The sequence below is a fragment of the Caulobacter sp. 1776 genome (assembly GCF_040545685.1).
Taxonomy (GTDB): domain Bacteria; phylum Pseudomonadota; class Alphaproteobacteria; order Caulobacterales; family Caulobacteraceae; genus Caulobacter.
Genome location: NZ_JBEPMI010000003.1, coordinates 388,507 through 590,371 on the forward strand (window position 1 = coordinate 388,507; position 201,865 = coordinate 590,371).

The 201,865-nt window shown below is 67.1% G+C and carries 164 protein-coding genes, 1 tRNA gene and 3 pseudogenes (1 of these 168 cut by a window edge); 83 read left to right on the forward strand and 85 right to left on the reverse strand.

Annotation, left to right across the window (positions count from 1 at the left end; translation table 11 throughout):
* A protein-coding gene (locus tag ABIC66_RS10465) for a TonB-dependent receptor plug domain-containing protein (protein WP_502910340.1) crosses the window boundary here: on the forward strand, positions 1-1,541 show its 3' portion. Its footprint begins 1,381 nt before the window's first position; only the last 1,541 of its 2,922 coding nucleotides appear in the window; the start codon falls outside the window, past its left edge; it ends in the stop codon at positions 1,539-1,541.
* Between the two features lie 68 nt (positions 1,542-1,609).
* Here the strand turns inward: ABIC66_RS10465 and ABIC66_RS10470 are convergent, their stop codons facing one another.
* The 3 genes from ABIC66_RS10470 to ABIC66_RS10475 form a co-directional block, all read right to left on the reverse strand.
* A complete protein-coding gene (locus ABIC66_RS10470) occupies positions 1,610-2,701 on the reverse strand; it encodes a 3-deoxy-7-phosphoheptulonate synthase (RefSeq protein WP_354069998.1) in 1,092 nt (363 codons plus the stop codon).
* Positions 2,702-2,796: 95 nt separating this feature from the next.
* Positions 2,797-2,880, reverse strand: coding sequence for a hypothetical protein (locus ABIC66_RS24215; protein WP_132090929.1), 84 nt, complete (start codon positions 2,878-2,880; stop codon positions 2,797-2,799).
* Positions 2,881-3,044: 164 nt separating this feature from the next.
* Positions 3,045-3,761 carry an FABP family protein gene (locus tag ABIC66_RS10475; RefSeq protein ID WP_354070000.1) on the reverse strand — a complete coding sequence of 239 codons (717 nt, stop codon included), beginning with the start codon at positions 3,759-3,761 and terminating at the stop codon, positions 3,045-3,047.
* 42 nt (positions 3,762-3,803) lie between these two features.
* Between ABIC66_RS10475 and ABIC66_RS10480 the strand changes: the two genes are divergently transcribed.
* Together ABIC66_RS10480 and ABIC66_RS10485 are read left to right on the forward strand one after the other, a co-directional pair.
* A complete protein-coding gene (locus tag ABIC66_RS10480; protein WP_354070002.1) occupies positions 3,804-5,615 on the forward strand; it encodes an MHYT domain-containing protein in 1,812 nt (603 codons plus the stop codon).
* 4 nt (positions 5,616-5,619) lie between these two features.
* A pseudogene (locus ABIC66_RS10485) lies at positions 5,620-5,765 on the forward strand (hypothetical protein); the annotation flags it as partial.
* A 92-nt stretch (positions 5,766-5,857) separates the two neighbouring features.
* On the opposite strand, the gene ABIC66_RS10490 reads toward ABIC66_RS10485, so the two are convergent.
* The 3 genes from ABIC66_RS10490 to ABIC66_RS10500 form a co-directional block, all read right to left on the reverse strand.
* On the reverse strand, positions 5,858-8,164 hold the full coding sequence (locus ABIC66_RS10490; RefSeq protein WP_354070004.1) for a TonB-dependent receptor: 2,307 nt from the start codon (positions 8,162-8,164) through the stop codon (positions 5,858-5,860).
* A gap of 185 nt (positions 8,165-8,349) precedes the next feature.
* Positions 8,350-8,925: a hypothetical protein gene (locus ABIC66_RS10495; protein WP_354070006.1), complete on the reverse strand. Its 576-nt coding sequence runs from the start codon at positions 8,923-8,925 to the stop codon at positions 8,350-8,352.
* An 83-nt stretch (positions 8,926-9,008) separates the two neighbouring features.
* Positions 9,009-11,408, reverse strand: coding sequence for a hybrid sensor histidine kinase/response regulator (locus ABIC66_RS10500; protein ID WP_354070008.1), 2,400 nt, complete (start codon positions 11,406-11,408; stop codon positions 9,009-9,011).
* Between the two features lie 59 nt (positions 11,409-11,467).
* On the opposite strand from ABIC66_RS10500, the gene ABIC66_RS10505 reads away from it, so the two are divergent.
* Both ABIC66_RS10505 and ABIC66_RS10510 read left to right on the forward strand, forming a co-directional pair.
* Positions 11,468-11,947, forward strand: coding sequence for a Dps family protein (locus tag ABIC66_RS10505; protein ID WP_354070010.1), 480 nt, complete (start codon positions 11,468-11,470; stop codon positions 11,945-11,947).
* A gap of 17 nt (positions 11,948-11,964) precedes the next feature.
* Positions 11,965-13,197, forward strand: coding sequence for a cell wall hydrolase (locus ABIC66_RS10510; RefSeq protein ID WP_354070012.1), 1,233 nt, complete (start codon positions 11,965-11,967; stop codon positions 13,195-13,197).
* Between the two features lie 148 nt (positions 13,198-13,345).
* On the opposite strand, the gene trxB is transcribed toward ABIC66_RS10510, so the two are convergent.
* Positions 13,346-14,353, reverse strand: coding sequence for a thioredoxin-disulfide reductase (trxB, locus tag ABIC66_RS10515; protein WP_354070014.1), 1,008 nt, complete (start codon positions 14,351-14,353; stop codon positions 13,346-13,348).
* 60 nt (positions 14,354-14,413) lie between these two features.
* Here trxB and ABIC66_RS10520 point away from each other — a divergent pair, with 60 nt between their 5' ends.
* Positions 14,414-14,599, forward strand: coding sequence for a hypothetical protein (locus ABIC66_RS10520; RefSeq protein ID WP_354070016.1), 186 nt, complete (start codon positions 14,414-14,416; stop codon positions 14,597-14,599).
* A gap of 59 nt (positions 14,600-14,658) precedes the next feature.
* Positions 14,659-15,711, forward strand: a complete 1,053-nt coding sequence (gene pseI, locus ABIC66_RS10525; protein WP_354070018.1) for a pseudaminic acid synthase — start codon at positions 14,659-14,661, stop codon at positions 15,709-15,711.
* Here pseI and ABIC66_RS10530 read toward each other — a convergent pair.
* Positions 15,708-16,568, reverse strand: coding sequence for an MBL fold metallo-hydrolase (locus tag ABIC66_RS10530; protein ID WP_354070020.1), 861 nt, complete (start codon positions 16,566-16,568; stop codon positions 15,708-15,710). The genes pseI and ABIC66_RS10530 overlap by 4 nt on opposite strands.
* A gap of 74 nt (positions 16,569-16,642) precedes the next feature.
* On the opposite strand from ABIC66_RS10530, the gene ABIC66_RS10535 reads away from it, so the two are divergent.
* Genes ABIC66_RS10535 through ABIC66_RS10545 form a run of 3 tightly spaced genes read left to right on the forward strand, consistent with a single transcriptional unit; the run spans position 16,643 to position 18,279 of the window.
* Complete coding sequence (locus ABIC66_RS10535; protein ID WP_354070022.1) at positions 16,643-17,005, forward strand: ArsR/SmtB family transcription factor; 363 nt, start codon at positions 16,643-16,645, stop codon at positions 17,003-17,005.
* Positions 16,971-17,507, forward strand: coding sequence for a rhodanese family protein (locus tag ABIC66_RS10540; RefSeq protein ID WP_354070024.1), 537 nt, complete (start codon positions 16,971-16,973; stop codon positions 17,505-17,507). The genes ABIC66_RS10535 and ABIC66_RS10540 overlap by 35 nt, the downstream gene beginning before the upstream one ends.
* 4 nt (positions 17,508-17,511) lie before the next feature.
* The gene (locus tag ABIC66_RS10545) at positions 17,512-18,279 is read left to right on the forward strand and encodes a sulfite exporter TauE/SafE family protein (RefSeq protein WP_354070026.1); all 768 of its coding nucleotides are present in this window, start codon (positions 17,512-17,514) and stop codon (positions 18,277-18,279) included.
* Here the strand turns inward: ABIC66_RS10545 and ABIC66_RS10550 are convergent.
* The 11 genes from ABIC66_RS10550 to ABIC66_RS10600 all read right to left on the reverse strand — a co-directional run bounded on the left by ABIC66_RS10550 (position 18,276) and on the right by ABIC66_RS10600 (position 27,002).
* On the reverse strand, positions 18,276-19,130 hold the full coding sequence (locus ABIC66_RS10550) for an SDR family oxidoreductase (RefSeq protein WP_354070028.1): 855 nt from the start codon (positions 19,128-19,130) through the stop codon (positions 18,276-18,278). The two genes, ABIC66_RS10545 and ABIC66_RS10550, sit on opposite strands and share 4 nt — an antisense overlap.
* Positions 19,131-19,201: 71 nt before the next feature.
* Complete coding sequence (locus ABIC66_RS10555) at positions 19,202-20,503, reverse strand: NAD(P)-binding protein (protein ID WP_354070030.1); 1,302 nt, start codon at positions 20,501-20,503, stop codon at positions 19,202-19,204.
* A gap of 78 nt (positions 20,504-20,581) precedes the next feature.
* Complete coding sequence (pseG, locus tag ABIC66_RS10560) at positions 20,582-21,583, reverse strand: UDP-2,4-diacetamido-2,4,6-trideoxy-beta-L-altropyranose hydrolase (protein ID WP_354070032.1); 1,002 nt, start codon at positions 21,581-21,583, stop codon at positions 20,582-20,584.
* Positions 21,580-22,296, reverse strand: a complete 717-nt coding sequence (locus ABIC66_RS10565; protein WP_354070325.1) for a cytidylyltransferase domain-containing protein — start codon at positions 22,294-22,296, stop codon at positions 21,580-21,582. The genes pseG and ABIC66_RS10565 overlap by 4 nt, the downstream gene beginning before the upstream one ends.
* Positions 22,293-22,388 carry a hypothetical protein gene (locus tag ABIC66_RS10570; protein WP_354070034.1) on the reverse strand — a complete coding sequence of 32 codons (96 nt, stop codon included), beginning with the start codon at positions 22,386-22,388 and terminating at the stop codon, positions 22,293-22,295. Before ABIC66_RS10570 ends, ABIC66_RS10565 begins: the two co-directional genes overlap by 4 nt.
* The gene (locus ABIC66_RS10575) at positions 22,389-22,589 is read right to left on the reverse strand and encodes a hypothetical protein (RefSeq protein WP_354070035.1); all 201 of its coding nucleotides are present in this window, start codon (positions 22,587-22,589) and stop codon (positions 22,389-22,391) included. It abuts the gene before it with no gap.
* 72 nt (positions 22,590-22,661) lie between these two features.
* Positions 22,662-23,798 (reverse strand): mitochondrial fission ELM1 family protein, encoded by a 1,137-nt coding sequence (locus tag ABIC66_RS10580; protein ID WP_354070037.1) that lies wholly within the window; start codon positions 23,796-23,798, stop codon positions 22,662-22,664.
* A 99-nt stretch (positions 23,799-23,897) separates the two neighbouring features.
* On the reverse strand, positions 23,898-24,371 hold the full coding sequence (gene greA / locus ABIC66_RS10585; protein ID WP_354070038.1) for a transcription elongation factor GreA: 474 nt from the start codon (positions 24,369-24,371) through the stop codon (positions 23,898-23,900).
* Between the two features lie 271 nt (positions 24,372-24,642).
* Positions 24,643-25,068: a VOC family protein gene (locus ABIC66_RS10590; RefSeq protein WP_354070040.1), complete on the reverse strand. Its 426-nt coding sequence runs from the start codon at positions 25,066-25,068 to the stop codon at positions 24,643-24,645.
* 64 nt (positions 25,069-25,132) lie between these two features.
* Positions 25,133-25,795 (reverse strand): glutathione S-transferase family protein, encoded by a 663-nt coding sequence (locus ABIC66_RS10595; protein WP_354070042.1) that lies wholly within the window; start codon positions 25,793-25,795, stop codon positions 25,133-25,135.
* A gap of 94 nt (positions 25,796-25,889) precedes the next feature.
* Positions 25,890-27,002, reverse strand: a complete 1,113-nt coding sequence (locus ABIC66_RS10600; RefSeq protein WP_354070044.1) for an HPP family protein — start codon at positions 27,000-27,002, stop codon at positions 25,890-25,892.
* A 156-nt stretch (positions 27,003-27,158) separates the two neighbouring features.
* Here ABIC66_RS10600 and ABIC66_RS10605 point away from each other — a divergent pair, with 156 nt between their 5' ends.
* Together ABIC66_RS10605 and ABIC66_RS10610 are read left to right on the forward strand one after the other, a co-directional pair.
* Entirely contained in the window at positions 27,159-28,598 is a 1,440-nt protein-coding gene (locus tag ABIC66_RS10605; RefSeq protein WP_354070046.1) for a hypothetical protein, read from the forward strand.
* Positions 28,599-28,823: 225 nt separating this feature from the next.
* Complete coding sequence (locus ABIC66_RS10610) at positions 28,824-29,498, forward strand: hypothetical protein (protein WP_354070048.1); 675 nt, start codon at positions 28,824-28,826, stop codon at positions 29,496-29,498.
* 110 nt (positions 29,499-29,608) lie between these two features.
* On the opposite strand, the gene ABIC66_RS10615 is transcribed toward ABIC66_RS10610, so the two are convergent.
* Positions 29,609-30,061, reverse strand: coding sequence for a hypothetical protein (locus ABIC66_RS10615; RefSeq protein WP_354070050.1), 453 nt, complete (start codon positions 30,059-30,061; stop codon positions 29,609-29,611).
* A gap of 53 nt (positions 30,062-30,114) precedes the next feature.
* Positions 30,115-31,785, reverse strand: coding sequence for a sensor histidine kinase (locus ABIC66_RS10620; protein WP_354070052.1), 1,671 nt, complete (start codon positions 31,783-31,785; stop codon positions 30,115-30,117).
* 228 nt (positions 31,786-32,013) lie between these two features.
* Between ABIC66_RS10620 and pgsA the strand changes: the two genes are divergently transcribed.
* Positions 32,014-32,631 (forward strand): CDP-diacylglycerol--glycerol-3-phosphate 3-phosphatidyltransferase, encoded by a 618-nt coding sequence (gene pgsA / locus ABIC66_RS10625; protein ID WP_354070054.1) that lies wholly within the window; start codon positions 32,014-32,016, stop codon positions 32,629-32,631.
* A gap of 82 nt (positions 32,632-32,713) precedes the next feature.
* Entirely contained in the window at positions 32,714-34,495 is a 1,782-nt protein-coding gene (locus ABIC66_RS10630) for an SLC13 family permease (RefSeq protein WP_354070056.1), read from the forward strand.
* A gap of 12 nt (positions 34,496-34,507) precedes the next feature.
* On the opposite strand, the gene ABIC66_RS10635 is transcribed toward ABIC66_RS10630, so the two are convergent.
* Both ABIC66_RS10635 and ABIC66_RS10640 read right to left on the reverse strand, forming a co-directional pair.
* Positions 34,508-34,672 carry a hypothetical protein gene (locus tag ABIC66_RS10635; protein WP_354070058.1) on the reverse strand — a complete coding sequence of 55 codons (165 nt, stop codon included), beginning with the start codon at positions 34,670-34,672 and terminating at the stop codon, positions 34,508-34,510.
* A gap of 82 nt (positions 34,673-34,754) precedes the next feature.
* Positions 34,755-34,931, reverse strand: coding sequence for a hypothetical protein (locus ABIC66_RS10640; protein WP_354070060.1), 177 nt, complete (start codon positions 34,929-34,931; stop codon positions 34,755-34,757).
* A 284-nt stretch (positions 34,932-35,215) separates the two neighbouring features.
* On the opposite strand from ABIC66_RS10640, the gene ABIC66_RS10645 reads away from it, so the two are divergent.
* Positions 35,216-35,425, forward strand: a complete 210-nt coding sequence (locus tag ABIC66_RS10645; RefSeq protein WP_047407565.1) for a cold-shock protein — start codon at positions 35,216-35,218, stop codon at positions 35,423-35,425.
* Positions 35,426-35,507: 82 nt separating this feature from the next.
* Here the strand turns inward: ABIC66_RS10645 and ABIC66_RS10650 are convergent, their stop codons facing one another.
* From ABIC66_RS10650 to ABIC66_RS10660, 3 genes are read right to left on the reverse strand one after another with little or no spacing between them, the layout of a single operon-like run.
* Positions 35,508-36,182 carry a glutathione S-transferase family protein gene (locus tag ABIC66_RS10650; protein ID WP_354070062.1) on the reverse strand — a complete coding sequence of 225 codons (675 nt, stop codon included), beginning with the start codon at positions 36,180-36,182 and terminating at the stop codon, positions 35,508-35,510.
* A complete protein-coding gene (locus tag ABIC66_RS10655) occupies positions 36,179-36,664 on the reverse strand; it encodes an SRPBCC domain-containing protein (RefSeq protein ID WP_354070064.1) in 486 nt (161 codons plus the stop codon). The genes ABIC66_RS10650 and ABIC66_RS10655 overlap by 4 nt, the downstream gene beginning before the upstream one ends.
* Positions 36,661-37,032, reverse strand: coding sequence for an ArsR/SmtB family transcription factor (locus ABIC66_RS10660; RefSeq protein WP_354070066.1), 372 nt, complete (start codon positions 37,030-37,032; stop codon positions 36,661-36,663). The genes ABIC66_RS10655 and ABIC66_RS10660 overlap by 4 nt, the downstream gene beginning before the upstream one ends.
* A 214-nt stretch (positions 37,033-37,246) precedes the next feature.
* On the opposite strand from ABIC66_RS10660, the gene carB reads away from it, so the two are divergent.
* Positions 37,247-40,540, forward strand: coding sequence for a carbamoyl-phosphate synthase large subunit (gene carB / locus ABIC66_RS10665; RefSeq protein WP_354070067.1), 3,294 nt, complete (start codon positions 37,247-37,249; stop codon positions 40,538-40,540).
* Positions 40,541-40,581: 41 nt separating this feature from the next.
* Here the strand turns inward: carB and ABIC66_RS10670 are convergent, their stop codons facing one another.
* Positions 40,582-43,245 carry a bifunctional acetate--CoA ligase family protein/GNAT family N-acetyltransferase gene (locus ABIC66_RS10670; protein ID WP_354070069.1) on the reverse strand — a complete coding sequence of 888 codons (2,664 nt, stop codon included), beginning with the start codon at positions 43,243-43,245 and terminating at the stop codon, positions 40,582-40,584.
* A 200-nt stretch (positions 43,246-43,445) separates the two neighbouring features.
* On the opposite strand from ABIC66_RS10670, the gene ABIC66_RS10675 reads away from it, so the two are divergent.
* The 4 genes from ABIC66_RS10675 to ABIC66_RS10690 all read left to right on the forward strand — a co-directional run bounded on the left by ABIC66_RS10675 (position 43,446) and on the right by ABIC66_RS10690 (position 48,185).
* Complete coding sequence (locus ABIC66_RS10675) at positions 43,446-45,332, forward strand: PAS domain-containing sensor histidine kinase (RefSeq protein ID WP_354070070.1); 1,887 nt, start codon at positions 43,446-43,448, stop codon at positions 45,330-45,332.
* Positions 45,325-45,948, forward strand: coding sequence for a response regulator transcription factor (locus ABIC66_RS10680; RefSeq protein ID WP_354070071.1), 624 nt, complete (start codon positions 45,325-45,327; stop codon positions 45,946-45,948). Before ABIC66_RS10675 ends, ABIC66_RS10680 begins: the two co-directional genes overlap by 8 nt.
* A gap of 80 nt (positions 45,949-46,028) precedes the next feature.
* A complete protein-coding gene (locus ABIC66_RS10685; protein WP_354070073.1) occupies positions 46,029-46,415 on the forward strand; it encodes a response regulator in 387 nt (128 codons plus the stop codon).
* Between the two features lie 174 nt (positions 46,416-46,589).
* Positions 46,590-48,185, forward strand: coding sequence for a methyl-accepting chemotaxis protein (locus ABIC66_RS10690; protein WP_354070075.1), 1,596 nt, complete (start codon positions 46,590-46,592; stop codon positions 48,183-48,185).
* A gap of 31 nt (positions 48,186-48,216) precedes the next feature.
* On the opposite strand, the gene ABIC66_RS10695 is transcribed toward ABIC66_RS10690, so the two are convergent.
* Entirely contained in the window at positions 48,217-48,477 is a 261-nt protein-coding gene (locus ABIC66_RS10695) for a hypothetical protein (protein ID WP_354070076.1), read from the reverse strand.
* Positions 48,478-48,599: 122 nt separating this feature from the next.
* On the opposite strand from ABIC66_RS10695, the gene ccoN reads away from it, so the two are divergent.
* The 10 genes from ccoN to ABIC66_RS10745 all read left to right on the forward strand — a co-directional run bounded on the left by ccoN (position 48,600) and on the right by ABIC66_RS10745 (position 57,901).
* Positions 48,600-50,264, forward strand: a complete 1,665-nt coding sequence (gene ccoN / locus ABIC66_RS10700) for a cytochrome-c oxidase, cbb3-type subunit I (protein WP_354070078.1) — start codon at positions 48,600-48,602, stop codon at positions 50,262-50,264.
* Positions 50,265-50,272: 8 nt separating this feature from the next.
* Positions 50,273-51,016: a cytochrome-c oxidase, cbb3-type subunit II gene (ccoO, locus tag ABIC66_RS10705; protein WP_354070079.1), complete on the forward strand. Its 744-nt coding sequence runs from the start codon at positions 50,273-50,275 to the stop codon at positions 51,014-51,016.
* Positions 51,013-51,180 carry a cbb3-type cytochrome c oxidase subunit 3 gene (locus ABIC66_RS10710; protein WP_354070080.1) on the forward strand — a complete coding sequence of 56 codons (168 nt, stop codon included), beginning with the start codon at positions 51,013-51,015 and terminating at the stop codon, positions 51,178-51,180. The genes ccoO and ABIC66_RS10710 overlap by 4 nt, the downstream gene beginning before the upstream one ends.
* Positions 51,180-52,049 (forward strand): cytochrome-c oxidase, cbb3-type subunit III, encoded by an 870-nt coding sequence (gene ccoP / locus ABIC66_RS10715; protein ID WP_354070082.1) that lies wholly within the window; start codon positions 51,180-51,182, stop codon positions 52,047-52,049. Before ABIC66_RS10710 ends, ccoP begins: the two co-directional genes overlap by 1 nt.
* Before the next feature lie 5 nt (positions 52,050-52,054).
* Positions 52,055-53,548, forward strand: a complete 1,494-nt coding sequence (gene ccoG, locus ABIC66_RS10720) for a cytochrome c oxidase accessory protein CcoG (protein WP_354070084.1) — start codon at positions 52,055-52,057, stop codon at positions 53,546-53,548.
* Positions 53,545-54,048, forward strand: a complete 504-nt coding sequence (locus ABIC66_RS10725; protein ID WP_354070086.1) for a FixH family protein — start codon at positions 53,545-53,547, stop codon at positions 54,046-54,048. The genes ccoG and ABIC66_RS10725 overlap by 4 nt, the downstream gene beginning before the upstream one ends.
* On the forward strand, positions 54,045-56,234 hold the full coding sequence (locus tag ABIC66_RS10730) for a heavy metal translocating P-type ATPase (RefSeq protein ID WP_354070087.1): 2,190 nt from the start codon (positions 54,045-54,047) through the stop codon (positions 56,232-56,234). Before ABIC66_RS10725 ends, ABIC66_RS10730 begins: the two co-directional genes overlap by 4 nt.
* Positions 56,231-56,398, forward strand: a complete 168-nt coding sequence (ccoS, locus tag ABIC66_RS10735; protein WP_354070089.1) for a cbb3-type cytochrome oxidase assembly protein CcoS — start codon at positions 56,231-56,233, stop codon at positions 56,396-56,398. The genes ABIC66_RS10730 and ccoS overlap by 4 nt, the downstream gene beginning before the upstream one ends.
* 154 nt (positions 56,399-56,552) lie before the next feature.
* On the forward strand, positions 56,553-57,197 hold the full coding sequence (locus ABIC66_RS10740; protein WP_354070090.1) for an OmpW family outer membrane protein: 645 nt from the start codon (positions 56,553-56,555) through the stop codon (positions 57,195-57,197).
* A 137-nt stretch (positions 57,198-57,334) separates the two neighbouring features.
* Positions 57,335-57,901, forward strand: a complete 567-nt coding sequence (locus ABIC66_RS10745; protein WP_354070092.1) for an NAD(P)H-dependent oxidoreductase — start codon at positions 57,335-57,337, stop codon at positions 57,899-57,901.
* 15 nt (positions 57,902-57,916) lie between these two features.
* Here ABIC66_RS10745 and ABIC66_RS10750 read toward each other — a convergent pair whose 3' ends face one another.
* From ABIC66_RS10750 to ABIC66_RS10765, 4 genes are all read right to left on the reverse strand, one after another.
* Positions 57,917-58,573, reverse strand: coding sequence for a helix-turn-helix domain-containing protein (locus ABIC66_RS10750; protein WP_354070094.1), 657 nt, complete (start codon positions 58,571-58,573; stop codon positions 57,917-57,919).
* A 139-nt stretch (positions 58,574-58,712) separates the two neighbouring features.
* A complete protein-coding gene (locus tag ABIC66_RS10755) occupies positions 58,713-59,876 on the reverse strand; it encodes an NnrS family protein (protein WP_354070096.1) in 1,164 nt (387 codons plus the stop codon).
* Positions 59,877-59,970: 94 nt separating this feature from the next.
* A complete protein-coding gene (locus ABIC66_RS10760) occupies positions 59,971-60,351 on the reverse strand; it encodes a response regulator (protein ID WP_354070097.1) in 381 nt (126 codons plus the stop codon).
* A 53-nt stretch (positions 60,352-60,404) separates the two neighbouring features.
* Positions 60,405-61,094, reverse strand: a complete 690-nt coding sequence (locus ABIC66_RS10765) for an alternative oxidase (protein WP_354070099.1) — start codon at positions 61,092-61,094, stop codon at positions 60,405-60,407.
* A 146-nt stretch (positions 61,095-61,240) separates the two neighbouring features.
* On the opposite strand from ABIC66_RS10765, the gene ABIC66_RS10770 reads away from it, so the two are divergent.
* Together ABIC66_RS10770 and fixJ are read left to right on the forward strand one after the other, a co-directional pair.
* A complete protein-coding gene (locus ABIC66_RS10770; protein ID WP_354070101.1) occupies positions 61,241-62,731 on the forward strand; it encodes a sensor histidine kinase in 1,491 nt (496 codons plus the stop codon).
* Complete coding sequence (fixJ, locus tag ABIC66_RS10775) at positions 62,724-63,338, forward strand: response regulator FixJ (protein WP_354070103.1); 615 nt, start codon at positions 62,724-62,726, stop codon at positions 63,336-63,338. The genes ABIC66_RS10770 and fixJ overlap by 8 nt, the downstream gene beginning before the upstream one ends.
* A gap of 2 nt (positions 63,339-63,340) precedes the next feature.
* Here fixJ and ABIC66_RS10780 read toward each other — a convergent pair whose 3' ends face one another.
* Positions 63,341-63,985: a DUF542 domain-containing protein gene (locus ABIC66_RS10780; RefSeq protein WP_354070105.1), complete on the reverse strand. Its 645-nt coding sequence runs from the start codon at positions 63,983-63,985 to the stop codon at positions 63,341-63,343.
* Between the two features lie 25 nt (positions 63,986-64,010).
* The gene (locus ABIC66_RS10785; protein WP_354070107.1) at positions 64,011-64,235 is read right to left on the reverse strand and encodes a hypothetical protein; all 225 of its coding nucleotides are present in this window, start codon (positions 64,233-64,235) and stop codon (positions 64,011-64,013) included.
* A 215-nt stretch (positions 64,236-64,450) separates the two neighbouring features.
* Between ABIC66_RS10785 and ubiT the strand changes: the two genes are divergently transcribed.
* The 4 genes from ubiT to ftrB all read left to right on the forward strand — a co-directional run bounded on the left by ubiT (position 64,451) and on the right by ftrB (position 67,806).
* Positions 64,451-64,930, forward strand: a complete 480-nt coding sequence (gene ubiT / locus ABIC66_RS10790) for a ubiquinone anaerobic biosynthesis accessory factor UbiT (RefSeq protein ID WP_354070108.1) — start codon at positions 64,451-64,453, stop codon at positions 64,928-64,930.
* Position 64,931: 1 nt separating this feature from the next.
* Positions 64,932-65,924: a ubiquinone anaerobic biosynthesis protein UbiU gene (gene ubiU / locus ABIC66_RS10795; RefSeq protein ID WP_354070110.1), complete on the forward strand. Its 993-nt coding sequence runs from the start codon at positions 64,932-64,934 to the stop codon at positions 65,922-65,924.
* Positions 65,921-66,829, forward strand: a complete 909-nt coding sequence (ubiV, locus tag ABIC66_RS10800; protein ID WP_354070112.1) for a ubiquinone anaerobic biosynthesis protein UbiV — start codon at positions 65,921-65,923, stop codon at positions 66,827-66,829. The genes ubiU and ubiV overlap by 4 nt, the downstream gene beginning before the upstream one ends.
* 200 nt (positions 66,830-67,029) lie before the next feature.
* The gene (ftrB, locus tag ABIC66_RS10805; protein ID WP_354070114.1) at positions 67,030-67,806 is read left to right on the forward strand and encodes a transcriptional activator FtrB; all 777 of its coding nucleotides are present in this window, start codon (positions 67,030-67,032) and stop codon (positions 67,804-67,806) included.
* Here ftrB and ABIC66_RS10810 read toward each other — a convergent pair.
* A complete protein-coding gene (locus ABIC66_RS10810; protein WP_354070116.1) occupies positions 67,732-68,184 on the reverse strand; it encodes an Rrf2 family transcriptional regulator in 453 nt (150 codons plus the stop codon). The genes ftrB and ABIC66_RS10810 overlap by 75 nt on opposite strands.
* A 196-nt stretch (positions 68,185-68,380) precedes the next feature.
* Between ABIC66_RS10810 and nirK the strand changes: the two genes are divergently transcribed.
* Positions 68,381-69,415, forward strand: a complete 1,035-nt coding sequence (gene nirK, locus ABIC66_RS10815) for a copper-containing nitrite reductase (RefSeq protein ID WP_354070118.1) — start codon at positions 68,381-68,383, stop codon at positions 69,413-69,415.
* 59 nt (positions 69,416-69,474) lie between these two features.
* Positions 69,475-70,668 carry a hypothetical protein gene (locus tag ABIC66_RS10820; RefSeq protein WP_354070120.1) on the forward strand — a complete coding sequence of 398 codons (1,194 nt, stop codon included), beginning with the start codon at positions 69,475-69,477 and terminating at the stop codon, positions 70,666-70,668.
* 64 nt (positions 70,669-70,732) lie between these two features.
* On the opposite strand, the gene ABIC66_RS10825 is transcribed toward ABIC66_RS10820, so the two are convergent.
* Positions 70,733-72,976 carry an adenosylcobalamin-dependent ribonucleoside-diphosphate reductase gene (locus ABIC66_RS10825; protein ID WP_354070122.1) on the reverse strand — a complete coding sequence of 748 codons (2,244 nt, stop codon included), beginning with the start codon at positions 72,974-72,976 and terminating at the stop codon, positions 70,733-70,735.
* Here ABIC66_RS10825 and ABIC66_RS10830 point away from each other — a divergent pair.
* Both ABIC66_RS10830 and ABIC66_RS10835 read left to right on the forward strand, forming a co-directional pair.
* Positions 72,963-73,643, forward strand: a complete 681-nt coding sequence (locus ABIC66_RS10830; protein WP_354070124.1) for a hemerythrin domain-containing protein — start codon at positions 72,963-72,965, stop codon at positions 73,641-73,643. The two genes, ABIC66_RS10825 and ABIC66_RS10830, sit on opposite strands and share 14 nt — an antisense overlap.
* 6 nt (positions 73,644-73,649) lie before the next feature.
* Entirely contained in the window at positions 73,650-74,093 is a 444-nt protein-coding gene (locus ABIC66_RS10835) for a pseudoazurin (protein WP_354070126.1), read from the forward strand.
* Positions 74,094-74,140: 47 nt separating this feature from the next.
* Here the strand turns inward: ABIC66_RS10835 and ABIC66_RS10840 are convergent, their stop codons facing one another.
* Positions 74,141-74,836, reverse strand: a complete 696-nt coding sequence (locus ABIC66_RS10840; RefSeq protein WP_354070128.1) for a Crp/Fnr family transcriptional regulator — start codon at positions 74,834-74,836, stop codon at positions 74,141-74,143.
* 162 nt (positions 74,837-74,998) lie between these two features.
* Between ABIC66_RS10840 and ABIC66_RS10845 the strand changes: the two genes are divergently transcribed.
* The 3 genes from ABIC66_RS10845 to ABIC66_RS10855 all read left to right on the forward strand — a co-directional run bounded on the left by ABIC66_RS10845 (position 74,999) and on the right by ABIC66_RS10855 (position 79,406).
* A complete protein-coding gene (locus ABIC66_RS10845) occupies positions 74,999-75,661 on the forward strand; it encodes a helix-turn-helix domain-containing protein (RefSeq protein WP_354070130.1) in 663 nt (220 codons plus the stop codon).
* Positions 75,658-77,019, forward strand: coding sequence for an oxygen-independent coproporphyrinogen III oxidase (hemN, locus tag ABIC66_RS10850; protein ID WP_354070132.1), 1,362 nt, complete (start codon positions 75,658-75,660; stop codon positions 77,017-77,019). Before ABIC66_RS10845 ends, hemN begins: the two co-directional genes overlap by 4 nt.
* A gap of 113 nt (positions 77,020-77,132) precedes the next feature.
* Positions 77,133-79,406: a nitric-oxide reductase large subunit gene (locus ABIC66_RS10855; RefSeq protein WP_354070134.1), complete on the forward strand. Its 2,274-nt coding sequence runs from the start codon at positions 77,133-77,135 to the stop codon at positions 79,404-79,406.
* A gap of 138 nt (positions 79,407-79,544) precedes the next feature.
* Here ABIC66_RS10855 and ABIC66_RS10860 read toward each other — a convergent pair whose 3' ends face one another.
* Complete coding sequence (locus tag ABIC66_RS10860; RefSeq protein WP_354070136.1) at positions 79,545-81,602, reverse strand: TonB-dependent receptor family protein; 2,058 nt, start codon at positions 81,600-81,602, stop codon at positions 79,545-79,547.
* Positions 81,603-81,877: 275 nt separating this feature from the next.
* Positions 81,878-82,417, reverse strand: a complete 540-nt coding sequence (locus ABIC66_RS10865) for a hypothetical protein (RefSeq protein WP_354070138.1) — start codon at positions 82,415-82,417, stop codon at positions 81,878-81,880.
* A 120-nt stretch (positions 82,418-82,537) separates the two neighbouring features.
* On the opposite strand from ABIC66_RS10865, the gene ABIC66_RS10870 reads away from it, so the two are divergent.
* Together ABIC66_RS10870 and ABIC66_RS10875 are read left to right on the forward strand one after the other, a co-directional pair.
* Positions 82,538-84,295: a DUF6311 domain-containing protein gene (locus ABIC66_RS10870; RefSeq protein WP_354070140.1), complete on the forward strand. Its 1,758-nt coding sequence runs from the start codon at positions 82,538-82,540 to the stop codon at positions 84,293-84,295.
* A gap of 93 nt (positions 84,296-84,388) precedes the next feature.
* Positions 84,389-86,332, forward strand: a complete 1,944-nt coding sequence (locus tag ABIC66_RS10875; RefSeq protein WP_354070142.1) for a hypothetical protein — start codon at positions 84,389-84,391, stop codon at positions 86,330-86,332.
* A gap of 9 nt (positions 86,333-86,341) precedes the next feature.
* Here ABIC66_RS10875 and ABIC66_RS10880 read toward each other — a convergent pair whose 3' ends face one another.
* Positions 86,342-86,773, reverse strand: coding sequence for a GtrA family protein (locus ABIC66_RS10880; protein WP_354070144.1), 432 nt, complete (start codon positions 86,771-86,773; stop codon positions 86,342-86,344).
* Entirely contained in the window at positions 86,770-87,759 is a 990-nt protein-coding gene (locus ABIC66_RS10885) for a glycosyltransferase family 2 protein (RefSeq protein WP_354070146.1), read from the reverse strand. Before ABIC66_RS10885 ends, ABIC66_RS10880 begins: the two co-directional genes overlap by 4 nt.
* Before the next feature lie 229 nt (positions 87,760-87,988).
* Between ABIC66_RS10885 and ABIC66_RS10890 the strand changes: the two genes are divergently transcribed.
* The 4 genes from ABIC66_RS10890 to ABIC66_RS10905 all read left to right on the forward strand — a co-directional run bounded on the left by ABIC66_RS10890 (position 87,989) and on the right by ABIC66_RS10905 (position 91,938).
* Positions 87,989-88,372 carry a hypothetical protein gene (locus tag ABIC66_RS10890; RefSeq protein WP_354070148.1) on the forward strand — a complete coding sequence of 128 codons (384 nt, stop codon included), beginning with the start codon at positions 87,989-87,991 and terminating at the stop codon, positions 88,370-88,372.
* Between the two features lie 121 nt (positions 88,373-88,493).
* A complete protein-coding gene (locus ABIC66_RS10895) occupies positions 88,494-90,347 on the forward strand; it encodes a Z1 domain-containing protein (RefSeq protein ID WP_354070150.1) in 1,854 nt (617 codons plus the stop codon).
* Positions 90,344-90,799: a hypothetical protein gene (locus ABIC66_RS10900; RefSeq protein WP_354070152.1), complete on the forward strand. Its 456-nt coding sequence runs from the start codon at positions 90,344-90,346 to the stop codon at positions 90,797-90,799. The genes ABIC66_RS10895 and ABIC66_RS10900 overlap by 4 nt, the downstream gene beginning before the upstream one ends.
* A gap of 29 nt (positions 90,800-90,828) precedes the next feature.
* Positions 90,829-91,938, forward strand: a complete 1,110-nt coding sequence (locus tag ABIC66_RS10905; RefSeq protein WP_354070154.1) for a hypothetical protein — start codon at positions 90,829-90,831, stop codon at positions 91,936-91,938.
* Positions 91,939-92,000: 62 nt separating this feature from the next.
* On the opposite strand, the pseudogene ABIC66_RS10910 reads toward ABIC66_RS10905, so the two are convergent.
* Positions 92,001-92,174, reverse strand: a pseudogene (locus ABIC66_RS10910) (Lrp/AsnC ligand binding domain-containing protein); the annotation flags it as partial.
* Positions 92,175-92,312: 138 nt separating this feature from the next.
* Here ABIC66_RS10910 and ABIC66_RS10915 point away from each other — a divergent pair.
* The gene (locus ABIC66_RS10915) at positions 92,313-94,808 is read left to right on the forward strand and encodes an FG-GAP-like repeat-containing protein (RefSeq protein ID WP_354070156.1); all 2,496 of its coding nucleotides are present in this window, start codon (positions 92,313-92,315) and stop codon (positions 94,806-94,808) included.
* A 222-nt stretch (positions 94,809-95,030) separates the two neighbouring features.
* On the opposite strand, the gene ABIC66_RS10920 is transcribed toward ABIC66_RS10915, so the two are convergent.
* Positions 95,031-95,483: an Lrp/AsnC family transcriptional regulator gene (locus tag ABIC66_RS10920; RefSeq protein ID WP_354070158.1), complete on the reverse strand. Its 453-nt coding sequence runs from the start codon at positions 95,481-95,483 to the stop codon at positions 95,031-95,033.
* A 104-nt stretch (positions 95,484-95,587) separates the two neighbouring features.
* Here ABIC66_RS10920 and ABIC66_RS10925 point away from each other — a divergent pair, with 104 nt between their 5' ends.
* Complete coding sequence (locus ABIC66_RS10925) at positions 95,588-96,379, forward strand: tryptophan 2,3-dioxygenase (protein WP_354070160.1); 792 nt, start codon at positions 95,588-95,590, stop codon at positions 96,377-96,379.
* 73 nt (positions 96,380-96,452) lie between these two features.
* Positions 96,453-97,553, forward strand: coding sequence for a kynureninase/PvdN C-terminal domain-containing protein (locus ABIC66_RS10930; protein WP_502910341.1), 1,101 nt, complete (start codon positions 96,453-96,455; stop codon positions 97,551-97,553).
* Between the two features lie 145 nt (positions 97,554-97,698).
* Here ABIC66_RS10930 and ABIC66_RS10935 read toward each other — a convergent pair whose 3' ends face one another.
* The 5 genes from ABIC66_RS10935 to ABIC66_RS10955 form a co-directional block, all read right to left on the reverse strand.
* A complete protein-coding gene (locus ABIC66_RS10935; protein WP_354070164.1) occupies positions 97,699-98,268 on the reverse strand; it encodes a sigma-70 family RNA polymerase sigma factor in 570 nt (189 codons plus the stop codon).
* A gap of 80 nt (positions 98,269-98,348) precedes the next feature.
* Positions 98,349-99,455: an energy transducer TonB family protein gene (locus tag ABIC66_RS10940; protein ID WP_354070166.1), complete on the reverse strand. Its 1,107-nt coding sequence runs from the start codon at positions 99,453-99,455 to the stop codon at positions 98,349-98,351.
* Between the two features lie 67 nt (positions 99,456-99,522).
* The gene (locus ABIC66_RS10945; RefSeq protein WP_354070168.1) at positions 99,523-100,446 is read right to left on the reverse strand and encodes a Gfo/Idh/MocA family protein; all 924 of its coding nucleotides are present in this window, start codon (positions 100,444-100,446) and stop codon (positions 99,523-99,525) included.
* A gap of 163 nt (positions 100,447-100,609) precedes the next feature.
* Positions 100,610-102,889, reverse strand: a complete 2,280-nt coding sequence (locus tag ABIC66_RS10950) for a beta-glucosidase family protein (protein ID WP_354070170.1) — start codon at positions 102,887-102,889, stop codon at positions 100,610-100,612.
* Between the two features lie 63 nt (positions 102,890-102,952).
* Positions 102,953-103,996, reverse strand: coding sequence for a LacI family DNA-binding transcriptional regulator (locus ABIC66_RS10955; protein ID WP_354070172.1), 1,044 nt, complete (start codon positions 103,994-103,996; stop codon positions 102,953-102,955).
* A gap of 643 nt (positions 103,997-104,639) precedes the next feature.
* Between ABIC66_RS10955 and ABIC66_RS10960 the strand changes: the two genes are divergently transcribed.
* The 4 genes and pseudogenes from ABIC66_RS10960 to ABIC66_RS24220 all read left to right on the forward strand — a co-directional run.
* Positions 104,640-107,726: a TonB-dependent receptor gene (locus ABIC66_RS10960; RefSeq protein WP_354070174.1), complete on the forward strand. Its 3,087-nt coding sequence runs from the start codon at positions 104,640-104,642 to the stop codon at positions 107,724-107,726.
* Positions 107,727-107,881: 155 nt separating this feature from the next.
* On the forward strand, positions 107,882-109,402 hold the full coding sequence (locus tag ABIC66_RS10965; protein ID WP_354070176.1) for a tryptophan halogenase family protein: 1,521 nt from the start codon (positions 107,882-107,884) through the stop codon (positions 109,400-109,402).
* A gap of 10 nt (positions 109,403-109,412) precedes the next feature.
* A complete protein-coding gene (locus ABIC66_RS10970) occupies positions 109,413-110,963 on the forward strand; it encodes a tryptophan halogenase family protein (protein WP_354070178.1) in 1,551 nt (516 codons plus the stop codon).
* A 49-nt stretch (positions 110,964-111,012) separates the two neighbouring features.
* Positions 111,013-111,099 (forward strand): annotated as a pseudogene (locus ABIC66_RS24220) (hypothetical protein); the annotation flags it as partial.
* 3 nt (positions 111,100-111,102) lie between these two features.
* On the opposite strand, the gene ABIC66_RS10975 reads toward ABIC66_RS24220, so the two are convergent.
* Positions 111,103-112,755: an ankyrin repeat domain-containing protein gene (locus ABIC66_RS10975; protein ID WP_354070179.1), complete on the reverse strand. Its 1,653-nt coding sequence runs from the start codon at positions 112,753-112,755 to the stop codon at positions 111,103-111,105.
* Between the two features lie 163 nt (positions 112,756-112,918).
* Complete coding sequence (locus ABIC66_RS10980; protein ID WP_354070181.1) at positions 112,919-113,524, reverse strand: peptidylprolyl isomerase; 606 nt, start codon at positions 113,522-113,524, stop codon at positions 112,919-112,921.
* Positions 113,525-113,649: 125 nt separating this feature from the next.
* On the opposite strand from ABIC66_RS10980, the gene ABIC66_RS10985 reads away from it, so the two are divergent.
* The 5 genes from ABIC66_RS10985 (at position 113,650) to ABIC66_RS11005 (ending at position 121,201) form a co-directional block, all read left to right on the forward strand.
* On the forward strand, positions 113,650-114,039 hold the full coding sequence (locus ABIC66_RS10985) for a YciI family protein (protein ID WP_354070182.1): 390 nt from the start codon (positions 113,650-113,652) through the stop codon (positions 114,037-114,039).
* Positions 114,040-114,354: 315 nt separating this feature from the next.
* The gene (locus tag ABIC66_RS10990) at positions 114,355-116,007 is read left to right on the forward strand and encodes an MFS transporter (protein WP_354070184.1); all 1,653 of its coding nucleotides are present in this window, start codon (positions 114,355-114,357) and stop codon (positions 116,005-116,007) included.
* A 163-nt stretch (positions 116,008-116,170) separates the two neighbouring features.
* Complete coding sequence (locus tag ABIC66_RS10995; protein WP_354070186.1) at positions 116,171-116,761, forward strand: RNA polymerase sigma factor; 591 nt, start codon at positions 116,171-116,173, stop codon at positions 116,759-116,761.
* On the forward strand, positions 116,725-117,720 hold the full coding sequence (locus ABIC66_RS11000) for a FecR family protein (RefSeq protein ID WP_354070187.1): 996 nt from the start codon (positions 116,725-116,727) through the stop codon (positions 117,718-117,720). The genes ABIC66_RS10995 and ABIC66_RS11000 overlap by 37 nt, the downstream gene beginning before the upstream one ends.
* Positions 117,721-117,946: 226 nt before the next feature.
* Entirely contained in the window at positions 117,947-121,201 is a 3,255-nt protein-coding gene (locus ABIC66_RS11005) for a TonB-dependent receptor domain-containing protein (RefSeq protein ID WP_354070189.1), read from the forward strand.
* A gap of 271 nt (positions 121,202-121,472) precedes the next feature.
* On the opposite strand, the gene ABIC66_RS11010 is transcribed toward ABIC66_RS11005, so the two are convergent.
* From ABIC66_RS11010 to ABIC66_RS11020, 3 genes are all read right to left on the reverse strand, one after another.
* Positions 121,473-124,235: a M14 family metallopeptidase gene (locus tag ABIC66_RS11010; RefSeq protein WP_354070190.1), complete on the reverse strand. Its 2,763-nt coding sequence runs from the start codon at positions 124,233-124,235 to the stop codon at positions 121,473-121,475.
* Positions 124,236-124,438: 203 nt separating this feature from the next.
* Positions 124,439-127,315, reverse strand: coding sequence for a TonB-dependent receptor (locus tag ABIC66_RS11015; protein WP_354070192.1), 2,877 nt, complete (start codon positions 127,313-127,315; stop codon positions 124,439-124,441).
* Between the two features lie 456 nt (positions 127,316-127,771).
* A complete protein-coding gene (locus ABIC66_RS11020; RefSeq protein WP_354070194.1) occupies positions 127,772-128,923 on the reverse strand; it encodes a glycoside hydrolase family 88/105 protein in 1,152 nt (383 codons plus the stop codon).
* A 224-nt stretch (positions 128,924-129,147) separates the two neighbouring features.
* Here ABIC66_RS11020 and ABIC66_RS11025 point away from each other — a divergent pair, with 224 nt between their 5' ends.
* Together ABIC66_RS11025 and ABIC66_RS11030 are read left to right on the forward strand one after the other, a co-directional pair.
* Positions 129,148-130,434 (forward strand): alginate lyase family protein, encoded by a 1,287-nt coding sequence (locus ABIC66_RS11025; RefSeq protein WP_354070196.1) that lies wholly within the window; start codon positions 129,148-129,150, stop codon positions 130,432-130,434.
* Between the two features lie 230 nt (positions 130,435-130,664).
* On the forward strand, positions 130,665-131,333 hold the full coding sequence (locus ABIC66_RS11030; protein ID WP_354070198.1) for a dihydrofolate reductase family protein: 669 nt from the start codon (positions 130,665-130,667) through the stop codon (positions 131,331-131,333).
* Here the strand turns inward: ABIC66_RS11030 and ABIC66_RS11035 are convergent.
* A complete protein-coding gene (locus tag ABIC66_RS11035) occupies positions 131,330-132,091 on the reverse strand; it encodes a FadR/GntR family transcriptional regulator (RefSeq protein WP_354070200.1) in 762 nt (253 codons plus the stop codon). The genes ABIC66_RS11030 and ABIC66_RS11035 overlap by 4 nt on opposite strands.
* A 170-nt stretch (positions 132,092-132,261) precedes the next feature.
* Here ABIC66_RS11035 and manD point away from each other — a divergent pair, with 170 nt between their 5' ends.
* From manD to ABIC66_RS11070, 7 genes are all read left to right on the forward strand, one after another.
* A complete protein-coding gene (gene manD, locus ABIC66_RS11040; protein ID WP_354070202.1) occupies positions 132,262-133,473 on the forward strand; it encodes a D-mannonate dehydratase ManD in 1,212 nt (403 codons plus the stop codon).
* A 134-nt stretch (positions 133,474-133,607) separates the two neighbouring features.
* The gene (locus ABIC66_RS11045) at positions 133,608-135,494 is read left to right on the forward strand and encodes a hypothetical protein (protein WP_354070204.1); all 1,887 of its coding nucleotides are present in this window, start codon (positions 133,608-133,610) and stop codon (positions 135,492-135,494) included.
* A 392-nt stretch (positions 135,495-135,886) separates the two neighbouring features.
* Positions 135,887-136,141, forward strand: a complete 255-nt coding sequence (locus ABIC66_RS11050; RefSeq protein ID WP_354070206.1) for a hypothetical protein — start codon at positions 135,887-135,889, stop codon at positions 136,139-136,141.
* A gap of 32 nt (positions 136,142-136,173) precedes the next feature.
* Positions 136,174-136,674: a low affinity iron permease family protein gene (locus ABIC66_RS11055; protein ID WP_354070208.1), complete on the forward strand. Its 501-nt coding sequence runs from the start codon at positions 136,174-136,176 to the stop codon at positions 136,672-136,674.
* Positions 136,675-136,840: 166 nt separating this feature from the next.
* A complete protein-coding gene (locus ABIC66_RS11060; RefSeq protein ID WP_354070327.1) occupies positions 136,841-138,076 on the forward strand; it encodes an MFS transporter in 1,236 nt (411 codons plus the stop codon).
* Entirely contained in the window at positions 138,073-139,701 is a 1,629-nt protein-coding gene (locus tag ABIC66_RS11065) for a glycoside hydrolase family 43 protein (RefSeq protein ID WP_354070210.1), read from the forward strand. Before ABIC66_RS11060 ends, ABIC66_RS11065 begins: the two co-directional genes overlap by 4 nt.
* Positions 139,702-139,780: 79 nt before the next feature.
* Positions 139,781-140,668: a TauD/TfdA dioxygenase family protein gene (locus tag ABIC66_RS11070; protein WP_354070212.1), complete on the forward strand. Its 888-nt coding sequence runs from the start codon at positions 139,781-139,783 to the stop codon at positions 140,666-140,668.
* Between the two features lie 195 nt (positions 140,669-140,863).
* On the opposite strand, the gene ABIC66_RS11075 is transcribed toward ABIC66_RS11070, so the two are convergent.
* From ABIC66_RS11075 to ABIC66_RS11095, 5 genes are all read right to left on the reverse strand, one after another.
* The gene (locus ABIC66_RS11075) at positions 140,864-140,998 is read right to left on the reverse strand and encodes a hypothetical protein (RefSeq protein WP_354070214.1); all 135 of its coding nucleotides are present in this window, start codon (positions 140,996-140,998) and stop codon (positions 140,864-140,866) included.
* Between the two features lie 293 nt (positions 140,999-141,291).
* A complete protein-coding gene (locus ABIC66_RS11080; protein WP_354070216.1) occupies positions 141,292-142,578 on the reverse strand; it encodes an MFS transporter in 1,287 nt (428 codons plus the stop codon).
* Entirely contained in the window at positions 142,575-144,860 is a 2,286-nt protein-coding gene (locus ABIC66_RS11085; protein WP_354070218.1) for a glycoside hydrolase family 3 N-terminal domain-containing protein, read from the reverse strand. Before ABIC66_RS11085 ends, ABIC66_RS11080 begins: the two co-directional genes overlap by 4 nt.
* Positions 144,861-144,993: 133 nt before the next feature.
* Positions 144,994-146,850, reverse strand: a complete 1,857-nt coding sequence (locus tag ABIC66_RS11090; RefSeq protein WP_354070220.1) for a glycoside hydrolase family 2 protein — start codon at positions 146,848-146,850, stop codon at positions 144,994-144,996.
* Positions 146,851-147,017: 167 nt separating this feature from the next.
* Positions 147,018-149,519, reverse strand: coding sequence for a TonB-dependent receptor (locus ABIC66_RS11095; RefSeq protein ID WP_354070222.1), 2,502 nt, complete (start codon positions 149,517-149,519; stop codon positions 147,018-147,020).
* Positions 149,520-149,916: 397 nt separating this feature from the next.
* Here ABIC66_RS11095 and ABIC66_RS11100 point away from each other — a divergent pair, with 397 nt between their 5' ends.
* On the forward strand, positions 149,917-150,525 hold the full coding sequence (locus ABIC66_RS11100) for a TetR/AcrR family transcriptional regulator (RefSeq protein ID WP_354070329.1): 609 nt from the start codon (positions 149,917-149,919) through the stop codon (positions 150,523-150,525).
* Between the two features lie 127 nt (positions 150,526-150,652).
* Here the strand turns inward: ABIC66_RS11100 and ABIC66_RS11105 are convergent, their stop codons facing one another.
* A complete protein-coding gene (locus ABIC66_RS11105) occupies positions 150,653-151,000 on the reverse strand; it encodes an MmcQ/YjbR family DNA-binding protein (RefSeq protein WP_354070224.1) in 348 nt (115 codons plus the stop codon).
* Positions 151,000-151,665 (reverse strand): peptide-methionine (S)-S-oxide reductase MsrA, encoded by a 666-nt coding sequence (msrA, locus tag ABIC66_RS11110; protein ID WP_354070226.1) that lies wholly within the window; start codon positions 151,663-151,665, stop codon positions 151,000-151,002. Before msrA ends, ABIC66_RS11105 begins: the two co-directional genes overlap by 1 nt.
* A 155-nt stretch (positions 151,666-151,820) precedes the next feature.
* Here msrA and ABIC66_RS11115 point away from each other — a divergent pair.
* Positions 151,821-151,910 (forward strand) — tRNA-Ser (locus ABIC66_RS11115).
* A 196-nt stretch (positions 151,911-152,106) separates the two neighbouring features.
* Here the strand turns inward: ABIC66_RS11115 and ABIC66_RS11125 are convergent.
* From ABIC66_RS11125 to ABIC66_RS11140, 4 genes are read right to left on the reverse strand one after another with little or no spacing between them, the layout of a single operon-like run.
* Positions 152,107-155,271 (reverse strand): efflux RND transporter permease subunit, encoded by a 3,165-nt coding sequence (locus tag ABIC66_RS11125; protein WP_354070228.1) that lies wholly within the window; start codon positions 155,269-155,271, stop codon positions 152,107-152,109.
* A 2-nt stretch (positions 155,272-155,273) separates the two neighbouring features.
* The gene (locus tag ABIC66_RS11130; protein ID WP_354070230.1) at positions 155,274-156,428 is read right to left on the reverse strand and encodes an efflux RND transporter periplasmic adaptor subunit; all 1,155 of its coding nucleotides are present in this window, start codon (positions 156,426-156,428) and stop codon (positions 155,274-155,276) included.
* Entirely contained in the window at positions 156,425-157,669 is a 1,245-nt protein-coding gene (locus ABIC66_RS11135; RefSeq protein ID WP_354070232.1) for a TolC family protein, read from the reverse strand. The genes ABIC66_RS11130 and ABIC66_RS11135 overlap by 4 nt, the downstream gene beginning before the upstream one ends.
* Before the next feature lie 52 nt (positions 157,670-157,721).
* Positions 157,722-158,090: a hypothetical protein gene (locus ABIC66_RS11140; RefSeq protein WP_354070234.1), complete on the reverse strand. Its 369-nt coding sequence runs from the start codon at positions 158,088-158,090 to the stop codon at positions 157,722-157,724.
* Between the two features lie 328 nt (positions 158,091-158,418).
* On the opposite strand from ABIC66_RS11140, the gene ABIC66_RS11145 reads away from it, so the two are divergent.
* Positions 158,419-161,352 carry a TonB-dependent receptor domain-containing protein gene (locus ABIC66_RS11145; protein WP_354070236.1) on the forward strand — a complete coding sequence of 978 codons (2,934 nt, stop codon included), beginning with the start codon at positions 158,419-158,421 and terminating at the stop codon, positions 161,350-161,352.
* Between the two features lie 317 nt (positions 161,353-161,669).
* Here ABIC66_RS11145 and ABIC66_RS11150 read toward each other — a convergent pair whose 3' ends face one another.
* On the reverse strand, positions 161,670-163,562 hold the full coding sequence (locus ABIC66_RS11150) for a peptide MFS transporter (RefSeq protein ID WP_354070238.1): 1,893 nt from the start codon (positions 163,560-163,562) through the stop codon (positions 161,670-161,672).
* A 49-nt stretch (positions 163,563-163,611) separates the two neighbouring features.
* Positions 163,612-166,377 carry a DUF5695 domain-containing protein gene (locus ABIC66_RS11155; RefSeq protein ID WP_354070240.1) on the reverse strand — a complete coding sequence of 922 codons (2,766 nt, stop codon included), beginning with the start codon at positions 166,375-166,377 and terminating at the stop codon, positions 163,612-163,614.
* Between the two features lie 201 nt (positions 166,378-166,578).
* Here ABIC66_RS11155 and ABIC66_RS11160 point away from each other — a divergent pair, with 201 nt between their 5' ends.
* The 4 genes from ABIC66_RS11160 to ABIC66_RS11175 all read left to right on the forward strand — a co-directional run bounded on the left by ABIC66_RS11160 (position 166,579) and on the right by ABIC66_RS11175 (position 173,809).
* Positions 166,579-168,948: a beta-L-arabinofuranosidase domain-containing protein gene (locus ABIC66_RS11160; protein WP_354070242.1), complete on the forward strand. Its 2,370-nt coding sequence runs from the start codon at positions 166,579-166,581 to the stop codon at positions 168,946-168,948.
* Between the two features lie 94 nt (positions 168,949-169,042).
* Positions 169,043-170,803 (forward strand): DUF885 domain-containing protein, encoded by a 1,761-nt coding sequence (locus ABIC66_RS11165; protein ID WP_354070244.1) that lies wholly within the window; start codon positions 169,043-169,045, stop codon positions 170,801-170,803.
* Positions 170,793-172,277: a family 43 glycosylhydrolase gene (locus tag ABIC66_RS11170; RefSeq protein WP_354070246.1), complete on the forward strand. Its 1,485-nt coding sequence runs from the start codon at positions 170,793-170,795 to the stop codon at positions 172,275-172,277. Before ABIC66_RS11165 ends, ABIC66_RS11170 begins: the two co-directional genes overlap by 11 nt.
* A gap of 20 nt (positions 172,278-172,297) precedes the next feature.
* Positions 172,298-173,809 carry a glycoside hydrolase family 27 protein gene (locus tag ABIC66_RS11175; RefSeq protein ID WP_354070248.1) on the forward strand — a complete coding sequence of 504 codons (1,512 nt, stop codon included), beginning with the start codon at positions 172,298-172,300 and terminating at the stop codon, positions 173,807-173,809.
* Positions 173,810-174,096: 287 nt separating this feature from the next.
* Here the strand turns inward: ABIC66_RS11175 and ABIC66_RS11180 are convergent, their stop codons facing one another.
* The 3 genes from ABIC66_RS11180 to ABIC66_RS11190 all read right to left on the reverse strand — a co-directional run bounded on the left by ABIC66_RS11180 (position 174,097) and on the right by ABIC66_RS11190 (position 176,787).
* Positions 174,097-174,738 carry a GntR family transcriptional regulator gene (locus ABIC66_RS11180; RefSeq protein WP_354070249.1) on the reverse strand — a complete coding sequence of 214 codons (642 nt, stop codon included), beginning with the start codon at positions 174,736-174,738 and terminating at the stop codon, positions 174,097-174,099.
* A gap of 113 nt (positions 174,739-174,851) precedes the next feature.
* The gene (locus tag ABIC66_RS11185) at positions 174,852-175,850 is read right to left on the reverse strand and encodes a 4-hydroxyproline epimerase (RefSeq protein ID WP_354070251.1); all 999 of its coding nucleotides are present in this window, start codon (positions 175,848-175,850) and stop codon (positions 174,852-174,854) included.
* 19 nt (positions 175,851-175,869) lie between these two features.
* Positions 175,870-176,787, reverse strand: coding sequence for a dihydrodipicolinate synthase family protein (locus ABIC66_RS11190; RefSeq protein ID WP_354070253.1), 918 nt, complete (start codon positions 176,785-176,787; stop codon positions 175,870-175,872).
* A 73-nt stretch (positions 176,788-176,860) separates the two neighbouring features.
* Here ABIC66_RS11190 and ABIC66_RS11195 point away from each other — a divergent pair, with 73 nt between their 5' ends.
* From ABIC66_RS11195 to ABIC66_RS11205, 3 genes are read left to right on the forward strand one after another with little or no spacing between them, the layout of a single operon-like run.
* Positions 176,861-178,123 carry an NAD(P)/FAD-dependent oxidoreductase gene (locus ABIC66_RS11195; RefSeq protein WP_354070255.1) on the forward strand — a complete coding sequence of 421 codons (1,263 nt, stop codon included), beginning with the start codon at positions 176,861-176,863 and terminating at the stop codon, positions 178,121-178,123.
* Positions 178,120-179,328, forward strand: coding sequence for a M24 family metallopeptidase (locus ABIC66_RS11200; protein ID WP_354070257.1), 1,209 nt, complete (start codon positions 178,120-178,122; stop codon positions 179,326-179,328). The genes ABIC66_RS11195 and ABIC66_RS11200 overlap by 4 nt, the downstream gene beginning before the upstream one ends.
* A 35-nt stretch (positions 179,329-179,363) precedes the next feature.
* The gene (locus tag ABIC66_RS11205) at positions 179,364-180,767 is read left to right on the forward strand and encodes an amino acid permease (RefSeq protein ID WP_354070259.1); all 1,404 of its coding nucleotides are present in this window, start codon (positions 179,364-179,366) and stop codon (positions 180,765-180,767) included.
* Positions 180,768-180,981: 214 nt separating this feature from the next.
* On the opposite strand, the gene ABIC66_RS11210 is transcribed toward ABIC66_RS11205, so the two are convergent.
* Positions 180,982-181,374, reverse strand: a complete 393-nt coding sequence (locus ABIC66_RS11210) for a hypothetical protein (RefSeq protein ID WP_354070261.1) — start codon at positions 181,372-181,374, stop codon at positions 180,982-180,984.
* Between the two features lie 837 nt (positions 181,375-182,211).
* On the opposite strand from ABIC66_RS11210, the gene ABIC66_RS11215 reads away from it, so the two are divergent.
* Positions 182,212-182,865 (forward strand): exopolysaccharide biosynthesis polyprenyl glycosylphosphotransferase, encoded by a 654-nt coding sequence (locus ABIC66_RS11215; RefSeq protein ID WP_354070263.1) that lies wholly within the window; start codon positions 182,212-182,214, stop codon positions 182,863-182,865.
* A gap of 325 nt (positions 182,866-183,190) precedes the next feature.
* On the opposite strand, the gene ABIC66_RS11220 is transcribed toward ABIC66_RS11215, so the two are convergent.
* Positions 183,191-184,402 (reverse strand): glycosyltransferase, encoded by a 1,212-nt coding sequence (locus ABIC66_RS11220; RefSeq protein ID WP_354070265.1) that lies wholly within the window; start codon positions 184,400-184,402, stop codon positions 183,191-183,193.
* A 355-nt stretch (positions 184,403-184,757) separates the two neighbouring features.
* On the opposite strand from ABIC66_RS11220, the gene ABIC66_RS11225 reads away from it, so the two are divergent.
* Positions 184,758-186,002, forward strand: coding sequence for a WcaI family glycosyltransferase (locus ABIC66_RS11225; protein WP_354070267.1), 1,245 nt, complete (start codon positions 184,758-184,760; stop codon positions 186,000-186,002).
* Here the strand turns inward: ABIC66_RS11225 and ABIC66_RS11230 are convergent.
* The 11 genes from ABIC66_RS11230 to gmd form a co-directional block, all read right to left on the reverse strand.
* Positions 185,989-186,906, reverse strand: a complete 918-nt coding sequence (locus ABIC66_RS11230; RefSeq protein ID WP_354070269.1) for a glycosyltransferase family 2 protein — start codon at positions 186,904-186,906, stop codon at positions 185,989-185,991. The genes ABIC66_RS11225 and ABIC66_RS11230 overlap by 14 nt on opposite strands.
* Positions 186,907-186,916: 10 nt before the next feature.
* On the reverse strand, positions 186,917-187,687 hold the full coding sequence (locus tag ABIC66_RS11235; protein ID WP_354070270.1) for a glycosyltransferase family 2 protein: 771 nt from the start codon (positions 187,685-187,687) through the stop codon (positions 186,917-186,919).
* Positions 187,684-188,259: a DapH/DapD/GlmU-related protein gene (locus ABIC66_RS11240; RefSeq protein WP_354070272.1), complete on the reverse strand. Its 576-nt coding sequence runs from the start codon at positions 188,257-188,259 to the stop codon at positions 187,684-187,686. The genes ABIC66_RS11235 and ABIC66_RS11240 overlap by 4 nt, the downstream gene beginning before the upstream one ends.
* Positions 188,249-188,845, reverse strand: a complete 597-nt coding sequence (locus ABIC66_RS11245) for an acyltransferase (protein WP_354070274.1) — start codon at positions 188,843-188,845, stop codon at positions 188,249-188,251. The genes ABIC66_RS11240 and ABIC66_RS11245 overlap by 11 nt, the downstream gene beginning before the upstream one ends.
* Before the next feature lie 22 nt (positions 188,846-188,867).
* Positions 188,868-190,010, reverse strand: coding sequence for a glycosyltransferase (locus ABIC66_RS11250; RefSeq protein WP_354070275.1), 1,143 nt, complete (start codon positions 190,008-190,010; stop codon positions 188,868-188,870).
* Between the two features lie 260 nt (positions 190,011-190,270).
* Positions 190,271-191,251, reverse strand: a complete 981-nt coding sequence (locus ABIC66_RS11255; protein ID WP_354070277.1) for an aldo/keto reductase — start codon at positions 191,249-191,251, stop codon at positions 190,271-190,273.
* A gap of 113 nt (positions 191,252-191,364) precedes the next feature.
* Positions 191,365-192,687: an O-antigen ligase family protein gene (locus ABIC66_RS11260; RefSeq protein WP_354070278.1), complete on the reverse strand. Its 1,323-nt coding sequence runs from the start codon at positions 192,685-192,687 to the stop codon at positions 191,365-191,367.
* Positions 192,680-193,909, reverse strand: coding sequence for a lipopolysaccharide biosynthesis protein (locus ABIC66_RS11265; protein WP_354070280.1), 1,230 nt, complete (start codon positions 193,907-193,909; stop codon positions 192,680-192,682). The genes ABIC66_RS11260 and ABIC66_RS11265 overlap by 8 nt, the downstream gene beginning before the upstream one ends.
* Before the next feature lie 90 nt (positions 193,910-193,999).
* Positions 194,000-195,571, reverse strand: a complete 1,572-nt coding sequence (locus tag ABIC66_RS11270; protein ID WP_354070282.1) for an FAD-dependent oxidoreductase — start codon at positions 195,569-195,571, stop codon at positions 194,000-194,002.
* Positions 195,568-196,536, reverse strand: coding sequence for a GDP-L-fucose synthase (gene fcl / locus ABIC66_RS11275; RefSeq protein ID WP_354070284.1), 969 nt, complete (start codon positions 196,534-196,536; stop codon positions 195,568-195,570). The genes ABIC66_RS11270 and fcl overlap by 4 nt, the downstream gene beginning before the upstream one ends.
* Complete coding sequence (gene gmd / locus ABIC66_RS11280; RefSeq protein WP_354070286.1) at positions 196,526-197,602, reverse strand: GDP-mannose 4,6-dehydratase; 1,077 nt, start codon at positions 197,600-197,602, stop codon at positions 196,526-196,528. Before gmd ends, fcl begins: the two co-directional genes overlap by 11 nt.
* Before the next feature lie 397 nt (positions 197,603-197,999).
* Between gmd and ABIC66_RS11285 the strand changes: the two genes are divergently transcribed.
* Entirely contained in the window at positions 198,000-198,878 is an 879-nt protein-coding gene (locus ABIC66_RS11285) for an FkbM family methyltransferase (RefSeq protein ID WP_354070288.1), read from the forward strand.
* 25 nt (positions 198,879-198,903) lie between these two features.
* Here ABIC66_RS11285 and ABIC66_RS11290 read toward each other — a convergent pair whose 3' ends face one another.
* Both ABIC66_RS11290 and ABIC66_RS11295 read right to left on the reverse strand, forming a co-directional pair.
* Entirely contained in the window at positions 198,904-200,094 is a 1,191-nt protein-coding gene (locus ABIC66_RS11290; protein ID WP_354070290.1) for a DUF1501 domain-containing protein, read from the reverse strand.
* 10 nt (positions 200,095-200,104) lie between these two features.
* The gene (locus ABIC66_RS11295) at positions 200,105-201,622 is read right to left on the reverse strand and encodes a DUF1800 domain-containing protein (protein ID WP_354070292.1); all 1,518 of its coding nucleotides are present in this window, start codon (positions 201,620-201,622) and stop codon (positions 200,105-200,107) included.
* Between the last annotated feature and the right edge of the window lie 243 nt (positions 201,623-201,865).

Sequence of the window (201,865 nt, forward strand, 5' to 3'; positions counted from 1 at the left end):
GCGTCGGCGCGCGCGATAACCTGAAGCTGACCCAGTACGGCTATCTGAACATCGCCAACACGCTGAAGGCCATCAACACCGGTTCGTACAACTTCGTCGACCCGTCGAAGAACACCGATGCGGTCCGTCAGTCGGTGTCGCCGGACATGGTCACGCCGTCGCACTCGTCGGTGATGTCGCTGGACGGCTCGATCACCCACAAGCTGTGGACCCTGCCGGGCGGCGACATGCAGCTGGCCCTGGGCGCCCAGATCCGCAAGGAAGTCCTGGTCAACAACAACCAGAACGCCCGTCTGGACACCTGGACCCTGTCGACCGCCTCGGCGTTCGGCAAGCACACCGTGAAGGCCGGCTTCTTCGAAGTCGCCGCCCCGGTCCTCGACAACCTCGAACTGAACGTCTCGGGCCGTTACGACGACTATTCGGAAGGCTTCCACCACTTCTCGCCGAAGTTCGGCGCGAAGTTCACCCCGATCAAGCAACTGGCCTTCCGCGGCACCTACTCCAAGGGCTTCCGCGCGCCGACCTTCGCTGAATCGGGCCCGCGCTCGCAGTACGCCGGCTTCGTGACCACCACGCCGCCGACGGCCTTCCAAACCGCGCACGGCGGTACGACCAACCCGTACTCCCAGGCCTACAGCCTGGGTCGCGGCGTGGCCGGCAACCCGGACCTGAAGCCGGAAAAGTCGCGTAGCTTCACCGCCGGCGTCATCGCCGAGCCGACCCGTTGGCTCAGCCTGACGGTCGACTACTACAACGTGAAGAAGTCGGACCTGATCACCTCGGGCCCGGACATCTCCAAGGCCGTGGCCGCGTACTACGCCGCCGGTTCGCAGACCGCGGGTTGCGCCGCCGTCGCCGCCGTGGGCGCCGGTTACTCCTGTAACGTCGTCGACGCGCCCGACCCGCTGTTCCCGACCGCCCAGCCGCGCGTCCTGATCATCAACGTCCCGTACGTGAACGCCAACTACGCGATCACCTCGGGCGTCGATGTCTCCGCGACCGGCAAGTTCAACCTGACCGACAGCGTCCGCCTGACCAGCCGGGTGGAAGTCACCCACCTGCTGAAGTACGACCTGCACACCGCCACGGAAGTGCAGAAGTACGCTGGCACGCTGGGCCCGTACGACCTGTCGTCGGGTAACGGCACGCCGGACTGGAAGGGCAACTGGCAGAACACGCTGGCCTTCGGTGACAAGTACACCCTGTCGGCCACCGCCTACTATGTCGGCAGCATCAAGTCGGTCGCCGCCGACACCAACGGCAGCACCGAGTGCACGGCGGGTAACCCGTACGCCACCGGCAACGCCGCGATCGCCGGCAAGTTCTGCAACATCAAGAAGTTCGTCAACGTGGACCTGAACGCCACGGCGGAAGTGAAGGAAGGCGTGCAACTGTACGCCAACGTCGGCAACGTGTTCGACAAGCGCGCTCCGATCGCGCCGGGCGCCTACGCCTCGGCTCCGAACTTCCTGACCACCTACCACTACGCCGGCCTGGTCGGCCGTACGTTCAAGGTGGGCGTGCGCTTCGAGTACTAGGACAGAAGGCCTTCGGGTCCTCTGAGGGGCCGGCTCCGAAAGGAGCCGGCCCTTTCTTTTTGCGCCGACTAGCGCTTCAGACGCCCCGCCCGCACCGCCGCGGCCAGCTGATCGAGCAGGCCCACCGAGGTGTGCCAGTCGACGCAGGCGTCGGTGACCGACTGGCCGTAGGTCAGGGGCTGACCCGCGACGATGTCCTGGCGGCCGGCGACCAGATTGCTCTCGATCATCACCCCCATCACCGGCGAGGCGCCGGTCGCGACCTGGGCGCAGAGGTCGGCCACGACGGCGGGCTGGTTCTCGTGGTTCTTGCCGCTGTTAGCGTGGCTGGCGTCGACCATGATCCGTGGCGGCAGGCCGGCCTTGGCCAGGGCCTCGGCGACGGCCGCCACGCTGGCGGCGTCGTAGTTGGGCGTCTTGCCGCCGCGCAGCACTACGTGGCTGTCGGCATTGCCCGTGGTGGTGGCGATAGCCGCGCGGCCCTCCTTGGTCACGGCCAGGAAATGGTGCGGCTGGGCGGCGGCCAGCACCGCGTCGACCGCGACCTTGACGTCGCCGTTGGTGCCGTTCTTGAAGCCGACCGGGCAGGAGAGGCCCGAAGCCATCTCGCGGTGGATCTGGCTCTCGGTCGTGCGCGCGCCGATCGCGCCCCAGGCCACCAGGTCGGCGATATATTGCGGGGTGGTGACGTCCAGGAACTCGCAGGCCGCCGGCAGGCCCTGGGCGTTGACGTCCAGCAGCACCCGCCGCGCCAGCCGCAGGCCCTCGTTGATCCGGAAGCCGCCGTCCAGGTCGGGATCGTTGATCAGGCCCTTCCAGCCGACCGTGGTGCGCGGCTTTTCGAAATAGACCCGCATGATCACCTCCAGCTCGCCGGCGTGGCGCTCGCGCTCGACGGCCAGGCGGCGGGCATAGTCGATGGCGGCCTTGGGATCGTGGATCGAGCAAGGGCCGATCACCACCACCAGGCGGTCGTCCTGGCCGCCCAGGATCCGGTGCACGGCGTGGCGGGCGTCGCCGACGATCTCGGCGATCGATGAGGTGGCCGGCGCCTCGCCGATCACCTGGGCGGGCGGGCTGAGGGTCTGCAGGCGCGAAATGCGCAGGTCGTCCGTGGGGACGGGCAGCGAGATGAGGTGAGCGTTAGTCGAGGACGGCATGGCGAAACTCCGGGAAAACTGGGCGTCCGGAGGGCCATGAAAAAAGCCGCCCGGGGAACCCCTGGCGGCTGGTGAAGACGTTCGCGGCGCTGAATTCAGGCCGAACGATCCCCTCCCAACGCCAGAGGCGTCGGATAGCTAAAGTACCAAAACAGCTGTTGGCTGGCGGCGAGGATCATGGGCCTAACGTAGGGCCAAGTTCACGGGATGTCACCCCCTGTGCCGATCGAGCGTCGCTTGGGTTCGATACCTACTGGCGCCCGCCCTTCAAGTGTCATCCCGGAAGCCTCGCAGAGGCTATCCGGGATGACGGCGTTAGTGGGTTGATATCGCGGCGTTTCCGTCAGGATTCGCTGGGCGAGGACTCCGGCCCCGGCGGGATCATCGAGACGAAGCCATGCGCGTCGGCGATGGAGGCCTCGCCGGCCGCGATCCGCGCGCTGGGATTGGGCCGCGGCTCGGCCACCTTGGTCAGGCTGTTGCGGTCCACGTGGCGGAACGGCGCGGTGCGGCCGCGGACCTGCAGGATGGTCGTCGACACGTAGGACCAGCCGCCGTCGGCGTCGAAGGTCACGTCCAGGTCGTAGGAGTCGGTGCGGAACGCCCACTCCAGGAAGTCCGTCGAGCAGATGCCATAGCCGGGCGTGTCCCGCTCGGCGCGGATGACCAGGCCCGCGCCGTCCGGCTTGGCGTGGCCGCGAGCCAGGGCCACCTGTCCGCGCGGGATGGCCAGGGTCTGCATGATCAGCCCCGTGGCCGGCTCCCACAGCCAATAGCCGATCTGGTCGTGGAAGGTGGTGTCCTCGTCCGAGGCGACGATGTGGACGTGATAGCGCAGCCCATAGAGCAGCTGCGGGCCGTTGGCCTGAGGATCGATCGGCTGCATCTCGATGCGCTCGAGAAACTCGCGGCGTTCGGGGCCCTCGGCCTTGGGATTGAGATCGACGCCCTTGCGGCCCTCCCAGACGCCGGCCAGCGGCCGCAACGGTCCCAGATTGGCCAGGGTGTCTGGATCCACGTCCTCGGGTTCGGTGAAGATGTCGTCGGAGAAGGGGACCATGGGGGTTCCGAAGCAAGGGGTCGTCGAAGAGCGGCCTAGCGGATGGATGTCCGTAAGGCGAGCTTTCTTGGCGTTTCGCCATCAAGCCTGGACGTTCGTCCCAACGTTGAGCACACTGGCGGAACGGGCGCGGCGAACACGGGAACGACGATCCTGCATCATCATCACCACCCCTGGACGTTCGTCGCCCTGTCGCTGGGCGTGGCGATCTTCGGATCCTGGACAGCGCTCGACCTGGCGCGAAGAGTCTCCGGGCACGTGGGCCAGGCCCGGCTGGTCTGGATCAGCACCGCGGCCGTCGCCATGGGCCTGAGCATCTGGTCGATGCACTTCATCGCCATGCTGAGCTTCGACCCAGGCTCGCCGGTCGCCTACGACCCGAGCCTGACGGTGGCTTCGCTGGCCCTGGCGATCTCCTCGACCTGGGCCGCCTTCCTCGGCGCCACGCGCGAGCGGGTCGGGCGGAACGGCCTGCTGATCGCGGGCGCGGCCATGGGCGCGGGCATCTGCCTGATGCACTATGTCGGCATGGCCGCGCTGCGGTCGGCGGTGTCGCTGGGCTATCGCGCCGATCTCGTCGTCGCTTCGCTGATCCTGGCCGTGGTCGCCTCGACCGCCGCCCTGGCCGTGGCCCGTCGCGGAAGCGGGCCGATCGAGCGGAGCATCGCCGCCTCGCTGCTGGGCGCGGCGGTGGTGGGCATGCACTTCACCGCCATGGCCGCCCTGCGCCTGACGCCGAGCGCCGAGGCCCATCCCGTCGCCCCGCTGGGGGTGAGCCCGTTCATCATCGGCATGGGTGTGGCGGGCGGCACCCTGCTGATCCTGTTCCTGGCCCTGATGGCCTCGCTGTATGACCAGCGCGGCAACATCCTGCAGGCGCTGGACGCCGGCGGGGTGGGCTATTGGGAGTTCGACCTGGGCGCCAACGTCCTGCATGTCTCCAGCAAGGGCAAGGCGCTGTTCGGCCTGGGGCCCGACGAGGCCCTGACCCTGGACCGCTGGCTAGGCGCCCTGTCGCCGGAGGATCGCGCGCGGCGCGACAAGGCCTTCGAGAGCGCCCTGCGCACGGGCGGCGCTTACGACATCGAATATCGCCTGATCAATCAGGATCGCTGGGTCAATGTTCGCGGCGAGGTGCTGCGCGACGCGAGCGGCAAGGCTCGGCGGATGATGGGCGTGGTGCTGGACGTCACCGACCGCCACGTGGCCTTCGCGGCGGTCACGGCCAGCGAGCGGCGGCTGCGCCTGCTAACCAATGAGCTGAACCACCGGGTCAAGAACACCTTGGCGACCATCCAGTCGATCGCCGCCCACACCGCGCGCCGCGCCGGCTCGATGAGCGATTTCCGCAAGGTGTTCGAGGACCGGCTGATGGCCCTGTCGGCCACCCACGACGTCCTGACCCAGTCCAGCTGGGAGGCCGCCGCCATCGGCGATCTGCTGGCCCAGGAGCTGGCGCCCTATCCCGACAGCCAGGTGTCGCTGGAAGGCGACCGCTTGGAGCTCTCGGCCCGCCAGGCCCTGGCCCTGGGCCTGGTGTTCCACGAGCTGGCGACCAACGCGGCCAAGTACGGGGCGCTTTCGGTCGCGTCGGGCTGCGTGAAGGTCGCCTGGCGCGCGGTCGTGGCCGATGACGGCGTCGCCCGCTTCGTCCTCGACTGGCGCGAGGAGGGCGGCCCGATCGTCGCTCCGCCGAAGGGCTTGGGGTTCGGCTCACGGCTGATCAAGATCAGCATCGAGCAGGACCTGGGCGGCGTGGTCGACGTCCGCTACGCGCCGGAGGGCCTGACCTGCGTGATCCAGGCCCCGCTGCCCGTCGCGGCGGTGGAGCCGGTGGAGTCGTTCTTCGGGTAGGGGAAGCGCCCCCTCCGTCTCGTCGTCTATCGACGCCGATCCACCTCCCCCGCGGGCGGGGGGGAGGAGAGGTAAGCCGCAACTTCCTCACCCGTGAAACGGGGGAGGTGGCGCGATGCGGATACGCATCGTGACGGTGGGGGCGTTCACGCTCCGTCGCCGCCCAAGGAAAAGCCCCGGAGCACGAAGCTCCGGGGCTGGAAAAGCGGCCCGATCCTACGACCGGGTCCATTGAAAAGCGCTTACTTCAGCTTGGCGCTCAGCGAGACGCCGATGACGCGCGGCTCGTTGTAGACGGCGGCCATGTAGTTCTCGATCACGCCCTTGAGGTTCTTCTCGTTGGTGATGTTGCGACCGAACACGGCGATCTCGTAGCCCTTGTCCAGGTTCTCGTAGCCCAGCTTCAGGCCGCCCTCGAAGCTGCCCTTCGAGTAGAACTCGCGGGTCTTGTAGAGCACGAGGTTGGTGTAGCCCTGGACGTTCCAGTCGGTGGCGACGAACAGGCGGCCCGCCTCGCCGACCGGGATGTCATAGCGGCCCGTGAAGTTGAGATTGTACTTCGGGGCGTTCGGCAGCGGCTGGCCGTCGATCTGGGCGAAGGTGTTGGTCCCCACCTTGATCGTCGGATTTTCGACCGTGCAGACCACCACACCGTTCAGGGCGCAAACCTGGGCGTAGACGCGCTTGTCCTGGATCTCGCTGTGCAGGTAGCTGGCGCCAGCCGTCAGCAGCAGATTCTGGACCGGACGCCATTCCAGGTCGGCCTCGACGCCGTAGGCTTTAGCCTTGTCGGCGTTGAACAGCACGCCGTTGCCGTTGCTGTCGTTGCCGTTCAGCTGGATGTCCTTGACCTCGTAGGTGAAGGCCGAGGCGTTCAGGCGCAGGCTGTTGTCCAGCAGGGCGCTCTTGAAGCCCACTTCGTACGACTGGATCGTTTCCGAATCCGCCGTGGTGAAGTCGGCGTTGAACACCGCCGAGCGGCCCTGGATGGTCGGGCCGCGGAAGCCCTTGGCCGCCCGGGCGTAGAGGCTGACGTCCGGATTGACCTGGTAGTTGGCCGACAGGTCCCAGCTGACCTGCTCGTCGGCCAGACGCACATAGCGACGGCCGGCATAGGTCGAGACGTTGGCGGCGTTGTTCGAGGTCTTGGCCAGCACCGTCTTCTTGGCGTCGTAGGTGTCACGCACGCCGGCGGTGACCGTCAGGGCGTCGGTCAGCTGGTAGCTGACCTGGCCGAACACCGCCCACGAGGTGTTCAGGTTGTGCAGGCGCACCCAGTTGTTGGGGTTGTAGCCGGCCGAGGTCGGCAGCAGGAAATAGCCGCGCTGGTAGAAGTCGGTGGTGTCGCGCGAGTCGAAGTACAGGCCGCCGACCTGCCACTTCAGCTTTCCGTCGCCGTTGCTGGCCAGGCGGATTTCCTGGGTCAGCTGGTCCAGGTCGCGCAGTTGGCCCATCGACTGGCCGAAGCCGTTCGGAACGCCATTGACCGGGAAGTTGGCCGCCGCGCCGCCGTCGGTGTCGCCCCGGCTGTAGCCGGCGCTGTGCTCGTAGGCGCTGATCGAGGTCAGGGTCACCGGACCGAAGTCGTAGTCGATGTGGGCCGAGATCCCCTGGGTGTCATAGGCCTGCGGATTGTAGGCCGCCTCGTCGAGGGCGACCTGGTCGCGCGGCACGCTGACCTTGTTCGAGCCCTTGGTGATGGCCTGGCGCAGGAACAGGGTCGACGTGCCCTCGTAGTTGCGGGCGTGGGCCGAGACCAGGAACGACAGCTTGTCGTTCGGCTTGGCCAGGACCTGGATGCGGGCGTCCTTTTCGGTGAAGCCGCCCAGGGCGTTCTTCTTCGGCGACATGGTGCCGTCGGCGCTGGCGCCGGCATAGGTGTTGTCCACCCAGTCGTCGCGGTGCTGGTAGAGGACCGAGGCGCGGAACGACAGGCCGTCGGCGATCGGGCCGCCGACGCCGCCGTCGAAGGTCGTCGTGCCGTAGCTGCCGTACGACGCGCTGAAGCGGCCCTTATAGGTGTCGCTCGGCCTGACGGTGTCGAACTTGACGATGCCGGCCGTGGTGTTGCGACCGAACAGCGAGCCTTGCGGGCCGCGCAGCACTTCCACCTGCTGGATGTCGAACAGCGGGTTCGACTTCAGCACCACGTGCTCCAGCACGACGTCGTCCTGGATGATCGACACCGGCTGCGAGGCGCCGAGGTAGAAGTCGATGTTGCCCAGGCCGCGGATGTAGAAGCGCGGGAAGATCCGGCCCGTGGTGGTCTCGGCGTAGAAGCTGGGCACCTTGCCCGACAGCGCCAGGATGTCGCCGCCGTCGGCGGTAACGGCGCGCAGCTGGTCGCCCGAGACGGCGGCCACCGACAGCGGGACTTTCTGCAGGTTTTCCGAGCGGCGCTCGGCGGTGACGACGATCGCGTCGAGGGCGGTGGCGCTGGCCGGATCGGCCGAGGCGACCTGCTGGGCGTGGGCGGCGCCGGCGAGGCTCAAGGTCGCGGCGAAGGCCGTACCCAGCAGCAGGGCGTGTTTCGAGGGGGCAGTTCGCATGGGGAGAGACACCTTGTTCGCGGCCTTGTGACCGTCTGGAGATGCGCCGGACCTAGCGGACAGGGCGCGATTCGTCCCACCCCGCGCCCAGGCGCGTACGCGCTATAGGCCGGTTCGATGTCGGTTCAGTGAAGGTTTTTCTTACTTGGGCTTGAGGGCGGTCGCTCGGATGCGACCGCCGACGCTCAGCTCGCCGCGCAAAGCGCCGACGGGGTCGGCCTGAGATAGACGGTCGAGGACAGGGCGCGAGTCCGCGACACGCGCTTGGGTCCGGCGACCGTAATGCTGACCAACGCCCAACCGCCGCGGACTTGCGCGCAATAGATGCTTCGCTCCAAGCGCCCGTTCTCGACCACGGCCACCGAACCGCGCTTGAAGCCTTCGGGGCGACCAAGAATCTCGCCCTCGGCCATGGCGCCGAGGGCTTCGCGGGAGCCTTTCTCGACAAGGGCCGTGCAGCTCCCGTCGCTCCAGGCCACCGCATAGGCGGGCTCGACCAACCCCAACCGCCAGGCCTTGTCGGCCTTTCCGCCGCCAACCTCGCGCGCCGAGGCGGGAAGCATGCCTTGGGCGATGGCCAGCGGTTCGATCGATTGCGCGCCAAGGATCGCGGGTAGGCAAACCTTGGCGAGCGCGACCCTCCCGGCTTGCACGCCGTCGATCGTCATCCTGTCGAGCGCGCGTTCTTGCGCCTGTCCCCCCGAAAGGGACACCAGCATCAAGGCGCTCGACATCAGGTTGGGCGCAAGGGCGTGTCGCATGGCCAGGCTCTTCGGTTACAACCCGGATTTCCTATAATCTCTAAGTTGCAGAGTCGAAAGCTTCCCCGGATCCGCGCCGCGCCCTAGTGCGGCCGCGCCTGGGCTAGCGCTTGCGCCAAGGTCTCCAGCGAGAACGGCTTGCTGATGAAGGGCCAGTCGCCCGCCCGGGCCCGGCCCTGGTCGCCGCCGGTATAGCCCGAGCACAGCACCACCGGCAGGCCGGGGCGGTCGGCGGCCAGCTGTTCGGCCAGGTCCACGCCGCTCCGGCCGCCGGGCATGATCACGTCGCTGAGGACCAGCTGGATGTCGCCGTCCTGGGCCAGGCGCGACAGGGCCTCCTCGACGCCGCTGGCGCGGACCACCGAGTGTCCCAGATCGTGCAGCATGGCGTCGATCAGCTCGGCCACCTGCGGGTCGTCCTCGACCAATAGGACGCGCGAGGGGACCTGGGCCTGGACGTGGTCCACCTTGGCGACCCTGCGGACGACGGTGTCGCCCTCGATGACCGGCAGCATCAGGGCCACGGTGGCGCCATGGCCGGGCTTGCTCTCGATGTCGACCGAGCCGCCGCTCTGCCGGGCGAAGCCGTAGACCTGGGAGAGGCCAAGGCCCGTGCCCTCGCCGGGCGCCTTGGTGGTAAAGAACGGCTCGACGGCGCGGGCGATGGTCGCCGCGTCCATGCCGGCGCCGGTGTCGCGGACGGCCACGCGCAGATAGCGGCCCGGCTCCAGCTCGCCCTGCTTGCGGGTGAGGGTGACGGGGCGGGACTCGATGGTCACCTCGCCGCCGGGCGGGGTGGCGTCGCGGGCGTTGACCACCAGATTCAGCAGGGCCGCCTCGAATTGGCCGGCGTCGATCCGGGCGCTGCGCAGCCCCACGCCCAGGCGCAGGTGGAAGGTGTAAGCGTCGCCCAGGGCCCGCCTCAGCAGGCCCTCGCACTCGGCGATCAGGCGGTCGACGCGGCAGATCTCGGGCTTCAGCGGCTGGCGGCGCGCGAAGGCCAGCAGGTGCTGGGTCAGCTTCTCGCCGCGCTTGGCGGCGGCCAGGGCGGCGGCGATCATGCGTTCGCGGCGGCGCTCGTCGTCGGGATGGCGCTCGACCACGTCCAGGGCGCCGATGATCACGGTCAGCAGGTTGTTGAAGTCGTGGGCCACCCCGCCGGTCAGCTGGCCGATGGCCTCCAGCTTCTGCGACTGCAGCAAGGCCGCCTGGGCCGCGTCGCGCTCGGCCACGGCGGCCGAGACCCGCTCCTCGAGCAGCTCGTTGAGCCCGGTCAGATTAGCCTCGGCCTGCTTGGCGTCGGTGGTGTCGAACGCGATGCCGATGAAGCCGATGAAGGCGCCGTCGGGGCCAAAGCGCGGCTGGGAGAACGACTTCAGCCACCGCCACTCGCCGTCCGCCCGGCGATAGCGGCCCTCCAGGCTGAACGGCTTGCGCGAGGCCTCGCCTTGGACCTGGGCCTTCAGGATGTTGGGCAGGTCGTCGGGGAACAGGCGCGTGCGCCAGTCCATGGTCAGGGCCCCGTCGTAGTCGAGCCCGGCGAACTCGACATAGGCGCGGTTGACGAACTCGCGGATGCCGCCCGGCCGCGAGACCCACATCAGGGCTGGAGCGCTATCGGCCAGGTTCCGGAACCGCGCCTCGCTCTCGCGCACCTGCTCCTCGGAGCGGCGGCGGTTGGTGACGTCGAAGTTCAGCCCGATCATGCGGACCGGCTTGCCGTCCTCGTCGCGGATCACCTCGCCGCGGCCGTGGACCCAGCGCTCGCCCCGGCTGGTGTCGGCCAGGCGGTACTCGACCTCGTAGTCCTGCTGGCCGGCGATCGCCCGCCGCACCCGCTGGCGCACCATTTCGCGGTCGTCCGGGTGGACGTATTTCGACAGGTCCTCGAGCTTCAGCTTGGCGTCGTCGGACACGCCTATGTTGCGCCGCGCGCCGGGCGACAGGAACAGCTCGTTGGCGACCATGTCGAAGTCCCAGGGACCGACGCCGGCGGCGGTCTGGGTGACGCGCAGGCGGGCCTCGGCGTCGGCGCGCTCCTCGCGGGCCCGGGCCAGGCCGCGCATGGCGCCGCGCAGGGCCTCGATGGCGACCAGGACCATTCCGGCGCACATCAGATAGATGACCATGGTGGCCAGCTCGTCCTCGGACAGCGCCTCGTGGTCGCGCCCGCCCCACAGCCACCAGCCGAAGACCGCGCCGGCGCCCAGCGGGACCAGACCCCAGCGCCAGCCGGCGTAGAGGGTGACCAGCATGATGGCGGGGAAGAAGGGCTGGGTGGCGCCGACGCCGCCGTGCAGGCCCAGCAGGGCCACGCGCATCAACACCGCCATCGACACCCCGATCAGCGAGGCGATCGCGCTGCGCCACGCCGGCGGCGGAACCGGAGGGATCAGCCAGGCGCTAATCAGGCCATGGATTCGTCCGGACTCGTCGGAGGCCAAGGGTTGGGCGTCTTTGTTCTGCACCTCCGCTCCCCGCAAAGATGTCTTGCCAAGAGCATGGACACGCTTACCTAGAGCACGCAACACGGGAGATCATGATGGCTGACGCCCTCAACACCGGACTGACCGCCAAACAGCGGGCCGACATCGCCGCGTCGCTGAACAAGGTTTTGGCGGACAGCTATGCGCTCTATCTCAAGACGCACGGTTATCACTGGAACGTTCGCGGTCCGAACTTCCAGTCGTTGCATGTTCTGCTCGAAGGTCAGTATCAGGAAGAGTGGGCGGCGCTGGACGACATCGCCGAACGCATTCGCGCTCTGGGTGAGCTGGCGCCGCAGGGCTACGCCGCGTTCGGCAACCTCTCGAGCATCAAGGACGGCAATCCTGAGAACGAATGGGAAGCCATGCTGAGCGAGCTGAAAGCCGACAATGAAACGGTTATCCGCACCTTGCGCGATGCCTTCCCGGTCGCCGACGACGCCGGTGACGAGGCCACCGCCGACCTTCTGACCCAGCGGCTCCAGGCGCACGAGAAACATGCCTGGATGATCCGCTCTACCCTCGGTAGCAAATAATCGCGCCCGGGGGCGGGGTGGGGACCCTGACCGAGACCCTGGCCTGGAAGGCCGCCGCGACCCTGCTGATCGCCGGCGGACTGTCCGCGTGCGCGACCTATTACGTGCCGGCCGGCGCGGGCCGCGAGGGCGGCCTGATGCGCATCACCTCCAGCTTCAGCGAGCGGGGCCTGCGGCACTATGTCGCCGACATGGATCCCGCGATGCTGGCCCTGGCCAAGCGTCACGATCCGCGTCCGCACAAGGACTACTGGGGCCGTGTCGAAGGCTGGGAGGTGATCAATCTCAAGGACATCCCGCGCATCGGCGACCGCGTGCCCGATTTCGATGAGGCCCGGATCATCAACGCGCTGCGGCCCCAGGCGCCCGACGAGCTGGAGGCCGCCCGCCCGTTCGTATTGACCGGCACGGCCGACGCTCGCGCCAAGGCGCTGAACTGCCTGACCCAGGCGGTATACTACGAGGCCGGCTTCGAGCCTGGCGAGGGGCAGCAGGCCGTGGCCCAGACGGTGATCAACCGCATGCGCCACCCCGGCTATCCGAAGTCGATCTGCGGGGTGATCTACGAGGGCGCGGCGCGCGCGACCGGCTGCCAGTTCAGCTTCGCCTGCGACGGCTCGCTGGCCCGCACGCCGGTGCCGGCCCTGTGGGCCAACGCCCAGGCGGTGGCCAAGCGCGCGCTCAGCGGCTTCGTGTTCAAGCCGGTGGGCACCGCCACCCACTATCACGCTGACTATGTCGCGCCGTACTGGGCCCCGACCCTGGTCAAGCTGCGTCAGTTCGGCCAGCACATCTTCTATCGCTGGACCGGACCGTCCGGGACCCTGAAGGCCTTCACCGGTCGCTATTCGGGCAACGAGACCGTCTCGGCCGAGATCCTGATGGCCGCCGATCCGCGCACCCTGGAGGCGGCGCCGCCCGAGGTGCTGGCCGCCCAGAACGCGCCGGCGGTCCCGACCGGGGCCATGGCCCAGATGCTGGGGGTCTCGAACCTCGTCCTGCCCGACGCCAAGATGGTGGTGGTGGCCGATCCCAACTCGCCGACCGGCGAGCGCTACACCATGCAGGGCACGGTCGCCGGCCGCCGCATCCCGACCCAGGACGAGATCGCCCGGATCAACAAGGCGCTGGAAGCGGTGAGCGAGCCGCCCCCGCCGGCCGTCGCGGCCCCGCCGGCGCCGGCCGCGCCGCCTCCGCCGCCGCCCAAGCCGAAACCCCGGCCGCCGAGTTTGCTGACTCCGCTGAACTGAGGTCGCGGAGCGCCCCCTCCGTCACGATGCGTATTCGCATCGCGCCACCTCCCCCGCTGCGCAGGGGAGGAGGATGCGCCTCATCCTCCCCCGTACAACGGGGGAGGTGGATCGACGCGAAGCGGCGAGACGGAGGGGGCGCTGGCGCTCACCAGACCCCGATCTTGCCCGCTTCCTCGTGGCTGATCGGATGATGGGCGGCCTTGTGGTCTTCCTCGGCCAGGAAGCGCACGGCCTCCAGCGCCGCCATGCAGCCCATGCCGGCCGCGGTGACGGCCTGGCGATAGACGTCGTCGGTCACGTCGCCGGCGGCGTAGACGCCCTGGATCGCGGTCGAGGCCGTGCCCGGCTTGACCTTCAGATAGCCGCCGGGGCCGGTTTCCAGCTGGCCGGCGAACAGCTCCGACGACGGGGCGTGGCCGATGGCGATGAAGACGCCGTCGGCGGAGAGCTCGGTGGTCGCGCCGGTCTTGACGTTCTTAAGGCGCACGCCCGTCACCCCCATCGGGTCGGTGTCGCCCTTGACCTCGTCGATGGCGCTGTCCCAGACCACCTGGATCTTCGGGTGGGCCAGCAGGCGCTCCTGCAGGATCTTCTCGGCCCGCAGCTCGTCCTTGCGGTGGACCAGGGTCACCTTGCTGGCGAAGCTGGTCAGGAACAGGGCTTCTTCCACGGCCGTGTTGCCGCCGCCGACCACGATGACTTCCTTGTTGCGATAGAAGAAGCCGTCGCAGGTGGCGCAGGCGCTGACGCCGAAGCCCTGGAACTTGCTCTCGCTTTCCAGGCCCAGCCACTTGGCCTGGGCGCCGGTGGCGATGATGATCGTCTCGGCGATCCAGTCCTGGCCGCTGTCGGTCTTGACCGCGAACGGGCGCTTGGAGAGGTCGACCGCGGTGACGATGTCGCCGACGAACTCCGTGCCGACGTGCTCGGCCTGGGCGCGCATCTGGTCCATCAGCCAAGGGCCCTGGATCACGTCGGCAAAGCCCGGATAGTTCTCGACATCGGTCGTGATGGTCAGCTGGCCGCCCGGCTGGATGCCGGCGATCAGCACGGGCTTCAGCAGCGCGCGGGCGGCATAGATGGCGGCGGTGTAGCCGGCGGGACCCGAACCGATGATCAGGCAGCGGGTGTGGCGGGGAGCGGTCGTGGACATGGCCGCAGATATAGTGTCGATTCCGGCTGGAGGCGATGGGCGCCGAGCGGGGGAAATCTGATGCGGCATCGAGTTCTGATCAGCCTGGCCGTACTGTTGCTCCTCGTGTCCGTGGTCAATATGGCGATCGGAAACGTCGCCGTCGGCGCGTCGACGATCGCCGTGGCGGTGTCGCTGATCGCGATCGCGGCCTCGAAGCGGCGGCGGGCGCGGGAGTCGGTCGAGGACGACACGCCCCGCGATTGACGCCTCGTCCACCTTTCGCGGGTTAAACTGTCGGCAACCACGTTTTCGGGTGATCCGTCATGTCCGCCCCCTCCATCGAGATCGCCGGCCGCAAGATCGGCGCCGATCATTCGCCGTATGTGATCTGCGAGCTGTCGGGCAATCACAATGGCAGCCTCGAGCGCTGCCTGACGATGGTCGACGCCGCCGCCGACACCGGCTGCGACGCGATCAAGATCCAGACCTACACCGCCGACACCATCACGCTGAACGTCGACCGGCCCGAGTTCAGGATCCACGGCGGGCTGTGGGACGGGCGCACCCTCTATGAACTCTACGAAGAGGCCCAAACCCCGTTCGAGTGGCACGCGGCCATCTTCGAGCGCGCCAAGCAGCGGGGGGTGACGATCTTCTCCAGCCCGTTCGACGAGACCGCCGTCGACCTGCTGGACAGCCTGGGCGCGCCGGCCTTCAAGATCGCCTCGTTCGAGGCCGTCGACCTGCCGCTGATCAAGTACGCCGCGTCCAAGGGCAAGCCGCTGATCATCTCGACCGGCATGGCCAATCTGCGTGAAATGCAGACGGCGCTGGACACCGCCCTTGAGGCCGGGGCGAAGGGCGTGCTGCTGCTGCACTGCGTGTCGAGCTATCCGGCGACGTTCGCCGACGCGAACGTCCGGACCGTGCCGGACATGGCCGCGCGCTTCGGCTGCCCGATCGGCCTGTCGGACCACACCCCGGGCACGGCCGCCTCGGTGGCGGCGGTGACCCTGGGCGCCTGCGCGGTCGAGAAGCACTTCACCCTGGCTCGCGCCGACGGCGGGCCGGACGCCGGCTTCAGCCTGGAGCCGGCCGAGTTCAAGGCTCTGGTCGACGACACCAAGAACGCCTGGGCTTCGCTGGGCGCGGCCCACTACGACGTGCTGGGCGCCGAGCAGGGCAGCCTGCTGTTCCGCCGCTCGCTCTACGTCACGACGGATATCAAGGCTGGCGAGACGCTGTCTCGCGCCAACATCCGCTCGGTCCGCCCCGGCAACGGCCTGCCGCCCGGCGAACTGGACAACGTCCTGGGCAAGCCCGCGACCCGCGACATCGCGCGCGGCGAGCCATTGGACTGGTCGATGGTGGGCTAGGCGACCCGCGTCACCGGCAACCGCAGGAAGACGTTCCCCGCCGCCGTGGGCTCGGGCAGGGCCCCGGCGCGGATGTTCACCTGCAGCGCGGGCAGGATGAGGGTGGGCGCGGCCAGGGTGGCGTCGCGCGCCTGCCGCAGGGCCACGAACGCGTCCTCCCCGACATCGCCGCCTACGTGGATGTTGCGGTCCCGCTCCTCGGCCACGGTGGTTTCCCAGCGATAGTCCGACCGGCCCTCCGGCAGGTAGTCGTGCCCCACGAAGATCCGGGTTTCCGCCGGAAGATCCAGCACCTTTCGGATCGAGCGATAGAGGGTGCGCGCGTCGCCGCCCGGGAAGTCGGCGCGGGCCGTGCCATAGTCGGGCATGAACACGGTGTCGCCGACGAAGGCGGCGTCGCCGATCAGATAGGTCAGACAGGCCGGCGTGTGCCCCGGCGTGTGCAGGGCGCCGATGGTCAGGTCGCCCAGCGGCAGGGTGTCGCCTTCGTTCATCAGCACGTCGAACACCGCGCCGTCGGCGGCGACCTCGGCCTCGAACATCGGGATGAAGGCCTTCTGCACTTCGACGATGCGGGCCCCGATGACGATCCTCGCGCCCGTCTCGCGGCGGATGTAGTCGGCGGCGGACAGGTGGTCGGCGTGGGCGTGAGTTTCCAGCACATAGGCCAGAGTCAGGCCCTGGGCCTTGACGGCCGCCAGCAGGGCGTCGGCCGATCGGGTCGAGAGCCGCGCGGCCTTGGGCTCGAAGTCCAGCACCGGGTCGACGATGGCCGCCGCTCCAGTGGCCGGGTCGCTGACCAGATAGCTGACCGTGAAGGTGGCCGGATCGAAAAACGCTTGAACCCCGGGTCGCATGGTTGGAGCCTCCGAATGAGCATGGCCTTCATATAAGGACTTGCTAATTTAGCACAAGCTAATATATGGCTCTCATGTTTGATCTCTCGCGTTTCGATGTCAGCCAGTTCGAGGTCAGCGCCGCCGAAGCCGCGAGGCTCCTACGCGCCCTGGCCAACGAACGGCGGCTGATGATCCTGTGCCAGCTCGCCGAAGGCGAACGGTCGGTGGGGCAGATTCAACCCCTCGTCGGCCTGTCGCAGTCCGCGCTCTCGCAACACCTGGCGGTGTTGCGCGACGAGGGGGTCGTGGCCGCGCGCCGCGAAGCCACCAGCGTCTGGTACCGGATCGCCGACCCGGCCGCCTTGAAGGTGGTCGGCGTCCTCGCGGAGATCTTTTGCCCCCCAGCAGAGAGCGCCGCCCATGACCTCCCCCACACTGACGCCGCTGAAACCTGAAGACGCCGCCCAGCGCCTATTCGAACGCCGCGCCGTCCTGGTTGATATCCGCGAGCCCGACGAATTCGCCCGCCGCCGCGCACGGGGCGCCCTGTCGCGGCCCCTGTCCACCCTGGACGCCAAGGGGCTGGGCCTGCCCGACGGACGCGAGGTGATCTTCACCTGTCGCTCTGGCATGCGCACCGGCGCCAATGGCCAGCGCCTGGCCTCGGCCTGCGGCGCGCGCGCCTATGTGCTGGACGGCGGGCTCGACGCCTGGGACGCCGCCGGCCTGCCGGTCGAGGTGGACCTGAGGGCCCCGCTGGAGATGATGCGCCAGGTGCAGATCGCCGCCGGCCTGCTGGTGCTGGCCAGCGTGGTCCTGGGGCTGACGGTCTCGCCCCTGCTGTTCGGCATCGCCGGCTTTGTCGGCGCCGGCCTGACCTTGGCGGGCGTGACCGGCTTCTGCGGCATGGCGCGCCTGCTCGCCCTGGCGCCCTGGAACCGTCCGGCGTCGGCGTGACGCCATGGATACGAGCGTGCTCGCGGCCCTGTTCAGCGGGGCGCTGGTCGCCCTGCTGCTGACCCTGTTCGGCGGCGGCGGCTCCGTGCTGGCCACGCCGCTGCTGCTGTACGTCGTCGGGGTTCGAGATCCCCATGTGGCGATCGGAACCTCGGCGGCGGCCGTGGCGGTCAGCGCGGCCGCCGGCCTGGTCGCCCAGGCCAGGGCCGGGCGGGTCAAATGGCCCTGCGCCCTGACGTTCGGCGCGCCGGGCCTCGTCGGCTCGCTGGTCGGCGCCCACCTGGCCAAGGCCGTCCCGGGCGGTCATCTGCTGGCCTGGTTCGCCCTGGCCATGGCGGCGGTGGGGCTGTCGATGTTCCGCGCGCCCGGCTCGCCCGGCGATCCCGACGTCCGCCTCGATCCGGCCGCGGCCGTCCGCCTCGCGCCGATCGGCGCGGTCACGGGACTGGCGGCCGGCTTCTTCGGCATCGGCGGCGGGTTCCTGATCGCGCCCGGATTGATGGCGGCCACCGGCATGACCCTGGCCAACGCGGCGGCCTCGTCCCTGGTCTCCGTCACCCTGTTCGGCGCGGCCACCAGCGTCAGCTACGCCGCCTCGGGCTTGGTCGACGGACGGCTGTTCCTGGCCCTCGTGGCGGGCGGTGTCGCGGGCGTGATGGCCGGGGCGAGGCTGGCGCCGCGCCTGGCGGCCAGGGCTCTGCTGGCCCGTCGGCTATTCGCGGCGATGATCGTGGCCACCGCCGCCTATGTCGCCTGGCGCGCCTTGGGTTAGCCCGGCAGCAGGCCCAGCCGCTTGCCCGTGATCCGATCCACCGTCCGCTTGGGCAGGATCTCGGTCATCAGCACCTGCATCGGGGAGGGCGAGACGACGTAGCGAACCTTGGGGCTGGGCGCGGTCAGGGCGGTGTGGATCGCCTCGCCGATCTTCTCGGGCGCCAGGCCAGCCTTGCCGATCTGCAGCATGTAGGCGCGCAGCCGGTCCAGGGCGGCGCCGTAGACGGTGTTGGCGTAGCGCGTGGTGTCGATCTGGTCGGCCTTGTCCCAGATCGGCGTCGCCACCGCGCCCGGCGCGACCACCACCACATCGACCCCGAACGGCAGCAGCTCGCGGCGCAGGGATTCCGATAGGCCCTCCAGCCCGAACTTGGTGGTGCAATAGGGGGCCATGAACGGATTGGCGTTGCGGCCGCCGACCGAGGAGATGTTGACGATCCGACCTGGATCCGCGACGCGGCCGCCCGCGCCCAGCAGCGGCGCGAAGGCCTGGGTGGCGATGACCACCCCGGTCAGATTGACCTCCAGCTGCTGGCGCCATTCGTCGATCGGCAGGTAGAGCAGAGGGCCGGCCACGGCGATCCCGGCGTTGTTGACAAGGCCCGCCAGGGTCGCGCCCTCCAGCGCCGCCTCGACGCGCCGGGCGCCCGCGCGAACGGCGGCCTCGTCGGTGACGTCGAACAGCAGGGGCGTGAAGGCCTCGCCGAACTCGGCTTGCAGGCGGTCGGCGTCGGCCTGTTTGCGCACGCTGCCGAACACGTGAAAGCCCTTGCCGACCAGCACCTTGGCCGCGCCCCAGCCGATGCCGGTCGACACGCCGGTGATCGCCACCGATTTCCGTTGCGCCATGTTCCGCCCTCCCGTGCGTTGGGGGAGAGGATGGGGTAAGTGAACGCTGTTCGCTAGAGGGGGCTAAAGGCTCATCCGGCTCGCGCCATCAGGGCGGAGGCGGGCTCGCGCGCCGCCGCCAGGGCCGCATTGACCTCGGCTAGCTTGGCGCTCCTGGCGTGGGGCTCCCAGGCGCCGGGGATGAAGCGGCCGCCGAAGCGTTCGGCGAGCCTGGCGCGGAGGGCTGAGAGTCCGTCGATCGCGGCGAGCGAGGGGTAGACCCCACGCGGTTGGGCGTCGGTGTGGACCAGCGGCCCGAGCTTCAACGCTCCGAAGCCCGACAGCAGGATCCGCAGCTCGGTCGGCAGGGTCTTGAGGTCGGCCTCGCGCACGCACTCGGCCGCCACCAAGGTCTTGCCGCCGCTCTCGTACAGATAGGCCCGGAACGCTGCGCCCTGGGCGGTGAAGTTCTGGACGTAGACGGGGCGGGGCCCGTCGAACGCTTCGACCTCGTAGACGTAGGTGAAGAAGCACTTCTTCACGAGCGGCGGGGCGGAGAGGCCCAGCGGCGCGAACAGCGGCGTCGGATCAGCGGCCCAGACGATGATCTCGTCGGAGTGCTGCTCCGCCATCAGCTGGCGCGGTGGAACCAGGCCGTTCAGCTCGATCTTCACGCCCAGTCTGGTCAGCGCCCGGTGCAGGTCGTCGAACAGCTTGGCGAAGCCGCCGACCGGCAGGCTGGCGACCAGGTCGGCGGCGCGGCCCGAGAGGCCAGGCGGAACGGCGTAGAGCTCGTCCGCCCACGGATCGGCGGCCTTGGCCTCGGCCAGGGCGACGAGGTCAGCGGCGGCGGGGAACACGCGGTCGATGGCCAGAGGGATGGCGGCGTCGCCGTGGACGAGGGCCGGATCGGCGTCCAGATGCCAGCGGACGTAGGTCTCCAGCGTCGCGGCGATCCGCGGCGGATAGGCCGAGAGCCGCGCGGCCAGGCTGGTGTCGGCGGGCCTGGCGACCTTGCCGGCCGGGCAGTCGATGGCCGGGCCGTCGAAGTCCCAGGTGAAGACGCGCTTGCCGTCCGCGCCGATGCTCATCGAGCCGAAGCGGTTGTGGAAGGTCTCGAACCGGGGGCCGTGGGCGCTTAGGGCGTCGACGACCGGATCGCCAGGACCACCGAAATAAAGGCGGCCGCCGCGCATCTCGGCGCCGTGCAGGACCTTGGGCCGTGCGCCGCCGCCTAGGGCCTCGAAGCGCTCGTGAATCGTGATGTCGCGCCAGCCCAGACGATGGGCCTCGAAGGCGGCCAGTATGCCGGTCAGCCCGCCGCCGACGATGCGGACGCGCCCAAGGGGTGTTCCGTGAGGCGGTAGGCCGCGAATGTCTGAGAGGGCGCGCATCGTGATCGGCAGAGTCCCGCCGAAGCAGCGAACAACGTGTTAACGATGATGGGACGCCAGCGGCCAAGTTGTCGCAGGCTAAAGCCGCGTCAGAAACGCCTCCGCTACGCGGTCCGCGCCCAGCCCGTCGCAGACCCTCGCGCTGGCCGCCGACAGCGCCGCGCGCCGCGCGCCGTCTGTCAGCAGCGCTTCGACCTCGCGCACGAACGCCGTGTCGAAGTCCGGGGCGGCGACCTCCAGACACGGCGTCACGCCGGCCGCTTCCAGGGCGCGGGCGGCGGCGATCTGGTTGTCGGCCAGGATCAGGGTCAGGGCCGGTAGAGCCAGGACGCAGCGCTCCCAGGTGGTCGAGCCGCCGGCCCCGATCGCCAGGTCGGCCTCGACGATCAGGCTAGGCATGTGCTGGGTGTCGACGTGCAGGACGAGGCGCGGATCCGCCGCCGCCAGCGCCCACAGGGCCGGCAGGCTGGGCGCCTCGCCGCCCAGGACCACGTCCAGCGCCACGTCGCCGATGATCGGGCGCAGCAGCGCCACCACCCGACCGGTGATCCCGCCGACATCGGTCAAGCCCAGCGAGACCAGGATCCGCCGCACCGGCCCGTCCTCGGCGCGGCGGGCGAGGGCGGCGTCGCGCAGGGCCGCGAAGGCGGGGCGCACGGGGGCGTGGTTCGGACCCAGCAGCAGACCGGTCCGCGGTCCGACGAGGCCGGCATAGTCCTCGGCCGTCCGGGCCGGTCCGGCGTCCAGCACGAGATCGGCGGCCAGGGGCCGATCGGCGAGATCGTCGATGACCAGAGTCGGGCGGCCCTTGGCGATGGCGCGGTGGTCGTCGGCGCCCAGGGCGTAGCTGTCGAAGACGACGGCGTCGAAGTCCGCCTCGGCGTCCGCCCGCGCCATGTTCGGCGCGAAGGCGTCGAGCACCCGCGCGACCTCCGGCGTCGCCTGGAACGCGCAGGCCGCGCCTTTTTGCGCGAGGGCCTTCGCCAGGGTCAGGGACCGCATCACATGGCCGCCGCCAACGCTAGGACCCGCCGCGCAGACAAACAGGACCTTCCGCCTAGCCTTGCCGGCGGGGGTCATACGCGCCGGTCGCCGCCGTAGTCGGCCAGGTCGGGCCGACTTCTCACGAACGCCCGGACGTCGTCCGAGGTGAAGGCGGGGTTCTTGGGGTAGAGAGCGTCGTAGACCGCCGCCACGAAGGCGTAGTCGTCGGGCCGGTCGACGGTCCAGCGCACCGCGCCCTGGTCGGGGAAGCAGGGCAGCGAGACGCCGGTCCAGCGGTCGGGGTGGTTCCAAAGGTCCCAGGTGACGTGCTCGCGCGCTTCCGGCGTGGTCGCCTCGGCCGCCGCGCGGCGCAGGGCGGCGGCGGTCATCACTTCGACGTCCGTGCCCTTGGGATGGGCGTGACCCTTGGGCGTGTTGTTGGCGTAGTCGGCGCCCTTGGACAGGCAGAGGGTGATGGTGGCGTCGATCAGGTCCGGATCGGCCAGCGGACAGTCGGCGGTCAGGCGCACGACGTGGTCGGCGGGATGGGCGTCCAAGGCGCCGATGAACCGCTGCTGGACGTTGTCGAGCGAGCCCCGGAACACGGCGATCCCCTCACGGCGGACGGCGGTTTCGATGGCGTCGTCCTCGGGACGGTCGGAGGTGGCGACCACCAGCTTGTCGACTCGCTTGGCGCGGGCCACGCGCTCGATCTGCCGCACGATCATCGGCTGGCGCACGATCGGCATCAGCACCTTGCCCGGCAGGCGGGTGGAGCTCATGCGGGCCTGGAGGATGGCGAGGATCAGCGGCGGTCGTTCCGCATCGAGAGCCAGAACACGCCGTACGCGGCGACGGCGAAGACCAGACCGACCAAGGTGGATTGGATGTACGGGTCCATTCAGTCCTCCACTTGTCCCAGAACATAGTGGAGGCCGCTTTGTAAGACAACGAAAGCGAGGAGCGCGCTGATCATGGCCACGAAATTGGGCCGGCCGGAGAGCAGAGGCTGAAGAAACGCGGAGATGAAGAACGCGACGGCCAAGGCGTTGCAGGTGGTCGCGAACGCCTTGCGCCGCTCGTTGCGGGCGGCCTTGCTCAAGGAAGCTCCGATGCGGCGCTCAATCATGGCGTGAACATAATGCGAACACTAGCGCGCCAGCAACCGGAAAAATCAGGCTTTCGGTTTGGCCGCGCGAGGCTTTCTCGGCTTCGGCGCGGGTGTCTCTGCAACGGTCTCGACGGCCTTCGCCCGAGATTTCCGCTTCGGTTTCGGAGGCTCCTCGGCCACCTCCGCCTCGACCGCCGCCGCCGGGATCTCCACCCCGATCCGCGCCAGCACTTCGCGCGCCGCGCGGTCGGTCTCGTCGATGGGGGTATAGGTCCAGCCGTGGAACGCGCCGCCATAGGGCCGCGCCGCGCCCTGGCGCTCCAGCTCCTCGTGGAACAGCCGGAACTTCAGGCTGGACCCGTCCATCTTCAGCACGAACACCGGCTTGCCGGTCGAGGCCGCCTCGGTGGCCATGTTGGTCGAGTCCTCGGTGACGAGGATGTAGTCGGCGCCGGCCAGGAAGGCGAAATAGGGGTTCGCGCCTTCGCCATTCCAGATCATCCCCGGCAGGTGGCGCAGGCGCGCGGCCATCAGGGCGCGGGCGGCGTCGGGCGTGCGGCGCGAGAAGGTCATCAGCAGGCTGCCGCCCTCCTGCTCCAGCGGGATCTGGATCGAGTGGGCGATCTGGGCCGCGCGCTCGCTGGACAGGTCGAACGCTTTGGACTTGCCGCCGACCAGCACCGCCACGCGCGGGCGGGGCAGGGGATCGATGACCTCGGCGAAGGCGGCGTACTCGGCGTCGAGCCGCTGCGGGGTCACCCGGTGCGGCGAGCCGGTGATGGCCAGGATGTTGTCGCCCGACATCCGGTCGTGCTTGGGCGGGATCACCAGATCGAACATGGTGGCCGGCACGCGGGGGTCCTGGATCTGGACCACATAGGTCCTGCCGCCGGACCAGCGCTTGGCGCGGATCGACAGCGGCAGGGTGGCGCGGCCGGCGGCGATCCACAGATCGGGCCACTCATCGTCACCCTTGTCCCGCGGGATGCCGCTTTCCGGGGTCAGCCAGCGCTTAGGCAGCAGGTTCAGCCACCAGGGCAGGCGGCCGGTGCGGCCCTTCCAGGCCACGCGCTTGATCGTCACCTCGCAGGGGACCAGGCGCGCGATCGCCTCCGACAGGCCCACGACCTGGGCCTCGATGCCGGCGCGGCCGTCGGAGACGGCCCAGACCTTCAGAGGCAGCTTGGGAGCTTCGGCCAAGTCGTCGATCCCGAACAACGCAAACGAAACAAGGCCGCTCGAAAAGCGGCCTCGCTCCATTGAACCGTATTTATGGCGCAGCTGGGGCGGCGGACCGCCTTACAGCCACTCCACCTTGAGGATCTCGTAGGCCTTGGTGCCGCCGGGCGTATTGACCTCGACCACCTCGCCGACTTCCTTGCCGATCATCGCGCGCGACAGCGGCGACGAGACCGAGATGCGGCCCGACTTCACATCGGCCTCATGCTCGCCGACGATCTGATAGCGAGCCTCGTCCTCGGTGTCCTCGTCGACCACCGAGACGGTGGCGCCGAACTTGATCTGCTTGCCCGACAGTTTCGACACGTCGATCACCTGGGCGCGCGCGATCTTGTCCTCGATCTCGGCGATCTGGCCCTCGATCCAGCCCTGACGCTCCTTGGCGGCGTGGTACTCGGCGTTTTCCGATAGGTCACCATGCGAGCGCGCCTCCGCGATCGCGGCGATCACGGCCGGTCGTTCGATGGTCTTCAAACGCTTCAGTTCTTCGTCGAGGGTCTGATACCCACCGACGGTCATCGGCACTTTTTCCATTGCGGATTTTAGCTCGGACGCCTTGGGAGGAAAGACTTCCGGTCGCGGGCGCACGCAACCGGGGGCTGGGAGGATAGGCGCCCAGTTCCCGATAAGCAAGAGGCGAGCTTAACCACGGAGGCGGGCGCCGGGCGATATCGGCGAAGCTAAACGTCGCCCGGCGGTCCCTGTTCCCCCGGTTATCGAAGAATGGTCGGGGGGCCACGCTCTAGATGTTTGAGATAGAGCCTGCTTATCCGTTTCTGATGTTTCCATCAGAAACGGACAGGCTCTAGCCCTGCTTCTGCGTGGTGTTGATCATCCACGGAATGCCGAACTTGTCGGTGAAGCTGCCATAGCCCGGCGACCAGAAGGTCTCGGCGAAGGCCATGACGACCTTGCCGCCCTCGGACAGGGCGTCGAACACGCGGCGAGCCTCGGCCGGATCGTCGGTGTGATAGGTGACGTCGAAGCCGTTCTTGGGCTTGTCGATGTTGGGGGCGAATTCGGGCGGCATGTCCGCGCCCATGATCGACTGGTCGCCGACGTCCAGCCAGGCGTGCATCAGCCAATCCTTGTACTTGGGATCGACGGGCGTGTCGGGCGGGCCTTCGCCGAACGGGAAGGCGGCGGTGACCTTGCCGCCCAGCACCTGGGCGTAGAAGTCGAAGGCTTGGCGGCATTCGCCCTGGAAGCTGAGGCTGGTGACGATCTTCATGGTTAGTCTCCCTGGTTTCCCCGACGCTAGCGCACGCTCGTGACGGTTTCTGGCAGCAACGACCTCAGGCGTAGGCGTAGGGTCCGCCGCGCTCGAGGGCGCGCTGATAGGCCGGGCGAGCGTGGATCCGCTCCAGGAACGCCTTGATGCGCGGTTTCGACGCCGCCCCGGCCCGGGCGGCGCCGGTCTCCAGCGGGAAGCTCATCATGATGTCGGCGCCGGTCATCTGGCTTCCGGCGAACCATTCCGACTTGGCGAGTTCGGACTCCCAATAGTCGATGTGGGTCGTCAACTGCGGATCGACGAAGCTGGCCTGGGCCTTGGCGGCGACCGCCTTGACCAGGCCCTTCAGCAGGGCGGGCGCGCGGTTGGGCAGGGTGGCGAACACCAACTTCAGGAGCAGCGGCGTCATGGCCGAGCCCTCCGCGTAGTGCAGCCAGTAGGTATAGCGCAGACGCTCGGGCGAGCCCGCCGCCGGGATCAGCCGGCCCTGGCCGTAGGTCTCCAGGATGTATTCGATGATCGCCCCGGTCTCGGCGACGACCGTGTCGCCGTCGGTGACGACCGGCGACTTGCCCAGCGGATGGACGGCGCGCAGCTCAGGCGGGGCCAGCATGGTCTGGGCGTCGCGCTGGTAGGGCTTGATCTCGTAGGGAAGGCCCAGCTCCTCCAGCAGCCACAGGACGCGTTGGCTGCGCGAGTTGTTGAGGTGATGGACGACGATCATCGGACGCTTCCCCGCTTTGACGCTCTTGTCGCGCGGACGATGGTCGCCGGATCGACGTTCGGCAAGGTTTGGCGTGGGAAGCGCTCGAATGAACCTACGCCGCCACCACCGCCTCGACGATGTGGGCGCGATACAGCACCGCGATCAGGTCCGTCTGGGTGATCACGCCGATCAGCCGGCGTTCGCCGTCCACGACCATGGCCTCGTGGGTGTGGCCGCTGGACAGGATCGGCAGCAAGGCCGCGATCGGAGTGCCTTCCATGACCTTGTGGACGAAGGGGTCCAGCGCCGCCTCCACGGTGCGGCGGCGGTTGGCCTGGAGCTCGGCGCGGCGGGCCAGGCCGATGACGCGGCCGTCGGCGTCGACCACGGGGGCCGCCCGCAGCTCGTGTTCGCGCATATAGGCCAGGGCGCTTTCGGCCGACTGGTCGTGGTGCAGGCTGATCACGTCCCTGGACATCACGTCGCCGCAGCGGATCTGGCTGTGCAGCCGCTGGGCGGCCGTCAGCTCGACCTCGCGGAACAGGGCGTCCAGGTCCTCGCGGCTGACGTCGAGCAGCTCGCCGTAGCGGGCCAGGGCGACGTCCAGGTCGGTGGTGCTGTAGCCGATGCGGGCGGTCGGAGCGGGGTCCTTGGTGCCGTGCGGACTGGCGGCGGGCGCGGGGACGCGGTGCGGATACGAGTGCCCGGTGATCCGACCCCAGATCATGCCGGCCCCGGTCAGCAGCAGCGAGTCGACGGCGACCGGATTGAGCGCGAACAGATAGCCGGCCTCGGCCACCTTGGGTCCGCCGATCACGCAGATCAGCGCCACGGCGCCGCCTGGCGGGTGCAGGCAGCCCAACAGCATCATCGTTCCGATCGCGGTCCCGACGGCCAGCGGCGCGGCGACCAGCGGCTGGTGCGGAAACAGCATGGCCACGGTGATCCCGACCAGGGCCGAGACGATGTTGCCGCCCAGCACCGAACGCGGCTGGGCCAGGGGACTGGCGGGCACGGCGAACACCAGCACCGCCGACGCCCCGATCGGCGCCACCAGCAGCGGATGCAGCCAGTCGTCCCCGCCGCCAGAAAAAGCAGAGACGGCGAAGCGCCCCAGGATCCCGGCGAACACGAGGCCCAGCAGCGCCCCGGCCCCGCCGCGCAGGGCGTCGATCGGACGGATGGGGCTCTTGCCGCGGAGCAGGGCGCGAAGGCGATCGGTCATGGGACCGCGCTCTTAGCCCGGCGGGGTACGCGGGTCATTTCGATTTTTGTACAGGCGGTTCAAGAAAACCCCTTAGGGACCTCAGGTCGTGGGCCGGCCAAGACAACGGTCTGTTCAGGCCTAGGGTTTAGCCCTGCTCGGGAACGGGAGGACGTCGTGAGCCTGGACACCGGAAGTTCGCCCAACACTTTTGAAGCGCGCGCGGTCGTCCCCTTGGCCGCCGCCTTCGTCATGGCGGCGGTGGTGCTGTTCGCGCCGCAGGTGCTGAACGACGGCGACACCTGGTGGCACCTGGCCACCGGCGAGTGGATCCTGAGCCATGGCCGCGTCCCCGACCGCGACGTCTTTTCCTATTCCATGGCCGGCCATCCCTGGGTGGCGCACGAGTGGCTGTCCGAGACGCTGATGGCCCTGGCCGCCCGCGCCGCGGGGTGGAGCGGGGTGGTCATCCTGTTCGCCGCCGTCGCTGGCGGCTCGGCCTGGCTGCTGGCGCAGCGGCTGGCGCGCGACCTGGGCGGCCTGACCCTGGCCGCGGTCACGGCCCTGTCCCTGGCCTGCATGGGCGATAGCCTGCTGGTCCGGCCGCACCTGTTCATGCTGCCGCTGCTGCTGGTCTGGACCCTGGAGATGCTGGCCGCGCGGGACGAGGGTCGCGCGCCACACCTGGTCTTCGCTTTCCTGATGACGCTGTGGGCCAATCTGCACGGCAGCTATGTGTTCGGCTTCGTGATCGCCGGCGCGTTCGGGCTGGAGGCCCTGACCGAACCGGGCGCCGACCGGATCAAGGCGCTGCGAGGTTGGGGCCTGTTCGGCCTGGCCAGCCTGGTCGGCGCGGTCGTCACACCCCACGGCTTGTACGGCCTGGTGTTCCCGTTCCAGCTGATGACCATGACCGTCCTGCCGCATATTCAGGAGTGGCGGGCTCAGGACTTCTCGCACGTCTCGACCTTCGTGATCGCGCTGCTGGCCACGCTGTTCGTCTGCCTGGGGCGCGGGGTGAAGGTCCCGCCGATCCGCCTGCTGCTGCTGCTGGCCGTGCTGTTCATGGCCCTTCAGCACGTGCGGCATCAGCTGGTGCTGGCGGCGATCGCGCCGTTGCTGCTGGCCCGGCCCCTGGCCGAGGCGCTGGGGCATGAGCGGCGGGATACGAGGATGGCCCGGGCGTGGCTGATCGGCTTCGGCGTGGCCGTCCTCACCCTGGCCGGCCTGCGCCTGACCCTGCCGCTGCACCGGATCGACGGCCTCAACAGCCCGGTGACCGCGCTAGAGCACGTGCCGGCCGACCTGCGAGCCCAGCCGGTCCTGAATGGCTACGGCCTGGGCGGCTACCTGATCCATCAGGGCGTGCGGCCGTTCATCGACGGCCGCGCCGACATGTACGGCGACGCGTTCAGCGCCGACTATTTCAAGGCCACCAGCCCCGACCCGGCGGCGCTGGAAAGCCTGGCTCGCCGCTATCGCGTGGCCTGGACGATCTTCGCGCCGGACGACCCGGCCGTCGCGGCCCTCGACGCCAACCCGGCCTGGCGACGGATCCACGCCGACCGCCAGGCGGTCGTGCATCGGCGGGTGAGGCCTTACCCCGCCGGCGAGTGATCCGGCGCCGGCCGTTTCCGCGAAGCGTGGATCATGGACATACCGCGCGTCCTTCGAGGCCCGCTGCGCGGGCGCCTCGGGATGAGGTGTTCAGCGCCAAGGCGCCGAATGAGAACCCAACTCTCGCCCTTTGCGCCCCAAGGCGTTTTCCGCGTTCGGCTATGGGTGGATTGCGGACATCTTCTGGGGCACCCTCGATACGCTTCTCGCGGGAAAAGGCGCGCCATGGCTGGAAGACTCTTAGGATCGCTGGCGGTTGCTATCGGCGCCTTGGCGCTGCTCGCCCTCGGCCCACGTTCGGCCCAGGCCCAGGCCACGTCTCGAACATGTCTCGGCGAGGCTGGCGAGACACCGGGCCCCGCCTGCCTTGTTGCTCACCAAGACCTCGGAGCCCTTCCTGAAGGCTCGCTCTACTGGAACATCTACACGTTCGCGGACGTGCAATCCGCCAACCGCGTCAAGCCGCCGCATGGCGCTGTTGTTCAGGCATTCGGCCGCGTCTGGCTCTTCGACGTTGGCGGCAAGGGCCACGACATGGAAGGGGGGCGGCATCTGGCCGATGTCGGCCCGCTCCCGATGGGAGCGCCGCAAGCCAATTTTAGCGCCGAATATCTCAAGTCGACATTCCTGCCGGGCGCGACCGCTCCGGTGCATGTGCATTCCGGGCCGGAAGCGTTCTACGCGATCAGCGGGGCGAGTTGCCTGGAAACGCCGGAGGGCGTCCAGGTCGCCCGAGGCGAGGGGCATTCGCTGATGGTCAGACAGGGCCCGCCCATGCTGCTCATGGCGATTGGCCAGGAAACGCGGCAAGGCTTCGCCCTGATCCTGCATGGCGAGGGGCGTCCGCCGACGACCCTTACCTCTGACTGGACTCCCAAGGGCCTGTGCCCGAAGGCCTAATTAGGCACTGAGGTCCCGAAGGGAGTCGCGAGCGACCGTTGGCGGAGCCCGCGTCCGAGGGGGAAATGCACCAGATAGAGAAGTTGACTGGCGTCCATCCGTCCTAGCCCTCACGCGCCGGGCGGATGGTCCAGCGGCTTGAGGTCCGGATCCACCCAGCCACGCCGGGCTCGCGGCGTGAACAGCCGCTCGCGCGACCAGTAGGTCAGCGGCCAGGCCTTGTCGCCCATCGGCGTGGCCAGCAGGCGGGCGGCGGCCTCGGCGTCGCTGGTCCGATGGGGCAGGCCGGCGACGAAGGCGCGGATGGCGGCCAGGTAGGCCTGGGTGATGGTCTCGTGATAGCCGTTGTGGTCGTCGTTCACCCCGCCGACGGCGACGTTGTAGGCGCGGATGATCCCCGGCAGGTCGCGCTCCAGCCCCGCGTCGCGGGTGCGGACCAGATGCAGGGTGGCCGTCAGGTGGGCCGCGTGGGTCCACTGGTCCTTGGGCAGGGTGCGATCCAGCAGGCGCGCGGCCAGGGCGGCGATCTCGGCGTCGGTGTACGGTGAAGGTTCGGCGGTCATGCCCGCCATTTAAGGACCGTCGTTCGTCGAGGCTAGGGTCGCCGCGGCGGGTTTCAGAACGCGTTGCTCCACCGCACCGCCTCGGGCAGGGGCAAGCTGGCCTCGAAGACCAGACCGTCGGGGCGGAAGTCGAACCGCGCCTGGCCCTTCTGCTCGCGGCGGATCGAGCTTTCGATCAGGCGGGTGCCGAAGCCGGGGGTCTTGGGCGGGTTGACCGGCGGGCCGCCGACGTCACGCCAGGTGAAGGCCAGGTTGTCGGTCACCGGATCGACGCGCCAGAACACCTCGACCCGGCCGGTCGGGACCGCCAGGGCGCCGTACTTGGCGCTGTTGGTGGCCAGTTCGTGGAACACCATGGAGAGGCCGACGGCCGTATGTGGGGCCAGGGCGACCTCTGGGCCGGCGCGGTCGACGCGGTCGACGTGGGCGCCCAGGCTGGCCTCGACCAAGGCGGCCATGTCGGCCTCGCGCCAACCGGTGCGGGTCAGGAGATCGTGGGCCCCGGACAGCGCGATCAGCCGGTCGGTGAACACCTCGACCGGCGCGCCCTTCACCTTGGCGAAGGTCTGGCGGGCCAGGGCCTGGACCGTGGCCAGGGTGTTCTTCACGCGATGGTTCAGCTCGTTGATCATCACCCCCTGGCGCTCCTCGCGGGCCTTCAGCTCGCGGGAGGCCGCGCGAAGGGCGGCGTGGACGGCGGCGATCTCTTCCAAGGCGTCGGGATTGGCCGGCGGCAGGGTCTCGCCGCGGCCGATGGCGTCGGCGTCCAGGACGAGCTGGCGCATCTCGTCGTTGATCCGCCGCGAATAGATCAGCGCCAACGCGATCCCTAGGATCAGCAGCAGCAGGAACACGCCCGAGCCCAGGGCCACCGAGCGGTTCACCGTGCTGGCCAGATCGCGACGCGGAATGGACACCACCAGCGTCCAGCCCGTCTGGGGCGAGCGCGTATAGGCGACCATGGTCGGCACGCCCTCGAGCGAGACGCTCTTGTTGACCCCTTCGGTCGAGTGGCGAAGGTTCTCGGCCATGTCGCCGGACGCTTCGGCGCCGGTGAATTTCTCGTTCAGGCGCGAGCGGGCGATGACCCGGCGGTTGTTGTCCAGCAGGGTGGCGACCCAGCGCTCGGGCACCCGCTGCTGGCGGAACACCGAGGTGAACGAGGACGATTCCACCGCATAGGACAGGACGTAGAACTTGCCCTTGACCATGATCGGCGTGCCGACCGTGATCACCGGCTTGCCGGCGACCGGACCGGCGATCAGGTCGGAGACCTTGCTGCGGCCCGCCGAATAGGCGCTCGCCTCGGCGCGGGTGCGATGGATGCGCGGCAGGGGCTGGCCGTAGGGCTTCAGCGTATTGACCACCTGCTGACCGTCGGCGTCGGCGACGACGACCCATCCGACGCGGTGCTCGGTCGCCCGCTTCGCGCGCGCGTGAAAGGCGGCCCAATCGCCGTTGATCAGCGCCTGGTCGGTGGCCAGGGTCTCGGCGATCGAGACGCCGGTGGCGGCCTGGCGGTCGACGGCGCCGGACAGGGCCCGGGCGGTGGTGACCAGCTGCTGATAGAGCTGCCCGCGCGACTCGCGATCGGCTCCGGCCAGCAGGAAGCCCATCGAGATCAGGGCGGGGGCCAGCAGGCTGACCGTGAGGAGGACGAGCCGGCCGCGCACCGAACCGACGCGGCGGCGTGCGCTAAAGTCCCCCCGATCCTGCCGTTCCATGCGTTCGCACGCCCGCCACGACGAGAGCGCCGTCCCGCTCTCACAGCTTGTATAGCGAAGCGAGTCGCGCGCCGCGTCCGAAAAATCGAGCCGCTCGGTTAACGCGCGTAGGCGGAAGTGTGAGCGGTTTCGCCGCTCGACGCGCGTTCGCTTTCTGGGGCGAGAGCCCTAAGGCTCTCGCGAGCGGAGCCGTAGCCGTCTCGCCGGTTTGTGCGTTATGAGACGACCATGAAGAACCTGCCCAACATCCTGACCGGCTCGCGCCTTGTGATGGCGCTGTTCATGTTCGTCGCCCTGGCGGCCGCGGCCGGCGCGGTGCCGTATCTCAGCGAGCAGCTGACGGCCGAGACCCAGCTGCGGCTGGAACGCTGGGCGTTCTACGCGTTCGTCGTCGCCTCGGTGACCGACTTCTTCGACGGCTGGCTGGCCCGCAAGCTGGACGCGGTCAGCGTCTGGGGCGCGATCCTCGACCCGATCGGCGACAAGATCCTGGTCTGCGGCGCCCTGCTGGGCCTGATGGCCCTGGGCCCCAACGCCATGGTCGTGCTGCCGGCCGGCCTGATCCTGTTCCGCGAATTCACGGTCAGCGCCCTACGCGAGGTCGGCGCGGGCAAGGGCGTCAAGCTGCCGGTGACCCTGCTGGCCAAGTGGAAGACCACCCTGCAGCTGGTCGCCATCGGCGCCGAACTGATCCTGGCCTCGTGGGGCGCCTTCAACCTGCCGCCGGAGCCCGGCGTCATGGGCGGCTTCACCGTCGTGGCCCACGGCCTGCTGTGGCTGGCCACCCTGGTGACTCTGATCACCGGCGCCCAGTACTGGGAAGCGGCGCGCAAGGCGCTGACCTAGAGGCGCGCCGGCGCCGCGGGGAGCATCTTTTCGGGCGCTCCCTCGTTCTCCTTCCCCGCACAACCTCGGGGGACGGCGTCAAGTGACTCTTCATCAAGGCCTCGCCTTCGGCCTGATCGGCGCGACGATCGTCGCCTTCATCTGGGGCCGGTGGCGCTATGACCTGATCGCGCTGGCCGCGCTGGCCGTGGGCATGGCCATGGGGCTGATCCCGGTAAAGGCCGCCTTCGACGGTTTCGCCAACGACATCGTCATCATCATCGCCAGCGCCCTGGTGCTGTCGGCCGCCGTGGCCCGGTCCGGCGTCGTCGATCTTTTGATGGCTCCGCTGCTGCCCAGGCTGAAGGACGAGCGCACCCAGGTGCCGGTGCTGGCCGGGACGACGGCGGTGCTGTCGATGGCCACCAAGAACGTGGGGGCCCTGGCCCTGATGATGCCTAGCGCCCTGCAGATCGCCCGCCGCACCGGCGTCTCGCCCGGCCGGCTGCTGATGCCGATGAGCTTCGGCTCGCTGGTCGGCGGCCTGGCGGTGCTGGTCGGCACCTCGCCCAACATCATCGTCTCGGAGGTGCGCCAGGAGACCTTGGGCCATCCGTTCAAGATGTTCGATTTCCTGCCGGTCGGCGGCATCCTGACCGTGCTGGCCATCGTCTACCTGACCTTCGCTTACCGCCTGCTGCCCAAGTCGCGCCAGGCGGCGATCGACGTCGACGCGGCCCTGGCCGCCAGCGCCTATGTCACCGAGGTCGAGGTCCCGGAAGGCTGGAGCTTCCAAGGGAACCGGGTCGCCGACCTGAAGAAGGCCGCCGACGGCGCGGTGACGGTGGTGGCCATCCTGCGCGGCCGCCGACGGCTGGCGACGCCGCACGCCAATCTGAAGATCCAGCCCGGCGACCTGCTGCTGCTGGAGGGCGAGCAGCAGGAGCTGAACCAACTGATCGTCGCGGCCAAGCTGCGGCTGCGCGACGCCGACCGTCCGGTGGTGATGAACGAGCCGACCGAGGAGATCCGGGTGGTCGAGGCGGTGATCGGCGGCGAGAGCGATCTGATCGGCCAGTCGGCCCGCAGCGTCACGCTCAGCCACACCCACGGCGTCAACCTGCTGGGTGTCAGCCGCAGCGGTCACCGGATGGCCGGGCGGCTGGCCACCATCCGCCTGCGCGCCGGCGATATCCTGGTCCTGCAGGGCGCCGAGCAGTCGCTGCCGGGCGCGTTGCAGGCCCTGGGGCTGCTGCCGCTGGCGGAACGCGAGGTGCGGCTGGGCGGCGTGCGCCACGCGGTGCTGCCCCTGGCGATCCTGGCGGCGGCCATGGCGCTGGTGGCGACCGGCGTCATCCCCGTGGCGGCCGGCTTCTTCGGCGCGGCGGTGCTGGTCGTGGCCAGCGGGGCCCTGCGGATGCGCGAGGCCTATGCCGCGCTCGAGGCGCCGGTGCTGGTGCTGGTCGCGGCGCTGATCCCGGTCAGCGACACGGTGCAGAAGACCGGCGGCGCGGATCTGATCGCCGGCTGGCTGTCGGGCGCGTTCCACGGCCTGCCGCCGATCGCCACCCTGACGGCGATGATGGCCGTGGCCATGGCCGCCACGCCGTTCCTGAACAACGCCGCCACGGTGCTGATCGCCGCGCCGATCGGCATGGGCGTGGCCCAGAGGCTAGGCCTGTCGCCCGATCCGTTCCTGATGGCGGTGGCGGTCGGGGCGGGCTGCGACTTCCTCACGCCCGTCGGCCACCAGTGCAACACCCTGGTGCTGGGACCGGGCGGCTATCGGTTCGGCGATTACGCCCGGCTGGGCGCGCCGCTCAGTGCGCTGATCCTGCTGGTCGCGCCCTGGCTGATCGCCTGGATCTGGCCGTTCGCGAGGTAGGACGCTGGAATCCTAGGAGCGTCCGCGCGTAGCCAGCCGCTCCAGGGCCTCGACCACCTCCGGCTCGGCCGAGGCGTCCAGCAACCAGGCCGGAGGCAAGGCTGGCCGATCGTCCTCCTCGCGCTCGGACCGCATCATCGTGGCCAGCCAACTGGCGCCCGTCATCCGCAGAACCATCGTCGTCTCCTTCGCGATGATGCTTGTGAGAATGAATTGCAATTACGACTCTCGCAAGGCCTATTGCGGTCGCCCGCGTCGGTCAGCGCCGCGCGGTCTTGGCCCGCCGGCGCGAGGCCTCGCGCTCTAGCGGCGTGATCACCTCGGCGACCTGGCGGCGCTGGTCCGGGGTGCCGGTGACGTCCAGCCGGCGGGCGTTGGAGAGCAGGGTCTTGAGCTCGGCGTCACTGAGCGTGGGGATCTTCTCGATCAGGGTCATGCCGAAACTCCCAAGCGTCGCGGGCAAAAATATTCGCCCTGACAGGAAACGCTCGAAGCAGAGCTTGGGGTCCGAAAATCCTCGAAAGACGCGTGACTCTATCTTTCTTGATTTCCGGAATGAAATCGCGATAATGCCCCCATCGAATTCGCTGCCGCTCGGCCTGCTATTCCTTGCTCCCCCAGTGGAGCGCCGGACGCGCCCTCCGAACTTCCAACGAAATTTGATCGTCGCCCGGAGCGTTTCCGGATGGCGAAGACACTTATCTAAAGGGATACCCCACAATGGCTACCGGCACCGTGAAGTGGTTCAACGGCACCAAGGGCTTCGGCTTCATCCAACCGGACAACGGCGGCGCGGACGTGTTCGTCCACATCTCGGCCGTTGAACGCGCTGGTCTCGGCTCGCTGAACGAAGGCCAAAAGGTCTCGTACGAGCTGGAACAAGACCGCCGCAGCGGCAAGACCTCGGCCGGCCAGCTGCAAGCGGTCTAATCGACCCTCGCATCTGGACCCAGGTCCAAAAGAATAGGCCAGCGCTCGCGCTGGCCTATTTTCGTTCGGGGGCCCTTTGGCTTCAGTTCCAGCCGGGCGGGGGCGAACCCGTGAAGTCGGCCATCTGGGCCGCCAGAGCCTTCTGGAAGGCCGGGCGCGCCATGCAGCGCTCGACATAGGCCGCCAGCTTGGGCTGCTCGGCGAGCAGCGCGGCGGGGGCGTTGCGCAGCACGTCGGTCATCAGCAGGTCGCCCGCCGTGAAGCGGTCGCCGTCCAGATAGTCATTGTCGCCCAGACGCAGGGCCAGTTCGGCCAGGCGCTTGCGGGCCCAGGCCTCGACGGCCGGACGACGCTCCTTGGTCCACGCGGCGCCGGCGTTGAAGATGTCGATGTCGGCCAGGCTGCCGATCGGAATCTCCATGGTGTTCAGGGCGCAGAACATCCAGGTCAGGACGCGGGCGCGGCCGGCGGCGTCGCGCGGCATCAGGGCTTCCGACCGCTCGGCGATGTGCAGCACGATCGCGCCGCTCTCGAACATCTCGACCTCGCCGTCGCGATAGGCCGGCACCTGGCCGAACGGCTGCTGGTCGCGATAGGCGCCGGCGTTCTCGCCGGGCGACAGCTTGGCGGTCCCGTAGGGCAGGCTGGCTTCCTCCAGCGCCCAGCGGACGCGGAGGTCGCGGACGTGGCCCTTGGCGAAGTCGGGCACCCAGGCGAAGGCCGAGACGGTGGCCGGGGTTTGAGTCATGGCATTCATTGCACGGTCTCCAGGTAGGTGTTGAGCTTGTCGAACAGGCTGGACCAGCCGCCGATGTGGGAGTCGCGGGCGGTGACGGTCTTGAAGGCGGCCTGGTGGAAGCGCAGCAGCGTCCGGCCGCTGGCCAGGGCCAGGAAGGTGACGGTGACCAGGTTGTCGACGTCCCAGGCGCCGTCGTCCCACTTGAAGGTCATGACGATGCGCTCGCCGGGGACGATCTCGCGGTAGACCCCCGATTTCCAGAAGGCCTTGCCGTCCTCGTCGATCATTCCGAAGCGATAGGCGCCGCCGACGCGGAAGTCCTGCTCGATGGCCAGGGGCTTGAAGGTCTTGGGACCCCACCAGTGCATCAGGTGTTCGGGCTGGGTCCAGACCGAGAAGACCAGGTCGCGCGGCGCGTCGAAGATCCGTTCGATCAGCAGCTCATCGTCCTGAACCACCGAGGTCGTGGGCGAGGGGGTAGGGGAGGCGACATCGGTCATGCCTTGGGCTCCTTGGGGCGGGATTTGATCTCGGAGGTCTTGGCGCTCTTGGCCTGCAGCTCGGCCAGGTAGTCGGCCATGCGATCGAAGCTGTCGTCCCAGAAGCGGCGATAGGTCTCCATCCATGAGAATGCCTGTCTCAAGGCTTCGGGCTCCAGCTTGCAGGGCCGCAGCTGGGCCTCGCGGGTGCGGCTGATCAGGCCCGCGCTCTCCAGCACCTTCAGGTGGCGGGAGACGGCGGGCAGGCTGATCTCGAACGGCTCGGCCAGTTCGTTGACCGAGGCCTCGCCGGTCGCCAGCCGCGCCAGGATGGCGCGGCGGGTCGGATCGGCTAGGGCGGCGAAGGTGGTGGAAAGGCGATCGGTCATTCATTTAACGTCTGTGTTAATTAACGAGCTTGTTAAATGATGGCGGGGAGGATGTCAACCGGGGGAACCGCGTTCGTCGAATGCCCGGTTAACCCCTTCCCGAGATGCGGGGTTGCGCCGAACCGACTCCGTCTCTAAACGGGCGGCTTAACCAGCAAGTTGGTCGACAGCGGGCGCGCGGATGTGCGCGACCGTGTCTTCGCGCGAGTTAGCCATGCCCAAGAGAACAGACCTTTCCTCGATCCTGATCATCGGCGCGGGTCCGATCGTCATCGGTCAGGCGTGCGAGTTCGACTATTCGGGCGTGCAGGCCTGCAAGGCGCTCCGCGCCGAGGGCTACAGGATCATCCTGGTCAATTCGAACCCGGCCACGATCATGACCGATCCGGACGTGGCCGACGCGACCTATATCGAGCCGATCACCCCGGAGATGGTCGCCAAGATCATCGAGAAGGAGCGCCCCGACGCGCTGCTCCCGACCATGGGCGGCCAGACCGCGCTGAACACCGCGCTCGCCCTCGAGGCCGACGGCACCCTGGCCAAGTACGGCGTCGAGATGATCGGCGCCAAGGCCGAGGTCATCGACAAGGCCGAGGACCGCCAGAAGTTCCGCGACGCCATGGACAAGCTGGGCCTGGAAAGCCCCAAGTCCAAGGCCGCCCACAACATGGACGAGGCCCGCGAGGGCCTGGCGTTCGTCGGCCTGCCGGCCATCATCCGCCCGTCCTTCACCCTGGCCGGCACCGGCGGCGGCATCGCCTACAACGTCGAGGAGTTCGAGGAGATCGTCGAACGCGGCCTCGACCTGTCGCCGACCACCGAGGTGCTGATCGAAGAGAGCGTCCTGGGCTGGAAGGAATACGAGATGGAGGTGGTCCGCGACACGGCGGACAACTGCATCATCGTCTGCTCGATCGAGAACATCGACCCGATGGGCGTCCACACCGGCGACTCGATCACCGTCGCCCCGGCCCTGACCCTGACGGACAAGGAATATCAGTGGATGCGCGCGGCCTCGATCGCCGTGCTGCGCGAGATCGGCGTCGAGACCGGCGGCTCGAACGTCCAGTTCGCCCTCAATCCGAAGGACGGCCGCATGGTCGTCATCGAGATGAACCCGCGCGTGTCGCGCAGCTCGGCGCTCGCGTCGAAGGCCACCGGCTTCCCGATCGCCAAGGTCGCCGCCCGCCTGGCCGTCGGCTACACGCTGGATGAACTGAAAAACGACATCACCGGCGGCGCGACCCCGGCCTCGTTCGAGCCCTCGATCGACTATGTCGTCACCAAGATCCCGCGCTTCGCGTTCGAGAAGTATCCGGGTTCGGAGCCGCTGCTGACCACGGCCATGAAGTCGGTCGGCGAGGTCATGGCCATCGGCCGCACCTTCAAGGAAAGCGTCCAGAAGGCCCTGCGCGGCCTGGAGACCGGCCTGGCCGGCTTCGACGAGGTCGAGATCCACGGCGCCGACGATCCCGACACCGGCAAGGCCGCGGTGATCCGCGCCCTGGGCACGCCCACGCCGGACCGCCTGCGCGTCATCGCCCAGGCCTTCCGCCACGGCCTGACCGTGGAAGAGGTCAACGCCGCCTGTTCCTATGAGCCCTGGTTCCTGCGTCAGATCGCCGAGCTGGTCCGCCAGGAAGGCTGGGTCCGCGCCGGCGGCCTGCCCAAGGACGCCGAGGGTTTCCGCGCCCTGAAGGCCCAGGGCTTCTCCGACGCCCGCCTGGCCAAGCTGACCGGCTCCAACGAGAGCGCCGTCCGCGCCCTGCGCCAGGCGCTGTCCGTTCGCCCGGTCTTCAAGCGCATCGACAGCTGCGCCGGCGAGTTCCTGGCCTCGACACCCTACATGTACTCGACCTACGAGACCGGGGCGCTGGGTCAGATCCCCGAGTGCGAGAGCGAGCCCTCGAACCGCAAGAAGGCCGTGATCCTGGGCGGCGGTCCCAACCGGATCGGCCAGGGCATCGAGTTCGACTACTGCTGCTGCCACGCGGCCTTCGCGCTGGACCAGATCGGCGTGGAGTCGATCATGGTCAACTGCAATCCCGAGACCGTCTCGACCGACTACGACACCTCCGACCGCCTGTACTTCGAGCCGCTGACGGCCGAGGACGTGCTGGAGCTGCTGCACGTCGAGATGAGCAAGGGCGAGCTGGCCGGCGTCATCGTCCAGTTCGGCGGCCAGACGCCGCTGAAGCTGGCTCACGCGCTGGAAGAGGCCGGGATCCCGATCCTGGGCACCAGCCCCGACGCCATCGACCTGGCCGAGGACCGCGAGCGCTTCCAGCAGCTGCTGAACGGCCTGAACATCGCCCAGCCCGAGAACGCCATCGCCCGCACCTGGGAAGAGGCCCGGGCCGAAGGCGACAAGATCGGCTTCCCGTTCGTGATGCGCCCGTCCTACGTGCTGGGCGGCCGCGGCATGGAGATCATCCGGGACCACGAGCACCTGGAACGCTACATCGCCAACACCGGCGAGATCTCGTTCGAGCACCCGATCCTGCTGGACCACTATCTGAGCCGCGCCACCGAGGTGGACGTCGACGCCCTGTGCGACGGCAAGGATGTGTTCGTGGCCGGCGTGCTGGAGCACATCGAGGAAGCCGGCGTCCACTCGGGCGACAGCGCCTGCTCGATGCCGCCCTTCTCGCTGAAGGCCGAGACCGTCGAGGAGCTGAAGCGACAGACGGTGCAGATGGCTCTGGCCTTGAACGTCCGTGGCCTGATGAACGTGCAGTTCGCCATCGAGGAGCCGCATTCGGCCAATCCGCGCATCTATGTGCTGGAAGTGAACCCGCGCGCCTCGCGCACGGTGCCGTTCGTGGCCAAGACCATCGGCCAGCCGGTCGCCGCCATCGCCGCCAAGGTCATGGCCGGCGAGAGCCTCGCCAGCTTCGGCCTGAAGGACGTCCCTTACGACCACATCGCGGTTAAGGAGGCGGTCTTCCCGTTCGCCCGCTTCGCCGGCGTCGACACGGTGCTGGGCCCGGAAATGCGCTCGACCGGCGAGGTCATGGGTCTGGACTGGATCCGCGAGGGCGAGAATGGCCTGGGCCCGGCCTTCGCCCGCGCCTTCGCCAAGAGCCAGCTGGGCGGCGGTGTGAAGCTGCCGCGGTCCGGCACGGCCTTCGTCTCGGTCAAGGAGAGCGACAAGCCCTGGATCGTCGAGCCGGTGAAGCTGTTGCAGGCGGCCGGCTTCACGGTGCTGTCGACCGAGGGCACCCAGGCCTATCTGGCCACGCAGGGCGTCAAGGTCGAGTACGTCAAGAAGGTCCTGGAAGGCCGTCCGCACATCGTCGACGTGATGAAGAACGGCGGCGTCCAGCTGGTGTTCAACACCACCGAGGGCAAGCAGGCCCTCGAGGACAGCTTCGAGATCCGCCGCACGGCCCTGATGATGAAGGTGCCGTACTACACGACCTCGGCCGGCGCTTTGGCGGCGGCGCAAGCCATCGCCCTGGCCCCCGACGCGGCCCTGGAAGTACGCCCGCTGCAGAGCTACGCCTGAGCCGGCTTCCCTCTCCCCTTCCCGGGGAGAGGGGGATAGCGTTAGTCCAGGATTCGTTCGGCCACGCGCAGGCTGAAGTCGTCGGCCGCGGCGCGGACGGTGAATCCCATTTCGTTCTCGAGGCGCAGGGCGCCGTCATTGTCGGCCGCTTCGATCGACTCGACGACCCTGACCCCCACCGCCTTCGCGTAGGCGAGGACGTGCTGGAGCATGCTCCAGCCCAGGCCCATGCCCTTGAGGTCCGAACGCACCGAGATGGCGACTTCGGCGCGGTCGGCCTGGGGGCCGCCGGCGAGCAGGGCGGTGGCCAGCATCGCCCCGGTTTCGGGATCGAGCGCCACGAACGAGATCGCCCGTCGGAAGTCCACCTGGGCGATCAGGGACAACCGCTCCTCGTCGACGGTCTTCAGGCTGGTCAGGAAGCGGTGACGAAGATCCTCGGGCGTGAGCGCGGCGAAGAACTCGGACAGAGCGCTCTGATCCTCGGGCCAGACCGGGCGCACGTGCGCGGTCAAGCCGCCCTGGGTCGTCAGGGTCACATCCCAGCCGGACGGCGGCGGGGCGATCACCAGCGGAGAGTCCAGGGCCTGCGCCGGCGTGATGACGATCCGGGCGTCCAGAGCCAGCACGCCGCTGGCGTCGGCGCGCAACGGATTGATGTCCAGTTCGAGGATGTCGGGCAGGTCCACCGCCATGGCCGAGATTGCATCCAGGACGAGGGCGATGGCCGTCAAATCGGTCGCCGGGTGGTCGCGATAACCGGCCAGCAGCCGCGAAATTCGTGTCTTGGCGATCATCCGCCGCGCCAGATCGTCGGTCAGGGGCGGCAAGCCCAGGGCCTTGTCGGCAAGGACCTCCACGGCCGTGCCGCCGGCCCCGAAGAGGATGACCGGGCCAAAGACCGGGTCGCGGGCCAGGCCGACGATCAGCTCGTGCCCGCCGGCGGGCGCCATGCTTTCGACGGCGAAGCCGGATAGGCGCGCATTCGGCAAGAGGGCGTGGAAGCGGTCGCGCAGGGTTCGCGCCGCGCTGATCGCGGCGCCGATGGTCGGCAGGTTCAGGACGACGCCGCCGATGTCGGACTTGTGGATCACGTCGGGCGAGATGATTTTCAAGGCGTAGGGCGGGGAAAGTCCGCTGCAGGCGTCGTCGACCTCGTCGATGGTGCGCGCCATCAAGGTGGGCGCGACCGGCACGCCGTAGGCGCTCAGCACGGCCTTGGCCTCGACCTCGTTCAGCCGGGTCCGGCCCTCGGCGCGGGCCAGGGCGAAGATCGCTCGCGCCGCGGCGGGGTCGGCGCGAAGGTCGGGCCGGGGCGAGGGCGCGGCCAGCAGGGCGGATCGCGCTCTGGCCGCCGCCAGGAGATGGCCAAACCCGCGAACGGCGGCGCTGGGCGTATCGAACATCGGCAGCCGGGCCGCGGCGAACGCCGCATTGGCCACGGCGCGATCGCGTACGCCCATCCAGCAGCCGATCACCGGCTTGACCGCGCCGCGCGCGCGCCGATCGGCCACGACCTTGGCGACGGTCTCGGCGATTTCGTCGGGAGAACACATGGCCGTGGCGCAGTGGATCACGAGCACGGCGTCGGCTTCGGGCGCGTCCAAGACGATCTCGAGGGCTTTGCGATAGCGTTCGGCGTCGGCGTCGCCCAGGATGTCGACCGGGTCACGATGCGACCAATCGGCGGGAAGAATCGCTTCGAGACGCGCCTGGGTGTCGGGCCGCCACTCCGCGGCGTGAACGCCGATCGCGGCCAGGCCGTCGACGGCGAGGACGCCCGCGCCGCCGCCGTTGGTGACGATCGCCAGCCGGTCGCCGGCTTGGGCGCGCATGACGCAGAGCAGGCTGGCGGCGTCGAACAGGTCCTCCAGCGTATCGACCAGGACGACGCCGGCCCGCTCGAAGGCGCAGGCGTAGACGTCGTAGTCGCCCGCCATGGCGCCGGTGTGGGATTGGGCGGCGGCGCGGGCGGCCGGATCGCGCCCGGCCTTGATCGCGATCACCGGCTTGATGCGCGCGGCGGCGCGGGCGGCGGACAGGAAAGCGGCCGCGTCGGTGACCCCTTCGACATAGAGCAGAATCGCGTCGGTATGGCTGTCGGCGGCGAACAGATCGATCAGGTCCGCCATGCCGACGTCGGCCATGTCGCCGACGGAGGCCACGCCGGAAAAGCCCAGGCCCCGCTCGCTCGCCCAGCTGAGCGCGCTGCTGACCAGCGCGCCGCTCTGGGAGATGAAGGCGAGGCGACCGGGCAGGGCGCCGCCGCGGGCGAAGGACGCGTTGAGCTGGGCGTGCGGCGCGAGCACCCCCAAGCCGTTGGGGCCAACGATCCGCAGGCCCGACGGCCTGGCGGCCTCCAGCATCGCGGCCCGATACCCGCTTTTCGCGGTGACGCCGCCGGACAGGACGATGGCGACCTGCACGCCGCGCGCGCCGAGGTCGGCGATGACGCCGGGGACGGTCGCGGCCGGCGTCGCGACGATGGCCAGGTCGACGTCGCTCGGCAGCTCCGACAAGTCGGCCGCCCAATGCACGCCGTCCATCGCCACGGGCTTGGGATTGATCGCATGGATCGTCCCGGTGAAGCCCTCGGCGAGAAGGTTTCGCAAGACCACCCGTCCGACCGTGCCGGGCCGATCCGACCCGCCCACCACCACGATCGCCCGCGGATTGAGCATCGACTTGAGGCGCTGGAGAGGCATGGGGCGGCCCTTGTTCTGAGCAAGTGGGAAGGCGCGGACAGTTCGCCTTTCCTGGCCGCCGCCGACCATTCGTAGTTTCCCTAATTGGCCGCCGCCCTCGCGCCGCCCTATGTCACACGCTCCCGTCGGTGCGCTTGGCCTTGATCGACAAGACCTCGCGCACGCATGATGGGGCCAGGGATCGGCGGACTAGGAACTTCATGCGTCTCGAACACGCGTCTCCGCGGGCGACGGCGCCGCCACCCACGCTGTGGATGAGCTACGGTTTGGCGGTGGCCTGCGTCGCGACCGCCGCAATCCTGCGTCTGGCGCTGGCGCCCTGGCTCGACTCGAAAGCGCCATATCTGCTGTTCACGGCCCCGGTCGTCGTGGCCGCCGCTTTCGGGGGCGCTGGTCCGGCCTTGCTGGCGATCGCCTTGGGGCTGGTCGGCGGTCTGGCCTCGCGCGGCGCCGGCGCGGGTTGGCTCGAGCCGACGCTGTTCGTGCTGGTCGGTTTGCTGGTGCTGTTCGCCGGTCGCGAAATGGCGCGGCTGCGCCGTCAGTCGCTGGCCAGCGAAACGCGCGCGCGGGAGCGGGCCGCCGACGCGGGCAGGATCGCTCACCAGCTCAACCTGCTGATCGACGGCGCGTCCGAATACGCGATCTACATGCTCGATCCCCGGGGCGACGTGCGGATCTGGAACGCCGGGGCCGAGCGATTGAAAGGCTGGACGGAGGCCGAGGTGATCGGCCGCCACACCACGATCTTCTATCCCGAGGACGCCAAGGAAACCGGAAAGCCGGAAGCGGATCTGGCGCGCGCGCGCGACCACGGCCGGTTCGAGGAGGAAGACTGGCGATTGCGCAAGGATGGCTCGGAGTTCCTCGCCCACGTCTCGATAACCGCCCTGCGCGACGCGGACGGGGAGCTGCAGGGGTACGGCGTCGTCGTGCGTGACGCCACGGACCAACGGGCCAGCGAGCGGGCGTTGCAGGCCAGCGCCAATCACCTGAAGTCGATCCTGTCGACCGTCCCGGACGCCATGGTCGTCATCGACGAGCATGGCGCCATCATCTCGTTCAGCGCGGCGGCCGAGCGGCTGTTCGGCTATGCCGAAAGCGACGTGGTCGGCAGTAACGTCAGCATGCTGATGCCGGCGCCGGATCGTGAGCGGCACGACGGCTACATGCAGCGCTATGTGAGCACCGGCGAGCGGCGCATCATCGGCATCGGCCGCACCGTCACCGGTCAGAGGCGGGACGGAACGACCTTTCCGATGGAGCTGTCCGTCGGCGAGGCGCGAGGCGAGAGCCAGCGCGTGTTCACCGGCTTCGTACGGGACTTGACCGAGCGCCATCGCACCCAGTCGCGGGTCGAAGAGCTGCAGGCCGAACTGATCCACGTGGCGCGCGTCAGCGGCATGGGCGCGATGGCCTCGACCTTGGCGCACGAGCTTAACCAGCCGATCACGGCGGTGGCCAACTATGTCGAGGCCGTGCGGGATCTTCTGGCCACGCCTGACCCCGATGAGTTGCCGATGATCCGCGACGCGCTCGGCGATGCGGCGAGCGAGGCCATGCGCGCGGGCCACATCGTGCGGCGCCTTCGCGATTTCGTCGCCCGCGGCGAGGTGGACAAGACCGTCGAGACCCTGCCGTCCCTGGTCGATGAGGCCATCGCCCTGGGCTTGATCGGCGGGCGTGAGAGCGGCGTGGAGGTCAAGATCGCCCTGGATCCGAGCGGCGCGCGCGTGCTCGTCGACAAGGTTCAGATCCAACAGGTCCTAATCAACCTGGCTCGCAACGCCGTCGAGGCGATGTCCGAGATGGACGTTCGCAAGCTGTGGGTGACCAGTCGCGTCGTGGACGCGGGTAGTGTTCAGGTCACCGTCGCCGACACCGGGCCGGGCGTCGCCCCGGCCGTCGTCGACCAACTCTTCACCGCCTTCGTCACGACCAAGTCGGACGGTATGGGCTTGGGGCTTTCGATCTGCCGCACGATCGTCGAGGCCAATGGCGGTCGGATCTGGTTTGAACCGCGCCCTGGGGGCGGATCGCAATTTCACTTCACCCTGGTTCGCGGCGATCCGGAGCAAGCCGATGTCTGAGAAGCGCGTCATCCACATCGTCGACGACGAAGACGCCATCCGTCGATCCGCCAGTTTCATGCTGAAGACCTCGGGCTTCGCGGTGACCACCCATGCGTCCGGCGTCGCGTTCCTCAAGGAGGCCAAGGGGCTGGAGCCCGGCTGCGTGCTGCTCGACGTGCGCATGCCCGAAATGGATGGCCTGGCGGTTCAGGCGGCCATGAGCGAGCGTGGACTGGCCTATCCCGTGATCGTGCTGACCGGGCATGGAGACGTCTCGGTGGCGGTGCGGGCCATGAAGAACGGGGCCGTGGATTTCATCGAGAAACCGTTCGAGAAGTCCGTCTTGCTGGAGGCCATCGAACGTGGATTCGAGCAGCTGGGCGCGAACGAAGGACGTGTCGCCCGCGCGGCCGACGCCTCCACGATCCTGGCTGGGCTCACCGCGCGCGAACTCGATGTGTTCAAGGGCATGGTGCAAGGCCTGCCCAACAAGTCGATCGCCTACGAGCTGGGGATCTCGCCCAGGACCGTGGAGGTCCATCGCGCCAATCTCATGGTGAAGCTGAAGGTGAAGAACCTGTCCGAAGCCCTGCGGATCGCCTTCGCGGCCGGCCTGGACGACACCGCTTCCTAGGGGGTCTACGTAACGACAGGGGCGCGAGCTTGAGGCATCGGTGAGCATGGCCGGAATTTGGGCCGCGCACGGATCGTTCGATGTATCGCCAATCTCCCGTTCACGATGGCCGGCGCGCTGTCCTTCTCATCGAGGATGATCCAGCCGTGCGGCGGTCGCTCCAGCTCCTGCTGCGCTCGCGCGGCCTCGAGGTCCGGGCTCATGGGTCTAGCCGCGCCGTGCTCGCCGACCCCGCGGCGATGGACGCGGCGCTGCTCGTCGCCGATTTTCGGCTCGGCGACGGCGACGGCGTCCAGATACTCGAGTCGCTGCGCCAGAAGGGCTGGGTCGGACCCGCGGTTCTCGTGACAGGCTTTGCGAGCGATCAGCTGGAGGCCCGGGCCAGGAACGCGGGCTTCTCCCTCATTCTGAAGAAGCCGCTGGTCGAGGGCGCCTTTGCCGACACGGTCGAACGCCTTCTACGGTAGGTCGACGCCGTCTCTCGCATAACGCGTCATCGAGAGCGATCTATAAAAACGAGGCGAGGGGTGGCGTTACTTAGGTATTTTTACCGATGTGGCAAATCGACATCCGCTATCTTGTAATCATCGATATTTAACTGTCGCGCGCGAAGACTGCATATGACTTCGCGAGGGTGGTTCATGATCGAGTTCGACAGCATCGAGGCTCAAAGGCGCACGGGCGGGAAACTGGTCTTGGCCTGCGTTGGCGCGATGGTGGCGCTGGTGCCCGCCGCCGGCGCCGTGACCGGCAATCGGGCCTTTCTCGCCACCGCGATCGCCGGCGGCCTGGCCGTCCTCGCGCTGATCGCCTACCGGCTGTGGTCCGATCGGTTCGCTCAGCGGCTGATCGCCGGCTCGGCTCTGATCGCCCAGGTCGGCCTCTTCGTCCTGACCTTTCGATCGAGCCCTCTCCAGGCCGAAGCCCGCCTGGCCTTCCTGGCGGCGATGGCGCTGCTGGTCGCCTATAGCGATTGGCGCATCATCGCTTTCGCCGCGGCGGAGGTCGCCGTGATCGACATCGCCGGCGCGGTCCTGGCGCCGCGAAGCCTGGTGTCCGGCGAGGGCCTCCTTCCCTTGGCCTTCGCGGTGGGCGTTACGATGGCCACCGCCTGGTCGCTGATCTGGATGACGGCCGGCGTCTCGCGCCTGTTCGTGACCGTATCGGCGCGGACGTCCAACGCCGAGCAAGCCGCGCGTCAGGCCGACGAGGCCCGAACCGCCGTGATCGCCGAGCGCGCCGCGCGCGAACAGTCCGAGGCGGAACGCGCGGCGATGAAAGCGACGATGGAGGCCGAGCAGGCTCTGGTCGTCAACGAACTCGACGCGGCCATCACCAAGCTGGCGGGCGGCGACCTGACGTGGCGACTGGTCCGAACGTTCGCGCCTCGATACGAGGGGCTGCGAGACAATTTCAACCAAGCGCTGACGCGGTTGCAGGCGGCGATGAGCGAGGTGGTCAGTCATGCGTCGAGCATGAGCGCGGGGGTCAACGAGATGAGCCGCGCGTCCGACGAACTGGCGCGGCGCACCGAGCACCAGGCCGCCAGCCTGGTTCAGACCGCGACTGCGCTCGGACAGGTCACCGTGGCGGTCAATGAGACCGCGCGGAACGCCCAGCGAGCGAACGCCGCCGCCGAGGGGGCCCGCCTGGAGGCCGAAGGCTCGGACGCCGTCGTGACCGAAGCCGTCCAGGCGATGAACGAGATCGAGACGTCATCGGGCCAGATCGGTCAGATCATCTCGGTGATCGACGAGATCGCCTTTCAGACCAACCTTCTGGCGCTCAACGCGGGGGTCGAGGCGGCGCGGGCCGGCGACTCCGGCAAGGGATTCGCGGTGGTGGCGCAGGAGGTTCGCGCCTTGGCGCAGCGCTCGGCGCAGGCGGCCAAGGAGATCAAGACGCTGGTCGAAGTTTCCGGCGTCCAGGTCGCGGCCGGGGTCGAGAGCGTGGCGCGCACCAGCGAGGCCTTGCAGCGGATCGTGGCGCGCGTCGCCGAGATCGACGGTCAAGTCGACGCCATCGCCCGTTCGGCTCAGGATCAGGCCCAGAGCCTTTTGGAGGTCAACGCGACCGTCGGCGAAATGGACAGGGTGGTCCAGCAGAATGCGGCGATGGTCGAGGAGTCCACCGCCGCGGCCCATGCCTTGCGCTCGGAAGCGAGCGATCTCGCCGACCGGATCGGCAAGTTCAGAATCGTCGGCGACGAAGCCGAATTGATTCAAAAGCGCGCCTGACCGTTTAGGCCGGACGCGCCGACGTCGTCGCTTATCGATCGCGAACGGCTGCCCGCGCCATTTGGCCGCGCGTCCTCAAAAGGCTTCCCAGAAAGGCCAGGCTAAAGGCCACGGCCAGGAAGCAGGCGGGGCAGTGGCCGGCCAGGGTCAAGGCGTCGTCCCGGGAGGAGCAGAGGGGGCCGGCCGCCAGGCGCGGCAAGGCCTGGGCGATGGCGACGGACCAGCTGGCGAGCGCGGCCGATCCGGTCACGACGGTGATGCGCCGCCAGGGCGCGAGAGGCTTTGCCGACATGGATCACTCCGAGATTGATCCCCAGGTTCGGGCCAAAGACCGAACTTGGCTTTGACAAGTATCAAGGTCCGTCCGTCGGCGGCGTGACACGAAAAGGACAAGGTTCGCCGATCGGAGTCCGCATGTCCGCCCCGCCTAAAATCAACACCAGTCCGCCCGCAGGATCAGGCGTTCTTCTCGCCTTCTGCGCCGTGGGAGCCTTTCTCGCGATCCTCGGGGCGGGCCTGTCGCTCGACCCGATCTTTCGCCTGCAGGCCGAGACCATCGCCCTGGCCGGCGTGATCGCCGCCTTCGTCCTGGGCGGCGGCCTGGCCGGCGGATCGCTGCGCGACCAGCCCGACCAGTATAGCGACAACGTCATCAAGGCCGGGGTCATCGCCACCCTGTTCTGGGGCGCGGTCGGCATGCTGGTGGGCGTGGTCATCGCCGCCCAGCTGTCCTGGCCGAGGATCTTCTATTTCCCCGAGTTCGGCTGGCTGAACTTCGGTCGCCTGCGCCCGCTGCACACCTCGGGGGTGATCTTCGCCTTCGGCGGCAACGCCCTGATCGCGACCTCGTTCTGGGTCGTCCAACGCACCTGCAAGGCGCGGCTGGCGGGCGGCATCGCGCCGTGGTTCGTGTTCTGGGGCTATCAGCTGTTCATCGTGCTGGCCGCGACCGGCTATCTGATGGGCGCGACCCAAGGCAAGGAATACGCCGAGCCCGAGTGGTACACCGACATCTGGCTGACCATCGTCTGGGTCGCCTACCTGCTGGTGTTCCTGGGCACGATCTGGAAGCGCAAGGAACCCCACATCTATGTGGCCAACTGGTTCTACCTGGCCTTCATCGTCACCATCGCGCTGCTGCACCTGGTCAACAACGCCGGCATCCCCGTCGGCCTGCTGAACCACAAGTCCTACGGCGTCTTCTCGGGTGTCCAGGACGCCCTGGTGCAGTGGTGGTACGGCCACAACGCGGTCGGCTTCTTCCTGACCGCCGGCTTCCTGGCCATGATGTACTACTTCGTGCCCAAGCGCGTGGAGCGGCCGGTCTACAGCTATCGCCTGTCGATCGTGCACTTCTGGGCGCTGATCTTCATCTACATCTGGGCCGGCCCGCACCACCTGCACTACACGGCCCTGCCGCAGTGGGCCCAGACCCTGGGCATGACCTTCTCGATCATGCTGTGGATGCCGTCCTGGGGCGGCATGATCAACGGCCTGATGACCCTGTCGGGGGCCTGGGACAAGCTGCGCACCGACCCCGTGGTCCGGATGATGGTCGTCTCGATCGCCTTCTACGGCATGAGCACCTTCGAAGGTCCGGTGATGTCGATCCGCGCGGTCAACGCGCTCAGCCACTACACCGACTGGACCATCGGCCACGTGCACTCTGGCGCGCTGGGCTGGGTCGGTTTCATCACCTTCGGCGCGATCTACTGCCTCGTCCCGTGGCTGTGGAAGAAGAAGGCCATGTACTCGAACACGCTGATCGAGTGGCACTTCTGGATCGCGACCACCGGCATCCTGCTCTACATCGCCGCGATGTGGGTGTCGGGCATCATGGAAGGCCTGATGTGGCGCGAATACACGCCGCAGGGCTTCCTGGCCTACAGCTTCATCGAGACCGTCTCGGCCAAGCACATCGAGAACGTGGTCCGCACCGTCGGCGGCCTGATGTTCCTGAGCGGCATCCTGATCATGATCGTCAACGTCTGGAAGACGATCGCGACTCCCAACCCAGAGCCGGCGAGGACCGAGCTGGCCGACGACACGTCCGCCACCCCCGCCGCCGCGATCGCCTGAGGTCCCCGATGTCTCTCTGGAAACAACACGCCAAGTTCGAGCGGCACTCGCTGTTGCTCATCATCGGCATCCTGGTCGTCGTCTCGATCGGCGGCCTGGTCGAGATCGCGCCGCTGTTCTGGCTGCAAGGCACCATCGAAAAGGTGCAGGGCGTCCGGCCCTACACCCCGCTGGAGCTGACCGGCCGCGACATCTATGTCCGCGAAGGCTGCTATCTCTGCCACTCGCAGATGATCCGCCCGCTGCGTGACGAGGTCGAGCGCTATGGCCACTACAGCCTGGCCGCCGAGAGCATGTACGACCGGCCCTTCCAATGGGGCTCCAAGCGTACGGGCCCGGACCTGGCCCGAGTGGGCGGCAAGTACTCCGACAGCTGGCATCGCGATCACCTGATCGATCCGCGCTCCGTCGTGCCGGAGTCGGTGATGCCACCCTACAAGTTCCTGGCCGAGAAGGACCTCGACTACCATGACATCGTCGATCGGATGCGGGTCCTGCGCACGGAGGGCGTGCCTTACACGGCCGACGCGCTGACCAACGCCAAGAAGGATCTCGAGGCCCAGGCCGATCCCTATTCGACCGACGCGGTCGGTCTGCGGGCGCGCTATGGCGCCAAGGCGGTCAATCGCGACTTCGACGGCGATCCCGACCGCATCACCGAGATGGACGCCCTGGTGGCCTATCTCCAGATGCTCGGCGCCCAGGTCGACTTCAAGTCCTACAAGGCCCAGGCCCCGGAGAACCAACGATGAGCGGTCTCTCCTACGAAACCGTGGCCCGCTTCGCGCAGCAGGGCGGGCTGATCTACTTCGGCCTGATCTTCCTGGCCGGAGTCTTCTACGCCCTGCGGCCTTCCAAGAAGGCCGAATTCCAACACGCCGCGCGCATGCCGCTGGATGACGAGGAGCTCTCCTGATGGCTTCCGAACGCAAGACCGACGACGTCACCGGCGTCGAGACCACCGGCCACGAGTGGGACGGCATCCGCGAACTGGACAATCCGCTGCCGCGCTGGTGGCTGTGGGTGTGGTACGCCTCGATCGCCTTCGCGATCGGCTACTGGGTGCTGATGCCGGCCTGGCCGGGCCTGCATGGCTATACCAAGGGCCTGCTGCACCAGTCCGACCGGGTCGCGGTGACCAAGGAGCTGAAGGCGCTCGACGTCCAGCGCGGCGCGGGGGCGGCTCAGCTGCGCACCGCCAGCCTGGAGCAGATCGAGAAGGATCCGAAGCTGCAGGCCTACGCCCAGCAGGTCGGCCAGTCGGTGTTCGGCGACAACTGCGCCACCTGCCACGGCATCGGCGGCACCGGCGGCAAGGGCTACGCCAATCTGCGCGACGACGTCTGGCTGTGGGGCGGCAAGCTGGAGGACATCCAGTACACCGTCACCCACGGCGTGCGCACCGGCGCCGACGGGGCGCGCATGTCGCAGATGCCCGCCTTCGGCCGCGACGAGATGCTCAAGCCCGAGCAGATCGACGACCTGACCGAATACGTCGTCCGCCTGTCGGGCCGTCCGGCCGACGCCGGCGCCATCGCCCGCGCCGCGCCGATCTTCGAAGCCCAATGCTCGGCCTGTCACGGCGCCGAGGGCAAGGGCAATCAGGAGGTGGGCGCGCCCAATCTGACGGACGCCGACTGGCTCTACGGCGCCGACCGCGCGGCCATCCGCGGCCAGATCTTCGCTGGTAACGGCGGGGTGATGCCGACCTGGGGCGGCCGCCTGAGCCCGGAGACCATCAAGGCCATCACCGTCTACATCCATGCCAATGCGGGCGGGCAATAGGGCCCATGCCCACGCTGATCGACAACACCAAGCCCAAGCCCCAGGCGCGGTCGGCGGTCTCCGCCGCCGCCCGCGCCAACGGCAAGGGCGCGGCGGCGGGGCGGCTCTACCAGCCTCGCCAGCCGATCTATCCCAAGCTCGTCCACGGCACGTGGCGCGCGGTGAAATGGGCGCTGCTGATCGTCACCCTGACGATCTACTACGTCACGCCTTGGATCCGCTGGAAGCGCCCCGAAGGTTTTCCGCAGCAGGCGGCGCTGGTCGATTTCGCCGGCGGTCGCTTCTACTTCTTCGACATCCAGCTGTGGCCGCAGGACGTCCACATCATCACCGGCTTGATGATCGCCGGAGCCCTGACTCTGTTCCTGGTGACGGCGCTGTTCGGCCGGCTGTGGTGCGGCTATGCCTGCCCGCAGACCGTCTGGACCGACCTCTACATCGTCGTCGAGCGCCTGTTCGAGGGCGACCGCAACGCCCGCATGCGCCTGGACGCCGCGCCGCTGTCCTTCAACAAGCTCTGGCGCAAGACCGGCAAGCATCTGGTCTGGCTGGGCATCGCGTTCGGCACGGGCGGGGCGTGGATCTTCTACTTCCACGACGCCCCGACCCTGATCCGCACCTTCTGGACCGGCCAGGCGCCGATCACCGCCTACGTGTCTTGCGCCCTGTTGACCGCGACCACCTACATCTTCGCCGGCTGGATGCGCGAGCAGGTCTGCACCTACATGTGCCCGTGGCCCCGCATCCAAGGCGCCATGCTGGACGAGCATTCGTTGCAGGTGACCTATCTGCGCGACCGCGGCGAGCCGCGCGGGGCCCACAAGAAGGGCCAGGACTGGACCGGGCGCGGCGACTGTGTCGACTGCCGTCAGTGCGTGGTGGTCTGCCCGATGGGCATCGACATCCGCGACGGCAGCCAGTTGGAGTGCATCAACTGCGGCCTCTGCGTCGACGCCTGCGACGAGATCATGAGCAAGCTGGGTCGGCCCACCGGCCTGATCGCCTATGACACCGACGCGGCGGTCGCCAATCGGGCCTGCGGCCAGAAGGCGACCTACAAGCCCGTGCGCTCGCGGACGGTCTACTACGCCGCCGCGCTGAGCCTCGTCGGCGGCCTGACCCTGTGGTCGCTCGCCACCCGGCCCAAGGCCGATCTCCACGTCATCCGCGATCGCAATCCGATGTTCGTGCGCATGCACGACGGCGCGGTGCGCGATGGCTACACGCTGAAGATCACCAACCGCACCTTCTTCACGCGCCGGTTCGAGGTCGCGTTCGACGGCGTCCCCGGCGCGCGGCTCAGCCAGCCCGGCGGCGAGGGCGGCCGCGTCACCGTCACCGCGCCGGCCGACCAGGTGGTCTCGCTGCGCATCTTCGTCACGGCCCCGGCCGACGCGTCGCTGGAGCCCAGCACGCCCGGTCGGTTCGTCGTGCGCGCCGGCGACGTCCAAGCCGACGCCAAGACCGTCTTCCTTTCAGGAGCCGCGAACCCGCAATGACCGCCACCGCGCCTCTCTCGGCCAAGCTCCCCGCGCCAAAAGGGGTGATCACCGGCTGGCACGTCCTGATCGGCGTGGTCGCGTTCTTCGCGATCGTGATCGGCGTCGACACCCTGTTCATGGTCCAGGCCTACCGAACCTTCTCCGGCGAGGTCGCCTCCAATCCCTATGAGGCCGGCCTGGCCTTCAACAAGACGCTTTCGCTGCGTCAGCGCGAAGCCGCCCTGGGCTGGTCGGCCAGCGTGACCACGCCCGCGGTCGACCAGGTCGAGGTCCGGCTGGTCGACCGAACCGGCGCGCCGCTGGATCGTCTGTCCCTGACCGGCGTGCTGGAGCGGCCGGCCACCGAGACCGGGCGGCAGATCCTGAACTTCAAGCCGCTCGGAAATGGGCGCTACGCGGCGAGCGCGAAGCTGGATGGCGCGTGGGATCTGCGGGCCACCGCCCGTAACGGGCGCGACCAGTTCGAGCTCGAAACGCGGCTGGTGGCGGCGCGATGACCCAGAGCCTGACCCTCGGCCACGACCTGGAGGCCTTTGTTCGCCGCGACGCGTCCGGACGGGGCCGCGTGGAGCTTCTGGTCAGCGGAGCGCGATGCGCCGGGTGCATCCGGAAGATCGAGACGGCGGTGGACGCCCTGCCGGAGGTGACGAGCGCTCGCCTCAACCTGACGACCGGAAAACTGGCTGTGGAGCTGGCCGGTCGCGCGGACGGACCGGGGCGGATCGTCGAGACGGTCGAGGCTCTGGGCTATCGCGCCTGCCTTTTCGATCCCAGCGAGGCGCTGGCCGCGCAGGATCGCGAAGGGCGCGAACTGGCCCTGGCGCTCGGCGTGGCCGGTTTCGGGGCCGGCAATGTCATGATGTTCACGGTGCCAGCGTGGGCGGGACTGTTTGGCCAGGAGCTGAACGGCTCGACCCTGACGCTGATGTACTGGATGGCGGCGATCGTCGCGACGCCGTGCGCGCTGTTCGCGGGTCGGCCGTTCTTCCGCTCGGCCTGGGCCTCGCTCAAGCGCGGCAAGGCCAACATGGACGTGCCGATTTCGATTGGCGTGATCCTGACCCTGATCGTCAGCTTCTCGGAGACCATCCTTAGGGGCAAGCACGCCTATTTCGACGCGGCGGTGACGCTGCTGTTCCTGTTGCTGATCGGCCGCTATCTGGACCACCGTCTACGGGCCACCGCCCGCTCGGCCGCCCGCGACCTGCTGGCCTTGCAGACGCCGGTGGCGATGCGGCTGAGCGGCGGGCTCGAGCACGGCGTGCCCGTGGCCGAGGTGAAGGTCGGCGACCGCTTGGTCGTCGCGCCGGGCCAACGCATCCCTGTTGACGGGACGGTCGAGGCCGGCCAGTCCGACATCGACAACGCCCTGATCACCGGCGAGACGGCCACCGCCCCGATCGGTCCCGGAGCGCGGCTTCACGCGGGCGCGCTGAACCTGTCCGGGCGCCTGGTGATGATCGCCACCGCCCGCAGCGAAGACTCCACCGTCGCGGCCATCGCCCGGCTCATGGAGGCCGGCGCCCAATCCCGGTCGGCCTATGTCCGTCTGGCCGACAAGGCCGCGGCGCTGTACGTGCCCGTGGTCCACACCGCCGCCGCCTTGACCTTCGTCGGCGGCTGGGCGTTGGGCCTCGGCCCGCGCGAGGCGCTGTTGCGGGCCGCGGCCGTCCTGATCGTCACCTGTCCTTGCGCCTTGGGCCTCGCCGTCCCAGCCGTGCAGATCGCCGCATCCAGCCGCCTCTTTCGGAGGGGCGTGCTGGTCAAGTCGGGCGCGGCGCTCGAGCGGCTGGCCAAGGTCGACCACGTGGTCTTCGACAAGACCGGCGTTCTGACCCTGGGGCGTCCGCGCCTGATCGACGCGCCGGCGCACCTGGTCGCCCTCGCCGCGCCCCTGGCGCGCGCCTCGCGGCACCCCCTGGCCAAGGCGATGGCCGACGAGGCGGGGCCTGGTCCCGTGGCGAGCGATTGCGTCGAGACACCAGGTCAGGGCGTGGAAGGCCGGATCGACGGCCGCCGCGCTCGATTGGGCCGCGCGGCCTTCGTCGGGGTCCAAGGCGCCAGCGCCCGCGAGACCGAGCTCTGGTTCGGCTTCGAGGATGAGTTGAAGATCCGCTTCGCGTTCGAGGACCGACCGCGCGACGACGCGGCGCGGACCGTCGCGGCGCTGCGCCAAATGGGACTGAGCGTCGAGATCCTGTCCGGCGACCTGGCCGGGCCGGTGGGCGACGTGGCGCGGGACGTCGGGATCACCGACTGGCGCGCGGGCCTGACGCCCTTCGAGAAGGCCGCGATCGTCGACGCCTTGAAGGACCAAGGGCGCAAGGTGCTGATGGTCGGCGACGGCCTCAACGACGCCGCGGCCCTGGCCAGGGCCCAGGCTTCCATGGCCCCGGGCGCGGCCGTCGACGCCGCCCAGAACGCCGCCGACCTGGTCTTCACCGGGCAAGACCTCGGCGTTGTCGTCGACGCCATCGAGACCGCGCGGGAAGCGCGCCGGCGCGCCTTGGAGAATTTCGGATTTTCAGCGCTCTACAATCTTATCGCGGCCCCGGCGGCGATGGCGGGCCTGATCAATCCTTTCATCGCGGCCTTGGCGATGTCCGGCTCCTCGATGGTGGTGTTGCTCAACGCCGCGCGGCCAAGACTGTCGCTCGGCGGCCGAGGAGTTTCGCGCCGATGAACATCGTGCTGTTCCTGGCCCCCGCCTCGATCGGGCTGGGCGCCTTGGGCCTGTTGGCCTTCTTCTGGACGATGCGCTCGGGACAATATGACGATCCCAAGGGCGACGCCGAGCGCATCCTCAACGACCACCTCGACGACCGACCGCCGGCCGACCCGTCCTGAGAAGGCGGTGGCACGACCAGGCTACTTAAATATAGAAAATCAAGACGCGATAAGATTTGGCGAACATGATCCAAGTCAAGGTGCGCTGAGCTCATTCCCTGCAAGGTGAATATGCGACGAACAACAGAAACGTCGCCACATCTGGGGATAGATTATGAAAACCGCTATTCTTTCGCTCGTCGCGTTTGGCGCCCTAGGCGCGAGCGCGGCCAACGCGCAGGATTTCACGAGCAACGCCAAGGGCGACCTGATCGTCTATGCGCGCCTGACGCAGGTGGCGCCCGCCAAGGACGCGGCCATCCTGACCGCCGCCGGCGCCAATTCGGGGCTGAAGGCCCATGTCACCAACGACATCAAGCCCACCCTGGGCTTCACGTACTTCCTGAGCGACAAGGTCGCCGTCGAGGCCATCCTGGGCACCACCCAGCATGACATCCGCGCTCAAGGGGGCAGCACCGACGTGCTCGTCCACAAGACCTGGGTGCTGCCGCCGGTGGTGACCCTGCAATATCATCCGCTGCCGAAGGCGCGCGTCAGTCCCTATGTCGGGGCGGGCCTGAACTACATGCTGTTCTACGGCGACAAGAACAAGAACGGTTTCACCGTGAAGGTCGATGACGGCGTCGGCTACGCGCTGCAGGCGGGCGTCAACGTCAAGCTCAAGAACAGCTGGCTGATCAACGCCGACATCAAGAAGGTCTATTTCAACACCGACGCCAAGATCAACGGCGGCGCGCTGAAGGCCAAGGTCGACCTCGACCCGCTGGTGACCTCGATCGGTCTGGCCCACCAGTTCTGAACTCGAGCGGACGTCCCCTGAACGTCCGCGAGAGACCTTCCCGTCGGCTGGCCCTGCCGGCGGGAAGGACCCCAGCCCGGCCGGAAGACAAGCGTTGATCAGCGCCTCAGCCGGCCCGAGCTCCGAAGGAGGCCATCGTGCGCGCGCGCAAGATACTGCTGATCGACGGCCATCCGGACGCCTCGGCCGATCGCCTCGTGCACGGCCTGGCCCGATCCTACGCCGCCGCGGCCCGGGAGGCCGGGCACACCGTGCGCGTCATCGACTTGGCCGCCCTGGACTGGCCGCTCCTGAAGACGAGAGCCGAGTGGGAAGCGCCCGCCAGTGAAGCGGTGGCCGAGCATCAGGCCCAGATGGCCTGGTGCGATCATCTCGTGCTGCTGTTTCCGCTCTGGATGGGCGACATGCCCGCCGTGGTGAAGGGCTATCTGGAAATGGTCCTGCGACCGGGCTTCGCGGTCAAGCCGGGGCCGACCTTGGGCGGCCGATCGGCCCGGGTGATCGTCACCATGGGCATGCCGCCGCTGGTCTATCGGCTCTGGTTCGCGGGCCACGCCATGGCGAGCCTGCGGCGCAATATCCTGGAACTCTGCGGCGTCCGGCCCGTGCGTCTGACCTATGTGGGCCCCACGGATGCGGCCAGCCAGACCCAGCGCCTGGGCTGGGTCGAAAAGGTCGCGCGCCTCGGCGCTCGGGCGGCCTGAGGCGCCGGCTCGGACTCAGGCGGCCAGGTTGCCGGCCGTCTCGCGGCGAGGGGACATCCTGAACCGGCGCGAACCGTCCAGCGCGACGACGCCGTCATGCTGCAGCTGGGTGAGCATGCGCGACACCGTCTCGATCGTCAGGCCCAGATAGTCGGCGATGTCCTGACGGCTCATGGCCAAATTCGCCCACGGTCCTTCGCCGCGGCGCGCGATCTCCATCAGGAAGCAGGCGACCTTCTCATAGGCGTTGTGCCGCGCCAGAAGCAGCATGCGCTCGTGGGCGCCCTCCAACTGCTGGCTGGTCACCTGCCAGACCAGACGCTCGATGCGAGGCCCGTCCGGCGCGGCGGCCAGGGCAGCGCGCTTGACGATCTGCACTTCACAGTCGCTCAGCGCTTCCACGGCGTTGAGGTGGATCGCGCCGATCTCCAGGCCGAACATGTCGCCCGGAAAATAGAAGGCGCTCACTTGCCGGCGGCCATCGACCAGAAGGCGTGTTCCGCGCGCCACGCCCTTGACCAGGCGATAATAGCCGGTGGCCTGGGCCTCCTGGGCGAAGATGTCCTCGCCGGCGCCGAAGCGCGACAGGCGGGCGAGGCGGCCGAAGGCTTCCAGCGCGGCAGGCTCGGGCGCAAGGCGCGAGCGCGGATTTGATAGAAGTTGGAACGGCATGAGGTCCCCCAGAGCTTGACGTGGAGGGTAGGGAATCCAGGCGGTCCGGTTCCATTGGGGATGATACCTAATCGGGCCCCATTCCGGGCTCCCCGTATGCGACGAAACCACGCACTTGCGCCTTTTGGCCCCGGCGCCTCTAGCGGCGAGGTCCCCAAAGCATGGGTCCATAGGCCGCCACGAAGCCGCCGTAGGCCAGCGACCAGAACAGCGCGGCCAGAATGAGCAGCATCGGCTGGGCCGCCTGGGTGAAGGGAGCCACGACCCTCAGGACCGCGGCGACATTGATGGCGACGAACACGCCCACCGTCGCCAGATCCGCGGTCAGCGCCCGCCCGGTATGGCCACGGGTGGCCCGCGACATGACCGCCAGGCACGTGACGCCGATCGCGCCGGCCGACACGGCGTGGACGCCGGCCGCCGCTGGCGCGAGCTGGGTCGCGACACTGAGGCCCAGGAGGCCAAGGCCGAGGCCCAACCAGGCGTAGCTGACGTGCAGAATGGCGATCAGGGGTTCGGCCAGGGTCCGCAGGCCTCTCCAGCGCGCGACGCGGACCAGGTTCAGCAGGCCGGCCGCCATCAACGCGATCCCGGCCGCGGGATGGGTGGGCGCGAGCGCCCAGGCCAGCCCGGCCGCCGGCGTCATCACGACGGCGGCCTTGTCGATCCCCGCGAAGGTCGCCGGCAACTGGGTCTCTCCGCGTTGGCGAAGCCAGTTCGTCGTGAAGCTGGGCGTGATGCGGCCGCCGATCAGGGCGAGCATCGCCGCCGCCGTCGCCAAGGCCAGGCGCGCGCCCAGGCCTTGCAGATTCAGGGCGGCGTCGAGGTGGAAGGCGATGTTGGCCGCGGCCAGCAGGCTGGTCATCAGGCAGACGGGCAGGTTGCGCCAATTCTTGCCCGCCATGACCTCGCGCCAGATGACGGCGGCGAAGACGACGGGAAACGCCGCATCGACGATCGTCGCGACCGGTCCGAGGAAGACCTGCAGAAGCATCGCCACGCGGCCAGCGAGCCATAGGAGCCAGAGGCCCGCGAGGCCCCGGCCGATAACCGGCATCCGGCCCGTCCAGTTGGGCACGGCCGTGGTCAGAAAGCCCGCGACGATGGCCGGCAGAAAGCCGAACAGCATCTCGTGGACGTGCCAGTCCCGGTGGCCGGCGACGGCGGGACCGCCCAGCAGGGACCAGATCCACAGCGGCACCGCCAGCGCCGCCCAGGCCGCGCCCGAGAGAAAGAACGGGCGAAAGCCGTAGCTGAACAGCGCCGGCCCGCCATAGGCGCGCCGTTGGGAGGCGGTGGACATCGAACTTGGTCTCCGGCGCGCGTGCCTGGAGGGCGACGCGACCACGACCCTGCGCCGCGCCTCATGGGTCGTCGTTGCGCGCGAACAAGTTGGATCAGCCGCCCAGCGCGGTCTTGAGCGCCTCGACCAGGCCGTCGCCCAGCAAGGGTTTCTCGATCACCACCATGCGGTTCTGGCGAGCCTGGCGGCGAAGGGCTTGCGTGGGATTGGTCGCCGTCAGCAGCACGGGCGTCTTGGGCGCGCGGCGGCGTAGCGGCTCGAGCAGCGCGAACGCGTCGATGCTCGGCGAGGCCTGGCCAACGATCACCGCATCGAACGGCGCGCCGGCCAGGCGCTCGAGGAAGATAGAAGACGTATCGAACGTCTCGACCCGATAGCCTTCCAGCGCCAGCGAAAAGCGCAGGGCCAAGCCCAGCGCCCGGTCCTGCTCGAGGACCAGAACGGAAGGCGCGGCGGGGGAAGGCGATGGGGGCACGGCGGAGCATCCAATGCGGCGGCGCCTTCAGCGCCGCCGGTGGAGAAGAGGGTTCAGGCGGCCGCTTTCCAATGCGGCTCGAGTTCGACATGCGGCGGGCAGGGCGCCACGTCGCCGGTCGGCCGGCCGCAGAGTTCGTTGGCGAACCCGTGGTTGACGTCGCGATGGTGCGCTTCGTCGGCCCGCACGACCTCGACCACGTCCCGCAGGGTCGCGCCCGTGGGCAGGCCCCAATAGTCCAAGGCCAGCTGCGGGGCGGGGACGTTGGCGCTGCGACCTTCGTCGATCTCGGCCAGATAGTGGGTGTAGCTGATCACCGCCTCTTCCTCGAAATACCCGACCACGCGGTGGGCGGTCTTGGAGGAGACGAGGTAGAGGCCGAAGAAGAACAGGTAGAAGACCCACTGGGCGGCGACGACCACGAAACGTTCGAACAGGGTCGGCTTGGCCACCTCGATGAAGGTCATCAGGTGCATGCGCTCGTTTTCGGCCTCGTCCATCAAGGTCTTGATCCAGCCGCGATCGCTTTCCATGCGGCGCAGGCACTTCAGGTGGTTGAGGGTCGCGCCGACCATGCCCGGAACAGCCGCGACCGTCTCCAGAACCACGGCCCGATGGCCGTAGCGCTTGGCGAAGAAGGTGTCGGCGCAGAAGCGCAGGGCTTTCACGAAACCGTAGGCGACGACGTCCGAAACGCCCTTCGGTTGGTAGTGGATATCGAGACGAACCTGAGGACCGGTCATGGTCGCTGCCTTTCAGATGAACGGCCCCCTGGCCGCGCTTTCAACGAGGCCTTGATACGACCTGCCGCACGGGCGCAAAATTCTGGTCTGTCCCTAAGGGGAATCCCTGGGTGGCCTGTTGGGGCCGCTGGCCCTAGCGCGGAGCGATGACCATCGACGAGCTCATTCAGGCGCGCCGAGACCCCAAGCGTGAGGCGGCCATAGCGACCGGCGTCGCCATCGGTCTCGTCGCGATGGGCGTGGCCACACGGCTCCTGTTCGAGCCGCTCCTGGGCGAGCGCGGCCTCTATCTGTTTTTCTTTCCGGCGGTCATCGCCGCGGCCGCCTATCGAGGGGCGATAGGCGGTTTTCTGGCCTGCGGGGTCGGCGCCGCCTGCATCCTGGCGCTCAGCGCGCGAGGCGATGGCCTGGACCTGGGCGACGCGGTCGGCGTCGGCCTCTTCGTCGCCGTCGGCACCGCCATCAGCGTCGGCGGCGAACGCTTCCGGATCGCCCGACAGAGAACCGAGGCGGTCACCGAAGACCTTCTGATGCGCGAGGCGCACCTGGCCTCGATCCTCGCCACCGTGCCCGACGCCATGGTTCTGATCGACGAGGCGGGTCTGGTCCGGTCGTTCAGTTCCGCGGCCGAACGGCTTTTTGGCTGGTCGCCGTCCGAGATCTTCGGCGAGAACGTCAATCGTCTGATGCCCGAGCCGTACCGCTCCGCCCACGACGGCTATCTGCAACGCTACTATGCCACCGGCGAGCGGCGGATCATCGGCCTTGGCCGCGTGGTTATCGGCCAGCGCAAGGATGGTTCGACCTTTCCGATGGAACTGTCGGTGGGGGAGATCCGCAGCGGGCAGGGCCGGTTCTTCACCGGCTTCGTGCGCGACCTTACCGAAACCCAGCGCACCCAGGCGCGCTTGCAGGAGTTGCAGGGTGAACTGGTTCACATCGCGCGACTGACCTCGATGGGCGAAATGGCCTCGGCGCTGGCTCACGAAATCAACCAGCCGCTGTCGGCCCTGGCCAATTATCTGAAAGGCGGACGCCGTCTGCTCGACGAGCCGGAAATCGATCGATCCTTGTTGGGGGACGCGCTCGAAAAAGCCGGCGACCAAGCGCTGCGGGCCGGTGCGATCATTCGTCGCCTGCGCGATTTCGTGGCCCGCGGCGAGACCGAGATGCAGGTGGAGAGCCTGAACCGGATGATCGAGGAAGCCGCCGCCCTGGCTCTGATCGGCGCGCGCGAATTGGGCGTGGACGTGCGCTTCGACTACGACCGCGCCATCGACGAGGTTCTGGCCGACCGCGTCCAGATCCAGCAGGTGATCGTCAATCTGATCCGCAACGCGGTGGACGCCATGGCCGGCGCGCCGCGTCGTGAACTGACCATCAGCGTGGGACGGGCGGACGACCACGCCCTGGTCACGTTCAGCGACACCGGGCCGGGGATCGCGCCGGAAATCGCCGACAATCTGTTCGCGCCCTTCATGACCACCAAGCGCGACGGCATGGGCGTTGGCCTCTCGATTTCGCGGACGATCATCGAAGCGCATGGCGGGCGTCTGTGGGTCGAGCCCACGGAGGGCGGCGGCGCCACGTTCAAGTTCACCCTGAAGCTCGTGGAAGGAGACCTGGATCTTGAGTGAGGGAGTCGTTCACATCATCGATGACGACGCGGCCATGCGGGATTCACTCGGCTTTCTGCTGCAGGTCAATCGCATCCCCTATCGCCTCTTCGACTCGGCGATCGCGTTTCTCGACGCCCTTCCGTCGGACGACGGCGGCTGCGTGCTCACCGACGTGCGCATGCCCGAGATGAACGGGCTGGAGATGGTCCGCAAGCTGAAGGAGCGCGACTATCGCGCGCCGATCATCGTCATGACCGGCCACGCCGATGTGCCGCTGGCGATCGAGGCCATGAAGGCCGGCGTGGCCGATTTCATCGAAAAACCCTTCGACGAGGAACAGCTGCTGACCGCGATCCGCTCGGCCCTGGAGCGCGGCAAGATCCAGCGAGACCAGGACGCGGCCCTGGCGGAGACCCGACGACGCCTGGCGGCGCTGTCGCCGCGCGAGCGCGACGTCCTCAAGGGCCTGGTCGACGGCCGCGCCAACAAGGTGATCGCCTACGACCTGGGCATCAGTCCGCGCACCGTCGAGATCCACCGCGCCAACTTGATGAGCAAGATGCAGGCTCGCAGCCTTTCGGAGCTGGTGCGCATGGCCCTTTCGGTTCAGGACGAGGCGGGCTGATCCTAGCCGAAGCGCCTGAAGAGGACGTTGTTCTCCAGGTGCATGTGGTCACGGAGATCCGCGTCGATCTCGGCGCAGAGCGCATAGAGCGCTCGCCAGGTCGTGCAGGCCCTGGCCGGCGGCGTGAAGTCCCGCGTCAGGCGCGCGAGGCCGTTCAGTTGCTCGACCACGTCCTCGTGCTCGGCGACCATGCAGGCGATCGGGGCGCCGACCGAGGGGCCGGTCCTGTTCCGCATCATCGGGAACAGCATCAGCTCCTCCTTCTGCTGATGGATCTCCAGGTCGTCCAGCATGAAGGCCAAATGCTGCGACAGGCCGATCGGGCGGTCAGGATTGTCGCCATGCACGGCCTCGACCCGACGGGCCAATCGCATCGCCTCGGCGAACTGGCGACGATGGGTCTGGTGGTAGCGCTCGAGCAGGTGGTCGATCAGGGCCGGCGTGTCGTCTGGCGCGGCCTGCGTTTCCGGTTCCAGCGAAAGGATCGCCTCGGCCACGAGTCGCGGATCAACCCCGCGGGTTCGCGCCGCCTCGGCCAAGACCTGTCGTCCGTCTCCGCAGTAGTCGATCTTGAACCGTCGAAACACGGCCGTGGCGCCGGGACGGCTGACGGCCAGATCGCTCACGGGCAGTTGGGTGATGTCCATGGGGAACTCCTCTTTCGAGGCGAGACTAGGAAGCCAGAGCGGTCTCCACGTTGTCGGCCGCCAAGTTCGAGGCGCGCGGCATGTAGAAGACCAGCATCCGGCCGCGCCGGCCCGCAGAGGCCAACAGGCCCTCGCGCACCAACTGGCCGCACAGCAGCCGCAGGGCCCCGCAGTTGGGCGTCTGGCTGACGAAGAACACGCCGCGCGCCCGCGTCTGCTTCAGCACGTCGTCCTTTGACCAATTGCTCATGACCGAGCTCCTCCTGGCTGTCGCTCGGCGCTTAGCCCAACGCGCCGGGACCCACTTTGCGCGTGCTCAAGGAACGCGAGACTAGCCCTTGACCGCGATCATGTCGGGCCTTGAACGGCGTCATTGCCGCCCGCTTGGCGCCGCTTAGGGTCGCGCCCTGATTTGGAGGCGACATGGGCGGATTTCGACGCGGCGGCGAAGGTTCGCCACAAAACTTGGCCGCGATCGCGGCCAAGTCCCTTCTGCTGGGACCAAGCTACATCCTGACCCTGGCCTTGCGCAGGCTGGTCAGGATCCATCCCGACGCCTTCGCTCGTCTGGCCGCTTACCGTGAGAGCCTCTTCCTGATCGAATTCACCGACGCGCCGCTGGCATTCAGCCTGCGCCCCTCGGGAACCTCCGGCCAGGTCCGGGTGCTGTCGACGGCGGCCGCCAAGACCGTGCGCGCCGATGTCCGCATCGCGGGCCAGATGGTCGACCTTCTGCGGGTCTTCGACGGCACGTTCGATGCCGACGCCGCCTTCTTCTCGCGCCGCATTCGCGTCGCGGGCGACACCAGTGCGCTTATGGCTCTGCACAATGCGCTGGAGGCCGCCGACCTCACCCTGGCCGATCTGATCGGCGCGCCGGCCTCGGCGCGCGGCCTGGTCAATCGGGGTCTGGACTGGACGCTCCATCACTGGCGGAGCGCGTAGGATGGGTTCTATCGAACTGGTCTGTCCGGCGGGCGCGCCCCCAATGTTGCACGCGGCCATCGAGGCGGGCGCCGACAGCGTCTATTGCGGCCTGCGCGACGAAACCAATGCCCGCAACTTCCCGGGCTTGAACTTCTCTCCCGCCGAATTGGCGCAAGGGGTGGCCTTCGCGCACGAACGCCAGGTCAAGGTGCTCGTGGCGATCAACACCTTCGCTCGGGCCGGCGGCGATGAGACGTGGCGGCGGTCAATCGACGCCGCGGTGGTCGCCGGCGCGGACGCCGTCATCGTCGCCGACATCGGGGTCTTGGCCTACGCCAAGCAGGCCTATCCGGATTTGCGCCTGCACCTCTCTGTGCAAGCCGCGGCCAATTCGCTCGATGCGATCCGGTTCTACGCCGAAAGCTTCGGGGTTCGACGCGTCGTCCTGCCTCGGGTGATGAGCGCCCCTGAGATCGCCGTCTTGGCCCAACAGACGTCGGTGGAGCTGGAGGCTTTCGTGTTTGGCGGCCTGTGCGTGATGGCCGAGGGACGCTGCGCCCTGTCATCCTACGCCACGGGCCGCTCGCCCAACCTTTCCGGCGTCTGTTCGCCGCCCGAGGCCGTCAGTTTCGAGACCAACGCGCTTGGCTTGACGCCGCGGCTGGCGGGCGTGGCCATCGACCGGCTCGCGGCCGGTGAAAACGCGGGCTATCCGACCCTGTGCAAGGGACGCTTCGAGGCGATGGGCGAAGCGAGCTATCTCTTCGAGGATCCTGTCAGCCTCAACGCCATGTCCGTCCTGAAGGACCTGCGGGCGGCGGGGGTGAAGGCGATCAAGGTCGAAGGTCGTCAACGCGGCAAGACCTATGTTCGTCGTGTCGCCGCCGCGTTCCGAGGCGCGATCGATGCGCTCGATACTGGCCAGGATTGCGATCCGTTCGCGCGCCTGCTGTCGGACTTGGCCGAGGGCGGGCGCGAAACCGAGGGCGCCTATCGGCGCAAATGGCGATGACCGGCGCCGCTCTGGACCTGACCGTTGGACCGCTGATGTTCCTGTGGTCAGCCACGCGCATCGCCGACTACTACGCCGCGGTCGCCGAATGTCCGGAGGTCTCCCGCGTCTATTTGGGCGAGGTGGTCTGCGGCAAGCGCGCGCCCCTGACGTTGGAAGCCCTGATCGCGGCCGAGGAGACGTTGGTCGCCGCCGGCAAGTCGGTGGTCTGGGCCAGCCAGGCCCTGCCGTCCACGCCGCGCGAGCAAAAATCGCTGCGGGAGCTGGCCGCCGCCCAGCCGCTGCTCGAAGTCAATGACGTCGCCGCCTTGATGTCGCTGCCGACGGGAACGCCCTTCGTCGCCGGCCCCATGCTCAATCTTTACAACGCCAGCGCCGTGGCGACCTTGGCGGCTCGCGGGTGCGTTCGCCTTTGCGCGAATGTCGAGCTCTCGCTCGAAGCGATCGCGACCATCGCGCACGCCTGCCCGGAGGTCGAAATCGAGCTCTTTGCCTATGGACGCCTTCCGCTGGCGCTGTCGGCGCGCTGCTATCACGCTCGGCTTCGCAAGGCGCACAAGGACAGCTGCCTGTTCGCCTGCGAGATCGATCCCGACGGCCTGAGCGTGCGCACCGTCGAAGGAGCGCCGTTCCTGGCGGTCAATGGAATCCAGACGCTCTCGGACGGTTGCCATCTGGCCGACGTGGAGCCGGAGCGTCTTGTCGACGCGGGGATAAGGTCGCTGAGGATCTCGCCTCACAGCGGCGATGTGAAAGCGCTTCTGGCCGCCTTCGGCGCCTTCGTGCGCGGCGCTTTGAAGCCGGGCGATCTGCGCGCGGCCGTGATCGCCCAGGGCCCGCCTGGACCCGTGGTCGATGGCTATCTTCATGGTCAGGCTGGAATGCTGTCGGTGGGCGCGCCTTAGGATGGACGCCGACGTGGCCATTCTGGGCGCGGGTATCGCCGGCATGGCGCTCGCCGCTCAGTTGGCGCCCTCCGGCGCGTCGTCGTCGTCGAGAGGTGGGTCTGGCTTGATCGCGAGGGATCGGGGGATTGATGATCGTCAAGGTCAGAGGGCCCAAACCCTGGCTATTGGAGAGTCGGCGTTCCTGTCGAAAGCTCCACATGACCCTCAAGCCCGCCGATCTCCTGCGCGTTCGCCAGCTGCCTTTGCTGGAGGCGGCCCAGGCCGACACCTTCGCCAGGCTGTGCCGAAGCGCTTTTCTTCAGCGTTTTCCACGCGGCGCGCAGCTCACCGCCGAGGGGGAGAGCAACGACTTTCTGTACGTTCTGCTCGAAGGCGCGGTGGAACTGGAGGGCACCTGGAACGATCGCGATTCGACGCTCGCCCTGCTCAAGCCTCTGTCCACCTTCGTGCTGGCCTCGGTCATTCTCGACGCGCCGGCCTTGATGACGGCGCGCACGATCATGCGAAGCCAGGTCCTGATGATCCCGGGCGAGACCTTCCGCCAGGCCGTGCGCGAAGACAGCGGGCTCTCGTTCGCCGTCGCCGAAGAGCTGTCGGGTTGCTATAGCGGCGTGGTCCGGGCGCTGAAGAACTACAAGTTGCGCGGAGCGCTCGAGCGCCTGGCCAATTACTTGCTGGCCCAACAAACTCGTCAGGGCGGCGGGGCGACCCTCAAGCTGCCATGTCAGAAGCGCGTCCTGGCCTCGCTGCTGGGCATGACGCCCGAGAACCTGTCACGCGCGTTCGCCAGCCTCGGACCCTACGGCGTCAAGGTGGACGGCGCTCTGGTGACCCTGACTCGCCCGGCCATCCTGGCGCGGCTGGCCAAGCCTGACGCGCTGATCGACAACCACGCCACGCTAGACTCCGAGCCGGCGGGCCAGGCGACCCGTGAGCGGCGACGTTGCGAGCGCATCGCGGCCCATCTCGTCTGAAGGCGCGCGAAAGGCTTCCAGCCCGCCCGCATCCAGCGCGGCCAGGAACGCCTCGGTGGCGAGCCCGGTGAGGGCGGGCAGGGCGCAGGTTTCGGCCAGGGGGCAAGGATGGCAGTCCTGGCGCGGCACGCAGGATTCCAGGGCCAGGACGATGGCCGAAGGGCGCGCCGCCGCGCCGGGCCGGGCGCTGACGCCGCCACGGCGACCCCGCGTGGTGGCGACCAGGCCGGCGCAGGCCAGCCCATGCACGACCTTGCTGGTGTGATCGCGATCGGCGTGGGTCAGCCGCGCGAGATTGTCGACGGTCAGGCTGGTCCCGGCGGCGTCGACCGCGGCCACGATTCTCAGGCCAAGCAGGGTCCGTTCCGTCAGACGCAAATGCGCGCTCCTCCTAGGCTCGGCCGCGGCGTTGTTCCGTCGACGATGGACGATCCATCGGCGCCGGCCATGCGCCAGATCAATCTCGCGAAACGTCACCGCGCCTTTGGGGAGGTTGCGCACGCACAACGAACGCCGCGCGGGCAGGCGTACCAATCCTCCCATCGGCGCCGCTCCGACGCCTGAGGATAGGATCATGAAAGCCCTCGCTCTTTTCGCCACCGTCGCGACGCTCGCCTTGGCCGGCGCGGCCCACGCCGCCCCAGACGCGACCGCAGGGGCGGCTTCGCCGGCGATCGCCGACACCGTGCGTCTGGCGTCCGATCTGCCGCCGCCCATCACGCGGCGCGCCCCCGCGACCGTCAAGGTCGATCTGGTGACCCAGGAAGTTGTCGGCAAGCTCGCCGACGGCGCCAGCTTCAAGTTCTGGACCTTCAACGGCAAGGTGCCCGGACCGATGGTGCGCGTGCGCGTTGGGGACACGGTCGAGGTTCGCCTGACCAATGCGCCCGACAGCGAGCATATGCACAATGTCGATTTTCACGCCGTAACGGGCCCAGGGGGCGGCGCGGTCGCCACCATGGCCGCTCCGGGTGAAACCCAGACCTTCACCTTCAAGGCCATGGCGCCGGGTCTCTATGTCTACCACTGCGCCACGCCCATGGTGGCCGAGCACATCGCCAACGGCATGTACGGCGCCATTCTGGTCGAGCCCGAGGAAGGCCTGGCAAAGGTCGACCGCGAATTCTACGTGATGCAGGGCGAGGTCTATACGGACGAGGCGATGGGGTCGAAGGGCCTGCTCAACGAAAGCGTCGAGAAGCTGCTGAACGAACAGCCGGAGTACTACGTCTTCAACGGCGGCTTCAAAGCCCTGACCGGCGACCGCGCCCTGCAGGCCAAGGTCGGCGAAACGGTGCGGATCTTCTTCGGCGTCGGCGGGCCCAACAAGACCTCGAGCTTCCACGTGATCGGCGAGATCTTCGACCACGTCTATCCCTACGGCTCGCTGACCTCGGGAACGATCAAGGACGTCCAGACCGTCACGGTCGCGCCGGGCGGCGCCACGGTGGTCGACTTCAAGCTCGACGTCCCCGGCAACTACATCATGGTCGACCACGCCCTGAGCCGGCTGGAACGCGGCGGCGCCGGCATCCTGCACGTCGAAGGCGCGGACGCCCCGTCGGTGTTCACCGCCCCGCCGAACCCCCACAAGGGCAGCGGTCACTGATCCGCGAACGGGGCGGCGAAGATCGCCGCCCCGTCCTTTCTCCCATCGCTGGTATGGTCATGAGACATCTTCACCTGCTCGCCGCGGCGAGCCTGGGCGCGCTGGTTCTTGGCGCGCCGATCGTCGCGCAGGCCGCGCCGATCCCCGGAAAACTGCTCCTCGAAGCGCGCTTGCGCTACGAGTCCTACGACCCTGACGGCCCCGACGCCCAGGCGGCGACCGGACGCCTGCGCCTGGGCTGGCGCGCGCCCTTGAGCAGGACCTTTTCGGGCCTGGTCGAGCTGGAGGCCGTCGGCGCCTTCAATGACGGCTACGCCGACGGCGTGCGCGCCGCGCCTGGCAAGGCGGTCATTCCGGATCCCAAGACCGTGGAGCTCAACCGCGCCGCCATGGAGTGGCGTCCCTCCGACCGTTTTGGTCTCGACATCGGTCGCCAGCGGCTGGTGATGGGCAACGCGCGTTTCGTGGGCAACAGCGGTTGGCGGCAGAACGAACAGACCTTCGACGCGGTCAAGCTCGTCGCCAAGCCGGCGCGGACGGTGACCCTGACCTACGCCTATGCCGACCGAGTGCGCCGCCCGCTGGGGCGCAAATCGGCTCAAGGCGTCTGGCGCGGCGACGTTCATATCGCTCATGCCGAAGGCGACCTGGGCGCCGCGGGCAAGGCCAGCGCCTACGCCGTTCTCGTCGACCTCGACAACGCCGCCGCCCAGTCGTCCAGAACGATGGGCGCGCGGTGGTCCGGGTCTCGCGTTCTCAAGCCAGGCCTCAGCGGAACCTGGGAGCTCGAATACGCCCGGCAGAAAGACTACGGGGCCAACCCGCAGACCTTCGCCTTGGACTACGGCATGGCCTCGGCCGGCCTGAAGACGGCGAGGTCGAGCCTGTCGGTGAATCTCGAGCGTCTCGAGGGCGACGGGGTCCATGCTTTCCAGACCCCGCTGGCTTCCCTGCACGGCTTCCAGGGCTGGTCGGACGTGATCGGCGCCACCCCCGCCAAGGGCGTGCGCGACGTCTTCCTGCGTGGCGCGACGAGCCTGGGCGTCAAGCGCCCCGTGAAACTGACGGGCGAAGCTCACAGCTTCGACACCAGCCTGGGCCATCAGGCGCTCGGCCGGGAACTCGACGCGGCCGTCTCCGCGCCCTTGACCAAGGGGTGGACGATGGAGCTGGGCGTGGCGCGGTTCGAGACCAAGGGACCGACCTATCCCGACGCGACCCGGGCCTGGGCCAGCCTGGAGTTCAAACTGTAGCGCTTCGTCCAAGCAAGATCGCACGGCAGAGGGGCCCGCCAATTGGCGGGCCCTTTTTCGTGGCTCAGCCACACTTGGAGTAGCCGCAGTCGCCGCAGGTGTCGCAGCCTTCCTTGCGGACCAGGGCCGCGCTGGCGCAACGCGGGCAGATCGCCGGCCGCGCCGCCATGGCGACGTACGACGGCGCTTGGGCGTCCGTGGGTTCGACGCCGACCGGAGCGCGCGCCTCGTGGCGCAGGTGGCGTTCGACGACGCCGCCGATCGCGGCGGGCAAGGAGGCGACATACCGGCCGCCCAACCACGCCCCGCCTTGCGGATCGAACACGGCCTTCAGCTCCTCGGCGACGAAGCCGACGTCGCCGCCCCGCCGGAAGACCGCCGAGATCATGCGCGTCAGGGCCAGGGTCCAGGCGTAGTGCTCCATGTTCTTGGAGTTGACGAAGATCTCGAACGGGCGCCGGCGACCTTCGATCATCGCGTCGTTGACGGTCACATAGACGGCGTGGGCGCTGTGGGGCCATTTGATCTTGTAGGTCACCCCCTCCAGCGCCTCCTCGCGCGCGGCCAGCGGCGTCTCGCTGGCCGAGGTCGGGTCCGCCGCCGGCGGCGAGGCGCTGCTCACCGACAGGACCGAGCCGGTGACGGCGTTGGGCCGATAGGTCGTCAGGCCCTTGCAGCCGGACTTCCAGCCTTCGAGATAGATGCCGCAGAAGGCTTCGAAGTCGATGTCCTCGGGGCAGTTGACGGTCTTGGAGATCGAGCTGTCGATCACCTCCTGGGCGGCGGCCTGCATGACCAGATGGTCTCGCGGCGAAAGGGTCTGGGCCGATACGAACACCGCCTCGGGCGGCTCCTCGTCGCCGCGCAGACGCTTCCAGACCGTCAGCGCGTAGTCCTGCACGGACTCTTGACGCGTCGAGCCGTCCGGCTGGCGGATCTTGCGTTCATAGGCGTAGGCGAAGACCGGCTCGATCCCGGACGAGACATTGCCGGCCACCAGCGAGGTCGTGCCGGTCGGGGCGATCGAGGTCAGGCAGCCGTTGCGCAGCCCATGCTGGGCGATCAGCGCCCGGGTCTCGGCGTCCAGCGACAACAGGTTGGGCCGTTCGAGGACCTCGGCGTCGTAGAGCGGATAGGGGCCCTTTTCGGCGGCGAGCTGCGCCGAGCAGCGATAGGCCTCGCGCTTGATGATCCCGAGCCAATGGCGCGTCATGGCGGCGGCCTCCTCGGTCCCGTAGCGCAAGCCGCAGAAGATCAAGGCGTCGGCCAGGCCGGTCACCCCCAGGCCCAGGCGGCGCTTGTCGCGCGCCTCGCGCTCCTGGGCGGCCAGAGGAAAGCGCGAGATGTCGATGACGTTGTCCAGGAACCGAACGGCCACGCGGGTGAGGTCGGCCAGGCGCTCTTCGTCGAGGCTGGCGCCTTCCGAAAAGGGCGCGGCCACCAGGCGGGCCAGGTTGATCGACCCCAGGAGGCAGGCCCCGTAGGGCGGCAGCATCTGCTCGCCGCAGGGGTTGGAGGCGCTGATGGTCTCGCAAGCCGCCAAGTTGTTGCGGGCGTTGACCTGGTCGATGAAGATGACGCCCGGTTCGGCATAGGCGTAGGTCGCGCTCATCAGCCGGGTCCACAGGTCGGCCGCGCGCACGGTCCGAAACACCTGGCCTTCGAACACCAACGGCCATTCCTCGTCGGCGGCCAACGCCGCCAGGAAGGCGTCGGTGACCAGGACCGAGAGGTTGAAGTTGCGCAGTCGCGACGGATCGCGCTTGGCGTCGATGAACGCCTCGATGTCGGGGTGGTCGATCCGGAGACAGCCCATCATCGCGCCGCGCCGCTGGCCGGCAGACAGGATGGTGCGGCACATGGCGTCCCACACGTCCATGAAGCTCAACGGGCCCGAGGCGTCGGCCCCGACGCCGCGCACGGGCGCGCCGGCCGGCCGCAGCGTGGAGAAGTCCATGCCCACGCCGCCGCCCTGCTGAAGGGTGACGGCCGCCTCGCGCAGGTGCTCGAAAATGCCCGGAAGGTCGTCGGGCAGCGAGCCCATGACGAAGCAGTTGAACAGTGTGACGGCGCGCGCCGTGCCGGCGCCGGCCAGGATACGTCCCGCCGGCAGGAACTGGAACTCCTCGAGCGCGGCCAGGAACCGCTCGTTCCAGATCTCGCGGCGGTCGGCCGGCTCGGCCTGGGCCACCGCGTGCGCCACGCGGCGCCAGCTATCCTCGACACTGAGGTCGCCGCCGCCGCCCTCGGGCGCGAAACGATACTTGCCGGCCCAAATCTCGGCGGCCAGGGGGATGTCGAAGGCCATGTTCGGGCTCCATTGGGGGAAAATCGAAGCCTGCCGGATTCGGCGTCGGGCAAACTTGTCGAAGAACAAGGAGCGGATCGGCGATCGGGCGGAGAGTGGCGACCGGGAGGATTTCGCCATGACGACTCCAGGCCTGTGGACCGGACCGTATCCTGATCTCGAATGGGATGACGCCGAGCTGATCGAGGATGTGTTCGATCATCATCGCCAACATATCTGTGACCTGGCCCTAGCCCTGGCCTTGGCGCGGGGCCTGGCGACGCGCGACCGCCGCGTGGCCAAGCCCTTGGCCGATGGCCTGGCCGAACTGATGGCCGAGCTTTGGCGCCATCAGATCGCCGAGGCCCGGCTGCTTTCGAGGCGGCCGCGCGATCGCGAGGCGCTGCAAGGCAGCCTGATGCAGCTCAGCGCCGAACACGACCTGGTGCGCGAGCGCCTGTCGGCGCTGACCGCCCTGGCCGGCGATCTGGCCAATAACGAGGAAGCCGCCAGCCTGCGGGCGCTTCTGGAGCGCTACGACGGTGAATTTCGCGATGACCTTCGCCTTGAGGAGGGGGTGGTCTTCACGCAGCTGACGACCGCTTGCGCTGGCGCAACGTCGGACGGTTCGCGCGCGCCTATCCATTTGGGAGAGCGGGCGGCTGCGTCCGTGCGCAATGAAAGGTGAGAGACGATGTTGAAGTCGGTATTGGTCGGCGCGGCCGCCCTGGCCCTGGCCTGCGCCGGTTCGGCCAGCGCGACCGAGCTGCAGGTCAAGATGCAGAACCAGGGAACCCAAGGCATGATGGTGTTCGAGCCGTCCACGGCCAAGCTGAAGGTCGGCGACACCGTACGGTTCATCCCGACCGACCCGGGCCACAATGTGGAGTCGATCAAGGAAATGCTGCCGCCGGGCGCCGAACTGGTCAAAGGCGCGATCGGCAAGGAAGTGCTGGTCAAGCTGACCAAGCCGGGACTCTACGGCTTCAAGTGCATGCCCCACTGGGGCTTTGGCATGACCTTCGTGGCCAAGGTGGGCGATGGCAAGTCGAACGCCGCGGCGGCCGAAGCGGCCGCGGCCGCGGCGCCGGGCGCGGCCAAGAAGCGCCTGACCGCCGAACTGGCCGCTCTGAAATAGATCACCGCCGCGCCGTCGCCCGATCTTGGGCGCCGGCGCGATCGGCCTTAGGCCGGCTCGGCCAGGTCGACGAGCGCGCTGAGCTTTCGCACGACGATGCGTCGGCGCGCGCTGCCGGTGACGCCGCGTTCGTCCCAGGCCGCCAGGGTGCGGCTGACCGTATGGAGGGTCGAGCCGGCCATCTCGGCCAATTCCTGGCGCGTGATCGGAAAGTCGATCTCCACACCCTCGCTGGTGCGGCGGCCGGCCTGCTGAACGAGGCGCAGCAAGGTGCGGGCGATGCGTTGTTCGACCTTCTCGCCGGCCATTTCGCCGACCCGGTCCTGCAGCTCGAAGAGGCGGGTCCCGGCCGAGGCGGCCGAGCGCATGGCGATCTCGGGATAGCGGGCCATCAGTTGTCGCATGGTCCCCACGCTCCAATAGACCTCGAGGCTATCGACCACGGCGACCGCGTCGGCGGGGAAGGGCTTGTCCATCAAGGCCGCCACCGTTCCATACATCTCGCCGGGGCCGATGAAACGGATCACCGACTGGCTGCCGTCTGGCCGCGCCTGGACGATCTTGACGCGGCCTTGCAGCAAGGTGTGACAGGTGATCCCGGGATCGCCTTGACTGAAGACCACGCGCCCGGGCGACAGGCTTCGCACCGAGCCGGCCGCGAGCACGCTGGCTCGGGCTACGTCGTCGAGATGGTCGAACATGTCCGCGCCGCGGAGAATTTCGGAGTCGATCGCAGCGGCCATGACGGTTGGTCCGGGTTCTTGGGAATCGGACAATCACCTGTAGGGGGTGAGGCCCGAGGACTGAATTTCGGAATAGTACCTAGGCGGATTTCCCGAATATCGGGCGGTCGCCGCGTGTTGCTATTGCCAAGGTCGCCGACAGCCCCTGGACCCTCGCCGACCATGACCCTCACCGTCGCTCAGTTCCCTACGCTCCGGCCGCCCGCGCCCGCGCCGCCGATCGACCAGACCATCGTACCCATCGGGATCTCCGTGCGGCGGGCCGCCGGCGAGGAGATCTTCGCCGAAGGGGAGGGGGCGCACACGGTCTACCAAGTGCTGTCGGGGACGGTGCGGACCTATCGCCTGCTCGGCGACGGTCGCCGCCATGTCTGCGATTTCCATGTTCCAGGCGACGTCCTGGGCCTGGACGCGACCAACGCCTATCGCTGCTCGGCGGAAGGCATGACCGATGTGGTGCTGCACGCCATTCCGCTGCGGACCCTGCGCAGCCTTTGCGCCGACGACGCCGCCCTGGGACAGCGCCTGCTGAGCCTGGCGGCGGGCGGCCTTCAGCGCAGCCAGGACCATGCCTCGATGCTGGCCCGCCTCGGCGCGACCGAGCGGGTCGCCGCCTTTCTGTGCGACTTCGCGCGGCGGTTCGACGCGATCGACGAGCTGACCCTGCCGATGACCCGCCAGGACATCGCCGACTATCTGGGCCTGACCATCCACACCGTTTCGCGAACCCTGTCCCAGCTTCAGGACCAGGGCCTCATCGACGCGCGCGCTTCGCGCCGCGTGCGCCTGCGTCGCCAGGCTGATCTCCTAGGACTTTGCGCATGACGCCAACGACCCTTTCCGCGGAACAGCGGGCCCACGCGCAGCGCAATCTGCCGCGCTACACCAGCTATCCGACCGCCCTGGCTTTCGACGACACCCAGTCGGACCTGGCGCGAGGCTGGTTCTCGTCCACGCGCCCGCAGGATCGTCTGTCGGTCTACACGCACGTGCCGTTCTGTCGCCGGCTTTGCTGGTACTGCGGCTGCCACACCACGATCGCCCCGACCTATGATCGCGTCGGCGCCTATGTCGATGTCCTGACCCGGGAAGTGGATCTGGTGGCCGAGGCGCTCGGCGAACACGACGGCCTGGCGCATCTGCACTTTGGCGGCGGCAGCCCGAACGCCTTGCGGCCCGCCGATTTCATCGCCCTCGTCGATCGGATCAAGCGGGCCTTCAACGTCCGTCCCGGCGCCGAGATCGCCGCCGAACTCGACCCTGGCCTGTTGTCGGAGGCGTTCGTCGATGCGGCGGGGGCGGCCGGCGTCACCCGCGCCAGCCTGGGCGTGCAGACCTTCGATCCGGACGTGCAGGCCAAGGTCAACCGCATCCAGCCGCTGGAACAGGTGGCGCGCGCCGTCGAGCGTCTGCGCGGGGTCGGGGTGGACGCGATCAATTTCGACCTGATGTACGGCTTGCCGGGGCAAACGCCGGAGAACGTCTACGCCTCGGCGCGCCTCGCCGCCCAGCTGGCCCCCGACCGCGTGGCCGTGTTCGGCTACGCTCACGTGCCCTGGATGAAGAAGCACCAGGTGATGATCCGCCAAGCCGACCTGGCCGACATCGACGGACGCTGGGCCCAGGCCGAGGCCGCCGACGCGGCGCTGACCGAGTTCGGCTATGTCCGCATCGGACTCGACCACTACGCCCTGCCCAGCGACTCGCTGAGCCAGGCGGCCGCCGAGGGGCGCCTGCGCCGCAACTTCCAGGGCTATACCGACGATCCCGCGCCCGTCCTGGTTCCGATCGGCCCCTCGTCGATCGGCCAGTTCCGCGAGGGGTTCGTGCAGAACTTCGTGCCGACGGACCAATGGGCCGCCAGGGTCTCGCAAGGCGAACTGCCGCTGAACCGAGGCCTGGCGATCGACGACGAGGACCGCCTGCGCGCCGCCGTCATCGAACGCCTGATGTGCGACCTGCGCGTCGACGTCGCGAGCGTGTGCCGCGCGCACGGCTTCGCCGAGGACCATCTGGCCGCCAGCCTTGACGCGGCCGAGGCTCTAGCGCCGTCGGGTCTTTGCCAGCGCGATGGAGCGGTGGTCTCGATCCCGGAATCCGCGCGTCGCCTGATGCGCGTGGCGGCCGCCGCGTTCGACGCGCGGCTGCCCCAGACCGCTTCCCGTCACGCCAAGGCGGTCTGACCCCGGGATGACCCGCGCGCGAGATTGCGCCTGAACAACGTCGGCGGCCCCGCGATCGCCCAGAGTCGCGGGGAACGCCGATTGGGGCAGTCCCGCGGCGAGGGGTAAGCGAGATGAACACGCGAAGACTATGGTTCGTCCTCGCCCTGGTCATGGCGGTGTCGTTCACCGTTCTGGGGCTGATGGGACGTGAAATCCACCGACAGGCCGCGCCGATACCGGCCCAGGTGGTCGATGCGCGCGGCCGGGTGCTGGTCACCCGGAATGATATCGAGACCGGCCAGTTGGCCTGGCAATCGATGGGCGGCCAGCAGGTCGGCTCGATCTGGGGCCACGGCGGCTACGTCGCGCCCGACTGGTCGGCCGACCAGGTCCACCGCGAGGCGACGGCGCTGCTCGAGCTCTGGGCCCAGCGTGATTTCAAGGCGCCCTACGCAACCCTGTCGTCCGAGGCCCAAGCGGGGCTGCGCGAGCGCCTGAAGCGCGAGATCCGCGCCAACACCTATGATCCGAAGACCGGCGTCATCACCGTCAGCGCGGACCGCGCGGCGGCCATGGCTCAGGTGCGGACCCACTACGAGGCCCTGCTGGGCTCGGATCCGTCGCAGGAAAAGCTGCGCGAGCAGTACGCGATCGCCAACGGCGCCGTGAAGGACCCAGCGCGACGCTCGGCCATCGCCGCCTTCTACTGGTGGACCGGCTGGGCCGCCAGCACCGACCGCCCGGGTTCGGACATCACCTACACCGCCAACTGGCCGCACGAGGCGCTGATCGGCAACGGGCCGACCACCGCCACCATCGTCTGGTCGATCGCCAGCGTGATCCTGCTGATCGCCGCGGTCGGGGCGCTGGCCTTCTGGCACGCCAAGACCAAGACCGAAGAGCACCTGGCTCCGCCGGCCAAGGATCCGCTAGCGGCCATGAAGCCCACGGCCTCGATGAAGGCCACGGGCAAGTACTTCCTGACGGTGATCGGCCTCTTCCTGCTGCAGGTCGCGCTGGGCGCCGTCACGGCCCACTATTCCGTCGAAGGCCACACCTTCTATGGCGTGCGCATCTCCGACCTCATTCCGTACGCGGTGACCCGCACCTGGCACACCCAGCTGGCCGTGTTCTGGATCGCCACCGCCTGGTTGGCCACCGGGCTCTATGTCGCGCCGATGATCTCGGGCCACGAGCCCCGCTTCCAGACGCTCGGCGTCAATATCCTCTGGGGCGCCTTGGTGTTCGTGGTGCTGGGCTCGATGGCCGGGGAATGGCTGGGCGTGCAGCAGGTCTTCACGCTGGACGCCAACTGGTGGTTCGGTCACCAGGGCTGGGAGTATGTCGACCTGGGACGCTTCTGGCAGATCCTGCTGTTCGTGGGCCTGATGCTGTGGCTCGTGCTGGTCGGCCGCGCGCTCTGGCCCGCCCTGCGCGCGCCTTCGGAAAGCAAGCCGGTCCTGCTGATCCTCTTCCTGTCGACGGTCGCGATCGGCCTGTTCTATGGCGCGGGCTTCATGTGGGGCAAGCACACCCACATCAGCATGGTGGAGTACTGGCGCTGGTGGGTGGTCCACCTGTGGGTCGAAGGCTTCTTCGAGGTGTTCGCCACGGCCGTCATCAGCCTGCTGATGGTCAAGCTGGGCCTGGTGCGCGCCAAGTCGGCCAACGGCGCGGTGCTGTTCGGGACCATCGTGTTCCTGTTCGGCGGCGTTCTGGGGACGGCGCACCACTGGTACTTCGCCGGCACGCCCGTGTCGGTGATCGCCATCGGCTCGGTGTTCTCGGCCCTGGAGGTCGTGCCGCTGGCCTTGATCGGCGCCGAGGCCTACGAGACGTGGAGCCACACCAAGGCCGCGCCCTGGGTCGCGACCTATCGCTGGCCGATCCTGTTCTTCGTGGCGGTGTCGTTCTGGAACCTGCTGGGAGCCGGCGTCTTCGGCTTCATGATCAACCCGCCGGTCAGCCTCTATTACATCCAGGGGCTCAACACGACGGCCACCCATGCCCACGCGGCGCTGTTCGGCGTCTATGGCATGCTGGGCGTCGGGCTGATGCTGTTCTGCTTCCGAGGCCTGGCGCGTCGCGAAGCCTGGGACGACCGGCTGCTGGCCCTGACCTTCTGGCTTCTCAATGGCGGCCTCGCGGCGATGATCTTCCTGTCGCTGCTGCCGGTCGGGGTGATCCAGGCCGTGGCCAGCATCGAGCACGGCCTCTGGTTCGCTCGCTCGCCGGCGGTGATCCACTCGCCGCTCGTCCAGACCCTGGTCTGGATGCGCGTGCCGGGGGACATCGTCTTCGCCTGCGGCGCCCTGACCCTCGCGGTCTTCGCCGGCAAGCTGGTGATCGGCGGCCGCCGCGCCGCGGCGGCCCACAAGGCCGGCGCGCCGGTCGCGGCCGAATAGATATACGGCAGACCCGGCGCGTCATCGGCGCGTCGGGTTTACCAGGCCGGACGCTTTCGGGCGTCCGGCCTTTTTCGTGTCGCCAAGGAGATGGGCGAGTGTCGGACACACCGCCGACGCTCGTGGTCTGAACCCTGCTCAGAACTCGACGGTGACGCCGCCGAAAACGGAGCGCTTGTCGCCAGGCCAGTAGACGGCGCTCGACTCGGTCCAGACGGTGGCGGCCTGGACGTTGGACACGTAGGTCTTGTCCAGCAGGTTGCGCGCGTCGACGAACATCGAGGCGCGGTCGGTCAGCTTCCAGCCGAGGTTCAGGTTGACGATCGCATAGGACGGCGCCGTGCGGGTATTGCGATAGTCGATCCACTGACGCGTGGCGGACCACTCCACCGAGGGCGCCACGAACCAGCCGGCAGGCGCGGTGTAGCGCAGCTCGCCGCGATAGAACGAGCGAGGCGTGATCGGCAGCCGGTTGTCGCCGTATTGACTGTCGTCGACGAAGTGGAAGTCCGACAGCGTCCAGCTCTGGCGCAACCGCCAGCCTCGCGCCGGCTTCCAGTCGATGGCGGCCTCGAGGCCCTGGTGGGTGGTGGCGCCGGCGTTGAAGGTCGTCGCCGGGTGCAGGCTATCGACCGCGTACTGAAGCATTTCCCCTCGCAGACGCGCCCGATAGGCGGTCAGGTCGTAGGTGAACGCGCCATGACGGCCGCGCAGGCCGGCCTCCCAGGTCCAGGCGGTTTGCGCCCGGATGGCCGCGAAGCCCGCGCCCGACGGGGAGAGCGATCCGAAGTTCGGCGGTTCCACCGAACGGGTGACGTTGGCGAAGACCTGGGCGCCGGCCTCGTCTTCCCAGAGGAGGCCGACCCGCGGCGAGATCCAGTCATAGGACGTTCGCGCGTCGAGGTCGAAGCTGGCCGCCGCGCCCGGCACGTGGAACGACCGATAGTGGCGCTTGGCGACTCCCGCGGTCAGGCCGCCAACGAGGGCTAGCCGCGGAACGACGAAATAGCGGGCTTCGCCGAAGACGTCGGCCGCCGTGGCGTTCTGTTGCGACAGGGCCTGCGGCGCGCCGCGGGCTCCGTGGTTGTTGACGTAGTTGGTTCCGTCGAGATCGCCTTCTCGGTACCAGGCTCCCAGATAGGCGTCGGCGGGCTTGCCGCCGATTTTGCCTTGCCAGTCCAGCCGGGCGAAGGCGCCGTAGTTGCGGCTCTGCTGGTCCAGGACCTGGAAGATCGGGTGATCGAGATCCTTCCAGGTCGCATAGACGGCGGCCTCGAGGTTGATCTCTCGGTTGATCTGGCTGTTGGCGCGCAGCGAGGCCCGAAGGCTGCGCTGGTTGCGTCCCTGGTTGTTGAGCAGGGCGCTCGGCGCGGCCTGACGGCGATCGGCGACGAACTGCGCCCAGGTCAGCGCGCCGGGGATCTCCTGATTGATATTGGCGCCGTTGACGATCAGGCGCAGCTCGCCGGTCTCGCCCAGCTTGCGGCCGATATTGAGCGTGGCGAACTGGATGTTCTGCTGGCTCTGGGGGCGAAAGCCGTCGGCGGTCTGGTTGGTGATGGCGGCGAAGACGTCGCCGCCATCGAAGCGATGGGCGATCGAGACGTGCTCGCGCGCCAGGCCGAACGCCCCGCCATCCGCCCGCAGACGCAGTCCGTAACCGGCGTTCGCGCCGGTCGGGCTCGTCATGTTGATCGCGCCGCCGAGGAGGGCGCCGCCGAACCGCAAGGCATTGCCGCCACGATAGACCTCGACATAGCGCGTCAGCAGAGGATCGACCGCCTGACTGTCCCCGTATCCGTCGGCCTCGTTGAAGGGGACGCCGTCGAGAGCCAGGATCAGGCCGCGATTGTGGCTGGCGTTGCCGAGGCCCGAGCCGCGGATGGAGATGCGCACGTCGCCGCCCCATTTGCGCTGGGCGTAGACCCCGGGACAGTCATGCAGCATGTCGTCCAGCGCCAAGGCCTGGCGCTTCACGTAGGATTCCTGCGCGACGACCGAGACGGCCCCCGGCGTGCGGGAAAGAGTCCTGCGCGCTCCGGCGACGGCCGGCGGGTCCTCCGGGTCCCGTTGAGCGGTGACGATCACGGAACTGACTTCGACCGCGTCTGTGGGAACGGTTTCCGTGGGATCGGCGCGGGCCAGGGACGGCGCGACCGCGAGCAGTGAAGCGGTGGCGAGCAGAAGGGCTTTCATCGACGCTATTCCCAGGGCCGCCGAACGCGGCCATCGCCGATTGCACCGCCAAACCCGGCGCGCCTCTTTGCGCCGGAGCAAGCAGGGCGGCGGAAGCGAGGGTTTGGAGCCTCCGTACGAACCCGGATGGCCCCGGCGCGGCGCGCCAAGGCGACCGGCCGACCGTCGCCGCGGCGGATATCGACGCCCGCCGAGCTGGGCTTGTCGCTATGAGAGCCGGTTGCGGGTCCGACGTGAGCGACGGCGGCTTCTCGAGAGAGGAGAGGGGCGGCGGCTCATGGCTCCCGCACCCCGTTGCGCACGTGGTAGCAGCGCCGCTTGCCCAACGCCGTTCCACAGAAGCCCGGCTCTTCCGTGCCGGCATGCAGCATCACGTACTGGTCGCGCCGGCACTCGAACCAGTTGCGCTGGAACAGCACGTGCTCGGCGTCCTGGTGGAACACCGGCCGCTGGTCGACCGTGTAGAAGCGGGTCATGGCGGTCAGGCCGCCGAAGCTGCCGCGGCCGTTCACCAAGCCGCAGATCTGGCCGGTGCGAGTGGACCATACCGCGCCCAGCTCCAGCGGATTGGTCTGGCGCAGTCGCGCCTCCAGATTGGCCCGCACGATCCGCCACTCGGCCCGGGCCAGGGGCTGGTAGCGCGCGTGCTGTTCGGCGGACGGCGAGGGCATCAGGCCCTGGGCGCGCTCGAACCGCGCCAGGTCGACCCCGGTGAACAGCAAGCCGGCCAGGATGCCGACCACGGCGACGCCCGAGATGATCAGCGGGACCAGCAGCCGCCGTGTCCGTCGCGTCGCGAAATCCCGCACCGCCATGGCGTTTCCCCTCCCGTCGTGTCGGCAGGAGTTTGGCGCGGTCAGCTGGAATTACAAGTCTAAACTGGAGGGGCCTTGATTTGGAGATGTGCTATGCAGGCCCCGTGGTTGGGGGAAGCGATGCGTCAGTTCGAGTCGATGGCCAAGGGGGGGATGACCCTGGGGCGGATCGCCTTCGCCCTGGCCGCCACGGCGATCCCGATCCTGCTGTGCGGCTTCATGTTCGGCTTCGACATCCCGCTGGCCTCGGCGAAGTTCTGGACCCTGCCCAAGGGCGACATGGCGGCGATGACCGCGGCCTGGGAAGCCTTCGCCAGACAGCCGTGGTGCTGGCCGCTGACCACGGTGACGGGGCTGACGGACAAGCCGGTCTCGCTGGTCTTCACCGATAGCATCCCGTGGCTGGCCCTGTTGCTGAAGGCGACCGGACTGTCGGGTGTCTTCACGCCCGTGGGCCTGTTCCTGTTCCTGTCCTATCCGCTGCAGGTCTGGGGCATGGTCGGCCTGCTGCGAGCGCTAGGCGTCGCGGACCGCTGGATCCTGCTGCTGGGCGGCCTGCTGGCCCTGGTGTTTCCGGCCTGGATCGCGCGCCAGTTCGGCCACATCGCCTTGTCGGGCCACTGGATCCTGCTGCTGGCCGTGACCCTGTCGGTGCGCGCGGCGCGCGAGGGCCTGACCTGGGCGCGGGCCGGCGGCTTCGCGGGCCTGCTGGCGCTGGCGGCCGGCGTCCACGCGTACCACCTGGTCCCGATCGTTGCCTGTTTCGGCGCGGCCGCCCTGTCGGAGCTGGTCCAGCGCCGGTCCGGCGCGTGGCTGAGGGTCCCAGCCGCCCTGGCCCTGGCGAGCGCGGCCCTGGGGATCGCCGTCTGGCTGCTGGACTACAAGGACGGCCTGGGCATGACCGGCGGGGCGGCGGCCCTGGGCTTCTATTCGATGAACCTGGTTGGGCCGGTCTGGCCGCAGGCCTCGGCCCTGGCCGGCCAGGCGTGGACCGGCGACTGGTTCCCGGATGTGGTCGACGCCACCGGCGGCCAGTCCTTCGAGGGCTTCCAATATCTGGGGGCCGGCGTCCTGGCCCTGGTGCTGGGCATGGCCGGTTTCGAGACGACCCTGGCCGTGCGCCGGCGCGGCGTCTCGGCGGCGTTCTGGATCCGCTGGACGCCGATGCTGCTGGCCATGGCCGTCCTGACCCTGTGGGCCCTGGGCTGGAGCGTCTATGCGTTCAAGACCCACCTCTACGACCTGCCCAAGCCCAGCGGCGACCTGGCCGAAAAGGTCGGCGGCCTGCGCGCCCACGGCCGGTTCTTCTGGACGGTCGGCTATCTGCTGCTGGCCCTGGGCGTGACCTGGACCAGCCGCCTGCCGCGCCGGACCGGCCTGGCGGTGCTGACCGCCGCCCTGGCCCTGCAGGCGGTCGACACCAGCCCGCTGCGCACCGGCGTGCGCCACGTGTTCGCCGAGCCGGACTGGATCGCCTATCCGCGCGCCTTGACCGACAGCCCGGCGACGGCGGGCCGCCCGTGGGTTTTCGCGCCGGCCTATTTCTGCAGCCCCTCGCAGCGCGACCTGCGGGCGATCAAGCAGATGACCCTGGCCATCGTCCGCAATGGCGGGACCAGCAACACCTTCGCCACCGCCCGCAACAACGACCCGCCGTGCGATCCGCCCAACCCGATGATCCTGAACGACGCCGCGCCGGGTGACCGCCGCATCACCGTGGTCATGCGCAACGAGCAGCCGCGCGGCGGCTTCATGACGCCGATCGCCCAGCGGTCGGACTGCTTCTGGTTCGGGCGCGGGATCGCCTGCGGCCGCGACCTGCGGGGGCTGAAGGGGCTGCGACCGCTGCGGCCCGGCGAGTTGGCCCAGAGGCCCTGACCCGTTCCTGAAGACGCGACGCGCTTCCACACCCCGGCTTTGCTGCTAGTAATCACCCTGCGGTGGCGTGACGGGAATCGGACTGGGGCGAAGATGTCGGGGACGAAGAAGATGTGGATCTGGGGCGCCGGCGTGGCGCTCTGGTGCTTCCTGCTGGCGGCCTGGCTGTCGGCCAACCGCATGCTGTCGCTGTCGGTGGACAGCTCCTATCACCTGCAGGTGATGGAGGTGGTCCGCCACGCCTTCCTGATCCCGGCCGACAGCGAGTCGTGGATGGCCGAGATGGCCTACTATCCCAAGCTCAGCCACCGGTTCGCGGGCCTGTTCGCCACCCTGGGCTGGAAGCACCTGAACGCCCTCTTGATGGCCGGGGTGCTGTCGGCGGCCGTGGTCTGGGCCTGCCTGTTCGAGCAGGCGCGGCGGATCTCGTTCACCTATCTGGGCCTGGCTCTGGGCCTGACCGTGGTCAACATCTTCGTCACGCGCGGCGCGTTCGGCGGCGAGTTGATCGACAACTTCTTCTTCCCGCAGATCGTCGGCGAGGGGGTCAATCTGCTGGCCCTGGTCGCCGCCGTGGCCATCCTGCCGCGCTCGCGCCTGGGCTATGTGGTGTTCGCCACCGCCGCCGTCGGCTTCTGCGGCTGCTTCCACCTGGTGCCGACCCTGCAGCTGGCCGGCGCGCTGATGGCCATGCTGGGCGTGGTCTGGCTGCGCGACATCATTCGTGAGCGCCGGTTCGAGCCGTTCGGCCTGATCGGGCTGATCACCATCCCCGCCGCCATCGTGCTGAACCCGTTCTTCGCCAAGATGCGCTTCATCGCCGGCAACAATGGCAGCCTGAACCTGGCCGCCGACGTCTCGATGGAGGCCCTGGCCGCCGTCTCGGCCCTGCTGGTGGCGCTGTCGGCCTGGGTGCTGCTGACCGAGCTGCTGCGCCCGGTCGACGATCCCGACGCCGCCGAGAGCGACCGTGCGGCCCTGATGTTCGCCGCCCTAGGCGCGGCCTGCGGCGCGGCCATGCTGGCCCAGTACGCGGTGTTCAAGCTGACGGGCGACGGGTCGCACTACGCGGTGATGAAGCACGGGTTCGGGGTCTTCGCCATGCTGGCCTTCGTCGTTCCGCTGTGGGGCCTGACGGTGCTGGGCGTGCGCGCCCGCGCCCCGGAACACGAGATGGGGGGCGAGGCCCCGGACGCGCGCCGTTGGCCGTTGGGCGTGGGCGCGGCCTTCGCCGCCCAGACCCTGGTGATGCTGTGCCTGTTTCTGCGCCCCACCGTGTTCGACGTGCCGCGCGTCAACGACGTGATGGAGGACATCCGCCAGGTGCGCGTCACCCGCGGCCTGCACGGCGGTCAGGCGCTGTTCTCGGCCGCCGACATGCCGCCGATCACCACCTATATGGGCACGATCGCCATGCTGCAGTCGGCCCACGGCGCCAATGTGCTGAGCCTGATGGCCGACGGGCGGCCCGACCGAGCCGGCGATGTCCCCTACATCGTCACCCTGGCCGGCGACGCCTATGACAAGCCCGGCTGCCGGTCGGGCGCGCCGATCGGCCTGGTGGTCGTGATCGCCGGCCCCTGCCTGGAGCCGCCCTCGCTGCGCTTCAAGGCCGGCGGCACGGGCGGGCCCTATCTGCGCGAAGGCTGGTCGACCCCCGAGGCCGGCGGCGTCTGGGCCGACGGCAAGCACTCGGTGGTCGAGATCCCGATCGCCGACTGGCAACGCAACCTGAAGGTCCCGACCCTGGAAGTGGCGGCCTTCGCCTTCCTGCCGCCGGAGTCGCCCAAGCGGACCGTCATCGTCTCGACGCCCGGCGGCCCGTCCGAACGGTTCGAGTTCGGCCTGAAGAGCGCCCTGTCGCACAACTACACGCTGCCGCTGACGCCCGAGCTGCTGAAGGGGCCGACCCTGACGGTGGTGTTCGACACGCCCGACGCCCAGCGGCCCAAGGACATCGGTCTCAGCACCGACACGCGCCTGCTGGGCGCGGGGCTGGAGGCGATGCGGATCACCGAGGCGCCGACGCTGCGCTAGGCCGTCGCCTCAGGCCTCTTCGGCGTGGGCGAACACCCAGAAGTGGCTGAGCAGGAACAGGGCGGCGGTGTAGCTCACCGCCGCCGAGCCCTGCGCGGCCACGCTCCACAGCGCCCCGTGCGGCAGGACCAGCTTGGCCAGGGTCAGCACGCCCTGGTTCAGGGCGAAGGCCGCGGCCACGGCCACGACGTAGCGCGCCGGCGCCGAGCGGGTGGTCCGCCGGGCCTTGAACACGAACAGCTTGCTCAGCGCGAAGCTGACGCAGACCCCGACCGCGTAGCCGATGGCGTTGGCCAGGTGGGCCGGCAGATGCAGCCCCACGTCCAGGGCCACGATGATCGAGAAGCCGACCAGGGTGTTGGCCACCCCGGCCACGCCGTAGCGCAGGGCCGAGACCAGGAATTCGCGCCGCGCCGGCGTCAGCAAACCGTTCAAGCTCACTGGCCGTCGAACCCGTAGCGGTCCATGACCACGTACAGCGGCCGGCCCTTCACCTCCTGATAGATCCGGGCCACGTATTCGCCCAGCGAGCCGATGGCCAGCATCTGCAGGCCAAAGCTCATCAGGATCACCACCATCAGCGACGGATAGCCCGGCACGTCGCGGCCGAACAGCAGGGTGCGCACCACGATCATCCCGGCCACGCCGACGGCCAGCACCCCGGCGATCAGGCCGACATAGCTCCACACCCGGATCGGCGCGGTGCTGAACGAGGTGATGCCGTCCAGGGCGAAGTTCCAGAGCTTCCAGTAGCGGAACGAGCTCTGGCCCGCCGCCCGCTCGGGCCGGGCGTAGGGCACGGCCACCTGGCGGAAGCCGACCCAGGCGAACAGGCCCTTCATGAACCGGTTGCGCTCGGGCAGCTGGCGGATCACCTCGACCACCCGCCGGTCCATCAGCCGGTAGTCGCCGGCGTTGTAGGGCAGATCCACGTCCGACATCCGGTTGAAGGCCTTGTAGAAGCCCTGGGCCGTCAGCCGCTTGAGGAACGAGTCGGCGCTGCGGTCGACCCGCACGCCATAGGCCACGTCCGCCCCGGCCTCCCAGGCCTCGACGAACTGGCCAATCAGCTCCGGCGGGTCCTGCAGATCGACGTCGATCGGCACCACCATGTCGCCGGTCGCCGCGTCCAGCCCCGCCGACAGGGCGGTCTCCTTGCCGAAGTTGCGGGCCAGGTTGATGACCTTGATGCGCCCGTCGCGCTGATGGCGCCTCAGCAGCACGGCGAGCGTGTGATCGCGGCTGCCGTCGTTGACGCAGATGATCTCGTACTCGACCCCTAGCTTGACCAACTCCGCGTCGATCCGGTCGAAGAACAGGTCCAGCACCTCCTGCTCGTTGTAGCAGGGCGCGACGATCGACAGCCGCTTGCCCGCCCGGTGGCGGGTGGGGACGGCGGGAGCGGTGGGGAAGACGGACGAAACCATAGGCGCAGGTTTAGCGAGGTTGCGCGCCCAGGGGGAGAGGCCGCCGTCACGCGCGAAAGTTATCCACAGGGGCGCTTCTTCCTCCCCCGCCCGCGGGGGAGGCGGCCCAGCGGGCCGGAGGGGGCGTCAATCCCCGTACTTTTCCAAGTCGACTCCAGCGAATTCAAGGCCTTACAGGAAAACGCGCGTTTCTTATCCCCGGTGTTCCAACCGGGCGCAAGCTTGCGTCATGACCCAGCCCGCCCATGCCGCCCCCCATGCCGATCGTGTCGCCCGCTGGCGCGACGCCGTCCAACAGAAGCTGATGGCCGCCCTCGACCGGGCCTGGGCCGTCATCGACACCGACCCGGACCCCGCCAAGGTCCGCGCCGCCCGCGACAAGGCCAAGGCCTGTGGCGAACTGGCGGCGTGCGTGCGGAAGGTGGCGAGCCTGTCGCTGGCCCGGCCGACGGGCGCGCGCAAGGCGGCTTTGTCGGTAGGCGAGGACGAGGTCATGGCCGCCGAGATCGAGGCCGCGGCGATGGTGGCCGAGGTGGTGGGCGCGCTGCCGGTGGAGGGGCCGAGGGTGCGGAAGTTGCGGCGGGGCGGGGGGAGGGGGCGGGGGCGGTTGTGAGGGGGGAAGGCGCCCTTGAGTGACTCAGCTATAAGTGTAACTCTGATGGCAGTGCTACGATAGCTTGGTACCTGATCGCGCGTCAGCTCTTATTCATACACTGGAGCCCGGGGGGGCAAATATGTCTGACACATTCGATATTTCCAGGTTCACCTCCGGGGATCAGCCTAGCAATCAGTATCAGCGGCAGTTGCAACGTTTGCGCGACGTCGGTAATTCCACCGAGTGTATCGAGCTCGCCGTCCAAGGTGCGCTGAAAAATCTCTCCGGCTCAAGTCAGAAGTCCTTCGTCATCTACGGTGAGCCGCAAAGCGGCAAGACTGAGATGATGATTTGCTTGACTGCAAAACTTCTGGACGAAGGATATCGTTTCATTGTTCATCTATTGAACGATAGCGTCGATCTATTAGGCCAAAATCTCGGCCGTTTCCATAGCTCTGGACTGGCGCCATCCGCGCAGAATTTTATGGAAATAGTGGATCCCGCGATAGATGTTAAAGCTGGAACGTTTGTTGTATTCTGCAAAAAAAATGGAAATAATCTTCGCGATCTTATCAATAAAATTGGAAAGATGCCCAGGGTTATAGTGATTGACGATGAGGCTGATTACGCAACTCCAAATTCTCTAATTAATAAGAATGACAAAACGCCAATTAATGAACTCATTGAAAAAGTTATTGGAGATACAGGTCATTACATAGGTGTAACAGCTACGCCGGCGCGACTCAACCTAAACAACACTTTTAACAACGATTCTAAGCTGTGGGTTAAATTCCCGCCCCATCGCATGTATACAGGGCAGGATGATTTCTTTCCTATGAACATAGACGAAATTGGACTTAGCGGTCTAAAATATAAACTCTTCTTAATGCCGGATAAGAATGACGATTTTCGTCACGAGAGGTCCGCCTTATTCCGATTTATGATAAATGCGGCACACTTGAATCTTACAAAAAATGAGGAAAGTAATTATTCTATTCTGGTCCATACCAGTGGAAAAAAGATTGATCATAAGGCTGATTTAGAAAATATACGAAAAGTGTTTTCCGTATTGTCGGACCAGAAGAGTGCAAAATTTGCAGCCTATCTCAAAGAGATATGGGAGTTAGCGAAAGCTACGTATGTAGATGTTTCAGCAGACGATATCACGCGATATGTTTTGTTAAACATTAGTAGGCGAGCAATCATAGTTCTGAATAGTGAAGCTGCTTTTAAAAATTTCGGAGGTAGCGCGACAAATCCGTCTGCATTGTTCACGGTTGTCATAGGCGGAAATATTGTTTCGCGCGGAGTTACATTTAATAATCTTCTTAGTATGTTTTTTACCAGAGATGTAAAGAGTAAGCTTCAGCAAGATACCTATATACAGCGGGCAAGAATGTTTGGTAGTCGGGGTTCGTACCTGGCTCATTTTGAGTTGACTATACCGATTGCCCTGTATCTCGATTGGCATCGATGCTTTGTCTATCATAGGCTTGCACTTGCATCTATTGATAGCGGCTTAGGTGCTCCAGTATGGATCGCGGATCCGCGAATCGCCGCTGTGGCAAGCGCGAGCGTCGACAACTCGACCGTCGATCTTGATCGGGGAGAGATGAGCTTTGCCATTTTCGACTTCTCATCGGAGTTGGATGACATCGCGTCCGCAGGACTTTCATCCGCCGATAAGGTTAACCTCATCGCGGACAAGCTGGGCGATGCAGCCTTTCCGCGTTACCTCCGCGAATTCATCCTGCACTCACTCTCTCGAGGAAAGACGGGGTTAAAGGTCTTCCAGAGTGCTGGCATGTTCCCCAGCATGACAGATCAAGAGAAGGCGGACATTCAGAGGCGGCAAGGCTTCCTCACAATCCGCGATGCTGACAGGCTTGGCAACGCGGTACACTTCCTTCGCGTATTCCGGAATGACGCAGGAAAGGCCAGGCTGTTCTATAAGTTCGACGGCTCCGTTCAGTTCATAAAGAATTTGAAATGATCGGCGAATTTGAAAGATATCACGGGGCGGCGATAAGGGAATTGATAGTTAAGGCAAATCGCCCGCTCAAAATTGAAACTTGCGATGACGTAGGTCGTGTAAATTCGTATAGAATTAATGACGTCCTCGGTATTCATATAAAACATAGCTCAAAGCGATTGCCGCCTTGGCAATTTACGTATCTCGATGAAAACCTGGTAGAAATTGAGCGTCTAGCAACGCGCTGTAGCGGAGTCTGGCTTATTCATGTGTGCGGTCAGGACGGCGCGGTTGCGTTGTCACTGAGCGAATTCTGGTCCGTGAATCCACGCGACGCTGAAACGACCAGCTTTGTCAGGGTGGATAGAGATCGAAATACGATGTACCGGGTCAACGGTACGGGGGGCAAGCTTTCGCATCCGAAGCCGCGTGGCCTGCACTACATTTTAGACGCATTGCAGAGCCCAGAATGACACCTCCAATCCATCCATTTCCGGCGCGAATGGCGCCCGAGCTTGCCCTCAAGACCATAGGATCGCTCCCCGAGAACGCCGTGATCTTGGACCCAATGTCGGGTTCTGGGACTGTGCTGCGCGCTGGCGTCGAGAACGGCAACTCGTGTTTGGGCTTTGACCTCGACCCACTCGCCGTGTTGATGGCGCGAGTTTGGACATCTCCGCTTATCGACGGGCTTGTCCAGGAGGCTCGGAAAGTCGCGGAAGCTGCGAAGCTGATCCGTAATCCGACGCCGCCATGGGGCGACTCCGCCAAGACACAAGCTTTTGCGGAGTTCTGGTTCGAAGAGCGGCAGCGCGCTGATTTGTCAGCGCTTGCTCAGGTTGTTATCGGCTACGAAGGCGCCCACCGAGACGCATTAATGCTGGCGCTAAGCCGTCTCATCATCACCAAGGAAAAAGGCGCGTCCATTGCGCGCGACACATCCCATAGCCGTCCCCACCGAGTGTTTTTCAACAACGATTTCGATGTTTTCCGTGCATTACCCATCGCAGCGAAACGGATCGAAGATCGGCTCAACGCCCAAAACATTCGTGGGAGTGCGCAGGTGGAGCTTGCGGATGCCCGGAAGCTTCCATTGGCGGACGGGAGCGTCGACGCTGTAATCACTTCGCCGCCGTACCTCAACGCGATCGACTACATGCGTGGTCATAGGCTGGCGCTAATCTGGCTCGGCTATAAGTTGGATGAGCTTGCCTCTGTCCGGGCAGTTTCAATCGGAGCAGAAGCCGCGCTCAAGGCTGGACCCGAATTGGTGTTGCCCCCGTTCGAGATCGCGGCGGCGCTACCGCCTTCCAAAGCGCGCATTGTCGAGCGTTATAGGGCGGACATTTATCGGTTGATGATTGAGCTTCGGCGGGTTTTGAAGCCCGGCGGACAGGTGCTCGTAGTGGTGGGAAATTCAAACATTGCCGGCGTTCAAGTTTCGAACGCTGATATCAACCACGTAAGCGCGACCAAGGTTGGCTTTACGCTGACTAACCGCTTCGACCGTGCGTTGCCGTCTCAGAGCCGATACCTGCCAACGCCCAAGGGCGAGAGCAACGCTCTCGGCCGACGAATGCGAACTGAGACCGTACTTACGTTCGTCGCGTAGCACCGAGCCTGCTTCTGGATCTTCCCAAAGTCATCTTTGAGCCAAAGCCGCCCTCACCCCCATCACCCTTCCTCCTTGATCGCCTTCATGCACACCGTCGTCGTGCACCGCCGCACGCCCGCCAGCTGGCTCAGCTCCTTGCGCAGCAGGTGGTCGAGGTCGGCGACATCGGCGGCCACGATGCGCAGCAGGTAGTCGCCGGCGCCGGCCATCGAGCGGCAGTCGGTGATGGCCGGCGCCGCACGACGACGGCTTCGGCCTGGCCTTGCCGCCCGACACCCTACAAACGGCGATGAGGCCAATCCCTCCCGCCCGTACCTTTCCCTCGCCGCGCGGGTCACCCCGCGGCGCCAGGACGGGCGAGGGAGTGGAAAATGGCCGACTATCATGGCTCCAGCGGGGCGGACACCATCGATCAGGTCGGCCAGGGCCTCGCCGACGGCAGCAACATCTTTGGCGAGGGCGGCGACGACACGATCATCGTCAAGTCGGGCGTGGCGGTGGGCGGCGCGGGCAACGACGTCCTGAAGGGAACGAGTACGGCGGCCGGCGTCGCCTATTGGACCTCGACCGCCGGCGTGGTGGTGGACCTGGCCAAGGGCGTGGCGCAGGACGGCCTGGGTGGGACCGATACGCTGAGCGGCTTCTTCAGCGTCCAAGATTCCAACTACAGCGACAGGATCACCGGCTCGGCGGCCGACGAAAGCTTCTGGCTGAACGGCGGCGCCGACGTGGTCGACGGCGGGGCCGGCTACGACACGGCGGTGTTCTACAATCGCAAGTCCACGGACGCGACGATCACCTTCGACGCCGCGACCCGGACCTTCACGGTCCAGAAGCGCTTTCCGGGCGGCGACAACAGCACGACCGTGCTGACCAATGTCGAGCGCATCCAGTTCACGGGCGCCGAGTCCGATCTCGTCACGATCAACGCGGCGAACTACCTGCCCAACGGCAAGGCCGTGCTGGGGACGGCGCTGACCTCGCTCAGCCTGCCCAACAACGCGATGCAGCAGCTGCTGGTCGGCGACTTCACCGGCGACGGCAGGGCCGACCTGATCACGCCGACGATCGACTACGCCTCGAACTTCAACAGCGCCTCGCCCTTCTGGCTGTTTGGCGGCGACGGCCAGGGCGGTTTCGTGAACGCTTCGGCGAGCCTGCCCGCCGCGGCCGGCGGCTTCTATGTCGCGCGGTCCCTGGTCGGCGATTTCAACGAGGACGGGCGGCCCGACGTCTTCATCCTGGAATCGGGGCCGGACCGCGAGCCGTTCCCGGGCGGACAGAACGCGGTGATGCTGTCCGGAAGCGGCGGACGCTACACCGTGTCGTCGGCGGGCCTGCCGCAGATCAAGATCTTCACCCACGGCGGCGCGGTGGGCGACGTCAACGGCGACGGACATCTGGACGTCGTGGCCTTCGCCATCCATGCCTATTCTTCCCATACGCCGGGTCAGGGGCCGGCGCTGCAGATCCTGCTGGGCGATGGCAAGGGCGGCTTCACGCTCGATACGGCCGACATGCCGGCCTACTACCAGGGGACCAATTACAACCCCGGCAACACGATGGGCGCTCTGATCGACGTCAACAACGACGGCAAGGTCGACCTGATCGCCGGCCGCTGGAACGAGTCGACGCGCCCCAGCGAGGTCTATCTGAACGACGGCAAGGGCTATGCGACGATCGCGCCCGTGGCGCTGCCGGCCAGCGGCGTCAGCCACGAGGCGGTGATGGCCGTGACGCCCATGGATCTGAACGGCGACAACCTGGTCGACCTGGCGGTCTCGGTGACGAACGGCGGTCCTGTGGGCACGCCGGACTTCTATACGGTGGCCTACATCCAGCTGCTGATCAACGACGGCGACGGCAAGTTCCACGACGAGACCCAGGCCCGCCTGCCGCAGACCGCCGCCAGCCCGACGGCCAGCGTTCCGCTCTACTGGTACAAGACGCTGCAGGCGGTCGACGTCAACGGCGACGGCTTCAAGGACATGGTCGTCGGCGTCGACACCGGCGGCGCGGGCCAGGGCTCGCGCATCTTCATCAACGATGGGGCGGGGAAGTTCACCCGGCTGTCGGTGGAGCTGCCCTATCTGGCGACCGCCCTGACCGACGCGGCGGGCAAGACCTACGCGTTCGCCGCTTCCGAGAACAACGCGCTGAAGGTCTTCGCCAACGATCTGCCCTCGACCGCGCCGGTGACGGCGGCCTTCGCCAACATCCTGCGCGAGGCGACGCCGATCCCCGGCCATGCCGACCTTCGGAGCCAGCTGATCACCGGCGTGGGCGTCGGGACGCTGGACGGGGCCCAGGCCACCGGTCAGCTGGTCAAGGCGGCCGTGGCGACGACGTCGGTGGCGACGCTGAACTACCAGTTCTTCACCGGGAAGATCCCCAGCCTGGGCGGCATCGACTACCTGATCGCGCCGACCGGCCCGAACGCCAGCAACCTGAACAGCGCCTACTACGCCCAGTTCAACACCGTGAACCGCTACATCAACTTCGCGGTGAACCTGGGCAAGTACGGCGACGGCAAGGACAGCTTCGCGGCCACGTACGGCCAGCTGTCGCTGTTCGACGCCACGCGCGAGGCCTACAAGACGATCTTCGGCGTCACCCCCGACGACGCCAAGGTCCACGCCCTGATCGACCCCCGCATCGACTATCTGGCCAGCTATGGCGGCGACGGCGCGACGGGGATCGGGACCAAGGCGGCGATGGTCGGCTGGCTGCTGGCGGCGGCGGCCACCGAGGACGTCGGGATGTACGCCAAGTCGAACGACGCCTTCCTGACCGACCTGGCCGACGGCGCGACCTTCGCGGTCAACATCGTCGGGACGTACGGCAAGCCCGAATACGCGGTGTTCTGACCGCCTCACCAGCGGACCGACGGGCCATCCGCGCTGGCCTAGGATGGATCGACGTTCAACTTTGATCGCCTTTCAAATCCGCTCGTCCCCGCGAAAGCGGGGATCCAAGCCGAGTCAGCGGATGGATTCAGGGCCTCGCCACACACTGAGAGTCCGCTTGGGTCCCCGCTTTCGCGGGGATGAGCGGTGTTTGGGGCTGAATGTCGATAGGCTTCTGACGCCTCACCCCATCAACCCGCCGCCCTCCTTGATCGCCTTCATGCACACCGTCGTGGTGTAGCGCTGCACGCCCGGGAGCTGGCTCAGCTCCTTGCGCAGCAGGTGGTCCAGGTCGGCGACGTCGGCCGCCACGATCCGCAGCAGGTAGTCGCCGGCGCCGGCCGTCGAGTGGCAGTCGGTGATGGCCGGGTGGCGCAGGACGGCGGCTTCGAAGGCTTCGGCGCGGGCGAAGTCGACGGTGGCCAGGGCGAAGACGGTCAGGCCCTTGCCGACCGCCGCGGCGTCGATGCGGGCGTGGTAGCCGAGGATGACGCCCTGCTTCTCCAGCGCCTGGACGCGCGACCAGCAGGGCGACTTGGACAACCCGATCCGCTCGGCTAGGGCGGCGAACGAGATGCGGGCGTCGGCTTCGAGAATCCGGAGGATCGACAGGTCGATCCGGTTCAGAGCGGCCATTCGTTCTGTCTTTCATGGATGTGGCGCGACATCGTTCTATCCCCGCAGACAGCGGCCGCGCAAACGAGGACAATGTGCCGACGGGCAGCGGCTAGGGTCGATCCATGGCGCAAGACATGACTTACGCGCGGTACCTCGCGCTGGACCTGCTGCTGGCGGCGCAACAGCCGCTGAGCGACCGTCACGACGAACTGCTGTTCATCGTCATCCACCAGACCAAGGAGCTGTGGCTCAAGGAGATCATCCACGAGGTCGAGCTGGCCCGGCGGCTGGTGGCCGCGCACGACCTGGAGCCGGCCTACAAGGCGCTGGCGCGGGTGTCGCGGATCCAGACGGTGATGACCCTGTCGTGGGACGTGCTGGCGACCATGACGCCGGCCGACTATCTCAGCTTCCGGGTCGAGCTGGGCTCGAGCTCGGGCTTCCAGTCGCACCAGTTCCGCACCCTGGAATATCTGCTGGGCCTGAAGGACAACAGCTTCCTGAAGTTCCAGGAGGAGGGCTCGGACGCCCTGGCCCAGCTGCGCGCGGCGCTGGAGACGCCCAGCCTGTACGACGTGGCCATCGCCCAGCTGGCCAAGGCTGGGCTGGCGGTGCCCGAGGCGGTGCTGGCCCGCGACTTCAGCCAGGCCTACGCGCCCTCGCCCGAGGTGGAGGCCGCCTGGCTGGAGGTCTATCGCGACACCAAGCGCTATTGGGAGCTGTACCAGCTGGCCGAGAAGCTGGTCGATCTGGACGACGCCCTGGTCACCTGGCGCCACAAGCACGTGCTGACCGTCGAGCGGATCATCGGCGGCCGGCCGGGCACGGGCGGCACCGACGGGGTGGGCTACCTGACCAGCACCTTGCGCCGGCGGGCGTTTCCTGAGCTGTGGTCCCTAAGAACGAAGCTGTGATGGGGACGATTCTGTGAGCACCGCGCGCAAGGACCTGTTCTCGCGGACGCTGGGCGTGCCCGGCCGTCTGCACATGGCGGCGCACAGCCACCACCTGTGGCCTGACTGCACGTTGGACGCCCAGGTCGACGCCTGGCGCGACGCCGCCGTCCTGGCCGACCACAAGTGGGACAAGGCGCTGGGCGAGGTCTATCCGGCCGCGCAAGGGCTGGTCGCCCGCGAGCTGGGCCTGCCGTCGCCGGACACCGTGGTCTTCGCGCCCAATACCCACACCTTGCTGGCGACGCTGCTATCGGCGGTCGGCAAGCGGCCCGTCCGCGTGCTGTCGACCGACGGCGAGTTCCATTCGTTCCGCCGCCAGGCCCAGCGCTGGGTCGAGGCGGGCGAGATCGAGCTGACCCTGGTCGAGACCGACCGTCCCGATTTCGACGAGCGGTTCCTGGGCGCGGCGCGCACGGGGACCTACGACCTGATCTTCGTCAGCCACGTGTTCTTCAAGAGCGGCTACGTGTTCGACCGCGTCTGGGCGCTGGCCGAGCTGGCGCGGCCGGAGGGCCCGTGGGTGGCGGTCGACGGCTATCACGGCTTCCGGGCCGTGCCGACCGACCTGTCGGCGGTGGCGGACCGGGTCTTCTACCTGGCCGGCGGCTACAAGTACGCCATGGCCGGCGAAGGCGCGGCGTTCCTGCACGCCCCGCCGGGCTTTGGCCCGCGTCCGGTGCTGACCGGCTGGTACGCCGAGTTCGGTGATCTGGAGGGGCCGCCGGGCGGGGTCGGCTATACCGTCGACGCCGGCCGTTTCCTGGGCGCGACCTTCGATCCGTCGGGCCTGTACCGCTTCGTGGCGGCGGGCCGGATGCTGGAGGCCGAGGGCCTCTCCACCCCGTCGGTGGCGCGGCACGTGGCGCGGCTGCGCTCGGTTCTGCTGGCCAGGATCGCACTGGGCGAGGCCGGGCCGCTGAAGGACGCGGTAGTGGTGAACCCGCCAGGTCGGGGACCCTCGGCCCGGTTCCTGGCCCTGCGCCACCCGGCGGCCCAGGCCTGGAAGACGGCGCTGGCCGAACGGGGCGTGGTCGTCGACGTCCGCGACGACGTGCTGCGGGTGGGGCTGTCCATCTATCACGACGAGGCGGATATCGTGGCGTTCTGCGCGGCGTGCGCGGGGCTGGTTTAGACTCTCAAGCCCGCTCTTCCCGGCGAAAGCCGGGACCCAGATCTCATGGCGTTTGAGATGATTGGAAGGACGCGGCGCTTTTAGAAACCGCCCCAGCGCTCTTCCATCTGGGCCCCGGCTTTCGCCGGGGAGAGCGGCATTTGAGTTAGGCCGCCAGTCGCTCCAGCGCCGCCAGCATCGAGCCCATGGCCTCGTGCACCGGCAGGCCGTCGCGTTCGTAGCGGCCGCTTTCGAAGATCTGGACCAGGTCGGAACGGGCGCGGCTGACACGGCTCTTCACCGTGCCGACGGCGACGCCGATGATCTCGGCCGCCTCTTCGTACGAGAAGCCGCCGGCCCCGATCAGGATCAGGGCCTCGCGCTGGTTCTCGGGCAGCATCCGCATGGCCTGGCGCAGGTCGTCCAGGGCGATGGCGCTGTCGAAATTGGTGTTGGCCACCAGGGTCCGCTCGGCGGTCTCCTGGTCCAGCCCGACCGAGCGCCAGCTGCGGCGCTTGTCCGAATAGAACTGGTTGCGCAGGATCATGAAGGTCCAGGCTTTCATGTTGGTGCCCATCGTGAAGCTGGCCCGGCTGGACCACGCCTTGGCGACGGCGTCCTGCGCCAGGTCGTCGGCCGCGGTGGCGTCGCCGCACAGCGACCGCGCGAAGGCCCGCAGGTGCGGGATCAAGGCGACCAGGTCGCGCTCGAAGGTCTTCTGGTCTTGCTGGTCCATGGCTGGCCCCCGTTTCCAAATGCTCAAGCTAAGAACGGGCGGCGAAGGGGTTTGGTTGCAACGGCGGTTAACGAATGCCGTCAGTACTCATCCTCGGGGATGGCCGGGATGGCGTAGACGATCGGCATGACGCAGCCGCGATAGCCGCTGGCCGGCGCCTTGGGCCGCACGCCCTGCATCAGCTCGACGGCGGCGACGCCGAAGGCGGGGGTGGGCTGGGAGGCCAAAACCTCGACTGGGCCGATCTGGCCCCACGGGGCGACGTCGAAGCGCACGATCGCCCAGCCGCCGACCCGGCGGGCCGCATAGGCCGGCGGGTAGGGCTTGGACTCGGGCAGGACCAGCTCTTTCTCGTTTAGCGCACAGGCGTCGCCCGGCCGCTCGAAGGCCGAGTCCTTGGGATGGGCGGTGGCCGGCGAGGCCTTGGGCCGGGCCCGGAACACCGCGTGGCAGCCTCGGCGCGGCGAGCCCGACTGGAAGCGGCTCTCGGCGACCGACGCGGCGGCGGTGTCGGCGAAGGCCGGCTCGCCATGCCGGGTGACGATCGCGACATTGCGCACCGCGCCCTCGGCGTCGACGTCGTAGGTCACGCCCGCCCAGGCCGGATCGACGGTGCGATCGCCGAAGGCGCGCAGGTCGGGATACGAGACCGTCTGGGGCCGCCGGCGCGGCATGCGGGTGCAGTCGCCCAGCGCGTCCAGCGCCTTGCGCAGCTCCGGCGGCGCGGCGCGGCCCTCGGCGATCATCGCCTGCATCAGCTGGGCTGGCGAGGCCGCCTCCAGCGGCGTCACCGTGGCGACCAGCGGCAGCTTGCAGTCCTGGGCTGGCGCGCCGGGCGCGAAGCGCCAGCTGGCCAGGACGGCGGCCTGGGAGTCCGGCGTCCAGGCCCCTTCGCGCTTCAGGTCGACTACCCGGCCGTCGGCGTCGACCCCGAAGGCGTAGCGCTCGGGTACGGGCGAGGCCGCCGCGGCCTGAACCGGCGCCCAGCTCTGCTGAACCCGGGGCGGCAGGGGCGCGCCCTCGATCAGGCGGGCCTGGCCCTTGCCGCAGGCGAAAGTGGTCGGGATCGGCGCGATGGTCAGCAGTTGCGCCTGCCGGGCCTTGGCGGCCGGCGGTTGGGCGATGCGATCGGCCTGGGCCGCGACCGGCGTCAGGAAGGCGAGAGCCAGAAGCAGCAAGCCGCGCATGAGGCGCTCCGCGATCTAAGGTTGAGACGTTGTCCGTCGCGGCGCGGAGTTGGTCAAGGGGCAAGGCCTATTCGACGAAGGCCTCGACGATCTCCCGTGTCCCCACCAGGAAGGCGTCCGCCACCAAGGTCAGCGGCCGGACATCCACTTCGGATTCGCCGCGTTCCACCAGCGTCGCGAACCGGTCGTAGAGCCCCGGATATTCCCGGTTCTCGCCGACCTCCACGGGGATCCCGTCGATCGTCATCTCGGCCCCGCCCAGCGACAGCTTCAGCACGCCGTCATCGGTCCAGGCGGTGATGTCCCAGGTCTGGGGGCCGGTCTGCAGGAAGTCGAGGTCGGCGGTGATCGCCGCGCCGGAGAGGGTGGTCATCGCCACATGTCCGGCGACCGGCGACTGGACGTTCTCGGGAACCTGAAGCCTGGCGTCGGTGACGAACACCTCGTTGGGCAGGATCTCGGTCAGGATCGACAGGGCGTTGATGGCCGGGTCGAAGACGCCCAGGCCGCCGGCCTGCCAGATCCAGGTCTGGCCGGGGTGCCAGCGGCGAACGTCCTCGCGCCATTCGATGGCCAGCTTGCGAACCGGACGCTGGGCCAGCCAGGCCTTGGCGCGCGGCACGCCGGCGGCGAAGCGCGAGTGCCAGCTGGTGAACAGCACCACGCCATGATCCCGGGCCACGGCGGCCAGTTCGGCGACCTCGCTGACCGTGGCGCCGGGCGGCTTCTCCAGGAACACGTGCTTGCCGGCCCGCAAGGCGGCCAGCGCCGTCTCGCGGCGGGCCTGGGGCGGGGTGCAGAGGGCGACGGCGTCCAGAGCGGGTCCCCGCGCCAGCATCGCCTCGATGTCGTGGAAGACCGGGATCGCGCCGAGGTCGGGCTTGCTGCGGCTGGCCGCGGCGACCAGTTGGAAACGCGGGTCCGCGGCGAGGGCGGGGAGGTGCTGGTCATGGGCGATCTTGCCCACGCCGACGAGGCCGATCCGGATCACGCTGTGCTTCCTCCCGCCGTCGTTACGCGCGGCCTGGCTTAATTATAGTATAAATGACGCCATGCAAGCGCGCGGACGAAAAAAGGAGCGCCGCTGGGGGCGACGCTCCTGAAAGGGAAGAGACTTGCAGAGAGGCGGCGGGAAAGGGGTCTCCCGCCGACCCTTACTTGCCTGCCGGCGAAACCGGCAGGCTCCGGGCCGCCAGGGTGACCTGGGCGGTGGAGGAAAGGGTCCGGGACGAGGATCCCAGGGCGATGTCGTATTGGCCGGCGGCGATCGACCAGCCGTGGGCCTTGCCATCCCAGGTGGCCAACAGGCGCGGGTCGACCGTCAGGATCACGCGCTGGGTCGCGCCCGGCGCCAGCGCGACCTTCTTGAAGCCGGCCAGGCGCTTGGGGGCTTCCCAGCCGCCCGCCTTCGGGGCCACGTAGATTTGCGGCACGTCCTTGCCGGCGCGGGCCCCGACGTTCTTGACGTCGAAGCTGACCGTGACCCTGTCGCCGGCGACGCCGGTCGTCAGGTTCGAATAGGCGAATTGGCTGTACGACAGGCCGTGGCCGAACGGGAACAGCGGCTCGATCCGCTTGAGGTCGTACCACTTGTAGCCGACGGCGGCGCCTTCGACGTTGTAGTCGACGTCGAACATCTCGCCCTCGGCCTTGCCGACGCCGTCCAGCTTGGGACGGGGCAGGTCGGCGACGCTCTTGGGGAAGCTGACGGGCAGGCGGCCCGAGGCGTCGACCTCGCCGGTCAGCACGCGGGCGATGGCCTCGCCGCCGGCCGTGCCCGGGTACCAGGCCTCGACCACGGCGCCGACCTTGTCGAGCCAGGGCATGACCACCGGACCTCCGGTCAGCAGCACGACCACGGTCTTCTTGCTGGCCGAGGCCACGGCGTCGATCGTGGCGTCCTGGTTGTTGGGCAGGTTCAGGCTCTCGGCGTCGCGGGACTCGGTGGTCCACTGGTCGGCGAAGATCAGGGCCAGGTCGCTGTCGGCCGCCAATTTCGCCGCGCGCGCGGGATCGGTCCCGTCGTCATAGACGAGCTTGGCGCCAGGATAGCGGGCGGCCAGCGCCTTCATCGGCGAGGAGGGATAGTAGATCACCGGGCCTGGCCAGGTGGCGGGCTCGAGGCCTTTCACCGCGCGGCCGCCGGCCGGATAGACCTGGGACGAACCGCCGCCCGACAGCACACCGACGTCGGCGTGGGCGCCGATCACGGCGATGGTCTTGGCGGTCTTGGCCAGGGGCAGCAGGCCGCCGTCGTTCTTCAGCAGGACGATGGCCTCCTCGGCGTCGGCCTGGGTGATCTTGGCGTGGGCGGCCAGTTCGGCGGCGGGCAGCGAGTCCGGGCCACCCTTCAGCGGATGGTCGACCAGGCCGCTGGCGAACATGGCGCGCAGCACGCGGCGGGCCATGTCGTCGATCCGGGCCTGGCTGACCTTGCCGCTGGCCAGGTCGGTCTTCAGCGGCGCGCCGAAGAACGGCGCCTTGTCGAAGGCGTCGCCGGCCGATTCCTGATCGAGGCCGGCATTGGCGGCCTTGGCCGACGAGTGGTCGGCGCCCCAGTCCGACATGACGTAGCCCTTGTACCCCCAGTCCTTCTTCAGGACGGTGTTCAGCAGCCAGTCGTTCTCGCAGGCATAGGTTCCGTTGACGCGGTTATAGGAACACATCACCGAGTGGGGGTCCGACTGCTCGATGGCGAACTGGAAGGCCAGCAGGTCCGAGGTGCGGGCCGCGGCGTCGTCGATGTTGCTGCTGACCACGAAGCGGCCGGTCTCCTGGCCGTTCAGGGCGTAGTGCTTGATCGTCGAGATGATGTTGTTGGACTGGATGCCCTTGATCTGGGCCGCGACCATGGCGCCGGCCAGCCAGGGATCCTCGCCGCCGTATTCGAAGTTCCGGCCGTTGCGCGGCTCGCGCATCAGGTTGATCCCGCCGGCCAGCTGGACGTTGAAGCCCGAGTCGCGGGCCTCCTTGCCGATCATCGCCCCGCCCTTGAAGGCCAGTTCGGGGTTCCAGGTGGCGGTGGTGGCCATGCCGGAGGGCAGGGCGGTGCGCTCGCGCAGGCCCTGGTGGCTGCCCTGGGTGGCGACGCCGACGCCGGCGTCGGTCTGCCATTGGCCCGGGATGCCCAGGCGCGGCACGCCGGCGACATAGCCGGCCGAGGCGTCCAGCGAGTCCGGATGGCGCGTGTACTTCGGCTTCATGTCCGAGCCGAAGTAGCCGAAGATGATCGTGAACTTCTCGTCGTTGGTCATCGCCTTCAGGGCGAGGTCGGCGCGCTGGTCGGCGCTCAGCTTGGCGTTCAGCCACGGATGGGCCGGCGCCGCGGCCGCCTTCTTGGCGGCTTGGGCCAGCGCCGGGGCGACGGTCAGCGCCGAGGCCGAGGCGCCGATCAGCAGAGCGAGCGTCAGGCCCCGCCAGGTCGTCGAAGTCATGTTTCCTCCGTGGTCTTGTTCTAGAAGCCCCGCGCGGCGTCGGACCGCGGCGGGGGAGGGTTTTTAAGTCTTCCGACGGGGCGGCGGGCCGCTCCGCGCGGGACCGGTGGACTCGCGCGCCACCAGGGTGTGCTGCGCGAGGAAGGGGGTGTTGGTCTTGCCGGCGCCCTCGTTGGCGTTCCAGGCGGCGAAGGCCTGCATGGCGCGCAAGGCCATCTGCTCGAACGGCTGGCGGATCGTGGTCAGGGTCGGCCAGATCACCCCGGCGATCGGGGCGTCGTCGAAGCCGACCACCGACACGTCGTCCGGGATCCGCAGGCCGCGGCGCTGGACTTCCATGCAGGTGGCGGCGGCCATGTCGTCATTGGCGGCGAAGATCGCGGTCGGCGGTTCGTCGATGTCCAGCAGCCGCCTGGCGGCGTCGATGCCGGTCTTGAAGGTGAACTCGCCCTGGACGATCAGCTCGGGCGCGGGTCTCGGAAGGCCTCGGGCCGCGTAGGCTTCGAAGAAGCCGTTGCGCCGGTGGGTGCTGGCCGCGTGGTCCGGATGGCCGGCGATGTGGCCGATGCGGGTGTGGCCCAGCGAGAACAGGTGCTCGACCACCTCGCGGGCGGCGGCGCGGTCGTCCATGCCGATGGCGGGGAAGTACGGGTCCGGCGTGGTCGGGGTGATCAGCACGCAGCGCACGTCCAGCTCGCGCATCAGCTCCTTCATCGGGCCGAAGTCGCACTCGGGCGGCAGCAGGATCATCTCGCGGATGCCGCCGTCGCGCACGAAGGCGCGGACGCGATCGGCCCAGCCGGGGATCGGACCTTCGGACAGGTCGACCGACAGGTGGCGGCCGGTCTCGACGCAGGCCAGCAGCAGGGCGTGGTGGACGCGGGTGTGGTAGCCGCCGGACGGGTCGCCCATCAGCACGCCGACCGAACCCGAACCCTGGGAGCGCAGGCTGCGGGCCACGGCGCTGGGCTGATAGCCCAGGTCGCTCATGGCCGCGCGGACCCGATCGCGCGTCTTGGCGCTGACGCTGTCGTGATCGTTGAGAACGCGGGAGACGGTCTTTGGCGAAACGCCCGCCCGTTCAGCCACGTCGGTGATCGTCGTCATGAGGTCCCCGTACTCGCCCTACCGCCAAGCTTGTCACGCCACCCCATCAGCGAAAGGCGGCGTCCGCAAGGCGGCGAACGACCAAAGCCATAGTCCATCTTGTCCGGCCTGTCATGGCGTCAGGACAAAATGGGTCAAATATCGTCGCATGACAGGACATTTACAGGACATTCATGGCGCCTGCCTCAGCGCTGGGCGAGCGGTCTGGAGGCGAGGGGCAGCGGCCCGCGCGCGTTGTGGTAGCGGTACAATTCCCCGACGCTCCCTTCAGAGATCTGTTCAAAAAGCATAAATAAAACAACGGATCTGTCGCCGGATCGCCGGAATTTGGCACCGGCGGCCCCGCCGCGCGGGCGGTGATCGGCTCTCGGCGAGACGCCCCGAGCCCTTGTCGGGCAAGAATGACAACGTTGACATTATTGTTGACTTGGCTGGGACATTTGGGGAAGGTGACGGCGTTCGACGAAGGCGCGGGGCTGGAATCGAACGTCCGGCCTTCGGGCCTTCGAGGGACCTGGACAGTCGCGGGACAAGCGATCGACCGGAGCCGGCGAAGGCCCAGCGCTTCTCGACAGTCGCCACAAGAGCGGCGGCGCGAGCGGCGGGCGGCCAACAAGAACGATATAAATTGGGGAGCGAGGAATTGTCACAGGAAGCAAGGAAAGCCGTGCTCGGGCGCGGCCTGACGCTGGCGCTGGTCGCCGGCGCGTCGCAGCTGGCCCTGGCCAGCGGGGCCTTCGCCCAAACCGCCGCCGCCAGCGACACGACGGTCGAGGAAGTCGTCGTCACCGGCGTTCGCGGGTCCCAGATCAAGTCGGTCGACGTCAAGCGCCGGGAGGCCTCGATCGTCGACGCCATCTCGTCGGAAGACATCGGCAAGCTGCCGGACGTCACCATCGCCGACTCGCTGCAACGCATCTCGGGGATCCAGATCCAGCGCGACGCCGGCGAAGGCAAGACCGTCAACATCCGCGGCCTGCGGCAGGTGATCACCCTGCTGAACGGCGAGCAATATCTCAGCGCCGGCAACATGGGCGAAGCCCAGCCGAACCTGCTGGACGTGCCATCGCAGCTGATGAACCAGGTGCTGGTCTACAAGTCGACCGATCCCAAGAACGCGCTCTCGGGCATCTCGGGCACCATCGACCTGCGCACGCGCCGGCCGTTCCAGTTCGGCGAGGGCTTCACCTTGACGGGCGCGGCGGAGGCCCAGCGCGGCGATCGCACCAAGAAGGACGACTATCTGCTGAACGGCGTCGCCAATTGGCGCAACGACCGGGTCGGCCTGATGGTCGGCGCGGCGGCCAGCCGGGCCAACCTGGGCAACAACTATTCGGGCACCGTCGGCCTGTCGGGCAACAACGACTGGGGCGGCGGCTTCGCCACCAGCTACATCTCGCCCCACGGCTACGAGAGCTTCAACCGCGTGGTGGAGCGCAAGCGGATCGGCGTCAACGCCGCCTTCGAGGCCGACCTGGGCGAAGGCTTCACCCTGATCGCCGAGGGCTTCTACGCCAAGCTCGACGAATATAATCGCGCCGTCGGCATCAACATCTCCAACCGCTGGGACGGCGGCGCCTTTGGCGTCTGGAACCAGCCGACGGTGTCCTCGCCGGTCGGCATCGGCAACTGGCTGGCCGTCGACGAGTACGACATCAATGCGTGGTGGGTGAACTCCTTCACCGTCAACCGCACGACCAAGTCGAAGACCAAGAACTACAGCCTCGAGCTCAACTACGACAACGGCGGCCCGTTCACCTTCGAGGCCCGAGCCATCCGCGCCGACGGCGATCGCCTCAGCATGAACGGCCAGGCCCAGGGCGACCTGTCCAACTGGCGCTACGCCGACGGCCGTTTCAACCTGTTCCGGGATCCCGCCGACCGCACGCGCGGCACCTTCTATCCCAAGGCGATCTGCGACAAGTTCGGCGCGGCGCGCCGCACGAACGCCGTCACCGGCAGCGCAGGCGGCTGCTATCTGGATCCGAACCCGCTGGGCTACGGCGCCAATCCGCAGCTGCACTACAACATCAGCGGCGATCACCCGGTGTGGAGCGGCTTCGACCGTCCGCTGGCCGGCGGCCTGGGCGCAGGCAAGTCCCTCAAGGACTACATGGCCAACAAGGACAGCTACGCGATCGGGGCCTTCTCGTCGGAAGGCAACAACGAGATCGAGTCGGACATGAACGTGTTCCGCGCCGACGGCCACTACAAGTTCGACGACAAGCTGCTGGGCTTCATCACCAAGATCGACGCCGGCGTCCGCCAGAGCAAGCGCACCGTCGAGGTCGAGCAGTTCCACCTGTTCTCGGGCTTCTACGGCGGCACGCCGGGCGCGGTGCAGGCCAACGGCCTGCCGGTTCCGGCCGGCGGCTGCGAGGCCCAGTGGAAGGCCATCGACGTCGTCATGAACCAGAACCAGTGCCAGGCCGGCGAATTCGTGCCGGATCCGGTCACCGGCAAGCCGGTGTTCCAAGGCTACACGGTCAACGCGCCGACGGGCCTGTCCACCTACAACAACGTGGTCTGGGTCGACGACCTGGGCGGCGTGACCAGCGGCATCCCGGGCTTCTGGGCCATCGATCCGCGCGACTTCGACGACGCGGAAGCCTTCCACAAGAAGGTGTTCGGCGGCGCCATCCGCGTGCAGGTGCCGGGCCAGACCTACGACGTCCGCCTGAACGAGCAGAGCGCCTATGGCGCGATGAACTTCGAGGCCGGCGGCTTGTCGGGCAACTTTGGCCTGCGCGTGATCGAGACCGAGCTGACGGTGAAGCAGAACCTCACCGGCGACACCCGCAACTACGGCGACACCAACGCCGACGCGGGCGACAACGTCACCCAGCGCAAGTACACCGACTGGCTGCCGTCGCTGAACGTCTCGTACGATCTGAACGAGCACCTGAAGTTCCGCTTCGCCTACAGCAAGACGATGCAGCCGCTCGACCTGGGCAGCTATGGCGGCGGTCTGAAGATCAACACCGCCGACTGCGGCGCGGCCTTGCCGAACGTCCGTTGCGTCACCAGCGCCAACGCCGACGGCAACCCGAACCTGAACCCCTGGCGGTCGCAGAACTTCGACGGCGCCATCGAGTACTATTTCGGCCGCGCCTCGATGCTGAACATCTCGGCCTTCAAGCTGAAGATCGACAGCTTCGTGACCAGCGGCGTCACGACGGGTCGCTTCCCCGACCAGGACGGCGTCATCCGCCGCACGGTCAACGTCACCCTGCCCATCCAGGGCGACGGCGGCGAGGTCAAGGGTCTGGAAGTCGGCGCCAAGCTGGCGGTCAGCGACTTCATGCCCGACGCCGGCTTCTTCTCGAACTTCGGCGTGGACACCAACTACACCTACTCGCCGAGCAAGGAGTCGCGGACCGGTCTGGACGGCGAGAAGCTGCCCTTCCAGGACAACTCCAAGCACCAGTTCAACCTGGTCGGCTGGTACCAGAACGACAAGCTGCAGGCGCGCGTCGCCTACAACTATCGCACCGACCGTCTAGCCGAGGTGATGAGCAACAACATCCCGATCTACCAGGACAGCGCGGGCTATGTGGACGTGAACGTCAGCTACAACGTTCGCGACAACGTCACCGTCTACTTCAACGGGTCGAACGTGACTGGCGAGATCGAGGATTACTACGCGCGCTTCGCCAAGGGTAAGACCCAGTACATCCGCCAGAACGAGTTCGAACCCCGCTACACGCTGGGCGTCCGGGCGCGCTGGTGAGCCTATCCCTCTGACCTCCTGCGGCCGCCGTGGTTTTCCACGGCGGCCATCTTTTCTGGAGGCGGGATCTGTCGGGCGCGGCGATCAGTCGTTAGCCTGACCCCAACCGGACGTCAGATCCGGATGTTCGAGCGTGCTCATTGGGGAGCGGTCCGATGCAGGACAACAGGATCCGCAAGCTCGTGATCGTCGGCGGGGGGACGGCCGGCTGGATGGCGGCGGCGGCGCTGCGCCGGCATTTCCAGGGCGGTCCGCTCGAGATCACCGTCGTCGAAAGCTCCGAGATCGGGACGATCGGGGTGGGCGAGGCGACCATCCCCACCATTCGTGGCTTCTACCAGCTACTAGGCCTGACCGACATCGAGGTGATGCGGGCTACCCAGGCAACCTGCAAGCTGGGCATCCGCTTCAACGGCTGGAGCGGCGAGGGCCAGTCGTTCATCCACCCGTTCGGCCTGTTCGGTCAGGATCTGCGCGGGATCGCGTTCCATCACTATTGGCGCAAGCTGGCGCAAGCGGGCGAACCGACCGACATCGCCGACTACTCGCTGGGCGCCGCGCTGGCGCGGGCGGGCAAGTTCATGGCCCCGTCGCGCAATCCGCCCTCCACCCTGTCGATCTTCGACTGGGCGCTGCATTTCGACGCCGGCCTGTTCGCGCAGCTGATGCGCCGGGTGGCCGAGGACAACGGCGTGCGCCGCATCGACGCCAGGATCACCAAGGTCAATCTGAGGCCCGAGGACGGCTTCGTCGCCTCGCTGGACCTGCATACGGGCGAGACGGTCGAGGGCGACCTGTTCATCGACTGTTCGGGCTTCCGCGGGCTGCTGATCGAGGAGGCGCTCCAAACCGGCTACGAGTCCTGGAGCGACCTGCTGTTTTGCGATCGGGCCTACGCCGTCCAGAGCGAAGGTGTCGGCGATCCGATGCCCTATACCGACGTCACCGCCCACACGGCCGGCTGGCGCTGGCGCATCCCGCTGCAGCACCGCTACGGCAACGGCTACGTCTATTCCTCGCGCCATATCGGCGACGAGGACGCCCTGGCCGAGCTGAAGGCGGCCGTGCCCGATCCGCTGCTGCACGAGCCCCGCCAGATCCGCTTCAACCCCGGCCGCCGCAAGCAGGCGTGGAACAAGAACGTCATTGCCCTGGGCCTGGCGTCGGGCTTCCTGGAGCCGCTGGAAAGCACCTCGATCGCCCTGATCGAGACGGGCATCGACAAGATCAAGGCGCTGTTCCCGGACAAGGATTTCGCGCCCGAACTGGTCGACGAGTTCAACGATTGGTCCAGGCGCGAGATGGAACGGGTGCGCGACTTCATCATCCTGCACTATTGGGCCAATAAGCGCGGCGACACGGCCTTCTGGCGCGACTGCAACGCCATAACCCTGCCCGACACCCTCCAGCGCAAGGTCGACCTGTTCCGCCAGCGCGGCCACTTCGTCCGCTATCGCTGGGAGATGTTCCAGCCGGCCAGCTGGATGGCGATCTATGCCGGCTTCGACCTGCTGCCGGAGATGATCGACCCCGCCCTGGATGGCATCGACCCGAAGACGCTCAGCGCGCCGCTGGCCGAGATGCGCAAGGCTATCCGCGAGGTGGTGGCCTCGGCCCCGCCGCATGGCGCCTTCCTGGAAGAATACTGCCGCCCCACGCAGATCGCCGCGCAGTAGGAGACGCCTGATGACCAACACCCATCCCAACGCCATCAGGAAGATCGTCATCGTCGGCGGCGGCTCGGCCGGCTGGATTTCGGCGGCCATGCTCAGCCACTATTTCCAGAACGGGGGCTGCGAGGTCGAGCTGATCGAGTCCGAGGAGATCGGCACGATCGGGGTCGGCGAGTCGACCATCCCGCCGTTCCTACAGCTGATCTCCAACCTGGGGATCGACGAGCGCGAATTCATCCAGGCCACCCAGGCCAGCTTCAAGCTGGGCATCCGCTTCGAGGACTGGCGGGTCAAGGACGAGACCTACTATCACCCGTTCGGCGCCATCGGCGGCCCGATCGGCCCGCACGAGTTCTATCAGTGCTGGCTGCGCGCCAAGGCCAACGGCCATCCCTCGAACCTGCAGGACTTCGCGCCCGCCACGCGGATGGCCGATCGGGGCAAGTTCATGCTGCCGTTCAAGGCGCAACGCAGCCTGATCGCTGGGGCCAGCTACGCCCTGCACGTCGACGCCAGATTGGTGGCCAGGTTCCTGCGTGACTTCGCCGAGGCGCGCGGCGTCAGGCGCATCGAGGGCATCGTCACCGACGTCGTCACCCATCCGGACGGCTCGGTCGCCAAGGTGATCATGAAGAACGGCCGCGAGGTGGCCGGCGACCTGTTCATCGACTGCTCGGGCTTCCGCGCCCTGCTGATCGGCAAGACCCTGGAGACGCCGTTCGTCGACTGGTCGGATGTGCTGCTCTGCGACCGCGCCGTGGTGGTGCAGACCCAGAACGTCGGCCCGCCGCATCCCTATACGCTGGTGGCCGCCCAGGACGCCGGCTGGCGCTGGCGCATCCCGCTGCAGCACCGCGCCGGCAATGGCTATGTGTTCAGCTCCAAGCACATCAGCGACGACGAGGCGCGCGCCACCCTGGTGCGCCAGGTCGAGGGCGAGATGCTGATGGAGCCCATGTTCATCCCGTTCAAGACCGGCATGCGCCAGCGCCCGTGGGAGAAGAACGTGGTCGCGGTGGGCCTCTCGGGCGGCTTCATCGAGCCGCTGGAGTCGACGGCCCTGCACCTGATCTATCGCGGCATGGACTTCCTGCTGCGGTTCTTCCCCGACCGCGACTGCGACCCGGCGCTGGCGGCCGAGTACAACCGCCGTATGACGGCCGACTACGAGGAGATCCGCGACTTCATCGTGCTGCACTACTGCACGACCCAGCGCGAGGACACGTCGTTCTGGCGAGCCTGCCGCGCGGCGCCGATCCCCGACAGCCTGAAAGCGCGCATCGAACTCTTCAAAGCCCACGGCGTCCTGCGCGAGGGCGTCGACGAGATGTTCCGCAATCCGTCGTGGCAGTCGGTCATGGAGGGCATGGGCGTCCGGCCCCGGCGCTATCAGCAGCTGGTCGACACCGTGCCGTACGAGGTGATCCAGCAGACCCTGGACCAGTCGGCGCCGATGCTGGCGGCTCAGGTCGCGGGCCTGCCGAGCCTGGGCGAGTTCCTGGAGAAGAACTGCCCGGCGCCGCCGCCGGAAACCGTGACGGCGCCGTTCAAGACGGTCGCCTGAACCTCCTCACCCGCGAAGCGGGGGAGGTGGCGCGATGCGGAGCATCGTGACGGAGGGGGCGCTCACATCCGCCTGACGCCCCCTCCGTCTCGTCGCGTATCCGCGCCGATCCACCTCCCCCGTTGCACGGGTGAGGAGATCAGCCGCCCAACACCTCCGCCACCTCATCCAGCCCGCGTTTGCGCGCGGCGTCGGCGGCGGTGTCGCCCTTGTCGTTGCGGCGTTTCGGATCCGCGCCGCGAGACAGCAGCAGCCGGGCGACGGCCAGGGCGTCGTCCTCGTCGTCAGGCAGGCAGAACAGCAGCGTCGGATCATCGCCCGGCGCTTGCTGGTTGATCAGGCTCGGCTCGGCGTCGAGCACGGCGGCCAGGCGCTCCAGCCGGGCCTGGCTGGCCAGGGCGCGGGCGTCGCGGCTGACCGGCGCGAGACGCTCGGCCAGATGCGGCTGGTTCAGCACGACCGCCCAGCTCAGCGGCGTGCCGCTCCAGCGGCGCTCCCGGACATCGACATCCGCGCCGGCCGCCAGCAGGTGCTCGACCGCCTCCAGCGAACCCGACTGCACGGCGCGGTGCAGGGGCGTAATGCCCTCGTGGCCCGCGGCCATGGGATCCGCGCCCAGCGCCAGCAGCAGGGCCACGGCCGGGGCGTTGCCGTGCTCGGCGGCCGACAGCAGCGGCTTGGGCGAGCGCACGACCTCGGGCCGAGCGGCGACCAGGGCGCGGGCGCCGGTCTCGTCGCCGACGGCGGCCAAGGCCTGCAGGGCGTCGGCGCCGTCCAAGGCGACCGGCGTCGCGCCGTGGGCCTCCAGCAGCGCGGCCATCGCCGAGAAGCCCGACAGCCGGGCGACGGCCAGGACCGGGCGCTTCTCATAGGCATGCGGCGTGTCGGCGTCGGCGCCGCGCTCCAGCAGCCATCGGGCGCGGTCCAGGTGGTTCTGTCCGACCGCGTTGCCGAGCAGATAGTTCAGGGTTGAGCAGCCCAGGTGCTCGCCCAGCCGGCCGGGGCCCTTGACGCGCCAGTCGTCGAGCTTTCCCGCCGCCTCGGCCTGGCGCCACAGGATGTCGTACCAGTGGGTGTCGTGGCCGACGATCGAGACGTTGTAGAGCGACTGGGAGTCGTAGGCGTCCGCGCCCGCCGCCACCAGCATCGCCACCAGCGCCTCGGCCCGCGGATGGCTGGGCTTGGCGCCTTCGCCCAGGCCGATGGCGCCGGTGATCACCTTGAACGGGGTCTGCCAGTCGTCGGTGAAGCCGAAGTTCGGATCCGACCCGGCGTCCAGCAGCAGGCGCGCCATGGCCAGGCCGTTGACGTCGTCTAGGCGGCCGTAGGTCACGTGGGTCAGGGCGGTCCAGCCGCGCGAGGGATCGACGCGTCGGACGGCTTCGGGATTGCGGGCCAGGTGGCGCGCGACGGTCTCCAGATCGCCGGCCGCCGCCGCCGTGAACAGGCTGTCGCGCGCCAGGTCCGGATGACGCGCCAGGATGCGGCGGGCGATGGCCGGCTGGCCGTCCCAGCCGTGGCGGAGGATCTGCTCGATCCGCTGGCTCCGGCTCTGGCGTTCGATGGCCAGGTCATCCAGCGCGGCCTTCAGGGCGATCCAGCTCTCCTGGCCATATTCCAGGGCCAGGGCGTGCTGGACATCGCGCAGCGTCGGTTCGGCGGGCGCGGCGGACCAGGCTTCGGCGAGGCGTGACCGAGCGGCCGGATCACCGGCGCGCAAGGCCTTCAGCCAGCGCTTGGCGTCCTTGCGCAGAGTTTCGAGTCGAGTCTTCGCAGTGAGCTCGCGGCTCATGGCAAACCTTCCTTCCCATGGCCGAACGTCCGCTTACGAAGGGCCGGAAGAAGGCTCGTAAGGATCTGGAAGATCAGGCTGGATGGGAGGATCTCCCTTGCCGCGGACAGGCGGCGCTCCAGAAGCGCGCTGAGTTCATGAAAGCCTCAGCGCGTCCGATCCGTCAACCGACCCGCTTCATCGAGATGATCTTCACCGGCGGGTTCAGGATCTGGCCCTTCATCGACGGGACATTGGTCACGCCGTCGGTGCGGCCGGCCAGGATCTTCTTCACCACGTCCATGCCCTGCACGACATAGCCGAACACCGCGTAGCCCTGGGCGGCGTCGGACTTGCCGGGCTTGGCGTCCAGGTAGGGCTGGGCGCTGGCGCAGATGAAGAAGTCGGCGGTCGCCGAACCCGGCGCGTCGCGGCCCATCGAGATCGCCCCCGCCTTATGCTTCAGGCCGGTCTTCAGCGTGCTCTCGTGGGCGATCGGCGGGGCGCGGCGGGAATAGGGCTTGGGCTGGCCCTGGATCGAGCCGGCGCCCGGCGCGCCCTTGGCGCGATTGGCGCGGAAGAACTGGCCGTTGTCGAAGCGATGGCGGTCGACATAGGCCAGGAAGTTGGCCGCCGTGATCGGGGCCTTCTTGTCCTCCAGCTCGACGACGATCACGCCCTTGTCGGTCTCGATGGCGACGCGAGGCTTGCCGGTGGCCAGGGCCGGCGAGGCGGCGAGGGCGGCCATGGCGCCGATCAGCGCGCGGCGGGCGATCTTCGAAACGGTCATGGCGGCTCCTGTGTCCGGCCCGGTTATGGCGCAACATTCCGGCCTCGTCAGCCCGGTCGGCGGCTTGGCGAACGGCGTTTTCCGTGTCACCTCCGCGGCGACAACACCTCCGAGGACGCCGCCGCATGCTCTACGCCATCCTGGCCTATCACGAGGAAGGGACGGTCCAGTCCTGGACGCCCGAGGAAGACGCCGCGCTGATGACCGAGCTGAATCAGGTGCATGACCGCCTGACCGCCAAGGGCCAGCTGGGGCCGGCGGCGCGGCTGGGCGCCACGGGCGGCGGTGTCACCCTGCGCGGCCCCGGCGCGGGCTTCATCACCGATGGCCCCTTCGCCGAGACCAAGGAGCAGTTGCTGGGCCTCTATGTGGTGGACGCCGCGACGCAGGACGAGGCGGTCGGGATGGCCCGCGACCTGCGCAAGGCCAATCCGACGGCGGTCTACGAGATCCGCCCGATCCTGCTGTACCTGCCCGGCGCGCCCTTCCCGGTGACCGAGGCGCCCGCCGCCTAGGGCGGATCGACATTCAGCCCCAAGCGCCGCTCATCCCCGCGAAAGCGGGGACCCAAGCCGAGTCGGCGGATGGGTCCAGGGCCGAGCCACACGCTGAGAGTCCGCTTGGGTCCCCGCTTTCGCGGGGATGAGCGGATTAAAAAGGGCGATCAATGTTGAATGTCGATCAGCCCTAGGCCGAAACGTTTGTCTGACAAAAGTGACCGTTACTAGATTTCCTCGGTCGCAAGAGTCGCGTTCGTCGAGTTAGGGTCTCCCCGCATTGGGGCGACCGCGGGGGACACGCGGCGCGATCGAGGGAAAGGGACTACGCGTATGGGGGCTGACAGCCAAGCCGCGCCCACTAAAGGGCGCGACGCGCTGGTGATCGGGGCGTCTTCGCTCGGCACCGTGTTCGAGTGGTACGACTTCTATCTCTACGGCTCGCTGGCGGTGATCATCACCGGCCACTTCTTCTCGGGCGTCAACGAGACCACCGGCTTCATCCTGGCCCTGCTGGCCTTCGCCGCCGGCTTCGCGATCCGGCCCTTGGGCGCGGTGATCTTCGGGCGCCTGGGCGACATCTGGGGCCGCAAGAACACCTTCCTGATCACCATGCTGCTGATGGGCCTGTCGACCTTCGTGGTCGGCCTGCTGCCCTCGTACGAGCAGATCGGCGTCGCCGCGCCGATCGCCTTGATCGTCATGCGCCTGGTTCAGGGCCTGGCCCTGGGCGGCGAGTACGGCGGCGCGGCCACCTATGTCGCCGAGCACGCGCCGGAAGGTAAGCGCGGCTTCTACACCAGCTGGATCCAGACCACGGCGACCGTGGGCCTGTTCCTGTCGCTGCTGGTCATTCTGGTCACCCGCACCCAGCTGGGCGAGGACGCCTTCAAGACCTGGGGCTGGCGCATCCCGTTCCTGGTCTCGCTGCTGCTGCTGGGCGTGTCGCTGTGGATCCGCCTGAAGCTGCACGAGAGCCCGACCTTCCAGCGCATGATCGCCGAGGGGAAGGGGACCAAGAAGCCGCTGGCCGAGGCCTTCGGCGATTGGAAGAACCTCAAGGTCGTGCTGCTGGCGCTGTTCGGCCTGACCATGGGCCAGGCGGTGGTCTGGTACACCGGCCAGTTCTACGCCCAGTTCTTCCTGGAAAAGACGCTGAAGCTGGACGGCGCCCACGCCAACATGCTGATCGCCACCAGCCTGCTGATCGGCACGCCGTTCTTCGTGTTCTTCGGCTGGCTGTCTGACAAGATCGGCCGCAAGTGGATCATCATCCTGGGCTGCGTGCTGGCGGCGGCGACCTATTTCCCGATCTTCAAGGCCATTACCGTGGCCGCCAATCCGGTGCTGGCGCGGGCCGAGGCCTCGGCCCCGGTCGTGGTGTCCAGCGACCCGGCCACCTGCGCCTTCCAGTTCGATCCGGTCGGCAAGGCCAAGTTCAACACGCCCTGCGACGTGGCCAAGGGCTATCTGGCCAAGGCGGGGGTCAGCTACAGCGCCCACGCCGCCCCGGCCGGCGCGGCGACCACCGTCCAAGTGGGCGGCGTGACGCTGGAGGGCTTCGACGCGAAAGGGACCACCGGCAAGGCCTTCGCCGCCGCCCGCAAGGCCTGGGAAGCCGACCTCGGCGACCAGCTGAAGGCCGCCGGCTATCCGGCCAAGGCCGACCCGGCCCTGGTCGACAAGCCCAAGGTCATCGGTCTGCTGGCCCTGCTGGTGATCTATGTGACCATGGTCTACGGCCCGATCGCGGCGATGCTGGTCGAGCTGTTCCCGACCAGGATCCGCTACACGGCCATGTCGCTGCCCTACCACATCGGCAACGGCTGGTTCGGCGGCTTCCTGCCGACCACGGCCTTCGCGATCGTGGCGGCCACCGGCGATATCTATTCGGGCCTCTGGTACCCGGTGATCATCGCGGCGGTGACCGCCGTTATCGGTGGCCTGTTCCTGAAGGATACGCGGCGCAATCCGATCGAGGACTAGGCAGCGGAAACTGTCATCCCGGCCCTCCGCTACGCCGCGGCCGGGATGACAGGTCAGGTATGACCGCGCGATAGGCGCCCGGCCCTGTTCGGGACCTGGATCAGGGCCGCCGGGTTGCCAACCTCTCGCGAATGGGCTTGGCTGCGCTCCGAGGGGAGCGTTTATGGCTCAGGACGACGAAGACAGGCGCGCCTGGTTCCGGCGGGAAATCCTGCCGCTGGAGCCGGACCTTCTGGCCTATGGGCGGCAGTTCTGCCGCGACGGCCAGACCGATCCGGAAGATCTGGTCCACGAGACCTTCGCCCGCGCCATCGCCTGCAAGACCTGGCGCGAGGTGAGCAATCCCGGCGCCTTCGCCACCCGCATCCTGCGCAACTGCGCCCTGGACGCCTTGCGCCGCCGCAAGGTGCTGACCATCACCGCCGTCGCCGACTTCGAGCGCATCGAACCGATGGACGAGGCGCCCGGCGCCCAGATGGTGCTCGAATCGCGTGAGGAGCTGCGGGCCCTGGCCGACGCGATCGCCGAGCTGCCCACCCAATGCCGACGCGTCTTCACGTTGAGAAAAGTTTACAGTCTCTCGCCAGAGGAGATAGCGGTTCGGATGGGCCTGTCCGTCTCTACTGTTGAGAAGCATCTGGTAAAAGGCCTTCGGTACTGTTCCGAGAAGCTCGGACGGCGTATCGGACGCAAGAACAGAGTGGACGAAGGACGCTCATGGAGCGCGAAACGGGATCACGACGCGAAACGGTGAGGCAGGCGGCCGCCCTTTGGGTGGTCCAGCTTGACGACCCTTCGTGCTCGGACGCCGATCGCGCCGCCTTCGAGGCCTGGCGTGACGAAAGCCATGAGCACGAGGCCGCCTTCGAACGCGAGGCCGCCGCCTGGGCGCGGCTGGACCGCCTGCGCGCCTTGCGGCCCGCCGACGGCGCGCCCGAACGCGATCTCCTGGAGCCGGCGCGGCGTCCCGCTCTGCCCGGCCTGAGCCGCTCGCCGTGGGCGCGGGGCATGGCGGTCGCGGCGGTCATGGCCGTGGTCGTGACCGGCGCGCTGTCGTTCGGGACCTCGACCGCCTACGCCACCGCGATCGGCGAGCGCCGGGTCGTGGTGCTCAGCGACAACAGCCGCATCGAGCTGAACACCGACAGCAAGGTCCTGGTCCGCTACCGCAACGGCGTGCGCGAGGTGAAGCTGGTGCGCGGCGAGGCGGTGTTCGAGGCGGCCAAGGACTCGCGGCCGTTCGTGATCAAGGCCGCCGACGCGGTGATGCAGGCCGACGGCTCTACCGAGATGGCCGTGCGCCTGCGCTCGGACGGCGCGATCGTCACGGTCCGCAAGGGCGCCGTCGCGCTCGATCCGGAGCCCGCCGAGCGCAAGGACGAGCTACGCCTGACCGCCGGGGTGGCGGCGATCTACAGCTCGGCCGGCAGCCGCTCGCGCGCGGTGTCCGAGAGCGAGATCGACCGGGCCCTGGCCTGGCGCCAGGGCGCCATCGCCCTGAACGGCCAGTCGCTGGAGCAGGCGGTGGCCGAGTTCAACCGCTACAATCGCCAGCAGGTCAGCATCGCCGATCCGTCGATCTCGGGCCTGCGCCTGGCCGGCTATTTCCAGACCACCGAGCCCAAGGGTTTCGTCGCCGCCGTGACCAGCGCCTTCCCCGTCCGGGCCACGGAAGCCGCCGACGGCACGATCCGCCTGTCGCGGCGGGGCTAGGCAAAAGCTGTCATCCCGGCCAAGCGCGCAGCGCGCCGAGCAGGGACCGCCGAAAGCTCCGCGCCCGGTGCGGTCCCGGGTCTCCGCTGCGCTACGCCCGGGATGACAACAGGGGGTGTTGAAAAAACACCGTTCAGAATAGCGGAAACCCGACTCCACGGCGTCGGTCTTTTCGAAGGCGTCGTCCCGTCGGGGATGGAGGGCGCCGAGAGGGGTTACGAGAAGCATGTCGATCGACACCCGGCGCCGCACGGTTCGCGGTTTCCTGATGGCGTCCGCCGCGGTTCTGGCGCTGGCCGGTCCGGCCTTGGCCCAGGATCGCCACAGCTTCAACATTCCGGCCGGCGACGCGGTGACCGCGCTGCAGGCTTTCGCCAAGCAGTCGGGCAAGCAGGTGCTGTTCCCGTTCGAGGCGGCCTCGGGCAAGCGCACGCCGGCGGTGACCGGCGACGTGGTCGACGCCGACGCCCTGGCGCGCCTGGCCAGGGCCGCCGGCCTGGCGGTCGCGGCCGACGACGGCAAGACCATCACGCTGCGTCCGGCCCCGGCCGACCTCCCCCAGTCCCAGAGCGTGGGGGCCCGCGCGACTGAAGAAGAGGCCCAGGTCGTCGAAACCGTCGTGGTCGTCGGCTCGCAGATCGAAGGCGCGCGCAGCACCGAGGCCCTGCCGGTGACGGTGGTCGGCGAGCGCGAGATCATCGCCACCGGCGCGGTGTCGGGCGACGAGCTGTTCCGCTCGATCCCGCAGGCCGGCGACGTGCAGTTCCAGGAAGCCCGCACCACCGGCAACCTGAACGACGCGCGCGGCGACGTGGCGTCGCTGAACCTGCGCAGCCTGGGCACAGGCAACACCCTGGCCCTGCTGAACGGCCGCCGCGCCGTGCTGGCGCCGGGCAGCCAGACCGAGAACCTGGTGCCGGTCCAGACGGTCAACACCAATTCCTTCCCGGTCGCCGGCATCAAGCGGGTGGAAGTCCTGCGCGACGGCGCGGCGGCGATCTACGGCACGGACGCGGTGGCCGGCGTGGTCAACACCGTGCTCGACACCCGCTTCCGCGGCCTGAAGATGGAAGCCCAGTACGGCGGCTCGGAAGGCACGAGCTATCGCGAAGGCTCGTTCAACCTGAAGGCCGGGACGCGGCTGGAGGACGGCACCCGCCTGACCTTCTTCGGCAATTACACCAGCCGCAGCCGCCTGATGGCGACCGAGCGCGACTACGCCGCCAGCGAGGATCACCGCGCCCAGATCGCCGACACCCCGTGGGTCGACAACACCACCTTCGACAGCCGCTCGACCGCCAGCCCCTGGGGCTCGTTCACGGTCATTCCGTCGACCACCGCCGTGCGGCAGGGGACGACGGCCCTGACCACCTCGGGAGTCTTCCACATCGAGCCGGTCGCCAACACCGCCGCCGGCTGCTCCAGCACCGTCCTCAGCGGCAATCTCTGTCTGAAGTCGGGCGTGATCACCGGCGCGGCCGACCGCGTGCTGCGCTATGACGAGAACCCCGACCGCACGCTCAAGGGCGGCGTCGAGCGCACCAACCTGTTCTCGACCGTCGAGCACGACTTCGGCGAGCTGACGGCCTATGGCGAAGGCGGCTACTACCACGCCCTGTTCACCGGCAGCCGCGAGCAGTCGGCCCCGCTCAGCACCGCGCCGATCAGCATCGCCGCCAACGCCTATTGGAACCCGTTCGGCCCGACCACCAGCCCCAATCGCCTGGCGGGCCTGACCGGCGTGCCGACCACGGGCCTGGCGATGAACATCACCACCTATCGGCCCGTCGACACCGGCCCGCGCACCTACACGGTCACCGACGACAGCTTCCGCCTGCTGGGCGGGCTGAAGGGCAAGTGGAATGGCTGGAAGTGGGACTCGGCCCTGCTGTACTCGGCCGCCCGCACCAAGGACATGACGCACGACGCGATCAGCAACACGCTGTTCCAGCAGGCGGTGAACCGCACGGACGCCACCGCCTACAACCCGTTCAACGGCGGCTCGCTGGACAACTATTCGGTGGGCGACGCGACCCGCAACGACCGCGCGACGATCAATTCGTTCCTGATCAACGTCTATCGGATCAGCAAGACCTCGCTGGCCCTGGCCGACTTCAAGATCTCCAAGAAGGACCTGTTCACCCTGCCGGGCGGCGACGTCGGCTTCGCGGGCGGCGTCGAGTGGCGCCGCGAGACCTACAAGGACGACCGCGACGACCGCCTGGACGGCAAGATCAAATATACCAACAGCGTCACCGGCGTGACCTACGGCACCGATGTGATGGGGGCCTCTGGCTCGCCGGACGTCTCGGGCCGGCGCTCGATCGCCTCGGCCTTCTTCGAGCTGGCCGTGCCGATCATCTCGCCCGAGATGAACATCCCGTTCGTCGAGGAAGTCAGCCTGCAGATCGCCGCGCGCGACGAGCGCTATTCCGACTTCGGCAATGTGCTGAAGCCCAAGGGCGCGATCTATTGGAAGGTCGGCCAGGGCCTGGCCATTCGCGGCTCGGTTTCGCAGAGCTTCCGCGCGCCGAACCTGCCGCAGTTCTACAGCGACGGCGCGACCGTCTCGAACAACCGCACCGACTACGCCGCCTGCCGCCTCAACGCGACCACCTGCTCGAGCGTCAGCACGATCGAGGTGCGCAGCGGCAACAAGAACCTGAAGCCGGAAGAGGCCGACAACGCCACGGTCGGCTTCGTCTATCAGCCGACCTTCATCCCGCGCGCGCTCGGGGCCCTGACCCTGACCACCGACTTCTGGTCGATCCGCGAGAAGAACATCATCGGCATTCTGGGCGGTTTCAATCAGATCGCCTACGACTGGCTACTGCGCCAGAGCGGCTCGTCCAATCCGAACGTCGTCCGCGACGCGCCGGTGGGGACGGCCACGGTCGGCGCCATCGCCTATATTGAGGACACCTATCAGAACCTGCAGCCGCGTATGGTGCAGGGCGTGGACTTCACGCTGGACTACGATCTGGACGATACGCCTTGGGGCGATTTCGGCCTGACGGTCAACGTCGCCAAGCTCCTGAAGTACGACCAGTCGCCGGGCCCCGTCGAGTCCGTGCTGATCAACGCGGTGGCGGCGGGACAATTGCCCGGGCTGGCGATCGTAAGCACCGGCAATCAGATCAAGCTCGACGGCTTCCCGGAGTTCCGCGGCACCGCCAGTCTGACCTGGCGCAAGGGCGGCTGGGGCGCGGGCGCGTTCATCAGCTACGTGGGTGAGGTCTACGACACCGGACCCGCCCTGGTGAACGGCCAGCTATTCCCGGTGAAGGATTGGACCACGGTCAGCCTCTACGGCCAGTACGCGTTCAAGGACGGCCTGTTCGACGGCTCCACCGTCCGCGTCGGCGTCCGCAACGTGGCCGACAAGGATCCGCCGATCGCCTCGTCCAACTTCGGCTATCTGGGCGCCCTGCACAACGCCACCGGCCGCTACTGGTACCTGAACCTGAGCAAGCGGTTCTAGCCCACTCGCGCCCCGATCCGGGGCCGAGGCGATCGCGCGGCGGGGACAATCCTCCCACCGAACGTCCCCGAGATGCGCGATCAATCGCCGCCGGAGCTGCCCCTCCGGCGGCGATATTCGTTTTGGGGAGTGCAAAAAGTTCCGCTCTCCCCGGCGAAAGCCGGGGCCCAGATTCAGCCTGAGCGTCAGATGTGAAGACGCCCTCCGCCGAGAGACGACGAAGGGCGTTCGTGGGTTCGATCTGGACCCCGGCTTTCGCCGGGGAGAGCGGTTATTTTTGCGACACCGCCGGCCCGTACAGCATCCCGTTGAACAGGAACTTGAACGTGCCCCACGACTGGGCCCGCTGGGTGATCTCCGGGCCGAAGGCGAAGACCTTGCCCTTGCCGATGTCGATGTCGAGCACGGCGGTCGAGCCCTTCAGCTTCTCCTGGCCGACGGCCCAGCCGCTGCGCAGGGGCCTGTCGGCGTCGAACCAGGCGACCCGCGACACGCCCTTGGCGTCCGACTTCAGGGTGAAGGTCGGGCTGCGGTCGAAGAACATGTCGACCTGGTCCGAAGCGCCATAGGCCAGCGGCTGCTTGGGATCGACCTTGGCGCGCAGCACCGAGCCGGGGATGTAGAGCTCGCGGGTGGTCAAGGCCTTCAGCTGGCCGCCTTCCATCTTGGCGGTGGCGACGTCGACCGGCGCGCCGAGAGCGGTGGCCAGGCGGGTCGAGGCGCCGATGGCCACGACCGTGCCGCCGCCCTTCACGAACTCGGCGATCCGGGGCAGCGTCTTCTCGTCGGAGACCCGGCCCAGCCAGGCGCGATACTCGGCGGGGATCTCCTCGGGTTTCGGCTGGGTCGAGGGGCGACCGGCCTTGAACGGACCGTCGGCGGGAGCGGGGACCACGCCGTCGGGGAACACCAGCACGTCGAAGTCCTTGGCGATGTCGCCGGCGTCCAGGCGCTGGGGATAGACCACCTGGAAGGGGGCCTCGAACTTCTCGAACATCCAGCGGTTCCAGCCCGAGGGCATCGAGCCGCCATAGACGTCCACCAGGCCGATGCGCACCGGCTTCAGGGCGATGGTCGCGCCCGAGGGCTTGCCGCCGACGGCGTAGGCGTCGATCCCGAGGTCCTTGACGCCCTTGTCGATCACCGCCTTGGCGGCGGGCGAGGCGGGGACCCAGATCGCGCCGGCGCCAAAGGCGGTCTTGCCGGCCTTGGCGCCGTCCTTGACCCAATAGACCTTGGCCCCGGCCTTCAGCAGGCGATTGGTCAGGGTGAAGCTGCCGTTCGTCTCGTGGCTGATCAGCCAGCCCGCGCCGCCCGAGCCTTTCACCGCACCCGGCGTCACCGCGATCAGGTCCGGGACGCGGGTCGTTGGGGCGTCGAAGCCGTCCAGGATCCGGTCGAACTTGATCCCCATCTGATAGGCCAGGGTGTAGCCGGTGACGTCGTAAGGCGCCTTGGGCGGGCCGCCCGGATATTCGAGGTCGTGCGGGTGGTCCTGCGGCTCGAACATGTCCAGCACGTGCGGGCGATAGGCCTGGGCCGTGCGCACGACGTACGAACCGGCCGGATAGGTCTTGCCGCCGATCGCGAAGGGCTTGGCAGCCTTGTCGACGTCGACGCCGGTCTTGATCAGGGCGTTGAGGAAGGCCGTCACGGTCGGCATGTCGGCCTGGTCGGACGGGATCACATAGCCGCGCGCGTCGCGCTCTTCGGGCGTCTGCAGCACCGACTTGTAGAGGCTGGGATCGACCGCGTCGCGGCCGGGACCGGGCTTGCCCTTGCCGGCGGCGGCCAGTTCCTCGACGCGGGTCGGGGTGATCGTCCAGCTGTCGCGCGAGCCGCGCTTGATGCCGTTGTCGCCCATCTTCCAGATGTTGAACAGCAGGCGCTCCCTGTTGCGCGAAGCGTAGTCCAGCACCGCCCGATTCATGGTCCACTGGTAGTCAAGCGAGTCCTGCAGATGCCATTCGCGCGGCGCGATCGGGGCGGGGCGGTCGTTGCCCGGCAGCTGCAGCTCCGGCACCAGATTGACCGTCGTCGGCGTCGGCCCGCCGATGATCTCGGTCAACAGGCCGATCGCGTTGTGAAAATAGGCGACCGACCGCTCCATGCCGTTGTGCCAGGTGGAGTAGGGGGCGGCGCTGCGGGCGCCCGAGCCCGGCTTGTCCTCGGCGACCAGGCGGCTGTGCATGGCCATGCCGACTTCTTGCAGCTCGGTCATGACCAGCGGGTCGTAGTTGAAGTTGAACGGGTCGCGGAACGGCGGGACGAACACCACCATGCCGTTGGGGCCGGTCTGGTGCTGGTTGTAGACGATCTGCGGATACCACTCGCGGAACAGCTGCTTGTTGACGTTGGTCGTCTCGGCCATGGCCGACATGAAGCTGTCGCGGTTGTTATCGTGGCCGATATACTTGTGGTACAGGCGCGGCAGCGAGTTGAACTCGCGCTTCTTCGGGTCCTGGTCGCGCATGTACCAGTCCGAGATCATCTCCATCCCGTCCGGATTGTCCTGGCCGAACAGGATCACGCAGTCGTCCAGCAGGCGCAGCGTCTCGGGATCGTTCTGGGTCAGCATCCGGTACAGCACCTGGATCTGGCCCTGCGAGGTGATCGTCTCGCTGGCGTGCAGGCCGGCGTCGATCCAGACCACGGCCTTGCCCTCGGCGGCCAGCTTGCGAGCCTCGTCCTCCTTGACGCCCTCGGCCTTGGCTAGCTTGCGGGCGATGGCCTTGTACTGGTCCAGCTTGGCCAGGTTGGCGGGCGAGGAGACGATGGCCACCCACATGGTGCGGCCTTCCTCGGTCTTGCCGATGTCGACCAGCTTCATGCGGTCGGACTGGCCTGCCAGGGTCTTCAGATAGGCCTCGTAGGCGGTGTAGTCGGCCAGGAAGTAGTCGCTGCCGACCGGCTGGGCGAAGGCCTTGTCTGGCGGGGTGATGTCGGCGGCGATCGCGCCGCCCCCAAATGCCATCTGGCCGAAAGCCAGCACCACGCCGAGGGCCGCCCCGGCCATTGCTCCGCCACGCGTCATGTACAACCCCGTAAGCCCTTGGCGGACGCATTGGCGCACCGCCCCTCCCTAGACTGACGTAAGTGGAGAGCGTTTCCGCAGGCCGGCGCAGCCCATTTTTTCGGCCCCATTCCTTCGAGCAACGAAAAGGGGCCGCCCTCGCGGGCGGCCCCTTCCATCTCATCGGACCCAATACGCGGTCCGTACGCGAGATAGCGCGTGACCTAGTACTTCAGGCGCACGCCGACGCGGAAGTAGCGGCCGACGATGCCCGACTGCGAGTAGGTCGGGTTCCAGTTCACGCCGGCGTAGTTGGCCGGGTTGAACATTGGGCCGGTGTCGAACAGGTTCATGACGTCGGCATAGACGGTGGCCTTGTCGGTCACGTCATAGGCGCCGGTCAGGTCGACGGTGGTGAACGACTTGACGCGGCAGTTGAAGCCCTCGTCGCCGTAGAGGCAGGCGCTGTCGTAGCTGTCGTCGACTTCGCGCATGCCGCTGACGTAGCTCATGACACCCGTCACGTGGATCGGGCCACGCTCGAAGGTGTTGGTCCACGACAGGCGGTTCTTCGGCGTGCCGGCGCCCGACGACAGCACGTACGGCGCTTCCTTGCCGACGTAGTTATACGTCGTGCCGTCCTGCGTGTACTTGAAGTCGAACAGCGTGGTGGCGTCCAGGTTGCTGGTCCACTTCACGTCGGCCGGCAGGTAGAACGTGGCCTGGACGTTCAGGTCCAGGCCGCTGGTCACCAGCGAGTCGGCGTTGATGTAGGGCGAGGCCACCGACAGCACCCGCGCCAGGGCGGTCGGATGTTCCGGGTCGGCCGCGTCGGCGGTGACGACGTAACCGGCCGGGATCGGCTGGCCGGCGTAGTAGGCGGCCAAGGCCGTACCCGCGCTGGCCTGGGCGATCACGTCGGTCTTCTTGATGTGGTAGTAGTCCAGCGAGACGCTGAAGTTGCGGGTCGGGGCCCAGACCGCGCCGACCGTGTAGCTGGTCGACTTTTCCGGATCCAGATCCGGATTGGCCGTGGTGATCGACGAGAGCGAATAGGCCTTGGTGTACTCGTTGTTGCCGTGGGCGGCGCGGAAGGCGGCGTACTTGTCGGCGTCGAACGAGAACGTCGTGAAGCCCTGGCTGGCCGAGTTGCCGGCTTCCGAGAAGCTGGGCGCGCGGAAGCCCTTCGAGATCGTGCCGCGCAGGGCCACCGTCTTGATCGGGGTGAACTTCACGCCGATCTTCGGCGAGAAGTTGCCGCCGAAGTCCGAATAGTGGTCGTAGCGGCCCGAGACGTTGACCTCGATCTTGTCGGTGATCGGCAGGCCCAGTTCGGCGAAGGCCGAGGCGACCGTGCGGTTGCCCTCGGTGCGGGCGTTGCCCAGGCCCTGGGCGTCGTTGACCGGGTTCAAGGCCGGATCGTTGGTGGCCTCGTAGCGGAACTCGCCGCCCAGACCCAGCTGGGCGTCGCCGCCCGGCAGGCTGAAGATCGAACGCGAGGCCTGGAAGTTCACCGAGTCCAGGTCGGTGGTCGAGGTCTTGGCCAGGTCCGGCGACAGGGCCTTGCGGACGGCCGCGCTGTTCTTCGACGGATCGATGAAGTTGTAGGCCCCCGTCTGGATGTCGGCCATCAGCTGCTTGTAGCTGAGGAAGCCGGTCTGCACGCTTTCCAGCGAGTCGTGGGCGATCACCAGATTGGCCTGGTAGTTCCAGTCCGCCACGTCGCCCTTAACGCCGCCCACCAGCCGCATCATGCGGTTGTTGTAGCGGGCCGAGGCCGGCAAATCGCTGAAGCGGTACTTGATCAGGGCGTAGTCGCCGGTGGCCGCGAACGGGTTGTTCGGGTTCAGGCGACGGTTCACCGCCGTGGTGTCGGTGGCGCAGTTGACGCCCGAGTCGCAGATCCAGACCGGCAGGACCAGGTTGCTCAGGTTGTTCGGGGTGCTCGACGAGATGGTCACCGGCGTGCCGCGGACCGAGGTCTTGCTCTGGACGAAGCTGCCGCTCAGATAGGCTTCCAGGCTGTCGGACGGCTTGATCGTGAAGCGGCCATAGACCGCCGCGCGCGACTGCTTGGGCTGGATGTCGCCAAAGTTGGCGACGTTCTGGGCGCAGTAGGTTCCGAGCGACTGGTTGAAGTCGTCGTCGGTGCGGACGTCGGTGGTCAGCGGGGCGTCGGCGCCGCAGGCGCGCAGCGGCTGCCACTGGTTCGGATGGTCGGCGTAGCTCAGGGCCACGCCGGTGGCCAGGTTGCCGGGCGTGCCCAAGGTGGCGCGCTTGACGTTGCCGTAGAAGGTGCTGCCGCCGGCCTGCGGGTTGTTGTTCTGGCCGCCCGGGATCGAGGTCAGGTCGTTGGTGTTGTACGGGAAGCCGCGCTGGTCGCCGCGGATGGCCTTGTCCAGCTGGTATTCGACGTCGAGGTACAGGTTGTACTTGTCGGTATCCAGGTCGCCATAGCCGATGTCGCCGGTGAAGCGGTACTGGTCGCCGCCGCCATGCTCGCTCGTGCCATACGACGCGTCGGCGCTCATGCCCTGGTAGTTGGACTTCATGATGATGTTGACGACGCCGCCGATGGCGTCGGCGCCGTACAGCGACGAGGCGCCGTCCTTCAGGGTCTCGACGCGCTCGACCGCGTTGAACGGGATCGAGTTGAGGTCGACGAACGCCTTCTGGCCATCGTCGGCCAGCGGATAGTTGGCGTTGCGCAGGCCGTCGATCATCACCAGGGTCGAGTTGACCGACAGGCCGCGCAGCGACACGCCCGTCGAGCCGGCGGCGAAGCCGTTGCCGAAGGCGGCGGGGATCGAGCCGGAGTTGTCGGCCGACAGGCTGCGGATGGCGTCGGCGATCGTGGTGATGCCCTGGGCCTTCAGCTGTTCGGTGGTCTGAACCGTGACCGGCGAGGGGGTGGCGGTGTCGGTGCGGCGCAGCAGCGAGCCGGTGACGACGACGGCCTCGACCTCGTTGTCCTGGGCGGCCGGTTTGGCCGGAGTGGCGGTGGGGGCGGTTTGAGCGTTCGCGGCGAAGCCGGCCAGCGCGGCCACGCCAACGATCATCGTGGTCGTGAGCAGACGACCCCGGGTGACTTTGTACTTCATTGTCGATCCTTCCGGGCCGCCCTCGTCGGCGCGAACGCCGGCGTCCTTACAGCCCGATGCAAGATGAGGTTTCCCGTCGCGATCCGGCGGTTATCGGCGGCTTAGGACTCGCGGATCGAACCGGTCAATCGCACGCTTCGAAATGTAATCGAATTGTCGTGAAGCTGTCTCTTTAAGGCAACGCCTCGAGCGAATTGAGGCGCGATTAAGTCATGGCCTTATCGCCGACGTAACATTACGGAAATTTATAGAACCTCTAGCGGAACGAAACCGAAATCTCACCGTTCGCGGAACGCCAAGAGCTCTGCTTGGCGGTCAATCGCGATTTGAATAGTTGGTTTTACTGAATAACGATGTTCGCGTTGGCGAATGTCGGAACCTTGCCAAGCGCGCGGATGCTGGCCCGCGCGACGGGTTTTCGTGTGCCGCGGCAATCGAAATGTCGGTTCGAAACAGCTAGAAGCGCGAGACTTCCGACGCGGCCAGCAGGAACGCGCCCGAGCCGTAGAGCTGGGTGTCGTCCGCCTCGACATGGTCGGGGGCGTAGCCGACCTGCTGCACCCAGCCCACCTTGCCGTCGGGCTGGACGGCCTTGGCCAGGGCCGACCAGCCCAGGCGGGCCGAACGGACGTATCTGGGATCCTTCAGCAGCCCCTGGTTCACGCCCCAGGCCAGGCCGTAGACGAAGAAACCCGTGCCGCTGGTCTCCGGCGGGCTGTGCTCGGGCGCCAGCAGCGACACCGACCAGTAGCCGTCGGGCTTTTGCAGCGAAACCAGCTTGGCCGACATCCGCTTGAACAGGGCGACATAGCGCGGGCGGTCGGGATGGTCGGCCGGCAGGGTCTTCAGAATGTTGACGACGCCCGCATAGACCCAGCCGTTGCCGCGGCTCCAGAAGATCTTGCGGCCCTGGTCGTCGCGACGGTCGAAGAAGCGGCTGTCGCGGAAATAGAGGCCGTGCTCCTTGTCGAGCAGATAGTCGGTGGTCGCCCAGAACTCCTTGTCGCCATAGGCCGCGTAGCGCGGATCGCCGGTGACGGCCGACAGGCCCGTCCAGGTCGGCGGGGCCATGAACAGCGCGTCGCTCCAGCACCAGCGCGCCTGGCAAGGCTGTTCTTCCGTGCCATCGACGAAGGCCAGGTCCGCGCGCGGCGGATCGGCCAGGATGGCGTCGAAGCGGGTCTTCACGGCGGCGATCTGGGCCGGGTCGTGGTCGCGGGCGTTCAGCCAGATCCAGGTCTGGGCGACGACATGGTCGTCGGCGTGCAGGGGGCGCTTGCCCAGGCCCCAGCCTTCGGCGACGCCGTGCGCGCGCAGCGCCTGGACGTAGGTCGGATCATTCGTCCGCTCGGCGAAAGCGGCCAGACCAACATAGAAGGCGCCTTGGATCCAGCCGCGCGGGTCCCGCGTGCCGGGGCGATGGGTCTGGACGTACTCGAACTGGCCGTCCATGCGCCGCAACTGCCAATCGGCGACGGCGCGACCCAAGGTCAGGGCGGAAGAGGGGGCGTCGATCACGGCGGCGACGGGCGGCGGTGAAGCCTGGGCCAGCACGGGTTGGGCGCTGAAAGCCAGACAGGCCAAGGCGGTCGCGATCGTCACGCGCATCGTGTTCTTCCCCTTCAGTTCGTCCCTAGTGGCTCGTTTGCGGCGCCTCTGCGGGGCGCTTGGCCATGCCGGCGCGTCGCGACGCCGTCATCGAAGGTTGTCTTACCGATCTTGCCCGTTCCAGGCAAATCCGTCGCAAATCGAGCTGACCAATTTGGTCATACCAATCTTGCGCGTCTAGCCGGGCGCGGTAAGGTGCCGCCATAAGTTCCCAGGGAGGGGTCATGATTTCCGCTTCGTTCCGCGGCCTGGCGCTGTGCGCCGGCCTGACCGTCGCCGCCAGCGCACTGGCCGCCGCCCCCGCCGCCCCCGCGGTCGCCGCCGCGCCGGTCTGCAAGGCCAGCGACGGCTACGCCGCCGATTTCGATGGCCGCCGCACCTTCCGCTGGAAGCCGCAATGGCTGCGGGCGGCCAAGGCTAATGTGAAAGACGCCGAGCTGTCGCCAGCCTATCAGGCGCTGATGGCGCGGGCCGACAAGGCGCTGAACGGGCCCGTCTACAGCGTGGTCGACAAGACCCGCACCCCGCCCAGCGGCGACAAGCACGACTACATCTCGATGGGCCCCTACTGGTGGCCCGACCCCGCCCAGCCGAACGGCGAGCCCTATATCCGCAAGGACGGCGAGGTGAATCCCGAGCGCAACACCAACGCCTTCGACGCCGGACGCATGGACGCGATGGGCGGCGCCGTCGAGGCGCTTTCGCTGGCCTACTACTTCACCGACGACCCGAAGTACGCGACCAAGGCCGCCCAGATCCTGCGCGTCTGGTTCCTGGACCCGGCCACGCGGATGAACCCCAGCATGACCTACGCGCAGGGCGTGCCCGGCCGCACGCCGGGCCGCGCCGAGGGGGTGCTCGACACCTCCCGCCTGCTGCGGGTCGTGGAGTCGATCGGCGTCCTGGCGCCGTCCAACGCGCTGACCCCCGCCGAGCGGAAGGGGTTGGAGGCCTGGTTCGGCGACTACGTCCAGTGGATGCAGACCGCCCCGACCGGCAAGGACGAGCGCGCGGCCAAGAACAACCACGGCATCTGGTTCGACTACCAGCTGGCCACCTTCGCCCTGTTCGCCCGCCAGCCGGACCTGGCCAAGACGGTGATCGCGGCGGCCGGCAAGGATCGGATCGACCGACAAATCGAGCCCGACGGCAAGATGCCGGAGGAACTGGCTCGCACGAAGGCCCTGCACTACAGCTACTTCGCGCTCGAGCCGCTGGTCGGCATGGCCGAGCTGGGGCCCTGCGTCGGCGTCGACCTGTGGCGCTACAGGGGGCCGAAGGGGCAGGGGATCCGGGCCGCCTACGACTACCTGGCCCAGTTCGTCGGCAACGAGAAAGCCTTCCCCTACAAGGACCTGAAGCTCGAGGACGCGACGCGCGACGCCCTGGATCTCTATGACCTGGCCGCCTGGGCCTATGACGACGCGGGCTATGCGGCCAAGGCGGCGTTCATCGCCGGCCCGCAACCGGCGGCCCAGAGCCGGCTGACGATCCCGCCTTACAGGAAGTAGTTTCTGCACCCGCTCTCCCCGGCGAAAGCCGGGGCCCAGATCGAACCCAGGGCTTCGCCAAGCTTGCTAGGGCCGAAAGGCGCGATCACCCAAACCACTCAGGATGAATCTGGGTCCCGGCTTTCGCCGGGAAGAGCGGAGTTTGGGTAGCGCTGCAAAATTTCGTCGCGCCCATGTCGGAAACCCCGACGGTCGCCCGTTCCTTGGAGCAACAGCCAAGGAGCCCCGACATGAGAAAGTTGATCGTCGCCGCGTTCGTCAGCCTCGACGGCGTGATGCAGGCCCCGGGTGGTCCGACCGAGGATCCGACGGGCGGCTTCAAGTTCGGCGGCTGGTTGCCGCCGCACTTCGATGACGCCGTGGGGCAGGCCGTCGGGGGCCTGTTCGAGCGGCCGTTCGACCTGGTGCTCGGCCGCAAGACCTACGAGATCTTCGCCGCCCACTGGCCGTTCGTCGCGCCGGACGACCCGATCGGTCCCGTGTTCGACCGCGCGACCAAGTTCGTCGCCACCCGCGATCCGAACTTCAAGCTGGAGTGGCAAAACAGCCGCTGGCTGGGCGTCGATCCCGTCGCCGAGATCAAGCGCCTGAAGGGCGAGGAGGGGCCCGACCTCTTGACCCAGGGCTCGGCCAACTTCCTGCAGACCCTGTTCGCCGCCGACCTGGTCGACGAGCTGCAGACGCTGACCTTCCCGGTCGTGCTAGGCAAGGGCAAGCGGCTGTTCCAGGGCGAGGCCGCGCCACGGACCTTCTCCCTGACCAGCTCGACGGCCACCGGCACGGGGGTCGTGGTCAGCCGCTACGCCAGGGCGGGCGCGGTCGAGATCGGCTCGTTCCAGATGGCCGAGCCGACGCCACGGGAACAAGAGCGTCAGCGCAAGCTGGTCGAGGAGGCCTAGATCGCCGAGCGGCGAGCCAGTTCGGTCCGCCGGGCGGCCACCTCGTTGCGGGCGCGTTCCAGCGCGTCGATCTCGGTGGCGGTCAGCAGGTTGTCGATGACCCGGCCCAGGTGTTCGCGCATGGCGTTGCGGGCGTTGGTCGGGTCGCGCTCGCGCAGGGCCATCAGCACTTCCTGGTGGTCGTCGATGCGAGGACGGACGCCGACCTGGCGGGCGCGCTCCAGCATGGCGCGGCACAGGGGCGACTTGTAGCGCAGGTCCCAGAGGTTCTCGACGACGGTGACCAGGGCGCTGTTGCGGCTGGCGCGGGCGATGGCGACGTGGAAGCGGCGGTCGGCCCGCTCGCCCTTCACGTTGCTGTCGTTCTCGGTGACCATGTCGTCCATGATCGCCGCCAGCTCGGCCAGCTCCTCGTCGGTGATGGTGGCGGCGGCCAGGGCGGCGACCTCGCCCTCGATCAGGCGGCGGGCCTCGGTCAGCTCGAACGCGCCGATATCCAGGTCCGGAACCGGCGCCTCGGGGCGAGGGGCCTCGGTGACATAGACGCCCGAGCCATGGCGCGCCTCGACCAGGCCGCGGATCTCCAGCGCGATCATTGCCTCGCGCACGGTGGGGCGGCTGACCTTGTAGTCCTCGGCCAGGTCGCGCTCGGAGGGCAGGCGCTGGCCCGGACGGTGCGCGCCGTCGCGAATCGCGTCGGCGATCGAGTTGGCCACCTGTTGGTAGAGCTTGCGGGTTTCGGCCGTGGACGTGGTCATCTGCTCGCTATCCATCCGGCGACGCGCCGGGCTCGCCGCAGCCTATTGCATGGGCTCCAGCCCCGCTACACCGCACGCATTCGCGCAAAGTGGCAAGACCACTAGCATCTTGCCAGATATGTCTATAAAAGTGGTCAGGCCACTTTCCGATCATATAGCCCATTAGGTCCATGCTGAAGATCATCGACGCCAAGGTCATTGTCACCTGCCCCGGCCGCAATTTCGTGACCCTGAAAATCACGACCGAGGACGGGACCACCGGCGTCGGCGACGCCACGCTGAACGGCCGCGAGCTGGCGGTGGTCAGTTATCTGAAAGATCATATGATTCCCTGCCTGATCGGTCGCGACGCGCACCAGATCGAGGACACCTGGCAGTTCTTCTATCGCGGCTCGTATTGGCGCGGAGGCCCGGTGGGCATGAGCGCCCTGGCCGCCGTCGACATGGCGCTGTGGGACATCAAGGCCAAGGTCGCCGGCCTGCCGCTGTATCAGCTGCTGGGCGGCGCCAGCCGCACCGGCGTCACGGTCTACGGCCACGCCAACGGCGAGACGATCGAGGACACGATCGCCGAGGCCGTGAAGTACAAGGCCATGGGCTACAAGGCCATCCGCCTGCAGACCGGCGTGCCGGGGCTCTCCAGCACCTACGGCGTCTCGGGCGACAAGATGTTCTACGAACCGGCCGACGGGAACCTGCCGACCGAGAACCTCTGGTCGACGTCCGCCTATCTGAACCACGCGCCCAAGCTGTTCGCCAAGGCGCGCGAGGTGTTGGGCTGGGACGTGCACCTGCTGCATGACGTCCACCACCGCCTGACGCCGATCGAGGCGGCGCGCCTGGGCAAGGACCTGGAGCCCTACCGCCTGTTCTGGATGGAGGACTCGGTCCCCGCCGAGAACCAGGCCGGCTTCCGCCTGATCCGCCAGCACACCACCACGCCGCTGGCCGTCGGCGAGATCTTCTCCAACGTCTGGGACTGCAAGCAGCTGATCGAGGAGCAGCTGATCGACTATCTGCGCGCCACGGTCCTGCACGCCGGCGGCATCACCAACCTGAAGAAGATCGCCGCCTTCGCCGACCTGCACCACGTGAAGACCGGTTGCCACGGCGCCACCGACCTGTCGCCGGTGACCATGGCCGCCGCCCTGCATCTGGGCCTGGCGATCCCGAACTTCGGCCTGCAGGAATACATGCGCCATACGCCGGAGACCGACGCGGTCTTCCCGCACGCCTACACGTTCAACGACGGCATGCTGCACCCCGGCGAGCAGCCGGGCCTGGGGGTCGACATCGACGAGGCCTTGGCCGAAAAATACACCTATAAACGCGCCTATCTACCAGTGAATCGTCTGCAAGACGGAACGATGTTCAATTGGTAAAGCCAAATTGGCTTGACATCTGACGGTCGGCGGCAAGATTGGTCATGCCAACCTTGCCGCCCTCGACGCCATCCGGCAACGTCGCGCGGCTTCTCAGACCTTCCGCTCGCGCTCGCGGGCGTTGCGAGCAAGCGATGCGACATCAGACTTCTCTCCTCCTGACGGCGACGGCTTTCCTGGCCGCCGCGACTCCCGTCCTGGCGGCTTCGCCCGCCGACCAGGGGCCGCGCGGCCCGATCTATGCCGGCGCCGTCGCGCCGATGAACAAGACGATCGAGACCCGTCTGATGCCTCAGATGGCGGTGCTGCTGGACAAGCTGCTGGCCGAGAAGCGCGACATGACCCTGGACGGGGTCAAGGTGTTCGAGGCCGACGACAAGTTCCTGCCCGGCAAGATCGGCATTGGCTTGGCCTATCTGATCGTCGACACGCCGCGTACGGATCCGAAGTTCGCCCAGTACTTGGCCGCCTATCGCCAGATCGCCGACCTGACCGTCGACGACACCAACGACACCTGGGGCATCTACTACTATTGCCAGGCCCTCTGGATGCTGAAGGAGGCCGGGCTGCTGGACCAGGCGGTCTCGCCCGAAACCCTGGCCAAGCTGAAGACCAAGCTGGACTGGCGCCGGTTCGTCCGCACCGACGACCTGACCCTGATCAACCTGCCCAACAACTATTACGGCGTCGCCTTCAGCGTCGCGCGCCTGCGCTATCGCCTGGGCTGGGAGGACGCCTCGGCCAGCGAGGCCCTGCTGGGCCGCACGCTGGACCACTATCGCAAGTATTCCGGCGAGTACGGCTTCGCCGACGAGACCGACGGGGAAGGGCGTTTCGATCGCTACAGCGTGCTCCTGATCGGCGAGATCAGCCACCGCCTGATAGAGGCCGGCATGCCCGCCACGCCGGAGGTCCGCCAGTGGCTGCGCCGCTCGGTCGACCTGATGCTGCCTCGCCTGAACTTGCGCGGCGAGGGTTTCGAGTACGGCCGCAGCATCGGGACCTATGGCGAGACCGCGTTCCTGGAGGTGCTGACCGCCGCGGCCAAGCTGGACGTGCTGACGCCCGGGGAAAAGACCATGGCCTACGCATTCAGCGCGCGCGTCGCCGCCCGCTACATGGACTTCTGGTTCGATCCCAAGATGGGCTCGGTGAACATGTGGGAGCATGGCCGCCGCACCGACAGCTATCGGGGCAAGCATCGGATCCTGGGCGAGAACCTCAGCCTGGGCCGGCAGTACATCTACACCAGCGCCATCTGGGACGAGCTGGGCTTCAAGGACAAGGCGCCCGACCCCGGCTACGCGGCCTGGCTGAACACCCTGCCCAAGCGCACGGTGACCTGGTTCGCGCGCGGCAAGAACGATCGCCTGGTCGTCACCTTGCGCGACGCCACGGGCGGGAAGGGCGGCCGCGTCATTGGCCTGCCGATCATCAATGGCGGCGAAAGCCAGCACATGCACACGCCGTACTATCCGATCCCGTTCTCGCCGGGCATGCTGCAGGGCGTGGCGGACGCGGTGTTCCCGCAGCTGCTGCCGCGCATCACCCTGGCCGACGGCGCCCAATTGGCGCCCCTGGCCTATGCGGCGCACGTGAAGATCGCCGAGCAGGGCGCGCGGACGACCGTGACCTATGACCAGGACCAGCTGGATCGCCTGGGCCAGAAGGCCCCGGTCGCCGACCACCGTTTCAGCGTCAAGACGACCTATGTGCTCGAACCCGGCCGCATCCGTCGCACCGACGTGTTCACGCCCAAGGCTGGGGTTCCGGTGAAGGCCGTCGACCTGGCCTTCGCCAGCTTCTCGGGCCAGGCTGTGACCAAGGGCGGCGCCACGACCTTCGGAACGGGCGACGTCACCGGGTTCAAGGTCGAGGGGCTGAGCTGTTCGACGAAGGTCCTGGCCGACGACAAGGCGTATGGCGCGCCGACCGGAGCGATGACGTCCTTGACCAACTGCACGGGCTCGGCCGCCGAGGGCAAGCCGATCACGGTGAGCTGGACCCTGATCTACAAATAGTTCTGTCGCCGCCCGGGCTGAAATGAGGAAGAGCGCTGAGCAAACCCGCTCGGCGCTCTTTCGCATTCGAGGCTTCTGTCGGGTAGGACACCAATCGCCACAGCGTCGCGCGACCGCTAGAGCTTATATTTAGAATATCAAAGAAATAATGCGGCGCTGACTGCCATGCGAATTCTTCGCGTTAATCATGTATTTCGATGGTTTATGGGGTTCGAGCGCCCGTGAATGTCGGGTTTATGACCATCATTTATTTGAGCGGCGGAAATTTCCTGTTCGCATTCCCCAAATCGGGGTGATAACGTAAGCACATCATCGGCACGGGACTTTCGAGCGTCGGTGACTGAGAACGAAGCTTCGGCTCCGCTCCCGCTCGAAAGGCAGGAGCTCGCGTCATGCCAACCTATCTTTTCTACCCCAGACGCGCGGACGGCGTGTCCCTGACCTTCATCGCGGAAGTCGCCCAGGACGACCGCGACGCGCTGGAACTGGCTGGCGAGATCGCCGCGGCGCATGCCTGCGTCGGCGTGTTCGTCTGGCAGCCCGCCGCCGACGAGGGCAAGGATCGCTTCGTCGGCGAGGTCGTGCGCCCTGACGCCGCGCCCGCCCGCGAAACAGCGCCGAGGCCGGGAGCCTCCGCGACCGTTTGAGCGTTACTGGGCGACCCAAGGGAGGGCCGTCCGTGGACAAGCTGTTCGCCAAATTCGCCAACGCCACCGCCAAGGTCACGGGCAGTCCGCCCGCGTTCCTGATCTGTGTCGCCATGGTGCTGCTGTGGGCGCTTTCGGGGCCGATCTTCAAGTTCTCCGAGACCTGGCAGCTGGTGATCAACACCGGCACCACGATCGTCACCTTCCTGATGGTCTTCCTGATCCAGAACACCCAGAACCGCGACGGCGTCGCGTTACAGACCAAGCTGGACGAACTGATCCGCGCCACCACCGACGCCGAGAACGAGTTCATCGGCATCGAGAGGCTGACCGACAAGGAGCTCGAGGCGATGCATGCGCATTGCAAGGCGCGGGCGGATCGCCATATGCGCGGCGTTCAGCGGCTGGCCGCCGAAAAGGACGCCCGGGCCGCCAGGCGCAAGACTGCCAAGCCGTCCGGCAAGACGGAGGCTTCGGCCCGGCCCCGCGCCGCCAGCCGCGGCAAGGCGCTGAAGGCGGGGTCGACAAGCTAAAATCGCGCCAGACGACATCAGACCTTGGTAGGGTGGACGTCTGATCTTATCGGCGATAGCGGTAACATCGAAACGGGCCGAGCGCGCCGCCCGAGCGCGCGGCCGGTCGGGGAGAACCGCCTTGCCCAAACTGCGCGCTCTGCGCTGGTGGATCATCGGCCTGGTCATGCTGGGCGCGATCGTCAACTACATGACGCGCTCGACCATGGGCGTGGCCGCCCCGACGATCCTGAAGGATCTCGGCATCTCGGTGCGGGAATATTCCTGGATCACCAGCGCCTTCCAGATCGGCATCATGCTGCAGCCCGTCTGCGGCTATGTGCTCGACACCCTGGGCCTGCGCACCGGCTTCGCGGTGTTCGCGGCGGCCTGGTCGCTGATCGCCATGGCCCATGGCTTGGCCGGCAACTGGCAGGGCTTCGCGGTCCTGCGCGGCTTGCTGGGGCTGGCCGAGGGTTCGGCCCAGCCGGCCGGCATGAAGACCGTGGCCACCTGGTTTCCGGCCAAGGAGCGCGGCTTCGCGGGCGGGGTGTTCAACATCGGCGCCTCGTTCGGCTCGGTGCTGGCGCCGCCGCTGGTGGTGTGGGCCGCGCTGACCTGGAACTGGCGCGCGGCCTTCGTGCTGACCGGGGCGCTCGGCCTGGCCTGGGTGGCCCTGTGGCTGCTGCTCTACCGCTCGCCCGACCAGCATCCGCTGATGACGCCGGAAGAGCGCGTCCGCATCGCCGCCGGTCAGGAGGCGCATCTGACCGACGCCGGGACCCGGCCGTCGATCGTCTCGATCCTGAAGCAGCGCCGGTTCTGGGGCATCGCCCTGCCGCGCTTCCTGGCCGACCCGACCTGGGGGACGCTGTCGTTCTGGGTGCCGCTCTATCTGTCGCAGACGCGCGGCTTTGACCTGAAGCATATCGCCATGTTCGCCTGGCTGCCGTTCGTGGCGGCGGATCTGGGCTGCCTGTTCGGACCCAGCGTCGCGGGCCTGCTGCAGGCGCGCGGCGTCTCGCTGATCAACGCCCGGCGCTGGGCCTTCACCCTGGGTGCGGCGATGATGACCGGCATGATCTTCGTCGGCCGGGTCGAAAGTCCCTACGCCGCCATCGCCCTGCTGTGCCTGGGCGGCTTCGCCCACCAGACCCTGTCGGTCACCGTCATCACCATGGCCTCGGACCTGTTCCGCCGCGACGAGGTCGCCACGGTGGCGGGCCTGGCCGGGATGATGGGCAATCTGGGCGTGCTGATCTTCTCGCTGCTGATCGGCGGCCTGGTGGCCCGGATCGGCTACGACCCGTTCTTCGTCGCCCTGGGCGTGCTGGACATCGCCGGCGCCGTTCTTCTCTGGACGCTGGTCAAGGACCGCGTTCCCGCCACGGCTGAACCCGTCAGCCAGATCCCCAATCCGTGAGCGTTCCCGTGATCCGCAATCCGATCCTGCGCGGCTTCAACCCCGACCCGTCCATCGTCCGGGTGGGCGAGGACTACTACATCGCCGTGTCGACCTTCGAGTGGTTCCCGGGCGTTCAGATCCATCACTCCAGGGATCTCAAGAACTGGCGCCTGCTGACCCGGCCGCTGCGCCGCGCCAGCCAGCTGAACATGCTGGGCGATCCCGACAGCTGCGGCGTCTGGGCGCCGTGCCTGACCCACGCCGACGGCAGGTTCTGGCTGATCTTCACTGACGTGAAGCGCTATGGCCGCACCACGGTCGGCGGGGCGTCGGGCGCGTCCCTGCGCGACTTCCACAACTACCTGGTCACCGCCGAGACGATCGACGGCGAGTGGTCGGATCCGATCTATCTGAACAGCTCCGGCTTCGACCCGTCGCTGTTCCATGACGACGATGGCCGCAAGTGGCTGGTCAACCAGCTGTGGGACCATCGGCCCGGCAAGAACCGCTTCGCCGGCATCGTGCTGCAGGAATATTCGGTCGCCGAAGGCCGTCTTGTCGGCGAGCGCAAGGTGATCTTCGAGGGCACGCCGATCGGCCTGACCGAGGCGCCGCACCTCTACAAGCGCGACGGCTGGTATTATCTGGTCACCGCCGAGGGCGGCACCGGCTGGGGCCACACGATGACCATGGCCCGCTCGCGCGCCATCGACGGGCCGTACGCGCTGCATCCCGACACCTACGTCCTGACCTCTCGCGATCGGCCGCACGTGGCGCTGCAGCGGGCCGGTCACGCCGACCTCGTCGAGACCGCCGAGGGCGAGACCTACGCGGTCTATCTGGTCGGCCGGCCGCTGCCCAACCGCGGCCGCTGCACCCTGGGCCGCGAGACGGCGATCCAGAAGCTGGCCTGGGGCGAGGACGGCTGGCCGCGCACCCTGGACGGCTCCGGCGATCCGACCCTGGAGACGCCCGCGCCGAACCTGCCCGAGCATCCCTGGCCGGTCGCGCCCGTGCGCGAGGACTTCGACGGTCCCGACCTGCCGATCGATTTCCAGTGGCTGCGCACGCCGTTCCCGGAGACGATCTTCAGCCTGACCGCCAAGCCGGGCTCTCTTCGGCTGTTCGGGCGCGAGAGCGTGGGCAGCCTGTTCACCCAGGCCCTGGTCGCCCGCCGCCAGCAGGCGCAATGCTATTCGGCCGCCACGGTGCTGGACTTCGAGCCCGAGCACTTCCAGCAGGCCGCGGGCCTGATCTGCTACTACAACGGCTCCAAGCTGCACTATCTGCACGTCACCCACGACGAGGCGATCGGCAAGCACCTGTGGGTCATGACCTGCACGCCCGACAGCCCGCAGGCCGACAGCTTCACCGATCCGATCCCGCTGGCCGCCGGCCCGGTCGAGCTGCGCGTCGAGGTCGATCTCGAGCGCCTGCGCTTCGGCTTCCGGCAAGGTCAGGATCAGTGGACCTGGCTGCCGGAGGTGTTCGACGCCTCGATCCTGTCCGACGAGGCCACCGCCCCCGGCGCGCCCAACTTCACCGGCGCCTTCGTCGGCATGGCCTGTCAGGACACCTCGGGGCAGGGGGCTCCGGCCGACTTCGACTGGTTCGACTACGAGGAGCGAGCGTACCGGACCTAAGATTATCTGGATTGAGTGAACGGCGTTCAGTCGTAGAGTTCGTCCAGCAGGCCGCTTCAGACGGCCCAGGGAGAACGCCATGAACGCCCCTGTTTCCATCACTGAGTCCGACGCCGCCCTCTATGCCGGCCTGACCGTCAAGCCCGCCGGCACGGTGCTGGGGGCCGAGATCTCCGGCCTCGACCTGCGCGAAGACCTGAAGCCCGAGATCGTCGCGGCGATCCGCGCGGCCCTGCTGCGCTACAAGGTGGTGTTTTTCCGCGACCAGGACATCAGCTACGAGGACCACGTCCGCTTCGGCCGTTATTTCGGCGAGCTGGAGGGGCATCCGGTCACCGCCCACGTGCCAGGCTTCCCCGAGATCCTGCACATCGAGGCGGCCGACGGCATGAAGCTGCGCGAGGAGATCGTCCCGATCGTCCGCGCCGCCAACAAGTGGCACACCGACGTGACCTTCCGCGAGGCGCCGTCGATGGGCGGGGTGCTGCGCATGCGCCATATGCCGCCGCTGGGCGGCGACACCCTGTTCGCCGACACCGCCGCCATCTATCGCGACCTGCCCCAGGCGCTGAAGGATCGGATCGCCGACCTGACGGCCGAGCACGACATCATCCAGAGCTACGGCTACCGGGTCGACGAGGCCAAGCGCCAGGAACTGCGGGCAGCCTATCCGGTCATGGTCCATCCCGTGGTCCGCACCCATCCGGAGACCGGCGAGAAGCATCTGTTCGTCAACAAGGTCTTCACGACCCGGATCCTGGGCTTGCCCGAGGACGAGGCCAAGGCGCTGCTGCACGAGCTGCTGGATCGCGTGAAGACGCCCGAATACCAGGTCCGCTTCCGCTGGACGCCGAACGCCATCGTGTTCTGGGACAACCGCGCGACCCAGCACTACGCCACCCTGGACTATTGGCCCCAGGAGCGGATCGTCGAGCGCGTGACGATCAAGGGCGACAGGCCGTTCTAGGGGGGCTGGATTGCAGACTGCCCGGCGTACGCGTCAATCCGTTCCACCACACCGCTCATCCCCGCGAAAGCGGGGACCCAAGCCGAGTCCGACGATCAATCCCGAACAGCGCTACAAACCGGAAGTCCGATTGGGTCCCCGCTTTCGCGGGGATGAGCGGATAGGGGGATGGTCAACGGCGAATGGCGATCCGGCTTAGAGCGCGGCGGCCAGCAGGCGCGCGCTGTCGATCAGCGCGCTCCACAGGACCAGGGTCGCGGTCAGCGGCAGCAGGCGGCGGACCAGGATGGCGCGCGGATCGAAACTAAGGGCGACGCTTTTGGGCGACATGGCGGGGTCTCGACAGGCAATCGGTTCAAGCCGCGCGACAAGATCGCGCCCACTGTTTTGAATGGGTTTCCATTCCGATTGGGCCACATCCCGAGAAAGACCGCGTGGCCGGAAATAAAACCGGCTGGTCCTGCCCTTGGGGCCTGGCCAGCCGGCTACTACAAAAAAAGGTGTCGGACGCGGTGGGGTGCGCCGAGTGCAAGAGACATCGACGAGTCTGGTGGTCGTGGCAACACTCCCGGTTGTCGCACCTCTGCGACAAACCGGCGCAGATCCCTTGTCCTGCCTAGGTTTTAGGCGATTTCGCGGGGCGGGCCGCCGACCTTGAGCACCCTGAACGCGACGAAGACCAGGCAGCCGGTCAAGGTCAGGCAGGCCGCCAGGAACAGCATCGGCGTCAGGTTGCTGCCGGTGGCGTCGCGGATCATCGGCACGACGTTCTGGGCGATGAAGCCGCCTAGATTGCCGACCGCGTTGATCGCCGCGATGCCGGCCGCCGCGCGGGCCCCGGACAGGAAGGTCGGCGGCAGGCTCCAGAAGCCGGGTTGGCCGGCGAAGATGGCCGGGGCGGCGACGCACAGCAGGGCGAATTTGGCCCAAGTCCCGGGCACGACGACGCTCAGCACCAGGGCGACGGCGGCGATCAGCGGCGGGCCGGCCACGTGCCAGACGGTGAAGCCGCGCCGGGCGGCGTGGCGCGGCACGAACCACAGGGCGGCCCCGACCAGGATCCACGGGATGATGTTGATCAGGCCGTTCAGGGTGTTGCTCACCCCGAACGCCTTGACGATGGTCGGCAGCCAGTAGCTCAGGCCATAGGCCCCTAGCGGCATGCCGATATAGAGGACCGCCAGCATCAGCACGCGCGGGTCCAGGATGGCCTTCCAGGCTCCGGCGTGGCTGATCTCGGCCCCGCCATGCTCCGCGGCTAGGGTCTGGGCCAGCCATGCCTTCTGGTCGGGCTCGAGCCAGGGCGCGTGCTCCGGGCCGTTGGGCAGCTTCCAGAGGACGTAGGGCGTCATCAGCACGGCCGGAACGCCGGTGGCCAGGAACACCCACTGCCAGCCGGCCAGGCCGAGCAGGCCGTGCAGGTCCAGCAGCGCGCCTCCGACCATGGCGCCGACGGCGTTGGCGAGCGCGGAGGCGACCATGAACAGGCCGACCATCCGGGCCCGGTGGCCTTGCGGGAACCACAGGGTCAGCACGTACAGCACGCCGGGGAAGAACCCCGCCTCGGTCACGCCCAGCAGGAAGCGCAGGATGTAGAACATCGTGGCGTTCTGGGTGAAGCCCAGCGCCAAGGTGACCAGGCCCCAGGTGAACATGATCCGCGCGAACCACACGCGCGCGCCGACCTTGGCCAGGATCAGGTTCGACGGCGCCTCGAACAGGAAGTAGCCGATGAAGAACAGGCTGGCGCCCAGGCCGTAGGCCGCCTCGCTGAGGCCCAGGGCCTGGACCATCTCCAGCTTGGCGTAGGAGACGTTCTGCCGATCGATATAGGCGATCAGGTACATCAGGCAGAACAGCGGCATCAGCCGCGCCGTCACCCGGCGAACGGTGGAGACTTCCAGGCTCATGCGACGCTCACGGGGGTCAGGAGGGCGGCGGCGGGCGTATCGCTCCAGCCGTCGGCGGTGATGGCGAAGGCGGCGCGGGCGCGGATGTCGTCGGACGAGGCGCCGACCATCAGCTCGATCTTGCCCTTCTGGATCCGCCAGCGGCCGGCGTCCCAGAACGCGCACTGGCGGGCGGACAGCTTGAAGGTGACGCGCCGGGTCTCGCCGGGCTTCAGGGTCAGGCGCTGGAAGCCGCGCAGTTCCCTGACCGGCCGGGCGACGGCGGCGACGGGATCGCGCATGTAGAGCTGCACGACCTCGTCGGCCGTGACCTTGCCGGCGTTGGTGATGGCGACCGTGGCCGAGACCGCGCCGTCCGGGCCGATCGCGGCCTTGTCCAGGGTCAGGTCCGAATAGGCGAAGGCCGCGTAGGAGAGGCCGTGGCCGAACGGGTAGACCGCGCCAATGTCCAGGTCGTGATAGCGGGCGGTGTCCTGAGCCAGGTCCGGGTTGGCCGGGCGGCCGGTCGGATAGTGGGCGTAGGTCTCGGGCAGGCCGCCGGCGGCGCGAGGAAGCCCCATCGGCAGGCGGCCGGCGGGCGAGACCTCGCCCAGCAGGATGTCGGCCAGGGCCGGGCCGCTCTCGACGCCCAGCAGCCAGGTCATCAGCGAAGCCGGGGCCTTGGCCAGCAGGTCGGGAATGGCCAGGGGGCGGCCGCCCGTCACGATCAGCACCACCGGCTTGCCGGTCGCCAGCACGGCGTCGGCGAGGGCCTTCTGGCCGCCGGGCAAGGAGAGGTCGGCGCGGCTGCGCGACTCGGCGCTGTGGTCGAAATCCTCGCCGACCACCAGCAGGACCACATCCGCCGCCTTGGCCGCCTCGACCGCCGCCGAGACGCCCGACAGGTCGTCGCTCCGCGTCGTCGCGCCCGGGGCGTAGGCCACGCCCGGCAGGCGGGCCTTCAGGGCGGCCAGCAGGGTGACCGCGTCGGTCTCCTCGCCGCGCGCCTTCCACGAGCCGATGGCGCTGCGGGCGTCGTCGGCCAGGGCCCCGACCACGGCGACCTTGGCGGATCTGGCCAGCGGCAGCAGCGCGCCGTCGTTCTTCAGCAGCACGACCGCCTTGCGGGCCGCGTCGCGGGCGATGGCGCGATGCGGGGCGCTGACCATCACGGTCTTCTCGCGCGCCACGTCGCCGAAGCGGTAGGGATCGTCGAACAGGCCCAGCCGCGCCTTGGTCAGCAGGATGTGCCCCACGGCCTGGTCGATCAGCGGCAGCAGGGACGGATCCTCGGCCACGGCCGCCTTCAGGTGCGTCGCGTAGACGCCGCCGGCCATGTCCATGTCGACGCCGGCCTTCAGGGCGAGCGCGGCGGCCTGGGCGGGAGTCTCGGCGACGCCGTGCGACACCAGCTCGGCGATGGCGTTCCAGTCGCTGACGACGATGCCGTCGAAACCCCACTTTTCGCGCAGCTGGCCGCGCACCAGGGCGGCGTTGGCGGTGGTCGGCACGCCGCCGATGTCGTTGAAGGCGGTCATGAACGAACCCGCGCCGGCCGCCTTGCCGGCCTGGAACGGCGGCATGACCACCTCGTTCAGGGTCCGCTCCGAGAGGTCGGCGCTGTCATAATCGCGCCCGCCGGCCACCGCGCCATAGGCCCCGAAGTGCTTGACGCAGGCCAGCACCGTGTCCCGCCCGGCGAGATCCTTGGTCTGGAAGCCTTCCGTCTGGGCCACGGCCATGGCCGAGCCCAGATAGGGATCCTCGCCCGCGCCCTCGACCACCCGGCCCCAGCGCGGGTCACGGGCGACGTCGACCATCGGGGCGAAGGTCCAGTGCAGGCCGCTGACGCTGGTCTCGACCGCCGCCATGCGGGCGCAGGCGCGGTAGGCCTCGGGATCGAAGGTCGCCGCCATGGCCAGCGGCACGGGATAGAGGGTGCGGAAGCCGTGCACCACGTCGATGGCGAACAGCAGCGGAATCTTCAGCCGCGACTCCTCGACGGCCACCTTCTGCAGGTCGCGCAGGAACTGGGCCCCGGCCACGTGCAAGTAGCTGCCGACGCCGCCCTTGCGGACCAGATCGAGAGCGGCCGCGTCGATCTTGGAGTTCAGCGCCTTCTGCCGGCCGCCGGCCGGCTGGTGCATCTGGCCGATCTTCTCGTCCAGGGTCATGCGGGCCAGCAGGGCCTTGACCCGCTGGGTATGGCTGGCGGTCGGCGGCGCGGCGTGTCCGGGACGGGGCGTCAGCAGGGTGGCCGCCAGGGCGAAGCCGCCCGCCATCACGTCCCGCCGCGTCGTCATGCCGTCCCCGCCTGTTGGTTTCTTTCGGCGAATGCCGGCCTTCGGGATAACGCCCCCCCGATGGGAGCGCTATCCGAAAGCCGCGCCCGCCCCCCGCGACTTTGGTCGTAGAGAGCGGCCCGGGAAGGCGGCGCTACTTGCCGGCTTCCTTGTCCTTGTAGAAGCCCTGCAGCACCCAGAACGCCGGCTTGCGGCGGCCGGTCGGCGAGACCAGGCCCTTGCGGTTCCAGCCTTGCTGATAGATCGGGTGCTGGCGGCGGGGGCTGCGGAAGTCCTTGAGGATCCAGGGCGACATGCCGCGCAAGGTCGGGATCTTGCGGGCCATGGCCAGGGTCTTCTCGTAGTAGGCCTTCTGATAGTCCTCGGAGAACTTGCGCATCAGCACAGGGTCGCTGAAACCGGAGAGGGCGTCGGCGCCGAACTCGGAGAACACCATCGGCTTGTCGGTGGTCTTCCAGGCGATGTCGGGCAGGGCGTCCAGAGCGTCGTCGCTGTACCAGCCGTTGTAGGTGTTGGCCGACAGCACATCCAGCTTGTCGGCCAGCGGGTCGTTCAGGCCCATGACGGGCTTGCCGTCCACGGTCTTGCGGTCGGTCAGCAGGGCGGCGGTGACCAGGCGGCTGTCGTCCAACGCCCTGACGTCGTCGACCAGCCGGTAGAGGAAGGTGTTGCGGGCGTCGGTGATCGGCGTCTCGTTGGCCACGCTCCACATGATGATCGAGGCGCGGTTGCGGTCGCGGCGGATGTTGTCGGCCAGCATGTCGCGCGCCAGCTTCATCGTGCGTGGATTGGCGAAGTCGACCAGCCAGTAGACGGGGATCTCGCTCCAGACCAGCAGGCCCATCTCGTCGGCGACGCGGGTGGTGATCTCGCTGTGCGGATAGTGGGCCAGGCGCACGAAGTTGCCGTGCAGGCCGTCCTTGACCTCGGACAGCAGGGCGCGGGCCCCGGCCTCGGTGATGGTGCGGGCGGGGGTCTCGCCGAACTCCTCCTCGTGGATCGAGATGCCGCGCAGGAAGATCGGCTTGCCGTTCAGCAGGATTTCGCTGCCCTTGGTCTCGATGGTGCGGAAGCCGACCCGGTCGGTCAGCCTGTCCTCGCCCGTCTGCACGACGACGTCGTACAGCTTCGGCTTCTCGGGCGACCAGCGAACCAGGCCCTTGGGCGCGGGCGCCGAAGCGGTCAGTATCCCTTGCGCATCGGTCTTGCCGGTGACGTCGAGCCCCAACTCGGCGACGCGGACGTGGACCTCCTGGTTGGCGGCCTGGGCGCCGTCCAGCTTCACGGTCGCGGCGATCCTGCCGTCCTTGGAGAGGCGCACCCAGGCCTCGTCGATGAAGGTGCCGGGCGTGATCACCAGGCGCATCGGGCGGGTGATCCCGCCATAGTTCTCCCAGTCGGTGACCGGCGGCGGCACGCCATCGGCCTGAGGCGTGGAGTCGACGCCAACCGTGACCTGGTTGTTGCTGGCGCGTAAGGTCTCGGTGACCTCCATCGAGAACGGCGTGAAGCCGCCCTCGTGCTCGCCCACCGCCTTGCCGTTCAGATAGACCTTGGCGGTGTAGTTGACCGCCTCGAAGCGCAGGAAGGCGCGCTGGCCGGGCTTCAGGGCCGGGGCGTCGAAGCGGCGCTCGTACCACATCAGGCCTTGGTAGTAGCGCAGGCTGGGATCATGGCCGATCCAGCCGGCGGGCAGGGTCGCCGTGGGGCTGCGGTCCATGTCGTATTCGTAGAGGATGGTCGGCTTGGCCTTGGCCAGGGCGTCGACATCGACATCGTCATAGCGGCGATGACCCGCGCCCGGCGCGCCGCGGTGGAAGCCGGCCAGACCGTCGCGATAAGGGTCGACCGAATAATGCCAGGTCCCGGATAGGTCCTGGCCGTCGCGGTTGTCGGCCCGGGTCAGGGTCGGCGAGGTGGCGTGCGCCGCCGGCGCCATCAGGGTCAGGGCGCCGAGCGCCCCCAGCAGAGCCTTCAATCCCGTTCCCATCGCGTCCTCCAGCAGCCATTCGGCCTTGTGCGCAGAGGTTGAAGCACGGCGGGTGGTCAGGGTGCAACCAAATTGGTCATACCACTTGGTCTTAAGGATAGGAGGCAAAGAAAAGGCGGCCCGACCGCTGGGATCGGGCCGCCGTAGGTGGGGTCTTGTCGAGAGCCTTAGAAGCTCTTGCGGACCGTCACGCCATACGTGCGCGGGGCGTTCGGATAGCCGCTGTAGCTGCCGTCCTGGGCGACCGTCGGGAAGGCCGAGATCAGGCTCTCGTCCTTGGTCAAGTTGCGCGCCCACAGCGACACCTCGATCTGGTGGGCCGTGTTGGTCACGCCGAGGCTGGCGTTGACGACGTTCTGGTCATAGCTGGCCAAGGCCGGGGACACTGTCTCGGTCAGCTGGACCTTGCTGACGTGGTCGTATTCCACCCGGGCGTAGCCCTGATAGTCGCCGCCCAGGTCGTGGTTGATCGTCGCCGAGGTCGAGAACGACCACTTCGGGATGCCGGCCGGCGTATCGCCGGTCAGGTCGCGGAAGTTCGGACGCAGGCCCGTGGCCGGGTTCACCGGGCAGCGGGTGGTGTCGTAGTTCACGCAGGCCGCGCCGGTGAAGCTGTCGTACTTGGGATCGAGATAGGTGACGGCGGCCGTCAGGTTCAGCCAGGCGACCGGACGCCAGGCGCTGTCGACTTCGAAGCCCTTCACCGACTCCTCGCCGGCGTTGACCAGGCTGTAGCCGAGGCCCGTATAGGCGTTCGACTGGAAGCCCTTGATCGACTGCTTGAACACCGCGACGTTGGCGTAGCCGCCCGGGAAGGCGGCCTTCAGGCCGGCTTCGTAGACGCTGACGTCTTCCGGATTGGCGGTGCGGCCCACGCCGTTGGCGTTCGGCGGACGGCTGTCCGACGACAGGTTGTAGGCGCCGGCCTTCCAGCCCGTGGAGTAGCTGACATAGGCGTTGATCGCGCCGAAGTCGTAGGCCGCGCGGACGGCGTAGGTGACCTTGTTCCCCTTCAGCTGGCCCGACTCCGTGGCGTTCGGGAAGTTGACCGGGCCGTGGGTCGGGGCGTTGCCGTAGAAGAACTGCAGGCCGCCCAGCGCCTGATAGAGGTTGCCCGGCAGGCCCAGGGCCGGGAACTGCGGCACGGCCGCCAGGTTCAGCGACGAGAACGGGTCGGTCAGGACAACGTTCGAGCGGGCCTTCTTGTCGTCATTCAGGTAGGCGAGGCCGCCGGTCAGGGTCAGCTTGTCGGTGACCTTGTAGTCGACCTGGCCGAACAGCGAATACGACGTCTGCTTCATCTTGTAGTAGTCGTCGATGCCCTGGCCGGCCTGGAAGTAGGTCGAGCCGGGTTTCACCAAGGTCGGCGTCGCCAGGCTCTGCAGGAACTCGAGCGCGTACAGGTTCGACTTGCCGGTCAGGGCCGGACGCAGCGTGGCGGGCAGGGCGCCCAGCAGCGTGGCGGGGACGGGGCCCGACAGGGTCTCGGCGAAGGCGCGGATGTCCGGCCCGTACTTGATGGTCCGGCCGGTATCGAGCTTTTCGTTCTGATAGAAGGCGCCGGCCAGCCAGCTGACCGGACCGTCGCCGCTCGACGCCAGGCGGATTTCCTGGGTGAAGGTCTTGATGTTGTTGGACGTCGCGTTGTTGGCGATGTCGGCGCCGGTGAAGTCCACGTCCTGGAACGAGGCGTTCTTCTGGTTCCGATAGGCCGTGATCGCGGTCAGCTTGGCGAAGCCCAGGTCATGATCGATCTGGCCCGAAACGCCCTTGCCCGACAGGTCGTTCGACGGGTCGGTGTTGAAGATGACGTTGCGGTCGAAGATCTTGGTCGGGTCGCTGATCGGCTTCTTCAGCACGCCGCCGATGGCCAGGGTGGCCGGGCCGTTGAAGATCGAGGAGACGGCGCAGCAGGTCTCGGAAATCTTGTTGTAGTCGGCGATGATCCGGATCGAGGTCTTGTCGGTCGGCTCCCACAGCACGTCGCCGCGCACCGACCAGCGATCGCGGTCGTTGACGTCGTTGCCGGTGGTCAGGTTGGTGAAGAAGCCGTCGCGCTTGTTCAGGCTGCCCGACAGGCGCACCGCCACGGTGTCGCTGAGCGGACCGGTGAAGGTGCCCTTGACCTGACGGGTGTTGTAGTTGCCGACCGTGGCTTCCAGTTTGCCGCCGGCTTCGAACTGCGGACGCTTGGTGACGATGCTGATCGCGCCGGCCGACACGTTCTTGCCGAACAGGGTCGATTGCGGACCACGCAGCACTTCGATGCGTTCGACTTCCGGAAGGTCGTCCAGCGCCGCGGCGGAGCGGCTGCGATAGACGCCGTCGATGAACACGCCGACCGAGCTTTCGATGCCGTCGTTGCCGTTGCCGTTGCCGAAGCCGCGGATGACGAAGTTGGTCTGGCCGGTGGCGTTGAACTGCGAAACCTTCAGCGACGGCACGACCGACTGCAGGTCGATCAGGTCGCGGACCTGGGCGCGCTCGATCGTCTGCTGACCCGTGACGGCGACCGAGATCGGCACGTCCTGCAGGGTCTGTTCGCGCTTGGTGGCGGTGACGACGATTTCTTCGAGGGCGGTGTTATCGGGGGCGGATTGTTGGGCGAAGGCCGGTGAGGCCAGGACGAGCGCTAGGGCCGACACCCCCAGCATGTGGACGTTTCTCATAACTAACTCCCTGTTTTTCTTTATTATCGTCCGCGTTTCTTCCCATCCCGCCTCGAGCAATCGCGGGTTTCTTTTGGGGAAGAGCGGACGTGTTGACGTTGGGGAAGGGCGATCCGGGCCGGCCGGCCGAACCGCGCGAGGCGGTCGGGAGGGCCGAGCCGTGGATGAGGACGCTTTGCGTCATGTTTTCGCCCCAGCGCGCTCGGTCTTGCATCCCGAGCGCGACTGGTGGGATTTTAATATGATCTCGATATTCTAGCGCAAGTTAGAATTTTTCAGATTGAACCAGCCGCCGTTCGGGACGAGCCTGGAAAATCGGTGTTTGCTCGGCGACAGAAACGAGCGCGCCCGGAGGAGAGAGCGGTTGTCCAAGGGGGAATCCCTGGTCCTGGCGCCCATGGCCTTGGCGGATGACGCCAGGCCGATGGCGCAGAGCCAGAAGTCGGTGAAGAAGCGCGAGGCGATCCTGCGCGCGGCCATCAAGACCATCAACGCCAAGGGGTTCGCGGCCGCGACCATGACCGACATCGCCGCGGCGATCGATCTGCGCGATGCGGCGCTCTACTACTATTTTCCCAACAAGCAGGCCCTGGCCTTCGCCGGCCATCAGCGCTCGCTGGAGCGGTTCGAGGTCATCCTGACCCTGGTCGAGATCGACGGCGGCACGGGCCTCTGCAAGCTGCGGCGCTTCCTGAAAGCGTTGCTCGACGACGCGGTGACCAACGGGCCGCAGCTCTATTTCGGCGACCGCTCCTATCTCGACGACACCCAGCGCAAGGCGATCGAGGACTGGACCGCGCGCCTCAGCAAGCGCCTGGAGCGGTTCCTGGAAGAGGGCATGGCCGACGGCACGATCGCGACCTGCGAACCATCCCTGGTCGTGCAGCTGTTGGTCGGCATGCTGATCTGGCTGACCAAATGGACCCCGACCACCCCGGGCCTGACCAACGAGCGGCTGCTGGAGGCGATCGAGACCACGGCCTTGCGGGGGCTAGCGAAGGGCTAAGATCTGGACGCCATATTTCACCGTGTCATCCCGGACGTAGCGAAGCGGAGAGCCGGGACCGCCACGGGCGCGGCGCTTCCGGCGGTCCCGGCTCGGCGCGCTGCGCGCTTGGCCGGGATGACAGTGTCTATAGTCCCAGCTCGGCCCGGGCCTTCTTGGTCAGCTTGGCGGCGATCAGGCCGTGGGCGCTCTTCAGCCAGCCTGTGACCTCGGCCGCGTCCAGCGCGGCGAGGTCGTCGAAGCGCACCCACTTGGCGCGGGCGAGGTAGGGGGCCGGTATGGCCCGGCCGCTCTCGGTCAGGACCTCGAACGCGACATCCGAGGCCTTGAACGAGACCCCACCCTTGGGGACGGCGTTGCCCCGAACGGCGAACATCTTGCCGCCGACCTTGAACACGTGGTCGTCGCCCCACTGGATGGAGAGGGTCGCGCCCGGCAAGGCCAGGCACGCCTTGTCGAAAGCCTCCGGCGTCATCAGGCCTCGGCGCCCGCGCCGACGCCCAGGCCGATCGGGCAGACGACGCCGGTGCCGCCGATGCCGCAATAGCCGTTCGGGTTCTTGGCCAGGTACTGCTGGTGATAATCCTCGGCGAAATAGAACGGGCCGGCGGCGGCGATTTCAGTGGTGATGTCGCCCAGGCCCTTGGCCGAGAGGGCCTGCTGATAGGCTTCCTTCGACTCCACGGCCGCGGCGGCCTGGGCGTCGTTGGTGACATAGATCCCCGAGCGGTACTGGGTGCCGATGTCGCCGCCCTGGCGCATGCCCTGGGTCGGATCGTGGTTCTCCCAGAAGGTCTTCAGCAGGGTCTCGTAGGTCACGACCTTCGGGTCGAACACCACCAGCACCACTTCGGTGTGGCCCGTGCGGCCGCTGCAGACCTCCTCGTAGGTCGGGTTGGGCGTGATCCCGGCCGCATAGCCGGCGGCGGTCACGTACACGCCCGGGACCTGCCAGAAGATGCGCTCGACGCCCCAGAAGCAGCCCATGGCGAACACCGCCGTCTCCAGGCCGTCCGGATACGGACCCTTCAGCGCATGGCCATTGACGAAGTGGGTGGTCGCGGTCGGGATCGCCTGCGCCCGGCCGGGCAGGGCCGTGTCGGCGGTGGGCATCTCGAGGGACTTCTTGAACGACAGCATGGCGGGCCTTTCGGACGCGGGAATTTCGTGATCACCGATATAAGCGCTGACGCTGTCGGTTTCATCCCGTAACGCGCTTGCTACCGGCCGGTCCCTGAGTATATTGCGCGCCTTCCCGCGCCGGGGGTCTCAACCACCCCCGACTCGAGTGCGCTGGTGAGGTGGCCGAGTGGTTGAAGGCGCACGCCTGGAACGCGTGTATAGGGGAAACTCTATCGAGGGTTCGAATCCCTCTCTCACCGCCACCGCCCCAATCCAGACCTGTCCATAGGCGTCCGCGTGGCGGGCCGCGAACGTCAGGTGGCCCTTGGTCCGCTGACGCCCGTCTCGCTGGCGCAGGCGCGCGAGAAGGCCCGGGCCGCGCGCCCGCAGCGTTACAATGGCGAGGATCCGCTCCTCTCTCGAGGCGGAGAGCTTGGTCCCGGGCCACCGAACCGCCCCTCATTTGCGCATCCAGCCTTTTCTTGCCAGCCAGGCCGCGAAGACCGGGAGGGCCAGCAGCGTCAGCGACGTGGACGTCAGCAGGCCTCCGATGACGACGGTGGCCAGCGGCTTCTGCACCTCCGCGCCAGAACCGATGGCGACCGCCATCGGCAGGAAGCCGAGCATGGCGACGAGAGCGGTGGTCAGGACGGCTCGAAGGCGGCTGGCGGCGCCGGTGACCACCGCCTCGACGGGTTCAAGCCCTGCGGTCAGGTGCTGCTTGATACTCTGCATCAGCACCAGGCCGTTCAACGTCGCCACACCCGACACGGCGATGAAGCCGACGGCGGCCGAGATCGAGAACGGTATGCCGCGCAGCGCCAGGGCCACCGTCCCACCGACCAAGGCCAGGGGCACGCAGGCGAAGACCAGGGCCGCCTCCGCCGCCGAGCCGAGGGCGAAATAGAGCAGGATGGCGATCAGCAGGAAGACGACCGGCACGATGACCGCCAGGCGCGCCGAGGCCCTCTCCAAGTTCTCGAACTGGCCGCCCCAGTCCAGCCACGAGCCGGCGGGAAGCGGGACATCCTGGCGCACGGCGGCCCTGGCGTCGGCGACAAAGCTTCCCAGGTCACGGCCTCGAACATTGGCTTGGATGACAATCCTGCGCTTGCCGTTCTCGCGACTGATCTGGTTGGGGCCTTCCGTCGCGTCAAAGCGCGCCAGGGTCGAGAGCGGGATCGCGGCCGTGCCCGGCGGGGCGCCCTCGGGCATAACGGGAAGCTGACCCATCACGGCCGGATCGTTCCGTCGCTGCTCGTCCAGGCGGACAACCACGTCGAACCGACGGTCACCCTCAAGGATGTGCCCGGCCTCACGCCCGCCAAGGCCGATGGCCAGGGCGTCGGCGGCGTCACTGGCGTGAACGCCTAACGCGGCGGCAGCCGTGCGGTCCACCGTGGCCGTGATGGTCGGCTGGCCCGAGACCTGTTCGACCTTGACGTCGGCCGCGCCCCGCACCCCGCGCAGGGCCTTGGCGATCTTCTGGGCGGTCTGGTCCATGACCGCGAAGTCGTCGCCATAGACGCTGACGGCGACGTCCGAGCGCACGCCCGCGATCAGCTCGTTAAACCGCATCTGGATCGGCTGGGTGAACTCGTAAGCGTTGCCCAGATGCTTGCCCAGCGCGCGCTCCATACGCTCGACCAGTTCGGCCTTGGGCAGGCGCGGATTGGGCCAGTCCTTGCGCGACTTGAGGATGACAAAGGTGTCCGAGGCGCTCGGCGGCATCGGGTCCGAGGCGATCTCGGCGGTGCCGGTGCGGGTGAACACCAAGGCGACCTCGGGCATGGCCGCCAGGGTCTTCTCGACCCGGAACTGCATGGCCTGGCTCTGCTCCAACGAGATCGACGGCACGCGCGCGGCCTGAACCAGCAGGTCGCCCTCATCGAGCGTCGGGATGAACTCGCGGCCCAGGCTCAGGAAGGCGGCAGCGCCAATCAGCAACGCCAATCCCGCGCCAGCCGCCACGGCGACGGGTCGCGCGACTAGGCGGCGCAACATCGGCTCGAACCGCGCTCGGGCGGCGGTCATGATACGGGTCTCGCCGTGCCCTTTGGGCTCGCCGATCAGCAGGGCGGCCATTGCGGGCACGAAGGTCAGGGACAGCAGGAACGCCCCGGCCAGAGCGAACATCACCGTCGCCGCCATGGGACCGAACATCTTGCCCTCGACGCCTTCAAACGCCAGGAGAGGCGCATAGACCATCAGGATGATGGCCTGGCCGAAAGCGGCGGGCCTCGCCATCTCGCGAGCCGAGGACGCAGCGATCTCGATACGCTCACGGGCGTTCAAAGACCGCCCCAGTTCGCCCCGGCGAAGCGCCAGGCGGCCCAGGGTGTTCTCGATCACCACCACCGCGCCATCGACGATCAGGCCGAAGTCGAGCGCGCCCAGGCTCATCAGGTTGCCGCTGATCCCGAACCGCCGCATGGCGATGGCGGCGAACAGGAACGACAGGGGGATGACCAGGGCGGTGATGATCGCCGCCCGGATGTTGCCCAGGGCCACGAACAGCACGGCGATGACCAGCAGCGCGCCGAAGGCCAGATTATGCTCGACCGTGCGGATGGTGGCGTCGACGAGGTTGGTGCGGTCGAGGACCGGCTTGACCACTACCCCGGCCGGGAGGCTGGCCTGGATGTCCTTCAGGCGCTCGCCCACTCGCGCGGCGACGGTGCGGCTGTTCTCGCCGGCCAGCATCAGGGCGGTGCCGATGACGACCTCGCGGCCGTTCTCGCTGGCCGAGCCGAGGCGCGGGGCCTGACCGACGACGACGGTAGCAACGTCCGAGACTCTAACGACCGCCGAGCCCCGCCGGCCCACGGGGGTCTCGGCCAGTTCCCCAAGGGTCTTCACGCGAGCGTCGGCGCGAACGATGTAGGCCTCGCCGCCACGCTGGACATAGCCCGCGCCCTCGACACGGTTGGCGTGCTCCAGGGCGTTGATAAGCTGCGGCAAGCTGATCCCGAAGGCCGCCAGTTTGGCCGGGTCGGGCTGGACCACATACTGCTTCACGTAGCCGCCGAGCACATCGACTCCGGCGACACCCTTCAGCGTCTTCAGTTGCGGTGCGACGATCCAGTCCTGCACTGTGCGGAGGTAGGTCGCCTTTTCGATGTCAGTGGTCAGACGGTCGCCCTCTGGGGTGACATAGACCGCGCCAGGGCGCGCCGCCGGCCCCGAAAGCTCGACGGTCCAGATGTAGACCTCGCCTAGACCTGTGACCGGCGGCCCCATGCTGGGCTCCAGGCCGTCAGGCAGGGTGGCGCGGGCCGCCTGTAGCCGTTCGTTGATCAGATTGCGGGCGAAATAGAGATCGGTGGCGTCGGTGAAGACGGCGGTGATCTGCGAGAAGCCATGCCGCGAGAGCGACCGGGTCTCTACAAGTCCAGGGATGCCCGCCAGGGCGGTCTCGACCGGGAAGGTGACCTGACGTTCGACCTCCTCGGGCCCAAGGGCCGGAGCGATGGTGTTGATCTGCACTTGGCGGTTGGTGATGTCAGGGACGGCGTCGATGGGCAGGCCGGCCAACTGAGCGCCGCCATAGGCGAGCAGGGCCACGGCCAGCAGGGCGACGATCCAGCGGAAGCGGACGGAGAGGTCGATCAGGCGAGCCAGCATGGTCAGTCCTCGTGCCCCGCTTCGCCCTTGCCCAGTTCGGCCTTGAGCAGGAAGGCGCCCTTTCCGGCGATGCGTTCGGCTCCCATCAGGCCGCGCAAGATCTCGGTAGAGCCGGCGGCGACCCGCCCAGGGGTCACCGGCTTGGCGCGGAAGCCTGCCGTCTCGACCACGAACACCACCGGGCGGCCCTCGACGGTCTGGACGGCCTCGCTGGGCACGATGACTACGCCGCTTCCGCGGGTCCCCGTCATCACGCGCGCCGAGACGACAGACCCGACCGGCGCGGTCTTGCCCGTTGGCGTCGCCCGCACGGTGGCGGTGTTTCCGCCGGACGCGCCCGGAGCCACGGCGTTGATGGTGGCCGGCGCTTCCTGGCCGTCCGGGGTCTGCACATGGATCACCTGGCCAAGCCGGATGGAGACAGCGGCGACGGCGGGGGCGTCAAAAACGTATTCGGCGCGGCTTTGGTCGGCGATTTCGGCGACGAGCGCGCCCTGGGTCACGAAGCTGCCCACCTGGGTCTCGATCCGCGTCACGACCCCGGCGATGGGACTGCGTAGAACCGTGACGCCGTTGACCCCCGGCCCGCCCATGGCGCGAACCTGGGCCTGGGCGGCGCGGTAGTCGGCCTGCGCCTTTTCAGCGACGGCCTGGCTAGCTTCCCAGTCCTGACGGGCAACGACGCCGGCTTCGAAAAGACGGCGGTCGCGGTTGGCGGCGGCTTGGGCAGCTTTTACCCCGGCTCCAGCCGCGTCGAGGTTAGCGCGGCCGGAGGCGGCGTCGGCGCTCCGCAAGGTGGCGATAGGCGATCCGGCGGCGATGTTCGCGCCAACCGAGACGTGAACGCGTTCCACCGTGCCCGACACCGGCGCGCCGAGGGCGGCCAGGGCGTTGGCGGCCAGGGTCACCCGTCCGGGCAACAGGATGTCCGCGCCGCCGCCGCGTCCTGGCGTGACAACGGAGACGCCGGCCGCCGCCGCGTCGGCCAGCCTCAAGGGCACGAGGTCGGCCGCGCCGTGTTCCTCATGCTCGCCGCCTTCCTCCTCATGGGCCGGAGCGGCCGAGCGATTTGCGACGAACTGGGCGGCCTCGTAGCCGAGACCAGCGGCGGCGATGAGGGCGACCACCGAGGCGATGATGGAACGACGAGCGATCACGGCTGATCTCCGAAGGGAATGGCGCCCTGGGCGCGGGCGAGGTCGGCGACAGCCTTGACGCGCGCCAGCTTGGTTTCGACGGCGCGGCTTCGCGCGGCGATGAGGTCGCGGCGGGCGGCCAGCAGTTCGGACAGCGGCAGGCGGCCGGCGTCGTAGCCGATCCGGGCGAGGCGATAGGCCTCGGACGCGGCGCTTTCCGCCTGCCGGGAGGCCTCCAAGGTCTGGCCCGCGGCGGCGACCTGTGCGGTCGCGGCGCGGCGGTCGCCATCCTGTTCAGTCTGCGCCATGGCCAACCGGGCCTGGGCCACCTGGGCGTTGGCCGTGGCGGCGGCGACCGAGCCTCGGTTGCGGTCGAACAGCGGCAAGGGAACCGAGACGCCAAAGACGGCCGCCGTGGAGTTGTCGCTCTGGAACTGGCGGACACCGAAGCTGACGGCGAGGTCGGGTGTACGCCGGGCGCGCTCCACGGCGATACGACGCTCGGCCGCGTCACGCTCGGCGCGGGCGGCCGCGATGGCGGGACTGAAAGTCGGCCCTGGCGGGGGCAGCGCGGGGGCGGCGTCGAGGAGGCCGCCGGCGACGGCGACGTAGGTCTCGGACGAACCTGCCAGCGCGCTCAGACGGGCCAACCCCGCCTCGGCCTCGGCCTGAACGGCGGCCAGGTCCGCGCGGGCCGTGGCCAATCCAGCCTCGGCCTGAACGGCCCGCACCTGGGCCTCCTTGCCGTTGTCCACGAGCAGGCGGGCGGCCTTGGCGTCGGCCTGGGCCAGGTCGACGCCGTCCTTTGCGATGGCGAGGCGCTGCTGGGCGGCCTCGGCGTTGGCGTAGGCCAGCGCCAGGTCACGGGCGAAATCGACCTGCCCCAAGGCGGCGCGCGCCTGGGCGGCGGCGAGATCCGCCTGGGCCGCCGAAGTCCGCGCCGCGCGCTTGCCGCCCAACTCCAGCGGCTGCTCGATCGTCAGCGTGGTCTCGGCGCTGTCGAAGTCCTTGTAGGAACCGTGCCCGGCGGCGTTCTCGACCATCAGGCCAAGGGTCGGGTTGGGCCGAGTGGCGGCCTGCGCGGCCTGGCCCTCGGCCACGCGCGTCTCGGCGGCCCCCAGCGCCAGGCGCGGCGCGGAGACCTGGGCCTGTCTTAGCAGGGTCTGAAAGCTCGGGGCGGTCTGGGCCGTAACCTGCGTGCAGAGCACTCCGGAAACGACGCAGGCCAAGGCCGCGCGCGGCGGCCATCGGTTCGATGACATGAAGATTCCTCGCGATGGATGAGCGACGGCGCGCGAAAGGCGCGCGGATCGGTCAGGCGCGAGGCGGGCGGTCCAGGCCCGAGAGGGTGCGCGAGGCGAGGAACTGAACGGACGCCAGCGCATGCTCGGGGGCGACGGGGGCCAGGGCTGGAACCTCCGGGACGGCCGTATCGAGCATGGCTCCGCCGTGATGACAGTGGCCGTTCACGCAGCACGCGGCCTCGCAGGGCGCGCGGTGGCCCCGCTGGTCACTGTGGATCGTTTGGACGGCGGCGACGCCCGTCTCGACGCTGACGACAGATGCATCCGCTTCGCAGAGACAGGTCGCCATGCTGACCGCGGGTGCGACGACAAGCAGCGCCAGAACGCAGGCGGCCATCAGGCCGCCCAGGTTCCGCCACCATGTCATCGCTCGACGCATGGCCGCTCTATAGCTTCGGGAGGTGAACTTGAGAACGCGTTACAAAATCACAGCGCCTCAAATGGCCAGCGGCCACTCGTAGTTCTCCGCGGCATCCGTATCTGCGCAACGTCTCCCACCCGCCCTTGCGGACATTGAGCCTCAGCGCGGCATTAGCCCCAGTTTCCCGCGCAAACGCTGTTCCGTGACCGCAAAGCCTCGGTTCGGGTCGAGGTGAAAGAATGATGTTAGAGGTATATCGTATAAGATATTTGACATAAATTGTATAATCGTGCCTCCTGCCGCTGGTCGCTGTCATTGGTGGACAGCGCCTTGGGAGGGGCCATCGATGGGCAACAGGCAGGTGCGATTAGATCTCTTGGCGGGAGCGGCGTCCGTCGCCGTCCTGTCCTTCATGGCCGGAGCCCCGGCCGCTTTCGCGCAGGACGCGGTCAAGGCCGACGAGCCGGCGACCCTGGACGCGGTGGTGGTGACGGGCTCGCGCATCAAGCGGCCGAACCTGGTCTCGGCCAGCCCGATGACCGTCGTGGGCAGCGACGAAGTGAAATTCCAGGGCGCGACGTCGATCGACAGCGTGCTGAACCGCCTGCCGCAGTTCACCGCCGACTCGAACGAGAACGGCTCGAACGGCTCGGACGGCACGGCGCGGGTGAACCTGCGCAACATGGGCTCCAGCCGCGTGCTGGTGCTGGTCGATGGTCAGCGCATGCTGCCGACCGAGACGGCCGACGTGAACTTCATTCCCAGCGCGCTGGTCGACCGGGTCGACGTGGTCACCGGCGGCGCTTCGGCGGTCTACGGCTCGGACGCCGTGTCGGGCGTGGTCAACTTCATCCTGAAGAAGAACCTGAACGGCCTGCGCTTCGATGCGCAGTACAGCACCGCCCAGCACACCAACGACAACGCCTATCCACGGTCGCTGATCTCGCAGGCCAATTACAAGCTGCCCGACAAGCACGTGCGCGACGGCGAGAAGATCGACGTCAACCTGGCCATCGGCATGAACGCGCCGAACGACAAGGGCAACGTCACCTTCTATGTCGGCTATCGCGAGATGAAGCCGGTCACCCAGGACAGCCGCGACTACTCGGCCTGCGGCCTGAACCTGGCGGGGACGAACAACAACGCCCTGGTCTGCGGCGGCTCCAGCAACAACGAGTACGGCCTGTTCACCCTGCTCAGCGGCCCGAACGCGGGGCAGACGCTGAACAACACCAAGGATGGGGCCAAGACCTGGGTCCCGTACACCAGCGCGTTCCTCTACAACTACGCGCCCACCAACTATATCCAGCGCTCGGACGCCCGCTACACGGCCGGCGCCTTCGCGCACTACGAGGTGAGCAAGGCCGCCGAGATCTACGGCAGCGTCATGTTCATGGACGATCACACCTTCTCGCAGGCGGCGCCGTCGGCTCTGTTCCAGGGCACGACGTTCAAGATCAACTGCGACAACCCGCTGATGTCGGCCTCGCAACGCGCGACCCTGTGCGGCCCGGCGGCCGGGACCAGCGTCAACCAGGACGTCTTCATCGGCTACCGCCTGACCGGTCCGGGCAGTAGCCCGCGGCGCGACGACCTGCGCCACACCGACTATCGCGTGAACCTGGGCTCGCGCGGCGAGATCGCGCCGGGCTGGACCTATGACGCCAGCTTCCTGTTCTCCACCGTTATCCTGGACGAGAGCTACAAGAACAACGTCGACAACGCCAAGGCGATGAAGGCGCTGCAGGTGGTCAACGTGGGCGGCGTGGCGACCTGTAAGTCGGTGGTCGACGGGACCGATCCCAACTGCGTGCCGATCGACGTCTTCAAGTACCAGGGCCTCAGCGCGGCCGCGTACAAATACCTCTACGCGCCGACGTACACCCACGGCGTTCAGCGCGAGAAGGTGCTGAGCGCCAACGTCAATGGCGACCTCGGCCAGTACGGGATCAAGAGCCCATGGGCGGCCGACGGCGCGGCCCTGGCCTTCGGCGTCGAGCATCGCCGCGAGGAGCTGAAGTTCGAGGCCGACGCCCTGGCCCAGGCCGGCGGGACCAAGGAGAACAACGGCGCCTTCAGCGTCAACGAGGCCTATGGCGAGCTCGACCTGCCGCTGGTGCAGGACGCCCCGTTCATCAAGACGTTGTCGGTGAACGCCGGCTACCGGACCTCGGACTATAACTACCTCGACAAGCGGGTCTCGACCTACAAGGTCGAGCTGCAGTACGCGCCGACCTCGGACGTACGCTTCCGCGCCAGCTACAACCGCGCGGTGCGGGCGGCCAACATCAGCGAGCTGTTCGCGCCCCAGGGCCTGGGCAACGTCTCGGCCGTCGACCCCTGCTCGGGCCCGACGCCCAAGGCCAGCGCCGCGGCCTGCGCCCTGACCGGCGTCACCGCCGCCCAGTACGGCAAGATCCCGGACTGCCCGGCCGAGACCTGCGTCACCCAGGGCGGCGGCAATCCGAAACTGAATCCGGAAGTGGCCGACACCCGCACCGCCGGGTTCGTGCTGACGCCGCGCTTCCTGCCGGGCTTTTCGATGTCGGTCGACTATTTCGACATCTATGTCGACAAGTACATCGGCGCGGTCGACGCCCCGACCGTGATCAACCAGTGCGTCCAGACCAGCAATCCGTACTTCTGCGGCCTGTTCCACCGCGACCCGACCTCGGGCGTGCTGTTCGGCGATCGCGGCTACATCGTCGCGACCAATCAGAACACGGGCTACCTGCAGACCTCGGGCATCGACGTGACCGGCAACTATCGCTGGGATCTGTCTTCGCTAGGCGATCTCGGCGAGGTCGACTTCAGCTTCGTCGGCACCTACCTCAACAGCCGCAAGATCGAGCAGCTGCCGGGCCTGGGCTCGTACAACTGCAAGGGCCTGTTCGGCCCGACCTGCGGCCAGCCCAACCCGGCCTGGCGTCACCAGATGCGCGTGACCTGGAACCTGCCCTGGGTCAACGCCTCGCTATCGGCCAACTGGCGCTATTTCGGCGCGACCGACCTGTCCAGTAATGACAGCAATCCGTTCCTGCAGGGCGACTACGTCGAGATCAACCGCAAGATCAAGGCGTACAACTACATCGACCTGGCGGCGAACTGGAAGGTGCGCGAGCAACTGACCCTGCGCGCGGGCATGAACAACCTGTTCGACAAGGATCCGCCGGTGATCGCCGCCGGGCTGCTCAGCTCGTTCGGCAACGGCAACACCTACCCCGGCGTCTACGACCCCATGGGTCGGACGATGTTCGTGGGCCTGACCATGGACTTCTAGTCCGAGGTCACGGGGGGATCGCCAGCCGCGGTCCCCGTTCTTCCCCGAAACTGTAAAGCCGCCCGCGTCCCCCGCGGGCGGCTTCTTTTTTGGGGCTGGGAATCCCTCTCTCTTAGAGAGAGGGAGGGGCCCGCGCCGGAGGCGTGGGAGGGTGAGTGGTTTCACCTCTGGCCGTGAGCACTCGATCGTTTCGCCACGGAAGCCGGGATGGTTTCCATCGCCCAATCTTCATCAGAGCTCTGATCTGGGAGAGCGTACCCACTCACCCTCCCATGCTTCGCATGGCCCCTCCCTCTCTCTATGAGAGAGGGGGCGCGCTACCCCGCGTTCGCCGCGTCCTCGGCGTTCAGGGTTTCGTCCGAGCCATGCGACCAGCGCTTGAGGACGGGGGACAGGGCCAGGAAGAGCAGGCCCAGCCCCATCGCGACGCCGCCGATCCAGTTGAAGACGGTCAGCGATCGGGCCAGGGCCGCGGCGGGATCCAGCACCTGGCCGCCGACGGTTTCGGTGGCCGTCAGGCCGGCGACGAAGCCGCCGACGGTGTTGGCGATCGACACGGCCATGAACCAGACGGCCATGACGAACGAGACCAGCGAGGCGGGCGACAGCTTGGTCATCTGCGACAGGCCGACCGGCGACAGGCAGAGCTCGCCGGTGGTGTGCAGCAGGTACATCAAGAGCAGGAAGATCAGCGGCGTGCGGAAGGCGCCGTCGGCCAGGGGCGCCCCCAGTTGCAGCACGAAGAAGCCCGCCCCGACTTGCAGCAGGGCCAGGCCGAACTTGACCACCGGGTTCAGGTCCTTGCCGCGCGCGCCCAGCCAGGTCCACAGCCAGGCGAAGACCGGCGCGAAGATCAGCAGCCAGCCCGAGGCCAGGCCTTGGGTCTGGGCGGCGTTGAAGGTGGTGTCGATCCAGAAGGTGGCGTGTCGGTCGAGGCCCGCGGCGGCCAGCTGCTCGGGCGTGGCCAGGGTCACCGCGCCGCCCAGCAGCCGCACGGGCTGGGCGACGAGATCCAGCTGGACGTTGGTGGCCGCGTAGAGGTTCAGCGACGAGCCGGCCTGGTCGAACAGGGTCCAGAAGATCACCGCGCCGAAGATCAGGAACAGGGCCAGGGCCAGGCGCTCGCGCTCGACCTTGCCGCAGCGGGCGAACATGAACCACAGCACGTAGCCCAGCGAGCCGACCATGCCGGCGACCAGGATGCCGCTGACCGCCGCCGTGCGCCGCACCAGGAAGAACGTCGCGGTCACGCCCAGCAGCGACAGGCCGTAGATCAGGGTCTCGCGGCTGACCACGCCCAGCACCGGTTGGCGCAGGTGTTCGGGATCGGGCGGCTCGGCCTTGCCCTGCAGCAGCGGCTTGCCCAGCATGAACACCACGAAGCCGGCCAGCATGCCCAGGCCCGCCAGGCCAAAGCCCGCCCACCAGCCCACGGTCACGCCCAGCAGGCCGCACAGCAGCGAGGCCCAGAACGAGCCGAGGTTGATGCCGTAGTAGTAGAGGGTGAAGCCCGGGTCGCGGCGCGGATCGCCCCGCGGATAGAGCTGCCCGACGATGGTCGAGATGTTGGGCTTCAGATAGCCGACGCCAACGATGATCAGCGACAGGGCCAGCCACAGGACGTTCAGATAAACCGGGTCGCGCCCGGCGACGTCCAGCGCGTATTGGCCCTTGGGCAGCACCGCCGGGATCGCCGCGCCGGCCGGGAGGCCCTCGACCACGAAGTCGCCGGACTTGGCCGCCGAGACGGCGTAGGGCTTGTCGCCGACCACCAGCTTGGAGACCCGGCCCTCGCCGCGCCCTTCGGTGACGAAGGCGTAGGTGTGGCCGCCATAGGTCAGGGTCTGGGTCGCCGGCTTGCCCTCGATGGCCATGGTCATGTGGCCGGCGATCAGCAGCAGAGCGCCGAAGACCACGGCCTTGCGCGTGCCCAGGTAGCGGTCGGCCACGAAGCCGCCGATCAGCGGCAGCAGATAGACCAGCGAGATGTAGGCGCCGTAGTGGGCCGCCGCCGTCTTCGGATCGAACAGGAAGTGCTGGGTCAGGTAGAAGATCAGGATGCTGCGCATGCCGTAATAGGAGAAGCGCTCCCACATCTCGGCGAAGAACAGGATCAGGAGCCCCCGAGGGTGGTCGCGCAGCAGCTGCAGGAGAACCGGAACGCCTGTCGCCAGGGTGACCAGGACGCCCAGGGCGATGACGATGTTCATGGACCAGCCTTAAAGGTTCGCGGGACGACGGCGGCGCGGGAAAACCCGCTCAGTTCAGCTTCAGGACGACGGTGGTCGGCGTGTCGGCCAGGGGCAGGGCGTAGGCTCCGCGCTCCAGGGCCGCGCCGGCGGGACGGTAGGGGCGCTTGCCCGGCGTGGCGGCCTCGACGATCAGCCGCGCGGTCGCCGTCGTCGCGTCCTTCGCGGCCAGGGTCAGGGTCAGCTCACCCGTGGACGCCCGATACTCGGCGGCGTCGATCTTGCCCGCCTCCAGGGTCAGCCAGGCGCCGGTCGGGGCCACGAACAGGCGCGAACGGGCGCCGTCCTTGGGTTCGATCCGCACGACGCCGGCCTTCTGGGTGACGTCGCCGCCAAAGCCCAGCCAACCGAAGGTCGGATGGTCCACGAGATAGGTCGCCGCCGCATAGGCGTGGCCGAAGAAGCCCATGCCGTAGTCGCCGCTGTAGGCGTCCCAGGCCATCATGTCCGGGGCCGAGTGGAAGGCGGCCGACGAGAAGCCCTCCTGGTCGATATTGGTGATCCCGCCCATCAGCCCGCCATAGGCCACGCGCAGCAGGTGGAAGTCGGCCGGGTTGGCGCGATAGGCGTCGAACAGGGGCACGGCGTTCAGGGTCGAGCCATAGTGGTGGATCTGCCGCTCGATGCGCGGAACCTTGCCGCCGTACAGGAAATCCCAGTACCGGCGGGCGTTGCCGTTGTAGCCCCAGCTGGGGATCGTCGGATCATAGGCCAGGATCACCTCGCGGGTCTCGTCGGCCTGGGGCTGGTGGCCGAAGAAGCGCATCCAGGCATAGACCTCGGCCTGGCCCGTGGAGTCCCAGGCCATCTCGCTGCCGAACGGATAGGGCAGGGTCTTCCAGTGGTCGGCGCGCTTCTTCATCAGCGCCTCGACCTCGTTCGCCTGGGCGGTCATGCCCTCGCGGCGCAGGTCCTTGAGGATATCGACGAAGACGTCGCCCTCCATCTGGCCGAATTCGGCGTAGTAGGGGGCGTCGCGCATCATCGCGACGATGGTCATTTGTGCGTGGTCGAGGTGCCAGCGCCAGTCGTGGCTCCTGACCAGGCCCTCGTGGTTGCGGGCCAGGCGGTAGAGCACCCAGTGGGCGATGGCCACGTGAGGGTAGTTGTAGGACCGCCCCAGGTCCTCGGAGTCCTTCTTCGGCCACGAAGCCCAGGTTTTCCAGTCCAGCTTGGGGTCGTAGTAGGACGGCAGGGCGGCGGGGTCGTAGTAGAACAGGCTCTTGCGCACCGCGCCGGCGTGTTCTCCATCGGCGACCTGCAGGCGCCCGACGATGGTCTCGTCGACCATGCGCTCCAGTTTGGCCACCTCGACGGCGTCGGGATTGTCCAGCTGCTTGCTGAAGGCCGCCACCCAGCTCCCCGCGCCGCCCTCGTCGCTGAGGCCGGCGATCCAGACCCGGTTGTCCTGGGTGACGATCCGGTCGGCCTGGCGGTCGTAGGTCATGATGCTGGGCCCGCGCTTGAACGGGTCGGCCGGGTCGTCGAACCACTGCCTGGTTGTCGAGAACCGGCCAAGGTCGGCCATCACCTGGTCCAGCGGCTTGGTGATGAAGTACGGGATCGCCTGAACCTGGCCATCGGCATAGGTGATCGACAGCGTCGCCCGGCCCCAGCCCGACGCGCGGATGGCATAGCGGGCCCAGCCCGCCGCGGTCTTGACCGGCGTGGCGGTCAGGGCGCCGGCTGGCAGGCTTTCGATCCTGGCCACCGGCTTGGGCGACTTCAGGAACAGCGACAGTGTCTGGTCGGTCGGCGCGACATAGCCCGGGACGCCGATGGCGACCGGACGGCCTTGGGCGGCCAGCGTGTCCTCGATCGCCCGGATCGAGGGCGAGGTGGCCAGGCGCACGCCGATCACGCGGCTGGCGCCGGGCGCCAGGGTGAAGCTCGTCGGTGGGTTCCAGGGCTGGCCCGCGTCCTTCCAGTCCTGCTCGGCGAAGGCCTTGGACGCGATCGTCCAGTCGTAGAAACCCTCGGACGTCTGGGCGCGCTTGCCACGGTCGGTGAAGATGTCGCCGGGCTTGGCGCCGGCGCTCCCCGCTTGCTGGATGGGGCGATAGGCCTCGAGCGGCGTGGCTTTCTCGGGCAGGACCAGCAGGGCGGGGCCCTTGCCGTTCAGGCGGGTCACCTGCAGGTAGCCGGCGTCGCGGCCGATATAGGGGTCGACGAAGCTGGCCTGGGCGTGGGCCTCCTCCAGCGAGCGGTCGGTGATGATGTTGTCGAACACCATCGGCAGGCCCAGGCCGCCGACCTCGACGGGCGCCTTCGAGGTGTTGGTCAGTACGAAACGCAGCGCGAGGCTCCCGCGCTCCGACACCCAGCGCCGCTCGACCCGCAGTGGTGAGTCCGGACCCAGCGAGCCAGTGATGTCGGCCGCCGCCAGCACCGCGCCGCCGGCGGGCAGGGGACGGATCGGCCGGCGCTGGCGCGCCGAACTGAAGTCCCGCCACGCCCCGCCGGGCGCGCGGACCCGCAGGTGGATGTCGCCGACATGGACGTAGCCGTCGCCGGCCCGCTCGGCCTCGCGTCCGCCCGGCGTGAAGTCGAAGGCTGGCTCGCCGATCGGCGACAGCCGCGCCAGGGTCTGGGTGTCGGTCCGCAGGTCCAGCTGGAACTGGGCGGTGCGATAGGCGGTCTTGGCGATCGGCGGGTAGGCGGGCTTAGCGGGCGCGGCGGCCGGCGTTTCGGCCCGCGCGGGCGTGGCCAGGTTCAGGGCCAACGGCGTCGTGGCCAGCAGCAGGGCCGTCAGGGCCAGCGGGCGAAGCTTCGTCATCTGGTCCTCGTCGGAGCGCGGCGTCGAAAAAGTGTCACGACAGCACAGCCGTTAGGCTTCGTGGCGTCAAGGAAATTATACGATATAAGATTATGGAGTTTCCGCTCGCGCTCGAGGCAGGTGGGGTCCCGTCACGGTTGAGATTGACGCCTCAAGACCGCCACCCTAAGATCGTATACAATATCAAGTAGGGGTAATGCCATGGCGACTCGTCGGGACCTGATGCTCACCGCCGCGGCCTTCGCCGCCGGTCCCATGGCGGCCTTGGCGGCCCCGCGCGGCGGTCTGCCGACCAAGGCCAAGCCCCTGCCGCTGTCGTCGGTGCGCCTCCTGCCGTCGCCCTACGCGACCGCCGTCGAGGCCAACCGGACCTATCTGCTGCAGCTCAGTCCCGACCGCCTGCTGCACAATTTCATGGTCTTCGCCGGCCTACCGGCCAAGGGCGAGATCTATGGCGGCTGGGAAGGCGACACCATCGCCGGCCACACCTTGGGCCACTACCTGTCGGCGCTCGTGGTGATGTACGAACAGACCGGCGACGTCGAATGCCGCCGTCGCGCCGACTACATCGTCTCGGAGCTGGCTCGCGCCCAGGCCAAGCGCGGCACGGGCTATGTCGGCGCGCTGCAGCGCAAGCGCAAGGACGGCAAGGTCGTCGACGGCGAGGAGATTTTCGCCGAGGTGATGAAGGGCGACATCCGCTCGGGCGGCTTCGACCTCAATGGCGCGTGGTCGCCGCTCTATACGGTGCACAAGGTCTTCGCGGGCCTGTTGGACGTCCATCAGGCGTGGGGCAACCCGCAGGCGCTGCAGGTCGCCATCGGCTTGGCCGGCTATTTCGAGCGCGTGTTCGCCGCCCTGGACGACGCCCAGATGCAGACCCTGCTGGGCTGCGAGTACGGTGGGCTGAACGAGAGCTACGCCGAGCTCTACGCCCGCACCGGCGACAAGCGCTGGCTGGCGGTGGCCGAGCGGATCTACGACCGCAAGGTGCTGGATCCCCTGGTCGCCCAGCGCGACGAGCTGGCCAATATCCACGCCAACACCCAGGTGCCCAAGCTGATTGGTCTGGCGCGCCTCCACGAGCTTACCGGCAAGCCGCAGGACGCCGACGCCGCGCGGTTCTTCTGGCGCACGGTCACCCAGCGCCACAGCTATGTCATCGGCGGCAACGCCGACCGCGAGTACTTCTCGGGCCCCGACACCATCGCCGCCCACATCAGCGAGCAGACCTGCGAGCACTGCAACACCTACAACATGCTCAAGCTGACCCGGCGGCTGTATGGCTGGAAACCGGATGGCGCGCTGTTCGACTACTACGAGCGCGCTCACCTGAATCACGTGATGGCGGCGCAGAACCCGAAGACCGGCGGCTTCACCTATATGACGCCGCTGCTGACCGGCGCGCCGCGCGAGTTCTCCAACCCCGCCGACGATCCGTTCTGGTGCTGTGTCGGCACCGGAATGGAGGTTCACGCCAAGCACGGCGAGTCGATCTTCTGGGAAGGCGAGGGGGCCTTGCTGGTCAACCTCTACATCCCAGCCCAGGCGCGGTGGAAAGCGCGGGGCGCGGGCCTGAAGCTGGAGACCCGCTATCCGTACGAGCCGGAGTCGCGCCTGACCCTGACCAGCCTGACCAAGCCCGGACGGTTCGTCGTGGCCCTGCGGGTTCCGACCTGGGCCGGCCAGGGCGTCAAGGTCAGCGTCAACGGCCAGGCCTTCGCGCCCACGCTCACCGGCGGCTACGCCCTGGTCGAGCGCGCCTGGAAGGCCGGCGACGTCGTCGCGATCAGCCTGCCGCTGGACCTGCGCCTGGAGTCCGCGCCGGGCGACGAGAGCACCGTCGCGGTGCTGCGCGGCCCGATGGTGCTGGCCGCCGACCTGGGGCCGGTCAGCGCGCCGTGGCAGGGCGTCGACCCGGCCATGGTCGGCGAGAGCTTGCTGGACCGCTTCCAGCGCGTGGCCGCGGAGAAGGCGACCTATGTCGCGCGCGGGGTCATGCGCCCGACGGACCTGACCTTCGTCCCGTTCTACAGCCAGTATGAGCGCCGCAGCGCCGTCTATTTCCGCCGGTTCACCGAGGACGCCTGGAAGACCGAGGAGGCCGCGTTCCTGGCCGAGCAGGCGCGACTGAAGGACATCAGCGCGCGGTCGGTCGACGTCATGCACCTGGGCGAGATGCAGCCCGAGCGCGACCACAACCTGACCTCCGAGATCTCGTATCCGGTGGCCTATCGCAACCGCAACGGCCGCGACGCCCGCTCGGGCGGCTTCTTCGAATTCGACATGAAGGTCCGCCCCGGGCCGCTGATCCTGCAGGCCACCTATTGGGGCGAGGAGCGCAAGCGGCGGTTCGACATCCTGGTGGACGGGGTGAAGGTCGCCACCCAGCAGCTCGAGGCCGACCATCCGGGCAAGTTCTTCGACGTCGAATATCCGGTGCCGGAGGTCCTGACCCAGGGCAAGACCAAGGTCCGGGTGCGGTTCGCCCCGCCCGAGCGCAACACGGCCGGGCCGGTGTTCGGCGTGCGGCTGTTCACGGCGCAACCCGCGACCAAGCCGGTCGCGTGAGCGCCGCGCCGGATGCGGAGGCCGTCCGGCTTTCGCGCGACGAGGCGGCCCCGCGCCGCGACATCCTCAAGCCGCTCGAACGGAAGGACTAGCCATGCGTCGCAACGGACTCTTCGACACGGCCGTGGTCTGCGTGGCGGCGACGTTGTCGGCGACGCCGGTGCTGGCCGCGGTTTCGGCCGACCAGCGCTTCACCGTCCTCGCCGACGGCGAATACGCCTGGCGCAAGGCGCAGATGGGACCCAGCGAGGACGGCCCCAAGTCCGAACGCTTCAAGCTTCCCGACGTCGGGCCCAAGGTCCAGGCCGAGCGCCTGGCCCGTTGGACCCAGGTGTCGAAGCAACTGGCCGAGATCCCGGTCGCCAAGCTGTCGAAGGTCAACCAGGTCAACTACGCCGTCTACAAGGGCCAGATCGACGCCCTGCTGGCCGAGCAGCGCTACCGCGAATACGAAAAGCCGCTGAACGCCGACAGCAGCTTCTGGGGTGACGTCGCGGAGTCGGCCCGCGACAGCCTGCTGACTGAGCAGGACTACCGCGCCTACATCGCCATGCTGCGCGACATGCCGCGCTACTATGACCAGCAGATCGACAACATGCGGGCCGGCCTGAAGCGCGGCTTTACCCCGCCCCAGATCACCCTACAGGGCCGTGACGCCGGCGTGGCCCTGGTCGCCGAGGCGCCGACGCCGCAGGCCTCGCCGTTCTACGCGCCGTTCAAGACCATGCCGACCGTGATCCCCGTCGAGACCCAGGCCGCCCTGCGCCGCGAGGCCGCCGAGGCGATCACCCAGGCGGTGGTCCCGGCCCACGCCCGCCTGCGGACCTTCCTGCGCGACGAATACATCCCCGGCGCCCGGCGCGAACTGTCGGCCTACGCCATGCCCGACGGCCAGGCCTACTACCGCTCCAAGGTCCGCGAATTCACCACCACCGACCTAACGCCCGAGCAGATCCACGAGATCGGCCTCTCGGAAGTGGCCAAGATCCGTGCGCGGATGCTGGAGGTGATGAAGGCGGTCAAGTTCGAGGGCGACCTGCCGGCCTTCCTGACCTATCTGCGCACCGATCCGCGCTTCTACGCCAAGACCCCGCAGGACCTGCTGGACCGGGCGGCGTGGAACGCCAAGCGCTTCGACGGCGTGGCCTCGCAGTGGTTCGGCCGCCTGCCGCGCAGCCGCTTCGCCATCCGCCCGGTGCCCGACGAGATCGCGCCGTTCTACACCGGCGGGCGCGGCGGGCCGGGGATCTACCTGGTCAACACTTACAACCTGCCGTCCCGCCCGCTGTATTCGCAGATGGCCCTGACCCTGCACGAGAGCGCGCCCGGCCACGCCTTCCAGATGCCGCTGGCGGCCGAGAACAAGGGCCTGCCGGCCTATCGCCGCGACACCTACCTGTCGGCCTATGGCGAGGGCTGGGCGCTGTACAGCGAGGCGCTGGGCGAGGACATGGGCCTGTACGACACGCCCTACGACCGGTTCGGCATGCTCAGCTACCAGATGTGGCGGGCCGCGCGCCTCGTCGTCGACACCGGCCTCCACACCCAGGGCTGGACCCGCGAGCAGGCCCAGAAATACCTGCACGACAACACCGCCATGGCCGACCACGAGATCCAGACCGAGGTCGATCGCTACATCGCCTGGCCGGGCCAAGCCCTCTCCTACTACATGGGCATGCTGGCCTTCGTGGACGCCCGCCATCGGGCCGAGAAGGCGCTGGGCGCGAAGTTCAACGTCCGCGCCTTTCACGACGCGGTGCTGGAGCTGGGCTCGGTGCCGTTGCCGGTGATCGACGCCCGCGTCGACCAGCTGATCGCCGACGGCGGCAAGGGTCCCTATCCCGATGTGGAGTGAGGCCCCGCCCGTCGCCGTCCACGCGCCGGGCAATCCGATCCTGGCGGACGGCCGTTCTTACTCGACCGACCCCGCGCCGGTGGTCGTGGGCGACACCCTGTGGATCCTGGCCGGCCGCGACGAGGCCGCGCCGGACATCGACGACTTCGTGATGAACGAATGGCAGGCGCTGTCGACCAAGGATCCCGCGTCCGGCGACTGGACGCACTATCCGAGCATCGCCCGGCCCGAGGCGGTCTTCGCCTGGGCCGAGCCCGGACGCGCCTATGCCGGCCAGATCGTCATGGGACGCGACGGGCGGTTCTATCTGTACGCGCCCGTCCTGCAGAAGGCCGACCAGAGCAAGGATCGGTTCGCCATCGGCGTGGCGGTGGCCGATGCGCCGACAGGGCCCTGGATCGACGCCCATCCCGCCGGACCCATCATCTCGCAGACCGCGCCGGAGCCCAACACGATCCAGAACATCGATCCGACCGTGCTGATCGACGACGACGGCCGGGTCTACATCTACTGGGGCACCTTCGGGCGGCTGCGCGGCATGGAATTGGCCGCCGACATGGTCACGCCCAAGGGATCGGAACAGACCATCACCGGCCTGGACGGCTTCTTCGAGGCCCCTTGGCTGATGAAGCGCAAGGGCGTCTACTACCTGCTCTACGCCGGCAACACGGTCGGACCGGACTGCACGCCGACGCTCTATCACGCCTGCATCGCCTATGGCGCGGCGACCTCGCCGCTGGGGCCCTGGACCTATCGCGGCGTGATCCTGGGGCCCGTGTCCTCGACCACCTCCCATCCGGGCGCGGTCGCGTTCAAGGGGCGGTGGTGGCTGGCCTATCACACCGCCGACGCGGTCGGAGGCGGCCACTTCCGGCGCAGCGTGGCGATCGACCGGATGGCCTTTGACGACCGCGTCAGCCCGCCGGCCATCCTGCCGGTGAAGCCGACCCGCCGGCCCACGCCGCCGCCCGCGCCCAGCCGCAATATCGCTGGCCGGGCGACCGCCACGGCCTCGAACGTTCCGATCCCGGTCCGCTATTGGATCAAGGCGCTGAACGACGGGATCGTCCGGCCCGCGCCCTTGCCGCCGGACATGTGGGCCGCCGAGCCCGGCTCGGCCAGTCCGTGGCTGGAGTACCGTTTCGACACGCCGGTGACCCTGGACGGCGCGCGCATTCGGTTCTGGGCCGACCAGCCGGCCGGGGCGACCGCGGGCGTCGCCCCGCCTAGAGCCTGGCGCATGGAATACTGGAGCGGCGGCTGGAGGCGGGTGCGCGATCCCGAGGGCTTCGGCACGGGTCTCGACGCCTTCCAGTCCGCCAGCTTCGCGCCGGTGACGACCCGCTGCGTCCGCGTGGTGCTGGAGACCGCCGGCGCCGGCGTGGCCGTGCAGGAGTGGGAGGTTTTGGCCCCGACGGCCCAGCCCTTCCGCGCCGCGGGCCCCGCCGCGCCGCCCTGCGACGCCAAACCCTGACACCCGAACGGAGACACGCCATGCTGCGCGGCCTGATGATGCTTTGCCTGGGGACCATGGTCATGGCGGCTGGCCAGGTCCAGGCCGCGACGCCGCTGGACGGCGTCTGGCTGTTCGACAAGGCCCCGTCCTATCCGGGCGTCACCATGGTCCAGCTCACCGGCCAGGGCGGCAAGTCCAGGGGCGTGGTGACCACGGCCTGGTACGGGGCGATGGAGATGCGCAATCTCGTCGTGAAGGACGGCAAGGCGACCTTCGAGCTGCGCAATCTGAACGACAAGGCCCACGCCACCCGCCAATGGACGGCGGCGCTGGACGGCAAGGACCTGAAGCTGGTCGGCGACATCTGGTACGCGCACGCCGAGCAGACCGGCCGGCGCGGAACGGCCAGGGACGCCAAGGCCCGGACCTTCAAGCCCGCGAGCCTGCCGCCGCTGGGGACCCTGGCCCCCGACGGCCAGGCGCGGACACCGCCGATGGGCTGGAGCAGCTGGAACAAGTTCGCCGAGACTATCGACGACAAGACCGTCCGAGCCATGGCCGATGCCCTGGTCGCCACCGGTTTGCGGGACGCCGGCTATGTCTACGTCAATATCGACGACGGCTGGCAGGGCGCGCGCGGGCCCGACGGCGCATTGCGTCCGAACGCCAAGTTCCCGGACATGAAGGCCCTGGCCGACTATGTCCACGCGCGCGGCCTGAAGCTGGGCGTCTACAGCGCGCCGGGCCCCAGGACCTGCGCCGGCTACGAGGGCAGCTATGGACACGTCCGACAGGACGCCAGGACCTTCGCCGCCTGGGGCGTCGACTATCTGAAGTACGACCTTTGCTCGGGCGAGTGGTTTTACGACGACGCCGACAAGGTCCAGCGCGCCTATTACGAAATGGGCGCGGCGCTGCGGGCGACCGGGCGACCGATCGTCTATTCGCTGTGCGAATACGGCCGCTTCGAGGTCGGCGCCTGGGGGCGCGAGGTCGGCGGCCATCTGTGGCGCACGACCGGCGACATCACCGACGACTATCCGACCATGGCCAGGATCGGCTTCGACAAGAACGGCAAGCCCGAGCACGCCGGGCCCGGCGGCTGGAACGACCCGGACATGCTGGAGATCGGCAATGGCGGCATGAGCCACGACGCCTATGTCACCCACATGACCCTGTGGGCCATGTCGGCCGCGCCGCTGATGATGGGTCACGACCTGCGCCAGACCCGTCCCGAGGTGCTGAAGCTGCTGACCAACCGCGAGGTGATCGCCGTCGACCAGGACGCCCTGGGCGTCCAGGGCCGGGCGGCGCGGCGCGAGGGCGCGACCGAGGTGTGGAAGAAGCCGCTGGCCGACGGGTCCGTGGCCCTGGCCTTGTTCAACCGCGGCGACGCCCCCGCGACGATCGCCGTGTCGGCGGCCGACGCGGGCCTTGCCTCGCTGGAGGGCGTGCGGGACGTATGGGCCGGCGCTGATCTGTCGGCGTCGACGACGAGCTTCGTCGTGCCGCCGCAGGGCGCGGTGTTGCTGAAGGCGCGGGGGCGGTAGGGCCTGGGCCTAGAATCCCAAAACCCAGCTCATCCCCGCGAAAGCGGGGACCCAAGCCGAGCTAAAAACACATCTCGTCATTCCCGCCCTTGTGGCGGGAACCCCTTTATCGGCCGCAAGTGCGGGTGGGGCGGATCGCTGGCGATCCGCTTGCGTCTCACGTGTCAGCTGGACCAGGGGTTCCCGCCACAAGGGCGGGAATGACGGTGAGAATGGGAAATGCCGCTTGGGTCCCCGCTTTCGCGGGGGTGAACGGATTTGGGTAGCTAGACGCTGTCAGAAGCGGATTAGCCCGCCAGCTGCTGCTTCAGGTCCGCCAGGGTGCCGCGGATGTGGTTGGCGGTCAGCGCCTCCACCACCTTGGCCTTGCCCTGGATCCAGGCGTCCAGGATCTCGCGATGCTCGCGGCTGGCGCGCTCGTCGCGACCGTTGGGCTCCAGATGCACCCGCACATAGCGCTCGGCCAGGATCTGCAGTCGTTCCATGAGCTGGAAGGTGATGTGCCCGCCGGGACGCACCAGGGCCATGTGGAAGGCGCGGTTGAAGCTGACATGGTCGCCGTCGGGCTTGGCGAGCTCGGCCTCCAGCGCTTCCAGCGCGGCCGTGGCGGCGGCGTGGTCCTTGGCGGTCGCCCGTCGGCAAGCCTCGGCCACCGCGCTGGGTTCGAGCTTGAGGCGCAGGGCGAAGACCTCGCTGGCCTCGTCGGTGGAGAGGTCGCGGACGACGTAGCCGCGATTGGGGTAGGACTGCAGCAGGCCGTCCTGCTCAAGCCGGCCGAGCGCTTCGCGCAGGGGAATCTTGCTGACGCCCAGCTCGGCCGCGATGATGTCTTGCCGTACGGCCGTTCCAGGCTGCATCGCGCCGACCAGGATGCGGCGGCGGACAACCTCATAGGTCTGGTCGGACAGAGAGCGGACAACGATATTCATGGGCGCGGGATAGGTCTCTTTGGCGGGCGTCCCGGGGCGTCGACGGGCGAGTGGGCCGCGTGGCGATCTGGGAAGGCGTTATCGTATACCGTCACCCACCGGGCGTCGGGAGTCTAGATCACCTGGAAGCCCGCCCAGAATGTATCCGCGCGGTCGATCCAGAGGATGTTGTGGCCCGTGGCGATCGCCGAACCTTCGATCGAAGGGATGATCGCCTCTTGCCCGGCCAGTTCGGTCTTGGCCTCGACGCGGCCGATGAAGCGGCTTCCGATGATGCTCTCGTGGACGAAGGCGTCGCCGACCTGGAGCTTGCCCTTGGCCGCGAGGTGGGCCAGTCGGGCCGAGGTGCCGGTGCCGCAAGGGCTTCGGTCGATGGCGCGGTCGCCGTAGAACACCGCGTTGCGCCCGTCCGCGTCCGGAGCCCGGGGCGCATCGGCCCACAGCACGTGGCTCACGCCTCGGATGGTCGGATCCAGCGGGTGGACCGGCTCGTACGCTTCGCGCACCAGGGCGCGGATGATCGGGCTGAGGCGCAGGATCTCGGCCGCGCCGAGGGCGTCGATGCCGGCATAGGCGCCTTGCGGCTCGATGATGGCGTAGAAGTTGCCGCCATACGAGACGTCGACGTTCAGCGGCCCGAAGCCCGGCACGTCGATCGCGATCCCTTCCTTGGCCAGATAGGCCGGAACGTTGCGGATCTTCACGGCGGTGACCCGGTCGCCCGAGGTCTGGTAGGCGATGTCGATGACGCCGGCCGGCACTTCCAGCCGCAGCTTGCCCGGCTCGCGTGGGGTGACCAGCCCGTTCTCCAGGGCGAAGGTGACGATGCCGATCGTGCCGTGGCCGCACATCGGCAGGCAGCCGCTGGTCTCGATGAACAGGATGCCGGCGTCGCAGTCGGCTTGTGTCGGCGGATAGAGGAAGCCGCCCGACATCATGTCGTGGCCGCGCGGCTCGAACATCAGGCCGGTGCGGATCCAGTCGAAGCGGGCGAGGAAGTCCTGGCGTCGCGCGCTCATCGTGTCGCCACGGAGAAGCGGCGCGCCGCCGGCCACCAGGCGCACGGGATTACCGGCGGTGTGGCCATCGACGCAGAAGAACGTGTGACGCATGGACTTCCTCTGATGCTCTTTACGCCGCGGCCGCCGAGGTCGGCAGCGGCCGGGTGGCGGCGGCTTCCTCGACCATGGCGACGACCTCGGCGCGGCGAGCGCCGGCCAGAGGCAGGCGCGGCAGGCGCACATATTCGGTTCCGCGACCCATGATCGTCTCGGCCAGCTTGATCGACTGGACCAGGTCGTGCTCGGCGTCCAGATGCAGAAGCGGCATGAACCAGCGATAGATGCGACGCGCCTCTTCCAGGTCGCCGCGATCGACGGCCGCGACCAGGGCCACCGATTCCTGCGGGAAGGCGCTGGTCAGGCCCGAGACCCAGCCCCGGGCGCCCAGCAGCAGACCTTCCAGCGCGACATCGTCGAGGCCGGCCATCAGGATGAAGCGCTCACCGAACGCGCGGGTCAGGTCCGTGAAGCGCCGCGTGTCGGGCGCGCTTTCCTTGACCGCCACGATGGTCGGTTCGTCGGCCAGGCGGGCCAGCACCTCGAGGGTGATGGCCGCGCGATAGGCCGGCGGGTTGTTGTAGAGCATGATCGGCAGGCGGGACGCCCGGGCGATCGTGCGGAAGTGGGTTTCCAGCTCGGCCTCGGTCGGGACGTAGACCATGGCCGGCAGGGCCATCAGGGCGTCGGCGCCCAGGGCCTCGGCGTCCTTGGCGAAGGCCGCGGCGCGGGTGGTGGTCAGCTCCGAGACACCGACGATGATCGGCACGCGGCCGGCCACTACCTCGACGGCCGCCTTGAGCAGCTTGCGCTTCTCGTCGGCCTCCAGGGAGTTGTTCTCGCCGCAGGTGCCCAGCACCACGAGGCCGTGCACGCCATCCCGGATCAAAGCGTCCAGCACCTGTTGGCTGGCGTCGAAATCGATGGACAGATCTGGGTTGAACTGGGTCGTGGCGGCCGGGAAAACACCCGACCAATTCATGGAACTCATACGGCTTGCACCTCCGACTGTTTCGTCTACTGTATACGAAATGCGATGCGGAGGTAAAGCCTGGGTGGACAGAATGGCGGGGACCTTGGTGGTCGGGGGCGGTGTGGTCGGCAAGGCCAGCGCTCTGTCCCTGCAGCGCGCCGGAGAGTCCGTGACGCTGGTCGACCCGCGGGGCGCGCCGCGCCCGGCCTCGTACGGAAACGCCGGCCACATCGCCACCGAGCAGGTCGCGCCGCTGGCCTCGCCGGCTGTCCTGGCCTCGGCGTTTCGGCGTCTGTTCGCCCTGGGAGGGGCCCTGGATTTTCGGCTCTCCGACATCGGCGCCTTCGGGCCTTGGGCGGCGCGCTTCGTCGCCGCGTCGACGCCTGACGGCGCGGCGCGAGGGCGGACGGCGCTGGGCGGATTGCTGCGGGACGCCTTGCCGGGCTGGCGGCGCCTGGCAAAGACCCTGGGCCGCCCCGACCTCCTGATCGAGCAGGGTCACCTCGTGGTCTGGGAGAGCGCCGCCAGCGCCCGCGCGGGGCGCGCCGCCTGGGAGGCCGCTGACATCGGCCAGGCTCGGCTGGCGCCGCTGGCCGAGCCCATCAAGGCCCGACTGGAGCAACTGGTTCGCCCGGCGATCGCGGGCGGCCTGGCCTTTCAGAACACCGGCCAGATCAGCGATCCGGCCCTGATGCTGCGGCTGCTGGACGAGGCCTTCGAGGCGGCCGGCGGCCAGCGGCGGGTCGGCCAGGTCCGGCGACTGTCGAACGTCGACGGGCATGTCGTGGCCGAGCTGAGCGACGGCCAGCGTCTGGCGCCCGAGCGGGTGCTGGTCACCGGCGGGGTCGGCTCCGGCGCCTTGATGCGAGACCTGGGTCACGTCGCCCCGGTGATCGCCGAGCGCGGTTATCATCTCGAGGGCGGCGCCGACCATTGGGGCGACCTGCCGCCGGTGGTGTTCGAGGACCGGTCGCTGATCCTGACCCGCTTCGGCGCCCGCCTGCGGGCCGCCAGCTTCGTCGAGTTCGGCCGCGAGGACGCGCCGCCCGATCCGCGCAAGTGGGCCCGCCTGCGGCGACACCTTTCCGAGCTGGGCGTGCGCCTGGAGGGCCCCGTCGCCGAATGGATGGGCGCCCGGCCCACCTTGCCCGACTATCTTCCGGCCATCGGCGTCAGCCGGCGGGTCAACAATCTTTACTACGCCTTCGGGCACCAGCATCTGGGCCTGACCCTGGCGGCGACGACCGGCGAGCTGGTCGCGGCCCTGGTGGGCGGTGGTCCGCCGGCGGTCGATCTGGCGCCGTTCGACCTGGCCCGGTTCGAGCGTCGGCCGAAGACGAGGAGCGACGCATGACCCTGGGTGTCGGTGGTTCGACGGCGGAGCTGCAATTGGCGGGACTATCGCCCCGACCCGGGCGTCCGCCGGCCATTACAGGCGCCGAATATGAGGCGAGGCTGGAGCGCGCGCGGACGCTGACCGCGGTCCAGGGAGCCGAGGCGCTGCTGGTCGGCGCGGGCGCCAGCCTGCGTTACTTCACCGGCGTGCCGTGGGGCGCGACCGAGCGCCTGGTGGCCCTGCTGCTGCCCCGCAAGGGGCGGCCGATCATGATCTGCCCGGGCTTCGAGCTGGGCTCGCTGCGGGCCGACCTTAAGATCGAGGCCGACATCCGCCTGTGGCAGGAGCACGAGGACCCCGCCGCCCTGGTGGGGCGCGCCCTGTCCGAGACCGGCGCGGCGACGCTGGCCTTGGATCCGGCCGCGCCGTTCTCGCTGTTCAGCGCTCTGGGCAAGGCCGCGCCCGCCCTGAGGGCGGTGGACGCGATGCCGGTGATCGACGGGTGCCGGGGCGTGAAGTCGGAGGCCGAGCTGGCCTTGATGCGCTACGCCAAGGCCATCACCCTGGACGTCCACCGCCGGGCCGCCGCGATGCTGACGCCCGGGATCACCGCCAGCGCGGTCAAGCGGTTCATCGACACAGCCCATCGCGCGGCGGGCGCCGACGGCGGCTCGACCTTCTGCGCGGTGCAGTTCGGCCTGGCCACGGCCTATCCGCACGGCCTGCCCGGAGACCAGACCCTGGAGGAGGGCGACCTGGTGCTGATCGACACCGGCTGCCAAGTCGAGGGCTACAACGCCGACATCACCCGCACCTATGTGTTCGGCGAGCCGGACGACGAGCATCGCCGGATCTGGGATATCGAGCACGAGGCCCAGGCGGCCGCCTTCGCCGCCGTGCGGCCCGGCGTGCCGTGCGAGGTCATCGATCAGACCGCCCGTCAGGTGCTGGAACGCCATGGCCTCGGTCCCGACTACGCCTTGCCGGGCCTGCCGCATCGGACGGGTCACGGCATCGGCCTGTCGATCCACGAGGGGCCCTATCTGGTGCGCGGCGATCGCACGCCCCTGGCGTCTGGCATGTGTTTTTCCAACGAGCCGATGATCGTGCTGCCCGACCGCTTCGGCGTTCGGCTCGAGGATCATTTCCATGTCACCGACGACGGCGCGGCCTGGTTTACAGAGCCTTCGCCCTCGATCGACGCGCCGTTCGGCAAGGCCTGACCGCTGGCCGCCACATCCGTTCTGGGGGAAATCACATGAGTTTCTGGACTCGCCGCAAGGCGCTCGACGCGATCGTGGCGGTGGAGGCCGACCGCCGGCTGAAACCGACCCTGTCCTGGCCGCACCTGCTGGCCCTGGGCATCGGGGCGATCATCGGCACGGGGATCTACACCCTGACCGGCATCGGCGCCGAGCGCGCGGGCCCGGCGGTGATCCTGGCCTTCGCCGCCTGCGGGGTCCTGTGTGTCTTCGCGGCCCTGGCCTATGCCGAGGTGGCGACCCTGATCCCGGCGGCCGGCAGCGCCTACACCTACGCCTATTCGGTGCTGGGCGAGGGGCTAGCCTGGATCGTCGGCTGGAGCCTCGTGCTCGAATACGCCGTGACCTGCGCGGCCGTGGCGGTCGGGTGGTCGGGCTACATGGTGGGCCTGCTCAGGAGCGTCGGGATCAATCTGCCGCCTGAAATCCTGGCGGGACCGCATGCGGGCGGGATCATCAACCTGCCCGCCGTGCTGATCACCGTGGCGGTCACGGCCTTGCTGGCCAAGGGCGCGCGTGAGAGCGCCACGCTGAACATCTTCCTGGTGGTGATCAAGATCGTCGCTCTGGCGGTCTTCGTCGGTCTGACCTTCACGGCGATCAAGGGCCAGAACTTCACGCCGTTCATGCCCTACGGCTTCGCGGCCCATACCGAGGGCGGCCATCCGCGCGGCGTGATGGCGGCCGCCGCCATCGTGTTCTTCGCCTTTTTCGGCTTCGACGCGGTGTCGACCTCGGCCGAGGAGGTCAAGAATCCCAAGCGCGACCTGACCATCGGCATCATCGGTTCAATGGTGATCTGCACCCTCATCTACATGGTGGTGGCCGCCTGCGCGGTCGGAGCCTGGCCCTATGCCGAGTTCTCCCGCTCGGGCGAGCCCCTGGCCTTCATCCTGCGGGGCCTTGGCCATCCGGCCGCCGCCTTCGGCATCGCCGCCGCCGCGATCGTCGCCCTGCCCAGCGTCATTCTCGTGATGATGTTCGGCCAGACCCGGGTGTTCTTCGTCATGGCGCGCGACGGCCTGCTGCCGCGCGGCCTGGGACGGCTGCACGCCAAGAGCGGAGGCCCGCTCACCCTGACCCTGATCACCGGGGCGGTGGTGGCGGTGGTGGGCGGCTTTCTGCCGCTTGACCAGATCGCCGAGCTGTCCAACGCCGGCACCTTGCTGGCCTTCATCTGCGTGGCGGTCTGCCTGATGGTGCTGCGCGTCCGCCGGCCCGACCTGCCGCGCCTCTTCCGTTGCCCGGCCGCCTGGATCGTCGCGCCGCTGGCGGTGATCGGCTGCCTCTACTTCATGGCCAGCCTGCCCATGGGGACGCTGCTGCGCTTCCTGGGGTGGAATGCGGTCGGCCTGGTCGTCTATCTGACCTACGGCCGGCGCGCGAGTTTGCTGGCCTGACGTTGACCTTGCGCAAGCGCGCTCGGGCGTCGCCTTGGACGGCCTTTTCATCGGGGGGGCGCGCTCGGGTTGGCGATGATCATGCTCGCGATCATGCCCCCGGAACGGCGATCAGGCGCGGGGTCTTCTGACGACCCTTAGGCGATGCTCGAGTTCCTGCTTGATTATCTAAAGCGAAGAAAACGCCGCACGCGAGAAGCGAAGGCGCGGTCAATCAGTAGCCGCTGCCTGGTTTCCATCCGTTCGCGCAGCTGTGTTGCCATGTTTCGGTATCCGGGTCTTGGTGAATACCGTGGTCGAGAGAGAAGATGTATTTTTCTGAATGTTGCCCCAAAGAAAACTGGCCGCAGACACGCTTTTCGCCGCTGGCGTCACTGATCAGCTCGTCGCTGAACACGGCGTTTGCCGGTAATTTTTTGTGCGCGGTGCCTAGCAACGCCATTTCGCCCGGGTTGCCATATGGCGCCGCAATCGCGTCCGGAGAGTTCGATCCCGTTTGCTCAGAGTCCGTATTCGGCGAACAGCTTGCTGCGCCTGCTAGGACCAACAGAAGAGCGACGCGGCAAAGCACGCGGCGCTCATAGCGAGTATGGAGCACGACGACCAACCCTATTGCGTCGCTTACCCTTGCATGAGCTGACCGGGGCGGCAAACGCCCGCCGATCTACCCACGTCTCGCCTGAGGCTTGAGTTTCCTCGCTCCGATTGGCGATCGCCGCTATCAGCGATGCTTTCGATCTAGAGGTCGTGTGCAAATTCAGCTTTGGACGCTGACGAAGGGCTGCGAAGCCGCTAGCTACTAGCGGAGAGCAATTCGTCGTGTTTTGTTCAATTGGGCGGGCTACCGACGCGTAGCGTAAATGGGGTATTTGGATCTAATGACGGAAGAGCCCGTGCGTCGGCGACGGTTGCGGCAGAAAAGAAGTTCTACCCGCGCCAAACTTCGCCAGCAGGCCAAGATTCAGAAGATTATTTGGATCTCCATTGCCGCTGCATTGAGCGTCGCGATTATAGTGATATTCGTTCGCTATGCGATCTTAGCCATGAATTAGATTTGGGTGAGGCGAACCGTCGTGCGAGACATCTCAGTTCGCCCGCCTTTTATCCATCGGGGCGCATGAAAAAAGTCTATCGACGATTGTCTGTGACCGGCGTTGAGCGGTGCGTGAAGAACGATCTCGCCATTTGACCTCCCACTGATATGCGTTCTTCACGGCTAAGCGGTGTGAGAGGTCTATCTGCGGCCGACATCGAAGGCGCATGATCTGCATGCAAATGCCTGCGGGTACGGCGAACCCTATCCTTAGATTGCCCAAGAATCGCTACGCTGCGAAAAAAGGTTGGTTAACAAACGCGGCGAGCGGTTGTTCGGGAAGCGCTGATTTAGTAAAGGCTTTCTAAATTTCGGGCAAAAGACCCGAGCGCTTAGACTGGTGGGGACCACGTGCTGATCGTATCTAATCCGTCAGCGGAACAGCGAACCTGCGCCGTTAAAGCGTCGCCTGTCGCTCAAGATCCGCTGAAGCGAGCGATGGATATTCTGGTGGCGGGCGGCGCTTTGCTGTTCTTCGCGCCGCTCCTTGCTCTCGTGGCCGTTCTGATCAAATTGGAATCGCCGGGACCGGTGCTCTTCCGGCAGTCTCGCGGTGGGTTGAATGGGCAATCGTTTACGATCTTCAAGTTCCGCTCGATGCGGTGCCAGGAGAACGGAGCGAAGGTTGTCCAGGCTAAACGCGACGACGACCGCATCACCTCCATCGGCCGTATCATCCGCAAGACCAGCATCGATGAGCTGCCGCAGCTCTTGAACGTGTTGAAGGGTGACATGTCGATCGTCGGACCGCGGCCGCACGCCCTGGCGCACGACGAGCAGTATGGCGCCGCGATCGCGAACTACCACCTGCGTTTCCGCGCGCGCCCAGGTCTAACGGGTCTGGCTCAGATTAAGGGACTGCGCGGCGGTACTGGTGCCATCGAGGCTATGGCGGCCCGTATTGATGCCGATAACGAGTATATCGAGCGCTGGACGCTAAGCGGCGACATTAAGATCCTTCTCATGACCGTGCCGCACCTGCTGTTGGCTGAGAACGCTTACTAGGGCGCTGAGGCCGATGACGAGGTTTCGTCACGGTCGGGAGTTCGTCCATTCCCTTCAGCGGCTGTGGATGCGTCGCGCCGGTGAAGGTTTGGTTCGAGCAGCAGCGCGGTAGCGTGCCCGGCAGCTCGACTGGATCTGGACACCGAATATTTTGTGACAAGCGTGTCGGACTGGTTTCTGAACACCGGGTCTTGGCTATCGCGGCGGCTGCTTCTGAAGGACCTTATAGCCCTGGGTGGGATCGCCCAAGGCTACGGCGCGCCGTAGCCCGTTGATCGAGCCACGGTCGGGGTCAGCGGCGCCTGCGAGGAGGCCCTGCTCGCAACTAGGCGCTCCTTTTACCTTTGGATATGAGGCGATCCAGCGCGCTCAGGAAGATGTTGACGTCTCCCGCTTGAGAGCTTTTCTCAGCTTCCTTACTCAGTCGATTCCAGGCCGCCTCATCGCAATCGATAAACGCAAAGGCTCGGGCAATGTCCTCGAGGCTCTTTGGGTTTATCACGACGCCGTTCACCCAAGGCGCCACGATTTCCGCCGCTCCACAGTTTGAGGAGACGATTGCGGGGATGCCGGCGGAAAGAGCCTCGGTCACGACGATCCCGAATTGATCCGTCGTGCTGGGAAGCACGAGTCCAATAGCCCCACCGATCAGGTTTGGTAGTTCGGAGGCTGGCACGTAGTCGCGTATTGTGACGCGCGAAGCCAGGTTGGGGTCGGCTCCGACCTGTTGGACAATTTCGTCGCGCAAATCGCCATAGCCCACCAGCTCAAGACGGCGCGGTGTCTCAGACTGGGCGGCATACAGCGCATAGGCGCGAAGCATAAAGGCCAGATTTTTCTTCTCGACGAACCTAGAAACGCAAAGAAAATATCGATCTGAAAAGTCGGTATTGTCGCGTGAATGCTGAGAAATCTGCCTGATGCGCTGTGTATCAATTGCGCAGCGGTAGACTTCAATTCGTTTCAGGCCGAGGTAGTGAGCATATTCTGCAGCCTGTTCGGACGCTGCAAGGCATGCCGAGTAGGGTAAGAACATATACCTTTTAAGGAAATCTTTTGTTAGAGATCTCGCGTAGTCAGAAAAGCGAGAATCATACATCGTAATAACGGTCTTCCCGATTGCTCTAAGATAAATGGAGAGAAAAAAGAACGCTATATTGTGGAATCCGTATACAATAGCAGTTTCAAATTCAAAGGAGTTAGCAATTGTAAATAGGTTGATCAGTGAGGTGGTTCTTGAAATGAGGGAATTGCTGGTGACCTCAATTTCCCTGTAGCCAAAAGTTTTTTCCGTCTTCTCCCAGATGTAACCGGTGTCATCGCGCGACCAGTCTATGGCCAGCACGCGCCCGCCGTTACGAGCAATCGCGGTGCACCGATCGTGATCCGGTTGCCCGAAGGTGTTGCAGACGTACAGGATGCTCTTCGTGGCAAGCACTGAGTTGCTCTGCGGGATAGCCGTCGCCTGCTGTCCTTTCGCGGATGCGAAAAGAGGCGGTGCGTCAAGGCGCGCTTGTTCCAATTGAGTTGCGGTCATATTGCGGCGGCGATGGCTCGGCGAGTTTGATTGACCGCTGTTCTATTGCAGACAGAACAGCGCAGGTAGTGCGTTAAAGTGCCGCGAGAAATAAAGGAAAAAGACGACGCGCTGAGGTGGTGGGACAGGGGGGGCGGTGACGTCTTTAAAGTTTCGGCTTGGGTGAGTGCTGCAGGTATGCCACCTGAGGTAGCTTTGGGCGTGTATGCTGTCCTTGCAGTTTCATTCCGCTAAGGCGGTTGTCTGGTTTAACAGCGTTGCCGATAGGGCGCTGGGAGCATGCTACTAAATCCTTTGAAGTGCGGGCTGGCATGATAAAGGACTTCAGCGTATTGGCGGTTTCGAAGGGCGAGAGTTGGCAAAGCGGTCGAATGGTATTCTCGTCCTGGGCATCAACTATGCGCCCGACCTGATTGGGATTTCAAAATATACGACGGAGCTCTGTGAGGAACTTGTGCGACGAGGATATTCTGTCAGCGTCGTGACAGCTCCTCCCTACTATCCTGCCTGGCAGGTTCCTGCCGAGTATAGGAAAGGATGGTGGACGAGCGATCTCAATGGCGTGGAGGTCCATAGGGTTCCGATATTTGTGCCTCCTAATCCAACGGGTTTAACCCGGCTGCTCCATTTGCTGTCGTTCTCACTGGCGTCCTTCCTACCGTGCGTTTCGCTGGCTGTTCGCTCCCGCCCGCAGCACGTCATTTCTGTAGCGCCATCGTTGCTATCGGCTCCGGTCGCGCTACTTGCAGCCAAAATCTGTGGAGCGAGGACATGGCTGCACATCCAGGATTTCGAGGTCGACGCCGCCTTTGAGCTCGGCATGCTACAGGGGGCTGCGCCTCGGCGATTGGCGCTTGGGCTCGAGCGCGCAATCCTGCGTTCGTTTGACAGGGTGTCGACCATTTCCGGTAACATGCTCAAGCTGCTATCGCGAAAGGGTGTGGAGCCGGGCGCGGCTATCGAGCTTCGAAATTGGGTCGATATCGACACCATCGTCCCTCTGCCTTCGAGCAATACCGCGTTCCGCAAGGAGTTGGGCCTAGCAGAGAGCGATATCGTGGCGCTCTATTCGGGAAACATGGCGGCGAAGCAGGGTCTGGAGGTTCTGGCCGAGGTTGCGACGCTTCTCGAAAAGGAAACGCGCTCCGTTAAGCTCATACTCTGTGGCCGCGGGCCCCTTCGCAATGAACTATTCGTGCGTTGCAAAGGGCTATCGAACGTCCACTTCCTCGATCTGCAACCGCTAGAGCGGCTGTCGGAGCTTCTTTCGACCGCGGATATTCATCTCTTGCCGCAGCGGCCCGAGGCTGCCGACTTGGTGCTACCTTCAAAGCTAACGGGAATGTTGGCTTCTGGCCGGCCCATCGTTGCGATGGCGAATGAAGGCACCGCGCTTGCAGACGAGGTTGACGGCTGCGGTGTCGTGGTTCGGCCGAGCGACGCCGCCGACATGGTTTCCGCCATCAAGGCTTTGTCGGTTGACGCCGCGCTCCGATCAAATCTGGGTAAGGAAGCGCGCAAGAGGGCGGAAAGCCGGTGGCAGAAGCGGAATATCATAGACCGCTTCGTTCAAGACATGTCGTCCTCTACCGCTCTGTGAGGCGAAGGCCGCTGAGGCGCTCAAGTTCGCGGAGAGCATCGGCACCGTCGAGATCCGCGAGAGCTCGCTCGAACTCCAGCGTCTTCGCGCCGACCAGGTAGCGGTACCAGAAGCCCTGCAGAACGTGGTAGATCGACCCTTCCACGCCGTCTAGAAAGCCGAGCTGCGGAAAATACCGAATAGCGAAGTATAGTGCTGAGCTTATCTGGAAAGGGATCTTGTTATAGATCTTTTCCTTTATGGCGCGGGTCATCGCCACCTTCAATGATACCCGATCGCGGCTGACATGGACTTCGCTCGTGATAAGCGACATTTTCCGGCAGATTACGTCCACGGCTTCTCGGGTGGCGTACTGATTATGCTTGGAGACGAAATAGCTCAAATCCCCCAAGTTGATGTCAGCAAAGTCCTTTTTGAATGTGACCAGCCGTCCGTGCTCGAGCAAGACATGCTCATCCATCCAGCGCTGTTCGACGCGTGCGGCGCCTTTTCGCCAAATCCTCAAGAGCGTGATGGGGTAGCGCCCGCCGTGACGGACCCAGCGGCCCAGAAACACGTGCTTTCGCTTCAGGTTCACGCCAGAGACGTCCGGCGGCAAACGGTGAAGTTCTTCCGAAATTTCAGCTGCGAGATCTTCTTCGATAACCTCGTCGGCGTCGAGGCGCATCACCCATTCAGTGGTGATCGGTAGGCTGTCCAGCGCCCACTGGAATTGCTGCGCCTGATTCTCGAAAGGGTGCTGGACGGTTTCGGCGCCGAGGGATTGTGCGATGTCCAGCGTCTTATCTTTGGAAAATGAGTCAACTACCAAGATCTTCTCGGCGAAGCTCTGGCAGGAGGTTATGGCTCGAGCGATATGTTTTTCTTCATCGTAGGTCAGAATTATTACAGTAACGCTCGCCATATAGATCTTCTCACTTCCTTCTGTATCTAACGAAGTCGTACAGTCCTGGAGCTAGGGATCGAATTTTGTTGGTCTGGGTCTTCAGGAGCCAAAATGTCGCCGCGATAGGTATCGAGAGGCCGCCGACTTCTCTGTAGGTCCGCCAATGCTCCCGATTGATGCGGGCGCGATGTCGATCAGTTTGCGACACGCCTCCACGCTCAAAAATACAGATCGCTTCCGGCACGTAAAAGCTACTCGTATCGGCCAGGCGAAGGATCTTGGTTGTGAAAGCCCAGTCTCCTCCGAACCTATAGGTCTCGTCGTAGGGGTGTGCCTTTGCCACGTCCGTTCGGTAAAAAATCGCCTGGTGGTGCGTGAACATTACATAACGATTGGCGGTCGGTTTTCTCGCGGTCTTGTAATACTGATTTTCACCATCAGCCTCTATAGCGTCGCCATAGATGACGGTCGGGCGATCATCCTTCAGGGCGGCAGTCACGCTGGCGAGTGTGTCTTTGCTTGAGAAGCTGTCTCCAGAATTCAGAAACGTTACGTAGTCTCCGAGTGAGCGGGACAGCCCCTTGTTCATGGCATTATAAATGCCGGTGTCAGGCTCTGAAATGAATCGAAAGTCCTCTATCTTCACTTCAGATTGAAGGAATTCGACCGTGCCGTCCGATGAGCCGCCGTCGATAACGATCCACTCAAAGTCCGTATAGGACTGAGCGAGGACACTCGCATAAGTGTGGCGTAGTCCGGCCAAATTATTGAACGCGATTGTAACGATCGAATATTTCACTGACCGAGCTCCGGCTCATTCACCCGCCAACGACGCTCGCGAATTGGGCGGGCCGGATTTCCGGCATAGATTGTCCAAGGCGCAAGCCTGGACGACGTTACGGCTCTCGCGCCGAGAACGGCGCCGCGCCCCACAATTCCGCCGGGTCCAACGAATGCGTCCGCGGCGATCCATGCATCATCTTCGATGACGATCGGCTTTGTGATCAGCGTGAACATGGGATCGTCCACGTCGTGGGTGCCGCCGCAAAGGAAAGCGCCTTGGGAAATAATGCAATTACGCCCGATGGTAATCGGGGCCATGTTGTAGATTTCAGCTCCCGGACCCACGAGGGAGTTTTCGCCCATCGTAAGGTTTGGTGGAAACCAAACTTTCGCTCCCTTTCGCACATCTGAGCGGGAGCCAATCTTGGCGCCGAAAAAGCGAAGGAGAAATATTCTCCAAAACCTCAGTTGTACAGGCGTCCACGAGCCGAAGATCAGCCATGTGATACGCCAGGTGAACCTCAGCAGCTTATGCTTGAGTGGAAATGAGGCCGCGCCTTCGCGCAACCTGGAGGTCTCAGCGGTCACTGCCAGCTCCTTCGTCGTTATCGAGGAAGCGGCGACCAAACAGTGCAAGGTCGTGCTTCTTTTGGTCATCCGGCGCGAAACGCTTTCTGACCGGGCGCGCCGGCGTTCCGGCGACAATCGTGTACGGCTCAACGGATTTTGTAACGACAGAGGAAGACGCGACGACCGCGCCCCGACCTATCGTAACACCCTCGAGAATAGTCGCTCTTTGGCCGATCCAGCAGTCGGCTTCGACAATGGTCACGGGCCGTTCCGCAGAGGCAAACTCTAAGCGAGTCGGTCCGCCCACGACGTCGATGCGATGATCATTCCCGACGACACATACGCCGGCGGCCAGCATCGAAAAGTCGCCTATCACGATGGGGCTGATGATCGAACCGCCCCCGCCGATGTAGACGTAGCGTCCTATCCTGGCCTTTCCCAGTATCGGAAGGCTCAGTGGGCGTCCCCATTGGAAACCTTCTCCGATATCCGCGATGCGCTTATTGCGCCGGATGATCTGGATCGCCAGCCGGCGAAGCACCTTTTTCCAAGGGGGATCAATCTCCTGCCTCGCGCGCTGAAGCATGCTGTCAGCGACGCTCATGGGGGCGGGGAGGTCAGCTGGCTTAACCATGTAGGACGCTTTCGATCGCTTGCTCGATGCGCCTACGTTGACTTTCAGGTGTATAGCGATCGATCATTACCTTGCGGCAGTTCTGACGCAGATCTTCCCGATTTCTTGGCGTTTGAATCCAGATTTTGATCTTGCGGGCCAAGTCCGTAACATCATCGGCTTGGAAAAAGTCGCCGGTCACGCCTGGAACGATAGCTTCCACTTCGGGCATCTGCTGGTCGAGATCGCCATGGGTAATGACGGGTGTGCCATAGCTCAAGCTATGCATCGCCGTTAGCCCCACCTTTCCAGGCGATACCGTGATATCCGCATCGTAAATGATGCCGGCGATCACGCCTTCATCGTAGATGGCGCCGAGACATTTTAGGTCGACATCGAGAGTTTTGGCCAGGTCTTCCAGTGGAGATCTCTCGGGGCCATCTCCCACAAGAGTAATTTTGGTCTGAACACCTTCTTTGCGCAGCAAGTTCGCGGCCTGAATCAACAGGTCAAAGCGACAATGCTTGGTTATTCTCGCGGTGCAGACAATTTCGGTCGGCGTGGATGAAGCTTCTTCGCGCGGAGGCTGTTGCTCCAATCGATGGAAATTTCGATCTGCAGCTTCCCAATCCAGGGAATTGTAGATCGGTACTACTTTGTCCGCGTCGAAGCCGGATTTTCTCGCGAGGCTGACCGCCCGATCGCCATATACCAGCACCTTGTCGGCAAGCGAAAAGTAGAGGTTTCGCAGTTTCGCCTTGAGGCGAGATTCAGGCTTTAGCCAACCATGGGTCCAGAAAAGAACCTTGGCGCCCATCAGGCGGGCGAGCACGGCCGCGCACCATGTCGTGATCAGATTGGGATTGCCGATTAAGATCACAGTCGAAGGACGCAGCGCGATCAGCGGCTTCCAGAAGTTTAGCAGCTCAAGCGAGCTGCCTCGGCGAAGTGTTCTAAGCGGATTTATAGAAACAGTGTCGTTGCCACGAAATACTTTGATGCCTTCAATGTCATCGATACCCGCCCAAAACGAGAAATCGAAAAGCGTGCTCTGAGATAGAGCCGATAGGACGGGCGCGCGATAGTGTGGAAACATATGATACATGACGGCAACTGTGGGGCGCTGGCCGAGCGGAGATACTTGAGTGGAAGCCAACGCGCTAATCCCCAGTTAATCAATCGTAGCCCTGACTGAGCGACAATGTATCAGCCCATCAGCCTGTGATCTATAATCGCATACACTTGCAATCAAGATTATATGCTTAATCTGGCTTGCGAGATCAGATGCCGTGGTGAGCGCGGGTCCGTGCTCATCCAGGGGCTACTGCTTCTATTGTCTGCTCGCGTATTTTTGGCCGTTGTGGTGGCGCAGAGCGGTGTTCTGTTGTGCTCTGGGTATGTTTCGCTAGTTTCCAGCTACAAGCTGAGGGTCGGTGTCGTCGGAAGGTGGCTCAATCCGATTTTTGAGACGAGGCCGGCCTTGATCGCGCTGTAGGTTTGATCGTCACCTTCTTGCGCTGAGGCGACGAACCTCCAATCGATCGCCTTCGTGATCGCCCTAATTCTGTTCGGATCGTTGGAAGAAATCAAAAACGTCGAATTGGGTGCATCGCGCAATGCGAACGTCAACAGTAGGCCAGCCAGGTTCCGATCATCGCTGGCGTCGAAAGCGAAGCGGTCGAAGACTTGTTTGTTATCTCGACGAAGTTCTGAAATGACTTCGCCGAAGGTCGGCAACCACCAGCGCAGGGCCCCGTGCAGGATATCGCGTTTCCCGCGCAACGGATTGACCGGGGACCAGCGGTGCTGAACGACATCGCCGATCGCGGGCGACGATTTCAACTCAAGTCCGGTTCCGATGCCGTAGAGGCCGATGCCCCCCTGTTGCTGCATGGACGCGAGATATTCGATCAGCGCCTCTTCCGGTCGCGACGAGGGTTCGTGCAACAAGAGTACGTCCAGCCGATCGCGGCCCAGCGTCAGCATGGATTGCTCGATGGAGCTTCGAACGAAATTCAGGTCGAAATGGTCGTGCGTGTCCGTCTTGGGCGGAGCAAGCGATCTTCCAATTCGGGCCCTCAAACCGGGCAGCTGCGCGACCAGTGGGCGAAGGAGCATCCGGGCCGCGGACATGAGGTTGCCGTTTCCGCGCGCCCTTATTCCAACCTTGGTGGCGATCGTCGTGTTTCGGGAGCCTTGCAGGATCCTTCCCAACGCCGCTTCGGACGTGCCGAACCCGTAGGATGGGGCGGTGTCGAAATGAGTTACGCCAGCGTCGAGAGCTGCTTCAATTACCGAGGCGGATTGCTTGAGTCCCATTCCGCCAGTGAGCCTGGCGCAGCCAAGGCCAATTCTAGAAACAGGATGCGGAAGCTCCGGCCAGGTATTGCTGAGCATTGGCTGTCACCTCTTATGCTGACTTTCGCGGACGGCTTGAGCGGCTTCTTGTGCTTCCGGTGGCGATACGGGCGCGATTCATATCGAAACAGAGCGTCCGATAAGGACCGTCCCTATTGCGCCTGCTGAAGCGTAGAGCTCTTGGATTCAGAACGCGGCGCCGATGAGCGTCTGTGCGACGTCTGCGCAAGCGCAGAGGCAATAATGAAAAGGATGGTTAGGGATAGATTGTTCCCGATCGCAATTAGGTAGCGATTAAACATGGATTGAATTAGAGCATACGCAATAATCCAAACCGCAAAGCCATTTATAAGTGTATCTTTTCCTGAGCGATTTCGGCTGAACGCAGTCAGCGTCGCGCCGATTATCAGGAGTGACACCGCCAGGCCCAGAAGCCCATTTTCGATGGCGATGTTCAGGTAAGAATTCTCGGTTGAAGCGAAGCCTACGCTGTCGACGCCGACGGTGCGCAATCCACTGCCGATAAAGACGTTGCCGCGGGTCCAATATTCGATCGAGGTCATCCAGCGGTCGATGCGCCCTGACCCGCCAGAATTTAGACCGCGCGTCGTCGAGTCGAGTTCGAACACGATGTTGGCGTACGAAAGAGCGCTGGGAGCGAGCGCGAGCGCGGCCAGAACGCCGCCGCCGATAGTCGCCAGAAAGGCGCGCGGATTGGCTCGAAAAAGCTGCTTGGAATAGAGCAGGCCGACGACGACCGCGCTCGCGAAGAAAGCAAGCAGCCCCGCGCGGGCGGAGGCCGCGACGGCGACGGCGAGCGAGACCACGGCCAGCACGCCGTAGAGGATCTTCTTAAGCCGCGACTTGCTGACAGTTGCGGCGTAGATCTCAAGAATCGCGCCGCCGCTGAACATGAAGCCCACCAAATTCGGGTGGAGGTTGAATGGGCGCACCCGCAAGCTCCAGCGCATCGCGGATGCTGGGTTCAGGCTAGTCAGGATATCGCTAGGATAGACGGCCAGTGCGGTAGCCGTCATTGCGCCGTGCGCGACGGCCAAGGCCAGGAGAGTGTTCCGTAGGGGGATCGTCTTGGCGATCAGCGAGACCGCCGCGCAGGCCAGCGCGAAGATAAGCGTGAAGTATGCTGAATTCTCGTTCTGCTCGCTGAAGAACGCTGTCGCGGAAAGCAAGGTGATAAGAATGGCCCAGACGTCGAAGAGATCGAACTCCAGGCGTTTTCCATGCCGCTGCGCTGCGGACAGGAGGGCCACGATGAAAAGGATCGCGATGGCGACGAACGAGAGGACTTGCCCGATACCGGCTATGGATTGGAATAGCGTCAGGTAAATCCCGAAGGAGATGCCGTAGGAGGACAGTTTCCAGTCAGCGGCGCCTTGGGCGCGCCGACTAGCGACTGTTTTCGTTCTTTGCGCTCGAGTATGCATCGGGGTTTTCTGAAGCTTGTCGTTAGCCAAGGTTCGGTTTCAGGCGACGTTGAATCACATAGAAAATAGCGACATTGCAAAGCTCGCCGATGGCGATTGAAACCGCGACGCCATTGATGCCGTAAGCATGACCGCCGACGTAAGCAAGGCCGACGGTCAGGATCGATGCAAACAAGAGGCCAACGGCCATCCGTCCATGGGCATTGGTAGCCGAAAGCATGTTGGTGCCAAAGAACCATATGCAGTGAAGGGCCATTGCGACCCCAAGAGCGGCCACGGTCGGGAAGGGGGGGACGATCCTGCCGGAGGTCCACAGTGAGACGAGCGGTCCCCCGATGGCGATAAAGGCGATAGCCGCCGGAAGGGCAACGGCGATTAGAACCAGCCGGTTGAGGCGCAGAATCTTTGCGCGGGCGCCATGATCGCCGCGCGCGCTGGCGGCCGAGAGTTCGGGTATGAGCGCCCGATTTAGTGCGCTGATGATCTGAACGGCGACCCGGCTGACGGTGCGGGTGGTGGACAAAGCCGCGGTCGCGGTCGGAGAGACGATTGCGCCGAGCACGACCGCCACGCCTTGCATGTTGAGAGCTAGAGCGATGGGAATGGACATCGACGCAAAGGCTGGGGCGAGCAATTCTTTGAGTTGAGCAATGCTCGCCTTAGACACCCCGAGAGAAAGATGTGGGATCGTCTTGCGAAGCACGAAATAGGAAATCAGCGTGCTGCCGGCGCGCGCCGCGAGAAGGGTGATCGCCACGCCCAGGAACTTGAGGCCAAAAACCGCTGCTAGCAAGCTGACTAAGCCTTCGCAGAACTGCAATCCATCGTAGAGGAGGGTGCCCGTTGCGTACCGGCCGCCACCGCGAAAGGCGCCCAAAACGACGCGAGACAGCAAGCACGCCGCGGAGAAGGACGCCAAAAGAGGAACTACCGCAGCGAATTCGCGATGGAAATTGATGGCGTACATGATGGCGCCGGCCACGCTCGATGCGAGAACAATAATGGCGCAGGCGACGAGGTTGAGCGCCCAGACGGAGTGAAGGGTTGACGTTGCTCGGACCAGATCGCCACGAGCGGTGCTCATGGCGATTTCGTTGGTCGCCGCTGTAGCGAACCCAAAGTCGGACAGCGATAGATAGGTTGGGATCGCCGTTAGCATGAGCCATGTCCCATATTCGGGCACGCCCCACGCATGAATCAGCACAGGAACCGTCAGACCTGTGATGGCGGTGACATAAAACAGGTTCAGCACGTTGGCAGCCGCGCCGCTCGATACTCGTCTCATGAATGACATATGTGCGGCCTGGAGTTCGTGCAGCTTAATGATTGCGACTATTCGCGACTAGGCGGCTGACTTTGCATTTAGATGTTCTGCCAATCGGAGAGCCAGCGCCATCGCCGTAAAAGTTGGGTTGGCGAAGCTGGAGCTTGGGAACACTGCGGCTCCGGCGATATAGAGATTCTCGCAGCCATGAATCTTCGAGTTCGTGTCTGTAACGCCGTCATCCGGTAAGACGGCCATTCGAAGACCACCGCACTGATGATTGGTGTCTTGGCAGGCTTCGAGGAAATCCGCGTCGCCTTTCTCGAGCCGGGGATCGACTTCGAGCGTCGCGATTCCTTGGGATTCCAGAACCGCTCCGAGACCCTTGACGAAGTGGCGAACGCCCTCGACCTCCCTCCCATCGACCTGCCAGTGGAGATCAACGAGAGGAACACCGAACGCGTCGCGTTCAGTGGTGGAAAGCAGGATCTTACTTTCCGCGATCGGGATCTGCTCGCAGTGCGTCACTAGGTACAAACCACGATCCGACACCTGCATGACGCGGTTGTCGCGCAGATATCTCAGCACCAAGGGGATCCACACGCTCGAGGCGCCTTTGATGCTCTTGAAGAGCTCGCCGAGATTGTTCGGCTTAGCACCTCTCATGATCGAACGGATGGCGATCTTCAGCTTACTGATGTGCTCGGCAATATCGGAATCCGCCACGAACGACGCGGCTATGTTCGTGGTCGAATTATCTCTCTGAAAAGCGCCGCTCGAGCGAATCTTGGGCTGATATTTGAAGCCGCGCACGACGATGTTGTCGAACTTATCGTGGAAGGCGCGCTTGTCCTTGATGTGCACCTTGGCGCTGCGAGCATCCAGGTGATCTTGGAAGCACCGCCCCACCCAAGGGTTGTCTCGCCAAGGCACCTGGTGTTGCGCCGTGGCCAACATTAGTCGCGAAGCTTCGATCGTGCCGGTTGCGACAATGACGTTGTCGGCCTTCACCTCGGCCGTTCGCCCTCCGGGGGAGGCTATCGACACGGCGGAAATGGTGGCCCCGTCCTCCTTGAACTGGAAGCCGGTACACTGAGCATGAAGTAGGACGGTTAGATTTGCAGCGGTTTCAAGATCTTGCGAGAAATAGCGGGCGATATTGGGCTCTTTCAGCCACCGTGTCAGAATGACGGTAAAATCAGGATCGAGATTAGGGCTTTCGAGTTTTATTTCTTGCCAGACCGACGCATCGTCAGCGCTGGTACTATCCAAGCCGAGAACTTGTGCGACCTTCGAGTAATAGGGAGAAAGTTCTTCTCGACTGATCGGCCAGCCCGATAGGCCCAGCCACGGGCGAGGCTCCATGTCAATCTTGTCGAATGCAATCAGCTGCCCCCCCCAAAGGGTGCTCGTGCCGCCCAGGATGCGCGCGCGACCGCTGGTCACGCCTTCATGCGGGCGACCGCTGATGATGCTTGTGTTGAGCGATTGGGCGGACGCATTGTAACTGCGCCCCCCAGTCTCCAGGACGAGAACCTCTTTGCCTTGGCGCGAAAGATATGTCGCGAAGAGAAGGCCAACGGCTCCCGCGCCGACAACAACGTAAGGCGCGTGGTCGGGGGCCTCCGAGGTTTCGAAGTCGGCGATCATGACGCTTGGGAAGCAGCCGTCGCGAGCGTGGCCAGGAAAGCCTTGTAGGCTGACCCAATCCCGTCCTGAAGTTCAATCGACGGCGCCCACCCCATCCCCCGCAGCTTATCCGCGCTCATCAGCTTGCGCGGCGTGCCGTCTGGTTTGGTGGTGTCAGTGACGATCTCGCCCTTGAAGCCCACGACCTCGCAGACCAGCTGAGCCAGCTCCAGGATCGTGACATCCTCGCCCGAGCCGACATTGACGTGCTCGAAGTCCGAATAGGTCTTCATCAGGAACACGCAGGCGTCGGCGCAGTCGTCGGCGTTCAGGAACTCGCGGCGCGGCGTGCCCGTGCCCCAGATGGTGATGCTGTCGGCGCCGGCCAGCTTGGCCTCGTGGGCCTTGCGGATCAGGGCGGGCATCACGTGGCTGCTGTTCAGGTCGAAATTGTCGCCGATGCCGTAGAGATTGGTCGGCATGGCGCTGATGAAGTCGCAGCCGTGCTGCCGGCGATAGGCCTGGGCCAGCTTGATGCCGGCGATCTTGGCGATCGCGTACCACTCGTTGGTCGGCTCCAGAGGACCGGTCAGAAGGCTGTCCTCCATGATCGGCTGCGGGGCGAACTTCGGATAGATGCACGACGACCCGAGGAACAGCACCTTGCCGACGCCGCTACGCCAGGCCGCGTCGACGATGTTCGTCTCGATGACCAGGTTGTTATAGAGGAAGTCGGCCGGATAGGTGTCGTTGGCCAGGATCCCGCCGACCTTGGCCGCGGCCATGAAGATGGCGTCCGGCTTTTCCTTGGCGATCCAGGTCTCGACGGCGCTCTGGCGCTCGAGGTCCAGGACGTCCCGGCCGGCGGTCAGGATCTCGCAGCCTTCCGAGGCCAGGCGCCGCACGATGGCGGAACCGACCATCCCGCGATGGCCGGCCACCCAGACGCGCTTGCCTTCTAGAGGAAAGAGCACCTCATTCGGCATTGCGACGCTGCTCCTTGGCGACGCCGATCATGTCGGCGGCGACCATTTCGGCGCACAGCTGCTCCCACTTGGTTTCGTGGACCCAGCCGAGCTTTTCCTTGGCCTTGGTCGGGTCGCCGATCAGCAGCTCGACCTCGGTCGGACGGAAGTAGCGCGGGTCGACCTCGACCAGCACCTTGCCGGTCTCGGCGCACGTGCCTTTTTCGTCGACGCCGGTCCCCGACCAGTTGATCGTGATGCCGACTTCCGAAAAGGCCTTGTTGACGAAGTCACGGATCAGCGTGGTTTCGCCGGTGGCCAGGACGTAGTCGTCGGCCTGTTCCTGCTGCAGCATCAGCCACATGCCGCGGACGTATTCGCGGGCGTGGCCCCAGTCGCGCTTGGCGTCGAGGTTGCCCAGATAGAGCTTGTCCTGGAAGCCCTGCTTGATGGCGGCGACGGCGCGGGTGATCTTGCGGGTGACGAAGGTCTCGCCGCGCAGCGGGCTCTCGTGGTTGAACAGGATGCCGTTGCTGGCGTGGATGCCATAGGCCTCGCGGTAGTTGACCACGATCCAGTAGCTGTAGAGCTTCGCGGCGGCGTACGGGCTGCGCGGATAGAAGGGCGTCTTCTCGCTCTGCGGCACTTCCTGAACCAGGCCGTACAGCTCCGAGGTCGAGGCCTGGTAGAACTTGGTCTTCTTTTCCAGACCCAGGATGCGGATCGCTTCCAGCAGGCGCAGGGTGCCCGTGCCGTCGGCGTTGCTGGTGTATTCCGGCGTTTCGAAGCTGACCTGGACGTGGCTCTGGGCCGCGAGGTTGTAGATCTCGTCCGGCTGGGTCTGCTGCACGATCCGGATCAGGTTCGTGCTGTCGGTCATGTCGCCGTAGTGCAGCACGAAGCGCGGGTTGGCTTCATGCGGGTCCTGATAGATGTGCTCGATGCGGCCCGTGTTGAACGACGACGAACGCCGCTTGAGACCGTGAACCGTGTACCCCTTCGAGAGCAGCAGCTCCGAGAGATACGCGCCGTCCTGCCCGGTCACGCCCGTGATGAGCGCAACCTTACCATTGCTTTCAACCGTCATAAGAACCCCACCTTCGAGAACGCAGCTATTCCGCTTTGCGTAGTGGCCTCATAGCGTAAGCTTTTCGTTGACGCGACCTTGTTATTGCGCTGCAGCGTCAAAAGTTGTGATTGAACGTCAAACGGGCGCCGTTAACGATGTTCCATAGATGATCGTAGTCACAGCGTGTGACATCAGAGTGTCGCGATTGTCTGCAGCTCTTGGGCGAGCAAAAAATTGCTCAACGCGATAACGTTACCGGGCAGAGCCAGCGTTTCGCCTGTCCGAATTGTTTCTTGTGTCGCGGCCTGGGCGAACGGCAATCGCGCGAGCGCCTATGGCCGATCTAGAGATTCGTCGGCGCTATCGCAAATGGCGTTCAGCGTGTAAGCTCTGCGCGAGTTGTGCGGAGGGGAAGATGTCGCTATCCCAAGTCGTTCAGCGTACCCCTTGGCTCATGGCCGGCCTTTCGCTTCCTTTGCAGCTGTATAGGAAGCACCGAATATATCAGGAACGGATGTTTTTCGAGACGATGGACCGCCTTAGTGTGGCCATTGATCAGGATGTGAGCGTTTCTCTACCAGAATACGGCGGTTCATTTTTCTTATCGCCGCAATCGCATCTCTTTCGCCGCATAGGTCGGACCGGAACGTACGAGCCTGAGGTGCTCGACCATTTTGTGCAGCACATCCGGCCGGACGCCGATGTGGTCGATGTCGGTGCCAACATTGGATTTTTCACCGTTGGCGCGGCCTCCCGCCTTACCTCGGGACGGGTGTTGGCGATCGAACCAACGTCAGGCGCCTATAAGCGGCTATGTAGCAATATCGAGCGCAACGGCTTTAAGGAGAGAGTGATTGCGTTTAGGGGCGTGGCTTCCTCCGCGCCCGGTGAGATTGAAATCAAGACGGTCCCCGGCCGGGAGGAATACTCCTCCGTGGGGGATCTCGCGCACCCGGCTATTCGGGGACGTGCGGAGGCCGTTCTGGAAATCGTACCGGCGGAAACCATCGATAATCTGGTCTCCAAGCATGCCCTTCATCCGTCAGTCATAAAAATCGATGTGGAGGGCGCTGAGACAATGGTGTTTCGCGGCGCCGAACGGACCATGCGTGAACACAAGCCGGTCATCATTTCGGAAATCTGCGAAGAGATGCTGGTCGAACTTGGATCTAGCCGAAGGGAATTGGTCGACCTCATCGAAAGCCGAGGCTACGAGGTGCGCAGCATGTCGGACCATCGGGCGAACGGCGCGAAGCGAGATGGGGAAATCATCTGTTTCCCAAGATCGGGCTGAGCCAGACTAAGCCTGATAAGAAATTTCAAGTGAGGACGGGCTTGTCCATCCTTGATCCCGGAACGATCAGTTCGATCTTCGATTCCTCGATGCCATACATTGATTTGACTAGCTCGTGTATCAGGTTTCGATAGTCCGTCGTCACGGGCAGATCGCGGCCTTGGTTCAAATGGTCCGCCGTGAGGTGCACCTGCGTTCCGGCGATCCTGCCCCCTTTTACTGACCCGCCCAGCACCCAGTAGACACTTCCATGTCCGTGATCTGTGCCCCGGTCACCATTTTCCTTGAACGTGCGGCCGAACTCCGAAACCACGAGCACGGTAGTCTTCGCCCAAGTCTCCGATCCTATTTCCTCGACCAGTCCGGCTAGGCCCCGACCCAACTGGCTGATCCGATCGGCTAGGACACCCGTCACCCCGCCTTGGTTCACATGTGTGTCCCAGCCTCCCACATCGAGGAAGGCGAGATTGTAGTCGGTTTTCATCAACCGGCCGACCCGGCGGGCCGCGACCTCGAAGCCGCTGGGGGAGACGGCGTTGCGGTTGGCCGCGGCCATCTCGCCCGCCAAGGTGGAATAGGCCTTGTCACGCACTGAAAAGCCCTCGGCAATAGCGGCCTGCAGATCGTGACCTTGATACATGTCTTGGATCAGCTTGGCCTGCCGAGCATCGACGCTCGGTTTGCTTACCGAGGTGACCGCAAGGTTTGGCACAGCTGTCGAACCTTGAAAGGCAAGGGGAGGCTGGGTCGTGAAGGCGATGGGCCGTGAACCCGACAACTCTAGCGCCATTCGCGCCATGAAGCCGGATCGATAGTTCCGCGGTTTGCCGACTGGCTGGCCCAATTCGATGGTGTCTTGGGTTTCGAAGTGACTCCGGGTCAGATCATCGGTCCCGGCGAACGGGATGAATGCGATCTGTTTCCTTTGCCAGAGGGGGTAGATGCTGTCCTTGAGCGCCGGATGCAGGCTCCATTGACCATCGAGAGGCAAGGCGGCGTTGGGATTTGCGGGATCCGGTCTTGCGATTGCGATAGTCGGGCGGCTTGCGTAGTAAAGGTCGCTGTAGGTTGGTATTACAACGTTGATGGCGTCGTAGCCTCCACGCAGGAAGATCATCAGGAAGCGCTGGTCGGTGGCCGGGGCGCTCCAGGCGCGACCGTTGATCGCTGTCGCCGAGGCGGCGAGGCTTGCAGCTAGGAAATCGCGTCGACGCATGGTGGCGACCTCATCGATGCAGGAACTCGGGCGAGGAGAGAAAGAGCGTGTTCCATTCCGCCGGCGATCGCGCCTGGGCGAGAGCGGATTTGGTGGGAGCGCCCAGTTGGGCTTGGGTGCTCGAATAGAAGAGCCCGTTTTGCAGTTGCGGAAACGCCGGTTGGTCGGTTGAGCTCGCGCCATCTAGCTTGAAGAGGCCAGCGGAATTTGACCCGACCTGGCGGGCGACTTCGAACATCGCAGTCAACTGACCTGGTCCGGACCAGGCCACGTCCTCCAGCGGATAGCCGTCCGGCGTGTCGCGACTATAGAGGCCCTGACCCAGCCGGTTGATCCAGCCTTGCAGCGGCGCGGTGTTGGCTATCGCGCGCCCATCATAGGCTAGGCGCACGGCCGAGACCGCGTAGTGGATCGGATCCTTGACCTTCTTGCCGAGCGAAGCTCTGAATTCGGCGGACTTGAACAGCACCTCCAGCACCTGGGCGATATCGCCGTCGCTGCGCAGAAAGGTCGTCGTAATACGGTCGACGAGCTTTGGCGTAGCGTCGTCCATGAAGTAGAGCGCGAGTTTGCTCGAAATGTGCTTGGCCGTGGCGGGCTGGCGGGCCAGGGCGTCGAGAGTTTCTTCGAACTCGGAGAGACCCTTCCCACTGATCTTTCGGCCCAGAACGGTCTTTTCGCCGAAGTCGTGGCGGGCGGGGTTGAACTCCATCAAGCCGCGCCGGACGTAGAGCGCCTGCTGTTCGGGCTTCAACTTGGGTGTGTCGGGCGAAAAGCCGATGCCGACGCCGGTCAGCACCCGCGCCATTTCCTCGACGTCTTTCTGGGTGTAGCCGGAGCCCACCCCCATGGTGTGCAACTCTAAGATCTCGCGGGCATAGTTCTCGTTGATGTGGCCTACCGCGTTCTGGTCGTTGTCGAGATAGCGTAGCATCGCCGGGTGCAGGTCGGCCGCTTTCAAAAGGTCGCGAAACTTGCCTAGAGCGCGTGGCCGGATCGCCTGGTCTTCGTAATCGCCGATCATGGCCCGGATGTCGCGTTTGTCGGCCTGAACGTTGAAATGATTGAACCAGAACCAAGTCATCTGCTCCTGCAGTTGGTTCGGGGAATACAGGTCGCGGAGCAGGGAGCGGGCGGTCGCCTGTTGCTTCAGGTCGGTTAGGGTTTTTTGATAGCCAAATAGCGCATTTTGGCGCTCGGTTGGGTCCTGTAATTTGCCGGCCGCCTTGTTCTGAGCTTCCATGGCGACGGCGATCTGCGCCATCGTTTCACGCGAGATGCGCAAGGCGTCGATCTGGGCCTGAACGGCTTCCGGAAGGGGGGCGTTTGCGACGGGATGCAGTTGTTCCTTGAGCCATCGGTCCGTGCCGAGACGTTCGGCTTGAGCGATGTCGCCGGAAGTACGTCCCCACGTGACGCGGTCAACAAGCGCGAGCAGATCCGCGCGCCGCGCTTCGAGAGCGGAAGCGGGCGACGAAATTGCGATCGCCGCCACCACGGCCAAGCTTGTGAAGAAAGGCGCGGTCATCAATCGCTCCGGCGCTATTCACTCGCTTCACCTTCGTTGCAAGCGATGGCGAAACCAAGGCCGGTCTGCTTCGCGACTGAAGCGCAAACCCTTACTGAGATTGGCTTTGTGGATTCAGATCACCGCCGCTCCGAGCGGAGTGTATCGCCTACCCGAACAGCGGCACGGGCCCTCTGCCGCCGCCGTTCCAGTTGGCCCAGTTGGGGAAGACGTAGGGCAGGTCGGCGGGGCTGACGCCGTACC

Bases quoted from the DNA above. Each gene is read 5' to 3' on its own strand.
- ABIC66_RS10470 (WP_354069998.1), bottom strand. From the start codon at position 2,701: ATGCCGTCCTCGACTAACGCTCACCTCATCTCGCTGCCCGTCCCCACG.
- ABIC66_RS24215 (WP_132090929.1), bottom strand. From the start codon at position 2,880: ATGATCCTCGCCGCCAGCCAACAGCTGTTTTGGTACTTTAGCTATCCG.
- ABIC66_RS10475 (WP_354070000.1), bottom strand. From the start codon at position 3,761: ATGGTCCCCTTCTCCGACGACATCTTCACCGAACCCGAGGACGTGGAT.
- ABIC66_RS10480 (WP_354070002.1), top strand. From the start codon at position 3,804: ATGGATGTCCGTAAGGCGAGCTTTCTTGGCGTTTCGCCATCAAGCCTG.
- ABIC66_RS10490 (WP_354070004.1), bottom strand. From the start codon at position 8,164: ATGCGAACTGCCCCCTCGAAACACGCCCTGCTGCTGGGTACGGCCTTC.
- ABIC66_RS10495 (WP_354070006.1), bottom strand. From the start codon at position 8,925: ATGCGACACGCCCTTGCGCCCAACCTGATGTCGAGCGCCTTGATGCTG.
- ABIC66_RS10505 (WP_354070010.1), top strand. From the start codon at position 11,468: ATGGCTGACGCCCTCAACACCGGACTGACCGCCAAACAGCGGGCCGAC.
- trxB (WP_354070014.1), bottom strand. From the start codon at position 14,353: ATGTCCACGACCGCTCCCCGCCACACCCGCTGCCTGATCATCGGTTCG.
- ABIC66_RS10520 (WP_354070016.1), top strand. From the start codon at position 14,414: ATGCGGCATCGAGTTCTGATCAGCCTGGCCGTACTGTTGCTCCTCGTG.
- pseI (WP_354070018.1), top strand. From the start codon at position 14,659: ATGTCCGCCCCCTCCATCGAGATCGCCGGCCGCAAGATCGGCGCCGAT.
- ABIC66_RS10530 (WP_354070020.1), bottom strand. From the start codon at position 16,568: ATGCGACCCGGGGTTCAAGCGTTTTTCGATCCGGCCACCTTCACGGTC.
- ABIC66_RS10535 (WP_354070022.1), top strand. From the start codon at position 16,643: ATGTTTGATCTCTCGCGTTTCGATGTCAGCCAGTTCGAGGTCAGCGCC.
- ABIC66_RS10540 (WP_354070024.1), top strand. From the start codon at position 16,971: ATGACCTCCCCCACACTGACGCCGCTGAAACCTGAAGACGCCGCCCAG.
- ABIC66_RS10545 (WP_354070026.1), top strand. From the start codon at position 17,512: ATGGATACGAGCGTGCTCGCGGCCCTGTTCAGCGGGGCGCTGGTCGCC.
- ABIC66_RS10550 (WP_354070028.1), bottom strand. From the start codon at position 19,130: ATGGCGCAACGGAAATCGGTGGCGATCACCGGCGTGTCGACCGGCATC.
- ABIC66_RS10555 (WP_354070030.1), bottom strand. From the start codon at position 20,503: ATGCGCGCCCTCTCAGACATTCGCGGCCTACCGCCTCACGGAACACCC.
- pseG (WP_354070032.1), bottom strand. From the start codon at position 21,583: ATGACCCCCGCCGGCAAGGCTAGGCGGAAGGTCCTGTTTGTCTGCGCG.
- ABIC66_RS10570 (WP_354070034.1), bottom strand. From the start codon at position 22,388: ATGGACCCGTACATCCAATCCACCTTGGTCGGTCTGGTCTTCGCCGTC.
- greA (WP_354070038.1), bottom strand. From the start codon at position 24,371: ATGGAAAAAGTGCCGATGACCGTCGGTGGGTATCAGACCCTCGACGAA.
- ABIC66_RS10590 (WP_354070040.1), bottom strand. From the start codon at position 25,068: ATGAAGATCGTCACCAGCCTCAGCTTCCAGGGCGAATGCCGCCAAGCC.
- ABIC66_RS10595 (WP_354070042.1), bottom strand. From the start codon at position 25,795: ATGATCGTCGTCCATCACCTCAACAACTCGCGCAGCCAACGCGTCCTG.
- ABIC66_RS10600 (WP_354070044.1), bottom strand. From the start codon at position 27,002: ATGACCGATCGCCTTCGCGCCCTGCTCCGCGGCAAGAGCCCCATCCGT.
- ABIC66_RS10610 (WP_354070048.1), top strand. From the start codon at position 28,824: ATGGCTGGAAGACTCTTAGGATCGCTGGCGGTTGCTATCGGCGCCTTG.
- ABIC66_RS10615 (WP_354070050.1), bottom strand. From the start codon at position 30,061: ATGACCGCCGAACCTTCACCGTACACCGACGCCGAGATCGCCGCCCTG.
- ABIC66_RS10620 (WP_354070052.1), bottom strand. From the start codon at position 31,785: ATGGAACGGCAGGATCGGGGGGACTTTAGCGCACGCCGCCGCGTCGGT.
- pgsA (WP_354070054.1), top strand. From the start codon at position 32,014: ATGAAGAACCTGCCCAACATCCTGACCGGCTCGCGCCTTGTGATGGCG.
- ABIC66_RS10635 (WP_354070058.1), bottom strand. From the start codon at position 34,672: ATGGTTCTGCGGATGACGGGCGCCAGTTGGCTGGCCACGATGATGCGG.
- ABIC66_RS10640 (WP_354070060.1), bottom strand. From the start codon at position 34,931: ATGACCCTGATCGAGAAGATCCCCACGCTCAGTGACGCCGAGCTCAAG.
- ABIC66_RS10645 (WP_047407565.1), top strand. From the start codon at position 35,216: ATGGCTACCGGCACCGTGAAGTGGTTCAACGGCACCAAGGGCTTCGGC.
- ABIC66_RS10650 (WP_354070062.1), bottom strand. From the start codon at position 36,182: ATGAATGCCATGACTCAAACCCCGGCCACCGTCTCGGCCTTCGCCTGG.
- ABIC66_RS10655 (WP_354070064.1), bottom strand. From the start codon at position 36,664: ATGACCGATGTCGCCTCCCCTACCCCCTCGCCCACGACCTCGGTGGTT.
- ABIC66_RS10660 (WP_354070066.1), bottom strand. From the start codon at position 37,032: ATGACCGATCGCCTTTCCACCACCTTCGCCGCCCTAGCCGATCCGACC.
- carB (WP_354070067.1), top strand. From the start codon at position 37,247: ATGCCCAAGAGAACAGACCTTTCCTCGATCCTGATCATCGGCGCGGGT.
- ABIC66_RS10670 (WP_354070069.1), bottom strand. From the start codon at position 43,245: ATGCCTCTCCAGCGCCTCAAGTCGATGCTCAATCCGCGGGCGATCGTG.
- ABIC66_RS10675 (WP_354070070.1), top strand. From the start codon at position 43,446: ATGCGTCTCGAACACGCGTCTCCGCGGGCGACGGCGCCGCCACCCACG.
- ABIC66_RS10680 (WP_354070071.1), top strand. From the start codon at position 45,325: ATGTCTGAGAAGCGCGTCATCCACATCGTCGACGACGAAGACGCCATC.
- ABIC66_RS10685 (WP_354070073.1), top strand. From the start codon at position 46,029: ATGTATCGCCAATCTCCCGTTCACGATGGCCGGCGCGCTGTCCTTCTC.
- ABIC66_RS10690 (WP_354070075.1), top strand. From the start codon at position 46,590: ATGATCGAGTTCGACAGCATCGAGGCTCAAAGGCGCACGGGCGGGAAA.
- ABIC66_RS10695 (WP_354070076.1), bottom strand. From the start codon at position 48,477: ATGTCGGCAAAGCCTCTCGCGCCCTGGCGGCGCATCACCGTCGTGACC.
- ccoN (WP_354070078.1), top strand. From the start codon at position 48,600: ATGTCCGCCCCGCCTAAAATCAACACCAGTCCGCCCGCAGGATCAGGC.
- ccoO (WP_354070079.1), top strand. From the start codon at position 50,273: ATGTCTCTCTGGAAACAACACGCCAAGTTCGAGCGGCACTCGCTGTTG.
- ABIC66_RS10710 (WP_354070080.1), top strand. From the start codon at position 51,013: ATGAGCGGTCTCTCCTACGAAACCGTGGCCCGCTTCGCGCAGCAGGGC.
- ccoP (WP_354070082.1), top strand. From the start codon at position 51,180: ATGGCTTCCGAACGCAAGACCGACGACGTCACCGGCGTCGAGACCACC.
- ccoG (WP_354070084.1), top strand. From the start codon at position 52,055: ATGCCCACGCTGATCGACAACACCAAGCCCAAGCCCCAGGCGCGGTCG.
- ABIC66_RS10725 (WP_354070086.1), top strand. From the start codon at position 53,545: ATGACCGCCACCGCGCCTCTCTCGGCCAAGCTCCCCGCGCCAAAAGGG.
- ABIC66_RS10730 (WP_354070087.1), top strand. From the start codon at position 54,045: ATGACCCAGAGCCTGACCCTCGGCCACGACCTGGAGGCCTTTGTTCGC.
- ccoS (WP_354070089.1), top strand. From the start codon at position 56,231: ATGAACATCGTGCTGTTCCTGGCCCCCGCCTCGATCGGGCTGGGCGCC.
- ABIC66_RS10740 (WP_354070090.1), top strand. From the start codon at position 56,553: ATGAAAACCGCTATTCTTTCGCTCGTCGCGTTTGGCGCCCTAGGCGCG.
- ABIC66_RS10750 (WP_354070094.1), bottom strand. From the start codon at position 58,573: ATGCCGTTCCAACTTCTATCAAATCCGCGCTCGCGCCTTGCGCCCGAG.
- ABIC66_RS10755 (WP_354070096.1), bottom strand. From the start codon at position 59,876: ATGTCCACCGCCTCCCAACGGCGCGCCTATGGCGGGCCGGCGCTGTTC.
- ABIC66_RS10765 (WP_354070099.1), bottom strand. From the start codon at position 61,094: ATGACCGGTCCTCAGGTTCGTCTCGATATCCACTACCAACCGAAGGGC.
- ABIC66_RS10770 (WP_354070101.1), top strand. From the start codon at position 61,241: ATGACCATCGACGAGCTCATTCAGGCGCGCCGAGACCCCAAGCGTGAG.
- ABIC66_RS10780 (WP_354070105.1), bottom strand. From the start codon at position 63,985: ATGGACATCACCCAACTGCCCGTGAGCGATCTGGCCGTCAGCCGTCCC.
- ABIC66_RS10785 (WP_354070107.1), bottom strand. From the start codon at position 64,235: ATGAGCAATTGGTCAAAGGACGACGTGCTGAAGCAGACGCGGGCGCGC.
- ubiU (WP_354070110.1), top strand. From the start codon at position 64,932: ATGGGTTCTATCGAACTGGTCTGTCCGGCGGGCGCGCCCCCAATGTTG.
- ubiV (WP_354070112.1), top strand. From the start codon at position 65,921: ATGACCGGCGCCGCTCTGGACCTGACCGTTGGACCGCTGATGTTCCTG.
- ftrB (WP_354070114.1), top strand. From the start codon at position 67,030: ATGACCCTCAAGCCCGCCGATCTCCTGCGCGTTCGCCAGCTGCCTTTG.
- nirK (WP_354070118.1), top strand. From the start codon at position 68,381: ATGAAAGCCCTCGCTCTTTTCGCCACCGTCGCGACGCTCGCCTTGGCC.
- ABIC66_RS10820 (WP_354070120.1), top strand. From the start codon at position 69,475: ATGAGACATCTTCACCTGCTCGCCGCGGCGAGCCTGGGCGCGCTGGTT.
- ABIC66_RS10830 (WP_354070124.1), top strand. From the start codon at position 72,963: ATGTCGAAGGCCATGTTCGGGCTCCATTGGGGGAAAATCGAAGCCTGC.
- ABIC66_RS10825 (WP_354070122.1), bottom strand. From the start codon at position 72,976: ATGGCCTTCGACATCCCCCTGGCCGCCGAGATTTGGGCCGGCAAGTAT.
- ABIC66_RS10835 (WP_354070126.1), top strand. From the start codon at position 73,650: ATGTTGAAGTCGGTATTGGTCGGCGCGGCCGCCCTGGCCCTGGCCTGC.
- ABIC66_RS10840 (WP_354070128.1), bottom strand. From the start codon at position 74,836: ATGGCCGCTGCGATCGACTCCGAAATTCTCCGCGGCGCGGACATGTTC.
- ABIC66_RS10845 (WP_354070130.1), top strand. From the start codon at position 74,999: ATGACCCTCACCGTCGCTCAGTTCCCTACGCTCCGGCCGCCCGCGCCC.
- hemN (WP_354070132.1), top strand. From the start codon at position 75,658: ATGACGCCAACGACCCTTTCCGCGGAACAGCGGGCCCACGCGCAGCGC.
- ABIC66_RS10855 (WP_354070134.1), top strand. From the start codon at position 77,133: ATGAACACGCGAAGACTATGGTTCGTCCTCGCCCTGGTCATGGCGGTG.
- ABIC66_RS10860 (WP_354070136.1), bottom strand. From the start codon at position 81,602: ATGAAAGCCCTTCTGCTCGCCACCGCTTCACTGCTCGCGGTCGCGCCG.
- ABIC66_RS10865 (WP_354070138.1), bottom strand. From the start codon at position 82,417: ATGGCGGTGCGGGATTTCGCGACGCGACGGACACGGCGGCTGCTGGTC.
- ABIC66_RS10870 (WP_354070140.1), top strand. From the start codon at position 82,538: ATGCGTCAGTTCGAGTCGATGGCCAAGGGGGGGATGACCCTGGGGCGG.
- ABIC66_RS10875 (WP_354070142.1), top strand. From the start codon at position 84,389: ATGTCGGGGACGAAGAAGATGTGGATCTGGGGCGCCGGCGTGGCGCTC.
- ABIC66_RS10885 (WP_354070146.1), bottom strand. From the start codon at position 87,759: ATGGTTTCGTCCGTCTTCCCCACCGCTCCCGCCGTCCCCACCCGCCAC.
- ABIC66_RS10890 (WP_354070148.1), top strand. From the start codon at position 87,989: ATGACCCAGCCCGCCCATGCCGCCCCCCATGCCGATCGTGTCGCCCGC.
- ABIC66_RS10895 (WP_354070150.1), top strand. From the start codon at position 88,494: ATGTCTGACACATTCGATATTTCCAGGTTCACCTCCGGGGATCAGCCT.
- ABIC66_RS10900 (WP_354070152.1), top strand. From the start codon at position 90,344: ATGATCGGCGAATTTGAAAGATATCACGGGGCGGCGATAAGGGAATTG.
- ABIC66_RS10905 (WP_354070154.1), top strand. From the start codon at position 90,829: ATGGCGCCCGAGCTTGCCCTCAAGACCATAGGATCGCTCCCCGAGAAC.
- ABIC66_RS10915 (WP_354070156.1), top strand. From the start codon at position 92,313: ATGGCCGACTATCATGGCTCCAGCGGGGCGGACACCATCGATCAGGTC.
- ABIC66_RS10920 (WP_354070158.1), bottom strand. From the start codon at position 95,483: ATGGCCGCTCTGAACCGGATCGACCTGTCGATCCTCCGGATTCTCGAA.
- ABIC66_RS10925 (WP_354070160.1), top strand. From the start codon at position 95,588: ATGGCGCAAGACATGACTTACGCGCGGTACCTCGCGCTGGACCTGCTG.
- ABIC66_RS10930 (WP_502910341.1), top strand. From the start codon at position 96,453: ATGGCGGCGCACAGCCACCACCTGTGGCCTGACTGCACGTTGGACGCC.
- ABIC66_RS10935 (WP_354070164.1), bottom strand. From the start codon at position 98,268: ATGGACCAGCAAGACCAGAAGACCTTCGAGCGCGACCTGGTCGCCTTG.
- ABIC66_RS10940 (WP_354070166.1), bottom strand. From the start codon at position 99,455: ATGCGCGGCTTGCTGCTTCTGGCTCTCGCCTTCCTGACGCCGGTCGCG.
- ABIC66_RS10950 (WP_354070170.1), bottom strand. From the start codon at position 102,889: ATGACTTCGACGACCTGGCGGGGCCTGACGCTCGCTCTGCTGATCGGC.
- ABIC66_RS10955 (WP_354070172.1), bottom strand. From the start codon at position 103,996: ATGACGACGATCACCGACGTGGCTGAACGGGCGGGCGTTTCGCCAAAG.
- ABIC66_RS10965 (WP_354070176.1), top strand. From the start codon at position 107,882: ATGCAGGACAACAGGATCCGCAAGCTCGTGATCGTCGGCGGGGGGACG.
- ABIC66_RS10970 (WP_354070178.1), top strand. From the start codon at position 109,413: ATGACCAACACCCATCCCAACGCCATCAGGAAGATCGTCATCGTCGGC.
- ABIC66_RS10975 (WP_354070179.1), bottom strand. From the start codon at position 112,755: ATGAGCCGCGAGCTCACTGCGAAGACTCGACTCGAAACTCTGCGCAAG.
- ABIC66_RS10980 (WP_354070181.1), bottom strand. From the start codon at position 113,524: ATGACCGTTTCGAAGATCGCCCGCCGCGCGCTGATCGGCGCCATGGCC.
- ABIC66_RS10985 (WP_354070182.1), top strand. From the start codon at position 113,650: ATGCTCTACGCCATCCTGGCCTATCACGAGGAAGGGACGGTCCAGTCC.
- ABIC66_RS10990 (WP_354070184.1), top strand. From the start codon at position 114,355: ATGGGGGCTGACAGCCAAGCCGCGCCCACTAAAGGGCGCGACGCGCTG.
- ABIC66_RS10995 (WP_354070186.1), top strand. From the start codon at position 116,171: ATGGCTCAGGACGACGAAGACAGGCGCGCCTGGTTCCGGCGGGAAATC.
- ABIC66_RS11000 (WP_354070187.1), top strand. From the start codon at position 116,725: ATGGAGCGCGAAACGGGATCACGACGCGAAACGGTGAGGCAGGCGGCC.
- ABIC66_RS11005 (WP_354070189.1), top strand. From the start codon at position 117,947: ATGTCGATCGACACCCGGCGCCGCACGGTTCGCGGTTTCCTGATGGCG.
- ABIC66_RS11010 (WP_354070190.1), bottom strand. From the start codon at position 124,235: ATGACGCGTGGCGGAGCAATGGCCGGGGCGGCCCTCGGCGTGGTGCTG.
- ABIC66_RS11015 (WP_354070192.1), bottom strand. From the start codon at position 127,315: ATGAAGTACAAAGTCACCCGGGGTCGTCTGCTCACGACCACGATGATC.
- ABIC66_RS11020 (WP_354070194.1), bottom strand. From the start codon at position 128,923: ATGCGCGTGACGATCGCGACCGCCTTGGCCTGTCTGGCTTTCAGCGCC.
- ABIC66_RS11025 (WP_354070196.1), top strand. From the start codon at position 129,148: ATGATTTCCGCTTCGTTCCGCGGCCTGGCGCTGTGCGCCGGCCTGACC.
- ABIC66_RS11030 (WP_354070198.1), top strand. From the start codon at position 130,665: ATGAGAAAGTTGATCGTCGCCGCGTTCGTCAGCCTCGACGGCGTGATG.
- ABIC66_RS11035 (WP_354070200.1), bottom strand. From the start codon at position 132,091: ATGACCACGTCCACGGCCGAAACCCGCAAGCTCTACCAACAGGTGGCC.
- manD (WP_354070202.1), top strand. From the start codon at position 132,262: ATGCTGAAGATCATCGACGCCAAGGTCATTGTCACCTGCCCCGGCCGC.
- ABIC66_RS11045 (WP_354070204.1), top strand. From the start codon at position 133,608: ATGCGACATCAGACTTCTCTCCTCCTGACGGCGACGGCTTTCCTGGCC.
- ABIC66_RS11050 (WP_354070206.1), top strand. From the start codon at position 135,887: ATGCCAACCTATCTTTTCTACCCCAGACGCGCGGACGGCGTGTCCCTG.
- ABIC66_RS11060 (WP_354070327.1), top strand. From the start codon at position 136,841: ATGCTGGGCGCGATCGTCAACTACATGACGCGCTCGACCATGGGCGTG.
- ABIC66_RS11070 (WP_354070212.1), top strand. From the start codon at position 139,781: ATGAACGCCCCTGTTTCCATCACTGAGTCCGACGCCGCCCTCTATGCC.
- ABIC66_RS11075 (WP_354070214.1), bottom strand. From the start codon at position 140,998: ATGTCGCCCAAAAGCGTCGCCCTTAGTTTCGATCCGCGCGCCATCCTG.
- ABIC66_RS11080 (WP_354070216.1), bottom strand. From the start codon at position 142,578: ATGAGCCTGGAAGTCTCCACCGTTCGCCGGGTGACGGCGCGGCTGATG.
- ABIC66_RS11085 (WP_354070218.1), bottom strand. From the start codon at position 144,860: ATGACGACGCGGCGGGACGTGATGGCGGGCGGCTTCGCCCTGGCGGCC.
- ABIC66_RS11090 (WP_354070220.1), bottom strand. From the start codon at position 146,850: ATGGGAACGGGATTGAAGGCTCTGCTGGGGGCGCTCGGCGCCCTGACC.
- ABIC66_RS11095 (WP_354070222.1), bottom strand. From the start codon at position 149,519: ATGAGAAACGTCCACATGCTGGGGGTGTCGGCCCTAGCGCTCGTCCTG.
- ABIC66_RS11100 (WP_354070329.1), top strand. From the start codon at position 149,917: ATGGCCTTGGCGGATGACGCCAGGCCGATGGCGCAGAGCCAGAAGTCG.
- ABIC66_RS11105 (WP_354070224.1), bottom strand. From the start codon at position 151,000: ATGACGCCGGAGGCTTTCGACAAGGCGTGCCTGGCCTTGCCGGGCGCG.
- msrA (WP_354070226.1), bottom strand. From the start codon at position 151,665: ATGCTGTCGTTCAAGAAGTCCCTCGAGATGCCCACCGCCGACACGGCC.
- ABIC66_RS11125 (WP_354070228.1), bottom strand. From the start codon at position 155,271: ATGCTGGCTCGCCTGATCGACCTCTCCGTCCGCTTCCGCTGGATCGTC.
- ABIC66_RS11135 (WP_354070232.1), bottom strand. From the start codon at position 157,669: ATGTCATCGAACCGATGGCCGCCGCGCGCGGCCTTGGCCTGCGTCGTT.
- ABIC66_RS11140 (WP_354070234.1), bottom strand. From the start codon at position 158,090: ATGCGTCGAGCGATGACATGGTGGCGGAACCTGGGCGGCCTGATGGCC.
- ABIC66_RS11145 (WP_354070236.1), top strand. From the start codon at position 158,419: ATGGGCAACAGGCAGGTGCGATTAGATCTCTTGGCGGGAGCGGCGTCC.
- ABIC66_RS11150 (WP_354070238.1), bottom strand. From the start codon at position 163,562: ATGAACATCGTCATCGCCCTGGGCGTCCTGGTCACCCTGGCGACAGGC.
- ABIC66_RS11155 (WP_354070240.1), bottom strand. From the start codon at position 166,377: ATGACGAAGCTTCGCCCGCTGGCCCTGACGGCCCTGCTGCTGGCCACG.
- ABIC66_RS11160 (WP_354070242.1), top strand. From the start codon at position 166,579: ATGGCGACTCGTCGGGACCTGATGCTCACCGCCGCGGCCTTCGCCGCC.
- ABIC66_RS11165 (WP_354070244.1), top strand. From the start codon at position 169,043: ATGCGTCGCAACGGACTCTTCGACACGGCCGTGGTCTGCGTGGCGGCG.
- ABIC66_RS11170 (WP_354070246.1), top strand. From the start codon at position 170,793: ATGTGGAGTGAGGCCCCGCCCGTCGCCGTCCACGCGCCGGGCAATCCG.
- ABIC66_RS11175 (WP_354070248.1), top strand. From the start codon at position 172,298: ATGCTGCGCGGCCTGATGATGCTTTGCCTGGGGACCATGGTCATGGCG.
- ABIC66_RS11180 (WP_354070249.1), bottom strand. From the start codon at position 174,738: ATGAATATCGTTGTCCGCTCTCTGTCCGACCAGACCTATGAGGTTGTC.
- ABIC66_RS11185 (WP_354070251.1), bottom strand. From the start codon at position 175,850: ATGCGTCACACGTTCTTCTGCGTCGATGGCCACACCGCCGGTAATCCC.
- ABIC66_RS11190 (WP_354070253.1), bottom strand. From the start codon at position 176,787: ATGAGTTCCATGAATTGGTCGGGTGTTTTCCCGGCCGCCACGACCCAG.
- ABIC66_RS11195 (WP_354070255.1), top strand. From the start codon at position 176,861: ATGGCGGGGACCTTGGTGGTCGGGGGCGGTGTGGTCGGCAAGGCCAGC.
- ABIC66_RS11200 (WP_354070257.1), top strand. From the start codon at position 178,120: ATGACCCTGGGTGTCGGTGGTTCGACGGCGGAGCTGCAATTGGCGGGA.
- ABIC66_RS11205 (WP_354070259.1), top strand. From the start codon at position 179,364: ATGAGTTTCTGGACTCGCCGCAAGGCGCTCGACGCGATCGTGGCGGTG.
- ABIC66_RS11220 (WP_354070265.1), bottom strand. From the start codon at position 184,402: ATGACCGCAACTCAATTGGAACAAGCGCGCCTTGACGCACCGCCTCTT.
- ABIC66_RS11230 (WP_354070269.1), bottom strand. From the start codon at position 186,906: ATGGCGAGCGTTACTGTAATAATTCTGACCTACGATGAAGAAAAACAT.
- ABIC66_RS11245 (WP_354070274.1), bottom strand. From the start codon at position 188,845: ATGAGCGTCGCTGACAGCATGCTTCAGCGCGCGAGGCAGGAGATTGAT.
- ABIC66_RS11255 (WP_354070277.1), bottom strand. From the start codon at position 191,251: ATGCTCAGCAATACCTGGCCGGAGCTTCCGCATCCTGTTTCTAGAATT.
- ABIC66_RS11270 (WP_354070282.1), bottom strand. From the start codon at position 195,571: ATGATCGCCGACTTCGAAACCTCGGAGGCCCCCGACCACGCGCCTTAC.
- fcl (WP_354070284.1), bottom strand. From the start codon at position 196,536: ATGCCGAATGAGGTGCTCTTTCCTCTAGAAGGCAAGCGCGTCTGGGTG.
- gmd (WP_354070286.1), bottom strand. From the start codon at position 197,602: ATGACGGTTGAAAGCAATGGTAAGGTTGCGCTCATCACGGGCGTGACC.
- ABIC66_RS11285 (WP_354070288.1), top strand. From the start codon at position 198,000: ATGTCGCTATCCCAAGTCGTTCAGCGTACCCCTTGGCTCATGGCCGGC.
- ABIC66_RS11290 (WP_354070290.1), bottom strand. From the start codon at position 200,094: ATGCGTCGACGCGATTTCCTAGCTGCAAGCCTCGCCGCCTCGGCGACA.
- ABIC66_RS11295 (WP_354070292.1), bottom strand. From the start codon at position 201,622: ATGACCGCGCCTTTCTTCACAAGCTTGGCCGTGGTGGCGGCGATCGCA.